Source organism: Fibrella musci (assembly GCF_041321105.1).
GTDB classification, from domain to species: Bacteria; Bacteroidota; Bacteroidia; order Cytophagales; family Spirosomataceae; genus Fibrella; species Fibrella musci.
The window spans coordinates 115,344-346,029 of record NZ_JBGGWD010000003.1 but is presented as its reverse complement, the minus strand read 5'-3'; the positions used below and the strand labels follow the sequence as shown (position 1 = coordinate 346,029).

Annotated in this window: 185 protein-coding genes, 1 pseudogene and 1 CRISPR repeat array (2 of these 187 only partly in view); of the genes and pseudogenes, 90 read left to right on the top strand and 96 right to left on the bottom strand. The window is 56.8% G+C overall.

Annotation, left to right across the window (positions count from 1 at the left end; translation table 11 throughout):
• Positions 1 to 998: the 5' portion of a gamma-glutamyltransferase gene (gene ggt / locus ACAW74_RS11290; RefSeq protein ID WP_370698658.1), read on the bottom strand. 694 nt of this gene lie to the left of the window's left edge; only the first 998 of its 1,692 coding nucleotides appear in the window; it begins with the start codon at positions 996 to 998; the stop codon falls past the left edge of the window.
• Positions 999 to 1,184: 186 nt separating this feature from the next.
• Positions 1,185 to 2,507 carry a glycosyltransferase gene (locus tag ACAW74_RS11285; protein WP_370698304.1) on the bottom strand — a complete coding sequence of 441 codons (1,323 nt, stop codon included), beginning with the start codon at positions 2,505 to 2,507 and terminating at the stop codon, positions 1,185 to 1,187.
• A 139-nt stretch (positions 2,508 to 2,646) separates the two neighbouring features.
• On the opposite strand from ACAW74_RS11285, the gene ACAW74_RS11280 reads away from it, so the two are divergent.
• Positions 2,647 to 4,035: a sensor histidine kinase gene (locus ACAW74_RS11280; protein ID WP_370698303.1), complete on the top strand. Its 1,389-nt coding sequence runs from the start codon at positions 2,647 to 2,649 to the stop codon at positions 4,033 to 4,035.
• 36 nt (positions 4,036 to 4,071) lie between these two features.
• On the opposite strand, the gene ACAW74_RS11275 is transcribed toward ACAW74_RS11280, so the two are convergent.
• The 3 genes from ACAW74_RS11275 to ACAW74_RS11265 all read right to left on the bottom strand — a co-directional run bounded on the left by ACAW74_RS11275 (position 4,072) and on the right by ACAW74_RS11265 (position 7,919).
• Entirely contained in the window at positions 4,072 to 5,457 is a 1,386-nt protein-coding gene (locus ACAW74_RS11275) for a DUF4403 family protein (RefSeq protein ID WP_370698302.1), read from the bottom strand.
• Positions 5,458 to 5,534: 77 nt separating this feature from the next.
• Positions 5,535 to 6,647, bottom strand: a complete 1,113-nt coding sequence (locus ACAW74_RS11270; protein WP_370698301.1) for a glycoside hydrolase family 18 protein — start codon at positions 6,645 to 6,647, stop codon at positions 5,535 to 5,537.
• Between the two features lie 114 nt (positions 6,648 to 6,761).
• Positions 6,762 to 7,919: an NHL repeat-containing protein gene (locus ACAW74_RS11265; protein ID WP_370698300.1), complete on the bottom strand. Its 1,158-nt coding sequence runs from the start codon at positions 7,917 to 7,919 to the stop codon at positions 6,762 to 6,764.
• Between the two features lie 221 nt (positions 7,920 to 8,140).
• Here ACAW74_RS11265 and ACAW74_RS11260 point away from each other — a divergent pair, with 221 nt between their 5' ends.
• The 6 genes from ACAW74_RS11260 (at position 8,141) to ACAW74_RS11235 (ending at position 18,350) form a co-directional block, all read left to right on the top strand.
• Positions 8,141 to 9,211 (top strand): sensor histidine kinase, encoded by a 1,071-nt coding sequence (locus ACAW74_RS11260; protein ID WP_370698299.1) that lies wholly within the window; start codon positions 8,141 to 8,143, stop codon positions 9,209 to 9,211.
• A gap of 199 nt (positions 9,212 to 9,410) precedes the next feature.
• The gene (locus tag ACAW74_RS11255) at positions 9,411 to 10,307 is read left to right on the top strand and encodes a porin family protein (protein WP_370698298.1); all 897 of its coding nucleotides are present in this window, start codon (positions 9,411 to 9,413) and stop codon (positions 10,305 to 10,307) included.
• Between the two features lie 512 nt (positions 10,308 to 10,819).
• On the top strand, positions 10,820 to 17,209 hold the full coding sequence (locus tag ACAW74_RS11250; protein ID WP_370698297.1) for a DUF6443 domain-containing protein: 6,390 nt from the start codon (positions 10,820 to 10,822) through the stop codon (positions 17,207 to 17,209).
• On the top strand, positions 17,206 to 17,529 hold the full coding sequence (locus ACAW74_RS11245) for a hypothetical protein (RefSeq protein ID WP_370698296.1): 324 nt from the start codon (positions 17,206 to 17,208) through the stop codon (positions 17,527 to 17,529). Before ACAW74_RS11250 ends, ACAW74_RS11245 begins: the two co-directional genes overlap by 4 nt.
• Positions 17,530 to 17,569: 40 nt before the next feature.
• Entirely contained in the window at positions 17,570 to 17,893 is a 324-nt protein-coding gene (locus tag ACAW74_RS11240) for a hypothetical protein (protein ID WP_370698295.1), read from the top strand.
• A 148-nt stretch (positions 17,894 to 18,041) separates the two neighbouring features.
• On the top strand, positions 18,042 to 18,350 hold the full coding sequence (locus ACAW74_RS11235) for a hypothetical protein (RefSeq protein ID WP_370698294.1): 309 nt from the start codon (positions 18,042 to 18,044) through the stop codon (positions 18,348 to 18,350).
• A gap of 141 nt (positions 18,351 to 18,491) precedes the next feature.
• On the opposite strand, the gene ACAW74_RS11230 is transcribed toward ACAW74_RS11235, so the two are convergent.
• Positions 18,492 to 19,586: a sensor histidine kinase gene (locus ACAW74_RS11230; RefSeq protein WP_370698293.1), complete on the bottom strand. Its 1,095-nt coding sequence runs from the start codon at positions 19,584 to 19,586 to the stop codon at positions 18,492 to 18,494.
• 205 nt (positions 19,587 to 19,791) lie between these two features.
• Between ACAW74_RS11230 and ACAW74_RS11225 the strand changes: the two genes are divergently transcribed.
• Positions 19,792 to 20,142 (top strand): nuclear transport factor 2 family protein, encoded by a 351-nt coding sequence (locus ACAW74_RS11225; protein ID WP_370698292.1) that lies wholly within the window; start codon positions 19,792 to 19,794, stop codon positions 20,140 to 20,142.
• Positions 20,143 to 20,255: 113 nt separating this feature from the next.
• The gene (locus tag ACAW74_RS11220; RefSeq protein WP_370698291.1) at positions 20,256 to 21,776 is read left to right on the top strand and encodes a GH3 family acyl-acid amido synthetase; all 1,521 of its coding nucleotides are present in this window, start codon (positions 20,256 to 20,258) and stop codon (positions 21,774 to 21,776) included.
• Positions 21,777 to 21,778: 2 nt separating this feature from the next.
• Here the strand turns inward: ACAW74_RS11220 and ACAW74_RS11215 are convergent, their stop codons facing one another.
• Entirely contained in the window at positions 21,779 to 22,426 is a 648-nt protein-coding gene (locus tag ACAW74_RS11215; RefSeq protein WP_370698290.1) for a hypothetical protein, read from the bottom strand.
• A gap of 284 nt (positions 22,427 to 22,710) precedes the next feature.
• Here ACAW74_RS11215 and ACAW74_RS11210 point away from each other — a divergent pair, with 284 nt between their 5' ends.
• The 4 genes from ACAW74_RS11210 to ACAW74_RS11195 all read left to right on the top strand — a co-directional run bounded on the left by ACAW74_RS11210 (position 22,711) and on the right by ACAW74_RS11195 (position 26,181).
• Positions 22,711 to 23,142: an energy transducer TonB gene (locus ACAW74_RS11210; RefSeq protein ID WP_370698289.1), complete on the top strand. Its 432-nt coding sequence runs from the start codon at positions 22,711 to 22,713 to the stop codon at positions 23,140 to 23,142.
• A gap of 26 nt (positions 23,143 to 23,168) precedes the next feature.
• Complete coding sequence (gene aac(6') / locus ACAW74_RS11205; protein ID WP_370698288.1) at positions 23,169 to 23,609, top strand: aminoglycoside 6'-N-acetyltransferase; 441 nt, start codon at positions 23,169 to 23,171, stop codon at positions 23,607 to 23,609.
• A gap of 248 nt (positions 23,610 to 23,857) precedes the next feature.
• Positions 23,858 to 24,565, top strand: coding sequence for a hypothetical protein (locus ACAW74_RS11200; RefSeq protein WP_370698287.1), 708 nt, complete (start codon positions 23,858 to 23,860; stop codon positions 24,563 to 24,565).
• A complete protein-coding gene (locus ACAW74_RS11195; protein WP_370698286.1) occupies positions 24,562 to 26,181 on the top strand; it encodes a hypothetical protein in 1,620 nt (539 codons plus the stop codon). The genes ACAW74_RS11200 and ACAW74_RS11195 overlap by 4 nt, the downstream gene beginning before the upstream one ends.
• Positions 26,182 to 26,185: 4 nt before the next feature.
• Here the strand turns inward: ACAW74_RS11195 and ACAW74_RS11190 are convergent, their stop codons facing one another.
• The 4 genes from ACAW74_RS11190 to ACAW74_RS11175 are packed head-to-tail and all read right to left on the bottom strand — an operon-like array spanning position 26,186 to position 28,924.
• On the bottom strand, positions 26,186 to 26,998 hold the full coding sequence (locus tag ACAW74_RS11190) for a sulfate/molybdate ABC transporter ATP-binding protein (protein WP_370698285.1): 813 nt from the start codon (positions 26,996 to 26,998) through the stop codon (positions 26,186 to 26,188).
• Positions 26,995 to 27,660 carry a molybdate ABC transporter permease subunit gene (gene modB / locus ACAW74_RS11185; protein ID WP_370698284.1) on the bottom strand — a complete coding sequence of 222 codons (666 nt, stop codon included), beginning with the start codon at positions 27,658 to 27,660 and terminating at the stop codon, positions 26,995 to 26,997. The genes ACAW74_RS11190 and modB overlap by 4 nt, the downstream gene beginning before the upstream one ends.
• Positions 27,661 to 27,671: 11 nt before the next feature.
• A complete protein-coding gene (gene modA, locus ACAW74_RS11180; protein ID WP_370698283.1) occupies positions 27,672 to 28,430 on the bottom strand; it encodes a molybdate ABC transporter substrate-binding protein in 759 nt (252 codons plus the stop codon).
• Positions 28,431 to 28,444: 14 nt separating this feature from the next.
• Positions 28,445 to 28,924, bottom strand: coding sequence for a molybdopterin-binding protein (locus ACAW74_RS11175; RefSeq protein WP_370698282.1), 480 nt, complete (start codon positions 28,922 to 28,924; stop codon positions 28,445 to 28,447).
• A 211-nt stretch (positions 28,925 to 29,135) separates the two neighbouring features.
• Here ACAW74_RS11175 and ACAW74_RS11170 point away from each other — a divergent pair, with 211 nt between their 5' ends.
• The 5 genes from ACAW74_RS11170 to ACAW74_RS11150 all read left to right on the top strand — a co-directional run bounded on the left by ACAW74_RS11170 (position 29,136) and on the right by ACAW74_RS11150 (position 34,848).
• Positions 29,136 to 29,654 (top strand): GFO_1088 family ECF-type sigma factor, encoded by a 519-nt coding sequence (locus ACAW74_RS11170; protein ID WP_370698657.1) that lies wholly within the window; start codon positions 29,136 to 29,138, stop codon positions 29,652 to 29,654.
• On the top strand, positions 29,638 to 30,426 hold the full coding sequence (locus ACAW74_RS11165; RefSeq protein WP_370698281.1) for a HEAT repeat domain-containing protein: 789 nt from the start codon (positions 29,638 to 29,640) through the stop codon (positions 30,424 to 30,426). Before ACAW74_RS11170 ends, ACAW74_RS11165 begins: the two co-directional genes overlap by 17 nt.
• A 170-nt stretch (positions 30,427 to 30,596) precedes the next feature.
• Positions 30,597 to 31,373, top strand: coding sequence for a DUF4097 family beta strand repeat-containing protein (locus ACAW74_RS11160; protein ID WP_370698280.1), 777 nt, complete (start codon positions 30,597 to 30,599; stop codon positions 31,371 to 31,373).
• A 33-nt stretch (positions 31,374 to 31,406) separates the two neighbouring features.
• The gene (locus ACAW74_RS11155) at positions 31,407 to 32,105 is read left to right on the top strand and encodes a DUF4097 family beta strand repeat-containing protein (protein ID WP_370698279.1); all 699 of its coding nucleotides are present in this window, start codon (positions 31,407 to 31,409) and stop codon (positions 32,103 to 32,105) included.
• Positions 32,106 to 32,400: 295 nt separating this feature from the next.
• Positions 32,401 to 34,848, top strand: a complete 2,448-nt coding sequence (locus ACAW74_RS11150) for a TonB-dependent receptor (protein WP_370698278.1) — start codon at positions 32,401 to 32,403, stop codon at positions 34,846 to 34,848.
• Positions 34,849 to 34,891: 43 nt separating this feature from the next.
• Here ACAW74_RS11150 and ACAW74_RS11145 read toward each other — a convergent pair whose 3' ends face one another.
• The 6 genes from ACAW74_RS11145 to ACAW74_RS11120 all read right to left on the bottom strand — a co-directional run bounded on the left by ACAW74_RS11145 (position 34,892) and on the right by ACAW74_RS11120 (position 47,414).
• Positions 34,892 to 36,001 (bottom strand): hybrid sensor histidine kinase/response regulator, encoded by a 1,110-nt coding sequence (locus tag ACAW74_RS11145; protein ID WP_370698277.1) that lies wholly within the window; start codon positions 35,999 to 36,001, stop codon positions 34,892 to 34,894.
• Between the two features lie 14 nt (positions 36,002 to 36,015).
• Positions 36,016 to 39,801: a PAS domain S-box protein gene (locus ACAW74_RS11140; protein ID WP_370698276.1), complete on the bottom strand. Its 3,786-nt coding sequence runs from the start codon at positions 39,799 to 39,801 to the stop codon at positions 36,016 to 36,018.
• A 550-nt stretch (positions 39,802 to 40,351) separates the two neighbouring features.
• Positions 40,352 to 41,188 carry an alpha/beta hydrolase gene (locus tag ACAW74_RS11135; RefSeq protein ID WP_370698275.1) on the bottom strand — a complete coding sequence of 279 codons (837 nt, stop codon included), beginning with the start codon at positions 41,186 to 41,188 and terminating at the stop codon, positions 40,352 to 40,354.
• A 91-nt stretch (positions 41,189 to 41,279) separates the two neighbouring features.
• Positions 41,280 to 42,338, bottom strand: a complete 1,059-nt coding sequence (locus ACAW74_RS11130; RefSeq protein ID WP_370698274.1) for an LLM class flavin-dependent oxidoreductase — start codon at positions 42,336 to 42,338, stop codon at positions 41,280 to 41,282.
• A 111-nt stretch (positions 42,339 to 42,449) separates the two neighbouring features.
• Positions 42,450 to 44,948 carry a glutaminase family protein gene (locus ACAW74_RS11125; protein ID WP_370698273.1) on the bottom strand — a complete coding sequence of 833 codons (2,499 nt, stop codon included), beginning with the start codon at positions 44,946 to 44,948 and terminating at the stop codon, positions 42,450 to 42,452.
• 60 nt (positions 44,949 to 45,008) lie between these two features.
• Complete coding sequence (locus tag ACAW74_RS11120) at positions 45,009 to 47,414, bottom strand: glycoside hydrolase family 95 protein (protein WP_370698272.1); 2,406 nt, start codon at positions 47,412 to 47,414, stop codon at positions 45,009 to 45,011.
• Positions 47,415 to 47,617: 203 nt separating this feature from the next.
• Between ACAW74_RS11120 and ACAW74_RS11115 the strand changes: the two genes are divergently transcribed.
• A complete protein-coding gene (locus tag ACAW74_RS11115; RefSeq protein WP_370698271.1) occupies positions 47,618 to 48,769 on the top strand; it encodes a BamA/TamA family outer membrane protein in 1,152 nt (383 codons plus the stop codon).
• Here the strand turns inward: ACAW74_RS11115 and ACAW74_RS11110 are convergent.
• From ACAW74_RS11110 to bla, 6 genes are all read right to left on the bottom strand, one after another.
• Positions 48,750 to 49,046 carry a hypothetical protein gene (locus ACAW74_RS11110; RefSeq protein ID WP_370698270.1) on the bottom strand — a complete coding sequence of 99 codons (297 nt, stop codon included), beginning with the start codon at positions 49,044 to 49,046 and terminating at the stop codon, positions 48,750 to 48,752. The genes ACAW74_RS11115 and ACAW74_RS11110 overlap by 20 nt on opposite strands.
• A gap of 62 nt (positions 49,047 to 49,108) precedes the next feature.
• Complete coding sequence (locus ACAW74_RS11105; RefSeq protein WP_370698269.1) at positions 49,109 to 50,029, bottom strand: NAD(P)/FAD-dependent oxidoreductase; 921 nt, start codon at positions 50,027 to 50,029, stop codon at positions 49,109 to 49,111.
• A gap of 12 nt (positions 50,030 to 50,041) precedes the next feature.
• Complete coding sequence (locus tag ACAW74_RS11100; protein ID WP_370698268.1) at positions 50,042 to 51,277, bottom strand: GTP-binding protein; 1,236 nt, start codon at positions 51,275 to 51,277, stop codon at positions 50,042 to 50,044.
• A gap of 16 nt (positions 51,278 to 51,293) precedes the next feature.
• Positions 51,294 to 51,674 carry a MerC domain-containing protein gene (locus tag ACAW74_RS11095; RefSeq protein ID WP_370698267.1) on the bottom strand — a complete coding sequence of 127 codons (381 nt, stop codon included), beginning with the start codon at positions 51,672 to 51,674 and terminating at the stop codon, positions 51,294 to 51,296.
• Between the two features lie 249 nt (positions 51,675 to 51,923).
• A complete protein-coding gene (locus ACAW74_RS11090) occupies positions 51,924 to 52,520 on the bottom strand; it encodes a class I SAM-dependent methyltransferase (protein WP_370698266.1) in 597 nt (198 codons plus the stop codon).
• Positions 52,521 to 52,559: 39 nt separating this feature from the next.
• Complete coding sequence (gene bla, locus ACAW74_RS11085) at positions 52,560 to 53,309, bottom strand: subclass B1 metallo-beta-lactamase (protein WP_370698265.1); 750 nt, start codon at positions 53,307 to 53,309, stop codon at positions 52,560 to 52,562.
• A 380-nt stretch (positions 53,310 to 53,689) separates the two neighbouring features.
• On the opposite strand from bla, the gene ACAW74_RS11080 reads away from it, so the two are divergent.
• Positions 53,690 to 55,396: an ATP-dependent nuclease gene (locus ACAW74_RS11080; protein WP_370698264.1), complete on the top strand. Its 1,707-nt coding sequence runs from the start codon at positions 53,690 to 53,692 to the stop codon at positions 55,394 to 55,396.
• 325 nt (positions 55,397 to 55,721) lie between these two features.
• On the opposite strand, the gene ACAW74_RS11075 is transcribed toward ACAW74_RS11080, so the two are convergent.
• The 3 genes from ACAW74_RS11075 to ACAW74_RS11065 form a co-directional block, all read right to left on the bottom strand.
• Positions 55,722 to 59,060: a UTP--glucose-1-phosphate uridylyltransferase gene (locus ACAW74_RS11075; protein ID WP_370698263.1), complete on the bottom strand. Its 3,339-nt coding sequence runs from the start codon at positions 59,058 to 59,060 to the stop codon at positions 55,722 to 55,724.
• Positions 59,061 to 59,188: 128 nt separating this feature from the next.
• Positions 59,189 to 60,145, bottom strand: a complete 957-nt coding sequence (locus ACAW74_RS11070; protein WP_370698262.1) for a UTP--glucose-1-phosphate uridylyltransferase — start codon at positions 60,143 to 60,145, stop codon at positions 59,189 to 59,191.
• Positions 60,146 to 60,234: 89 nt separating this feature from the next.
• Complete coding sequence (locus ACAW74_RS11065) at positions 60,235 to 60,396, bottom strand: hypothetical protein (protein ID WP_370698261.1); 162 nt, start codon at positions 60,394 to 60,396, stop codon at positions 60,235 to 60,237.
• A gap of 17 nt (positions 60,397 to 60,413) precedes the next feature.
• Here ACAW74_RS11065 and ACAW74_RS11060 point away from each other — a divergent pair, with 17 nt between their 5' ends.
• The 4 genes from ACAW74_RS11060 (at position 60,414) to ACAW74_RS11045 (ending at position 63,483) form a co-directional block, all read left to right on the top strand.
• Positions 60,414 to 60,971, top strand: coding sequence for a cupin domain-containing protein (locus ACAW74_RS11060; RefSeq protein ID WP_370698260.1), 558 nt, complete (start codon positions 60,414 to 60,416; stop codon positions 60,969 to 60,971).
• A 197-nt stretch (positions 60,972 to 61,168) separates the two neighbouring features.
• Positions 61,169 to 62,062 (top strand): NmrA family NAD(P)-binding protein, encoded by an 894-nt coding sequence (locus tag ACAW74_RS11055; protein ID WP_370698259.1) that lies wholly within the window; start codon positions 61,169 to 61,171, stop codon positions 62,060 to 62,062.
• 12 nt (positions 62,063 to 62,074) lie between these two features.
• A complete protein-coding gene (locus ACAW74_RS11050) occupies positions 62,075 to 62,989 on the top strand; it encodes a helix-turn-helix domain-containing protein (RefSeq protein WP_370698258.1) in 915 nt (304 codons plus the stop codon).
• Positions 62,990 to 63,015: 26 nt separating this feature from the next.
• Positions 63,016 to 63,483 (top strand): type II toxin-antitoxin system VapC family toxin, encoded by a 468-nt coding sequence (locus tag ACAW74_RS11045; protein WP_370698257.1) that lies wholly within the window; start codon positions 63,016 to 63,018, stop codon positions 63,481 to 63,483.
• A 192-nt stretch (positions 63,484 to 63,675) separates the two neighbouring features.
• Here ACAW74_RS11045 and ACAW74_RS11040 read toward each other — a convergent pair whose 3' ends face one another.
• Positions 63,676 to 64,419 (bottom strand): NUDIX hydrolase, encoded by a 744-nt coding sequence (locus ACAW74_RS11040; RefSeq protein WP_370698256.1) that lies wholly within the window; start codon positions 64,417 to 64,419, stop codon positions 63,676 to 63,678.
• Between the two features lie 275 nt (positions 64,420 to 64,694).
• Between ACAW74_RS11040 and ACAW74_RS11035 the strand changes: the two genes are divergently transcribed.
• Positions 64,695 to 68,087: a ThuA domain-containing protein gene (locus ACAW74_RS11035; protein ID WP_370698656.1), complete on the top strand. Its 3,393-nt coding sequence runs from the start codon at positions 64,695 to 64,697 to the stop codon at positions 68,085 to 68,087.
• A gap of 126 nt (positions 68,088 to 68,213) precedes the next feature.
• Positions 68,214 to 68,594 (top strand): hypothetical protein, encoded by a 381-nt coding sequence (locus tag ACAW74_RS11030; RefSeq protein WP_370698255.1) that lies wholly within the window; start codon positions 68,214 to 68,216, stop codon positions 68,592 to 68,594.
• 102 nt (positions 68,595 to 68,696) lie between these two features.
• Here ACAW74_RS11030 and ACAW74_RS11025 read toward each other — a convergent pair whose 3' ends face one another.
• The gene (locus ACAW74_RS11025) at positions 68,697 to 69,266 is read right to left on the bottom strand and encodes a VapC50 family PIN domain-containing toxin (RefSeq protein WP_370698254.1); all 570 of its coding nucleotides are present in this window, start codon (positions 69,264 to 69,266) and stop codon (positions 68,697 to 68,699) included.
• Positions 69,263 to 69,712, bottom strand: coding sequence for an excisionase family DNA-binding protein (locus tag ACAW74_RS11020; protein WP_370698253.1), 450 nt, complete (start codon positions 69,710 to 69,712; stop codon positions 69,263 to 69,265). The genes ACAW74_RS11025 and ACAW74_RS11020 overlap by 4 nt, the downstream gene beginning before the upstream one ends.
• Positions 69,713 to 70,011: 299 nt before the next feature.
• Between ACAW74_RS11020 and ACAW74_RS11015 the strand changes: the two genes are divergently transcribed.
• Positions 70,012 to 70,812 (top strand): hypothetical protein, encoded by an 801-nt coding sequence (locus tag ACAW74_RS11015; protein WP_370698252.1) that lies wholly within the window; start codon positions 70,012 to 70,014, stop codon positions 70,810 to 70,812.
• 23 nt (positions 70,813 to 70,835) lie between these two features.
• Here the strand turns inward: ACAW74_RS11015 and ACAW74_RS11010 are convergent, their stop codons facing one another.
• The 5 genes from ACAW74_RS11010 to ACAW74_RS10990 all read right to left on the bottom strand — a co-directional run bounded on the left by ACAW74_RS11010 (position 70,836) and on the right by ACAW74_RS10990 (position 77,319).
• Positions 70,836 to 71,561, bottom strand: a complete 726-nt coding sequence (locus ACAW74_RS11010) for a DoxX family protein (protein WP_370698251.1) — start codon at positions 71,559 to 71,561, stop codon at positions 70,836 to 70,838.
• 264 nt (positions 71,562 to 71,825) lie between these two features.
• Entirely contained in the window at positions 71,826 to 72,938 is a 1,113-nt protein-coding gene (locus ACAW74_RS11005; protein ID WP_370698250.1) for an acyltransferase family protein, read from the bottom strand.
• A 182-nt stretch (positions 72,939 to 73,120) separates the two neighbouring features.
• Positions 73,121 to 75,241: a xanthine dehydrogenase family protein molybdopterin-binding subunit gene (locus tag ACAW74_RS11000; RefSeq protein WP_370698249.1), complete on the bottom strand. Its 2,121-nt coding sequence runs from the start codon at positions 75,239 to 75,241 to the stop codon at positions 73,121 to 73,123.
• A 157-nt stretch (positions 75,242 to 75,398) separates the two neighbouring features.
• Positions 75,399 to 76,409, bottom strand: coding sequence for an FAD binding domain-containing protein (locus ACAW74_RS10995; protein ID WP_370698248.1), 1,011 nt, complete (start codon positions 76,407 to 76,409; stop codon positions 75,399 to 75,401).
• Between the two features lie 121 nt (positions 76,410 to 76,530).
• A complete protein-coding gene (locus ACAW74_RS10990) occupies positions 76,531 to 77,319 on the bottom strand; it encodes a 2Fe-2S iron-sulfur cluster-binding protein (protein WP_370698247.1) in 789 nt (262 codons plus the stop codon).
• Between the two features lie 203 nt (positions 77,320 to 77,522).
• Here ACAW74_RS10990 and ACAW74_RS10985 point away from each other — a divergent pair, with 203 nt between their 5' ends.
• Positions 77,523 to 78,425: a helix-turn-helix domain-containing protein gene (locus ACAW74_RS10985; protein WP_370698246.1), complete on the top strand. Its 903-nt coding sequence runs from the start codon at positions 77,523 to 77,525 to the stop codon at positions 78,423 to 78,425.
• Between the two features lie 82 nt (positions 78,426 to 78,507).
• Entirely contained in the window at positions 78,508 to 79,380 is an 873-nt protein-coding gene (locus tag ACAW74_RS10980) for an oxidoreductase (protein ID WP_370698245.1), read from the top strand.
• A 99-nt stretch (positions 79,381 to 79,479) separates the two neighbouring features.
• Here ACAW74_RS10980 and ACAW74_RS10975 read toward each other — a convergent pair whose 3' ends face one another.
• Positions 79,480 to 82,122, bottom strand: a complete 2,643-nt coding sequence (locus ACAW74_RS10975; protein WP_370698244.1) for a glycoside hydrolase family 78 protein — start codon at positions 82,120 to 82,122, stop codon at positions 79,480 to 79,482.
• Positions 82,123 to 82,410: 288 nt separating this feature from the next.
• Between ACAW74_RS10975 and ACAW74_RS10970 the strand changes: the two genes are divergently transcribed.
• Positions 82,411 to 83,418 (top strand): SDR family oxidoreductase, encoded by a 1,008-nt coding sequence (locus ACAW74_RS10970; RefSeq protein ID WP_370698243.1) that lies wholly within the window; start codon positions 82,411 to 82,413, stop codon positions 83,416 to 83,418.
• A gap of 166 nt (positions 83,419 to 83,584) precedes the next feature.
• On the opposite strand, the gene ACAW74_RS10965 is transcribed toward ACAW74_RS10970, so the two are convergent.
• The 8 genes from ACAW74_RS10965 to ACAW74_RS10930 all read right to left on the bottom strand — a co-directional run bounded on the left by ACAW74_RS10965 (position 83,585) and on the right by ACAW74_RS10930 (position 96,614).
• Positions 83,585 to 84,544, bottom strand: coding sequence for an arabinan endo-1,5-alpha-L-arabinosidase (locus ACAW74_RS10965; protein ID WP_370698242.1), 960 nt, complete (start codon positions 84,542 to 84,544; stop codon positions 83,585 to 83,587).
• An 81-nt stretch (positions 84,545 to 84,625) separates the two neighbouring features.
• The gene (locus tag ACAW74_RS10960; protein WP_370698241.1) at positions 84,626 to 85,297 is read right to left on the bottom strand and encodes a DUF3823 domain-containing protein; all 672 of its coding nucleotides are present in this window, start codon (positions 85,295 to 85,297) and stop codon (positions 84,626 to 84,628) included.
• Between the two features lie 9 nt (positions 85,298 to 85,306).
• Positions 85,307 to 87,154: a RagB/SusD family nutrient uptake outer membrane protein gene (locus ACAW74_RS10955; RefSeq protein WP_370698240.1), complete on the bottom strand. Its 1,848-nt coding sequence runs from the start codon at positions 87,152 to 87,154 to the stop codon at positions 85,307 to 85,309.
• Between the two features lie 22 nt (positions 87,155 to 87,176).
• Positions 87,177 to 90,380 (bottom strand): SusC/RagA family TonB-linked outer membrane protein, encoded by a 3,204-nt coding sequence (locus tag ACAW74_RS10950; RefSeq protein WP_370698239.1) that lies wholly within the window; start codon positions 90,378 to 90,380, stop codon positions 87,177 to 87,179.
• Between the two features lie 423 nt (positions 90,381 to 90,803).
• Positions 90,804 to 91,898 carry a hypothetical protein gene (locus ACAW74_RS10945; protein ID WP_370698238.1) on the bottom strand — a complete coding sequence of 365 codons (1,095 nt, stop codon included), beginning with the start codon at positions 91,896 to 91,898 and terminating at the stop codon, positions 90,804 to 90,806.
• On the bottom strand, positions 91,885 to 92,607 hold the full coding sequence (locus tag ACAW74_RS10940) for an NRDE family protein (RefSeq protein WP_370698237.1): 723 nt from the start codon (positions 92,605 to 92,607) through the stop codon (positions 91,885 to 91,887). Before ACAW74_RS10940 ends, ACAW74_RS10945 begins: the two co-directional genes overlap by 14 nt.
• Before the next feature lie 159 nt (positions 92,608 to 92,766).
• On the bottom strand, positions 92,767 to 94,269 hold the full coding sequence (locus tag ACAW74_RS10935; protein ID WP_370698236.1) for a sigma-54-dependent transcriptional regulator: 1,503 nt from the start codon (positions 94,267 to 94,269) through the stop codon (positions 92,767 to 92,769).
• The gene (locus ACAW74_RS10930; RefSeq protein WP_370698235.1) at positions 94,266 to 96,614 is read right to left on the bottom strand and encodes a hybrid sensor histidine kinase/response regulator; all 2,349 of its coding nucleotides are present in this window, start codon (positions 96,612 to 96,614) and stop codon (positions 94,266 to 94,268) included. Before ACAW74_RS10930 ends, ACAW74_RS10935 begins: the two co-directional genes overlap by 4 nt.
• 384 nt (positions 96,615 to 96,998) lie before the next feature.
• On the opposite strand from ACAW74_RS10930, the gene ACAW74_RS10925 reads away from it, so the two are divergent.
• The 8 genes from ACAW74_RS10925 to ACAW74_RS10890 are packed head-to-tail and all read left to right on the top strand — an operon-like array spanning position 96,999 to position 101,640.
• The gene (locus ACAW74_RS10925) at positions 96,999 to 97,469 is read left to right on the top strand and encodes a YHS domain-containing (seleno)protein (RefSeq protein ID WP_370698234.1); all 471 of its coding nucleotides are present in this window, start codon (positions 96,999 to 97,001) and stop codon (positions 97,467 to 97,469) included.
• A gap of 29 nt (positions 97,470 to 97,498) precedes the next feature.
• Positions 97,499 to 97,933, top strand: a complete 435-nt coding sequence (locus tag ACAW74_RS10920) for a DoxX family membrane protein (RefSeq protein WP_370698233.1) — start codon at positions 97,499 to 97,501, stop codon at positions 97,931 to 97,933.
• Between the two features lie 40 nt (positions 97,934 to 97,973).
• Positions 97,974 to 98,474, top strand: a complete 501-nt coding sequence (locus ACAW74_RS10915; RefSeq protein ID WP_370698232.1) for a DinB family protein — start codon at positions 97,974 to 97,976, stop codon at positions 98,472 to 98,474.
• 17 nt (positions 98,475 to 98,491) lie between these two features.
• Complete coding sequence (locus ACAW74_RS10910; RefSeq protein WP_370698231.1) at positions 98,492 to 99,130, top strand: LysE family translocator; 639 nt, start codon at positions 98,492 to 98,494, stop codon at positions 99,128 to 99,130.
• 52 nt (positions 99,131 to 99,182) lie between these two features.
• The gene (locus ACAW74_RS10905) at positions 99,183 to 99,635 is read left to right on the top strand and encodes a YHS domain-containing (seleno)protein (RefSeq protein ID WP_370698230.1); all 453 of its coding nucleotides are present in this window, start codon (positions 99,183 to 99,185) and stop codon (positions 99,633 to 99,635) included.
• Between the two features lie 34 nt (positions 99,636 to 99,669).
• Positions 99,670 to 100,500, top strand: a complete 831-nt coding sequence (locus tag ACAW74_RS10900) for a hypothetical protein (protein WP_370698229.1) — start codon at positions 99,670 to 99,672, stop codon at positions 100,498 to 100,500.
• Between the two features lie 19 nt (positions 100,501 to 100,519).
• Entirely contained in the window at positions 100,520 to 100,993 is a 474-nt protein-coding gene (locus ACAW74_RS10895) for a DM13 domain-containing protein (protein ID WP_370698228.1), read from the top strand.
• Entirely contained in the window at positions 100,990 to 101,640 is a 651-nt protein-coding gene (locus ACAW74_RS10890; RefSeq protein ID WP_370698227.1) for a hypothetical protein, read from the top strand. Before ACAW74_RS10895 ends, ACAW74_RS10890 begins: the two co-directional genes overlap by 4 nt.
• Before the next feature lie 90 nt (positions 101,641 to 101,730).
• Here the strand turns inward: ACAW74_RS10890 and ACAW74_RS10885 are convergent, their stop codons facing one another.
• Positions 101,731 to 103,401: a carboxylesterase/lipase family protein gene (locus tag ACAW74_RS10885; protein ID WP_370698226.1), complete on the bottom strand. Its 1,671-nt coding sequence runs from the start codon at positions 103,399 to 103,401 to the stop codon at positions 101,731 to 101,733.
• A 303-nt stretch (positions 103,402 to 103,704) separates the two neighbouring features.
• Here ACAW74_RS10885 and ACAW74_RS10880 point away from each other — a divergent pair, with 303 nt between their 5' ends.
• Positions 103,705 to 106,212: a phosphocholine-specific phospholipase C gene (locus tag ACAW74_RS10880; RefSeq protein ID WP_370698655.1), complete on the top strand. Its 2,508-nt coding sequence runs from the start codon at positions 103,705 to 103,707 to the stop codon at positions 106,210 to 106,212.
• Between the two features lie 107 nt (positions 106,213 to 106,319).
• Here the strand turns inward: ACAW74_RS10880 and ACAW74_RS10875 are convergent, their stop codons facing one another.
• The 3 genes from ACAW74_RS10875 to ACAW74_RS10865 all read right to left on the bottom strand — a co-directional run bounded on the left by ACAW74_RS10875 (position 106,320) and on the right by ACAW74_RS10865 (position 113,366).
• Complete coding sequence (locus tag ACAW74_RS10875) at positions 106,320 to 107,228, bottom strand: helix-turn-helix domain-containing protein (RefSeq protein ID WP_370698225.1); 909 nt, start codon at positions 107,226 to 107,228, stop codon at positions 106,320 to 106,322.
• Positions 107,229 to 107,232: 4 nt separating this feature from the next.
• The gene (locus tag ACAW74_RS10870; RefSeq protein ID WP_370698224.1) at positions 107,233 to 108,207 is read right to left on the bottom strand and encodes an NADP-dependent oxidoreductase; all 975 of its coding nucleotides are present in this window, start codon (positions 108,205 to 108,207) and stop codon (positions 107,233 to 107,235) included.
• Positions 108,208 to 108,452: 245 nt separating this feature from the next.
• Positions 108,453 to 113,366, bottom strand: coding sequence for a glycoside hydrolase family 9 protein (locus tag ACAW74_RS10865; protein ID WP_370698223.1), 4,914 nt, complete (start codon positions 113,364 to 113,366; stop codon positions 108,453 to 108,455).
• A gap of 289 nt (positions 113,367 to 113,655) precedes the next feature.
• Between ACAW74_RS10865 and ACAW74_RS10860 the strand changes: the two genes are divergently transcribed.
• The 5 genes from ACAW74_RS10860 to ACAW74_RS10840 all read left to right on the top strand — a co-directional run bounded on the left by ACAW74_RS10860 (position 113,656) and on the right by ACAW74_RS10840 (position 119,355).
• The gene (locus tag ACAW74_RS10860) at positions 113,656 to 114,111 is read left to right on the top strand and encodes a MarR family winged helix-turn-helix transcriptional regulator (protein ID WP_370698222.1); all 456 of its coding nucleotides are present in this window, start codon (positions 113,656 to 113,658) and stop codon (positions 114,109 to 114,111) included.
• Between the two features lie 2 nt (positions 114,112 to 114,113).
• A complete protein-coding gene (rph, locus tag ACAW74_RS10855) occupies positions 114,114 to 116,729 on the top strand; it encodes a rifamycin-inactivating phosphotransferase (RefSeq protein ID WP_370698221.1) in 2,616 nt (871 codons plus the stop codon).
• 73 nt (positions 116,730 to 116,802) lie between these two features.
• On the top strand, positions 116,803 to 117,360 hold the full coding sequence (locus tag ACAW74_RS10850; protein WP_370698220.1) for a DUF4256 domain-containing protein: 558 nt from the start codon (positions 116,803 to 116,805) through the stop codon (positions 117,358 to 117,360).
• A gap of 101 nt (positions 117,361 to 117,461) precedes the next feature.
• Positions 117,462 to 118,310, top strand: a complete 849-nt coding sequence (locus ACAW74_RS10845; RefSeq protein WP_370698219.1) for a hypothetical protein — start codon at positions 117,462 to 117,464, stop codon at positions 118,308 to 118,310.
• Between the two features lie 70 nt (positions 118,311 to 118,380).
• Positions 118,381 to 119,355 (top strand): formylglycine-generating enzyme family protein, encoded by a 975-nt coding sequence (locus ACAW74_RS10840; protein WP_370698218.1) that lies wholly within the window; start codon positions 118,381 to 118,383, stop codon positions 119,353 to 119,355.
• On the opposite strand, the gene ACAW74_RS10835 is transcribed toward ACAW74_RS10840, so the two are convergent.
• Together ACAW74_RS10835 and ACAW74_RS10830 are read right to left on the bottom strand one after the other, a co-directional pair.
• On the bottom strand, positions 119,356 to 120,954 hold the full coding sequence (locus ACAW74_RS10835) for a glycoside hydrolase (RefSeq protein ID WP_370698217.1): 1,599 nt from the start codon (positions 120,952 to 120,954) through the stop codon (positions 119,356 to 119,358). It abuts the gene before it with no gap.
• A 24-nt stretch (positions 120,955 to 120,978) separates the two neighbouring features.
• Positions 120,979 to 122,415: an arylsulfatase gene (locus ACAW74_RS10830; RefSeq protein WP_370698216.1), complete on the bottom strand. Its 1,437-nt coding sequence runs from the start codon at positions 122,413 to 122,415 to the stop codon at positions 120,979 to 120,981.
• A gap of 193 nt (positions 122,416 to 122,608) precedes the next feature.
• Between ACAW74_RS10830 and ACAW74_RS10825 the strand changes: the two genes are divergently transcribed.
• The 3 genes from ACAW74_RS10825 to ACAW74_RS10815 all read left to right on the top strand — a co-directional run bounded on the left by ACAW74_RS10825 (position 122,609) and on the right by ACAW74_RS10815 (position 124,054).
• Entirely contained in the window at positions 122,609 to 123,166 is a 558-nt protein-coding gene (locus ACAW74_RS10825) for a dihydrofolate reductase family protein (protein WP_370698215.1), read from the top strand.
• 72 nt (positions 123,167 to 123,238) lie between these two features.
• Positions 123,239 to 123,622 (top strand): helix-turn-helix domain-containing protein, encoded by a 384-nt coding sequence (locus ACAW74_RS10820; RefSeq protein ID WP_370698214.1) that lies wholly within the window; start codon positions 123,239 to 123,241, stop codon positions 123,620 to 123,622.
• A 45-nt stretch (positions 123,623 to 123,667) separates the two neighbouring features.
• Entirely contained in the window at positions 123,668 to 124,054 is a 387-nt protein-coding gene (locus tag ACAW74_RS10815) for a VOC family protein (RefSeq protein WP_370698213.1), read from the top strand.
• 76 nt (positions 124,055 to 124,130) lie between these two features.
• Here ACAW74_RS10815 and ACAW74_RS10810 read toward each other — a convergent pair whose 3' ends face one another.
• The 3 genes from ACAW74_RS10810 to ACAW74_RS10800 all read right to left on the bottom strand — a co-directional run bounded on the left by ACAW74_RS10810 (position 124,131) and on the right by ACAW74_RS10800 (position 127,236).
• On the bottom strand, positions 124,131 to 125,114 hold the full coding sequence (locus ACAW74_RS10810) for a c-type cytochrome (protein ID WP_370698212.1): 984 nt from the start codon (positions 125,112 to 125,114) through the stop codon (positions 124,131 to 124,133).
• Between the two features lie 137 nt (positions 125,115 to 125,251).
• The gene (locus ACAW74_RS10805; protein ID WP_370698211.1) at positions 125,252 to 126,592 is read right to left on the bottom strand and encodes a sensor histidine kinase; all 1,341 of its coding nucleotides are present in this window, start codon (positions 126,590 to 126,592) and stop codon (positions 125,252 to 125,254) included.
• 134 nt (positions 126,593 to 126,726) lie between these two features.
• A complete protein-coding gene (locus tag ACAW74_RS10800; RefSeq protein ID WP_370698210.1) occupies positions 126,727 to 127,236 on the bottom strand; it encodes a hypothetical protein in 510 nt (169 codons plus the stop codon).
• Between the two features lie 442 nt (positions 127,237 to 127,678).
• Here ACAW74_RS10800 and ACAW74_RS10795 point away from each other — a divergent pair, with 442 nt between their 5' ends.
• From ACAW74_RS10795 to ACAW74_RS10785, 3 genes are all read left to right on the top strand, one after another.
• On the top strand, positions 127,679 to 128,749 hold the full coding sequence (locus tag ACAW74_RS10795; protein ID WP_370698209.1) for a sensor histidine kinase: 1,071 nt from the start codon (positions 127,679 to 127,681) through the stop codon (positions 128,747 to 128,749).
• A 140-nt stretch (positions 128,750 to 128,889) separates the two neighbouring features.
• Entirely contained in the window at positions 128,890 to 129,696 is an 807-nt protein-coding gene (locus ACAW74_RS10790; protein WP_370698208.1) for a LytR/AlgR family response regulator transcription factor, read from the top strand.
• A 90-nt stretch (positions 129,697 to 129,786) separates the two neighbouring features.
• Entirely contained in the window at positions 129,787 to 130,935 is a 1,149-nt protein-coding gene (locus ACAW74_RS10785; RefSeq protein WP_370698207.1) for a glycosyltransferase family 2 protein, read from the top strand.
• A 49-nt stretch (positions 130,936 to 130,984) separates the two neighbouring features.
• Here ACAW74_RS10785 and ACAW74_RS10780 read toward each other — a convergent pair whose 3' ends face one another.
• Genes ACAW74_RS10780 through ACAW74_RS10770 form a run of 3 tightly spaced genes read right to left on the bottom strand, consistent with a single transcriptional unit; the run spans position 130,985 to position 133,641 of the window.
• Entirely contained in the window at positions 130,985 to 131,590 is a 606-nt protein-coding gene (locus ACAW74_RS10780) for a class I SAM-dependent DNA methyltransferase (protein ID WP_370698206.1), read from the bottom strand.
• A 43-nt stretch (positions 131,591 to 131,633) separates the two neighbouring features.
• Entirely contained in the window at positions 131,634 to 132,509 is an 876-nt protein-coding gene (locus ACAW74_RS10775; RefSeq protein WP_370698205.1) for a PIG-L deacetylase family protein, read from the bottom strand.
• The gene (locus ACAW74_RS10770) at positions 132,439 to 133,641 is read right to left on the bottom strand and encodes an acyl-CoA dehydrogenase family protein (RefSeq protein WP_370698204.1); all 1,203 of its coding nucleotides are present in this window, start codon (positions 133,639 to 133,641) and stop codon (positions 132,439 to 132,441) included. The genes ACAW74_RS10775 and ACAW74_RS10770 overlap by 71 nt, the downstream gene beginning before the upstream one ends.
• Positions 133,642 to 133,827: 186 nt before the next feature.
• On the opposite strand from ACAW74_RS10770, the gene ACAW74_RS10765 reads away from it, so the two are divergent.
• Positions 133,828 to 134,847: an SDR family NAD(P)-dependent oxidoreductase gene (locus tag ACAW74_RS10765; protein ID WP_370698203.1), complete on the top strand. Its 1,020-nt coding sequence runs from the start codon at positions 133,828 to 133,830 to the stop codon at positions 134,845 to 134,847.
• Positions 134,848 to 134,925: 78 nt separating this feature from the next.
• Here the strand turns inward: ACAW74_RS10765 and ACAW74_RS10760 are convergent, their stop codons facing one another.
• The gene (locus ACAW74_RS10760; protein WP_370698202.1) at positions 134,926 to 136,404 is read right to left on the bottom strand and encodes a xylulokinase; all 1,479 of its coding nucleotides are present in this window, start codon (positions 136,402 to 136,404) and stop codon (positions 134,926 to 134,928) included.
• Between the two features lie 128 nt (positions 136,405 to 136,532).
• Between ACAW74_RS10760 and ACAW74_RS10755 the strand changes: the two genes are divergently transcribed.
• Positions 136,533 to 137,291, top strand: a complete 759-nt coding sequence (locus tag ACAW74_RS10755; protein ID WP_370698201.1) for a metallophosphoesterase — start codon at positions 136,533 to 136,535, stop codon at positions 137,289 to 137,291.
• 109 nt (positions 137,292 to 137,400) lie between these two features.
• Positions 137,401 to 137,805, top strand: a complete 405-nt coding sequence (locus tag ACAW74_RS10750) for a MaoC family dehydratase (protein WP_370698200.1) — start codon at positions 137,401 to 137,403, stop codon at positions 137,803 to 137,805.
• A gap of 105 nt (positions 137,806 to 137,910) precedes the next feature.
• Here the strand turns inward: ACAW74_RS10750 and ACAW74_RS10745 are convergent, their stop codons facing one another.
• Together ACAW74_RS10745 and ACAW74_RS10740 are read right to left on the bottom strand one after the other, a co-directional pair.
• Positions 137,911 to 139,203: an aminotransferase class V-fold PLP-dependent enzyme gene (locus tag ACAW74_RS10745; RefSeq protein ID WP_370698199.1), complete on the bottom strand. Its 1,293-nt coding sequence runs from the start codon at positions 139,201 to 139,203 to the stop codon at positions 137,911 to 137,913.
• Between the two features lie 250 nt (positions 139,204 to 139,453).
• Positions 139,454 to 140,380: a UbiA family prenyltransferase gene (locus ACAW74_RS10740; protein WP_370698198.1), complete on the bottom strand. Its 927-nt coding sequence runs from the start codon at positions 140,378 to 140,380 to the stop codon at positions 139,454 to 139,456.
• Positions 140,381 to 140,455: 75 nt separating this feature from the next.
• Here ACAW74_RS10740 and ACAW74_RS10735 point away from each other — a divergent pair, with 75 nt between their 5' ends.
• From ACAW74_RS10735 to ACAW74_RS10725, 3 genes are all read left to right on the top strand, one after another.
• Positions 140,456 to 141,655 (top strand): type III polyketide synthase, encoded by a 1,200-nt coding sequence (locus ACAW74_RS10735; RefSeq protein ID WP_370698197.1) that lies wholly within the window; start codon positions 140,456 to 140,458, stop codon positions 141,653 to 141,655.
• A gap of 53 nt (positions 141,656 to 141,708) precedes the next feature.
• Positions 141,709 to 142,380 (top strand): alpha/beta fold hydrolase, encoded by a 672-nt coding sequence (locus ACAW74_RS10730; RefSeq protein WP_370698196.1) that lies wholly within the window; start codon positions 141,709 to 141,711, stop codon positions 142,378 to 142,380.
• A 61-nt stretch (positions 142,381 to 142,441) separates the two neighbouring features.
• Positions 142,442 to 142,927: a hypothetical protein gene (locus ACAW74_RS10725; protein ID WP_370698195.1), complete on the top strand. Its 486-nt coding sequence runs from the start codon at positions 142,442 to 142,444 to the stop codon at positions 142,925 to 142,927.
• 237 nt (positions 142,928 to 143,164) lie between these two features.
• Here ACAW74_RS10725 and ACAW74_RS10720 read toward each other — a convergent pair whose 3' ends face one another.
• Complete coding sequence (locus ACAW74_RS10720) at positions 143,165 to 143,905, bottom strand: glycosyltransferase family 2 protein (protein WP_370698194.1); 741 nt, start codon at positions 143,903 to 143,905, stop codon at positions 143,165 to 143,167.
• A gap of 189 nt (positions 143,906 to 144,094) precedes the next feature.
• On the opposite strand from ACAW74_RS10720, the gene ACAW74_RS10715 reads away from it, so the two are divergent.
• Positions 144,095 to 145,165 carry a TerC/Alx family metal homeostasis membrane protein gene (locus ACAW74_RS10715; protein WP_370698193.1) on the top strand — a complete coding sequence of 357 codons (1,071 nt, stop codon included), beginning with the start codon at positions 144,095 to 144,097 and terminating at the stop codon, positions 145,163 to 145,165.
• A gap of 111 nt (positions 145,166 to 145,276) precedes the next feature.
• Here ACAW74_RS10715 and ACAW74_RS10710 read toward each other — a convergent pair whose 3' ends face one another.
• On the bottom strand, positions 145,277 to 146,356 hold the full coding sequence (locus tag ACAW74_RS10710) for a complex I subunit 1/NuoH family protein (RefSeq protein WP_370698192.1): 1,080 nt from the start codon (positions 146,354 to 146,356) through the stop codon (positions 145,277 to 145,279).
• A 404-nt stretch (positions 146,357 to 146,760) separates the two neighbouring features.
• Here ACAW74_RS10710 and ACAW74_RS10705 point away from each other — a divergent pair, with 404 nt between their 5' ends.
• Entirely contained in the window at positions 146,761 to 148,020 is a 1,260-nt protein-coding gene (locus tag ACAW74_RS10705) for a hypothetical protein (RefSeq protein WP_370698191.1), read from the top strand.
• 54 nt (positions 148,021 to 148,074) lie between these two features.
• Here the strand turns inward: ACAW74_RS10705 and ACAW74_RS10700 are convergent, their stop codons facing one another.
• Both ACAW74_RS10700 and ACAW74_RS10695 read right to left on the bottom strand, forming a co-directional pair.
• Positions 148,075 to 148,338, bottom strand: coding sequence for a hypothetical protein (locus ACAW74_RS10700; RefSeq protein WP_370698190.1), 264 nt, complete (start codon positions 148,336 to 148,338; stop codon positions 148,075 to 148,077).
• 33 nt (positions 148,339 to 148,371) lie between these two features.
• The gene (locus ACAW74_RS10695) at positions 148,372 to 150,870 is read right to left on the bottom strand and encodes a TonB-dependent receptor plug domain-containing protein (RefSeq protein ID WP_370698189.1); all 2,499 of its coding nucleotides are present in this window, start codon (positions 150,868 to 150,870) and stop codon (positions 148,372 to 148,374) included.
• A gap of 80 nt (positions 150,871 to 150,950) precedes the next feature.
• Here ACAW74_RS10695 and ACAW74_RS10690 point away from each other — a divergent pair, with 80 nt between their 5' ends.
• The 4 genes from ACAW74_RS10690 to ACAW74_RS10675 all read left to right on the top strand — a co-directional run bounded on the left by ACAW74_RS10690 (position 150,951) and on the right by ACAW74_RS10675 (position 155,591).
• Positions 150,951 to 151,601: an oxidoreductase gene (locus ACAW74_RS10690; protein ID WP_370698188.1), complete on the top strand. Its 651-nt coding sequence runs from the start codon at positions 150,951 to 150,953 to the stop codon at positions 151,599 to 151,601.
• Between the two features lie 81 nt (positions 151,602 to 151,682).
• Positions 151,683 to 153,167 carry a circularly permuted type 2 ATP-grasp protein gene (locus ACAW74_RS10685; RefSeq protein ID WP_370698187.1) on the top strand — a complete coding sequence of 495 codons (1,485 nt, stop codon included), beginning with the start codon at positions 151,683 to 151,685 and terminating at the stop codon, positions 153,165 to 153,167.
• A 56-nt stretch (positions 153,168 to 153,223) separates the two neighbouring features.
• Positions 153,224 to 154,021, top strand: coding sequence for a sulfite exporter TauE/SafE family protein (locus ACAW74_RS10680; protein WP_370698186.1), 798 nt, complete (start codon positions 153,224 to 153,226; stop codon positions 154,019 to 154,021).
• Between the two features lie 169 nt (positions 154,022 to 154,190).
• Complete coding sequence (locus ACAW74_RS10675; RefSeq protein ID WP_370698185.1) at positions 154,191 to 155,591, top strand: rhodanese-like domain-containing protein; 1,401 nt, start codon at positions 154,191 to 154,193, stop codon at positions 155,589 to 155,591.
• Between the two features lie 24 nt (positions 155,592 to 155,615).
• On the opposite strand, the gene ACAW74_RS10670 is transcribed toward ACAW74_RS10675, so the two are convergent.
• Positions 155,616 to 155,936, bottom strand: coding sequence for a hypothetical protein (locus ACAW74_RS10670; protein ID WP_370698184.1), 321 nt, complete (start codon positions 155,934 to 155,936; stop codon positions 155,616 to 155,618).
• Between the two features lie 153 nt (positions 155,937 to 156,089).
• The gene (locus ACAW74_RS10665; RefSeq protein ID WP_370698654.1) at positions 156,090 to 157,118 is read right to left on the bottom strand and encodes a pyruvate dehydrogenase complex E1 component subunit beta; all 1,029 of its coding nucleotides are present in this window, start codon (positions 157,116 to 157,118) and stop codon (positions 156,090 to 156,092) included.
• A 305-nt stretch (positions 157,119 to 157,423) separates the two neighbouring features.
• On the opposite strand from ACAW74_RS10665, the gene ACAW74_RS10660 reads away from it, so the two are divergent.
• Both ACAW74_RS10660 and ACAW74_RS10655 read left to right on the top strand, forming a co-directional pair.
• A complete protein-coding gene (locus ACAW74_RS10660; RefSeq protein ID WP_370698183.1) occupies positions 157,424 to 157,873 on the top strand; it encodes a hypothetical protein in 450 nt (149 codons plus the stop codon).
• Between the two features lie 2 nt (positions 157,874 to 157,875).
• On the top strand, positions 157,876 to 158,370 hold the full coding sequence (locus ACAW74_RS10655; protein WP_370698182.1) for a hypothetical protein: 495 nt from the start codon (positions 157,876 to 157,878) through the stop codon (positions 158,368 to 158,370).
• 74 nt (positions 158,371 to 158,444) lie between these two features.
• Here ACAW74_RS10655 and ACAW74_RS10650 read toward each other — a convergent pair whose 3' ends face one another.
• Together ACAW74_RS10650 and ACAW74_RS10645 are read right to left on the bottom strand one after the other, a co-directional pair.
• Positions 158,445 to 158,720, bottom strand: coding sequence for a hypothetical protein (locus ACAW74_RS10650; protein WP_370698181.1), 276 nt, complete (start codon positions 158,718 to 158,720; stop codon positions 158,445 to 158,447).
• Between the two features lie 58 nt (positions 158,721 to 158,778).
• Complete coding sequence (locus ACAW74_RS10645; RefSeq protein WP_370698180.1) at positions 158,779 to 160,290, bottom strand: 4Fe-4S binding protein; 1,512 nt, start codon at positions 160,288 to 160,290, stop codon at positions 158,779 to 158,781.
• Between the two features lie 147 nt (positions 160,291 to 160,437).
• On the opposite strand from ACAW74_RS10645, the gene ACAW74_RS10640 reads away from it, so the two are divergent.
• The 9 genes from ACAW74_RS10640 (at position 160,438) to nth (ending at position 171,254) form a co-directional block, all read left to right on the top strand.
• The gene (locus tag ACAW74_RS10640; RefSeq protein ID WP_370698179.1) at positions 160,438 to 161,232 is read left to right on the top strand and encodes a Rossmann-like and DUF2520 domain-containing protein; all 795 of its coding nucleotides are present in this window, start codon (positions 160,438 to 160,440) and stop codon (positions 161,230 to 161,232) included.
• Positions 161,233 to 161,400: 168 nt separating this feature from the next.
• Complete coding sequence (mdh, locus tag ACAW74_RS10635; RefSeq protein WP_370698178.1) at positions 161,401 to 162,321, top strand: malate dehydrogenase; 921 nt, start codon at positions 161,401 to 161,403, stop codon at positions 162,319 to 162,321.
• A gap of 298 nt (positions 162,322 to 162,619) precedes the next feature.
• Positions 162,620 to 163,828: an aldose epimerase family protein gene (locus ACAW74_RS10630; RefSeq protein ID WP_370698177.1), complete on the top strand. Its 1,209-nt coding sequence runs from the start codon at positions 162,620 to 162,622 to the stop codon at positions 163,826 to 163,828.
• Between the two features lie 132 nt (positions 163,829 to 163,960).
• The gene (locus ACAW74_RS10625; protein WP_370698176.1) at positions 163,961 to 165,223 is read left to right on the top strand and encodes a serine hydrolase domain-containing protein; all 1,263 of its coding nucleotides are present in this window, start codon (positions 163,961 to 163,963) and stop codon (positions 165,221 to 165,223) included.
• 42 nt (positions 165,224 to 165,265) lie between these two features.
• The gene (locus tag ACAW74_RS10620) at positions 165,266 to 166,519 is read left to right on the top strand and encodes a dicarboxylate/amino acid:cation symporter (protein WP_041258333.1); all 1,254 of its coding nucleotides are present in this window, start codon (positions 165,266 to 165,268) and stop codon (positions 166,517 to 166,519) included.
• A 214-nt stretch (positions 166,520 to 166,733) separates the two neighbouring features.
• Positions 166,734 to 167,534, top strand: coding sequence for a DUF3050 domain-containing protein (locus ACAW74_RS10615; RefSeq protein WP_370698175.1), 801 nt, complete (start codon positions 166,734 to 166,736; stop codon positions 167,532 to 167,534).
• A gap of 126 nt (positions 167,535 to 167,660) precedes the next feature.
• Positions 167,661 to 169,808, top strand: coding sequence for a tetratricopeptide repeat-containing sensor histidine kinase (locus tag ACAW74_RS10610; RefSeq protein WP_370698174.1), 2,148 nt, complete (start codon positions 167,661 to 167,663; stop codon positions 169,806 to 169,808).
• 8 nt (positions 169,809 to 169,816) lie between these two features.
• The gene (locus ACAW74_RS10605; RefSeq protein WP_370698173.1) at positions 169,817 to 170,584 is read left to right on the top strand and encodes a response regulator; all 768 of its coding nucleotides are present in this window, start codon (positions 169,817 to 169,819) and stop codon (positions 170,582 to 170,584) included.
• A 25-nt stretch (positions 170,585 to 170,609) separates the two neighbouring features.
• The gene (nth, locus tag ACAW74_RS10600) at positions 170,610 to 171,254 is read left to right on the top strand and encodes an endonuclease III (RefSeq protein ID WP_370698172.1); all 645 of its coding nucleotides are present in this window, start codon (positions 170,610 to 170,612) and stop codon (positions 171,252 to 171,254) included.
• A gap of 66 nt (positions 171,255 to 171,320) precedes the next feature.
• On the opposite strand, the gene ACAW74_RS10595 is transcribed toward nth, so the two are convergent.
• A complete protein-coding gene (locus tag ACAW74_RS10595) occupies positions 171,321 to 171,740 on the bottom strand; it encodes a nucleoside-diphosphate kinase (protein WP_370698171.1) in 420 nt (139 codons plus the stop codon).
• 189 nt (positions 171,741 to 171,929) lie between these two features.
• On the opposite strand from ACAW74_RS10595, the gene ACAW74_RS10590 reads away from it, so the two are divergent.
• The 3 genes from ACAW74_RS10590 to ACAW74_RS10580 are packed head-to-tail and all read left to right on the top strand — an operon-like array spanning position 171,930 to position 175,634.
• Positions 171,930 to 172,571: an O-methyltransferase gene (locus ACAW74_RS10590; RefSeq protein WP_370698170.1), complete on the top strand. Its 642-nt coding sequence runs from the start codon at positions 171,930 to 171,932 to the stop codon at positions 172,569 to 172,571.
• Between the two features lie 10 nt (positions 172,572 to 172,581).
• Entirely contained in the window at positions 172,582 to 175,056 is a 2,475-nt protein-coding gene (locus ACAW74_RS10585) for a LysM peptidoglycan-binding domain-containing protein (protein WP_370698169.1), read from the top strand.
• An 8-nt stretch (positions 175,057 to 175,064) separates the two neighbouring features.
• Complete coding sequence (locus ACAW74_RS10580) at positions 175,065 to 175,634, top strand: DUF3109 family protein (protein ID WP_370698168.1); 570 nt, start codon at positions 175,065 to 175,067, stop codon at positions 175,632 to 175,634.
• Positions 175,635 to 175,733: 99 nt separating this feature from the next.
• Here ACAW74_RS10580 and ACAW74_RS10575 read toward each other — a convergent pair whose 3' ends face one another.
• Positions 175,734 to 175,898, bottom strand: coding sequence for a hypothetical protein (locus ACAW74_RS10575; protein WP_370698167.1), 165 nt, complete (start codon positions 175,896 to 175,898; stop codon positions 175,734 to 175,736).
• A 153-nt stretch (positions 175,899 to 176,051) separates the two neighbouring features.
• Between ACAW74_RS10575 and ACAW74_RS10570 the strand changes: the two genes are divergently transcribed.
• Together ACAW74_RS10570 and ACAW74_RS10565 are read left to right on the top strand one after the other, a co-directional pair.
• Positions 176,052 to 176,597 carry a T9SS type A sorting domain-containing protein gene (locus ACAW74_RS10570; protein WP_370698166.1) on the top strand — a complete coding sequence of 182 codons (546 nt, stop codon included), beginning with the start codon at positions 176,052 to 176,054 and terminating at the stop codon, positions 176,595 to 176,597.
• Positions 176,598 to 176,699: 102 nt separating this feature from the next.
• Entirely contained in the window at positions 176,700 to 177,026 is a 327-nt protein-coding gene (locus ACAW74_RS10565) for a nucleotide pyrophosphohydrolase (RefSeq protein WP_370698165.1), read from the top strand.
• Positions 177,027 to 177,033: 7 nt separating this feature from the next.
• On the opposite strand, the gene ACAW74_RS10560 is transcribed toward ACAW74_RS10565, so the two are convergent.
• From ACAW74_RS10560 to ACAW74_RS10550, 3 genes are all read right to left on the bottom strand, one after another.
• Positions 177,034 to 178,449, bottom strand: a complete 1,416-nt coding sequence (locus tag ACAW74_RS10560; protein ID WP_370698164.1) for an APC family permease — start codon at positions 178,447 to 178,449, stop codon at positions 177,034 to 177,036.
• A 78-nt stretch (positions 178,450 to 178,527) separates the two neighbouring features.
• On the bottom strand, positions 178,528 to 179,559 hold the full coding sequence (locus ACAW74_RS10555) for an SDR family NAD(P)-dependent oxidoreductase (protein ID WP_370698163.1): 1,032 nt from the start codon (positions 179,557 to 179,559) through the stop codon (positions 178,528 to 178,530).
• A gap of 68 nt (positions 179,560 to 179,627) precedes the next feature.
• Positions 179,628 to 180,431, bottom strand: coding sequence for a FecR family protein (locus tag ACAW74_RS10550; RefSeq protein WP_370698162.1), 804 nt, complete (start codon positions 180,429 to 180,431; stop codon positions 179,628 to 179,630).
• A gap of 165 nt (positions 180,432 to 180,596) precedes the next feature.
• On the opposite strand from ACAW74_RS10550, the gene ACAW74_RS10545 reads away from it, so the two are divergent.
• Entirely contained in the window at positions 180,597 to 181,631 is a 1,035-nt protein-coding gene (locus ACAW74_RS10545; protein WP_370698161.1) for a S66 peptidase family protein, read from the top strand.
• An 88-nt stretch (positions 181,632 to 181,719) separates the two neighbouring features.
• Here the strand turns inward: ACAW74_RS10545 and ACAW74_RS10540 are convergent, their stop codons facing one another.
• The 4 genes from ACAW74_RS10540 to uppS form a co-directional block, all read right to left on the bottom strand.
• Positions 181,720 to 182,376: an OmpH/Skp family outer membrane protein gene (locus ACAW74_RS10540; protein WP_370698160.1), complete on the bottom strand. Its 657-nt coding sequence runs from the start codon at positions 182,374 to 182,376 to the stop codon at positions 181,720 to 181,722.
• Between the two features lie 31 nt (positions 182,377 to 182,407).
• Positions 182,408 to 182,989 carry an OmpH/Skp family outer membrane protein gene (locus tag ACAW74_RS10535; protein WP_370698159.1) on the bottom strand — a complete coding sequence of 194 codons (582 nt, stop codon included), beginning with the start codon at positions 182,987 to 182,989 and terminating at the stop codon, positions 182,408 to 182,410.
• Between the two features lie 166 nt (positions 182,990 to 183,155).
• Entirely contained in the window at positions 183,156 to 185,735 is a 2,580-nt protein-coding gene (bamA, locus tag ACAW74_RS10530; RefSeq protein ID WP_370698158.1) for an outer membrane protein assembly factor BamA, read from the bottom strand.
• Between the two features lie 107 nt (positions 185,736 to 185,842).
• Positions 185,843 to 186,580: an undecaprenyl pyrophosphate synthase gene (gene uppS / locus ACAW74_RS10525; RefSeq protein ID WP_370698157.1), complete on the bottom strand. Its 738-nt coding sequence runs from the start codon at positions 186,578 to 186,580 to the stop codon at positions 185,843 to 185,845.
• 324 nt (positions 186,581 to 186,904) lie between these two features.
• Here uppS and ACAW74_RS10520 point away from each other — a divergent pair, with 324 nt between their 5' ends.
• On the top strand, positions 186,905 to 187,864 hold the full coding sequence (locus ACAW74_RS10520) for a fasciclin domain-containing protein (RefSeq protein WP_370698156.1): 960 nt from the start codon (positions 186,905 to 186,907) through the stop codon (positions 187,862 to 187,864).
• Between the two features lie 8 nt (positions 187,865 to 187,872).
• Positions 187,873 to 188,310 (top strand): DUF1569 domain-containing protein, encoded by a 438-nt coding sequence (locus tag ACAW74_RS10515; protein ID WP_370698155.1) that lies wholly within the window; start codon positions 187,873 to 187,875, stop codon positions 188,308 to 188,310.
• A gap of 92 nt (positions 188,311 to 188,402) precedes the next feature.
• Here the strand turns inward: ACAW74_RS10515 and malQ are convergent.
• A pseudogene (gene malQ, locus ACAW74_RS10510) lies at positions 188,403 to 189,914 on the bottom strand (4-alpha-glucanotransferase); the annotation flags it as partial.
• Between the two features lie 386 nt (positions 189,915 to 190,300).
• On the opposite strand from malQ, the gene ACAW74_RS10505 reads away from it, so the two are divergent.
• Entirely contained in the window at positions 190,301 to 191,551 is a 1,251-nt protein-coding gene (locus ACAW74_RS10505) for a WD40 repeat domain-containing protein (protein ID WP_370698154.1), read from the top strand.
• An 8-nt stretch (positions 191,552 to 191,559) separates the two neighbouring features.
• Here the strand turns inward: ACAW74_RS10505 and ACAW74_RS10500 are convergent, their stop codons facing one another.
• The 15 genes from ACAW74_RS10500 to ACAW74_RS10430 all read right to left on the bottom strand — a co-directional run bounded on the left by ACAW74_RS10500 (position 191,560) and on the right by ACAW74_RS10430 (position 211,953).
• Complete coding sequence (locus ACAW74_RS10500; protein ID WP_370698153.1) at positions 191,560 to 193,224, bottom strand: hypothetical protein; 1,665 nt, start codon at positions 193,222 to 193,224, stop codon at positions 191,560 to 191,562.
• 38 nt (positions 193,225 to 193,262) lie between these two features.
• The gene (locus tag ACAW74_RS10495; RefSeq protein WP_370698152.1) at positions 193,263 to 195,527 is read right to left on the bottom strand and encodes a hypothetical protein; all 2,265 of its coding nucleotides are present in this window, start codon (positions 195,525 to 195,527) and stop codon (positions 193,263 to 193,265) included.
• Positions 195,528 to 195,603: 76 nt separating this feature from the next.
• Positions 195,604 to 196,821: a BatA domain-containing protein gene (locus ACAW74_RS10490; RefSeq protein WP_370698151.1), complete on the bottom strand. Its 1,218-nt coding sequence runs from the start codon at positions 196,819 to 196,821 to the stop codon at positions 195,604 to 195,606.
• A gap of 90 nt (positions 196,822 to 196,911) precedes the next feature.
• Positions 196,912 to 197,775: a DUF58 domain-containing protein gene (locus tag ACAW74_RS10485; RefSeq protein ID WP_370698150.1), complete on the bottom strand. Its 864-nt coding sequence runs from the start codon at positions 197,773 to 197,775 to the stop codon at positions 196,912 to 196,914.
• Between the two features lie 187 nt (positions 197,776 to 197,962).
• A CRISPR array of direct repeats spans positions 197,963 to 200,148; the repeat unit is 37 nt; unit sequence GTTTCAATCCAACTTATTATGGATTAGCTATTTGAAG.
• Between the two features lie 195 nt (positions 200,149 to 200,343).
• On the bottom strand, positions 200,344 to 200,931 hold the full coding sequence (gene cas4, locus ACAW74_RS10480; RefSeq protein WP_370698149.1) for a CRISPR-associated protein Cas4: 588 nt from the start codon (positions 200,929 to 200,931) through the stop codon (positions 200,344 to 200,346).
• Positions 200,932 to 201,032: 101 nt separating this feature from the next.
• Positions 201,033 to 201,323, bottom strand: a complete 291-nt coding sequence (gene cas2 / locus ACAW74_RS10475; protein ID WP_370698148.1) for a CRISPR-associated endonuclease Cas2 — start codon at positions 201,321 to 201,323, stop codon at positions 201,033 to 201,035.
• Positions 201,320 to 202,369, bottom strand: coding sequence for a CRISPR-associated endonuclease Cas1 (gene cas1 / locus ACAW74_RS10470; protein ID WP_370698147.1), 1,050 nt, complete (start codon positions 202,367 to 202,369; stop codon positions 201,320 to 201,322). The genes cas2 and cas1 overlap by 4 nt, the downstream gene beginning before the upstream one ends.
• A gap of 103 nt (positions 202,370 to 202,472) precedes the next feature.
• Positions 202,473 to 203,216 carry a CRISPR-associated endonuclease Cas6 gene (locus tag ACAW74_RS10465; RefSeq protein ID WP_370698146.1) on the bottom strand — a complete coding sequence of 248 codons (744 nt, stop codon included), beginning with the start codon at positions 203,214 to 203,216 and terminating at the stop codon, positions 202,473 to 202,475.
• Positions 203,217 to 203,227: 11 nt separating this feature from the next.
• A complete protein-coding gene (cas3, locus tag ACAW74_RS10460; protein WP_370698145.1) occupies positions 203,228 to 205,636 on the bottom strand; it encodes a CRISPR-associated helicase Cas3' in 2,409 nt (802 codons plus the stop codon).
• On the bottom strand, positions 205,636 to 206,391 hold the full coding sequence (cas5b, locus tag ACAW74_RS10455) for a type I-B CRISPR-associated protein Cas5b (RefSeq protein ID WP_370698144.1): 756 nt from the start codon (positions 206,389 to 206,391) through the stop codon (positions 205,636 to 205,638). The genes cas3 and cas5b overlap by 1 nt, the downstream gene beginning before the upstream one ends.
• On the bottom strand, positions 206,388 to 207,284 hold the full coding sequence (gene cas7b, locus ACAW74_RS10450; RefSeq protein WP_370698143.1) for a type I-B CRISPR-associated protein Cas7/Csh2: 897 nt from the start codon (positions 207,282 to 207,284) through the stop codon (positions 206,388 to 206,390). The genes cas5b and cas7b overlap by 4 nt, the downstream gene beginning before the upstream one ends.
• A gap of 1 nt (position 207,285) precedes the next feature.
• Positions 207,286 to 209,184 carry a TIGR02556 family CRISPR-associated protein gene (locus ACAW74_RS10445; RefSeq protein WP_370698142.1) on the bottom strand — a complete coding sequence of 633 codons (1,899 nt, stop codon included), beginning with the start codon at positions 209,182 to 209,184 and terminating at the stop codon, positions 207,286 to 207,288.
• A gap of 54 nt (positions 209,185 to 209,238) precedes the next feature.
• Positions 209,239 to 210,135, bottom strand: a complete 897-nt coding sequence (locus tag ACAW74_RS10440; protein ID WP_370698141.1) for a helix-turn-helix transcriptional regulator — start codon at positions 210,133 to 210,135, stop codon at positions 209,239 to 209,241.
• A 126-nt stretch (positions 210,136 to 210,261) separates the two neighbouring features.
• Entirely contained in the window at positions 210,262 to 211,230 is a 969-nt protein-coding gene (locus ACAW74_RS10435) for an AAA family ATPase (RefSeq protein ID WP_370698140.1), read from the bottom strand.
• A gap of 105 nt (positions 211,231 to 211,335) precedes the next feature.
• A complete protein-coding gene (locus ACAW74_RS10430; protein ID WP_370698139.1) occupies positions 211,336 to 211,953 on the bottom strand; it encodes a DUF4159 domain-containing protein in 618 nt (205 codons plus the stop codon).
• 103 nt (positions 211,954 to 212,056) lie between these two features.
• Here ACAW74_RS10430 and ACAW74_RS10425 point away from each other — a divergent pair, with 103 nt between their 5' ends.
• Positions 212,057 to 212,614, top strand: coding sequence for a hypothetical protein (locus ACAW74_RS10425; protein ID WP_370698138.1), 558 nt, complete (start codon positions 212,057 to 212,059; stop codon positions 212,612 to 212,614).
• Positions 212,615 to 212,874: 260 nt separating this feature from the next.
• Here the strand turns inward: ACAW74_RS10425 and ACAW74_RS10420 are convergent, their stop codons facing one another.
• The 3 genes from ACAW74_RS10420 to ACAW74_RS10410 all read right to left on the bottom strand — a co-directional run bounded on the left by ACAW74_RS10420 (position 212,875) and on the right by ACAW74_RS10410 (position 218,147).
• On the bottom strand, positions 212,875 to 214,092 hold the full coding sequence (locus tag ACAW74_RS10420; RefSeq protein ID WP_370698137.1) for an ABC transporter substrate-binding protein: 1,218 nt from the start codon (positions 214,090 to 214,092) through the stop codon (positions 212,875 to 212,877).
• A 188-nt stretch (positions 214,093 to 214,280) separates the two neighbouring features.
• On the bottom strand, positions 214,281 to 217,352 hold the full coding sequence (locus tag ACAW74_RS10415) for an outer membrane beta-barrel protein (protein WP_370698136.1): 3,072 nt from the start codon (positions 217,350 to 217,352) through the stop codon (positions 214,281 to 214,283).
• A gap of 75 nt (positions 217,353 to 217,427) precedes the next feature.
• Positions 217,428 to 218,147 (bottom strand): DUF2064 domain-containing protein, encoded by a 720-nt coding sequence (locus ACAW74_RS10410; RefSeq protein ID WP_370698135.1) that lies wholly within the window; start codon positions 218,145 to 218,147, stop codon positions 217,428 to 217,430.
• Positions 218,148 to 218,549: 402 nt separating this feature from the next.
• Here ACAW74_RS10410 and ACAW74_RS10405 point away from each other — a divergent pair, with 402 nt between their 5' ends.
• Both ACAW74_RS10405 and ACAW74_RS10400 read left to right on the top strand, forming a co-directional pair.
• Positions 218,550 to 221,612: a DEAD/DEAH box helicase gene (locus tag ACAW74_RS10405; RefSeq protein ID WP_370698134.1), complete on the top strand. Its 3,063-nt coding sequence runs from the start codon at positions 218,550 to 218,552 to the stop codon at positions 221,610 to 221,612.
• A 124-nt stretch (positions 221,613 to 221,736) separates the two neighbouring features.
• Entirely contained in the window at positions 221,737 to 224,094 is a 2,358-nt protein-coding gene (locus tag ACAW74_RS10400) for a purple acid phosphatase family protein (protein WP_370698133.1), read from the top strand.
• Between the two features lie 110 nt (positions 224,095 to 224,204).
• Here ACAW74_RS10400 and ACAW74_RS10395 read toward each other — a convergent pair whose 3' ends face one another.
• A complete protein-coding gene (locus ACAW74_RS10395) occupies positions 224,205 to 225,311 on the bottom strand; it encodes an alkene reductase (RefSeq protein WP_370698132.1) in 1,107 nt (368 codons plus the stop codon).
• Between the two features lie 99 nt (positions 225,312 to 225,410).
• On the opposite strand from ACAW74_RS10395, the gene ACAW74_RS10390 reads away from it, so the two are divergent.
• Entirely contained in the window at positions 225,411 to 226,316 is a 906-nt protein-coding gene (locus ACAW74_RS10390; protein ID WP_370698131.1) for a LysR family transcriptional regulator, read from the top strand.
• Positions 226,317 to 226,332: 16 nt separating this feature from the next.
• Here the strand turns inward: ACAW74_RS10390 and ACAW74_RS10385 are convergent, their stop codons facing one another.
• Positions 226,333 to 227,868, bottom strand: a complete 1,536-nt coding sequence (locus tag ACAW74_RS10385; RefSeq protein ID WP_370698130.1) for a flavin-containing monooxygenase — start codon at positions 227,866 to 227,868, stop codon at positions 226,333 to 226,335.
• Positions 227,869 to 228,045: 177 nt separating this feature from the next.
• Between ACAW74_RS10385 and gcvH the strand changes: the two genes are divergently transcribed.
• The 4 genes from gcvH to ACAW74_RS10365 form a co-directional block, all read left to right on the top strand.
• Positions 228,046 to 228,429, top strand: coding sequence for a glycine cleavage system protein GcvH (gcvH, locus tag ACAW74_RS10380; RefSeq protein ID WP_370698129.1), 384 nt, complete (start codon positions 228,046 to 228,048; stop codon positions 228,427 to 228,429).
• Positions 228,430 to 228,529: 100 nt separating this feature from the next.
• Positions 228,530 to 229,855, top strand: a complete 1,326-nt coding sequence (locus tag ACAW74_RS10375) for a dihydroorotase (protein WP_370698128.1) — start codon at positions 228,530 to 228,532, stop codon at positions 229,853 to 229,855.
• Between the two features lie 69 nt (positions 229,856 to 229,924).
• Positions 229,925 to 230,470, top strand: a complete 546-nt coding sequence (locus tag ACAW74_RS10370; RefSeq protein ID WP_370698127.1) for a DUF4199 domain-containing protein — start codon at positions 229,925 to 229,927, stop codon at positions 230,468 to 230,470.
• On the top strand, positions 230,470 to 230,686 hold the start of the coding sequence (locus ACAW74_RS10365) for a DUF4199 domain-containing protein (protein WP_370698126.1). 332 nt of this gene lie beyond the right edge of the window; 217 of the gene's 549 nt are visible here — the first part of the coding sequence; the start codon lies at positions 230,470 to 230,472; the stop codon falls past the right edge of the window. Before ACAW74_RS10370 ends, ACAW74_RS10365 begins: the two co-directional genes overlap by 1 nt.

Sequence of the window (230,686 nt, the reverse complement as noted above, 5' to 3'; positions counted from 1 at the left end):
TTGGCAAAAGCCATATCGGCATAGTATTTCGCCCGGTCTTCAAACACCAGCTTTTTGGCTTCCACAAACCGGTGGATGTGCTCGGGACTTCCCCACGGAATTTTCGAGAAATCGTACCCTTCCAGCACGTTGAGCATCTGCAACACGGCAATGCCCTGCCCGTTGGGCGGCAGTTCCCACACGTCGTAGCCCCGGTAGTTGGTCGAGACGGGGTCGATCCAGTCGGAGGTATGTTCGGCCAGATCACGGTAGCTCAGAAAGCCCCCGTTTTTCTTCATAAACGCGTCGATCGTGCGGGCGATGTCGCCTTTGTAGAAGGCATCGCGCCCGCCTTTAGCCAGCTTGTCGAGCGTATTGGCCAGCGCCGGATTCCGGAACAGCTCACCCCGTTTTGGGGCAGCGCCCGTGGGTGCATACACGTCCATCACGTTCGGGAATTTACCCATTCGGGCAATCATGCTGCCCCAGTAAAAGGCGGCTTCATCGTGGACGGGATACCCCTCGCGGGCGTAGCGGATGGCGTGCGACAGGAGGTCGGGCATGGGCGTTTTGCCAAACCGCTTGTGCAGTTCAAACCAGCCATCCACGCAACCCGGCACCGACACCGGCAACGGCCCGGCCGACGGAATGTGAGTGAGACCGCGCTTCTTGAGTTCGGCCAGCGTCAGGCTGTATGGCGACCGGCCCGAGGCGTTCAGGCCGTAGAGCTTGCGGGTTTTAGCGTCCCAGACAATGGCAAACAGATCACCGCCGATGCCATTGACGTGGGGTTCCACCACACCTTCCATCGCGTTGGCGGCAATGGCCGCGTCGATGGCGTTACCGCCTTTGCGCAGCACGTCGATGGCGGCCTGTGTCGACAGCGGGTGCGAGGTGCAGACCATGCCTTTCTGGGCCATGACCACCGCCCGCGTTGCAAACGATTTACCCGTCAGGCGGTCCTGGGCGGGGGCAGACAAAACGCCGGCTACGAAAAGCCCGGCCAGCAACAGACGCATTATAACTGTATGCATTCGACAGGAGGTTAACATCAGCTAAAATAGCAGATTTTAACCACCCGCCCCAGCGTCACGACTGCACTTACGGACCCGGCCGGATCAGTGAGCGCAGTCGTGACGCTGGGGCGGGTGCTGCTGAGGGGCTTCATCGCCTGCCGAACGAGCGGGCATCGGGCAGGGCACGGCTCATGACAGAACGGCGGCGGGTTTGCCAACCGACTGAGCCAGTAATTCGTTGATGTAGCCTTCGGCCAGCTGATTCGGGTTATACTGGCCAAACTCCTCGCTTAGCCGACGTACCTGACGCCGGTAGACTTCGTTGCTCAGGATGGTTGCCACGGCCCGGCGAATCTGGTCGGGAGCAGGCGTTTCGGTGCGCAGGTCGACACCCACCTGGCAATAGGCGATGCGGGCGGCAATTTCGTTTTTGCCTTCGTGCACACCTGCGGCCACAATCGGGAGCTTGTGTTGCAGCGCCAGCATCACGCCGCCATAACCGCCGTTAGTTACGTATACATTCACGTACGGCATTACGGCGTTGAAATCGATGAAATCTTCGATGATGAAATTGGCTTGCGGATAGCGCTGCCGGAGCGCCAACGTACCTGAGCCACCCGTAGTGGCAATCACCAGTGTGTCGGGGTCGTTTTTGTAAGCTTCCAGCGTGGGCACGATGATCTTCTCGACGTTGCGTTCGACTGTGCCCTGCGTCACGAGCACCACCCGCTTGTGAGCCAGCGTTTTGATCGCCTGCTCGAACGGCTGCTTTTTCGCCCGGGCATAGGGTAACATCGGACCGATGAACCGCACATTGGGACTGATGCGCTTGCGGGGAAATTCAAAACCCGGCACGCCGCTTTGCAGGTACAGGTCGGCCTGCCGAACGGCGGCATCAAACAGAAAACCCGGCACCGGCTGAAGACCGTATTGCTCCCGCAACTGGTTGTGCAGGTCGTTGGCGGGTTTCAGCATGACATCCTGCACCAGGTAGTTGAGCAGGCGGCTCACCAGCCGACCCAACCGGCTTGCCTGTGGTTTCATGCCCAGGCTGGTCGGGGGTACCCAGTCGTCGGATTCGGTGAGTGGTACCACGCCCACGCCCACCACTTTCACCGGTAGCAGTTCGCGGAGGAACGTACCCCCGACGAAGCCCAGGTCCTGCACGAGGATGTCGAACGGCCACTCATCGTAGATGGCTTTGAGGTCCTCGATCTGTTCGGGCACCCGAAGCAGAAAAATCTGGCTCAAATCGAAGCGAATGCGGGCAATCGCCCCTTTGATGGTGGCCCGTTCGGGGAAGAGCTGATCCAAGTTTTCCTGGTTGACGGTGCGCGTTTTTACATACGGGTAATGGTGCAGGCCAAGCTGGGTTACCTTCTCGCCGTAGTGCCCACCCACGAGCCAGCGGACATTGTGCCCGAGTTGGCTAAGGTGAACGGCCAGGTTGGTGAGGGGGCTAAAGTGCCCGTCGAAGGGCATGGTGGCGAAGAGGATGCGTTGGGGTGTCATGTCTTGTTCTGATTTGACGTTTCCCCAAAAATGGCCGTTAACCAAAGCCCTGACCAATAGATAATCGGATGAAGCGTCATAAACTCGCTGTGAAGCAACGGGTATGTAACTTCGTTCTGAATCCGGTTTGACGCAGCTTATGGCCTTATCTTTCCCCACCTACGAACAGTGGTTGCTTTTTTTTACGGGTGGTGCCACCATCATACTGGCGGCCAACCTCGTGCAGTGGGTCATCCGGCGCGAACGAATCTACCTCCTTTACAGCGGATATATTCTGGTGTGGGTCGTTTCGTTCGGCATTCAGTTCATCGATGAGCCGGCACATATCATTGCTTTCCTGCGAACGATCAATCTGCCGCTGTTCTCGTTGCTGTACCTCGAACTGGCCATTGTCTTCCTGAATCTGGCGCCGCAAACCCGCCTGATGCGCTGGTACCGTCTGATGCAGTGGACGTGGTTGCTGATGACGCTGCCAACGGTGTATTTCAATCTATTTTCGTCGCTTTGGCAAACCAGCTGGCACGCAACCTGGCTGACCATCTGTCGGCTGGTGGTGATTCTGGGCACGAACCTGACCATCATTTACTCGTTCTTCACGCAGGTCAAACAAACCGATAAGCTGGCCCGCTTCTTTGTTATAGGTACCGTTGCGCTCTGGATCAGTGAAATTCTGGCCTCGGTTTCGGTGCTCACCCACCAGGAATTAAGCGCCAAAGAACTGGAAAGCATGCCCTTACCCCTCAATCTGGGGTTTATCGTGCAGGTCGGCATTCTGCTGGATCTGGCCTGCGTATCGCTGGGCCTGTCGTACCGGCAGCACCAGCAGGCCGTGCGCCAACTGATGGCCGAGCAGGAACTGATGCGCGAGCGCGAACAGCACCTGCGCCAGCAACTTCAGGCCGATCTGGCCCTGCAACAACTCCGGCAGCAGCATACCGAGGCGCAGATGCGTGCGCTCCAGAGCCAGGTCAATCCGCATTTTCTGTTCAATGCGCTCAATACGCTGTCGGCGCTGATTGATGAAAACCCCCGGCAGGCAACCGATTACGTCGATGAACTGTCGAATGTATACCGCTACCTGCTGCGGGCTGCCGATCAGGAGCTGACGCCTCTCAGCGCCGAGCTGGATTTCATTCAGTCGTATTTCCACCTGCTGAAAACCCGCTTTGGTAGCAGTATTCAGCCAGTGGTGAACGTGGACGAAACCTTACTGGAGGCCAGTCTGCCGCCACTGACGCTGCAATTGCTGGTCGAAAATGCCGTCAAGCATAACCGCGTGCTACCCGAAGAACCCCTGACGATCCGGCTTCGCACCTCGGCGGCGGGGCAGCTGATCGTGGAAAATAACCGGCAACACCGCAACGTTCGGGTCGAGTCGAACGGGGTTGGCTTGTCGAACATCGCCGAAAAATACCAGTTGCTGCAACAGCCACTACCGCTGATCGAGGAGGTGGACGGCTGGTTTCGGGTGACGTTGCCTTTAGTTCCCGCCAATACCCCTTCCCGTAAAAGCGCGCTGCCTAGCTGATATGACGGGAAAACGGCAGCGGCGATTAGTCGTTACTCAGAGCTTCTTCACCTGCAACGCTACCTTCGCCTGCACCCGGATACGGGCCTGAACGCCGTCGGGCCGAATGGCGATCTGCTGCGGCGTAAACCGAAAATCCTGAATAGCCAGACTGGTTTTTTCGCCCGGTTTACCTTTGGCAAAAGCCTCGGTTATTTTCTGCGGCAGTTTGGCGATATCGTCGCCCAGCGGAATGGTCAGCAACGTACCCAGCAGCCGCACCAGCCCCTTGTGCACCAGCCGGTTGTTTAGCCCCGATAAAACATCGCTGGTGCCGGGGTCGAAATCCAGATTCTTTACAACCAGCGTGTTGGTGAGCGTGTCGAACTCGGGTCGGCCCCGCAGGTAGATGGTGCCGTTGAGCAGCCCGCTCACCTCGGTTTTGGCAATAAGCGACTGTTGGCCGCCATAGACCGACACTTTCCTGATCGTCAACGTACCCAGCGCCAGTTTGGGCGGCTTTTTACCCAGATTGAGGGCCAGAATCCGGTTGATGTCGGCATAGGGAATCGAACTCGTCAGGTGCAGATCGGACACCGACGGCAACTGGTCCCGCTTCTGGAGAGTGGGCAGTATGGTGGGCGTGTGTGCGGGTTCCTGCGGTTTCATTTCGGTTTTGGTTTCAAACGTAATACCCAGGTGCGACGTGATGCTCTGGTTATTGCCCGTGATGGGGCTGGCTGCTACGGCCACCGGCTTCGGCAACAGCCACAACCCAAATTGCCGGTCGATGAGCAGGGGTTTCTGCATATCCCGCCAGATTGGGCTCACCAGCTGATCGAGCCGCAACTCCTTGTAAATCGCCGTGTCGATGGCCGCTTCAATACTCGACTGGTACCGGTCGAGCAGCCGCTGCGCCAGATTGGTCAGTTCGATTTCCTGCCCCAGAATCCGGATTTCGGGCTTGATGATCCACTTAAATTGGGTAAACTGTACCCGGCTGGCCAGCCGCCAGTTGGGCGTTACGGTCAGCGGGCTCTGAAAGCCGATGTCGAGGGCGCAGAAGGGCTTGTCGGGCGGGGCGGGGTCGCCGCTGAAGGGCTTGGCAACCCACAACTGAAGGGGCGTCGAAAACCGAAGCTGCTGATCGACGTAGGCGATGCGCACCTTCCCCGACCGCGCCACCCGGAACGGGAAGATGCTGCCCTTTTTTCCGCCGGATGTGCCTTTCCCCACCAGCACCGGATCAAGTTCCCGGTTGATTTTTTCTTCCAGCTCCGTCAGTTGAAACGTAAGCGACCCGGCTACGAATGACTTGGTTTCTGGCAAGGGGGCATCGAAGCCTTCGGCTTTAGGCGGGGCTGGATTTACGCGCTGACACTGGCTCAATAACAACAGCAACGCCAGCCCCAGTCCATACCGGCTGAGTACAGGTAACTTCATTGAACGGAAGGAGTGAATGTGCATCTACGTTCAAGTAACCTTTGGGAAAGCCGTCTGTTTACGATCAACCCCGGTATCTAGTGTAACGCCTGCTCGATGGTGCCCAGCAAATAGGCTTTGGGGTCGCTGAAATACTCCCAGAACATCACGCCCGCCAGGTCGTGTTTTTGAACGTACCGGCACTTGGCTTTTACCGACTGCTCATCGTCGTACGACACAAACCGGCGCAGGGCGGCATTGTAGAGATAGGGGGCTTTGGCCCGCCGGTCCCAGCGGCGCTCGTAGGCCGGGTTGGTGAGCAGGCTGTCTTTGATAAAGGTGTAACCACCACCCCGCTCGACTTTCGTAATGGTGCGCGGAAAGGCTTCAGGGTCGGCGGTTTGTAGCTGCCAGGCGCGCCCGTAAAACGCGACTCCCAGCACCAGCTTACTGGCCGGAACACCCGCCTGCCGGTACAAGGTCACGGCCCGGTCGCCCGACTGCTCATCGTCGACCTTACCCGACGGAAACAGGTTGGTGTGGTGCCCGGCCTGTGGGCCGCCCGTGAAGAAATCATACGACATCACGTTGATGTAATCGAGGTATTGCTGCGCCTCGGCCATGTTGGTGTGCGTGAAAATCGCCGGAAAACCGGGCAGGGCCGTGGTAATCAGGTAGGATTTGCCGGTTTGCTGCCCAAGGCCGTTGAGTTGTTCGCGCAGGGCTTTGAACATCAGGGTGAAATTTTCCCTGTCGTCAGGCCGAAACACGTTGTCTTCGCCTTTCATACCCGGATATTCCCAGTCGATGTCGACCCCGTCCAGTCCGTAGTCCCGGACAATAGCGGCGGCGGAAGCGGCAAACGCCGTGCGCGACGTATCACTCAACACGGCATCGGAGAAGTTTTCGCTCCAGGCCCACCCCCCAATCGAGATCAGGATTTTCAGGTCCGGGTTTCGGCGTTTCAGGGCGTTCAGTCGGCGAAAATTGGTGGAGTCGGTAGCGAGGTTGTGCAGCCACGCCCGGTTATTTTTTACGTCGACAAAGGCGTAATTGATGTGCGTCAGCTTCTCCACGGCGATCGCCTCGGTATCGACAAGCCCCCGAAAGCCGCCCACGTAGGCCAGCACGATGGGTTTGGGTTTTGGCCTGAAACTGATGGTCAGGAGCGAAAGAGCGACCGTACTGGCGAGGAGAAGGAGACGAAGCATGTGGGTACGTTGCGGTTTACAACGGTAAAGACGTACCTGCCCCTAAAGCTAATGCTGGTCCAGGTACGTATGCGCTAAAGCGAACGTACCTGGACCGCCGCGACCGTTGCGTGCTTACTGCCAACTGATAGCGCGTTTGCGGATGCAGTGGTTGTAGGTATCGAGGGTAAACAGCTCGCCCTTGCTGTTGACGGCCATGCTGTAGGTGCCATGCGTGGTGCCGGGGCTCGTATCGGCGTAATCGCTCGACAGCACGCGACCCAGACTGTGCACGTAGTCGTCGGGCGTCACCATAATCAGGCCGCTGCCGGTGTCTACCACCACGATCAGCCGTTTGTTGACCGGGTCATACTGCACCCGGTAGGGCTGGTACACGCCGCTTTGGCTACGAGGCCGGTCGGGGGTGTAGCCGGTGCTCAACTTCAGGTACGTCGACATGGTACCGTCGGGCGTGACCATCCGGACGCTGTTGTTGCCCCAGTCCGGAATAAAAAGATTACCGTCCTGATCGAGGGTGAGGTCTTCGACGGTGCAGACCTGCGCGGCCGCGCCTTTCCCATCGGCGTATTTGCAGACGGCCGTGTTCTCCAGCGGTTTGCCCACAAAGGTCGACACGGTATTGGTGCTCAGATCGACCTTGCGAATGCAATGGTTCCGCCCGTCGCCGATGTAGAGCATCCCGGCTTTGTCCATGATAATGCTCCAGGGGCTGTTGAACTTGGCTCTGGCCAGTGGCCCGTCGCGATAACCAAACGAATAGCCGCCGTCGGGGTCGGGGCCGCCACTCAGGCGGGTCACCTGCCCGGTGTTGCTGATGCGGAAAATGCCGTTGGGTACGCCGAGGGCGTCGCCGCTTTCGATGGCATAGAGCGTAACCCCGTCGCGGGGGTCAACGCACAAGTCTGTAACGGAGGCCAGTCCTTCGGCAAACGTCGTGACGTTCCCCGCCGGATCGACCTTGCGGATTACGCTGCCGCCATAGTAGCTGATGCGCTGATCGATGACGTACAGGTTGTCGTTTTTGTCGACGGCCAGTTGGCTGGGGTAATTGAATTTGGCCGCTTTGCCTTTACCGTTGACAAAGCCTTTCTGCGTGTCGGTGCCTGCAATGGTGGTGATGGTCACGTAGGGTTTCTTGCCGACTGGGGTGCCCGGCGTACTTGGTACAATAGGGTCGGTAGGGGGTTTAGTGCAGGCTAATGTGCCCAGCATGGCTGTCAGCAACAGCAGAGAGGTAGTAGATCGGTTCATCGGGAGGTCGCCGGAGCGCATGTTGTGTTATGTTCGATGGACCAAAACTGCACGGGTGCCGATTGCCCCCGAGCGCTGACTCCGATGAACCGGTAAACCCCGCCGGTGAAACCGCATTATACTGCATTCAGAACGATGCACGTACCTGATAGTCAACGCGAACGTTATGGATGGCTGAGTTGGTAAACAATTACGCGCAATTCTGTAGCTTTGGGTACCTGACTCTTTTCGTTCTGCTGTTCATGAAGTCGCTGAGCTACTCTCGCTACGACTGGCTGCTTCAGATCCTTGTGCTGCCCCTGTATATCGGGTTGCTCAACTGGATTCTGATCGGTGACGCTTACTGGCAACATCCGACGACGCTGCTACTGGCTACCGGTATCGCGTTTGTCGAATCGTTCCTGAACTGGCTCATCAACAACCAGGTCGCGCACTACACCAACCGCACCTTTACCGATCCCCGCCAGTACCTGAAACGCGCCATTATTCGCTACATAGGTACTGCTATCACGTCCAGCGTGAACGTGAGCCTGTTGTTTGGCGTGTATTGGGCCATCGACCTGCCCAACTTCGCGGCCGACCCCGTTCGGTTAGGCTTCGCCATTCTGTATACCCTCGTGATCGTGGCGCTGGTTGTGATCACCTACGAGGGCATCGAAAGCTACGATTACTGGCAGCAATCGCGCCGCGAGGTCGACACGCTCAATAAAGCCCAGCTTCAGGCGCAACTCGACGCGCTCCGGCAGCAGGTCAACCCGCACTTTCTGTTCAACAGCCTCAATGCGCTGATTTCGCTCATCGAGGAAGATCCGCGTCAGGCTGGTGCCTTTGCCGAAGAGCTGAGCTCGGTCTATCGGTATCTGCTGCGGAGCAACGACGCGTCGCTGGTGACGCTGGCGGGTGAGCTGGACTTTATCAGTTCGTATTACCACCTGCTCCGAACCCGCCACGGCGATGCACTGACGCTGGTGACCCATATTGAGCCAGGACTGGACGCCTGCCAGCTGCCACCGCTGACGTTGCAACTGCTGGTGGAGAACGCCGTTAAACACAATGTGGTGCTACCCGAGCAGCCACTCACGATCACCATTGCCACCGACAACCAGCGGCGGTTGGTGGTGAGCAACACCCTACAGCGAAAACCCAGCCGGGCCTTAAGCAACGGCGTGGGGCTGAGCAACATTCTGGCCAAATACCAGATGCTTGGCCAGCCCGCGCCCCTTATCGAAGACAACGGCGCGTGCTTCCGGGTGACGCTGCCCCTGCTACACCCCACCACCGAGGCCCGCCCTGTGGCCGAAAACCGCGCATAGGCCCAATCTGTCCTGAGTGCAGTCGTGTTTCAGGTGACGTCAGCGTTGCGTGCCAACCTACGCGCCAGGTGGCGTATTCTGCCAGTTCAACCCGCGAAAAAGACGATCCATACCGAAACGCGTTTCGGGCCGGTAGGGGAGGCGCCAACTTTACGGCGTAATCGAACAGTAAACGCCGCTTCGGCACCTTCCTCTTACCATGAACAAGTCAATACTTTTCCTCGCGTTGGTCGCGCTGCCTGTTAGTTTGTCGGCCCAGACCAAATCCGCACCGCGCAAGTCGGCGGCCTCAACGGCCCGCTCATCGGCCAACAGGCCAGCCGTTCGTAGGGCACCGGCCAACCCTATGATTATGGCTAAGGCGTCGGCCACACCGGCTCCTGCCCCCAACGTACCCAGCACCGCAGCGGCCGCACCAGCCCCCGCCGTTGTCGAGAAACCAGCGGCTGCCACCCCCGCCACGGCGGCCCCGGTAGCACGCCCGCAAACCAAAACGGCCCCTGTCGTACAGGCTAAAGCGGTTGCCCGGTCGGGCGAAGATAGCGGCTTCCGGGTGGGCTTCCGGGCCGGCTTTGGCGCGGGCTCGGTAAGCGGCCTGAACGCTGCCGATCTGGGTGGCGCGCAAATCGACCCCGTCACGGGCTTCCACGCCGGCGCCGTGCTGAGCTTTGGCCGCCGCGCCTTCACGGTGCAACCCGAAATACTCTATGCCCAATACGGTTTTAAAGCCGTGGCCGGTTCGAATTACCTGCAATTCAAATTCAACGTGATTGAAGTACCGCTGTTACTGAAATACACGTTTGGGCAGTCGAATGCGCGCTTTTTCGTCAACGCAGGCCCCACGGCAACGTACCTGCTCGGTGGCACGCTGTCGGTGCGGGCGGATGGCGAAACCGGCGAAGCCCCGATCGAACCAGGACCGAACGATGGCCGCGTCAACTACGGTGGTTCGTTGGGTATCGGTGCCGCCCTTCAAGCCGGACCGGGTAGCCTGCACATCGAAGCCCGCGGCACGTACCTGACATCCAGCGACTCAGATGGTAACCTGCTCAATGGTAAACTGTCAGTTGGCTACCTGATTCCGATTGGGCGATAGGGGCAAGCCATCTGTATCCGTACCGATGGGCTTCGGCCCGTCGGTACGGATACAGATGGCTTGCCTATGTTGAGGTTGAAACGAATCAGGGCATGTCAGATTCTTGATCGCTGTTTTTATATCGTTCCGCGACTTATCATACCTATCGGCAAAGCAGGAATTTTAACAGGCGGAGTAGTTTGCAATTTTTATCTGTAAAGTGACATAAGGTAATGGTATAAGTGTTTGGATGGTTTCGATGATTAGTGTTATTTGTGCCTAGTTTGCATGAATAAGTAGCGTAAAGACTGATTGTTGATTCCATACCTAATGCCACACCTTTCTCTGTGTCAACTATGTCCTTTAGAACGAAGCAACTCAGCCTTGCCGGGCTTTGCCTTGTGTTTTCGTGTTCAGCTATAGCACAACACACTCCAACGGATTCTTTACGAACAGATTCACTCTATGCACCGGCTGCCATTACCGCCAGCTATATTCCCTCCATTCTACCTCCATCGCCTAACGCTGCCTCATTGGGCCGCTACGGCGATATTCCTGTCAACCTCAGCAATGGCTTACCCAATCCCAATCTTACACTAGTCGCGGAGGCCGATAAGGATATTAACTGGTCGGTGGGTCTGGCCTACAATTACCCGGGCTTTATCCCGTCCGCCGAAGCCGGACCACTGGGGCACGGTTGGGCCTTGCTAGCCGGAGGGACCATTACCCGTACCGTGCGAGGTATCGAGGACGAAAAGAACCAGGGAGCTGGTGGCCAGCAGGGATATTATTATAGCCGGACCCAAATTGGCAACCTACTCAACACCAACGGGAAGGTCATCTGTACGAGCTGCCCCCAGGGTTTTATTGATGGTTCACTCGATGGGCAGCCCGACCTGTTTTCGTTTCAGGCTGGGCCACTCAGCGGCCAGTTTTTCGTTGGTGAGGATGGTCAGTTCAAGATCGTATCTGACCGTAAGCTGCTAATTGATTGGGTGCTGTGCAACACGGCTTCGCCTATCAATGGCATGCCGCAGCGCAATATCATGGGCTTCCGGCTGACAGCAGAAGACGGCACTGTTTATGTCTTTGGTATGAGCAGTTGTACACAGCGGCCATTGACTAATATCGAATTAGGCTACAACGGTTCCGACTGGATTGTCAACGCCTGGCACCTGACGCGCATCATCAGCCCGCAGGCCGGACAACTCGACTTTACGTACGCTAACCACTGCATCCCCAACGCCAACGGCATCATCAACCAGCGCACGACGTCGACGCGGCGGTCGGCCCGACTGACTCCTATCTCTGGAACGGGAAGTACGCAGTATGAAGAAACCATTAATCAATCGGCTCATGCCGAAAACCACCTTACTCACATCCGGGCCACCAACTGGACACTGACGATCACGACGAAAGATAGTTTGTCGATGCGGCTGACCCGGCGGCTGTCGGTTTGGGCCAAGACCTCGGCTACAGACTCAACCTTGCGCCGCACGTACCTGTTCAGCTACGGCGACTACGACCGCACCGCCCTGCTGACGAGTGTGGTGCAACAGGCCGATGGCCGGACAGATTCGCTCTATCGCTTCGACTATTGGGGCAAACGGCCTACCTCGGTGGACGGTACTACTTTCGGAATCGACCATTGGAACTTCTACAACGCCCAAACGGCGAATACCACGCTGGTTCCCCAACTGGGCGGCAATCGCACCCCAAATCTGGCCGCTACCCGGCTGGGTGCTCTTCAACGAATCCGTTACCCGACCGGTGGCTCAACGGCTTTCGACTACGAGCAAAATGAGTTCAGCTTCGTGCGCGCTGACTCGACCTACTTCAATAGCCGGGGGCAGGCTCAGGGCCTCCTGGGCCGACTACCCCACGGAGGGCTGCGACTAAAGACAACCACCGACTCGCCTCTTTGGGGTGGCCCCCCCATTGTACGGCAGTATAGCTATACCAAGTTTGACAATCCCGCCCTCAGTAGCGGTGTAGTGGCCGAGCTAAGCAATCAGGCAGCTTATGGCATGGCGCTGCCACTGGAATACAACTGCGGCTTCGGGCAGGCAGCCTGCAATGTAACCTACTCAGTGTACCGTTCGGATCCATTCTGGCAGATGGCCCGAAATCCGGTCTATTACTTCAACGTTTCTGTGCAGACGGGTAGTGAGCAGCTTACGCAGCATCGCTTCACCTGGCACCGCGACTACGCCGACTCGCTGGGGTATTCATATGGGGTATTGCACAGGCTGGCGGGGCCCACGGGTGACTTGAGCATGGCCCGTTCACTACCCCGGTCGGTGAGCCACTTCAGCCATGGTACGTTGATCAGTGAAACCCTGTGGACCTATGCGCTTCTTGAGCGTAGCCGGGCGCGCTCCTACTTCTGGGAGGTATTTCTGAACGTCAATGGGCAAACATTCATTAACAATAAGGGCTATTTTGCCTACTCGGGCTGGGTGCAGAAGCTAAGCCAGACCGAAACACAATACTATCAGGGGAGCCGCATTAGTCACACGACGTCCTTCAGCTACGCGAACGCCACGTACCTGCAACCCACCCGCATTACCGAATCCGACTCAAAAGCCGTGTCGCTGACCATGCTGGCGGGGTCGCCACCCAGTCGCCTGCTGGAAACTACACTCAAGTATCCTTACGATTTCACGGGTAACCCCACGCTATCGGCCATGACGGGGTTGAATCAGATTAGTCCCGTCATCGAAAAGCAGGTTAGCTTAGTCGAAACCAACCCGTCGGGAGTGGCGAATACGACGCCCATTCGGCTGGAAACGACCACCTACGGTTCTTTTTCGGGACCGTCGATGGCGATTTATTATTTACCCACCCGCATCGACTACCGAATTGGAACCGGACCGCTGCAAAATGGAGTCGAACTGCTGGGTTACGACAGCCGGGCCAACCTGACGAGCTACCGCGAACCCAATGGACAAACAACCCGCCTGACTTACTTTACCGATGGTGGGCGGGCCGACAAACCCCGGGCCTACACCGTTGGAGGCGGGTCGGACGGGTCGGCGCTGGCCCGCATGGGGGCGTTCGAGTACGCTCCGCTGCTGGGGCTAAGCAGCCAGACGGCCTTGAATGGGTACGTGACCCGCTACGAATACGATGGATTTGGGCGGTTGCTCCGTAGCCGCGATACCGACAATAACCTGCTGGCGCAGTATGCCTATCACCTGCCTGGTCAGCCAACGCCGGCAGGCATCGGGGCAACGCCTTCCGGCACCTTGCCCTACATAGTGACCCAACTGGCCCGCGAGGCGCAGACGGCGATGAGTACGGCGCCGGCCCAAACTCAGACGCAGATTGGTTACCTCGATGGGCTAGGCCGACCGCTGCAAACGGTGAACTGGCAGGTTACTCCCGAAGGGGTCGATGCCGTGGGCGCCACAACCTTGTACGATGCCTACGGCCGGCCGGGGCGGCAAGTGCTTCCTACGCGTGGCGACGGGGCTTTGGGCGTTTATCGGGCCGATGCCGAAACGCTGGCAGCCACTTTCTACAATGATGCCCGACCGATTCAGGAAACGCTGTTTGAAAATACGCCACTGGCTCGTCCGCTACGACAATACGGGCCGGGGCAGGCATTTCGCAATGCACAGAAAGATAAGTTTGTGGAGACTCGCTACGCTACCGGCGGCAACGAGGTGCCGCTCTATACGGTTGTTACGGGTGGATTCAGTACGTCGGGCAATTACCCCTCCTCGTCTGTCTACGCCACGCAGACGATTACGGAACGAGGCCTGTATCGTATTGACTTTAAAGACAAAGCCGGCCGGGTGCTGACTCGCTCCCAGCAGGCATTGGCGGGTGATCTCAGCAGCTTTCAGCTTACGTCCTACATTTATGATGACCTGGGCCAACTGCGATACGTGGTGCCGCCAAAAGCACATGGGCAACTGGGAACCATGTCGGCCACATTGACACCGGGCGGCGACTTGCGATTGACAGCCAAGGCTGGACCACTCAAGCTGCAGGCGGCCCAACAGGCTGGTAATGCCTCCGCCGTTACGGCGGGGGTAACGGTCAGCGACAGCGACCCTCTGCTGCTGGAGGGCTGTTACGCCTATCGGTACGATGGTAAAGGTCGGGTGATCGAAAAGCACGTACCTGGCGGGGGCTGGCAGCGTATCGTTTATGACCGGCTTGACCGACCCGTGCTGACGCAGGATGATGCCGATGGGGGTGAGTGGAGTTTTACCCATTACGACGCCCTGAGCCGACCCGTACGCACCGGCCGGGTAGTGGCCTCAACGGATCGCAGCAGCCATCAGGCGGCTTTTGACGCCTTCGCGGGTACGCTCTACGAGAGCCGCAGTACGGCAGCAGGCGCGGTGCTGGGATATACCAACAGCAGCGTACCCGCCGCCTACGTGGTAGGCGAAGCCGGGATGCGGAGCGTGAGTTATTATGACGACTACACCTGGCTGGACCGCACCACTTCGCCGGGCAATAGCTATACCTTCAATGCCACCGCAGCTTTCGGGCAGGGGCAGCTGACCAACCTGACAGGCCTGCCAACGGGCGGGCTGGTGCGCAATCTGGAAACGGCAGACTGGTATCGTAGCCTTACCTACTACGATGCCAAAAGCCGCCCTATTCAGCAATATGCTCAGGACGTAACCGGACGCCTCAATCGCACCGATATGCGCTATCGGCATAACGGGGAACTGCTCGCCCGGCGCACAAGTATCGGCAACGTAACGGAACTGACCGAGTGGAGCTACGACCCGATGGGGCGCCCGCTGACGGTCGATCATCAGATAAACAATCAGGCCCGGCAGCGCATCGCTACGTACCGCTACGATGCCGTCGGGCGACTGAAGCAGAAGCTACTGGGCGGTGTGGCCGCTCAGGGAACGTACCTGAGTGCCCAAAGTGGCCCCTGGCAGGGAACATCGACCTGGCAGGGGGGGGGCGTGCCGAGTACATCGGCCTTGGTGGGCATTCAGCCCGGCCACACCGTCAGCGTGATAACGCCCGTATTACCGGCCGGCCAACTCCGATTGGCGGGTGTGCTCAAGTTTCAGCAAGGTATGAAGCTGGGGCTGGTAGGTACGGCTTATGAGGGTGCCAACGTGGCTAACCCGTTGCAGACCGTAGAGTATACCTGGCACATCCGGGGCGGGTTGAAAGGCCTCAATGCCGATGCGGCAGGTAACCTGCAGGCCGGTAAGCTGTTTGCGCTGGCCCTCGACTATGAAGCCGATACGACCTACTACGACGGCAACATCCGTCGGCAACGCTGGCGGGGTGGGGCCGATAACACCGAACGAAGCTTTACGTACGACTACGATGGGCTGAACCGCCTCACCAAAGCCCAGTATGCCGGGGCGGCGGGCGAAGACTACAGCCTGCCCACGCTGGCCTACGATGCCAACGGCAACCTGCTGACGCTGATCCGCCACGGGCGCAAGACCAACGGGCAGTGGGGGGCCATCGACGGGCTGGCCTACAGCTATACCAGCACCCACAGCAACCGGATCAGCGGCATCTGGGATACCAGCAACGAGGCGGCGGGCTTCACGGATCGTACCTCGGGCCCCGATTACAGCTACTGGCCCGATGGCTCGCTGAAGAGCGATGCCGGTAAAGAGATCACCCTCATCGAGTACAACTACCTGAAGCGGCCCCGCAAGGTGACCTTCGTGGATGGGCAGACCATCGAGTACCAGTACGACGCGGCGGGGGTGAAACGGCGCCAGAAAGACCGGGCCGGGGTGTGGACCGACTACGTGGGGCATCAGCTGTGGCGGTCAGGTACGTTGCTGCAAGCGGCGCATGGCGAGGGGCGTTTGACCAACACGGGTACGGTGGCCGCCCCGACCTACCGCTACGAGTGGGGGCTTGGGGACCATCTGGGCAACCTGCGGGTGGCGTTTGTGGGGGGCAGTGGCACTATTGCCCAGGCCGTGCAGTGGGAGGGGCTGGGGCCCTGGGGTGAGAGCCTGCCCACGCTCACAGGTACGTCGAGCACCACCTTTGCGAATCTGTATGTGTTCAGCGGTCACGAGCGGCTGGTTGAGCTGGGGGTGTACGATGCCAAGGCGCGGGTGTACGACCCGGTTGTGCCTCGTTTCTGGCAGCTCGACCCGCTGGCGGAGGCTACCTACCCCCAAACGCCGGTTGGGTACGTAGGCAACAACCCGGTGGGGGCCACCGATCCCACGGGGATGCTCTCGACGGATGAGTACGCGAAGTGGGCTCGAGAACAGGAGGCTCTGGCGGGCCGGGCCGAGCAGCAGGGGCTGGGGGCCTACTCGGCGCTCAACAATCAGGACGGGCCGGGGGACAAAAACAAGAAGGCTAAACCAACTCAACAGAACTCGCAGCAGGGACGTACCCAACAGGCCACCCCGCAGCCGCAGGCTCAACAAGCCGACGCGGGAGCCGGAGCGGTGTTGGTCGGCACGGCGTCAACGCTAGGCAAAGTGGGTACGATGGTGGAGGAAGTGACGGTGGCGACGCTGGAAGGCCTTGCCAGCATTGGCCGATTGGCGGCAACAGGGTTCGGGGCTGGGCTGGCGATGTTAGCTAGTGGAGCTATCTTGCATGGGGACCAGACAGCAACAAGAGACTCGGAGAAATACATTCCTCTGTATCGAAACGTGGGCGAAAATGAACTCAGTAGTTTTATAAGAAAGGGTTATAATTTTGGCACAAACGGTGCTTCGTTAGACGTGAAGGAATTTTGGTTTACGCCGCAGGGGTTAGAATTTTGGAAATCAACGTCTTTCGCTAAACCCTACACAATAGTCATAAACATCCCTGTCAGTATTGTTGGTCCGCATAGACTAGTCCAAATACAAGAACTTGACGGTCATCCTGCCGCTGTGGTAAATCCCCAAAACATGAACTTATTCAATAAGGCGAAACAAACTATAATGATTCTCAAAGAATGAAGGCTAACGACAAGTTTATTACAGCTAGGGTTCATTACCAAACCACCAATCAACGAGGATTTTATAAGCCTGTAAAGGAGGGTTTACGTTGCTCTTTGTGGCTAGATGAGTCTAATTTCACTGCTGCGGAATGGCGTAGTATGTCGAAACCAGTATTGTTACCTGGTGAGATATGCGATGTAGCCATGCTCACTATTAATTCGAAAATATGGGAACACGTGAAAGTTGGAGACAAAATGTTTTGGGGCGTACCCTACGAAAGTATTGGTGAGTTGGAGATATTAGGTCTTGATACTTTGGAGTTTATTCCAACGAGTTAAAATCAGTGAATAAAGAATGACTATAACTCTGTTTCGTCCTGTGAATAAGGTTGAACTTTCCTTGATTGAGCAATTGAACTGGACCGAATTCCCGCCAAGATTGCCCCAACAGCCTTTTTTCTACCCTGTTACAAATATTGAGTATGCTCGACAAATAACTGTAGAGTGGAACGTTCCAGCATATGGCAATGGGTACGTCACTCAATTTGATGTCGACAGCGAGTACTTGCAACGTTTTAATGTGGAAACAGTAGGCAGTAGTATGCACACTGAATTTTGGATCCCTGCTGAAAAACTGCCTGAATTTAACCAGCACATAGTAGGATTGATCAAGGTAGTAGAAGCATATGAGTCGAATTATTGACCCGTGAATTAGTTGGTAAAGCCATTTTACTTGTATATAGCCAACAGGCCTTGCAATAGCACTAGTTGCCTTGCCTGACTTTACAGACTTGTATACGAACTAATAAGTAGGTATTGCCGAGTACAACTACCTGAAGCGGCCCCGCAAGGTGACCTTCGTGGATGGGCAGACCATCGAGTACCAGTACGACGCGGCGGGGGTGAAACGGCGCCAGAAAGACCGGGCCGGGGTGTGGACCGACTACGTGGGGCATCAGCTGTGGCGGTCAGGTACGTTGCTGCAAGCGGCGCATAGCGAAGGGCGTTTCCACAAAACGGGTACGGTGGCCGCCCTTCAAGCCGGACCGGGTAGCCTGCACATCGAAGCCCGCGGCACGTACCTGACATCCAGCGACTCAGATGGTAACCTGCTCAATGGTAAACTGTCAGTCGGCTATCTGATTCCGATTGGGCGGTAGGGAAGTTGGTTGTCATTTGGCTACGCCGTCATTCGTGGTCATTCATTGTCATTTGGCTGCGTCGTCATTAAAGGTCATTAACAACCAATGACGCGCAGCCAATGACCATCAATGACTACCAATGACGGCGCAGCCAATACCCTACTCCGGCTGAATGAGCGGGAGGGTAACCACAAATTCACCATCGACTTCGAAGAAGGTGGGCGCTGCCTGCCCCAACATCTGGTACTTGGCCAGAATGTTACCCAGCCCCACGCCATTACTCAAGACCCGCGACGGCTTCTTTTGCAGCGTATTTCGTACCGAGAGCCGGGCTTCTGCGTCGGTTTCAATCCGGATCGTCAGGGGTTGGTCGGGTAGCACCACGTTGTGCTTGACGGCATTCTCCACCAGCAATTGCAGCGTCAGCGGTGGCAACTGGTAAGCCGCAAGCTGCTCGTCGATAGCCACTGTCAGCGTCAGGCCCGCGCCGTGCCGGGTTTTGAGCAGGTGGAAATACGAATTGATAAAGTCCAGTTCGGTGGTCAGGTTGGTGAGCCGACTCTCGTTGGAGCGCAGCAGGTAGCGATAGACCGAACTCAGCTCGTCCAGAAAAACCCGTGCCTGTTGCGGATCTTCTTCAATCAGCGAGTCAAGCACGTTAAGGCTGTTGAACAGAAAATGCGGATTGACCTGCTGCTTCAGTGCATCGAGCTGACTTTGCAGGTTGGCGATCCGTAGCTTTTCTTTTTCCTGCTCGGCCTGCTTGAGTCGTTTCTGATTCTGCGTCGAGTCGTGAATGTAAAGGACTGTTTCGTAGAGGGTCAGGTAGAAAACAACGATGATGACCGATTGGAAGACATCAACGCTAAACAGCCGGAAGGATAGCGTGAGGTTGTTGAGCGTAAAACTCGCCGCCTGATCGGTATTGCGGAAATCAGCCAGCGTTCCGTACCGCACCCAGAACCGCAGCACTGCCGACAGAAAACCAAGGATCGACGCCGCCACAACGCCCGTCAGGAACGTGAGCAACAGGCGCAGGAGGGTTTTCCGCCGCTGGGGGAACCGACGCCGGAAAAAGAAAATCACGCCACGCAGGACGTGCCAGTACGTGACGAAAAGGAACAACGTCAGCGCAATGCGCAGGAGCAGATTGCCGCTGAGGGGCTGCTGGAAGACACCCGCGCTGCCGGTGTAGATCACCATCAGCAACGTAATGCCCACGATGCGTAGCCAGCGGTCGTTCAGCGGTTCCAAGGGGGAGGGCGTATCAGTTAGAAAGCCACAGATTACGGGCTAACCGGTTCATAAACAAGCGCGATACCCACGAACCGGAACATGTAGCCGATGAACCGTCATTTCGGAGCCGTGACGCCTCGGATCATCCGATAAAATCTCAAGCCATAACGACAGGCGACCGGTCGATCATCCGCTTAGTTTGTGTCAACATCATAATCGACCGATGACCGATAATCAGGACTTAATCAGCCGGGCCTACGAGGGTTTCAATGCCCGCGACATCGACGGCGTGCTACAGTTGTTGACCCCCACCGTCGACTGGCCAAATGGCTGGGAGGGCGGCTACGTGCACGGCCACGACGCCGTCCGCGATTACTGGCAACGGCAATGGCAGGAAATCAACCCCACCGTGACGCCCGTCTCGTTTCGCGACCTGCCGACCGGCCAAACGGAGGTGATCGTGCATCAGCTGATCGAAGATAAACACGGGGCGCTGCTCACCGACGGTCTGATAAAGCACGTATACACCATCGAGGGTGGCCTGATCTGCCGCATGGACATCGTGAAGCCGTAGCCGCATTCGCTTGAGTTACTCTATAGCCATGCAGCAGTATTGTGCCCAACTTGCCAACAAAGGCGGGGTGAGCTGGTTAATCGGGTAGTGTACTCCTTCGATAGAGCTCCTGTATGGCCGTTATTGGTGAATTGATTAGAAAGGCCATTGATGTATATGGCTTCGTGACGTCGGAGCCCAATCCGGCTAAAGCACAGCGCGACGTGCTCCGGCATCTGCTGGAAAAAGCCCGGCTGACGGCTTTCGGCAAGCGGTATACCTTTACCGAGATCCTGCACAGCGCCGACCCTGTCGCTGCCTTCCAGGCGGCTGTGCCCGTGCACGATTACGACAAACTACACGCCGACTGGTGGCATTACCTGGAAGAAGGGCACCAGAACGTAACCTGGCCCGGTGGTCAATCGTATTTCGCGCTCAGCAGCGGCACCACCAGCACCAGCAAAGCCATCCCCGTCACCGACGAAATGCTCGATTCAATCCGGAAATCGGGTATTCAGCAGGTGATGAGTCTCAAAAACTTCGACCTGCCCGCCGATTTCTTCGAGAAACAGATTCTGATGCTGGGCAGCAGTGTCAATCTGATTCAGAAAGACGATCATCAGGAAGGCGAAATCAGCGGCATCAGTGCGGCCAACATCCCGGCCTGGTTCCGGGGCTATTACAAACCGGGCACCGAGATTGCGTCGATTCTGGACTGGGACGAACGCGTGCGGCGCATTGCGCAGGAAGCCCCCGGCTGGGACATCGGCAGCCTGAGCGGCATTCCGTCGTGGATCGAGATGATGCTGAAGGAGGTAATCGCCTACAACAAGCTCGACACCATCCACGACATCTGGCCCAACCTACAGGTGTATACCTCGGGTGGTGTGGCGTTTGAACCCTACCGGAAAAGTCTCGAAACGCTGTTGGCCCGCCCCCTTACCTACATCGATACGTACCTGACGTCGGAAGGGTATCTGGCTACGCAGAAACGACCCGATACCGAGTCGATGGCGCTCATTGTCGACAATGGCATCTTCTTCGAGTTTGTGCCCTTTACCGACGACAACATGGACGACGCCGGGCGCGTGCGACCCGACGCCAGGGTGGTCGCGCTGGAACAGGCCGAGGAAAATGTGGATTATGTGCTGCTGATTTCGACCGTATCGGGCACGTGGCGGTATATGATCGGCGACACCGTCATGATTACCGACAAGCAGCGCGCCGAAATCAAGATCACCGGCCGTACCAAGCATTTCCTCAACGTGGTGGGCGAGCAGTTATCGGTGTTTCAGATGAATCAGGCGATGCAGCAGCTACAGCAGCAGTTCGACATCGAGATTCCCGAGTTTGTGGTGGCGGCGGTGCGCAAAGACGGTGAATACATCAACAAGTGGTATATCGGCGCCAACCGAACATTGGCCGACGTTCAAGTAGCACCCGCCCTTGACGAGGCCTTGCAGGCTGCCAACAAAAACTACAAAGTTGCCCGCACCAAATCGTTGAAAGGCGTAGAGGCCGAGGTCATTCCGGTCGAAAAATTTTACCGCTGGAGCGAGGAATTCAAGAAACTGGGTGGACAGGCCAAGATTCCGCGCGTGATGAAAGAGGCTGATTTTCTGGAATTCGAGCAATACATCGGCAGCCTGGTCTAGCGTCACAGCGCGGCGCGCTGGGCGTCGAGTTTCTCCGCTTCCAGCCTACGTACCTGCTCCGTGATCTCTTCGGGCGAAACATACAGCCGGGCAATTTTGTCTTTGTATCGCTGCGGCAATTCGGTATGGTCCAGAATAAACCGTTTGGTGGCAATCAGGTAGTGGCCCAGTCCGTGCCTGACTGCGTAGCCATCGGCCAGTTGTTCGGCTTCTTTAACGTACCTGGGCGACAACAGATACGACAGCCCAAACCGCACCATGCCGAGGTTGCTGCGTTGTTTGTAGTCCATGATGTGCCCCAACTCGTGGCCGATCCAGCCAATCATGATCTCGTCGGGCAGTTGGTGGATCGGAATCGCCGTGTGCGTGAGCCGGAACAGCGCACTGATGTAGATCCGGTATGAGCGGTTTTGGCGAGACCCAAGTAAACTATTGAACACCGGCTGCGCCAGCATCACCGACGATTTGATGTACTGTTTAAACTCGAAATGAATGACCGTATCGGCCAGTTCCGGGTAGAACGACAGAGCCGTCAGAACGTTTTTCTCGATGATGGCCGGAATATGCTTATGCTGCCCAAACGCAGCTAGTTCGGGCGTGATACCAGTCTGTTGGGCCTCTATACTGGCGGCTGTCGTTGGTGTTTCCATACCTCGTTCGTTGGATAATAGTCTAACTCGCTGCCCCGCCGTTGGTTCGATTACGGGTTACGGTAAACGTATTGATTAGTCCAGCTATGGTAATGATTTTCCGCCATCCCGACGATAGGAGGGATCTTGAAACATCCGTGCCAGTGAGTCAGCAATCATCAGGCGCCCCTAGCGTGGGGGCAACTCAAAAGCGTACGCCTCTCAAAAAAAACCTGCTTTATCGTACTATTAAGTTTACTAAATGGCTTTTAAGGTGTTGTTGTTTTGCTGACCTTCGGTTAGCTATGAAACACACAGTCCTGCTCAGCTACAAATCTGGTTTACGTTTCCTGTTAATAGCCGCTATGCCGCTATTACAGATGTGTCGGCAAACCGACCCAACTCCCGCCGATAACACCGTATACACCATCGCCGAGGTTGACCAGCCGCCGATGCCCGAAGGAGGGAAAACCGCGCTTTATCAGTTTTTCGCTGCCAACATGCGCTATCCGGCCGAAGCGCAACGGGACAGGGTTATGGGCAAAGTCGTTGTCGATTTCGTAGTAACGAGTCAGGGACGTATCACCGATGTACAGGTGAGTCAGCGGTTGGGGGGCGGTTGCGACGAAGAATCTGTTCGGGTTACGAAACTGATGCCCAACTGGATTCCGGGCCAAAAAAATGGGCAACCCGTGAACGTAAAAACGAGCCAGCCTTTTTCATTTACGATGCTGTAAGGGCATTGTGACGAGAAAAAGAGTTTATGACGATTCACGAAGTAGCGGAAAAAGACCTGAACGACTGGCTGCAACTGGCCTTGGAACTGTGGCCCGATTATGACACCGCCGACATGCAGGCGATCTTGGGTACGATTGATCAGTCGCCCAGAGAAGCGGGCTTTCTGGCCCGCGACGAACGGGACAAAGCCATTGGTTTCATGAACCTGTCGCTGCGTACCGATTACGTGCCGGGCGCCAGCCAGACACCGGTCGCCTATCTGGAAGGAATTTACGTACAACCCGACCGGCAGGAACAGGGCATTGGTCGGGCGCTGATCAGCCGGGCCGAGCAGTGGGCCCGCGAACAGGGCTGCACCGAACTGGCTTCCGACGTGTTGTTCGACAATCAACTGGGTCAGGCTTTCCACAAACGAAGTGGTTTCACCGAAGTCGAGTGGGTGGTCTCGTATATCAAACAGGTGTAAAACATGGGCAATGAGCCCCCGCAGCCACGTACCCAGCCTGACAGATACCGCTGGGTACGTGGCTGCTGCCAACAGATCAGGTATCGATTGGTTACCAGCCGTTTGCAAAAATTAATTCTCTTTCTGGCTTATTCTGTTGGACTTAACGCAGATTGGCGAAGGCGGTAACGTCGCAGTTTACATCTTTACATATGTACCAGGTTTCGGCCTGTGTCAACGGTAAAGAAGAAAGGCGTTACGAAAAGCGTATGAAAACAGGACAGTGCTACGGCTGGATCATCGGTTTAGCGTTGATGGCACAGTTAGGCTATGGACAAAGTAGAAAAGCCAGTCCTCACCTGATTGACGCTGTCGGTATCAAGCTCACCACCACCGGCCCCGGCATTATGCTCAGCCGGACGTTGAGTACCACGCACCGACTGGATCTGGTGGTGCAGGGGCAGTACATCGCCTACCGCAAACCCATTAAAGTCGATGTCTCGTCGGAGTCGTACCTGAACGTTGCCCCCGACCTGATGATCGGGCTGGTGCAGGCGGGCATCAACTGGCATCCGTTTCGGCGCAGTTCGTTTTTTGTGGCGGGCGGTGTGGCCTATAGCTGGCACCCCTATATCGGCGCCGTTGCCACCACCGACACCAAGTTGAAGCTCGATGGCCTCGAACTCACGCCGGAAGACGTGGGCACGGTTGATCTGCGCCTGCAATGGCAGTCGGTGCTTGGGTACGTTGGGTGGGGCTTTGGCCGCGCCGTTCCCCGCAAACGCTTCGGCGTGGGGTTCGAGATGGGGGTCTATTACCTCGGCCGCCCCCGTGTAAACCTCGCTTACGAAGGGTTCCTGGAAACGACGACGCTTGACGAACAGGTGCCGATCGTGGAAAACAACCTGCGCAATTACCGATACCTGCCCACCCTGAACCTCCGGCTGACGTACAACCTAAATCGCCCCACGTTATGACCCACCGGATTCTCTCTTTCGCTGTGCTCGTGCTGGCGGGCGGCCTGTTCACCTGCCAGAACCCCATCGACGGCGTTAAAATAGGCCTGAAAGACCCGATCGAACAGGGTGTCGTGGAGATTCGCCTCTACGATCCGGCCAACAACCCCCGCCCCACCGACAACCGGGTGAAAGTGGCGGGGCCCGATGCCAACCGGGTCGTTACCACGCTCAATACCACCAAATACAAAGTCAACCCGGAAGGCGTACTGCTGCTGGCCCCGGCCCCCGAAACAGTGCTATCGACCCAACAGCCGTTTCGGTTTACGGCGGTCGTCGAAACCAACGATTACCTCACCGCCCTGCAACCGATGGTACTCACCAACCCCAGCCGGGTCGGGCGCTCGGTGCGGCAGGTCAGCCTGAGCAAACCGCCTCGTTCGTTGCTGCCGGCGCGGTCGTCGGGGCGCGCCGATGCATCGGGAAACGTATCATCAGAGCTAACGGCCACGACCAACGGCCCGGCGACCGATGCCTGGCGAGCATCGGCAGTGCTCGCGACCGGCACCAAACTGACCGACCGCGACGGGCAGGCCGTTGGTGGTGCCAACACGCTGCAACTGCTGTACGTACCCAACCGCTACGACGATGCCCTCGGGTACGTACCTGGCGGTGGTATTCTGTCGAACGTGGCGGGGCTGCCCGGCAAACCCGCGCTGGGGTCGATGCGGATTGTGTCGCTGGCGGGTTCGGTAGCGCTGGAACTCTTCAACGATTCGTATCAGCTGGCCACTCAGCTGGCCCCGGCAGCGCGCTGGACGATGGACATAAACCCGGCGACGACCAACGTAGCGACGGGGCGCGTGGTGCAGCCCGGCGACTCGATTCCGCTGTATAGCTACGATGCGTTTCTGAACCGCTGGCAGGCCGAAACCCCCGGCGTGGTGGTGCGCAATGCCCAGACCGGCAAGCTGGAATACCAGGCGACGGCGAACCGGGTGGCTACCTACGTGGCTACCTGGACCGAATCGGTTTGCGACGTGGGGCCGGTGTTCAGCATCACGAGCAAACTCGCCAACGTCGACGTCAATTACCGCTGCGAACTGATCGACGCCGACAACGGGCAGCGCGTAACGACCTTCTACGCCAACGTCAATAACGGGGCGCTGATCCGGATTTCGAATCAGCGCAACGGCCGACGCCTGAAACTGCGCATTTACGACGAAACCGACGCCTGGGGAAAAGGCGCCAAAGGCGGACTGATCGCCGAATCGGCGGTTGGGCAAGCCTGCGAACCCAAGCCCATCGCGATCAGCCTGGCCGAATTGCCGGTGCCGCCCGTTATCAAACTAGCCCTCGATTTCCGTTGCCCGGCGGGTAAAACGCTCGATGAACCGTCGCTGCCCGCCCAGATTATCACCCAATACAGCGAGGTGGGCAAGGAATCGTGGCGCAGCCTTATCACGGCCACCCGCACCGTTCGCAGCGTGAGTTCGTTTAAACTGCAAACGGGGCGGCGCTACGATTTCCGGGCGAGTACCGACGGTGGCGCTACCTGGCCCCTGCGCGAGAATAACTACCTCGTCGAGCAGGCACAGTGGACGCTCAAAATCAACCTGGATTCGTACTGTAAATAAAGCGCTAGCTCAGCCAGGAAACCTCGATGCGGTCGCCCACGCGCCGCTGTCCCCACCGGGCATCGGCCGAACGTACCTGGAAGGTGTCCGTTTCGATTACCCACAGTTTGGTAGCCTCATCGAACCATATGCGGTTGATCCGACCAGCCGGTTTGTCCGTCGGGTACGTTGGCTGATCGGTCTGGATGCGCCCTTGGTGGAGCGTAATGACCCGGTCGGCCAGTGAAGCCACGTCGATCCGGTGGTGACTGACCAGCAGGGTAGTGGTACCCCAGTCGCGGTGCAGATCGAGCACCACCTGCCGGAGCTGATCGGCGGCGACGGCATCGAGGGCCGAGAACGGTTCATCCAGCAGCAGCAGTTGTGGCCGCCGCACCAGCGCCCGCGCCAGTGCCACGCGTTTCTGCTGCCCGCCCGACAGTTTCGCCGGTTTCTGATCGACAAAGGGCGTCAGACCGGTGGCTTCGATCAACTGGTCGGCGCGGGTATGTTCGCCGCTGGGTGTTACGAACAGAATATTGTCGCGTACCGTGAGGTTGGGGAATAGCGCCGCATCCTGAAAGATATAGCCGACTGAGCGCTGTTGCGGGCGCCGGTTGATGCCCCGCCGGGTATCCAGCCAACACTGGTCGTTCACCGAAATACGCCCTTCGTCAGGTACGTCGAGCCCCGCCAGCAGCCGCAGGAGCGTGGTTTTGCCCGAACCCGATGGCCCTACCAGCGCCGTGAGGCTACCCGCCGTCAACGTCAGATTTACATCCAGTTCACCGGCGCCATCGGTAAACAGGCGGGGCAGTCGCAGGGCGGCGTCGATCATACCGTCACCTGTTTGTTGATGCTATAGACCAGCAATAAGATCGCAAACGACAAGCCTAGTAGCAGGGCGGCATAGGCATGAGCCGTGTCGAAATGCAGCAGTTCTACCTCGTCGTAAATGGCGATAGACGCTACCCGTGTCTGACCCGGCAGGTTACCGCCGATCATCAGTACCAGCCCGAATTCGCCGATGGTGTGCGCAAACGACAGCACGATGCCCGTCAGCAGCGCCGGTTTGCAATTGGGCAGCAATACGCGCCAGAGTGTCCGCACGGGCGATTGGCCCAGCGTGTAGGCGGCCTCGCGCCACGAGGCGGGCAGGTTTTCGAGACCCGCCTGAATGGGGTGCACCATAAACGGCAGGCTGTAGAGCAGCGACGCCACCACTAGACCGGGGAATGAGAAAACCAGTTGCAGGTCAAAGGTTTGCAACAGCCAGGCCCCGAGGCGGCTCGTGGGGCTGAAGGCCAGCAGCAGATAAAACCCCACCACCGACGGCGGCAGCACCAGCGGCAAACTCACCAGCGATTCGACGACGGGTTTGAGCCGAAACCGGCTTAGGGCCAGCCAACTCGCCAGTGGTACGCCGATCAGCAGCAACAGAAACGTAGTGACGCTCGCCAGCCGGAGCGTAAGCCAGATGGGTTGCCAGTCAATAGGCATGAGGAAAAGCATTAAACGGTGGGTGTACGATACCCATATTGGTGCAGTATACGACGCGCCGCCGGGCTACGCAAAAATTGAACGAATTGGGCCGCCACCTTGGGCTGCGTGCTGCGTTTCAGGATGACTACGCCCTGCGCTATGGGCGTGTAGCCCGGCGGCGGTAGGTCGATCCAGTGTCCGCGTTGTTTCAGGTTCGGGTCGAGCACGACGGATTTGGCCGTAATCCCCACTTCTACCGCCCCCGACAAAATATACTGATTCACCTGCGCGATGCTTTCGCCATAAACCAGCCGTGCCTTTACCGCGCCGAGCCGTTTTCGGTACGTAAGCAGCGCAATAGCTGCCGCGCCGTAGGGGGCCGTAGCCGGGTTGGCAATGCCGATGTGGCGCACTGCCGGGTTTTGCAGTACCCGCAGATCGGCCGAGAGGGGCAAGTCGGTCAGGGTCCAGAGCACCAGCGACCCGTAAGCGTAGGGCGTCGGCGCGGCGGTAGTCAGCTTTTGCTGGTACAGCGCTTGTGGGTACGTCATGTCGGCCGAGAGAAACACGTCGTAGGGAGCGCCCTGCTGAATCTGGGTCGTGAGCTTACCCGACGAACTCACAATAGCGTCGATCTGAACGCCGGTCTGTTGCTGGAAGGCCGTCCGCAACGCTTCCATCACAAACTGGGCATTGGCCGCTACTGCCACGCGCAACGGTTGTGCCTGTAAGCTGCCGGTCCAGCATACGAGCAGAAGAAGAAAACGTTGGCCGATCGAGTGAAGCATTGGCGTATGGCGGGTTAGGGGTTGGCCGAGCGCAGATCGAGCGAAATCACGCCACGTACCCAGCGGGTAGGCTTTTTCTCGTCGGGCACAATGATCCGATACGGTCCGGTGCCTGTTGGTAAAGCCGCTCCGTCGGCGCTGTCGGCTAGTAGAATCGTGCGCGTAGCCAATTCCGGGTCGAGTTCGGGCAGGGAAAAGACAACTTCGTAGCCATCCGCCGCCTTGACCACCAGGTAGTTCAGTAGCTGTTTGCCCCGCAGTTCGCTGCCTGTTTTCACCCCGGCCTGCTTCAACAAGTCGATGAGCGGAACGCCTGAGTAGCGGTGCAACTGACCATCGCGGTCTTTGCTCGTAACCTCCGTGTGCGGCATGGCCTTTATCGCCGCCGGTTCCAGCGACAGCGGTTTGGCTACGGCTCCTGAAACCGTCAGGGTCTGGGCGTAGGTCGTGCCCAGCAGCAGTGAGGCCGCGAGCAGCAGGCAGAGTTGGCGCATGACAGGTGGTATTGACGTTATTTCCGTTCAAATATAACGCTATGCTTCAAACTACCTTCGTGCCGGGTTGTAGGTGCCTTGTTTTCAGAGGTAACGGCCTGCTGGCAACGTACCCAGCCGTGTCTGGTAGATAGCGTGTGGGCGGGTACGTTTCAAAAAATTTTGGGCAATGCTGTAATGTTTGGCCTGTTCGGTCGTCTTTGCCAGTGAGATGGACCTACAGGCGTTTAAGCAACGGATCTTACCCGTTCAGAACCGACTCTTCCGGCTAGCTACGATGTTTCTGCGCAACCGCGAAGATGCCGAGGATGCGTTGCAGGATGTGCTGCTGCGCCTGTGGTCGAACCGACAACAACTGGATACCTACCAAAGCGTGGAAGCCCTGGCCGTACAAATGACCAAAAACCTCTGTCTGGACCGATTGAAGGCCCACGACCGGCAGAAGGGCGTCGACAATGCCGATTTGGGGAGCGTGGCCACCGACCAATTGTCGCCGCACCGACAGACGGAACTGGCCGACAGTGCCACCCAACTGCGACGGCTGATCGATCAACTGCCCGACACGCAGAAGCTGGTGCTGCACCTGCGCGACGTGGAGGAATATTCCTTCGAGGAAATCGAGCAAGTAACCGGGTTGCCGATCAACACCATCCGCGTCACCCTGTCGCGGGCCCGGCAACGGCTGCGCGACGGGTACGTTAAACTGAACGACTATGAAGCCAACTATTGATGACCTGCTGACGCGCTACTATGCCGGGGAAACGACCCTCGACGAAGAGCGGCAGCTTCGCGATTTTTTCCAACGTACCCAGCCCCTGCCCGAGCATCTGCTACCTCATGCGCCCCTGTTTCAGTACGTGACCAAGGCGCAGACCGAGCAACCCTCGACTGACCTAGTTGCCCAACTGGACCGGAAACTCGGGCCGCAGCGCACCACGCCCATGCGGCAACTGACGAGCTGGAGCCTGCGGCTGGCAGCGGGGGTAACGCTGCTGCTGCTGGGCTTTGTGGGCGGGCGTTACTATACCCGCTGGCAACCCGCCGCGGTGGGTACCGAACTGGCCGAAGCGGAACAACCGGAGGCCGATTCGATTAAGAAAGCGCTGGCCTTCGACGCCATGACGCAAACCTCGGCCAGCGACCGGATTCATGCCGTTAACCAGAGTTCAGAACTTGGGCAGGCCGACCGCGAGATCACGCAGTTGCTGATCAACACGCTCAACTTCGACGCCAACGTCAATGTCAGGCTGGCGGCTTGTCAGGCACTGCTGCGATTCGAGGGCGAGGAAGGCGTCCGGGAGGCGTTGATCCAGTCGCTCCGGATTCAGAAAGATCCCAACGTGCAACTGACGCTGATTGAAGCGCTGGTGGCGATCAAAGAAAAACGAGCAACTCCCGAAATGCAGTGGCTGGCCCGCAACCAGCAGGTGCTGGATGTAGTCCGCCTCAAAGCCGAAGAGGGTATCGGTGCCCTAAGCAAAGTCACGAAATCGACGTCGTGACCTCACCCCCGGCCCCTCTCCTTGAAATAAGGAGAGGGGAGGCTTACCAAAATTGGCTCGTGTACAAGGCAGCTTGTAAGGATGAGGTTTCCTATTTAGTCTCCCCTCTCCTTATTTCAAGGAGAGGGGCAGGGGGTGAGGTAAACTATTAACAATCAACTAATTACATCATGAAAAAAATGCTGTTGCTGGGCATCGGATGCCTGGCCCAACTGACTACGCTCTATGCGCAGGAGTACAAAACCAAACTCGCCAACAGCGGCGACCAGAAAGTAATGATCCTGATGGATGCCGGTAACCTGAAAGTGGAAGGGTATAACGGCAACGAACTGATCGTGCAGACGTCGGCGAAGATGGAAGCGGCTCCCGAACGGGCCAAAGGCTTGCGCCCGCTCTACAATTCGGCCGTCGATAATACCGGAATCGGGCTGTCGGTGACGTCGGAAAACGGGGTTGTGCGGATCGAGAAGGCGACGCGGAAAGACATACCCTACACGATTCGGGTACCCCAGAAAGTCGCCATCCTCTATGAGCAGACCAATTGGCAAAAGGGCGACATCACGGTGCAGAACGTGGAAGGTGATCTGGAAATTCGCACGAAAAACGGCGACATCAACCTGCGGAACGTGACCGGCCCCGTGGTGGCCAACACCACAAACGGAGAGGTCAACGTGGTGTACTCGACGCTGAACCAGAGCAAACCTACCGCTATTTCGACCATCAGCGGGGCCATCGACGTGACGCTCCCCGCCTCCACCAAAGCCAATTTCAAACTCAGTTCGATTACCGGCGAAATGTATACTGATTTCGACCTGGGCCTGAACAAAAAAGACGGCATGACCCGCATGGGTGGTGGACACTCCATCAACGGCACCACCAACGGCGGCGGCGTTGACCTTCAGCTGAAAACCATCAGCAGTGATATCTACATCCGTAAACAGAAATAATGCTTCCTCCTCAACCCTTTTCGTTTGATTGTCATGAAAAATTCACTGCTTTTCTTATTGATCTGGCTGCTGATCACGCCTGGCTTCGCGCAGAAAATCATTACCAAAACGTTGCCTGTAGCCTCAGGGCAGGCGGTGCACCTGAACTTACGGTTCGGTGATAATATTCAGGTACGTTACTGGGACAAGTCGGAGGCGTCGGTGCGTATTTCGGCAACGATCAACAACGGCAAACTGAACGACGCGCTGACGGTCGAGACGGGGTCCGATGCGCAGGCCGTCAGCCTTAACACTGATTTCGACAAGGAACTCATCAAGCAGGGGCGGGCCGAAGATTGCCCCGGCAACCGCACGAACTGGAGCACCAATCGGGATGGCAGCACGTATTCGGTTTGTAGCACCATCAATTACGAGATTACGCTGCCGCGCAAAGCTGCGCTGCGTGTCGAAACGATCAACGGCAACATCGACATTCAGGGCGCCATCAGCCCCGTATGGGCCAAGTCGATCAGCGGGTTTGTCGACGTGAGCTGGCCGGGATCGAAGGGCGCCAACGTATCGATGAAAACCATCACGGGCGAGGCCTATTCCGACCTGACTATCGATTTTAAAGGCAAACGGCCCAAGCACCCCATCGTGGGGTACCTGCTGGAAGGCACCCTGCTGAGCGGTGGGCCGGAGGTTCGGCTGGAGTCGATCAGCAACAACGTTTTTCTGCGGAAAGAAAAATAGGTGATCTTTTTTCGTGGTTGTGCAACGCTGGGGCACATATCGCATCTCTCCCCATACAAAGTCAGTCCTCTCAGGTGCACCGGTAGGGCGAAGGCTTTCGGTTTACCCCATATTCAGGCTGGTTCGTCCCATTGTCAACCCGGGCGGCTGTGCTGCATTTAGTTTTGGGCATTAGGCTTCGTCTACCTCGTGTACCAGTCATGAATGGTCAGTAAAGCGTACCGGTTATCGACAACAACATGACGTTCCACCTGACAGCGTAGCGTAAGGATCGCTTACTATCAATCAACCACGTATGAAACTTTTTCTAGCTGTAGCCGCTCTGGCGCTATGGGTTGGGGATGCTGTTGCCCAATCCGATCACACGGTTAGCCTGTCTGGGTCGCTGATCGACTCAGCCACGACGCAACCGGTTCCGTTCGCCACGGTGGCCGTGCGCGATGCCGCCCGGCTGATTGCCGGCATCACCACCGACAGCGCAGGTACGTTCCGGCTGCCCAACCTGCCACTGGGGCGCTACACACTCGCCCTCTCATCGGTGGGTTACCGGCCAAAAACGCACCCTATTACCCTGACGGCCGATGAGCCCGTGGTGCAACTCGGTGCGATTGCGTTGCGGTCGGAGAGCCGGACGCTGGGCGAAGTCACGGTGACGGCGCAGAAGGCGCTCATCGAGGAAAAAGGGGATAAGCTGGTGTATAATGCCGAGAAAGACATCTCCAACGTGGGCGGTTCGGCGGCCGACGTGCTGCGCAAGGTGCCGTCGCTTAGCCTCGATCTGGATGGCAACATTCAGATGCGGGGTAACAGCAACATCAAGGTGCTGATTAACGGAAAACCATCGGCGATGATGGCGCGTAATCTGGCTGATGCGTTGAAACAAATGCCCGCCGACAACATTAAGTCGATCGAGGTCATCACCAGTCCCGGTGCCAAATACGATGCCGAAGGCGCGGCGGGGGTAATCAACATCATTACCAAAAAAGCCTTGCAGGGCTTCAACGGGTCGGTGATGGCCTCGGTAGGTAACTTCAACCGCAGCACCAATACCAAGCTGGCGCTCAAAACCAAGAAGCTGGGCGTCTCGCTCTCGGCCAATGGCTACCAGTTTCGGAACATCCGCGAAGGCCAGACACGGCGCACGACGTTGCTAAACGGGCAGCCACTTAATTACCTGTATCAGGACACTAAAGCCGACAACACCGGCACGGGCGGCTACGGCGAATTCAGCCTGGATTATGACCCGGATTCGACCAGCCGGATCAATTTTGCGGCCAATGCCTGGGGCGGTTCGTATCCTAACAACAGCTCGGTGATCAACCGCCTGACCGACCCGGCGGGGATTACGCTGCAATACTTCCGCAACGATATTCGGTTCCGCAATCCGTATGGCAACAGTCAGTTCGATCTGGGCTATACCAAGACGTTCCGCAAACCCGCCGGGGTGACTTCGGAGAAAGAGTTTACGCTGCTGACGCAGTTCAGCCGGATGCCCGACAACTACTTTTATGACACGGACCGCTACACGCTCAACGAAGTCGAGCAACTGAGCTACCGGCAGCGCAGCACCAACTACAGCCGCAACAAAGAGTACACGCTTCAGGCCGATTACACGCACCCGTTCTGGGTACGTATGCACCGCGATACGGCTCAATTGAAGCTGGAAGTGGGCCTGAAGGCGATCCGGCGCGACATTGGCAGCGAGTACCGGGTGGAGCAGTCACTGGATGGGCAGCAACCCTTCGTGGCCGACCCGAGCCAGTCGAACGATTTCGACTATAATCAGCAGATTTATTCGGGCTACACGGCGCTTCGGGTAGAAACCAAACAGAAGTGGAACCTCAACCTGGGTGCCCGCTTTGAACGCACCGAGATCAGCGGCAATTTCCTGACGACCAAAACCTCGCTGGCGACGCAGTACCAGAACCTAATTCCGAGCGTGACGATCTCGAAGGGCATCAAGTTGCACACGATCAAGGCCAGCTACACGCAACGGATTCAGCGGCCGCAACTCTGGTTTCTGAACCCCTGGGTGAATGCCAGCGACCCGCGCAACCTGCAAACCGGCAACCCCTACCTGAACCCGGAACTGAACCATGCCGTCGAACTGGGGCACAGCGTGAGCACGAAAGGAGGGCTGTCGATCAACACGGCCTTTTACTGGCGCATGACCAACAACGCCATCGAGTTTATCCGGACGGTGGACGAGGCGGGCGTATCGCTGAGCAAACCCCAAAACATCGCCCAGCGTAAAGCCTACGGGCTGAACGTCAACCTATCGGGGCAGGCCAATAAAAACTGGACGCTGAACGGCGGTGCCGATGTGCGGTACGTCGATCTCAACAGCCCCGGCCTGAACCAGCGGAACAGCGGCGTGGTGGGCAACTTTAACGTGAGCAGCACCTATAAGCTGCCCAACAACTACACCTTACAGGCAAACGGGAATGTTAACTCGGGCTGGATTAACCTACAGGGCCAGGGGACGGCTTTTTACTGGTATGGGTTTGCCCTGAAGCGCGAGCTGATGCAGAAGAAGGCGAGCCTCACGCTGGGGATCAACAACCCATTCAACCGGGGGGTGTTGCAGACCAACAGCCAGTCGGCGCCCACGTTTGAGTCGGACACCCGCTTTTTATTCCTGACGCGCTCGGCCCGGCTGGCCTTTGAGTGGCGGTTTGGCCAGATGAGCGCCGGGGGCAAGCAAAGCCGTAAAGTGCAGAACGACGATGCCGGCGGGCGCTGAGGGCTGCCCGGCCAGACGAGCCGCCACTGATGCCGGTAAGCCATCATAGCGGTTCGTCGCCGTCGCCCTTTACCCAGATCGATACGACCGTCTCGCCTTCGGCCGGACTGTCGATTACCAGCCGCCCCTGGTTGAGTTCGAGGATTTTTTTGACGATCGCCAGGCCCAGACCAAAGCCCTGCTGCTCATACTGGCCGCGCTCAAACTGCTGGTAAGGCGCTATTTGCGAACTGAACTCCGGCCGAAACGGCTGGCCCTTATTCACGAACGTGAAGCGGTAGAGCGCGCCGTCGGGAGCCCCGCTGATCTGTATTGGCTGCGTTTGATCGGAGAATTTAATGGCATTGTCGATCAGTTCTTCCAGGCAGATGCGCAGGTTTTCGCCCGATAAGCCCAGGGGGGCACTTTGTATAGCCAACTCATAAGGCACCGACCGGTCGAGCCGATGCCGAACGGCCTGTAGATAGCTCTCAACAAGTTGATGGGTAACCACCGTGCTGCCCGTTGAAAAATGAGTATAGGCTTTTTGGGTGGGGTCGAGGCTCATCAGGGTATTCATCAGGCGACTGTTGTCCAGCGACCGCTTCAGCCGCAGCCCACTCAGTTTGATCATCGTCATCATGGAAACGGCTTCGTCGAGGGTGTACCGCTGATAATCATTGATCAGGATAGACGAAAACCCGATGATGCCGGTGAGGGGCGTATTGTATTCATGAGCCGAAACCGTTGTGAGCGTATTACGGTAGGTCTCCATCTGCGTTTTCAGCGCGCTTTTGCGTAATTCTTCGCGTTTCAGCCGGCTGTCGATGGTGTGCAACAAACTTTGAAAGGTGAACGGCTTGGTGAGGTAATCGTCGGCCCCCAGGTTCATTCCACTGCGTATGTCCGTCGGATCGGATTTGGCCGTCAGAAAAATAAACGGCGTAGTGGCAAAGGCCCGGTTGGTCCGGATTACGTCGAGCACCTGGTAGCCGTTTATTTCTGGCATCATAATGTCGCACAGAATCAGATCGGGCGACAGCAGCATGGCCTGACTGATGCCGTCCCGGCCGTTGTTGGCGGTCTCTACCCGGAACCCGCGCAGGGTCAACAGCTCTTTGATGTTTTCACGTATCTGCGTATCGTCTTCAATCAGTAATATCTGCGTATCCATTGGTTAGGTGGCTGTTAAGACAGCGTACGGTGTGAAACAGAATCATTGCCCGCGCCAACGAACGTTCCTTCGGGCGCGTCAACGGGTAGGGTAATGGTGCAACAGGTGCCTTTTTTCTCTTCGCTCTGGATCGTCAGCTGGCCGCCGTGTCGTTCCACAAACTGCCGCGAGATGACGAGCCCCAGCCCGGTCCCCGATACCCCATTGGCGTTGCTGGCCCGGAAGAAGGCCTGAAACAGCATCGACACCTCGTTGGCCGGAATGCCAATGCCGGTGTCGGTGACCTGGATGATCAGGTACTTGCCGTCCTGGAACGAAAGGCGCAACGTCGGGTTGGTTTTCGAAAACTTAAAGGCATTGGAAAGCACATTGACGATGACGTGGCTAATCAGCTTTTCGTCGAGAAAAACAGGATGTGGCGTGCCTTCCACAATAAAATCAACGCTACGGTGGTCGCTTCGCTGGCTGAAGTGGGTGCTGATGACGTTCTGAGCAATCGCTACCGGATCAAGCCGCTTGGGGCTAAACTGTATTTTCCCCGCTTCGATCCGGCTGATTGTCAGCATGTCGGTGAGCAACCCGCTAAACTGAAGTATTTCTTTTTCGATAACACCCAGGTGCTTCTGGATCGCCGTGCTGGCGTCAGGTACGTCCAGATACAGCTTTATCAGATCGACACTGGACTGAATCGTAGCCAGGGGCGTCCGAAACTCGTGCGACGCCGTGGAGACGAACTGCGACTTGAGGTGGTTCAGCTCCTGTTCATGCACCAGCGCCTGCTGAAGCACAAGTTCTTTTTCTTTCTGGGTGGTGATGTCGTTGGCGATCCCGATCTGCCGGATAGGTTTGCCCGCTTCGTTGCGAATGATGAAGGTGCGGACCGACACCCACGACAGCGAACCATCCAGGTTTTTGCGGCGACACTGGATCTGCGACTCCTGGCCCGACAAATACTGCGTGATGGCTTCGCTGACAATCGGCATGTCTTCCTCGTAGATGTCTGGCAAAAAGGAGAACGTGTCGTCGTGCAGGCTTTGGCAGCTGCGGTGCCAGACGCGCTCGTAGGTCGGGTTGATGTAGAGCAACTGGAACGGATCGACCGAATGGATCCAGAAGATTTCATCCACATTCTCGGCAATCTCCCGGAAGCGCTGTTCACTTTCGCGTAGAGCCTCTTCGGCCTGCACCTGCTCCGTAACGTCCCAGATGACGCCAATATGGCGCACGATGTCTCCCTGCTTGTTTCGGATCAGTTTACCGTTGACTTTGACATAGCGGAGTTCGCCATCGGGCCGGATAATCCGGGCTACGTTGGTAATCGTATCGCCCTTGATGTTACGCTTGTACTGCTCCCAGAAGGAGGCGAGGTCGTCGGGATGAATCAGCCGTAGATAATCCTCGTAGTAGAGAGTGGTTTTGCTCGTCGGGATGCCATAGATTTCGTAGGCCCGCTCATCCCAGAACAACCGGTTGGTTCGCGCGTCGGCTTCCCAGATTCCCTGGCCCGCGGCCTGGGTGGCGAGCTTGAGGCGTTCGTTGAGGCCACGTAGCTGCGTTTCGACCTCCTGCCGCTGGGTAATGTCGCGGGCCGACCCATACACGACATGATTGATCCCGATGGCATTCCATTCGATAATCCGGTAGTGGCCGTCTTTACGGCGCATGCGATTGATCTGGTTACGAACCGGCTTCTGTAGAATCGGAACCAGCAGATTGGCGTATACAAACTTCTGTTCGTCGGGGTGGATGAGCTGCAGAAAGGGAATTGATTTCAGCTCGGCAGCTGAGTACCCCAGCGTTTCCTGAAAGGCCTGGTTGACGTCGGAGATGTTGCCCCGGCTGTCTGAAATGCAGTGCATGTCGAGCGCGCCTTGGAAGAAGGTATTTAACTCCTGATTTTTACGCTGAAGGTTGATCTCCGCCGTCTTCAGCGCCGATATATCGGTAGACAGCCCCACGTAACCGATGATTGTTCCATCATTGGCCTGAAGGGCGCTGGCGGCCAGCAGGATCGGGGTACGTTGCCCAGTCTTCGTCAGGGTGACGCATTCACAATAGAAATACCCCTGCGTGGCGAGCGACTCGGCAAAGAAATCCGTCAGGGGGCGCCCCCGGCCATTCAGCCGGTACATCACAACCGGTAACGGGTTGGTTGCCGGCCCGGGCTGGAGGTACACCATGCGCCCAATCAGTTCATCGGCCCGATAGCCCAGCAGGTGTTCACTGGCCTGATTAGCCGTCTGAATCACACCGTGGATATCCGTCGAAATGATCGCTTGTCCCGCGTGTCGTAGAATGGCCTGATGAAGGGTGGAGAGCCGCCTAACTTCCTGGGTACGTTCCTCCACCTGTTGTTCCAGGTCTTCCGTGTAAAGCCTGAGCTGCTCATCAAGCTGCTGCTGATAAAGCACGATTGCCAGCGGACCAGCGAGCTCCTGTGCAATCTGAAGATCGTCTTCCGAAAAGAAATACGCTTCGACCGCCATCAGACACAGCGCGCCGATGCATTTGGTCTGGCTGTATAGGGGAATGATAAGCTGCGATCGAAAAGCACCCGGAAGGATAGACGATTCCGCGGTAGATAGTGCGGTGTCGGGTTGTATATCAGGGTGATAACTGAAGGTTTCTGGCTGGCTTTGGTCAAACCACCGACGAAAATAGTGGCCCGTTACCCTCACATCCGGATCCATCGCTAACTCACCATCAATGGCCTGGCATTTGGCGACGGCCCAGTCCTGGCTGGTTTCAAGTTGAAAGACCGTGATCTGGCCACAGGGTACCATGAAGTACAGGTATTGCATCGCGATCCGGAGCGGCGACTGATCGGCCATGCGATAACTGAGCAAGGCATGATCGATGGCGTGCAGACCTTCCAGCCGCTGGCTGACGCGCCGAATGGCCGCTTCCTGTTGCAGCCGGGATAACACGTTGGCGACGAGCGTGCCGAAGGTGGCAAGAAAAGCCACGTCGTTCTGGCTCCAGGTATACGGTTCATCTACTGTGTAAAAACCGATGAAGCCCTGCGTTTGGCCTTGCTGAACGAGCGGGACGGCCACCATCGACTTGACCGAGATAAACGAAAAGAAAGCCCTCTCCCGATGTTGGTCCGGGCCGAGTTCGTCGATGCGCAGGCAAATAATTTCGCCTTTTTCCAGCTTGGGCTGCATCCAGGAAAAACACTCTTTAGGGCGCGTCTGGATGCGTTCTTTTCGAGGCACAATACCCGGCGCGCACCATTCATGGATACAACGGCCCTCTTCGTAATTACTATTGTAGGTAAACACCGACGCCCGCTGTGCATCGATATGCTTGCTCACCTGCCCCAACGCGTCGGCAATGCAGCAGTCCACTTCGTTGGCCTGTAGGGTAATGAAGCGGCTGGAAATAGCCGAAAGGGTGGATTCTATGGCTAAATGACGCTCTATACGATGCTTCGACTTTTTTTGTTCGCTTACGTCCTGAACGGTCACCATCACAAGTTGCTCCGTCCGGCTCAGGGTAACATCGTGCCAGACCGGTTCGCCATGCAACCAATATTGATTACTCAACTGCTGTGGCTGACCTGTTTGAAGAACCGCCACTAGCGGAGCTAAAAAAGTAGCTTCCTGTCCGCGCTGAAGTAGCTTACTGACAGGTAGGCCATTCAATTCTTCGATGCTTAGTTGACAAATTGTAGCAAATGCAGCATTGACCAGCTTGTAACGAAAATCAATAATTTTTTTCTGGCTATTTCGAATAGGTTCTAAGAAAGCAACACCTTGCGATGAAGTATCAAACCAAAATTGTAATAAATGGTCCATGAGTGAGTAAATACACCGCTCGTTTCAAGTAGATAGTATACCGTTTATGATCTTCTTAATTGTTGATGTAGAAGCTGCTAGCTATCAGGTAAGCAACCAATTTTAATTTTTTGGGCAAAATAGATGCCAATACTTAGAGGATTATAAGTAGTTAGGCGATGTTGTACACATAGTGTATGTGTCAAAGGTAAGTTGATTCACAATAATATATGTGAATATTGTGAAAATATACTTAGCTGTTTCTGTAATAGGATATTAGTAACTAATTACTATATCAAAATTTGTAATTATTTTAATATTTTATTGTGTATTTTACAAAAAAGAAGATTTTTTAGTTGATTTAAATCATAAATTTTTAGGCTCAATCAGAAATAAATCATGTGCTGATACACCCTAATTTATTTCTGATTGAGCCTAAAAAAATAATTGAGACGCACGTTTATATGCAATCGCCAGCTGGAAAAAGATTATTAAGTGCCGCCTAACTACTACAGTCAATTATTACTTATTAGTTAGTTAATGATAAAATTGTTAGTTAGGTTTTGCTGCCTCAACTGCGCTTCTGTGCTTTGTCGAAATACTGCCGCATGTATAGCAACTGGTAGGTAACAGCCGTGTTCCAGTAGGGCCAGTTATGGCCACCGGGCCGGGTAATGTAATCGTGGGCGATGTTGCGTTCCAGCAGCTTGTCGTGCAGGTTGTTGTTGACCCGGAAGAAAAAGTCTTCGGTGCCGCAGTCGATAATCAGCGACAGCGAGCCGGGCGTGAGCAGGTGCAGCAGGTTGATGACCGTGTTTTGTTCCCAGCGCTCGGGATACTGCGCATACGTACCCAGCCGTTTGGCAATGTCCCAGTTGTTGGGAAACGGCCGGATGTCGACCCCGCCACTCATACTGCCCGCCGCCCCGAACACGTCCTGATGCCGCATCGCCAGGTACAGCGCGCCGTGCCCACCCATGCTCAGGCCGGTAATGGCGCGCCCCTGCCGGGTTTTGACTGTTTTGTAATGGCTATCGACCCAGGCGACCAGTTCACTGGCTACGTAGGTCTCATACCGAAACGCTGGATCGGCGGGGCTATCGAAATACCAGCTGCCGTAGTTACCGTCGGGACAGACGACAATCAGGTTCTGGGCATCGACAGTGGCCGGGAGCGCCGCCGATTTTTTGATCCAGTCGCCGTAGTTGCCGCTATAGCCGTGCAGCAGATACACCACCGGCAGTTCGGCCCCGGTCGTGTACGAATCGGGCGTCACCACGACGGCCTTGATCGTTTTTTTCATCGACGGGCTGTAGGTGTCCACCGTGTCGACTTTGGCGGCGAAACTGAGGGTAGAGACAGCGAGGAATAGAGGCAGCAGGTACGTTAGGCGGAAAAGGTAGCGCATTGGGGAGTAGGGGGGACGTGGGGGATACGTGACGGTTTGAGATGTGATGGGTTTGAGACGTGACGGGTTCGAGACGCAAGGGATTGCGTCTCTACGGGGTTGGGGCTGTGACCGGCTTCTGGTTCAGGGCTTTGCGAACGGCGGGGGCCACTTTGGTACCGAACAGTTCGATGGCACGTAGCGTGTTGGCGTGCGGAATACCATAACCGCTGATGGTCTGGGCGATGTAGCGCGTGTTGCCGAACAGCTCGTGAAAATACAGGATCTTGTCGATGATCTGCTGCGGGCTGCCCACCATCAGCGGGCCATGCTGACGCATCTGCTCGAAATGGCCCCGGCCGATGGGCGCCCAGCCCCGCTCTTTGCCGACGCGGTTCATCAGCGTTTGGTAGGGCGGGAAAAACTCGTCGGCGGCCTGCTGCTCGGTATCGGCCACGTAAAACTGGGAGTTTATGGCAAGCTGCAGCTGGGTGGGATCATGCCCGGCTTGCTCGGCGGCCTGCCGGAATAGCTTCACAAACGGCACAAACCGATCGGGCGTACCCCCCAGAATGGCCAGCGTCATGGGCAGGTTCAACGTACCCGCCCGCACGGCCGAGGCCGGTGTGCCACCAACGGCGAGCCAAATCGGCAACATCGGTTGCAGCGGACGCGGATAGACGCCCCGGTGGTCGATGGAAGGGCGTAGTTTCCCTTGCCAGTCGACGATTTCGTTTTGGTTGATAGCCAGCAGCAACTCCAGCTTTTCGGTAAACAACTCGTCGTAGTCGTTCAGGTCGTAGCCAAACAGGGGAAACGACTCGATGAACGACCCGCGCCCCGCCATAATTTCGGCCCGGCCGCTGGAAATCAGATCGAGCGAGGCGAAATTCTGAAACACCCGCACCGGATCGGCCGAGCTGAGCACCGTCACGGCGCTCGACAGCCGGATCGTCCGGGTTTGGGTGGCGGCTGCTGCCAAAACCACTTCCGGGGCCGAAATGACAAAGTCGGGCCGGTGGTGTTCGCCTAGTGCAAACACATCCAACCCGACTTCATCGGCCAGTTTGATTTCTTCCAGCAACTCCTGCATCCGACGATGCGCGTTGATGGCTTTCCCGGCGACACCGTCGGGCTGCACTTCTCCGAAACTACTGATGCCTAATTCCATGCGGTTACTTGACAGGTCTGTTTATAAAACAGCAAATGGCCCGGCCAGTTCCTTTCAACACATCAAGTCAAACCTATAAGGTCTTCGAGACCTTATAGGTTTTTATATAGGCTACTTATTCATCTGCTTCAGGTGCTCGTCCAGCAGTTTGATGAAATAACCACCCACTACCGAGCGGGCCTGGAAACCGACCTGTTTGGCATCGGTTGTTTCGTGCCAGTCGGACAGTGGTACTCGCGTGGGGGTCTCGTTGGCATACTTCCAGATTGGCTCAACCAGCGCCCGGAAATCCCGGTCCGAGTCGGCCATGGTGGCTGTCCAGATAATCCAGTCTGACTTGGTGTAGGTCTTGCGGCTGTCGAGCGGCAGGCCATAGGGCTGCTGCTTTTTCAGGTAAAAATCCATTTCGTCGCGCACCACTTCCTTCGGAAACACGTCGAGACCCAATAGCTTGTCCCACACGATGTTGTATTTCTGGCTCCAGCTGCCGGGCGTCTTGTCGAACGTTAGCGCGTAGTGCGGTCCGTCGTCGAGTTTATCCATCGTCATCCAGCGTTTGGCCAGATCGCGGGCGAGCGTCAGGTGTTCATCGGCGGTTTTCTGGTCACCAAGTTGCGCGGCCATCTGCCCGTAGCACGCAATCCCGACGATGGCTTTGGCCGACAGGTTGGCATTGCGGGCGAGGTGACCGGCAAAGTCATCGGTGCAAAGCTGGTTGCCGGGGTCGAAGCCGTCGCGCTTGAGGAAGCCAACCCATTTGGTGAGGGTGGGCCAGTGTTCGCGGGCGAAGTTGGCGTTGCCGTCCATTTTCACGGCGGCGGCGGTCAGGATGATCATGTTACCGGCTTCTTCCACCGGCATGTCTTCGCCGTAGGTTTGCCCGTTGGCGAGTGGGTACGTGCCGATGTCATGCGCCGGGAAATCTTTCTTCCACCGGCCTGATTCGCTGTAATCGAAAATGAATCGCAGCAGCCCTTTGGCCAGCTCGTTATTGTACAACAGGAACATGGGGGCCGATGGGTACGTGACGTCGACGGTACCGATGGAGCCGTTGGAGAAATTCTCTTTCGACAGAAAGAACACATCGCCTTTCGGCCCCGCCACGATTTTGTGTGCGGCAATCGCCTGCCGATAGGCCAGCTGGCAGAGGTCGGCGTATTCTTTGCCACCGGCCTTGCGGGCATCGGCATAGAGCTGCTTATCGAAATCGGTGCTTTTCTGGCGCAGGCGGGCGTAGTCGGTTTCGGCGGCCTGCAACGTGTTCTCCATCGTCATGTTCGGGTCACGGTGCCACCAGCCCCGCAGATTTTGCCCGAAATACTGCACCGAATACACGTCGTCGTACCCCAGCAGCAAGTGTTTGGCCGCGCCCGCTTTCGACACATTGCCCAGATTGAGCACCGTCGCCAGCGTGACGTTGCTGGCCACGTCGGCCGCGCTTTTGGTTGCAGGTAGTTGGCCTTTGGTGGCGAAGGCCTGCTTGAGGGCACCCGGCGTACCGGTGACCACGCGGCCATCAGCCCCCTGAGGAACGGCGAGGTAGGCGTAGCCCCAGTCGATGCGAACGTTGTCGCCTTTCTTACCCAACACCGGCTGCGCTTTAGTGCCTACGGCGGCAAACGTCAGGCCGGAGCCCTGCCCGGCTTTGGTGACCACATCCTGCCCCGGCGTGTTGGTCGCGACGGTGGCCGACTCGCCAAAATACACCTGCACCGAGTGGGGCTTGTTGTCGCGGGAGCGGGCCTCGAACGTCACGTAGCTGACGGGGCGAGCCACCACTTCCAACTCGTCGAGCAGCAGCGGCGACAGAAAATTGACGTGCAGATCGACAGGGCCGGCCGTAAAGGTGTAGTCGGTTTGGGTGGCGGCTACGCGGGCTTCGGTTTGGGTGGCAACTGGCAGGGTGGCCGTGGTGGCCGGGCTCACCAGCCCTACGTCGATGAAGGACGCGCCCACCGGGCTCACGCAATGCACCGCCAGCACGTTGCGGCCTTTGCGCAGGGCTTTCTGGCCCGCTGCCGACAGGGGCAGGTAGAGGTATTCACCCGCGCAGCAGGTTTTGTTGAGTAGCAGTGTTCCGTTCAGATACACCTCCACATCGTCGTCGTGGCTAATGGCCAGCAGCAGTTTGGCGGGATCGACGTTGCCGTCGTAGGTAAACTCGCGGCGGATATGAATCCCGTTCTTGTCAGTACGGCTGCTGAGCCAGGGCGTGCGCGATTCGGGCGTGTCGCCGAAGGGACCGGGCCCAGTTTTCCAGCCGGTTGCCGCGTAGTCCAGTTTTTCCCAGCCTGCGCCGGGGTCGGTGAGCGTATACTGCGCCGTGTAGGGTTTGGCTTCACCGGTGGGCAGCAGGGCGTTGTAGACAGTCGGGACCGCGCCCAGAAACTGATAGACCTTGCCATCGACTCGAACAATGCCTTCGAGCGACTGCGGTTTGCCGGTCCAGTGGCGGGTGGGGCTGTCGGTCAGCTTATCGGTCGTGCTCCAGATACTGAAATAGGGGTCGTGGGTAATAAGCGGGTATGCAGGCGGGCGCAGGTCCTGGGCAACGCCGGTCGTAAGCGACAGGGCAGCGGCAAGCAGGCCAACGGAGAAGGTTGAGCGCATGAAGAAGACGTTTTCAGGTACAGGTATAGGTGGCAGCTACCACCCATTTCAACAAAGGCTTTACCAGGTAATTATTATCCTTTGTCCCGGTTCCAGGTTGATTGGCTGGGTTTTGCCGCCGCCCACAAGGGTCGTTTGGCCGCCCGTTTTCGAAAAAATCGTCGCTTTTACCGGCCGACCTTTCTGCCAGTCGAGGCTCAACTCGAAGCCACCCCGCGCCCGCAGCCCCGATATGCTACCCGCCGGCCAGGCGTCGGGCAGAGCGGGTAATAGCCGGATTTCATTGTCGGACGATTGCAGCAGCATCTCGGCGACGGCAGCGGTTCCGCCAAAGTTACCGTCGATCTGGAAGGGCGGGTGGGCGTCGAACAGGTTCGGGTACGTACCACCACCCCGGGCGTATTCGGTTTTGACGCCATCTGGCAACACAAAATGGAGCAGTTCACGGTACATTTTGTAGGCGTGGTTACCGTCCCAAAGGCGCGCCCACAGGTTGATGCGCCAGCCTTTCGACCAGCCCGTCGTTTCGTCGCCTTTGATTTCCAGTGTTTTGCGGCAGGCCTGCGCCAGTTCGGGCGTGCGGTCGGGCCGAATCTGGTGGCCGGGATACAATCCGAACAGATGCGACTGATGCCGGTGCTTGGGGTCGACGTCGGCCCAGTCGTAATACCATTCCTGGAGGTTGCCCGCCTTGCCGATCTGGTAGGGATGCAGGTCGGCTAGCGTCTGTTTCAGGGTCGCCTGAAAATCGGTGTCGGTGCCCAGTACCTGCGCGGCCTGTAGGGTCTGGCTCAGGCATTCGCGCACCATCGCCAGATCGGCCGTGCCGCCAAAGAGCGTTGCGCCTTTATAGCCCGAGGGCGTCAGGTACTGGTTCTCGGGCGACGTGCCTGGCGAGGTCACGAGTTTCCCGGCTTTGTCACGCACCAGCCAGTCGAGGCAGAATTGGGCGGCTCCTTTTAGCAGCGGGTAGGCCGTTTCGCGCAGGTACGTCTTATCCTGCCCGAAGGTGAAATGCTCCCACAGGTGCGTGCTGATCCAGGCCCCGCCCATGTTCCAGTTGGCCCAAACGGGGTCGCCCTGCCCGAAGTCGCCCACGGGGTTGGTCATGGCCCAGATGTCGGAGTTGTGCGCGACGGTCCAGCCGTTCGCTCCGTAGAACGTACGCGCCGTGACGGCCCCCGTTTTGGCCAGATTGCCAATGAACGACAGCATTGGCTCGTGCATTTCGGGGAGGTTGGCGGTTTCGGCGGGCCAGTAATTCTCCTGAAGGTTGATGTTGGTGGTGTAATTGCTGCTCCAGGGGGGGCGCATGTAAGGGTTCCAGATACCTTGCAGGTTGGCTGGTACGCCCGGCGTGCGCGAACTGCTGATGAGCAGATACCGCCCGAAGTTGAAATACAACTGTTCCAGATCGGTATCGGGCTTACCCTCGGCGTAGCGCTGCAACCGTTGATCGGTGGGCAGGTTGGGAATTTTTTCGGCCGACGTCAGGCGCAGGCTCACCCGGTTGAACAGCCGCTGGTAGTCGCTCACGTGGGCGGCCAGCAGTTGCGCATACGATTTGCTCATGGCCCGGCTAAGGCGCTCGGTGGCGATGGCTTCGTGGGGCAGGCCGTTGGTGGCCGGGTCTTTATCGAACCCGTTGAAGCTGGTGGCGATCGACACAAACAGCAGTGCTTCGGTGCCGCCTTTCAGCGTCAGCGACGTGTCGGTGGTGGCAACGGTGCCGCCGTCCTGTGTTTTGATGCCCATCAGCGTGGTAAAACGCGTGCCTTTAGCGGGGTCAAACACAATGGCGTTGGGGATATTGCCCCGGTAGTTGGGTTCGGCCTTCAGGGGCGCATAGCCCGTCGCTTTCAGCACGTTGCCGGTGGCGCTCACCTGGTTTCGTAGCTGACTGTTGAAGCGTACCGTAAAGCCCAGCGCGCCTTTTCGGCTGCTTTTGAGCCGGACCACCATGATCTGATCGGGTTTCGAGATCAGGTAGTCGCGGGTGTAGGTAACGCCGTTGACCGTGTAACGTACCTGCGAAGTGGCGTCGGCCAGGTTGAGCTGCCGGTAGTAGTTGGGGGGGTCGGTGGGGGCATCGGTATCGATAAACAACGTACCCAGCGGCGCATACGACTCCGAGAATTTGCCCTGTAGCTTTTTCTGGAGCTGATCGGCCAGTTGGTAGTTTTCGTTTTGCAGCGCTTCCCGAATGGCGGGTACGTTTTTGTACGCCTCCGGGTTCATGTTGGGATCGACCGGCCCGCCCGACCACAGCGTGGCGTCGTTGAGGTAGATTTTATCGGACCGGACACCGCCGAAGACCGACGCGCCCTGGGTGCCGTTGCCCAGCACGAGGGTTTCTTCAAAATACTGCGCGGGCTGCTGATACCACAGCGTTTTGTCGGGTTGCTGAGCCAGACAAACCGATAAGCCGAGCGAGGTGGCGAACAGGAGAGAACTAAAAGCTTTCATAGCAAGTGAGGCGTCCCGTACCATCGAGCCAGAACAAGGTGCATGCGGGGCGTCTGGTGGGTTGATCCGTATAGATGGCGGGTGACCTTTAGTAAAGTACCGTCCGGGGCGTTGATACCCGTACAGTACCCACCAAAAGGCGTGTACCGTGTTCATTTAGCTGGATTCTGCGGCCATCAGCGGGCGTTGATGGTTATGGTCCTATGAGCCGATCGCTTTATCCGTATCTAATCTGTCTGTTGCGCTGTATGGGCCTGCTGCTGCCAGGGCTACCCACGCCGACTGTGGCGCAGAGCTGGGCGCGGCGCGTGATCGAACGCGTTCTCAACGACACGACACCCGCCAACCAGCCGAAGTTTACGTTTTACCCGACCATTAGCTATGCCCCCGAGACCAGCCTCGAACTCGGCGTGTCGTCGTTGTACCTGTACCACGCCCGCAACGATGTAAAGCGCAATCGACTGAGTGAATTGCAGGCGTTTGGTTTCTTGACCATCCGTGGGCAATACGGCCTGAATCTCGAACACACCATCTACGGTGATCGGGACCGCTGGCTGTTTCTGGGGCGGGGTCGGCTGCAACGCTTTCCGCTGCTATACTACGGCATTGGTCCTGATACCAAACCCGACCACCCGGCTACGATCGATGCGCTCTCGATTCAACTGCGCGAACGGGCCATGCGAAAGCTGGCACCCAACCTGTTTGGCGGTATCGAGGTCGATTTTCAGCGGCTGAGCCGCGTGGCCGTGGAGCAGCCCGATCAGTTTACGTACCCACCACTGGTCGGGGGCGAGGGGTCGGCCAATATCGGGTTTGGCGGCGGACTTATCTACGACACCCGGCCCAACGTGCTCAATGCGCGGCGGGGAATGTTTGCCGAACTGGCTTACCTCAACTACAACCGGGCGCGGGGCAGCACGTTTTCCTTCAACAACATGCTGGCCGACGTCCGGCTGTATCGGACTACGCGACCGGGGCAGGTGCTGGCCTGGCAGGCGTATGGCGTCCTGACCAACGGCAACGTACCCTTTAACCAACTGGCGCTGCTGGGCAACGAAATCATCATGCGCGGGTATTACGCGGGCCGGTACCGCGACAAATTCTACACCGCCACCCAGGTTGAATACCGTTGGCTGCCCTTGCCGTTCAGCCGTCGGTTTGGGGCGGCTGTTTTCGCGGCGGTGGGTACCGTAGCGCCCTCCCCGCGCGACCTGCGCCTCGACAAACTGTTCCCCACCGGTGGGGCCGGGGTTCGCTACCTGTTCTTCAAGAAGAAAGACGTGTACCTGCGGGCCGACGTGGGCGTGACCCGCGAAGGGCTGGGTTTTTACATCTTCACGGGTGAGTCGTTTTAACCGGCTCGTAACTGAACTGAATCACCACCCGGTCGTCGGCATCGACAGCGCCTTCGTAAAGTGGCGGATCGGTCAGTTCGTCGATATCGAGGTCAACCGGAACGTACCCAGCCGCCTCCACGGCTTCGGCGGCATAGGCTTTGGCAACCTGATGAATGAGCGCCAACCGCGAATACACCGACCCGGTTGGCGATTGAGTGGCGCTAAGCTGCCCGACGCGTTCGGCAAAGTCACGGGCCGACACGTCGATGGTTTGCTGGGTACGTTGCTGTTGCATGGGTTCAGGCGACTACCTACTGGAGTAACCCTATTTCGTCGGATGGGTTTGCCCGTCGACGCTCAGGCCGTCAGTCCGAGCGCTTCGCTTGTCAACTCCCGGTTGATCCAGGCAGCCGCTTTGACGCCGTTAGCCACGGCAATCGCCACCTGCCGGAAGGGCGTCGTGGCATCGCCCACCGCGAATACGCCGGGTACGTTGGTTTCGCCAAACTCGCTTACGTCGAGCAGGCCGCTTTCCGTCAGGCGACAGCCCAGCTGCGTAGCCAGGTCGGAGGATTGCCGGAAAGGAACGCGAGCAAAGAGTGCGTTGGGCTGCGCCAGCGAGCCGTCGGTGAACCGCAGGGCCGTTAGTTGGCCCGCTTCGTGCTCGAGGGCCGCCACGGGTTTTTCGACGATCGGGATCTGAAGCTGGTCGAGCAACTGCCGCTGATCGGCGTCGAGCGTGGCGGGGCCGTCGGTAAACAGGGTGAGGTGGCGACTCCACTGCTGAATGAGCGTGGCCATCTCGTAAGCCGTTGCGCCGTTGGCCAGGATGCCCAGCGGTTGGCCATGCACCTCGTAGCCGTGGCAGTAGGGGCAATGCAGCACCGACCGGCCCCAGCAGTCGGCAAAGCCCGGCAGGTCGGGCATCGTATCGACAACGCCTGTTGCCAGCAGCAGTTTTCGGCCCGAGGCCGACTCACCCGTCGCCGTCGTTACTCGGAACCCGTCTGCCGTTGGCTCGGCCCTGATGACCGTTCCGAAACGTACCTCGACGGTCGGGTAGTGGCTCACCTGCTCGCGGGCGATGGCCGACAGCCGGGCCGGAGTTTCGCCGTCGCGGGTCAGAAAACTGTGCGAATGGGGTGTTTGCCGGTTGCACGGCTCCCCCGCGTCGATGACCCGCACGCGGCGCAGCGCGCGGCCCAGCACCAGGGCGGCGCTTAGTCCGGCGTAGCTGCCGCCAATAATCAGCGCATCGTAGGGCTGTTGATTTGTCATCCGAATAATTGGTTATTCCCAGACCGGGAAGGGGTCCTGAAAAGCACCCCTGTTTTCCATATGCTTTAGTTCCAGTTCCGTACACAGGCATTCTTCCAGCTCGACGGTGATCTGTTCCTGATTGAGGTCCTGCCCGATAATGACCAGCTCATTTTGCCGGTCACCGAACCGTTTGTGCCAGCGGGCTTCGATCTGCGATTGGTTGTCCAGAAAAGCGGCATACCGGCTCCGTTGGCTGAAGGGCATGGATGCCCACCACACCCCGGCCCGTTCGGCCCGCAGGCTGCCCCCGGTCTGACTGAAGTTCAGCGCATCGTCCGGCCGCGAGGCTAGCCAGAACAACCCTTTGCTGCGAAGAATACCGGCTGGGAAGTGTTCGCTCAGGTACGTCCAGAACCGGGCCGGGTGAAACGGTCGGCGCGCCCGAAAAACAAAGGATGCGATGCCGTATTCCTCGGTTTCGGGCGTGTGCCCAACGCCATTATTGTGATTTTGAAGCTCCTGAATCCAGCCCGCCGACTGCGAGGCCTCGTCGAAGTCAAACAGATGGGTGTTCAGAATCTGCGCCGGATCGACCTTCGAAAACTGCGATTCGATGAGCCGGGCTTTGGGGTTGAGCTTGTGCAGAATGGCTTTCAGTTCGCCCACGCGGTGGCGGGGCAGCAGGTCGGTTTTGTTCAGGATGATGACGTTGGCAAACTCGATCTGATCGGTGAGCAGGTTCACGATCGTGCGCGTATCGGCTGGGTCGCTGTTGAGGTCGCGCTGATGCACGGTATCGACCGACCCGAAATCGCGGGGGAAGTTGTAGGCATCCACCACCGTCACCAGCGTGTCGAGCCGGGCGAAGCGTGAGAGGTCGATACTGGTATCGTCATCCGCCGAATCGTCGGACCGAAAAGTGAATGTCTGCGCAACCGGCAGCGGCTCCGAGATGCCCGACGATTCGATGAGCAGGTAGTCGAAGCGATTTTCGCGGGCGAGTTTTTCCACTTCCAGCATCAGGTCTTCGCGCAGGGGGCAGCAGATGCAGCCATTGCTCATTTCGACGAGCTTCTCTTCTGTCCGCGACAGCGTATTCTGGTCTTTGACCAGTTGCGCGTCGACGTTCACCTCGCTCATGTCGTTGACGATCACGGCGACTTTAAGTCCCTGTTTGTTGTGCAGCACATGGTTGAGCAGGGTGGTTTTGCCCGCGCCCAGAAAGCCGCTGAGCACGGTTACGGGTAATTGGCGAGTGGTGTTCATGGGTACGTGGTGCTGTTTAATGAGCGTGATTTTTCCGGCAATGGCGAATGTTGGCAACGTGCGTACCGGCCAGACCCAGTGAGGCCGCGTAGGCCAGCCAGGCCGCTGATTCGTGCGCCGATTCGAGGAGTATACCCGCCATAAACAGAGTTAAAAAGCCCCACAAGGCTCGGTTAATGGCCCGCGACGTGTGCCGCGACGCCGACCAGACGGCCGCGATGTTGATGGCGATGAAGATGTAATCCAGGCTCAGAAACCCAATCCGCAGCGAATCGTGGCTGAGCAGGGTGGATGTCATGACCAGAACGGGCGTGACGAGGCAGTGGACGAGACAAAGCACGGAGCCGGTGATACCGAGATAATCCGCTCGATTGCGGGCAGGGAGCGTGTAAGGCATACGGATGCTTATAAATGCAACAATGTTGCAAATAAAAGGCAAAGATTGCCTCGCTCGACGGGGTGGCTAAAATAAATGCAACAATGATGCAAATGTGATTAGCCCGTTTTGCGCCTGTACCAGGGTGGAAGGGCCGGGGGCGCCCAGCCAAGCGTCAGGTACGTTGTCTGCGTCAGCCACAGGGCAACGTACCTGACGCAGCTACTTTTCCGTCTCAGGTACGTTACCCGGCATTAAGGAACGGGAAATCTAGCGGCGTTGGCAGAGCCAGATGGTAAGGTTGCCGCAGGTGGGGTCGCTGACGACATGGGCTACGACCGTGAAGCCCTGTTCGTCGAATAATGCCTGATACTCGGCGGTGTCGAGGCTGGCGTGGTAGAGCGGTTCGCCCTGATAAGCGCCAATGGCCTCACCGTGAACGGAACCACTAGTAAAAAGGAGGCAGGCGTTGGGGGCGGCGTAGCGCCGGAACACGCCCATCATGTGCCGCTGATCGGCGTGGGGGAGGTGAAAGAAGCTATTCCAGGCCAGAATGGCGTCGTAGGTACGTGGTAGCTCCACCGTGCGCATGTCGCCCACCAGCCACGTGTGGTCGGGGAAGCGGCGTTGGCAGAGTTCGATGGAAAGCGGGGCGGCGTCGACACCCGTGAGGGCGCAGCCCTGCTCAATGAGGTAACTGGCGATGGGTTCGCCCATGCCGCAACCCAGATCGAGTACGGCCGCGCCCGGTGGGAGTAGCGTTAGTAACCGGTCAAGCCAGCCTTTCTCGACCAGACTCCGGTCGCGGTCGTGGTCGTAAGCCAGAGCGTGGCGCTGGTAAAGGCCAATGAGTTGATCGGCGGGCATAGGCTGGGTATCCCGCTCAGGCGGGGCGGGCGTTTCGGGTTAGTGACGGTTGGCGTTGTGCTTTTCCAGGAGTCGCAACGTGTGGTCGAGTGCCTGCGGCCCTTCCCAGTCATCATGGCCGGGCACGACGATGCGGGCTTTCCCAAAGCGCTTTTTCACGTTCCGGATCGAGCCACTCCAGGCGGTCAGGTTCGACTCGCCGACGTACCCCATCCCGAACGCCGCCACGCTCTTCACGAAGCAGCCGCCGTGCAGAATGCGCTCGCCCGGTAACCAGACCACGATGTTGTCGACCGTATGGCCTTCACCCGGAAAATAGGTGCGGATGGGTACGTTGCCGATCGTGAAGGTAGTGTCGGCGGGCAGGATGCCCTCGGGCGAGGGATAGCCCTGTTTCACGGTTTTCTGCGCGGTCAGCGGCGTGCTCACGACCCGGATACCCGCCTTTTGCAACGCGACGATGCCGCCCACTTTATCATCGTGAGAGTGCGTGACGATGCAGAGCCGGACGGGTAGCCGCAGGCTGTCGGCCACCCAGCGGAGTAGTTGTTGGGTGTTATCGGTGTTGCCCTCGGTATCCCAGCCCGTGTCCAGCAGCACCACGCCGTCGTCGGTGCGGACAATCAACCCGTTGGACGGCACTGGCTCGCCCTGATACATCCCGTAGGTCGTATGCACAAACACCCGATCGCTCAACCGACTCACGCGCAGCGGCGGCTTCTGAGCCGTTTGAGCCACGGCTAAGTGGGTAAGCAAAATGCTAATAGACAGAGCGAACAGAAAACGCATGGGATGGGGGCAAGAGGTTGATTGAGTGCTAGTTAGCCTGAATGCAAGATTTACTGAGATTGACATCTTTTGAGTACTCGGTCCAACAAAATTAAGGTCAACAGCTGCCAGAAAAAATGGGATTGGCTCCTGATATTTGTATTTTTCGTTGATTCGAGTGGCAAATAATACACCCCTACGCATAGATAGCGACATTCAATAGTAGCGACAAGCACCGTGTTTGATACCTTCTGTGGGCCGAGAGTAGAATCAACCCAAGTCTGGTTTTCAGAAGCGGAACAGATGCTAGGTGCGTAAGTACAGGAAGAATAAGGTGGATAGACGCGTATTTATTGCGTCTATTTAAGAGTTATGTGTAAGCCAAGAACAACCGGAAGAAAATGAAAATAAAAATTGATAAGTTTAAGAAGATTGACTCCGTAGAAGTTGAACTACAAGCATTAAATATTTTTATTGGAACTAATAATTCTGGGAAAAGTAGTTTTATACAAGGTATTCAATTTGCAATTTCAAGTGCTCAGACTCTTAGATTAAAAAGTGTTCCTTGGAGAATCCAAAACGACTCACAAACACTTAATTTGGATTCAACAGACTTTCTTTATACCCCAACGCGACATATAGAGAATCTATACCACGGCAAAAGGCTTGTAACTTCTAGAAGAAGGTCAGATAGAGTATCTATGAATTTTAGCTTCAATGACGGAGATCAGACGGCAATAAATGTCTCAAGAGGAAAAAACGGAGGTTTTGCCACTGTAGTAACTGGTAAGAATTTTGGTCAAAAGATAAACGACATTGACAACCCATTTTGTGTTTATGTGCCTGGAATTGCTGGAATTCCAATTCAAGAGAAATTTGAAGTACCAATAGCAATAAAAAAATCTGCGACTCGAGGAGACAGTAATAATTATCTGAGAAACATTTTACTGGACATTTCGAAAAGTGATTCCAAATGGAATGCATTTATATATTCAGTAAATCAAATTTATTCTGACATAACAATAAAGGTTGAATTCAGAGATAGGGTTTCAGAATTTATTGATGTGTCTGTAAGTAATGAAGGCATTGAACTTCCTCTTGATTCCATTGGTACTGGACTTCTTCAAACAATTCAGATATTTTCATATATTGAATATTTCAATCCGAGAATTATTCTTTTAGATGAGCCGGATTCCCATTTGCATCCGACCAAGCAGAAGCATCTCGCTAATGAATTACTTCGTAGGACAAATGATAACGAGCATTTGAAGGTCGTATTTTCAACGCACTCAAGATATATTCTTGAGACATTAGAGAATATTGCTAATGTTGTTCATTTTCAAAATGGAAGGTCTTTCCCCAATATTCAAGGAAGTAAAATATTATTAGATATTGGTGCTGCTGATGCTGACTATTTATTCTCAAAGAAAAATCTTAAATATATTGTTGTTACTGAAGATAAAGTGGATAATATATCTGAGAAAAAAAGTTTTTTAAAGAATTTCCTTATCGCTAATGGGTTGTCTGAAGACGAGTTTGTGCTTCATTCATATGAAGGATGTACAAAGGTAGATTTTGCAAAAATTCTTGAAGGATTTGTTAGAAAGCAAATTCCCGGTGTAAAAGTTATTGTTCATATCGACAGAGATCAAAAGGTAGAAGGTGATCGAGATTTGATTAAATTGGAAGATGATTGCGAGAAACGTGAACTGTTACTTTTTGTAACTAAGTTCCAAGAAGTAGAATCATATTTTTGTCAGCCACAACACATTTCAAAAGTTTATGGGCTTGACATAGATGTTTGTTCAACGCTATACGAGAATTCTGTCGATTCATTAGCCGAAGAAACGAAAAGAAAGCTAAGCAATTTTATATTAAGAGAAAGAAAAGATTTGTCTCTCAATAAAGAAGGTAAGCAAGATATTGCGATAATTGACAAAATGGTTGAAGGATGGTACAATCAATTCAAGAACGAATTGTGTCCAGGAAAAGAACTAATGGGAAAGGTGAAAAATGAAGTCCAAACAGTTCACAGACTCGATCCTAATAAAATCATTGAAACAAGTGAATATTTAAAGGATGTAAAATTCCAAACATTATTAGCATAGATGGCCTACACATAACAGCAGTTTGGCAAAATGGCGGTTTTAGTGTTTAATTCAACATTAGTTCTTCGATTGAACTTTTGTGCAAAACTGACCATTTGTACTTCGATTTCCGCCACTTCGCCAAGCTGCAAACCGTTACTAAAAGAACCCCGCTCCCATTTTTCTGTACAAAATCTTGCCGGTAGGAACATTAGATGCGTGTAAGTTATTCTCCGTGAGCGAATCTGTAAAGTCAGCCAGCGTAGTAAGTGCTACGCTCGACCATAACGACCTGATACAAGTGGAAAGGCTTTTCGGACTAATTCACGGATCAATAAAGGTTATCTCAACTCGGAAATGAACACAGGCCCGCTACGTAGTCTTTGCTGCCGTCGGTGACCCAGGCGTCGAGTTGGGCGGGGTCTTTGAGCTGCTGACCGCGCAGGCGGGGCACCACCAGGTAGCCACAGGGTAGGTCGGTCAGGGCCGACATGTCGCTCCAGAGTTTTTCGATCTGCGCCACGGGATAAATGTCTTCCTGTCCGTGGCCCCAGCGGTACTTCACGTCTTTGATGGTCACGTAGCTTGGAATCCGGTGGGCGACGCTCCGCACGGCTTTGGCCAGTTGCGCCTCGTCGCCCCGTTGCAGGTCGGCGCGGGTGAGGCCGAAGAGTTGCAGCAGCGGGTCGACCTGAATCCAGGTGGTGTTGGAGTTGTAGTAGCTCAGGTTCAGCTCGTCTTCCTCGCGGGGCTGCGCCAGGCCTTCCAGCAGCCGGACGTGCCCGTTGACGCGCGCCAGTCCACCCCCACGGTCCTCGATGCGGCGGGGCACGACCTCAAACGTCAGCACATTGCCCGATTCGAGGTGGTAGCCCAGCGCGGCGGGGTCTACGTCGGCACCGAGCGTATCGATGTTGTGGAGCATGAGCGTTTCCACCGACGGATGCTCGGCCAGCAGCTTCGCCAGCGTGCCGTTACGCAGCAGGTTCGAGACTTCGTACCAGTGGCCAAGGGGCGAAAACCGCTGCGCCGCGATGTTGTCGACGTAGTCGGTGCCTTCGCCTTTCGACTTGGCCCACGCGATCAGGGCCTGCCGCCCGGCGTCGCGCACTTTCTGCTTGTTTTCGTCGAGTAGCTCCTGCGGCATTTCTTCCCACAGAAAGCGCAGGTCGCGCTCCATTGGCACAAACCGCTGCCCGATCGACCGCCCCGGCGACAGGTACGTTGGTCCCGCGTAGCCGAAGTTGCCCGTCAGTGCCAGCTTCTTGCGGATGGGCTCGTGGGTCATGTAACTGGTAGCCACCACGTGCGGGATCGGGGTGCCATACTGCTCGGCCAGCTTGCGGGTTTTGGCGAGGTGAATTTCCAGAAAACTCCGGTGCGTGCCCTCGATCTCGACAAACGGGTTGATGGTCTTGATCACGCCCGCGCCTTTGGTCCAGCGGCTGCCGATGCCCGCGCCCAGACTCAGCACGCCCACTTTCCCGGCCCGAATGGCGGCTTCGCCCCGATGCGCCGAGGCCATTACCCCATCGAGTTGTACGGCATCGCCCGGCTGCACGTCGTCGATGCTGGTGTCGACGGGCAGCCGGTTGCGCGACAGGCCGATGCGGCCTTTTTGCAGTTCTTCGCGAATCTCTTCGTGCTGAATGAAGTCGAACCCGTTGTCTTTCTTGATGCGATCGGCTTTGTCGTTTTCGGCGCTGCGGTTGCCGCCCGAAGTGGGGTCCGATACCTTGAAAAGGTTGCTGACCACCGTGCGCAGCAGCGGGTACGCCTGGTTATTCTGTTCGCAGTGGGTGGTGAAAAAGTCGATTTCGGCCCGGCGTCCGTAGGGAATCGACGCGGGATCTTTCCGCACCAGTTCCGACACGTGAATGCCGTAGTACGACTCGGGCATCAGCGCGTCGTTGCCTTCGTGCAGCGAGGCCCACGAGCCGCGTGGGTTGATGCTCCAGTTATATACCACCGGCTCCATCGCAAACGGCAGCGAGTCAGACAGTTCGTTTTTCGTCGTTCGCAACAGGTCCAGCACCTGTAGTTTGTAGTCCTCGTACTGCGCCGGATTCACGAACATACCCATACCCCCGCCCGACATACCGCCGAGCATCAGGAAGCCATAATAGTCGTCGCCGAACTGTTTTTTGGCTTTGGCAATGATTTGTTCGGTGAAGTAGGTCGACGCCCAGGGGATGATCGTCTTGATTGGCCCCTCCCAGTTGCGGGCGGTGTTGGCCCCCAGCTTTTTGACGTCGCCCTCCCGGATGGCGCCCAGAATGTTGTCGAAGATCTGGTTGGTCTGCTGGCGGGCGGCCCATTCTTTCTCGCCCCGGAGCAGGTACTTTTCGGTGACCATTTCCAGAATCGGCCCCACGTTCGAGGCCATGCCGCCGTGCATCAGCACCAGCGAGTTCATGATTTTTTCCTGAATGTCGGGGTGAATAGCCTCGCCCTCGAGTACGCGGTGGCGGGGCAGCAACGTACCCCGGCTGATGCCGTATTCGGGATCGCCTTCCTGCGCAAACGTACCCTGAATGGCTTTGATGCCGGGCCACACGCCGCCCGAATCCTGCCAGCCGCCGCCCGAGCCGCCGATCCATTCGCCCAGAATGGCCCGCGACGCCACCAGCCGCCGTTCGTTTTCGTCGAGGCCGCCTTCGAGGTTGCGGGTTTGGCCCGTCGCGCGCATGAGCAGGCTGATAATGCAGCCCAGCAGGTTGGTCGACACGGCAAAACGCGAGCCTTTGGGGATGTCGTTCACTTTCGTGACCAGCTCGATGCCCATGCCGGGCGCCACAATCCGGGCCAGAATCTCGGCCAGCGACTGATTAGTGCCTTCAAACGAGGGGGGAATGAGGCCCGATGCGATCACGCCCGCTTTTACGAGACTCAGGTAATCGTTGCCGAAGTTGAACAGATCGGCCAGGTCGGTGACGTCTTTCGTTGTGTTCAGGTCGACGCTCGTCAGGCGCAGGACGGGTTCCGAAATGACCCGCACGTAGCCGTGCAGCGGTGGCCGGATGTCTTTGTCGCGGCCAAACACGCCCAGGTCGATGGAGATGTTGATGACACGTGCGCCCTCGGGGTAGTCCATCCCCAGAAAGAAAATATCCGACCAGCCGCTGTGGGTCAGGTCCATGCGCACGGAGGTCTGTTCGTGCAGGATGGGGTAGAACAGCGAGCCGTCGGGCCGTTGCAGCAGCCGGGGGTGAATCCGGATGGGGTGCTCGGCTTGGTGCCCCACGCGGAACATCCACTGGTTGCCCTTGCTCGACCGCACGCTTTTACGTACCTGATCGGCCAGAATCTGGAACGAGAGCTGATGGTAACTGTCGGCCAGGGCGCTGAAGAGCGTGGCGCTCGGCCCCTGTTTGTCGAGGTCGTGCAGGAACCGCACAATCGCCTGCTCGAAACGGCGGGCCAGCAGGTCTTCGAAGCCGGCGTAGGGAATCTTGCCGATGGCCGGGGTTTCGGGGGCGTCGATGACGGCAAACCGGAAGCCCGCGTAGAGGAACAGAATGGCCCGTACCTTGTCGTAGAGGTTGGGCGTGGCCTTCCGGAAGTCGTCCAGTTCGCGCAGCGCCTTCAGCAGATTCGGCGTCGACAGCGTCCGGCTCAGGTCAAAGAACGATCGGTTCCGAACGGCCGGGTCCGTTGACGTAATGGTTTCTATGAATACGTTCATATGGTCTGTGCAATACCCCCCGCCCTAAAGGGGGCCTGCTGGCGCGGTAGTAGTGGTGCGTCAGCAATAAGGTTGCACCAACAGGCCCCCTTTAGGGCGGGGGGTATTGTCGGCGGAGATACTAGTGTTTACCCCAACTGCGCCTTGCGGGAATTGGCTTCGGCCAGGATGTCGACCATCGACGACAGCGTTTCGTCGTGCGCTTCGCCGGCCAGGCCCAGCGCCATTTGCGCCCGCAGGAGGCCGTTGCGGCCGCTCAGGTCGTAGCGGTTGCCTTTCACTTCCAGTGCCAGGTACGTTTCCGTGTCGGCGAGGTCTTGTAGCGCGGGTGTGAGCCTCGCGTTGGTCTGATTCTGCGCAATGTGTTTTTCCAGAATGGCGAACACCGTCGGCGTCAGCACGTGCATCCCGAAAAAGCAGAGGTAATAGCCTACCCGCAGGCCGGGCGTTTGCAGCTCCAGCTCGGCGATACTCAACGACGGTTTTTCGATCAATTTTTCGATCTGATAGACGCCGCTGCGGTTGGGTACGTGTTTGCCGGTGAGGGTACCGTAGCGGCCAATCTGGTGTTCGATGGTGGGGTTCACGGCCGATACCGAGCAGTTTTCCTGCGTGGCCAGCTCGATCAGCTGGGTGGCGCAGCGTTTGCCCACCAGGTTCGATACGTAGAGGTAATCGCCCAGCAGCAGCAGAAAGGGCTCGTTGTCGACAAACCCTTTGGCGCAATGCACGGCGTGGCCATAGCCCAGCGGTTCGGGTTGCTCCACAAACTGCGTCCGGCTGATGAGCTGATCGATCTTGTCGGCTTCTTCGCGCGCCCAGTCGACGTCTTTGAACGACTTGACCAGATTATCCCGCAACGAGGTAAAGGCACTGATGTAGCGCGGACCGTCGCCGGGGGCACAGACCACGCAGATCTCCTCGATGCCACTCAAAAAGGCTTCTTCGGCAATGGCCTGAAGTACGGGTTTGTGCAGCCCGTCGGTGTCGATCACCGGCAGCATGGCTTTCTGGATGGTATCGGCAACAGGGTACAGGCGCTCGCCCCGGGCGGCAGCGGTAATAACGGCTTTTCTGATTTTCATTGAGAACAGACGGCAGAGACAATTGGAAGCCCAAAGTTTGCCAAAAAGACGCACCGAACCCAATGCAACCACCGATTCCGGGCGTTGGTCTATGCAATGGATTGCGTAGGTACGTTATCGGAGCGCCTGAGGGGTACGTTGGCGGGGCTGGGTACGTGGTCGTTGGGGAGAAATGCGGCTTCGTCGTTCACTTCTGTTGGTTCATCGGAATGGCCGCGCCGGTGGGCGGGTTCGTGGCCCATTTTTGTCATCGTAAACAGCAACTACGATGAACACCACCTACCCGCATACCATCGAAAACAGCCAGGGCGAACGACTCACCTTTCTGGGCGTTGTTCGCGAGCCCGATGGCGATAAGCTCCTGGGCGAGAACTTCGTCGCACCCGGCAGCGGCCCACCTATGCACGTGCACTGGCTTCAGGAAGAATGCTTCACGGTAGTCAAGGGCAAACTTGGCTACCAGATTCTGGGCCAGCCCGAACGGTTCGCCGGTGTGGGCGAGACCATCCTCTTCAAGCGCGGCGAGGCTCACCGGTTCTGGAATGCTGGCACCGACGTGCTTCAGTGCAAAGCGTGGGTAAAACCCGCCAACACGCTCGTCTTCTACCTGTCGGCCATTTTTGCGGCGCAGAAAAAGTCGAATAACCTTCGGCCCGAACTGTTCGACGCGGCTTACCTGCTGACCCGCTACGCCAGTGAATACGACATGATCGATATGCCCCGGTTTGTGCGGCGGGTTGTCATTCCCGTCGTCTACACCATCGGTAAACTGCTGAACAAATACGGGCACTTCAAACATGCCCCCGTCCCGGTGACCGCAGGCTAGAAACGATCGACGACGTGGTCATCCGGCCCCTGGCCGTTTGTATCGGTTGCCCTCGGGGGCGCCGGTGCAAACGGCTTTTTTGCGTGACTTGAGTCGGCGCCGGAGCATGACACCGTTTCGACTACAACAACCGTAGATTTGGCTACGTTGCCCCGTTGGCTGACCCTGACCTTTGTTGCCACCAAACAAACAGCAGCATGAACGTTATCGTAACCGGGTCGCTGGGCCACATCAGCAAACCCCTGACGCAGCAATTGATTGACAACGGGCACCGAGTCACGGTGGTCAGTAGCAGCCCCGATCGCCAACAAGCCATCAAAGCCCTGGGCGCTACTGCCGCCATTGGGATCATCGACGACGTGGAGTTTCTGACGACCACGTTTACAGGTGCCGACGCGGTGTATTGCATGATTCCACCGGCCCACTTTGCCGAGCCCGACCGTCGGCTCCATTACAGTCAGGTGGCGACGAATTATGCCCAGGCGATCCGGCAGGCCGGGGTGAAGCGGGTCATTCACCTGAGCAGCTTTGGGGCCGATCTGGCCGAAGGCACGGGGATCATTCTGGGGGCTTATGACGCCGAAAACATCCTGAATGAACTGACCGGCGTGGCCATCACGCATATGCGCCCGACGTACTTCTATTACAACCTGAACGCCTTTGTCGGGATGATTAAAAGCACGGGCCGCATTATGGCCAACTATGGCGGCGACGACATTATCCCGATGGTGGCGCCTGTGGATATCGCCGACGCCATTGCCGATGAACTCAGCACGCCCGCTACCGACGATCGGAAAATTCGCTACGTAGGCAGCGACGAACGAACCGGCCACGAGGTGGCCCGCGTTCTGGGAGCGGCGATCGGTAAGCCGGAGTTGACCTGGACGCTCATTTCCGACGAGCAGGTGCAGCAGGGTATGGAAGCCAACGGCCTGCCCACCATTTTGGCGGCTGGTCTGGTTGAGATGTATGCCAGCCTGCGCAGCGGGGCGATGGCTGCCGACTATTACCGGAACAAACCCGCGCTGGGCCGGGTCAAGCTGGAAGATGTTGCCCCCGAGTTTGCCACCGTATTCAATCAGCCCTCATAACGTACCTGCATCATGGTCGGAAACCAACCGCTTCTGCTGAAGACGATCCGGGAGTATCACCACTTCCGGAACCTGCCCCGCCCGCAGCATCCACTGATCAGCGTGATCAATGTGGCAGATATCCACTCGAAAGGCGACGAGGAGCCGAAGACCCTGGTGCAGCAATTCTATTCCATTGCCCTGAAACGGATGACCAATGGTCAGATGAAGTATGGTCAGCAGGTTTACGATTTTGAGGAAGGCGTTCTGTTTTTCATGGCCCCCGGTCAGGTCTATTCGATCAACCCGGGGGCTGGTTTTCACCATTCAGGCTGGATTCTGCTGATCCACCCCGATTTTCTGTGGAATACGCCGCTGGCCAAAACCATCAAGCAGTACGAATACTTCGACTATTCGACGAACGAAGCCTTGTTTCTGTCCGAAAAAGAAGAGGCCATCCTGACGGGCATTATCCAAACCATCAATCAGGAATATCAGGCCAACATCGATCAGTTTAGTCAGCAGATCATCATCTCGCAGCTGGAGACGCTGCTCAACTATTCCGAGCGGTTTTACCACCGACAGTTCATCACCCGGAAAATAACCAACCACCAGATCCTGGACCGGTTGGAGGCGCTGCTTGCGGATTATTTCAACGGCGATTCGATTGAAAAAAACGGACTCCCGACGGTGCAGTACATCGCCGATACTCTCAACGTGTCGCCCAACTACCTGAGTGGCCTGCTCAGAACCCTGACGGGGCAGAGCACGCAGCAGCACATCCACGACAAACTGATCGAGAAGGCAAAAGAGAAACTGTCGATCACCGATCTGTCGGTGGGTGAAATCGCCTACGCGCTGGGGTTCGAGCACCCGCAGTCGTTCAGCAAGTTGTTCAAGGCGAAGACCAACTTGTCACCGCTGGCTTTCCGGCAGTCATTCAACTAAGCCAAGCTATTGGCTACTTTAGCGGTATGACACAGCGCTACTATTTTGACACGTCAGTTTTTGGGGGAGTATTTGATAGCGAGTTTGACGAGGAAACGACACAACTGTTTGAGAAAGTAAAACTTGGTCAGCTGACCTGCGTCTACTCTGACCTGACCGAGCAGGAATTAAGTAAGGCACCACAGCAAGTGCGAAACTATTTCGACGCCCTTGATCGGAACTGCATAGAGCGCGTCGAGGTGTCTCTGGAAGGCTTCCAGCTCGCTCAGACGTATATTGATGAAAAAGTAGTTGGGGCAACAAGCTTCGCTGACTGTATTCATATTGCCACGGCTACACTAAGTAAAGTCGATGTATTGGTCAGTTGGAACTTCAAGCACATTGTTAACATTTTCCGGATACGAGGGTACAATTCTATAAATTTACGTCTCGGGTATCAGACCCTTGAAATCCGTTCGCCAAAAGATATCATTGGGTATGAAAACGAAGGATAGAAAAAGTAAAGCATTTGACACTGTCAAGACGTTTCGTGAAATCCGAGAGCGCATCTCCCAGGAAACGTACGGTATGACCTTTGATCAGTTTAAGACGTTCTTGTCTCAAACTGCAGAAAAGCCGGCGCCTAAGGTTGATTGATAATGCCCTGAACGGGCCGCCATTTTTTTCACACTGAACTGGTCGTTCAACTAAGCCAGCACCGGTTCGGGGCGTTGCCAGCGGTAGAGGTAGGGGGCTTTGTTGGCGGCGCCGGTAAACTTCTTTTCGAGGCGTTCCAGCACATTCATGTCCAGCATCTTCTTCTGGAAATTATTGCGGGCAAACGGCTTGTCGAAAATGGCCTCGTAGAGTTCCTGCAACTCTTTCATCGTAAACGTTTCGGGCAGCAGGTTGAACGCCAGCAGGTGCTCATCTAGGTGCAGCCGCAGCGTATCCAGCGCATGCGCCACCATGTCGTGATGGTCCATGATCAGCGTGGGTAACTGCCCGATCGGGTACCACTCGATCGACTCGTCGATCTCATTTTTTTGGGGAACCACCTTGCTGATGTCGACCAGCGCGTAATAGCCGATCGAAACAAACCGGCGGGTAACCCATTCGAGCGCTGTCCGGTCGAGGCCCCGCTCAATCATGCGGGCTTCGTTCTGCTGGAGTAACCGATCCATGAAGTCGCGGTTGCTCCGGTGCGCGTTGCCAAATACCCTGAACTGCTCCAGATAGATGGCCCGCAAGCCGGTACGTTCCTCCAGAATGCGGCGGGCGGCTTCGTCGATGCCTTCGTCCTGCAAAATGTACCCGCTGGGGAGGGCCCAGAAATCGCCCCGAAAGTCCAGTTTCGGCACCAGCACTTTAAGCTGTTTGTCCTGGTAGCCGAAGATGACGCAGTCGATGGAGAGCTGATGAATGTAATTGTGTTCGGGCTGGGAGTGCATAGCTGAGCGGACAGGAATCGGTGCGGCGGCCATCGGCCGTAAAACACAAACGCAAAATAGACGACGGGCCACCAAGCTGCCAAAAGGCCACCGGGCAGCCGGGTAAAATCGTGGTACTACAAATGTATTGAATTGGATAAAATTTATTGTCTAAACTGTAGACAATAAGAAAGTTTCTCCTTTACCTTTGCTTCATTCGTTGAGTAAAAACGCCAATTCATATGCGAGAAAAGTCTTTTACCACCAGTCTGTTGGCTGTTGGTCTGTGGTGCCTGATGCTGGCCGCCGTCGCGCAGGCTCCCAAACGTAGTGTGCTCGTCTTCAGCAAAACGGCCGCCTTCCGCCACCAGTCGATCGACGCGGGCAAAAAAGCGCTGGCCAAAATGGCAACTGAGAAGGGTTTCGAGGTACGTTTCACGGAAGATGCCACCCAGTTTGCCGAGTCGAATCTGAAGCAGTTCAACACCGTTGTGTTCCTGAACACCACGGGCGACGTGCTCACCAACGAGCAGCAGTCGGCCTTTGAGCGCTACATCCAGGCCGGTGGTGGGTACGTGGGTATTCATGCTGCCACCGACACCGAGTATGAGTGGCCGTGGTATGGCCAACTAGCTGGCGCCTATTTCCTGGATCACCCGATGCCCAATAACGTGCAGAAAGGGAAATTCATGGTGAAGCTCAAGAACCACTGGGCTACGCAGGGGATGCCCGACGAATTTGAGCGCTCGGATGAGTTTTACAGCTTCAAGAACATTTCGCCCAAGATCAACGTCCTGCTGACCATCGACGAAAAGAGCTATACCGGTGGCAAGAACCCTGATTTCCACCCTATGAGCTGGTATCAGGAGTTCGACGGCGGCCGCTCGTTCTACACGGCGATGGGCCACACCGACGAGTCGTTTTCGGAGCCGCTGTTTCTGAATCACCTCTGGGCGGGTATCAACTACACCTCGGGTGGCGATTCGCCGAAGTCGCTGGATTTCGCCAAAGCCCGTCCCGAAGAAAACCGCTTCGCCAAAGTGGTGCTGGAAGAGAAACTCGACGAGCCGATGGAACTGAGCGTACTGGGCGATGGCCGGGTATTGTTTATTCAGCGCAAAGGCGAAGTGCGGCTCTACAACATCAAAACCAAAGAGCTGAAAACCATCGCCAAGCTGCCCGTTAGCGTCAAATACGTGAGCAAGGAAGGCAAGGAGTCGATGGGGGAAGATGGGCTGATGGGCCTTAACAAAGACCCCAACTTCGCCCAGAACCACTGGATCTATCTCTACTACTCGGATCCTAAGGAGTCGAAAAACGTACTGTCACGCTTCGAACTGCGCGGCGATGAGCTGGTGATGAGTTCGGAGAAAAAGATGATCGACGTACCCACGCAGCGCGAAGAGTGCTGCCACACGGGTGGGTCGATCGCCTGGGATCGGGCTGGTAATCTGTACCTGTCGACGGGCGACAACACCAACCCCCACGGCTCGAACGGCTTCAGCCCCAGCGACGAACGCGACGGCCGCAGTGCGTGGGATGCCCAGAAATCGTCGGCCAACACCAACGACCTGCGCGGCAAGATCCTTCGCATCAAGCCGCAACCCGACGGTACGTATACGATTCCCGACGGCAACCTGTTTGCCAAAGGCACGGAGAAAACCCGGCCCGAAATTTACACCATGGGTCACCGCAACCCGTTCCGCATTTCGGTCGATCCCCGCACCGGGTACGTCTATTGGGGTGAGGTAGGTCCCGACGCTGCCAAACCCGGCGCTGATCGCGGACCGGCTGGTCACGATGAAGTCGGGCAGGCTCGCAAAGCCGGTAACTTCGGCTGGCCGCACTTTGTGGGCGACAACAAAGCCTACAACAAGTACGATTTTACGGCGTCTAAGTCGGGCGAGAAGTGGGACGCCAACGCCCCCTCCAACACCTCGCCCAACAATACGGGCCTGACCACGCTGCCCCCGGCGCAGAAAGCCTTTATCTGGTACCCCTACGACGCCTCGCCCGAGTTCCCGCTGGTGGGGGCCGGTGGCCGCAACGCCATGGCCGGGCCGGTGTTTTATGCCGACGATTTCAAGGGTGCTCCCAACGCGTTCCCGAGCTACTACAACGGCAAACTGCTGACCTACGACTGGATGCGCGGCTGGATTATGGCCGTGACGATGGACAAAGACGGCAACTACCAGTCGATGGAGCGGTTTATGCCGAGCTACAAATTCAGCAACCCGATGGATATGGAGTTCGCTGATAACGGTGACCTGTACATGCTCGAGTACGGCTCAGGCTGGTTTACCGCCAACGACGACGCCCGCCTAATTCGGATCGAATACAACGGGGGCAACCGCAAACCGCAGCTTCAGGTGGCCGCCAACAAACTGGGGGGCTCGGCTCCGATGGCATTGAACCTCACGGCCAAAGGTACGACGGACGCCGACGGCGATAACCTGACGTATACGTGGAAGGTCACGTCGAAAAATGGTTTTACCAAGGTCATCAACACGCCCGATGCTAACCTGACGCTTGCCAGGCCAGGTACGTATAAGGCAGCGCTCACGGTCAACGATGGCAAGGGTGGCGTGTCAACGCAGTCGATGGACATCACGGTGGGCAACGAACCGCCCGTGCTGAGCGTGGACATGCCCGGCGGCAACAAGTCGTTTTTCACGCCCAACAAGCCATTTAGCTACGACGTGAAGGTGCGCGATAAGGAAGACGGCACCCTCGGCAAGGGCATCGACCCCGAGCGCGTGGCGGTCAACATCGATTACCTGGCCGAAGGGTACGACAAAATTGCCATTGCGCAGGGGCACCGCTCAGCCGATGCCAGCGCCCTGTTTGCCGGTGGCAAGAAACTGATCGAAGCCAGCGACTGCAAAGGCTGCCACAGCATCACGAAGAAGTCGATCGGGCCGGCCTACGTAGACGTGGCCAAGAAATACAAAAACGACAACTCGGCGGTGGAACGTCTCACGAAGAAAGTGATCGCCGGTGGGGCGGGTGTCTGGGGCGAAACGCCGATGTCGGCTCACCCACAACTGGCAACCGCCGATGCCGCCGACATGGTCAAGTACATTCTGAGTCTGTCGGGCGACGCGGCTACCAATTCACTGCCGGTGAAGGGCGACTACACCGCCAAACTCCCCGCTGGCGATAAAGGCAAAGGCGTTTACATTGTCCGGGCGTCGTATGAAGACAAAGGTGCTAAAGGCTTACCGTCGCTGCGGTCGGAGCAGACCTACGTGCTGCGGAATGCCAAGGTTGATGCGCACAGCTTCGACCAGTACGACAACGTGAACAAGATGTCGTTCGGGGGTAATAACCTGGCGATGCCGGCCAAGTCAGGCGCGTACATGAGTCTCAAACAAACCGACCTCAGTGGTGTAACGGCGATGCGCGTAATGGCGATGGCGCCCAAACCGCAGGTTAACGCCAAAGGCGGTAAAATCGAATTACGGCTCGACAGTCCGACCGGCAAGCTCATTGGCGAATCGTCGATGCTGACTCCGTCGGAGAAGATGGATTTCAACCCGTCGCAACTGATGATTCCGGTGAAGCTGCCGACTCCGTTCGACAACAAACCGCACGACGTGTACCTTGTGTTCGTGAACCCCGCTGAGCCAACAGGCACCCTGATGATTGTGATGGGCACCGAAGTGATGCTGGGTTCCGTCGGGCAGTAGGTTACGCTTTGCCTTCGCCGTCATTGGTAGTCATTCGTCGTAAAAACAATCAATGACTACCAATGACGGCGAAGCCTAATGACCATGAATGACGACTAATGACCTTACCTTCTAACCGTTTCTTTTATGAAAAAGCTAAATCTGTTCCTTTTCCTGCTGTTCATTGGTGTAGCCACTACAGGCTTCACATTCCGTCTCGCTCCCGACGATTTCTACGCGGGTAAGTGGGATATCATGATTGTCGGTACCCCGAATGGGGATGCCAAAATGGTGGCCGATCTGGTCCGTAAAGACGGTAAACTGACTGGCCAACTGACCCCGTCTGACGCGAACGCCGAGAAGATTCCCATCGAGAGCATTGAAGAGAGCGCCAATAAACTGAACCTGACATTTACGGCGCAGGGGTACAACGTCACGATGGAACTGAATAAAGTCGACGACGATAACCTGAAAGGGTCGATCATGAACGGCATGTTCAATGCCAGCGCCAAGCGCATCAAGAACTAAGGGCAGTCCTGCCTTTTTATCAAACCTATAAGGCCTGGGCGGCCCCGTCCAAACCTTATAGGTTTTTTTGTTTAAAGTGCCTGAAAAAGTAAACACCTTAGTTTATAGCATGAGAGCAAGGGCATTGGCCGTTGTTATGAGCCCTGTTTTTCGTAACGTCCGGAGTACATCGTGGGCTGCTTTAGGTGGATTACGGAGGTTGGCTACCTGGGCTAGAAAAGCTTGTAATACGGCTTCTGGATCTAGCTCGATCAGCTGAGCAATAAACACGTCAGGGTGCTGCGCGTCAATAGCATACAAGCTTAACCGGTCAGCAGGAAAGTCTTTGAGATTAGCCGTCACGATAAGCTGAGCTTGACCACATATGGCAGCGGCCAGCACATGCCGATCGTCGGGATCAGGTAAGTCTAGGACGTTAATCAGATTTTGGTATTGGTGAACAGTAGCTTCTGGAAAAGCGCTGTTCATGGCGTCTGTCGTCTGCGAAAGTTGCTTAGCGGTGAGATCGGGCCGGTTAAGTAGCAGGTTACGCGTCCATTCCTCCTGAATACGATCTGTCCACTTGGGTTTATATAGGTTAGCGTCGGCGAGGTGCAATAATAGATCACGGATGGGAGCCGGATAAAGCACACAGGCATCAAGCAACGCTACAACCCCTAGACTTCCTATCATTCGTAGCCCAAGTTAAGCTCCTGCGCCTGTTGCGCCAGAAACTGCAACTGTTCTTTTCGGCTTGTTTTCTGCTTCGTGGCATAAACCAGTACATCTTCGAGCAATAAACGCCGGTGACTCCCTACCTTTTTGAATGGAATTGCCCCTTCCTCCAATAACTTGACGACATGCGGCCTTGACACGTTCAGCAGATCTGCTGCCTGTTGCGTGCTAATCTCTGAATCGGACGGAATAAGCGAAATGGCTTTGCCTTCTGCCATACTGGCAAGAATCACCGCTAGCAATTGCAAGGCTTTAACAGGTACGTTGAAAGACAGCGAGTTGGTATGAAACTCGATCCTTTCTTGCTCGGATTTATGCTGGGCCATCGCTTTCACTAATACCGGCAAAGACTCGCGGGCTACCTGCTGATCCTGTAGCGTAGGTCTGTTAACGATCGTTTCCATGCCTCTTATTGGATGTTCTGTAGGTGTCAAACGAAATAAACGAAACAGCAGTTCCTCATAAGTAATACGCTCCGCTTGACAGTACCACATATCAGGAAGCTGATTGATAAATTGCCTCTTTGGTTTATCGTTAGCCGATCGCTGATAACAAGGTATGAGATCATTAGCAAGTGCATATGCAGTCAACGATTCGTTTGATGCAATTACTGATGGTAGCTAAGAAGCTTTTAGAATGGAAATATGTGGTTTATCTAGCGGCTCACTTGACGGATTTCAGCAGGCAAATAAAAAGAATGAGCATGCGGCCAATTGGTCTTTTTTTTGGGGGAATCCTACTGGGTTTAGTTGCCAGTTTCTCGGAAACAATGGCGCAGCAGGCCGGGCAATTAGCGGCTGACGAAAAGCGGCTGGTGGCGCTGCGGGCGCGAGTTAAGGAGCAGGACTTCGAGAAACGAACCCGCTACAGCGCTCAGTTTGACAAGGCGTTCGTGGCGTTGCTCAGGGCAAACCCCCAAACGTTGACCTATCCGTTTCGGCAGTTGTCGGCTAAAAATGACCTGCGCGTGGTAACGTCAGCTGACGGTACGTTCAGAATCTACAGTTGGGACGACGAACTGGGTGGAACGATGCGCTCCTTCACTACGGCCTATCAGTGGCGGGATGGTGGTCAAGTGGTCGTGAACGTACCCCGTATTTACAAAGAGGAAGGCGATGCGGGTAGTTTCTGCTCGGCCATCTTTACCGTCGACGTGGGTAAGAGGCGATACTACCTGGCCGTGGAAAACAGTATTTTTTCGACCAAAGACGCCCGGCAGTCCATCGCGGTCTACCGCGTCGATAAGAACCGGCTCATCAGCACCGACGCGCTGTTCAGAACCCAACGTAAGCAGTTTGCCCGAATCGACGTTGACTTCGATTTTTTCAGCGTCGTCGACCGGCCCGAGCGTCCGCTTCAACTGATCACGTACGATGCGCAGCAGAAGATCGTCGCTATCCCGGTTGTCGATGACAAAGGCAAGGTGTCAAATCGCCGTATCCTCTATCAGTTGACAGGCGACCACTTTCAATTTATTGGCATCAAGGCAGCTAAAAGCAAGTGACGCCACCTGAAAAGCTCTGAAACTCACCGGGCCTGACCGACCAGCGCATTGGCCTTGTTATAGGCGTCGAGGCAGTGGGAGAGGGGCTTGCCCTGCTGGTGAATGCAGTCACAGAATTGCTCGCAGGCGGCCGGGTTGCTGCTATCCGGGCACTGCCGCTGACAGTCGCCCAGGGTGTTGCGCGGCATCAGGTCATAGATGGTCGTGACCGTCAGCACGACAAGGACCATTGTGGCGAACACACCGCCCAAAAAGCTGATTGGAAACCGGTTACTCAATACGCGTTTGGGAGCACCCGTGTCGGCAATCGGAGCCGGAATAAAGATGAACTTCAACCGATCATAATGCCAGCCGAGCAAATACAGATTGGCCAGCACCATCAGCGGCGACGTAACCAGCGACCCCTCGAAGCGAACCGCCAGCGAGAGTATACAGATGTTCAGGATAATGGGGAAGTAGAGCAGTGCCCCCAGCAGCACCGTTCGCGGAATCAGCAACAGAACGGCGGCGATCATTTGGGCAATGCCAATGAATCTGTAGTAAAAGCCGGTATGGTGCAGCGCTTCCAGGTAGTTGCCCATCGGGTGATTCACTGATAGCGAGGTAAACCGTTCTCCCACAATCTTAGTGAATCCCGACGGCAGAAAACCAGCCGCCAGCGCTATGCGGACGAATACCGTAAAATACCGGAGCCAGCGGTTGTGCGTTACCTGCGCATGAATGCGGTCGAGTGTAGCTGATAGATCCATAATGAGTAAAGCCCGTCGTGGCGCGTATAGAATTGGTTTTTGAGGAAGTTTACGAACGTACCCAGCGTGATCGCGGCAACAGAACAGTAGCCTGTCAGGTCCTCTAATGGCTTTGCAAGACAAAGTACTTTTTAAATTTATTTATTTCCAACAGATAATCCGTAGAATTTCGGACAAAAAAGCCATACCGATTGGGCATGGCTAACACGACGCCAGCATGCCGCGAGCAGGCGGCTGACGCAGACTGGGGTACGTTCCTGTCGGTTACGCCAGCTTCTTGCGCAGCCAGGCTCTCACCGGTTCATCGTACAGCTTCAAACTGGCATATGCCAGCACGATAGCGCCCGCAAAGGTGAGCAGGGCGTAGGGCCAGGCCTGCCCCAACGTGATGCCCTTGTGGTTGCTGACCCAGGCCACGTAGAAATAGACCAGCACGTAATGGGTCATGTACAAGGGGTAAGATAGGTCGCCGAGAAACTGACAGATCCGTTCTTCCGTCCGGCTGTGGACCACACCACTGGCACCGATGTAGACGATGAGGGGAAAGATAACAATGATGCAAACCGCTTCGTAGAGGCCATTCAGCCAGAGGTACGTTGCCCCACCGAGTCGTGGCATAAACAAGACGGCCGCCACCAACAGGCTGCACCAGACGAACGCGTGTCTGATGCGAACTGGCCGCGCTGTCCGCGACAGCAGCAGACCCGCAAAGAAGGGGAACAGGGTGCGGGTAATGCCAATGCGCATGTGTTCGGCGTTAAGGGTCCAGCCGCCGGTAACGTCGCCGTTGGGATTTGTCAGCGCAAAATGGACCAGCAGAGCACCGGTCAGCGCGACAAACCCGGCCAGGGCTTTATTTGATAATTTCCGGAGCCCTAAGGCGTAGAGGATATTGGCTATGTACTCGAAAAACAACGACCAGCCGACACTATTGAGCGGGTGCATTTCCTGCCAGCCGCGTATGTCCATCGAAAGCGGTATGGGCAGCAGCGTATAGCCGATCAGCATCACGACGAGCAGCTTCCAGACGGGTACGGTATGGATAAGCGGCCAGATGGTAGAGTCGGTGAAGTAAAATCCGATGGCGCCCAGGGTCATGCCCAGCACAACGAGGGGTTGCAGCCGCTCGAACCGACGCCGGAGAAAGCCGCCGATGGTGAGTTTATCCCACCGGTCGTCGTAGGCATACCCGATGACATAGCCGGACAGGAGAAAAAAGAAATCGACGGCCAGGTACCCATGATTGACCTTGTTATCGAGGTGGCTGCTGGCAAGCGGCTCGGTCAGGTGAAACAGCACTACGATGATGGCGGCTACTCCCCGTAGTCCATCCAGGATCTGGTAATGTGGCTTAGTGCCCAGTTCGTTATTATTCATCAAGACAGCGACGCGCCAACACAACGCGATAAATGGACTAAAGAAGGAATGGACGACAATCTTTAGTTACTTTATCGGTAATGCTGCACTAGGGGTATGGCGTCCCCTGCGTTGCTACCCGCGCTATTGCTTATATAGTTGAGAGGCAACTTTCGCTGTTGAGGTATAATCGTCTGGGTACGTTACAGCAGCTTGTCGGGAGTGATGGGTAGCTCACGGACCCGCTTGCCGGTGGCGTTGAACACGGCGTTGGCGACGGCGGCAGCTACGCCCACGATACCCACTTCACCGATGCCTTTGACGCCCATTTTGTTGGCCCGCTGATCGTCTTCGCGGATGAAAATGGCGTCGAGGTTGCCGATGTCGAGGTTACTGGGTACGTGGTAGTCGGCGAAGGAGCGGGTTACGAAATTGCCCCAGCGCGGGTCCGTTACCGATTCTTCGGTCAGCGCCATACCGATGCCCCAGACGTTGCCGCCGATGATCTGCGAACGGGCGGTTTTGGGGTTCAGGATGGTGCCCGCGCCCGTCACGGCCAGAAACCGGGTTACTCTCACCATACCCGTTGAGGCATTCACGGCGACCTCCGCAAAATTGGCGTTGAAGCTATGGGCAGAGTATTCCTCGGCGCTTTCCAGGGGCTTGGTATCGACCCGCGTCTGGTACTCGGTGATTTTCTCCGCCAGCATCAGCTGCATCGCGGTCGGGGGTACAAAAAACTGCTTGCCCGAGCGGAGCACCAGCTCCGACGTGATCTTCTGGCAGGCTTCGTTGACGGCGTTGGCGTAGCTCGACGCGCCCACCGAACCCACCGCCCCGGCCGCTGGGGGCAGGTCGGAATCGCCGATGGTCACCTTCACGTTTTGGATGGGTAAGCCCAGCGCGTCGGCGGCGGTCTGCGTCAGGATGGTATACGTACCTGTGCCGAGGTCGGCCGCGGCCAGTTCGACGGTCGCCAGCACGTCGTTGCCGGTCCGTTTCAGCTTCACGATGGCCGACGTAGGCCGCTGATGCGCCGGGTACGTGCCGCAGGCGACACCGTAGCCGATAAGGTAATTGCCCTGCTGATTTTGCCGGGGTTCCGCTTTTCGCTTGTCCCATCCAAAGGCGTTGGCGCCTTCGCGCAGGCACTGCACCACCGTCCGCGACGACCAGGGTTTACCGTTCGAGGGGTCGCGTTCGGGTTCGTTTTTCAGCCGCAGTTCGATGGGGTCCATCTTCAGCGCGTAGGCCAGCTCGTCCATCGCCGATTCGAGTGCGAAGCTGCCCGTCGATTTGCCGGGGCCGCGCGTGTAGGTCGGCAGGATCATGTTCATGGGCACCACCCGATAGCTGATGAGCGAGTTGGGTACGTCGTACATGAGCTTCGAGCAGTCGCCGCAGGGTTCGATAAACTCATTGTTGATGGCGCTGTGGGTAGTGGTCTCATGCGCCAGCGCCGTCAGTTTGCCGTCGGGCGTAGCGGCCAGGCTCACCTTCTGCACGTTGTGCTGCCGCAACCCCACCGAATTGACCATCTGCTGCCGGGCCAAGGCCAGTTTCACGGGCCGGTTTACCTGTTTAGCGGCTACGGCTGCCAACACCAGATTGGCCCATTGCCCCCCTTTCGACCCAAACCCCCCCCCGATGTAGGGCGACACGATACGTACCTGATCGGGTTTGAGGTTGAGGGTGGCGGCGGCGGCACTCTGTGCCCCGTTGACGATCTGCGAACTGTTGTAGAGCGTGACCCGGTCGCCGTTCCATTCGGCAATGGTGGCGTGGGGTTCCAGCGGATGGTGGTGCTCGATGGGTGTTTCGTAAACCGCTTCCACTTTGATCGCCGCCTGACTCAGTGCCGCTTTGGCGTCGCCCCGTTTGGCGTCGGCCTTGTCTTTGTCTTTCGGCATCACAGCCTGCCCCATCAGCTTCTCAAAATTGACTTTGGCGTCTTTTTTATCGTAGGTAGTTGTCACCAGATGCGCCGCGTGCCGGGCCTGCTCGAAGGTCTCGGCCACCACCAGCCCAATATGCTGTCCGTGGAATTCGATCTCGGGACTCTGCAACAGGGCACCCCCGCGCAGGCCGCCATTGACGTTCAGCTTCGGGGCGTTCTTGTGGGTAATCACGGCCAATACACCGGGTGCTTTTTCGGCCGCCGCCGTGTCGATGTCGCGAATCGTCCCGGCGGCAACGGTGCTTTTGAACAGCACAGCATACGCCAGATTTTTTACCGGGAAATCAGTCGAATAGGTGGCTTTGCCGGTCACTTTGGCGATGCCGTCGATACGGCTAACGGGTGTGCCGATGGATTTGGTGTTCATACGAGTTGTTGTAGGTGATCGGGTAGATGATGTTTTTTTGTCATTCCGAGGCACGAGGAATGACAAAGGCGGTGTTTGGTAATGGGTGAACTGGCTGACGCACAGGAGACGCAAGGGATTGCACGGTCCGCCGCTGCGGTCTCTACCAGTTAACCAATTATGCCTTGCCGCCGTTTAGGGCTGTTTGCAGGGCCAGTACGATGCTGCGTCGGCCTAGCTCTACTTTGAATTTGTTGTGTTCCAACGGTTTGGCGTCGGCCATTTCAGCCTCGGCAGCGCGTTTGAAATTATCGTCCGTAGCGGTTTTGCCGACCAGAAACTGCTCGGCTTTCAGGGCGCGCCAGGGTTTGTGGGCCACGCCGCCCATCGCAATCCGTGCCTGTTTAATCGTGTTGCCATTGCTCAACTCCAAACCCACCGCTACCGACAGCAGGGCGAAGGCATAGGAAGCCCGGTCGCGTACTTTCAGGTAGTACGAATGCTCGGCAAAGGCGTTTTTAGGGAGGTCGATCGCCGTAATCAGTTCGCCGGGTTGCAGGTTGGTGTCTTGCTCGGGTTTATCGCCCGGTAAGCGGTGAAAGTCCGTGAAGGCGATGGTCCGTTCCTGCCCCGCTGCGTTGCGCACCCGCACCACGGCATCCAGCGCGGCCAGCGCCACGGCCATATCCGACGGGTACACGGCCACGCATTTCTCCGACCAGCCGAAGATGGCGTGCAGGCGGTTGATGCCTTCGAGCGCGCCACAACCCGAGCCGGGCGCGCGTTTGTTGCAGGGCATCGACACCTCATAGAAGTAAGGGCAGCGGGTCCGTTGCAGCAGGTTGCCGCCGTTGGTGGCCATGTTCCGGATCTGCCCCGACGCCCCCGCCAGAATGGCCTGCGTCAGCAACGGATACTGTTGCCGGATGAGCGGATGGTTGGCCGCGTCGGTGTTTTTACCGAGTCCGCCAATCGATACGCCACCGTTGTTGGCACCCGTCGTGATGGCCTTGATCTCGGTGAGTTTGAGCCCGCTGATGTCGACCAGCGCGGTGGGGCGCTCCACGTCTTCCTTCATTAGGTCGAGCAGGTTGGTGCCGCCCGCCAGGAACTTGGCGGTTGGGTTGCCTGCCAGTTGGGTCAGCGCGTTGTTGGCGTCTTTAGCGCTGGAATAGGTGAACGGTCGCATCGAGTGGTTGACCCCACCCCCAGCCCCTCCCCCTAGTTTAAGGGGAGGGGAGTTGAGGAGGTTATGTTGGTTTGTGGTTGACTGACTGGCAGCCAATTGGATTCTGTATAGCTTGTGGGGCCTATGCCGAGAAGCGGAACTGTTGCTCGACGGGTTTGCCTGTATGCACTTCCTGAATGGCCGCCACAATGTTGGGATAGGCGCCGCACCGGCACAGGTTGCCCGACATCCGCTCCCGGATTTCGTCGGGTGATAGTTGCACCGGACCGGCCTTTTTCCGCACGTCGGTAGTTACGTAACTCGCGTCGCCTCGGCGGGCTTCGTCGAGCAGGGCCACCGCCGAGCAGATCTGACCGGGTGTGCAGAAGCCGCACTGGAAACCGTCGTGTTTCAGGAAGGCCTCCTGCACCGGATGTAAGGTGTTACCCTTGGCGATGCCTTCGATAGTCTGCACGGTTTTACCCTCGCAACTCGCGGCCAACGTAAGGCACGACAGCACCCGCTGCCCATCGACAATGACCGTGCAGGCGCCGCATTGGCCGTGATCGCAGCCTTTTTTGGAACCCGTCAGGTCGAGGCGTTCGCGCAGTGTATCGAGCAGCGTCATGCGCGAGTCGACGGTAAGCTTACGGGCCGTTCCGTTGACTTTGAACGCCACATTTACGCCATTTTCGATGGCGCTGGGAGCGAGCTCGGCGGCGGATGTTTCGGGCAACGGTCGTGTGAACAGTTGCTCGGCCACGGCTGATTGCGCCGCCAGAATGCCCCCGCCCGCGAGGGTCATGAGCTTGAGAAAATGCCGCCGGTTGACGCCCGTGTCGAGGATCTCGTTCAGGTCGTCGGGCATCAGATCCGCAAACAGTTTCTTCTCGTCCTCCGTCAGGTGAGGGGTTTCGTTTTCGTCTAGCATGCGCTTCTACTATAAAACAAGAGTGGCTCCAGGCTGTGGTTAGCCTGCTCATTGTATAAAACGAGCCAGACGTACCGGTTGTTACCAACTAATTGACGCGTCGGCGGTCCCCGGCTCTTTTCTGGCCCATGAGCCACCATAATCTCGAACACAGTTGACGCAGCAAGGCACAGGTTCTGCTTTGAATTTGGTAACTTTGGCTCATGCCAAAGACCGAAACGCTCGAAGAGTTTTATCAGCACAAATTCAATCACCTACCCGACGAGCTACAGGCCAACATCGGGCAGGTGAACGTGTTTCGCCTGGAAGAGTGCCTGGCTCCCAACGCCAGCCCGGTGCAGTATAGTCGCCGGGATTTTTACAAGATTTCGCTCATCCGGGGCCGCAACGTCTATCACTATGCCGACAAAAGCATCGAGATCGACGGACCCACGCTGCTGTTTTTTAACCCGCAGGTGCCCTATACGTGGCAGCCGCTGGCGGAAGATACCACCGGCTATTTCTGCATTTTTCGCGACGCGTTTTTCGCCGGTCGGTTTGGTGCCGATCTGACCGACCTGCCCGTGTTCAGGCCTGCTGGCAAACCCGCCTACCCGCTAACGGCCGATCAGGACCGGGAGGTGAGTGCCCTGTACGAAAAGATGCTCGCTGAACTCAACTCGGCGTATACGTTCAAATACGAGCTATTGCGGACGTACGCGTCTGAGCTGATCCACTACGCACTCAAACTACGGCCTGCCGAGACGCTGTATCAACACCCCGACGCCCGGGCCCGGCTGACGGCTATCTTTATCGAATTGCTCGAACGGCAGTTTCCGATTGAATCGCCGGGGCAGCGATTTGCCCTGCGCTCGGCGGGCGACTTCGCTCAGCAACTCTCGGTTCACGTCAATCACCTGAACCGTTGCGTTCGAGACACGACGGGCAAAACCACGACCGAACACATCGCCGAACGCCTGTCGGGCGAGGCAAAGGCCCTGTTGCGCCACACCGACTGGAACATCGCCGAGATCGGGTACAGCCTCGGGTTCGATGAACCGGCCCATTTCAACTATTTCTTCAAAAAGCGAACGGGTATGTCCCCGTCTGCTTTTCGGCGTGTTTGAATTTGGTAAGTATCCGCTTGAAATGGGTAAGTGCCTGCGCTGGAAGAGCGGCTACTTTTGTGCCCGTCAACCAGATAACAACATGACTAATCAGGCACAACAAACCAATCAGGTATGGTTTATAACCGGCGCTTCTAAAGGCTTCGGACTCGAACTCGTTCATCAACTGATCCAACAGGGGCACCGGGTAGCGGCGACCTCCCGCGACGGGGCCGACTTACGCCGGGCTGCCGGTATCGAATCGGCCGACTTTCTGCCGATGACGGTCGACCTGACGACGGAGTCGAGCGTCGCTGAGGCGGTTCAAGCCACCATCGCGCAATTTGGCCGGATCGACGTGGTCGTCAACAATGCGGGTTATGGACAGTTGGGCGCCCTGGAAGAGCTGACCGACGAGGAGGCCCGGGCCAACTTTGAGGTGAACGTATTCGGCACCCTGAACGTGATTCGGCAGGTGATGCCGCAACTGCGAAAACAGCAGTCGGGGCATATTCTTAATATCTCGTCGATTGCCGGTATCTCGGGTAGCTTTCCGGGCTGGGGCATTTATTGCGCCACCAAGTTTGCTGTCGAGGGCCTGTCGGAATCGCTGGCTGCCGAAGTGGCCCCGTTCGGTATTAAAGTAACGATCGTGGAACCGGGCTACTTCCGCACCGAGTTTCTGGCAGCGGGTTCGTTACGAGTCGCCGAAAGCAAGCTGATGGCCTACACGCAGGTGCGTGAGTCGGAGGAAGCGCATCAGTCACAAATCCGGGGGAATCAGCCGGGTGACCCGGTGAAGGCGGTTGCAGCCATGATTCAGGTTGCGGGTGATGTCAACCCGCCCCTGCACCTGTTGCTGGGACGGGATGCCTACGCCATGACCGAGGCTAAAATCGAGTCGTTACAGGCCGATATGACCGCCTGGAAAACGCTGACGCAATCGACCGACTTTGCTGACCTGGCTACAGCGTAATGTATTGAACCACAATAAAGAAGCCGGACTGCGTTGCTGCGTGGTCCGGCTTCTTTGTTACGCATTGGTTAATGGCTCCGCCAACGTACCTGAACGTACCTACAGGTTGTCGAACTGATACGTACCGGCGTCGAGCTGTTGCAACGTACCTGAGCCGGGGAGCCGCAGCGTTGCGGTAGAGTTGGGCGGGATGGTGACGCTGTAGGTGACGCCCTTCTTGGCCCGTTTCCAGGCCGACCGGATGGTGCCGTATGGGCCCTCATGCGACGCTTCGAACTGGTCAAGGCCCGCCACGAAATGGGGTTCCAACAGCACGTGCTTGAAGCCCGGCAGGTTGGGGTCGGGTTTAATGCCGCCCAGCGCCTTGTAATACCACGCCCCGATTTCGCCAAACATGATGTGATTCATCGAAATATCGCTTTTGGCGTCGATGGGCCAGTTTTCGTACAACGTCGTCGCCCCGTTTTTGATCCACCAGCCCCACGACGGGAACGTCTCCTGCGCCGCCACCCGGTAAGCCAGATCGGCCTGCCCGTTGTCGCTCAGGGCGTTCAGGATGGTTTTGGTACCCAGCAGCCCCACGTCGATGTGCGTGCTGTCGGCCACGACCCGGCTGGCGAGCGACGTGGCAATGCGGCCCCGGAGGTTGTCGGGCACCACGCCCCAGTGCAGCGGCGCGCTCAGTTCGGTCTGGATGCCGGTGCCGTAGCTGCCCGCCGTTTGGTTGAGGTACCTGGCGTTGATCGCGTTCCGGATTTTAGCGGCCAGGGCAACGTACCTGTCGGCATCGGCCTGCCGGCCCAGCAATCGGGCCACATTTGCCAGAATCGACGCGTCGGTGAAGTAGTAAATCGACGAGGTCAGCTCGACCGGCGCTTTCGACTTCACCGGTACCCAGTCGCCCAAACCCCAGGTAGTCAGTCCGGTCGGGCTGATCTCGGTGATGTGGTCGACGTAACGTTTGATGTTGTCGTAGTTGTCGGCCAGAATTTTCTTGTCGCCGTAAAACAGGTACACGTTCCACGGAATCAGCGCGATGGTGCTGGTCCAGTCGGGGCCGTTCCCCCATTCGTAGCCCCAGCCTCCCGTTGGGATGATGGAGGGCAACACGCCGTTGGGCTGCTGCTCATCGCGGTGGTCGGCGAGCCATTTTTCGTAGATCGTGATGCCGTCGAAGCTATACAGCCCCGTTTCCACCGCAATGTGCGCGTCGCCGGTCCAGCCGTTCTTTTCGCGTTGCGGGCAGTCGGTGGGGTAGCCAAACAGGTTCGAGAGGTACGAGTTGTTGGTAGCCGCCCAGATTTTGTTCAACGTCGGGTCGGCCGAGGTCACCTGCCCCACCACGGGTACGTCGCTGTGCATGAAATAGCCCGTCAGCGCCTCTTTCGTGAGGGCGAGCGGGCGGCTCGTGGTCACCTCTACGTACTGAAACCCTTTGTAGTTGAAATGCGGCATGAAGGTTTCTTCGCCCCGGCCGCTCAGGATGAAAATGTCGGTCTGGAACGGGTCTGACGTACCCACAGGCCGGTAGTGCGCGTCGATGTTGGACTGATCGACCCGGCCGTTGGGATACAGCCGTTCGGCGTGTTTGAGGCGGATGGTCGTGCCCGCCGCTCCTTTGATCCGAAACTGACTCACCCCGGCGATGGTCCGGCCCAGATCATACACAAAAACGGTGTCGTTGATGCGGGTGATGCGTTTGGCCGGAATGGCTTCCACGTTCCGGATGGGGTGCATCGCCTGCGCCACGATGTTGGTCGAGGGTGCCGCCCGGTAGGCCACGTCTTTCCAGGTCGAGTCGGCAAAAGCGGCCGTATTCCAGCCGGGTTGTTCGCGGCGGGCGTCGTAGTGTTCGGCGGTGTAAATGCTGTTGAAGACGATGGGGCTCAGGCTCGTTTTCCACCCTTTGCCCGACGAAATGGTTTCGACCGAGCCATCGGTGTACGTGATCCGCAGGTCGAGGCAGAACGTAGGCCGGGCGCGCCACGGGGCCTGATGGAAATACCAGACGGCGGTCGACTGATGGTTGTACCAACCGTTGCCCAACAGCACGCCAATGGCGTTTTTGCCCGCCTGAAGCTGCGGCGTTACGTCGTAGGTAACGTAGAGCGTCCGCCGGTCGAAGCGCGTGTACATGGGGTCGAGGCGGTGATTGCCGATTTTCTGCCCGTTCAGGTACAATTCATACAGTCCCCCCGCCGCAATGTAGGCCCGCGCCGATTGGATGGTTTTGCTGGTCGAAAACGTCTTCCGAAAGTAGGGAGCGGGTTTCAGGTCGATGTTCGTGCCGTCGCTGATCCAGGCGCCCTGCCAGTTGCGGCTGTTGCCCATGCCGGTTTCAAAACGGGCCACCGCCGATGTCGATGCTTTGTTGTCTTTGTCCCACACCTCGACCCGCCAGTAATAGGCCGTAAACGGTTGAAGCGCCGGCCCGGTATACGTTACCAATTGGGCGTCGGAATCGATACGGCCCGATGTCCAGCCCTTCCCCAGCGCGAGCGAATCGGTGCCGACGTACACCTGATAGGCCGTCTGCTTGGCCCCGTTGCGGGTGTCGGCCAGTCGCCACGTCAGCCGGGGTTCGGGCGAATCGATTCCGAGCGGATTCACCAGGTATTCGCAGCGCAGCCCAACGGGCAGGCAGGGCGGGGCGGGGGCCGCTTTGGCAGTTTGGGCGATGAATAGAACGAGAAGCGTGAGCAGAGTAAGGAAGAGGAGGTTGAGCAGGAGTCGCTTGATCATAGGGCGCGCAGGATGGGGAGGTATCCCAACGACAAAGTCGTTTACTGCCCCCTTTTTAACCCCTTAGCCCGAAACTTCCTGGCTGATGTTGCCGCCCAGGGACGTACCCAGCGCCGTTGGCAACGTACCTGAACGACACCCGACTGACCAGAGGCTCGATTAAGCGTGCCTGAATGGACAAAAGAAGCTCGAAGCAGCAACCTTCTGCACTGGCTTTAGTTAGCTGTTATAGTCTATCGACGTAGTATGAAACTGTCGATGGGCCTTACTCAACAACAGCATACAACCATGAACAAGGAAAATCAGCTGAACCGACGCCAGGTGATCGGCGGCATTGGCGGTGGCCTGGCTACCGTTATGGCGGCGCCTATACTCGCCAACGCATCGACCGAACCTGTGAACGCACCGCCCGCGCCCGCTTTGCAGGACCCTACGACCAAGTACCCCAAGCCGCCGTTTAAAGAGCAGCCACAACCCTGGCCGGGCCTCGCCAGCAAAATGGACCCCCGTCCCGATCACGGCGAGCAGAGCTACAAAGGCTCGGGCCGCCTAACGGGCCGGAAGGCGCTCATCACCGGCGGTGATTCGGGCATGGGCCGGGCGGCGGCCATTGCCTACGCCCGCGAAGGGGCCGACGTAGCGATCAACTACCTGCCCGCCGAAGAACCGGACGCCAAAGAAGTGATTGCGCTGATTAAGGCGGCGGGGCGGAAAGCGATTGCCATTCCTGGCGACCTTCGCGACGAAGCCTTCTGCAAACGTCTGGTCGACGAGGCCGTTAAAGGCTTGGGTGGGCTGGATATTCTGGTCAACAACGCGGCCCGGCAACAACAGCGGGCGTCGATTCTGGAGCTGACGTCGGAAGACTTCGACGCCACGATAAAAACGAACATCTACGCGCCGTTCTGGCTGACGAAGGCCGCTCTGCCCCATATGCCACCGGGTTCGGCGATCATCAGCACAACGTCTGAACAGGCCTATGATCCGTCGCCCAATCTGTTTGACTACGCCCAAACCAAGGCGGCGAACATGAACTTTGTGAAGTCGTTGGCCAAACAGCTTGGTCCCAAAGGGATTCGGGTCAACGGCGTCGCACCGGGTCCGATCTGGACACCCCTACAACCCAGCGGCGGCGCGACGCAGGAGAAACTAAAAACCTTTGGCGGTGATACGCCGCTGGGACGCCCCGGCCAACCCGCCGAACTGGCGTCGATCTACGTGCAACTGGCTGCCAGTGATGCCAGCTACGCCACGGGACAGGTCTATGGGGCTGCTGGTGGTAACGGCCAGCCGTAGTTATATTACGTGCTGTCAGATCCCCGATCTGACAGTTTTTGGGTCATCGACCCAGCAACGGCAAACTCAATGTTTGGCGAGTCGGCCGACTTTGCGGCAATTGAATTGCCTCTCGCTGGGTCTGGGACCCATATTCTATCAGATCGGGGATCTGACAGCACAGCTATCACTCGGGTGTCAGCACCGGCCAGCCTTTGCGGAAGGTGAGCTGCCGAAACGCCAGGCGGGCTTTGCCTTTGTCATCAGCATCGTAAAAATGAATGGATACCAGTTGCCGTTTGCCGTCGCGCAGTAACCCCACGTGCCCCGGCCCGATATAGCGGCCTTCGGTGCGCAGAACTACCGTGCCCCCGCCGGCGGTCAAATCGCGCCCCGACTGATCGACGAACGGCCCAAGCGGACTGGTCGACCGCCCAACCACGATGTAGTAGGTGCTGTTAAGCCCTTTGCAACACAGACCGTTGTTGGCGAAGAGGTAATAATAGCTACCCTCCTTAATAAGCGCCGCCGCTTCCCAGTCGGACTGCCGCCCACCCGCGACGGTTTTCACCGTAGCGCCTGCTTTGAGTTTGCCCGTCAACGTATCGATCTCGACGGCACCTAAACCACCATGAAACGAGCCGTAGGTGAGGTACACCCGGCCATCGGTATCGCGCAGCAGGCTGGGGTCGATGGCGTTAATATCCGTCCTTACTTTCGACGAAACCACCATGCCCTGATCGGTCCAGCGGTAGTCGGGCGATTGCGGGTTTAGGGTAGGGGAGGTCGCTATGCCAATGGCCGACACCGGCGACCCGAAGGTCGAGCAGGAATAGTAGAGAAAATAGCGGCCGTTCATCCGAATGCAGTCGGGTGCCCAGAAATGCCCTTTGAAGCCGCGCACCGTGCTGTCGATCCAATTGGGCCAGGTGCCTTTCTCGAAGACCGGCTTTTGCGGCGTCCAGCGCTTACGATCGGGCGAGCTAACCGCCTGAATGCCGTTACCCGTCGCGAAGTACCAATACGTACCCGCTTCGTTCAGGACCGTGCTGGGGTCGTGCGTCACGATGTCCGGGTCTTGCGCCAGCGTCGTGAGGCTACCCAGTAACCCCACCAGCAGGCCGATCAGCGCACTCATTCGGATCATCAACATTTGGATGAATTGGCTGAAAAAAGAAAGCGGATAAACCTGGCGAACCCGGTTTATCCGCTTCAGGGGTTCCGTCAGTTAAATCGAAATTTTCTGTACCGGCGTATAAATCAGCTCGGCTACCCCAACGGTCTTCACCCCGATGCGCGCGAAGAAGTACCCACGCCCACTGAGCGAGGCTGGCAGTGCCAGCGAGAACGCCAGGCTTTTCGTCAGGTCGGCGAGGGCGGTACCGCTGAGGTTGACGGCCCCGGCGTTGTTCGTCGCATCGACATACTGCGTCGTGCCCACGTAAAGCGTCGCCCGCTCGATCGCCCGCCCGGTAGCCACCTGACTCACCGTACAGCTTGCTGTCAGGTTGGTGCCGCTCCGTTGAATGGTCGGATTCCGGATCACGAAATAGGGCTGCACCGGTACGTCGACCTGCACCGCGCCACGTACCTGTACCTGAATGGTATCGGTGTTGTCGACCCAGGGACCATTGCCCCGCAGCCGCACCAGCTTGTAGTTGCCGTCGAAGACAGTGGCCGCAAACGACCCGTCCTGCGCCACGTAGACCGGAATTTTGGTGTAGAGCTGAAAGCCCGGTTGCCATAATTCCAGCTGAACGCCGTTGGAACGTACCCCCACCGGCTGATTTTCGTAAACAACCCGCCCTGTGATGGTCGAGGTTGGGGGTTCGAAGTTGTCTTTGGCGCAGCCACCCAGCAGGAGACTCCCCGCCAGCAGACCAAGATATATCGCTTTCATAGTCGGTTCTTAGTGAAACGGATTACGAACTAGTTTAGGATTATTGTTGAGCACCGCCTGATCGATCGACGAGTAGTAGTTACCCAACTGGAAGAGGCGCGGCGCCCGGAAACGCGGGGCCAGCAGTTTCACAAACACATACTTGCCGTCGCGGGCGTCGCCGGGCCGCACAATGCGGTAAGGGTAGAGCGCATACATCATCGCCTCGGGGTTGGTGGTGTTGCCGTTCCAGACTTCGTGGGCCGTGCGCCAGCGTTTCAGATCCCACACGCGGTGGTCTTCAAACGCCAGCTCCACCCGCCGCTCGTTCTGAAGCCGGGCCAGCGTGAGCGTGGTGAGGCTGTTGGCCGGGAAACCTGCCCGCTCACGTACCTGATTCACGTAGGTCAGCGCTTCGCCGGTCTGGCCAAGTTCAAAAGCCGCTTCGGCGGCGTTGAGCAGCACTTCGCCCAGCCGGAAACGTACCCACCACATGTCGCTCCGGATACCGCGCGTGCTCGACAGCGGTGCCGGATCGATGTATTTCCGCAGATAGAAGCCTGTGTTCGATACCTCCGTCTGCGAGCGTTGCGGCCCCGAGCCACCCGTCAGCAGTTTACCATCGGTATAGTTCGACCCCAGCGTACCACCCTCGACCACCTGATACGTGCTGTTGGCTGCGTTCCAGACCATTACTCCCGCCTGAATCTGCACTTCCTGTCCTTTGAAGCTGGTGCCGGGGTAGATAACCGTTCCGTAGAGCCGGGCGTCTTTGTTGGTAAACGGCCCGCTCAGGTTATCGTAATAGATGTAATCCCTGTCGTCGGGCGTGCGGGTTTTCAACGTACCGGCGCTGCCGTCCAGGTACTCATACGCCTCCACGAGGTTCAGCACGGGCGTAACGTTGGACGACGACAGGTTGTCTTCGCGGATGTTGCGGGCAATGTTATCGTAGCTGAAGCTGTGGCGTTTGTCTTTGGCCGTCAGGAAATCCTTCGCCAGAATCACTTCCGAGTTGTTCAGCTTCTTGGTGATGGCCTCGAAGAAATTTTCGCCCAGGTTCGGGTTGGCCTTGTAGAGCCGGTAGGGGCCGCCAATGACTTCTTTGGCCGCTTCCAGCGCTTTGGTGTAATACTCCTGCGCTCGTGCCGCCGGAATGCCTACTTCGCCGCCCGGTGTGCTGATGGGCGCCCCCATGCGGTTGTTGTATTTGGCAATAGAACCCGCGTAGAGCATGGCCCGGCTTTTCAGCGCCATCGCCGTGTACCGGTTGGCGCGGGTGTTGCTGCCCGCGTTGCCCAGATCGTTTTTGATGGCGTCGAGTTCCGTGGCAATGAAATCATACACCTCCGACTCCTTGTTGCGCGGAAACTGCAACGAGGTAGGGTCGCCGCTGAAGTCGTAGATGAGCTGCTTCGTGATGATGGGTACACCACCCATCCGCTTTACCAGTTCGAAGTACATGTAGGCGCGCAAAAACCGGAATTCGGCCGAAAACTGCGCCTTCTGCGCGGCGGTCAGGGCTGTACTTTTCGTTTCGATGTTTTCCAGCGCCAGGTTGATGTCGCGGATGAGGCCGTAATCCCACAGCCGCCAGCGGTCGAACCCATACGAGATGATGTTGTTGGGGCCATCGTTGTTGCCCGACCACATAGCCTCGTCGTAAGCCGCAAACTGGTCCCAGCCGTTGTCGATCTGGGTGTGGGCCGGCAGCCGGTCGTAGTAGTTGGCCAGCAGGCTCGTAATCAGTTTGGTATCATTCCAGACCTGGCTTTCCAGGATAATGTTGGGTGGCTGGCGTTCCAGAAAATCGTCTTTACAGGCCGTTAGACTGAGGGTCAGCAGGCCAAGCGACAGGTATTTATGTATGCGTTTCATGTGTCAAGTCGGGTCAAATGGGTTAAAAGCTCAGCGCAAAACCAGCGTTGTAGAGGCGTTGCGGCGGATACACCAGCGCCCCGTTGGACGAAATCTCCGGGTCTACCTCGATCGCCTTGAGGTTGTCGAACGAAACCAGGTTGGTGCCGTTGACGTACACCTTCATGGCCGACACGCCGAATTTGCCCAGGAACGTTTTCGGCAGGTTGTAGCCGATTTCGAGGTTACGCAGGCGCAGGTAGCGCACGTTGGTGACCCAGAAGTCGCTGCGGCGGCTATAGTTCACGTGGCTGGGGCTGTCTTTCCGCACGGGTGGGTACGTGCCGGATACCCACGGGCTGTCGGCGTTGAAGGGGTCGGCCCGGTGCCAGCGATCTTCGAAGATGTAGGACGGCGACGTACCGTTGTTCTGGAACGGAATCTTCTGCTCGACCTCGCGCCGGAACGTCTGCAACCCTGCGCCTACGACGTCGACCTGTAGCGTGAAGCCCCGGTAGCCAAACGAGCCGTTGAACGCATAGTTGAAGTAAGGCGTGGCGCCTTCGGCATAGCCAATGGGCCGCTCGTCGAGGTTGTTGATCACGCCATCTCCGTTGACATCTTTATAGATGAAATCGCCGGGGAGCTGCGTGCGGTTGCCCTGCCCGTCGTTGTCGACGCGATACTCGTCGATTTGCTGCTGTGACTGGAACCGGCCCTCGACCTGATAACCCCAGTTGATCCCCGACCAGCGATCGACGGCCGAGTTGCGGTACTGATCCCACGAGTTGCCAAAACGGGGTTTGTAGATGTCGAGGCTCCGCTGACGGGCCAGCGTGGCGTTGGCGCCGAGGGTATAGGTCAGCCCACCCACCTTGCCTGAATACGACAGCGCACCCTCGATGCCCCGGATGGCGTCGGAGTTGAGGTTGGCATTGGGCAGGCTATAGCCCACTTCGCTGGGTAGCAGCACGTCGTACTGCGCAGCGGGCAAGCCGGTACGTTTGCGTTCGAAGACATCAAACTGCCCCGAAATTTTACCGCCAAACAGCCCAAAGTCGATACCCACGTTGGTCGAGATGTTGTTCACCCACGACAGTGTTGTGATGGGCAGGCCGCGCGGCTGTACGCCAATGACGTAGTTGCCGTTGAAGATGGCGCTACTCGACAAGAAGTTGTAACCGGGCAGGTAGCTGAACGGCGCGACAATGAAGGCGTCGTTGATCAGGTCGCTACCAGTGCGGCCGTAGCTGGCCCGTAGCTTGAACTCGCTGATCGTGTTGCCGACTTTGTCTTTGAAGAACGGCTCTTCGCTCAGCCGCCAGCCCAGCGACGCGCCGGGGAAGAAACCGTACCGCCGACCGGGCGCAAACAGGAACGACCCGTCATACCGGCCCAGCAACTCGACCAGGTACCGTTGCTTGAAGTTGTAGTTGACCCGACCAATGTAGCCCGCCCGCGCCGTTACGTTCCATTCATCAATCAGGACATCCTGGTTGGCAAAAGACATCAGCGGAATATAGTTGTTGGGCGGAACGGTGTGCACCACCAGGTATTTGTTGTCGGTATCGTAGCGCTCGTAGGCCGCTACTGCCGATAGCCCGTGGCTGCCAAACTGCTTGTTGTAGCTAGCCTGCAACTGCATGAATCGGTCGGCTATGTTGCGTTTCCGGCGTTCGCGCCAGGGGTTCTGGTTACCACCGCCCGGCACCACGTTGTAGCTATCGGTAGCGGCGTCGTAGGTGTAGGCGTCGTAGGTGTACTCAAACCCGTCGAAATCGAAATTGGTGAAGTTGTAGGAATACGTTCCCTTCACATTCAGGCCAAAGTCGAGGTCATACTGCGCCGTGAAATTGGCTTTGACCGCCCGCCAGATTTCGCTGATTGTACCGGTGATTTCTTTCCGGTAGGTAGCGGGGTTCACGTTTACGTTGTGCGTCTGGGCGATGTAATTCGGGTTGTCGTTGGCGTAGGGCCGTTCGGTTGGCCACATCGAGAAGATACTGAGGAACGGGTTGAAATAGTCGTCGAGTCCCGGAACACCCACCTGAAAACGGTCTTCGATGCGCCCGCTGATCTGCGTGCCGATCCGCAGCCGTTTGCTGAGGCCCGCCTCAACGTTGGCCTGGAAGTTACTCCGCTTGAAGTTGTAGTCCCGAATGAGCGCGTCCTGCGTCAGGTGGCTGGCCGACACATAGTAGGTGACATTGTCTGACCCGCCCGACACGCTGGCGTTGATATACGCCTGGGGTACGTTGGGCCGCATCACCATGTTGTAGTAATCGAAGCTCTGGAACCCTTTCTCGGTGCCCACGCGCCATTTCTCCAGTTCAGTCGGGGTAATGCTGGTGGTAATACCCCGGTTCTGATCCGACTCGGCCAGCGCCCGCACGTGCTGATAGGCATTGGCGGGACGGGGGTAGCGCGTAAAGTTTTGTAGCCCGTAATAGCCCGACAGGCTGATGACGGGTTTCTGCCCGGCTTTACCCCGTTTGGTGGTGACGAGTACGACGCCGTTGGCGGCCCGTAACCCATAAATAGCGGCCGAGCCGTCTTTCAGAATGGAGATGTTCTCAATATCGTTGATGCCTAAGTTGTTGAATTGACCCGCGTCGGCCACGATGCCGTCGATGACGTACAGCGGCGCACCCATGTTACGAATCTGAATGTTGGTGCCACCACCCGGCCGGGCGTCGGTCTGTCGGGCCGTAATGCCTGGTACGCGCCCAACCAGTGCGCTCGACGTGGCCACGGCGGGCGTCCGGATGATGTCATCGGCCTTGACCGCCGCGACTGACCCCGTTACGGTTCCGCGCGACTGCGTACCGTAGCCCACGACGACCACTTCATCGAGCGACTGATCTTCAGCCACCAGCGTGATCGCTAGTTTGACTGAATTGCCAACCGTAATTTCCTGTTTCTGGTAGCCTACAAAAGAAAACACCAGCACGGTGTTGGGGTCGGGCACGGTAATCGAGAACTGCCCCTGATTGTCGGTGGTGCTCCCGCGCACGGTGCCTTTGATGACCACGTTGACACCGGGCAGGGTTTCGCCCTTTTCGTCGGTGACCCTGCCCGTCACCACAATGTCGGCAAGGGGGGCGGTCATCGTGCGTCGTTCGGTTTTTGTCTCCGTGCCGCCGGGCGCTCTGGCTATGGTAGTCGTAGCCATCATGCCACAGGCCAGCGAAATGAGGGCGCACATAGTTGCCTGGCGATGCGGCAAGCGCTGTACTGATCGTCTCATGAGTCTGACTGTTTAGAGGGTTTTTAAACGCTGAATGTTAGGAATAGAAAGGAGAGCTAATCATCTATCTGTGAAGTAGAATAATCCTAAAAATCAAAGCTATAATACTGAGTTATTAAAGAGAAATTAAAGTCAAAAAACAGTCAGTATCCATCAATAGGTATTATGTAAATTGAAATTTGGAAAGGCGATATATAAATAAATTGCATTTATTGACTCAAATTTGACATGATGCTAAGTAAATTGATGATGACAAAATGGTGCCAGTAGATACTCGCTTGGAGAGTGTATCGTTACGTTGGTTTGTCGGCAATAGTTTGATAGTAGACACGCTGGCATACCAAAAAAGCCGCATCAGTTTTAGCTGACGCGGCTTCGGTGAAAAAGGTAGGATCGAGAGTTAGCGGGTCGCTTGGGAAGGCATCAGGTACGTGCCCGGTTGCGTTTCCAGACCTGAACGGCTTCGGCCAGGGTCATATAGGAGATTCCCCGGCGGTGGTTGTCGCGGCTGATGTCGTAGAGCACGCGCCAATGGTGGCATAGCACCCCCCAGGCTACCCACAACGAAAAGCCCGGTTGGTAAATATGCGCTGGTTCGGCCCCGGCTCCGTTCAGTTCCAGAATACGGATATGCCGCCCGGCGTACAAATCTGCTACGCTCCGGCAACGCAGGTCATAGCGGCCATAATAAAACCCATCGATGGGCCTGCTGATGCGGTCGAAAACACGGGTCAGTTCGGGCGTAATCAGGTGGTTGGCGTTCAGGAATTTGGTGCCTTTGCAGTGGTTGCCAATCGACACCAGCCGGATCGTTTCGCCGGGCGCGGGAATGTGGTGCAGGTAATCGCCGTATCGGGCCGTCAGGGCGGGTAGTTGCAGCAGGGCGCGCTCGTTTTGCCCGATGAGCTCTTCGATGCAGTTGCGTCCGTTGCCCCGAACCGTCAGAAATTCTTTCTGGACGATGGATGAAATAACCCCCTGCGCCTGCCCCGGCCGCCGGTAATAAAAGATACCCAATTCGAGCGGCTCGTCTACATATTCCTGAATCAGAAAATCGCCGGGGGTTTGCCGGGCGTAGGCCAGTAACTGCGCCGCATTGTCGATCTGCTCGACCCGCCAGCCCCGCTCGCCCACGTTGGGCTTGGCAATGGCTGGGTACGTTATCCCGCCCTCATCAAGCAGCGTAAGTACCGATTCGGGGGCCGTGGTGGCCGACACGAACAGCGTTTCGGGTTTGAAAACCGGATCAATACGGTCGAGAATATTGATCTTGGATTCACCCATCAGCCCTCCCGTTTCGATGGATGGATTAGCGGCCGAAAAAAAGAAAAATGATCGGGCCCGGAGGGAGAGCCAGAGGTGGTACACAAAGACAGGCAGATAAACGACTGCAAACGGCCAGTATTCCCAGTGCCGCAGGCGGATGAAAAATGGGGTGTTGAGCCGTAGCCGGGGCAGGCGGGCTCGGAGGGATGCCCACCCGCCGGGGTTCTGGATGGTTGAACTAAGCGGTTGCATACAACAATCGGAGGGTTTGATAAGAAGAGCTATTCTGAATCAGGTCTTCGTAAAGCAGGGTCGTTAGCTGACCATTGTGGGTAACGCTGGTGAGGCTGAGCGTAAGGAGTTCGCCCCGACGATTCATACGCAGGTCGTTTTGGGGATCGCCGTCGCCCGCCGACTTGTGGAAGTGCCGAATGGCTTCGACCGATGGCTTGACCTGCTGCCCCAGCCACGTTCGGAACCACTGCTCCCGCTTGCCCATTGCCTCAGGTGAGTAGAGCGTTACCGACGACCAGATGTGCGGCTGACGTGGGTCTTTCGCCTGTAGTGATCGTTCGGTGCCGGTCCAGCGCAGTTCGGTGAGCCGTCCGGCTTCTCCCACCAGCAGGGTAAACGGCTCGATCCGGTCAAAATCGTAGGCGGCAGCAAACGCATCGACGGATGGGTAGTCGAAAAAACAGAGACTAATCAGCCCACGGCTGTGTCGGTAAGGTGGCTGTGGGCGGTGGGGGCGGAAAGCACCGTTGAGCAGGCAAACGGTTGTGTAACCGTTGGTAGCGATCCAGGTTCCCTGGCCCTGTGGGTCTTGCGGAAAGGTGATAAAGTGGTCACCAACGCGGACTTCGCGGGGCGGATGGGCGGCCGGGCGAAGGGCTTTTTCGTCGCGGCTGTGGGTTAACGCGAAGCCAGTAGGGCCAAGGGGTACATAAGTGGCAGTGCACATAGCAAGCGGTGAGCGATTGGTATAGCTATGGCAACTGGCAGGCCAATTAATTTTTCTCTCATAAATGACTGATTAATAGTAGTTTACAGGATTTAAATAACTGATAGTGATTACGTCGATTTACGATATATCGTAACCATTACGGTCTGTCGTGACGAATCAGGGGCGTTGGATACCCAGTTTCTTCATCCGTGAATCGAGCGTGGTGGGAATCATGTTCAGGATTCTGGCGGCGCCCTGTTCGCCGCTTACTTTCCAGCGGGTATGCTCCAGCACGGCCAGAATGTGGTTACGCTCGCAGTCTTCCATCGTCATCAGGCCCGTGGGTTTGGTGGCGGGTGTTTTTCGCCGTAGCCAGTCGCCCAGTTGAAGCCGCCGCCCCGACGAGATGATGAGCGAGCGCTCGATCACGTTTTCCAACTCGCGGATATTTCCCGGCCAGTGGTAGTCAGTGAGCGCGTCGATGACCTCGGGTGGAACCACCTCGATCTGCCGCCCGATACCGGGGCCATGTTTGGCGCAAAAGTGCCGCACCAGCAGCGGAATGTCTTCCTTGCGGTCGCGCAGGGGGAGGCTCGTGATCGGGAACACATTGAGCCGGTAGTACAGGTCTTCCCGGAAACGGCCCTCGCTGATTTCGCGCTCCAGGTCGCGGTTGGTGGCGGCAATTACCCGCACGTTGACTCGCAGGGTTTTGGTGCTGCCCAGCCGTTCAAACTCACCCTCCTGTAAGACCCGAAGCAATTTGGCCTGTAGGTCGATGGGCATCTCGCCAATTTCGTCCAGGAAGATTGTGCCGCCGTTGGCGAGCTCGAAGCGCCCTATTTTCTGTGTGGCAGCCCCCGTAAACGCGCCTTTCTCGTGGCCGAAGAGTTCACTCTCGATCAGCGTGGCGGGCAGCGCTGCGCAGTTGATCTTCACCAGGGCTTTGGTTTTGCGACTGCTTCGGTTGTGTACGGCCCGCGCCAATAACTCTTTGCCCGTGCCCGACTCGCCCAGAATAAGCACCGAGGTGTTGGTGGGTGCTACCTGCTCAACCTGCCGAAGCACCCGCCCGAAGGCTTTACTCTGGCTCACGATGTCCTCGAAATTGCTGGTTTGCCGGATCTCGTCGCGCAGGTAGGCATTTTCGGCCTGAAGCTGGTTTTTGAGCTGTTCGACCTCGGCCAGGGCTTTCGACAGCGACTCGGTGCGTTCGGCGACGCGGCTTTCGAGCTGGGCGTTGGCGGCTTCGAGTTCGCGCTGCAAGCCGCGTAGGGTCAGGTGGGTATGAATCCGGGCCAGCACCTCCTGCAACTGAAAGGGTTTGGTGATGTAGTCCACCGCCCCCATGTTGAAGCCGTTCACCTTGTCGATGGTGTCGGAGAGTGCCGTCATGAACAACACCGGAATCGCCTGCGTGGTGTCGAGGTGTTTAAGGCGACGACAGGTTTCGAACCCGTCCATGCCCGGCATCATCACGTCGAGCAGAATCAGGTCGGGGCGGGCCAGTTGGGCTTGTTCGATCGCACTTTTGCCATCGCGGGCCACCAGCACCTTGTAGTGAAACCGGGTCAGGGTTTCAAACAACACGCTGATGTTGTTGGGCATGTCATCAACAATCAGGATGGTGTGGTTTTGCCCGACGCCGTCGGCAGCGGCGTCGTCTACGTAGGTGTTCATACCAGATCTAAACAGGCTTGAAGGTATTTTTTGATGGTGCGAATGTCGAATTCGGCCGCTGCCTGCCGGAGCGTTTCGGCAAAGGGCAGGTAGGCGGCGTTCTGGCGTTCGATGCTGTCGAGCCGGGCCAGTATCTCCTGAATATCGCCCAGCCGGGCCAGGCCGTAGAGGGCGTTCAACTGGTCGGGATGAGGTCGGTGAACGGGCAGATGGTTAGCCCGGTTGGCCCGCCCACCGGCTTTGGTCGACGGGTTGAGTGGCTGGGTTTGCCAGGTCAGATTGAGGTGCTGACCAATCCTGGCCAACAGGGTATCGAGGTTGACGGGTTTGGGAATGAAGTCGTCGAAACCGGCCTGTTGGCTGCGCTGCTGATCCTGCATAAACACCCGCGCCGAGAACGCGAGCACGCGCGTCGATTGTGTAGCGGCGTTGGCCCGTAGTAGCTGAAGCGCCTGATAGCCATCCAGGTCGGGCATAACCAGATCCAGCAAAATCAGGTCAGGCTGATGCGCTATGGCCAGTTCAACGGCTTCGCGGCCACTGCGTGCTTCGAGTAGGGTAAAGCCCAGTGGTTGCAACAGCTGCGTCAGTACGGCGCAGTTGGCCCAGCCGTCGTCGACGATGAGAATGGTTTTTCGGGCACCAACGTACCCGTTGATGTGCTCACCTGTGGGAATAGAGCTGGGTACGTTGGCTTTACCGGGCGCCTCGGGCAGACTGAGTGATAGCCTAAACTGGGTGCCCTGCCCCGTCTGACTGGCCACATACAGATCGCCCTGCATCAGTTGCACCAACTGGTCGGTGATCGAGAGCCCCAGGCCGGTCCCTTCGACAAACGCATTGGCTTCGCGAATTTGCTGGAAAGGCAGAAAGATGCTGGGCAACTGATCGCGGGCAATGCCCACGCCGGTGTCTTCGATGCTGAACTGAAGAGTAGGCAACGCGCCATTTTGCCCCGCCTGCCAGTCGGCCCGGAAGGTGACGGTGCCCACCGGGGTAAACTTCACGGCGTTGCCCAGCAGGTTCAGCAGCACCTGCCGGATCTTTCGCTCGTCGCCCACCACCCATTCGGGCAGGGTATCGCTCAGGTACGTGTCGAATACCAGCCCTTTCTGCTCGGCCCGCACCTGGGTTTGCTGGGTAATGTGGTGCAGCAGATCGGGCAGGGAAAACACCTCGGCGAGCACCTCCATCCGGCGCGCTTCAATCTTCGACAGGTCCAGCACGTCGTTGATGAGCGCCAGCAGACTCTCGGCGCAGTCGTGCATGACCCGGATACCCCGCTGTTGCTGGTCAGACAGGAGCGGGTCGCGCCTGAACAATTGGGTGTAGCCCAGAATCCCGTTGAGCGGCGTGCGGAGTTCGTGGCTCATCGTGGCCAGAAAATCGCTTTTGGCGCGGTTGGCGGCCTCGGCTTCTTCCTTGGCTTCGGCCAGTTCGCGGGTACGTTCGAGCACGGTAGCCTCCAGCTGTTCCTGAATGCGCAGGAGCCGTTCTTCAGCCACATTCCGGGCGATTTCGGCCCCCGCCCGCGCTGCTAGTACCCGCAGGATGCCCACATACTTATAGTGGTCGGTCATGGGGCGGTTGTCACTGACGGCCAAATGCCCGATCACCTGCCCTGCTTTGTCGTAGATAGGAACCCCGAGGTAGGCTTCTACGGGGGCTTCATTGAAGTTATTGGCCAGATTGGCTGGCAGGTAAAAGGTGCGGCCCCGCATCACAATGTCGCAGGGCGTACCGGCCAGATCGTATTCGATGTTTTCGTGCAGGGCGTTGTTAACGCTGAAGGCCAGCGTGCGCAGCCGGGTCTTTTCCACGTTGCTGCATTCGGTGACCACCGCATACTGCACGTGCAGGGTAGCGGTCAGTTGCTGCACCAGCGACTGAAAAAAGTCGATGCCCGTATCGGCGGCGGTGCCTTCCGAGATCCGCCGCAACGTATCGTCGAGCTGCGACCGTTCCGTAACATCGCGGACAAAACAACACAGAAAATACTGTATGTCGATCCGGACGAAATTCAGGCTGATCTCGACCTGCCGCTGGTTGCCGTCGGGTTGGGCCTGAGGCAGATCGAGCGTCAGGGTGTGTTCCTGCTGGAGTTGCTGCCAGAGTTGCGCATAGCGTTGCGGGCCGATGGTCGGGTAAAGGTGGCCAAACGTGAGCGTGTCGAGCGCCGTGGTGTCGTAGCCAAGCTGTTCGCGTGCCGCACGGTTGGTTCGGCGCACGCGACCGTCCTGATCGACGAGCAAAATCGGTTCCATCGCCTGCTCGATGGTAGGATACGACAGGTGCAGGACCGGGTCGGGTATGCGACTAGCGGTAGTCGACGGGCTGGTTTCCATAGATGAGGCTCATATCGCTGGCAGGGCAACCGCCAACGACGTTACAGAAAGGGCTGCAATTCCTGGTCCGAACCGTCGCCAACGCACCAGACCGGCCAGATTGAGCCTGTTGGCCACCCAGCGAGTCAATCGGGCGGGGTAGCGTGCACGCGCTTTTTCGGTCATTTCATAAAAGTTACGAAATATCGGGAATCCTTCGCCTAAATCGGTCTGGCCGGTCTAGGCCATAAGGTGCCCGTTTGGGCCATGCGGCCCCGATTGGCGGCCTTTTTAACCCGACTGGCCCGGCTGGAATGGAATTTGGCAAAGGGACTGGTAACACCGCGTGGTCATGGTTGTGAACCAGACCCGGATGGTGGTTGAACCGACTCAATCAAAGTTGCTATGCACCTGCTTTCGTTCCTGTTTCTCGCCCTCACCCTGTCGTATGGAGCTGTCGCCCAAAATCCGGCTACCCGGAAACAGCACTACAACCTGGACAACGGGCTGGCCATTCAGGGCTATGACCCGGTCGCCTACTTCACGCAAAACAAGGCCGTCAAAGGCTTGGCGGCCAATGCGTTTTCGTACCGAAATGTGATATACTGGTTTGCTTCGCCCGCTAATATGAAGGCGTTTCAGGCCAACCCCGACAAATACGAACCCCAATACGGCGGCTGGTGCGCCTACGCTATGGGCGCCAACGGCGAGAAGGTCGAAGTCGACCCCGAAACGTTCAAGATCAAAGACGGAAAGCTGTTTTTGTTCTACCACACCTTCATCAATAACACCCTCACCAAGTGGAACCGCGACGAACTGAACCTGCACAAAAAAGCCGACGCCAACTGGCTGAAGCTGGCCGGGTCGCCGTCGTAACCGTTCCGCTGTCTAACTCACTCATTACCATGACTAAGCTTATGCTCTATCTGCTCTGGGGCGCCCGTGTCGTAGCGGCCGTTATCATGCTCCAGACCTTGTTTTTCAAGTTTACCGGCGCGGCCGAGTCCGTTTATATTTTCTCGACGCTGGGTGTCGAACCCTGGGGCCGGATCGGTGCCGGGGTGGTGGAACTGATCGCGTCGATACTCATCCTGCTGCCGCGCACCAGCTGGGTAGGCGCGGGGCTGGCGCTGGGGGTGATGCTGGGGGCCATCGGGTCGCACCTGACCATCCTGGGCATTGCCGTGCAGGGCGATGGCGGCTATCTGTTCGTTCTGGCGCTGGTGGTAGCGGTTTGTAGCCTCATCGTGCTGGTGCTGACACGTACCCAGTGGCTTCTCGTGCTGACGGGCGTCGTCGCGTCGGTTTCGGGTGCAAAATCAAGCCGTCTCAATGTCTGACGCCCCATCTTCCCACCGTATCCAACGCCCGCATCCTGCTATGTCCCTGAAAACGGCCAGTACCGATATTCTGCTACAACTCGCCGAGGTGATCGGCCAACTGACAGACGCCGACTACGCCCGTCCGCTGGCGGTACTGTCGGGCAACACCATCGGTAAACACGTACGCCATATTCTGGAGTTTTACGAACTCCTGACGCACAGCGCTCAAACCGGAACGCTGAACTACGACCGCCGCCAGCGGGATGCCCAACTCGAAGTAACGACCGACGAGGCCCTCCGGCGCATCGGCACCGTCGACCGGGCCGTTCAGCGGCTTGATCTGGAACAGTCGCTGTTACTGGAAGCCGATTTGTCGGTGGCGGCAACGAGCTTCCTGCAACTCGGATCGACGGTAGCCCGCGAACTGCTCTACAATGTCGAACACGCCATTCATCATATGGCGCTGATTCACGTGGCCGTTCAGAACGCCTTTCCGAAGGTGGTGCTGCCGCCTCATTTCGGCGTGGCTTACTCCACCGTACAGCACCAGTCAACCTAGTTCCAACCCCCGGCGTTATGCTGCTTCTGTTCTGTCTCGTTAGTGCCATCAGTTTTGCCGGCTCAGTGCATCCGGGGCCGGTCAATCTGGCCGTGGTACAGGCCACGCTGAGCCAGAGCCGCCGGGCCGGGTTGTGGCTGGCGCTGGGCGGGAGCCTGCCCGAGATCGCCTACAGTGCGCTGGCGGCGGGTGGTCTGATGCTCCTGCCAGCCAACTCACCCTGGCTGGTGTGGCTGATGTACCTGCCTGTTCCGGTGCTGCTTGGGGCGGGGATCGCCGCCTTCCGACAACGACCCGCCCCGGTTGTCGACATGGCCAGCGCACCATCTGTAGCCCTGCCGTTCTGGAAAGGGTTGGTCCTAAGCGCTACCAATCCGCAGCTGCTGCCCTTCTGGTCGGCGGTATGGCTGTGGCTTGGGCAGGCGACCGTTGGGAGCCAACGGTTGTTGCCGACGGGGCAGCCAGCCAGCCAGTGGGTGTTTGCGCTGAGTACGGCGGTGGGCGCCTTCGGGCTGCTGACGACCTACGTCTGGCTGGCCGACCGGCAACGGCATCGGCTGGTGACGTACCTGAGCGGCCCATGGGTTGGCCGCCTCACGGGCGCCGCTTTCATTGGTATGGCGCTGTGGCAGGCGCTTCAACTGCTGCCGGGTTGAACTGGCAGCGCTCGCTTTTAGCATTCATTCAACTAGTCAAACCAACCAAATCATGACGCGGTATATCGTACAAATCGCCCTGTTTACCCTGTTCTCACTCGCCACCGCGCTGACGGCACTGGCGCAGAAACCGCCCGTCTTTGCCCCTGATGGCAAGGCTATTCGCGGCTACGATCCCGTGGCGTATTTCACCGATAGCAAGCCCATGCCCGGCGACCCGGCCATCTCGTATGTCCACGACGGGGCCACCTGGTACTTCACCAGCACCCAGCATCGGGATGCCTTCAAGGCCAATCCGGCCAACTACGCGCCGCAGTACGGCGGCTATTGTGCGTTTGGGGCGTCGCGCGGCTACAAAGCCCCCACCGAAGCCGATGCCTGGACCATCGCCGACGGAAAACTGTACCTGAACTACAACACGAAGGTGCGCACGGAGTGGAATAAAGATCAGGCTGGCTATATCAAAAAAGCCGACGCCAACTGGTTGACGATCAGTAGTAAATAAGCACTATAGTACTCACCCTTAACTTGTTGAATGTATGCGCAGAAGTCTGCTAATGAGTGGTTTGCTGACGATGCTGACACTGTCGGCGGGGGCGGGTCCGTGGCTGCCGGGTGCCCGCAAAGGTTTTCTCCAGATTGGCTATTCGGGCCTGTATTACAACAGCGTCTATGGCCCGGCGGGTACTGAAGTACCGGCTTTTCGCAATGCCAGCGACGTGACCGTGCAGCTCTACGCCGAGTATGGACTGGGTAAAAAATGGGCGATTCGGGGTGTGTTGCCTTACAAACGGCTGCATACCGAAGCCAGCACCAATCTGGCGGTCAACCCCACCCCGGCGGGTACCCTGACGGGCCTCGGCAACGTGGGGCTGGGCCTCAAGCACGCCCTGGTGGATGGCATAACCCTTGGCGTCGACGCCCTGGCCAATACTTTTACCAACAACGACCGGCTGGGTCTGCGCACGGGTTACGAAGGCTGGACTGTACTGCCTTATCTGTCGGTGGGGGCGGGTGGGCAACGTACCTATTACTTTGCCGAAGTGGGGTATGGGTTCATGACCCAGAATTACAGCAACTTCCTGAAAGTGAACGGCGAATTTGGGTATAAACTGTTGCCCCGCCTGTGGGTGGCCGGCACCATCGACTTCCGCCTGCCCGCCCGGAACGGCCCATTCTTCAACACCGAAGCCTACCAGTTTTCGGCAACGTACCTGAACGATCAACAGTTTCTGGGCGCAGGCCTCAAAGGCCTGTACGATCTGGTACCCGATAAACTTGGGCTGTCGGCCAGTGTCATTGGGGCGCTGGGTGGCGAAAATGTACCCTTCTCGCGATCCTATAATGCTGGTATTTTCATCAAGTGGTAACCCCAACCAATCAACGACTATGAAAGCCCTGTTTCTGTATTGTTTGCTGCTGGCCACTACGCTGCTGACGGCCTGCCAATCGCCTGAAACGCCGCCCTTCAGCCCAACCGGTACGAGCCCCGTGGTCAGCACCACGACGGTCAGTATGCCTGTCGGTATGAGTACCACCACTGGTACCGACGAGCCAGCGCTGTTGCGGGGTACGTTTGTGAGCAATGTGCATCCGACCAGCGGCACCGTGAGCCTCCGCGAGCAGGACGGCAAACGAACGTTGGTGTTCAGCAATTTTCGCACCGACGGCGGTCCCGATCTGCGCATTTACCTGGCCGAAAACACGTCGCTGCGGAACTTCATCGAGGTTTCGAAACTCAGCAGTACGACGGGTGCCTTCTCCGTCGAGTTGCCGCCCGGTGCCGACCCGGCCCGCCAGCGCTATGTGCTGATCTGGTGCAAAGCCTTTTCGGTGCTGTTCGGGAATGCCGAACTGAAATGAGAGGCGGCCTGCTTACCTGCCTGCTGCCAGCGTTGCTGACGCTGAAAGCCACGGCACAGCCTGCTCCAGGCCTGCCCCCTGCCGCTTCAGCCAGCCGTTTTTTCACGACAACGGGCGGCAGTCTGGCGTTTCCGGTGTCGATGCTGCGCCAGGTGACGCAGTGGGGGCGCGGTACAACCGTCAACCTCGAATACCGGATCAATTCCCGATTGTCGGTGGCTGGTGCCTGGGATGCCAACATCCTGCCGGTGCAGAGCAGTCGGCTGGCTGCCGACCTGGACCCGACGCTGAAACGCAGCATCAGTCAGCTGAAAGGCGAGTACCAGACCAATGCGCTGGGCGTATATGGGATCTGGTACGGAAAACAGCGCGCGTTAAGACCCTACCTGACAGGCGGGCTGGGGCTCACCAGCATCACGGTGCCCAGGTTGCTCTACGAGCCCAACAGCCAGCTGGTGTCGCTTGGATCAACCACCCGACTATCGATTTTTGGTGCCGGGGGCGTAGGGCTCAACTGGCAGTTTTCGACGCCAGTAGCTGCGTTTGGAGAGGCCAGCGTCTACGTGGTGCCCGCCAGTTCGCCCGTCGTATCGGGGGCCAACAACTACGTTACCCTGAAGGCGGGGCTGCGCTTCCCGCTGTTCTGAGTAGCGCTCGGTAACCATGAAAACGCCTTTTCGGAACGTACCTGGCAATCGGCTGGGTACGTTCCAAAAAGGCGTTTTCAATTGGGTTGGCTAGGCCAGCGTTTTGCGGGCTTCGCGGTCAGGGTCGTTTACCAGCATGGGCGCGTCGTCGAGCACCATCGTTTCGCCGTTCTGGCTGGTGTAGGGCTTCCAGTTGGGCAGGCCACCGCCGTTGGGGTTGCCCGTTTTGGCGAAGTTCAGGAACGAATTGGCCATCTTTTCCGAAAGCGCGCGGGGGCGTTTGCCGCCACCCGTGTGCGTCAGCATCAGATCGGTGTTGTAAAACCAGAAGCAGATGTCGTCGCAGTGGAAGGCTCGCATCCGGCCATCGAACAGCGGCGGTTGCCAGCCAAACCAGGCTACGTAAACGGGCGCTTTTTGCTGCGCTGCTTTGGCGTCGGCGGTAGCGATGGCATTTTTCCGGTTCGACATAATCAGCGCCCAGATTTCGATGGGGCGTGCCTTCGGGAAATTCTTGGCGTACGCCTCTACAATCTCGCCCGATTTGTCGCCGAAGCGGGGTTTTATTTTCCCCTTTACCTCATCCAGCGAAATGCGTTCCAGGGCCGCATCGGTCCGGCTGGGGCTTTGCTCGTGGAAGGTCGAGCAGATCAGCAAGGGGATGTTGGCCGAGAACTGATTGGCGTCGGTAAAGAAAGTACCGCCGTTCAGGTACGTGCCATCGGATACGGGGGCGTATCCACCGCGCGGCAGGTTGAGCCGCCGGGCTTCGGCGGCCATTTTGTCGGCGGCCCGGTTGGCAATGTCGATGTATTCCCGCCACGGAATCTGCTGGAGCTTGTCGATGTCGCCCGGCTTCAGCCCGGCTTCTTCCATCACCTTCAGACCCAGTTTCTCGGCGTATTCATTGTTGGTGCCCGATAGTGAACTACCGCTGAGAGCCACTGCTTTGTGAAACAGGCCTTTGGCTGAGGGCATGTTCATCAGGCTCGTTACTTTGGCACCCCCGCCCGACTGCCCGATGATCGTGACGTTGTTGGGGTCGCCGCCGAAATTGGCGATGTTGGCCTTCACCCATTCGAGCGCGGCCACCATGTCCAGATTCCCCACGTTGCCCGAGGCCGGGTGCCCACCGGCGGCTTTCAGGTGGGTGTAGCCCAGCGGCCCCAGCCGGTGGTTGAGCGAGCAGAATACGACGTTACCCAGCCGGGCCAGGTTTTCGCCATGGTAGCCGTCCTGCTCAATGCCGTTGCCGTTGGTAAACCCGCCCCCATGTAGCCACACGATCACGGGGCGTTTCTGCGTGTCGAGCGCGGGCGTCCAGACGTTTAGTTTGAGGCAGTCTTCCGATACGTCGTCGTAGTTCCAGTGGTCGACAAACGAGGCGTATGGATTGGCGTAGCGCTTCTCCATGATCTGCGGGGCCGAGTTGCCCCACCAGAGCGCCGGGCGCACGTCGGTCCAGGGTGTAGGCTTTTGCGGGGGCATAAACCGGTTTTTGCCCGACGTGTCGGCACCGTACGGGATGCCCAGAAACTGATGGATACCGCGCAGAATAAACCCTCTGACCTTGCCATACTCGGTGTTGGCAATGGCGATGGTATCACCGACAAACAACACCTGCTCGTCGGCGGTGGGCTTAGCGGCTTTGGGCGGGCGCGTACCAGCGGCCAGAGTGGGCGCCGCAACGCCTAACCCCGTCGCTGAAGCGGCGGCGCTAACACCCAGCGACTGTAAAAAATTACGTCTTGATGCGTTCATAAGTAACGGTGATCAACGGTTTAGAATAAGCTGACGTTCAATGAGCGAGCTGGTTACTAAAGAGCGGAGATCATGTCTTTTTACTATCCGCCAGCGATCAATTGAATACGCCAAAAGCCCAGGCCTATAACCGGTTATGCTGAACCCGTTTGGGCGAACAAATGCCCCGACCGATGCCCGGCCCAATGGCGACTGGGCGTTTATCATGAAATTGTTAAACTACGGGAGAAACCGCCCCGCGAGGCCGACAACGAATGCGGGTAAGCTGTAGGTTTGTGGTTGCTCCTGCATAACCCCTGCATGATGGATACCCGACGCGAATTTCTTAAGAAAGCGGCCCTGCTGGCGGGCGGTGCCAGCCTGCCCGACGGCCTGCCCGCTTCTATTCAGAAAGCCCTGGCCATTGCGCCCAAGCCGGGCACTACGTACCTGGATGCTGAGCACGTGGTGATTCTGATGCAGGAGAATCGTTCGTTCGATCACTGCTACGGCGCGTTGCGGGGTGTGCGCGGTTTCAACGACCCGCGGGCCATTACGCTGCCCAACAAAAACAAGGTGTGGCTACAGACCAACGCCGCCGGCCAGACGTTTGCCCCGTTCCGGCTGAATATGTGGGAGACCAAAGCCACCTGGATGAGCTCGCTGCCCCATTCGTGGGCCAATCAGGTCGACGCCCGTAACGAGGGGAAATGCGACCGCTGGCTCGATGCCAAGCCCTCGGGCCACCCCGAATACGCGCACATGCCCCTCACGATGGGCTACTACGACCGGGCCGACATTCCGTTTTATTACGCCCTGGCCGATGCGTTTACGGTCTGCGATCAGAATTTCTGTTCGTCGCTGACGGGCACAACCCCCAACCGGCTGTATTTCTGGAGCGGCACCATCCGCGAAGACGAAAACGCCCCGGCGCGGGTACGGAACGAAGAACTGGACTACGACAAACCAGCCAGCTGGTCCACCTTTCCCGAACGGCTGGAAGCCAACGGCATTTCGTGGCATATCTACCAGAACGAGATCAACCTGTCGACGGGCCTGTCGGGCGACGAAGAGGCCTGGCTGGCCAATTTCAGCGATAACCCGCTGGAATGGTTCACGCAGTATAACGTGCGGTTTTCGGCCAATTACCAGCGTTTCCGGCAGGCGCGGCTCCAGCAGCTACCGGCCGAAATCGGCGCCTTGGAACAGCAACTGCCTACCCTGCCCGAGAGCACCAAAGAAGGCAAGGCACTACGGCGGTCGCTGAAACAGAAGAAAGACCAGCTGGCCCTGCTGACGGCGGAAGGCGACCAATGGCAGGCCGATCGGTTCGAACAACTGCCGGAACGGGAGAAAGCCTTGCATCAGAAAGCCTTTACCACCAACACCAACGACCCGCACTACCGCGAACTGGCCAGCCTGTCGTATCGGGAGGGGGGCGAAGCGCGCGAGGTAGCCGTGCCCAAAGGCGACGTGCTGCATCAGTTCCGGACCGACGTGCAAAGCGGGCAACTCCCCACCGTATCGTGGCTGGTGGCGCCCGAAAACTTCTCCGACCACCCCGGTGCGCCCTGGTATGGGGCGTGGTACGTATCCGAAGTGATGGACATCCTGACCCAGAATCCGGAGGTGTGGCAAAAGACCATCTTCATTCTGGCTTACGACGAAAACGACGGCTATTTCGACCACGTACCGCCCTTTGTGCCGCCCCATCCCGGCCGCCGCGACACGGGCCTGACCTCGGCCGGTATCGACACGCGCACGGAACACGTTAGCATGGAACAGGAGTTGAACCGGCCTGTTAGTCAGCCCGAAAAAGGCGCCCGCGCCAGTGCCATTGGGCTGGGCTACCGGGTGCCGCTGGTGGTGGCCTCGCCCTGGAGCCGGGGTGGGTACGTTTGCTCGCAGGTGTTCGACCACACCTCGACGCTTCAGTTTCTGGAAGGTTTCCTGAGCCACAAAACGGGTAAGTCCATTCGCGAAACCAACATCAGTGACTGGCGGCGCACGGTCTGCGGCGACCTGACGTCGGTATTCCGGCCGTATGGGGGTGAGCCGATCAAGCTGCCGACGTTTGTGCCGAAAGACACCTTCGTGGAGAGCATCCATAAAGCCAAATTCAAAGAGGCACCGGCCAACTTCCGTGCGCTGTCGCCCGACGAAATCGCTCGCCTCAATAAAGGGCAGAACAGTGCGGCGTTGATGGCCCGGCAGGAAAAAGGAAGCCGCCCCGCCTGCGCCCTGCCCTACGACCTGCGCGTGGATGGCCAACTGACGGCCGACGGGCAATTCCGCCTGACATTTGCCGCCAAAACGGATCGCTTCGGAAAAAGCACGGCGGGCGCACCGTTTATGGTGTACAACATGGCCGATCATGCGGTGCGGAATTACGCCGTCAAACCCGGTGATCAACTCACCGACTTATGGCCTGTAGCCGAAGGCGCAACGTACCTGTTCCGGGTGTACGGCCCGAATGGCTTCTTCCGCGAGTTTGCTGGCGGGGGTGACTCGAAGAACGTATCGATCCACTGCGACGAAGCCGTATCGGCCAGCCGCTCCACGCCCGAAGTGCTGATTCGGGTGACGAACCAACGTACCCAGCCGGTAACCGTCGAGCTGGTGTCGAACGCCTATGGCTACCCGACGCAACGGCAGGTGCTGCGCCCGGCTGGTGAACAAACGGGGCAAACGACGCTCAAACTGGCCGTGTCGAAGAGTGGCGGCTGGTACGATGTCAGCATCCGGGTGGTGGGCGACGCCACGTTTGAGCAACGCTACGCCGGACGCATCGAAACGGGCAACAGCAGTGTCAGCGATCCGCTTCTGAGCTAGAACCTAGGTCGATTGGAGGCACAGCCGGTCCATACGTACCTGGGCAGCTAGGCTACAGGCCGTTAACCGGCGTCGGCGAGCGCCCGACAGCGGGCGAGGCCAAACCGTCAATTGAAAGACGCCCTGAAGGCCAAAGGCGAGAGGCTGGTTTTGGTCTTGAACAGTTTGCTGAACGACTGCAGGTGCTCGAAGCCCAACGCATACGCGATTTCGCTCACCGACAGATCGGTGGTTGAGAGTTTCTCCCTGGCTTTGTCGATCAGCTTATCGTGAATGTGTTGCTGGGTGTTTTGTCCCGTCAGCGTGCGGAGCAGATTACTGAGGTATTTTGGGGAAACAGTTAACTGGTCGGCCACGGATTGTACCGATGGCAACCCGCCTTTGTCTGGCGAGTCATTGTCAAAATAAGCATTCAGCAATGCGTCCAGCCGATCCAGTATCTGGTGGTTCGCTTTCTCCCGGGTGATGAATTGCCGATGATAAAATCGATCCGAATAAGTCAGCATCGTTTCCAGCTGCGCTATAATGATCGGCTTGCTGAAACGGTCGATGTTGGCGTTGTATTCCTGCTGAATGGTCTGAATAATCTGATTAAGAAAAGCTTCTTCTTTCTCCGACAAAAACAGGGCCTCATGCAGGGCATAGCTCCAGAAATCATACTGCCTGATGGTTTTGGCCAGCGACGTATTCCACAGAAAATCAGGATGAATGGTTAACATCCATCCTGATTGGTTCAAGGCTTTCTGGTCGTCGACAAGGGCGAGCCGGATGACCTGACCGGGGGCTACAAACGACAGCACACCTTCATTGAAATCAAACGGCTGCTGCCCGTACTTCAGCGCTACATTGGCTACCCGTTTCAGCGAAATGCTGTAAAAGTCAAAGACCAGACTCGTCGGTTCGTCGTGATGCAACTCCTTCACATCGCCCACATTGATAAGGCCTATGAGCGGATGCAGCGGTTTAGGCAACTGCCTGAATTCATGAAACTCACTGATCGTTTTAAACCGTTTCATCGGGTCAGTCTTCTTTCTGTATCTCCAGCACAATTTTACCGCGCACATGTTTGGTCTCGCTCTGGCGGTGAGCCTCGGCCACTTTCTCCAGGGGAAATACCTGGCTTACAACGGCTCTTACTTTACCCTCGTTGATGAGCTGAGTGACGCCATCCAGTGAGGATGTGTAGGCGGTTATACTGCCTTCGCCAACCATCGTAGCCTTGGCATTCTTTTTGGCCATCGCCGCCAAAAAAGCATCCGAGAAGGGCTCATCCAGGTGGGTACACACAAAGATACCGCCCGCTCTGATTACCTCTGCCGACTTCAACCTGACGCTCTCATCGCGAACGGGCGAGGCATTGAATACCACATCCACATCGTGCAACAGGTCTTCAAAGGGCTGGTTGCGGTAATCAATCACCTCATCGGCTCCCAGCTCCTTCAAAAAATCAGCGTTATAAGCTGATGCCGTTCCAATCACATAGCCGCCCATTGCTTTGGCAAACTGCACCGCCAGATTACCTACGCCGCCCGCTGCCCCGTGAATCAGTACCCGCTGCCCCGGTTTTACTTTGCCCGTATCGACGATGCCATTCCAGGCGATCAGGGCACAGGAAGGAAGCGCGCCAGCCTCATTGAAGCTGATGTGGCTGGGCATAATCCAGAACTGACTGGCTTTGGCCGCAACGTATTCGGCGTAACTACCGTCGCCGGGAAAATTCGGGACGCCGTACACATTATCGCCTTTTTTAAACGTCGTTACCGCACTGCCGATCTCCTCAACGACACCAGCCACATCCAGACCCAGGCCCAATGGTAATGTCAGGTATGACCGTAGGGCTTCGTTGCCACCCTGACGAATGACGTAGTCGGCCGGATTGACACTGCTGGCATAGACTTTTATCAAGAGTTCGTCGGGTGCCGGAACGGGCCGTTCGATCTCGTCCAGCTTCATTACGTCAGGACCGCCAAATTCATGAACTCGAATCGCTTTCATACTAAATCGTTTTTCATTGGTTGATGCTGCAAAGGTCAGTGATCAGTCAACAACCGATTTAGTAAGAATGCCCTTTGTCTTAGCCAAAACAGCCGGTAAGCCTTGTTTTGGAATAGCCTGTTCGGTAGCCTGGCTGCCTAAACATACAGGCCGGCTAACATTAGTCGGCCTGTATACCAGAGTCACTTCTTACGAAAAGAACCGCCTGCAACCCCAACCGGGGTTACAGGCAGGGTAGACATAAGTTAGCGCACCAGCACCAGCCGCTGTACGAGCCGTTTCGTGGCGGTTTGCCACTGCACCAGATACGTACCTGAGGGCTGCTGATACAGGTCGAGCGAGTACTTATTCAGGCCGGGTTGCCCCTGCACCGATTGGCTCGAAACCAACGTACCTGTCAGGCTCAGCACTGACAGGGTAGCGGCCTCAGCGGCATCTGTCAGCACCTGTACACGAACAGGACCGTCGGTCGGGTTCGGGCTGAGGGTCATTCGGCCGTCGGCGGGAAATTCGGCTGCTGAAGCGGCCATCCGTGCCGCGCCGTTCGGCGTTTCGATCCGGACATGATCCAGATAAACCGGGTTCGGACCAGACGTAGGCATGTTGACGACCAGGCGCTTGAGGCGCGTCGGGTTACCCAGTTGCGGCATCGTTACCACCACTTCCTGCCACACATTCGGCGTCAGCGGGAGCGTGTACGGCTGACTCGCCTGGCTGTCGTTTTCGGCGTAGGTAGTCAGCGTCAGGGTTTTGTTCGTCGTCGGAAAGAGCCAGAACCGGATCGTGCTCTGCGCCGAAAGCGGCAGCGCCGTTTTGCGAAAAATCGACCAGGCTCCCCAACCATCGAACGTCAGTGCGGCCGACTTCTGGCCCACCTTCACCGGACTGGTGTTGGCGTAGTTTCTGGCCAATCCCCACGACCAGTCGTCCCAGCCGGGGTTGAACGCGTCGTCATAAATCAGCTCCACGGTCGATGAACCCGCGCAGAAGGCGGTCGATACGCTCAGCGGCACGCTCGTCACCAGCCCGTTGCCCGCTGCGTCGGTGGCGCGTACGGCAAAGTGGTAGCCCGTGCCGCAAGTGAGGCCCGTCACGTCCAGCAACGTACCTGATACCGTCCCGTTCAGCAGCGTGCCGTTCTGATAGACTTCGTAGCGTGCTGCGTTGTCGATTGTTGGCCAGGTCAGGCGCAGGCTGGTGGCGGTGACGTTGCTGACCGATACGTTGAACGACCCTTCGAGCCGGACGTTATCGACGTAGATCAGATTGACACCCGGTTCCTGCGACTGGATAGTCAACCGCTTGATCTTCGCCGGATTGGCCAGCTGTGGCATCGTAATCACCACCTCCTGCCAGGTATTGGGCGTTGGCCTGAACGACACATACGGGCTGAGGCCGCCTTCATTTTCTGAACTGGTGCAAACGCCGATGGTCTTGTTGGTGGTGGCGTACAGCCAGAACCGGATCGTCGTTTGCGGGGTCGGGATGAACGGCGTGGTACGCGTGATGGCCCAGCCGCCCCAACCGTCGGTATAGTTGACGGCCAATGACTTTTGCCCCACCTGCACCGGGCTGGTGTTGGCGTAGTTTGAACTGACCGACCAACCCCATTCCTGCCAGTTGGTGTTCAGCGCTTCGTCGTAAATCACCTCGCTGCCTGATGGTACAGGCGGCGGGCAGGCGGTGGTCGTCGCCGTGGCGGTGTTGCTGTTGGCCGATACATTCCCCACCGCATCCTTGGCCCGCACTGCGAACGTGTAGCCCGTGTTGCAGGTCAGATTCGATACGGCAAACGACGTACCTGAGACGCTGCCCACAACCGTGCTACCCTGCAACACCTCGTAGGCCGTAACGCCCACGTTGTCGCTCGATGCCGTCCAGGTGAGTGTCAGGCCCGTCAGGCCCACGTTGCTCGTCGCCAGGTTCGTTGGGGCCGTGGGCGCCTGCGTATCGGTTTGCGCGCAGGCCGGGGTCGTTACCGGCAGGGCTGCACTCTGGGCCGATCGGTTGCCCATCGCGTCTTTCGCCAGCACCGTAAACGTATACGACGTGTTGCACCCCAGCCCGTTCACTGTCAGCGACGTACCCGAGACACTGGCGTTGATCAGCGTGCCGTTCTGGTATACGGCGTAGCCTGTCACGCCCACGTTATCCGTCGATGCGGCCCAGGTGAGCGTCAGCCCCGTAGTCGTTACGTTGCTGGCGGCTAGATTCGTCGGGATCGTCGGTGCCTGATTGTCGGTATACGTACAACTGGCCGACATCACCCAGATCGTATTGCTGTTGGGCGATCGGTTCCCGGCCGCATCGATGGCGCGAACGGTCAGCTCGTACAGGCTGTTGCAGGTCAGGTTTGTCAGATCGACCGACGTGCTCGTAACGTTGCTCAGAATGACCGTGTTGCCCTTCAATACCTCGTAGGTGACGGCGCCAGCGTTGTCTGTCGATGCTGTCCAGGTTAGGCGCATGCTGGTGGCAGTCACGTTGCTGTTGGTCAGGCTCGTGGGGGCTGTGGGGGCCTGCGTGTCGGGCGTATCGGCACCGGCTACGAGCCGGATGTCATCGACAACGAAGCTCTGCGCCCCGCCCGATCCGTCGGTCATCGAAATCCGCTGCACCTTGGCGGGGTTCCCCCATTCGCTCCACGGAATCCGCACCAGCGTCCAGGTGTTCGGTTCGGCAGTGATCGTGTAAAAATCCGACGTCGGGCCGGTGTCGACCTGACTCATGGCGACTCGCACCCGTTTGTCGGTGCCGTAAAACCAGAATTGCAGCCCGCCGGGGTAGGTAGCCGTTTTCAGCGTGTCGCTGTTACGCAGGCTAAGCCCGCCCCAGGCCGTCGTTACGTTGACCTTCAGCGATTTCTGCCCCAGCTTCACCGGATCGGTGTTGCTCGGGTTATTGGTGCTGTTCCACGACCAGTCGGAAATGGTGTTCTTCAGCGCGTCGCCGTAGAGGATGAAATCGTTTGGGCTGGGCGCGGGCGTGTTTACCGTTACGGCGTTGCTGGCGTTCGAGCGGTTGGCCGAAAAATCGACGGCTTTCACGGTGAACGTGTAGCTGTTGCTCGGCGACAGGGTGTTGAGGCTCAACTTCGTCTCTGTCGTTTCGGTGAGTTTGGTGCCGTTCTGGTACACCTCATAGGCCGTCACACCCCGGTTATCGGTTGAGCCGGTCCACGCCAGTTTCACCGAGTAAGGCGACAGTTCCGACGCCACCAGGTTGGTCGGGGTGGTGGGTGGTTCGGTATCGGTGGGGTCCGATGACGGCATCATCAGGCGGCTAAGCAGGCTGATGTACGGGGCCTGGTTGTAAATGGCGACTTCGGTAACGACCCACGAGTTTTCGGGCCATCCCGTGTTCCAGTCTTTATACCGCTTTTGCAGCGGCTCATTGCGCAGGTAGCTTTCCGTGCCGTCATACTGATTGAGGTGGTTAGGGCCACCCGGCACGTACCCCGGCGCGGGGCCTTTGGGCGAGGTGAGGGCGTTGTCCCAGTCGGTGCCGTGCTGAAACCAGGTGTGGTAGATCTCGTTCATCGACGCTTCGGCGCCGTAGGCTCCCATGTTCGACAGCATAACCTTACCCTGTGCGTTGACCCCGTGAAACCAATGCAGGTACTCGGCGGCCACCTCGCGGTACAGCGCCTTGTTGCTGGTATTCACGTTGAAATTCACAAAGTCGAGGTTGGCTACACCCGCGTTGCCACGTACCTGATTGCTGCCCCAATGGTACTGCGCATCGGCCATATAGGCCCGGTACAGGTCCGTTTTAGCCGCATAATCGTTGATCGACAACACGCTGTTCTGCTGACTTTTCATGGTGCGGATCGCCGAGGCGACCGACGGTGTCGCGGCCGGATTGGCGGCGTAGCGCAGCAGCGCCGTGTGCACGTGCATCAGGTAGGGGCCCCACCACTGATCCGCCATTGGACCGATCTGATTATACTGGGCGTCGACAAACGCCTTGTACTCCGCTTTGCCCGTTACTTCAAACAGATAAATCGCCGCGACCAGCGCCGACTGCCGTTGAATAGACGCCGGTTTGTCGGCATCGCCCGACCGAATATCCTTGTCATCGCATTCCGTCTGGAAACTGGTAAAATTGGCCGTCGTCACGTGGGCCCGGTTGAAGGCCTGCTCGGCGCGGGCAATCAGGTCCTGCGCGTAGGTGGCCAGGCTCGGCGTGTTGCGGTACACCGCCCCCGCCACGGCAAACATAGCCGCACCCGACAGCGTCGACGACGTGCATTCGGGCAGGTAATAGCGTGGGCGTTTGTCGGCGCTGGGCGGCAGTCCCCCGTTGCGGTCACTTTCGTCGTAGTTATCGACGCCCACTTTCAGCAGCAGCCCGCCCGTGCCGGTGGCGTCCTGCATGCGCCGGATAAAATCCAGCTCCCATTTTACTTCGTCGAGTACGTCGGGGATACCGTTGCCCGATTCGGGTATACCGAAATTATCGCCAAATACGGCCGGGTTGAGCCGGTACGCTTCCAGCAGCAGCGCTACGGGTTCCTCGGCGAAGGTCACGTACTTGTTCATGTCGCCCGCGTCCATCCAGCCGCCGTGCAGGTCTTTGGCCGTGCTCATATCGCCCTTGGCGTAGCGACTGGTGGCTTGCCGATCCTGGCGCGGCCACTCGTGCGTGGCGGCGTCGGCCCATTTGGCGTCGGTGTAAGGCGGTTGCTTGGCAAAATTAATCCGCTGGTAGAAATACGTCCGCATGGCCGCTTTCAGCACCTGATCATACACGTTGTCGCCAATCTCGAACCGGTACGACCCGACGTTGTTGCCCACATCGAAGACATAATACGACCCCGGCGCGTTGACCGACGAGAAGTCGAACCACCAGCCTTTGTCGCCCGATTGCGCCTGCGTGACGCCATCGCGCCAGACCTGCAACGTACCTGAAAAGACCACGGCATCGTCGGTCCATCGACGTACCTGATATTGGTTGGCGCCGGTGCTGGCGTTGAAGGGCGTACCGGCATTGGCACCCACCTGCGGACTCACGACAACAGCCACTTTGCGGGCGTTCTGCAAATACCCGAACTGATCGACCCGGATAAAGGCCGTGGTGCCGGGTGGTGCGGCCAGACTTCGGTAAGCCAGCAGCAGCCACACCAGTGTCCATGTGATTTGTTGTTTAACCTGTTTCATAAAAGATAGGAAGGCCCGCGCCCCGAACGGGCGTTAGTAGTGAACAGCGCAACTTCCGAGGCCAAAGCGCGCGGACAAACCTATGGCGACCCCATCATCTGACCCGGCACGAGACGGATGAAGCGGCAGAAGTGATGGTTGAGTTGGCAAAGGCGATTAAACGAGCCCCTGCGTGGTAAGCTCTGGCCAGCACACTGGCCTCACGACCGATCCGGTTAATCAGGATGAGTTGGAAGTTACACCCACTTTTAAATATCTTTGTAACTAAGATATTTAGCTAACAAGATAAATGGGAGATGATCTGGCCAATCGCGTAAGGAAACTGAGTCAGCAGTATGCTTACACCTCAATTCAGATGCACGAAGCCATTGGCCGAAAAGCGGGGCTGTCGGGCACCGATCACAAATACCTGGGTTTTCTAATCGAGAAAGGGCAGATGACCGCCGGTGAACTGGCCACACTCACCGGGCTGACAACCGGCGCCGTAACCGGCCTGATTGACCGGTTTGAGAAGAAGCAGCTAGTGAGCCGACAACTGGCCGAGGGCGACCGGCGCAAGGTGATCATCGTCCCGAATACCGAAACGATCATGGCGCTGTTGGTGCCGCTTTATAAAGACTTTCGGGCGAAGTCGGCCGACCTGCTAGCCTCGTTTTCACCCGATGAAATCGCCGTGCTGGAAACCTACTTTCGGAAAGCCATCGCCATCATGGACGAAACAACCCAGACACTCAACGAGCAATAAATATGGATACAATGGATTCGCTGGTGCTTGGCTTTCAGGCTGTTGATCAAACGAAAGGAGCGCTTGTCGGCGGGAAGGGCGCCAACCTTGGAGAGCTTGCCCGGATCGACGGCATCCACGTGCCGGCCGGTTTTTGCGTGACGACCGCCGCCTACAGGCTCATCATCGAACAGGCCCCGTCGATCAGCGCGTTACTCGACCAACTGGCTCGGCTGACGGTAGCCGACCGCGCCCCGCTGGCGAGCCTGAGCGCCCAGATTCGCGAGGAGATCGAGGACACCGCTATACCGTCGGCCCTTCAGGAGGCGATAGCCAGCTGTCTCGAACCGTTCGGCGAGCAGCAAGCCTTTGCGGTGCGGTCCAGCGCCACGGCCGAAGACTTGCCCACGGCTTCGTTTGCCGGTCAGCAGGATACGTACCTGAACATCATCGGACAAGCGGCTGTGCTGGCGCATATCCGTAAATGCTGGGCGTCGCTGTTTACCGAGCGAGCCGTCATCTACCGAATGCAGCATGACATCGATCACCGGGGCGTTCAATTGGCGGTGGTGGTTCAGCAGCTGATTTTCCCGCAGGTTGCGGGTATTCTGTTTACGGCCGACCCCGTTACGTCGAACCGGAAGGTGGTGTCCATTAATGCCAGTTTCGGGCTGGGCGAGGCGCTGGTGTCTGGCCTGGTGAATGCCGATACCTATACAGTGCGCAACGGCCAGGTGATCGACCGGCAGATCGCCGCCAAGAAAATGGCTATCTGCGCGGTAAATAGGGGCGGTACAGAACAGCAGCCGGTTGCTCCTGAGCAGCAACAGCACCCGGCGCTTACCGACGAGCAGGCCATCCGCTTGGAGCGCATCGGGCGGCAGATCGAAGCTCATTTTGGTAGCCCCCAGGATATCGAATGGTGCCTGATGGATGATACCGTCTACGTCGTTCAGAGCCGACCCATCACGACGCTGTACCCGATCCCGGAAGCCGCTGACGGTAAGAACCACGTCTATATATCGGTTGGGCACCAGCAGATGATGACCGACGCCATGAAGCCCTTGGGCTGGTCGTCGTGGCAGTTCATGGCAAACGCGCCGATGCACACCGCCGGCGGCCGGTTATTTGTGGATGTGGCCCCGATGCTGGCTTCGCCGGCTGGTCGGCAAAACATCCTGAATGTGCTGGGGCGGTTCGATCCACTCATCAGCGACGCCCTGACGACCCTGGTGGAGCGGGGTGATCTCATTCCAACTTTGCCTGACAGCGAACCAAACGCGGCCGATAGCCAGCCGAAGGCGTCGCTGCCCGATTATCAGACGCTGAAAGACTACGACCCGGCCATCGTGGCTGACCTGATCCAGCGCAGTCGGGCGGCCATAGCTACCCTGAAACAAACTATCCAGACAAAATCGGGACCAGCCGTGATCGACGTGATCCGGGACGACATCGGTGCCGTGAAGCGCAGCATATCGCAAAGCTTCGGGGTGATCATGACGGCGATGAACGCGGCCTTGTGGATCAACGAAAACGTGGCGGCGTGGCTGGGCGAAAAAAACGTAGCCGACACCCTCACGCAATCGGTCGAGAACAACGTTACGTCGGAAATGGGGTTGGCCCTGTTGGATGTAGCCGACGCGATTCGCCCTTATCCGGACGTCATCGAGTTTTTGAAACGGGAAAACCTGCCCCATACGTTTCTGGATGACCTACCGATGTTGGCCGGTGGGCAGGTGGCCCGCGGGGCGATCTGTGGGTATCTGGCCAACTACGGCATGCGCTGTGCCGGTGAGATCGATATCACCAAACCCCGGTGGAGCGAACGCCCCGATACGCTTGTGCCCCTGATTCTCAACAATATCGACAAGATGGTACCGAATGCCGGGAAGCGGAAATTCGAGCAGGGGCGACAGGCCGCGCTGACCAAGGAACGGACATTGCTGGAGCGGCTGATCCAATTGCCCGACGGAACCCAAAAGGCGGCCGAAACTAAGCGCATGATCGACCTGGTCCGCAACCTGAGCGGCTATCGCGAATACCCCAAATACGACATCATCAGTCGCTACTTTGTGTATAAACAGGCGTTGCTTAGGGAAGCCGAGCGACTGCGGCAGTTGGGTGTCCTTTCCGACAAAGAAGACAGCTACTACCTCACGTTCGACGAACTAGCCGACGCGATACGTACCCAGACGGTCGACTACGCCCTGATTGACCAGCGAAAAGCCGACTACAAACGCTTTGAGAAACTGAGCCCACCCCGGGTGATCACGTCGGAGGGGGAAATCCTGACGGGGCAGTACCGGCGTGATAAGCTACCAGTCGGGGCGATTGTCGGGCTGGCGGTGTCGGCGGGTGTAGTAGAGGGGCGTGCCCGTGTGCTGCTGAGCCTGGAAGAGGCGGATCTGGGCGAAGACGATATCCTGATTACGCCCTTCACCGATCCAAGCTGGACCCCTTTGTTTGTTACCATAAAAGGCCTGATTACCGAGGTGGGCGGTCTGATGACTCACGGCGCCGTGATTGCCCGTGAATACGGCCTGCCCGCTATCGTCGGCGTAGACAATGCCACGAAACGGATTCGCGACGGGCAACGCATTCGGCTGAACGGCACGGATGGGTACGTTGAAATTTTGTGAACAGGTACGTAGGATGTGCGCTAACCCGCCTTACTAGATCGCAGAAACAATAAGCCCTGTAAACGCCCCCGCTATGGCAAAAGAACTGTTGGCCGATGAGCGCGCTGAACTCATTGAGACGTTGAAGACCCGCTTCGAGAAAAACAAAAAACGCCACACTGAGCTCGACTGGGTGAATGTAGCCGCCAAACTGACCGCGAACTCCGACAAGCTGTGGTCGCTGCGGGCGATGGAGCAGACCGGCGGTGAACCCGACGTGGTGGGACATGACGAACGCACGGGCGAATACATTTTTTATGACTGTTCGGCCGAAAGCCCCAAAGGCCGCCGCAGCCTCTGTTACGACCACGACGCGCTGGAAGCGAGGAAAGAAAACAAACCAGAGCATAGCGCCGTCGGGATGGCTGCTGAAATGGGTATCGAGCTGTTGACGGAAGCCCAATACCGCGAACTACAGACGCTCGGCCAATTCGATGCGAAGACGTCGAGCTGGCTACAAACACCCGCTGCCATCAGGCAACTGGGTGGGGCCCTCTACGCTGATTTTCGCTACGATACGGTCTTCGTGTACCACAACGGCGCTTCGTCGTACTACGCTGCCCGTGCGTTTCGGGGCGCACTGCGGGTCTAAACCAGACAAAGGGCTGCTGAAGCATGGATGGGTAAAACGCGAAAACTGCACTATGTATATATTACTTACTTGTGTGTAAGTTTGGCGCAAATTAGTAACCTGTGCGAGTTCCGCTGTCCAGACAACTGACCCAATGCCTGCTGTGGCCCTGTATGGCCTTTACGCTGGTTGCCCTGATCGACTTGTGGGTGGGAGGCCAGCAGCGCGTGTATCAGAACACCGTCGTTCTGTGGCTATTTGGCCCACCGTCGCTGGTATTTGCCGGGTTCCTGCTCAACAAAACCATCGTCTTTAAGGCCGACAAGAAAGTTCGGAAGCGTGACAGGCTGGTCCGGCTACCTGTTTCGTCGTTCTTTATGGTATCCAGTATGGTGGCTGCCTGCTTCTTTCTGGTTGGTGGGTTGATGTTAACGTTCGACGCGACCAGTCGAACCAACGGGCTGGTACTGGCGTCGGTTAGTCTGTTGGGGCTTGTGGGGGCAGCCGTAAGCCTTGATCATCCCTGCATCTGGCTTTCGGATACGTGGAACCTGGACGACCTGTTTGAGCAGGTCAGCAACACCCCGGAGTCCGAGTTGCCCGCTTATCAGGACGGGGCTTTCTCCTACGGCGACAACGCCTTTACGGTGCAGCTCGAGGAGGAGACCCGACAGATCAACTGGGCCGACATCACGTTGATCCGGGCGTATAAGCTGGACCTGTATACTGTCGACTGTATTGTTATCGAGATTCACCTGTCCGACTCGTTTGTGGTCATTAACGACCAAACAGCTGGCCACATGAAATTTATGGAGACGGTCGCTGCCCGGCTACCAAACGTCAACCGCGACTGGTTTATGGCGGTGGCCTTTCCGGCCTTCGAGCTTAATCTGACGATCGTTTACGAACGGCAGCCGGCCGACGACCGAGCGGACGATGTTGTCGCTGAAACCCCCACAACACACGGCTAGCAGCCGGTTGGCCCGCCGTATTTTTCAGCCAGGCTGGATTAGGCCGCTGCCCCAACCGGCTTTAGTACATATGCCGTTAGTATCAACAAGTATCATCCTGAAACGGGTGGCCTCAACGGGCCTGATCGGGCTGGTTGGAGTTGCCTGTCAGCCCGACGCGCCGAAACAGTTTGCCTTTGCGCCCACGATCACCGTGTTTGCGTCTAAACCCGAGGCCAAACCTGCGCCGGTAAATCGGCCGCCCGGCAACGTACCTGAAGGCATGGTCTACGTACCCGGCGGCTACACGCGCATCGGCTCAGACGAGGGGCTGGAGCAGGAGAAACCGACTTTCTGGGTGTTGGTTAAGCCGTTTCTGATGGATCAGCACGAGGTGACGGTGGGGCAGTTTCGGGCGTTTGTACAGGCAACGGGTTTCAAGACGCAGACCGAAGGATTTGGCGACGGCGGCGTTTTCAACGATACCACCAAAGAATGGGAACTGGTCAAGGGCGCCAACTGGCAATACCCCTATGGGCCCAAGGCGGGTCCCGCAGCCGATAACATGCCCGTGACGCAGGTGTCGTGGAACGACGCCCAGGCCTACGCCAAGTGGGCGGGCAAGCGCCTGCCGCACGAGATCGAGTGGGAACACGCCGCCCGCAACGGAGCCAACAGCACCACGCTCTACCCGTTTGGCAACAGCCTCAGCCGCAACGGTAAATTCCTGGCTAACACCTGGAACGGCAAATTCCCCGACCATGACGAGGTGAGCGATGGCTTCCACCGCGCCGCGCCGGTAGGTACGTTCGGGACATCGCCCATTGGGCTGTCGGATCTGTCGGGCAACGTGTGGGAGTGGTGCGACGATCCCAAAGTGCCCTACGCCGACCTGCTGGGACAGGTGCCGGTACGCATTACCGAAGCCACCGAGCGGGTGCAGCGGGGCGGCTCTTACCTGTGCGAGCCGGGTTGGTGCCACGGCTACCGGGTGTCGGGGCGGTCGGGGAGTACGGCCGAAACGGGGCTCATGCACGTGGGTTTCCGCTGCGTCAAAGACCTCTGATCAGCGCATCAGCGTAATCGTCGTGACCGACCGGGCCGCCAGCGTGAGCGTACCGAGTGAGGCCGTGCGTTTGCGTAAATCGGCGGTATCGGTGGTTTCGTAGACCGCCACCTGTCCCGGCTGCCGACTCAGGCCTTCCAGCCTCAGGGCACGGGCGTCGCCGGGGTTCACCAGCACCACCACCAGTTGGTTGCCATTGGCGCTACGGTAGGCCGATACCAGGGGGCTGGTATCGGCGCTGTCAGGTACGTTGGTTTGCGCAGCGATGCGCACCATACCCGGCCGCACAAAGCGTGCGTAATTGCCCAGCGCCCAGAGCGTCTTGGACGCGAGCACGTCGCCGTCGAGCTGATTCGGACCGTTTTCGCCCATCTTACCGCCATTTTCCAGGTAGACCAGTCCGTCTTTGTAATTGTTGGCACTGATCGACAGCCACCATTGCCACGACGTCGCGTTGGCCAGCGTCAGATCGGCGTGGATCACGCGCGCCACGTAGAGGGCGGTGGTCATGCCCAGATCGCGCCCGCTGCCGTCGATCTCGCCCGCGTTGTCGCCCAACACGCAATACTCTGACTGCCAGAAACCGACGCCCACCTGCGTCAACTTAGCGTCCAGCTGCTGCCGCACCGATCGTAACTGACTCGTTGGGGAGGTCGTGAAATAGCTATGCCCGCAGACGAGTTTCTCCACGTTGGGCAGGTCACCGATGTAGGCCGGGCTGCGGGGCGAAAAGAACGCCTCAGCCACATTATCCTGCCCCGTCTGGCTGCGATTAGTGCCGCTTTGCGAGAGGTAATTGAGCTGCCCGGCTTCGCCCAGCGTCAGGCGGGTGTTCAGCTTGCGGGTGCTCAGTTCGCGGCTGAGCGCACGGGTCAACTCGGCCATGTCGACGTTAGTGGCGGGCGTGCCTTCCTGCGTAGCCATCCGCTGCCCTTTCTTGATGCCCCAGTCCCATTGTGGTTCGTTGAACGGGCTCAGGTACTGCATAGTGAGTCCCTTTTTGTCGAAATACTGCGTCACGTCGGCCAAAAACCGGGCGTAGTCACCCAGGCGCTGCCGCTTAAAATTATAGTCGCCCAACGTACCTGAGGCATACGCTTTGCCATTGGCCGTAAACTGCACCGGGGGCGAATTGGTGAAGCCGAGCAGGTAGGGCACCTTGCGACGGTGAGCCGCCTCCATAAACCACTGCTGCCCGGCCTGTTTGGTCCAGTCGTACGAACCATCGGGCTGCTGAAAACACTCCGACCGGCGCCAGGGACTCCGAATACCGCTCGAATCGCCCTGCTCGGTGCTGCCCGCGCCAATGTTGAACCGCCACAGCGACAGGCCGATACCTTTGGGATTACCCGCCCGATCGACGTCCATACTGAAGAGCCAGTCGGCCACCTGTTCGCGTTTGGCCAGTGGGTAGTTTTTGCCCACAAACTGCGCCGACCAGCAATCCGACGCGCCAAAACTGTGCATGGTCTGGTAGACCTGGCGAGGGTCAAGCCGAACCACAAGCTGGGCTGGCGCGGATGACTGGGCTAGCCCGAACTGGCTGATTACGAGCAGAAAGCTAAAGAAAAATAAGCGAAGGGTATGTCGTTGAGTCATATGGAGAGATGGTCAGCGGATGATTTACTTACCGTAGTTGGGTTGAAACAGTGGGGAGGGCACGTGGGCCTCGGTCATGTACCGGCGCATCGTAGCCACAACGTCGGGGTGTTGAGCGGCCACATTCGTTTGTTCGCCAATGTCCCGGCTGAGGTCGAACAGGAAAAAGGTCTCCTGCCCTCGCTTAGGCTCCAGACTTACGGCCTTCCACGAACCACTGCGCACGGCCCGGCTGAAGCCTCGCTCCATAAATTCCCAGTAGAGGTAAGGGTGCGCGGGCTGGTTTTTTCGCCCCAACAGCGTCGGCACAAACGAAATACCGTCGATGCGGGCGGGGGGCGGCGTGTTGGCCAGTTCGCAGAACGTGGGGAGGATGTCGTAAAAAGCGCCCACAAACGCCGTGGTCGACCCCGCTTTGACCCGACCGGGCCAGCGCACAATAAACGGCGTACGGATACCCCCGTCGAACATGTCACGTTTGACGCCCCGCAGTAGTCCCGAGCTTTGCATGTAGCTGACGTCTTCCTGGGTACGTCCGCCCTCTATGTGCGTGCCATTGTCGGAGGCAAACAGCACCAGCGTGTTGTTGGCCAGCCCTTTCTGGTCGAGTTTTTCGAGCACCTGCCCCACATACTCGTCGATCTGCGAGACCATGGCGGCGTAAGCGGCTTTCGGTTCGGGCTGCTCGCCATAATGGCGACCCGCCGGCCAGGGTTTTTCGGGCTGAAACCGGCTTTTGCCGCTCGCATCCCGGTACTGGTTCAGGTACTTGTCGGGGGTGTGCAGCTCGGCATGGGGGAGCGTAAAGGCCAGATACATTAGAAATGGTTTCGTCGTCTGCCGATCCAGAAACGCCAGTGCCTGTTGGGTAAAGGCCTCGTTGTTATACGATCCGGCGGGCTGCTCCACCTTCACGGTAGCGCCGTCTTTGATTTGCCACAGAAACGGATGCTGCTGGAAATGCGCCTCCTCGTGATTGACGTGACCGAAATATGCATCCCATCCTTTGCGGTGCGGCGCGCCCTCGGTGTCGGGCATGCCCAGCCCCCATTTGCCAAACATACCGGTGGTGTAATTGGCTTTTCTGAGCAGCTCGGGAATGATGACGTCTTCCTGCCGGAGGGGTTTCTCGCCATTGCCCCGAATCTGGGTATGCCCCGTGTGCTGCCCCGTCATGAGTGCACAGCGCGAGGGAGCGCAGACCGTGCTGCCCGTGTAGAAATCGGTGAAGCGCATCCCCTGCGCCGCCATGCGGTCGAGGTTGGGCGTCTGGATGAGCGCGGGTCCGGCGCTGGCCGCCCGGTAGCAGCCCACGTCGCCGTAACCCATATCGTCGGCCAGGATAACGATGATGTTTGGCGGTGTTTTGGTGGCCGCTGCCGTCGTTTTTACTGACGAACAGTGTTGAAAAAGGCCTAGTCCGAGGCTGGTTATAAGGAGCGCGAACCCTAATGCTTTCATAATCATTCGCTAACGGCAATCGCCGTCCGACTGCTTACCTAAAAGCAGACGGCGGGCAATACCTACGGATGAGGTAAGGGCGCAGGGTACGTTCCGGTCGGCACGCGGCCCCCCGTTGGTTGTCATTCTGGCCCCTTTTGGCTGTGGCGTTGGCGTTGTAGGTTTGCAGCAACAAACAACAAATCAATTGAAGATGCGCACGCTCAAATTGCAGGTACAGGTAACGGTCGATGGTTTCATGGCCGGGCCCAACGGTGAAATGGATTGGATGACCTTTCCCTGGACCGACGACATCGGTCAGTACGTAGCCGACCTGTCGGCACCGGTCGATACCATTCTGCTGGGACGGAATCTGGCGCAGGGTTTCATCCCCCACTGGGCGGCCCACCCCGACGAACCCGGCGCCGACCTGTTCAACAACGCGCCCAAAGTCGTTTTCACCCAAACGCTCGACACCTCGCCCTGGGCAAACACCCGGCTGGCTAAAGGCGATTTGACCACTGAAATCAACGCGCTCAAAAACGAACCCGGCGGCGACCTGATCACCTATGGCGGCGGTACGTTCGTGGCGTCGCTGATTCGGGCTGGGCTGATCGACGAACTGCATCTGTTTGTCAACCCGGCCGCCATCGGCAACGGCATGGCGGTGTTTGGCGGGCTGAACACCACGCAGGCACTAACCCTGGTGAAGTCCGTAGCCTTTGCGTGCGGGATCGTGGTGCTGCACTACCAGCCCAAACGCAGCGAATAACGCGCTACAGGGAACGTACCTGAAACTGCGGCAAGGCGACTAACTGTGGTGGATACTACGTAGCTTTAACCCATGTCGTTTTATACGGATCAACTCGTCAAACTGACCCAACAGCTCTACGCCAACGCCGGGCAGACGGCGCGGATCGTGCGGGCGCGGCAGTTTATCGACGCCCACTTTGCCGAGCCCCTGACCCTCGCCGATATGGCCGCGGCGGCCTGCTGCTCGCCCTACCATTTCAACCGCGAGTTTAAACGCCACTACGGGCTGACGCCGCTGCACTACCTGACCGACAAACGCATAGCCGAAGCCCGGCGCCTGTTGAGCGCCGACCGGCCCGTGGCGGAGGTTTGCGAGGCCGTTGGCTACGAGAGCCTGAGTACGTTCAGCGCACTGGTGAAAAAGCGGACGGGCCGGTCGCCAGGTACGTTGAAAAGAGCAAGAATGAAGAAATAAACGTGGGCCTGACGGCGCAATTTTGCCGGAAACAGACCAAACCCCATGCGCATCGACGTAACCAGCCTACTGGTAGATGACCAGGCCAAAGCGCTTGCTTTCTATACCGATATTCTGGGCTTTCAGAAAAAACGCGACATCCCGCTTGGCGACGCCAGCTGGCTCACGGTTGTGTCGCCCGACCGACCCGACGGCGTTGAACTGCTACTGGAACCTACCCACTTCGAGCCTGCTCAAACCTTCCAGAAAGCCCTGTATGAGGCGGGTATTCCGCTGACGGTCTTTGCTGTAGACGACGTGCAGCGCGACTACGAGCGGCTGTCAGCGCTCGGGGTGGTGTTTAGTGTGCCGCCTACCCAGATGGGTCCGGTGCGGCTGGCGGTTTTCGACGATACCTGCGGGAATCGTATTCAACTCGCGCAGACGCTGTAATGTACCAACGTACCCAGCATCCCACAACCCTGCTTTTGTTGCTGATAGCGGGGCTGTGGGGTGCAGGCGTGGCGGCTTATTGTCGTTCGGCCAGTTGGATCGCCGCGTTCTTCTGGGCGATGTCGTTGTGGATCTTCGGTACCGTTTTCAGGTATTCATAGATGGCGCCCACTTCGTGCTCCGACAGGCCCATTTTGGGCTCCATGGGATAGCGCAGGATGCTACCGTCGGGACGAACCCCGTTGCGGACGGCGCGGATAAACTGCTCTTTGTTGTATTTTTTGCCGATCCCGGTCTTCTCGTCGAACGTCAGGTTGGCCGTGACCACTTTCTGACCACCCTCGCCGACCATCTCGATACCACCGCCATAATAGCCTTTGGTCTTCGCCGGCGTTACCTTGTCCTGATCGATGAGGTCGGCCGAGTGGCAGGCGTAGCAGTCGCCGAACGCGTCGGCGGTGTATTTACCCAGCGCGACCAGGTCGTTGGTGTCGGGGCGCGCAATAATTGTTTGCGGGTAAGGCAGAGGCTTCATCAGGGTGTGGGTCAGCAGTGTCGTAACAAAGCTCAGCTGCGACGGCTGTGGCTCCTGCGCAGTGGCCTGCACCGGAAACCGATCGGAGCGCAGCCAGGCCACAATCGACATCAGGTCTTCGTCGGCCAGATTCGGGTATTGGGGCATCACGGGTGCATACGAACCGTCGCGCCGGATGCCCGTCCGCAGGAAATAAAGCAGTTCGCCGTCAGACCAGTTGCCGATACCGTGAACCTTATCCTGCGTGATGTTTCTGGAATAAATCTTGCCGAACAGCGCCGGTACTTCGGCCATGTATTTGCCGGTGAGGCGGTTTTCCTGATTGGCGTGGCAGCTCATGCACTGAATGCTGGCGATTGCTTCGCCCCGGGCCACGCGGGCGGGTGTTACCTCGACCGAGATAGCCGGAACGGCGGGCGGCGTGTAGGTGGGTACGCCCGTGATGGCCACGTAGGCGCAAAAACCAGCCACCGCGATCACGACCCCGCCCAGCGCGAGGCCCACGATCTTCATCACTTTTTTCATTGTCGTAGTTGTTGTTTGAGGACTTACGTGGCAAAACTCGCCGGGCTCAGGCGCCCGGCCAATGCCAAACCGGCTGAACCGACAAAAGCCCGCCATGAAGCGTCATGGCGGGCTTGCGGAACCGTTGGGTACGTCGCTTACTGAGCGGGTGGTTCGATGAGCGGCAGGGTTACCACAAACTGGCCGTTGGCTTCTTCAATCACCGGCACCGGCTGCCCCAGCATCTGGTATTTGACCAGAATGTTGCTCAGGCCCACGCCGTTGCTCAACACCTTCACGTGGCGGCGTTGCAGCGTATTCTGCACCACCAGTTGCGCCTGCGGGTTGGTGTAGATGCCAATCACCAGCGGGGCGTCGGCCAGAATGGCGTTGTGCTTGACGGCATTCTCCACCAGCAGTTGCAGCGTGAGTGGCGGAATGAGGTAGTGTCGGTAATGGTCGTCGATGTGCATCTGAAGCTGAATGCCCTGGGTGTAGCGCGTCTGGAGCAGGTGGTAATACGAATCCATAAACTGGAGTTCGTTGTCGAGTGCGGTCAGCTCCTGCGCGTTGGTCTGAAGGATGTACCGGTATACGCTGGCAAGCTCGTCGACGAAAGCCTCGGCCTGCGCCGGAGCTTCGGCAATCAACGACGAGAGCGAGTTGAGGGAGTTGAACAGAAAATGCGGGTTGAGGTGAGCCTGCAACGCCCGCATCTGCACCTCCAGCATCTCCTGTTGCAGTTGCTGCACGGCCAGCCGGCTTTCGAGCTGTTCGCGGTGCCGGTTCTGGCGTTCCTGTTCCAGCTCCTGGGCAATCAGGGCACTGGTAACCGCTGCCTGCCGTTGCCGGTAGTTGAGGCCTAGCCCGAAACAAAGCAACTCGCCCAGAATGCCCAGTTGAAACCAGCAAAGAGGGGCATGCCAGAACGGCGCCTCGTCGGGCGTGACGGGGTACATGAACGTCAGCACCATAGACGCCAGCCCACCCACGACCAGAAACGACGATCCCGTTACGAAATAGCGGGTGGCCGTTGTTCGAAGCCTGAACAGGTTGATGATGCCGTAAATCGCCAGCACGGCCAGCAGCACCCGCATGCCCGTGTGCACCCCGTTGAAGCGGCCGGGTTGCCAGACCGTACTCACAAACAGCGCCCAGAATTGAATGATCAGGTAGCCGACAATCAGGGTTTTGGCCGTCTGAAAGAGCCGGAAGAGGCGTGGCAGTCGCCGACGTACCTGAATGAAGGCATCGGCAAAATCGAAATAGATAAAATACCCGATCGACGGCACGCAGGCCTTGATAAACAGCGTGACCGGGACCGACAACTGCGTATCGATAACCGGAATGCGGGCTCCGAAGAAAACGAGCCAAACCAGCATGTAGAGCGTGTAAAGCCCATAGATACGCTCCCGGTAGATCGACCATTGAACGACATTCAACAGTAACATCGATACAATCATGCCAACGAACAGATCATTCCAGGTTTCGAAGGTCATGCCGGGGTGCGGGTTTGGTGAAACAGATGAGTTGATGAACCGCCAATATACCAAATGGCGGCGGAGACCGTGCCGGTGCCCATCAGGTGGCTTCGGCGCGGTCTCCGGCTCGGTTTAGGCTGGTCAGGCCGGGGTTAAACCGCTTTCCAGGTGATGATGGTCGTGAGGGTTTGCCCGTCTTCCACCATCGTAGCTTTCACTTTCAATACTTTGTTCGACGCTTCCAGCACCGTCCATTCCGAAGTGGTACCGTCGTCACCGTCGATGATTTTCAGCTTTTTAGTAGCCTCATCGTAGGTCCAGGAGCCGGGTTTGCCGGGGGCGGGCTCGTCGTTGCAGGTCAAAGCGCCACTATCGCCAGCCAGGCTGCCTCCTTTCTGAAAGGTGACGGTGTCGTCACGGTCGCAGGCGCGCAAAAAAGCCAGCAGGTCTTTATCAACGACACCGTCGCCATTGAGGTCCATGGGCGGGTCGAGTTCAAAGCTAGCCATCTGCCAGCGAACGCCTACAAAGGCGGCGGTTGTATTACCGTTGTTGCCGCCGCCCGGACCGGGTACAACATCGGTTTCGCCTTTTTTACAGGCGGTTACCGATACCAGCAGGCCGAGCAGGAAGGGGAGGGCGGAGCGAAAGAAACGTGTCATGAGTGTACTTGTTGTTTGGTTGAAAAATTGGCTTTGTTCCCGACGCAGCGGCCGGTTGTAGGGGGGTGTCGTTCGACGGAACAAAGGTGGGCAGGCACCAGCCCTCAGCGGATGCGTAGCTTTCGGGAAGCGTCGTTTCGGGTTCGTAAAGCGGCAGAAATGGGTGATTAAGCGGAGAAGGAGGGACGTGGGAAAGGTCAACGTCCGAGGTTGAATGGCCAACGTATAAGGCACGAGACGTCTCGATTAGGTGTACCGCCTACACGCTGCCCCTCATGACAGTGGCCTTTGGCCATTGACGATTCCCCCGGCTTCCGGTTCACCCCCGTGCTATGTCGGTTCAGGTGGGGTTTGTGTTGGTTCAGGCAGGTTGGACATGGGCGTTTGCCTGAGCCAATGCATCTTGACCAGTACGACTTACCTATGAATCAGTACGGAACTTGTGAATTCGCTCAATGACATACGACTCAGGCTGCTGGGGCCGCCTGCCCTATTCCTGTTCGGCACCATCTTTTTTCGGCTGAACTGGTATTTCGAGTTGTCGGCGCGCGACATCATCAAGTCGAACCTGATTGCCCTGAGCGCGGGCTTTTTGTGTTGGGAAGTAACCCGGCAGGTGGTGCTGGGTATTCAGCAGCGTTACCCCGGCCTCAACCAGACCAAAACGCGCTTCGGCTGGTTGCTACTGGCGTTGCCGCTGTTGGTCAATTTTGCCTGGTTGGTGCGGCAGGTGGCGCACCTGATTGCCGATAAACGTACCTGGTACTGGCCCGATCCCGCCGATTACACTTATTCTCTCGGCATCCAGATTTTTTACCACTGCGTGTACATGGTGGTCTACGAAGGAGGCTATGTGCTGCGGCAGTGGCGACAGAGCTACGTCGAGATCGAGACGCTGAAAAAAGCCAACCTGCAAAGCCAGCTCGACTCGCTCAAAAATCAGATCAACCCGCATTTTCTGTTCAACAACCTCAACTCGCTCTCGTCGCTCATCAGCGAAAACCCGAAGCAGGCCGAGGCCTTCGTCGACGAGATCAGCACCGTGTACCGCTACATGTTGCGCAGCAACGAATCGGACCTGACGCCCTTGCGGCACGAATTGTCGTTTATTGATTCGTATTTTCATTTGCTCAAAACGCGCTATACCGATGGCGTCGAGTTGTATGTGTCGGTGCCGGAGTCAGACCAGACGTACCTGATTCCGCCGCTCACGTTGCAGGTGCTGGTCGAAAATGCCGTTAAACACAACATTATCCTGGCCGCGCAACCGCTACAGATCGAGATTCTGGTGCGCGAGGGCAAGCTGATCGTGCGCAACAACCTGCAACGCAAACCCGCCCGACCCGATTCCAGCCAGCTGGGGCTGGTGAACATCGCGACCAAGTACCGCCTGTTGGGCGAGGGGGGCATCGATATCCGCGAAGACGACGAGACCTTCAGTGTGGCGCTGCCGTTGCTGTCGCCCGAGCGAGCGGGGCCGCTCAGTACCGAACCGGTTCCATCCGGTCTGTAGTCGCTTCACCGGATAAACGGGTCGGTTCACCGCTATTTTTACCCCTTTCGCCCCCTTGCTACTGGCCTACGCCCGTCATCTGCCTTACTTTTAATCCGCTAACCGTTGACCATGCTCGCCCGAGCTAAAGATAAAAAGTCATGCTAAACGTATTTATTGTCGAAGACGAAGACCTGGCCGTTCGTAAACTGACCAAGCTGTTGCAGGAAGTGGACCCGTCGATTGTGGTGATGGGCACGGCCGCCAGCGTGCGCACCGCCGTCAACTGGTTACAGCAGAATCACACCTCGGGCGATCCGGCACCCGATCTGATTCTGATGGATATCGAACTGGCCGACGGCCAAAGCTTCGATATTTTCGAACAGACGCCCGTGGAGTCGCCCGTGATTTTTACCACGTCGTACGACGAATACGCGTTGAAAGCCTTCAAGGTCAACAGCATCGACTACCTGCTGAAGCCCATCAAGCGGCGCGATCTGGAAGCCAGTCTGGAAAAACACCACCGGCTGCGGAGCCTCAATACCACGACGCCCCCCTCGGCCGACGCCGGGCGCGTGTCGATCGACGTGCTGGTGCAGCAACTTCGGCAGCAGATTCAACCTACCGACTACCGCAAGCGGTTTCTGGTGCGCCACCTGCAACAGTGGGTGCCGGTGGAAGTCTCCGACGTCGCTTACTTTTATTCGGAAGACGGCGTGAGCCTGTTCCGCACCAACGGCAACCAGAAATACTCGCTCGACTACACCCTCGACGAACTCGAAGCCATGCTCGATCCGTCGCAGTTTTTCCGGGCCAATCGCCAGTTTATCATCGACATCAACGCGGTGCAGCAAATACATCCGTATTTCAATAACAAGCTGAAACTGACGCTGAAACCGGCTCCCACCGACGAGGTGATCGTGAGTCGTGAACGGGCTACCGATTTCAAAAAGTGGATGGGTAAGTAGCCCAGCTACTCACTTTTATTAACATTGAGTGGTTGAGCGGGTTCGTCAGTATGACCGGGCAGGTTTCCTCGCTGTGCCGGTTCCAAGCGTATGCTGGCTGACTATGATCTGCTTACCAACGAAGGCCAACACCCTCGTTTCCTCTTCGACCAAACCGATCCTGTTCCGTTGCTGCGTGTATCGGTGATTGTGCCCGTCCGCAACGAAGCCGAGGCCATTGCGCACACGCTCGATGCACTCCGGTTGCAACGTACCTGCGCAGACCAACGGCTCGACCCCACTAGTTACGAAGTATTGGTACTGACCAATAACTGCACCGACGATTCCTACGCGCAGGTGCGTCGGTATCAGCAGCAATATCCCGCGTTTCAACTGCATGTGGCTGATATTCAGTTGCCGCCCGAGCGCGCTCATATCGGTACCGTCCGGCGGTTGCTGATGGACGAGGCTTGCCGTCGTTTGGTACAGGCGGGCCACCTGCAGGGCGTGATTGCGTCTACCGACGGCGACACACTGGTGGATTCGCACTGGATTGCGCAGATTCTGACCGAAATCGAGGCGGGCAATGATGCCGTTGGCGGTCGAATCCTGACTCTGCGCGACGACAGTCCGGCTCGCCTCCCTCATCTGCGCGATGCGACCTATCGTTGCCTGCTGGCGCGCGCCGAAGCGCAGGTCGACCCCAGCCAGCATGACCCCTGGCCGCGGCATTTTCAGCATTTTGGGGCTAGTCTGGCCGTTACCTGTCAGGCCTACGTGCGGGCCGGGCGGCTGCCGGTCGTACGCTATCTGGAAGATGACGCCTTCTTTAAAGCCCTTCAGCGCATCGACGCCAAAATACGCAAAAGCCCACAGGTACGTGTCTACACGTCGGCGCGGTTGCAGGGGCGGGTTGAAGTAGGGCTGTCGTGGCAGTTGCAGCAATGGACCAATCAACGGGAGGCGGGTTGTTGCCAACTGGTCGAAGACCCGGCTGTGTCATTGGCGCGCTTTCAACTCCGCCGCGATCTGCGCGATGCATGGCAGCACCGGTTTGAACTGAATAGCCTGATTCGGCTGCGGCCAATGGCTGAAATGCTGTCGGTTACGACGGGCTGGCTCATGGCCCGCATGGCAACCTGCACGTATTTTGGTCAATTCTGGGAGCAGGCCGATGCCCAGTTCGCCCAACGGCCACACCCCGCGCCTGTCCCCATCACCGAAGCCATTCAGCAGTTACGGATTTTAAAGAGTGAATGAGTGAAAGGGCTGACGCATTTATTGTGCATGCGTCAGCCCTTTCACTCATTCACTCTTTATCTCGTGCACTCTCTAACAGATCCAGTCGGTATTTTTCGTGGCGCTGGTTGAGCAGGTGGCGGAAGGGCTGGCCCTCGCCCGAGAGCTCCATAAAGGTGTCGTGTACCTGATCGCCCGTGAGCGGATAATCGGGCACTACGGGTGTCCAGTGCACCAGCAACAGGTGCCCACCCGGCTCCAGGTGATCGAGGATCTGCTGACGCGCTTTCAGCAAATCGGGCATCGACCAGTAATAACCTACTTCCGATACTACAATCAGATCGAATAACTCGTCGGGAAACGTGTTGGGCACGGCCAGGTTTTTGATACGTACCTGCGGGTTGCCAGCCAGTCGCTGCCGGGCTTGCCGCAGGGCCGCCTCGCTCACATCGACCGACAGCAACCGCCGACACCGGCTGGCCAGATGCTGGGTCAGCACGCCGATCGAGCAGCCAATTTCGAAGGCTGATTCATAGATGGGTTTGGGCAGTGCGGCGATCGTCGCGGCGTATTTGTCGCGCTCATATGGGCTGGTCGTAAACTGCCACGGATCGTCGTTGGCGGCATACACACCGTCGAAGTAATCGGCACCAAGGGTCGTTTTTTCAGAGTTCATGATGAAGGAGCGTTGAGGGGAAATTAACGGCGCAGCCAAATGACTACCGAATAACCTTTTCGACAAACAATTCGTAGGGCGCGTCGAAATGGCTGAGCAACTCGGGCGAGAGGTAGAACGCCGACGGGTCGTCGTCGATCAGCCTCGTCACCTGCGATTGATGCGCCTGAATGGCCCGCTTTTTCTGGTCGACAGCCGTGTGAATATCAATTTTCAGCACGATGCGCTCGTTTGGCTTTGGCAGATCGTCGGGGCGGCCCAACTCCCAGAGCCAGATCAAATATTCCAGCACACGCGGTTGGGTAGAAACGGTTTGGAGCGCGCGCTCCAGCAACTGGTACGTGGCCCGGTGGTCGGGGTGGGGGTCGCGTTCATAAGGCACCAGCACGGTCGTTGGCCGAAACGACTGAATCTGTTGAGCCAATGACGCCGCCTGCTCATCGAAACCGGGCATACCAGCCTCCGGCACGTGTCGGTCGGGCAGGCGCAGAAACGTACTCATCGTTTCGGGTATGCCCAATTCAGTGAGTGCCGCCCGGGCCTCGACTTCCCGCAAATCGCGCAGGCGTTCGGCTGGGTACGTTGGTGAATTGGGATGCGACAGCGTACCGTCGCTCACAAAAACCACGTGAACAGGGTAGTCTGCCTGCCGCAGCAGCGCCAGCGTACCGCCGCACCCGAGGGATTCATCGTCGGGGTGGGGGGCCAGCACCAGCGTTTTGCCCAGTGCCCGCGCATCGATGGGCAGCGGGTCTTCGCGTAAATAATTAGCCAGAGAATGGGTCATCATCAGAATGCAGGTACGTTGGTGGCATAAGTAATCCCACGCCACCGTCGCGCCCGACAGCTTAGGCCCACAGCCGGTGGGTTGGGGCGGATTGTTGACTAACGTACGTACCGATGTCGGCCAGGGTCGCATCGGGCGCGGGTTGCCGCAGGTACATGGTCAGGTCGCGGTGAATGCGCTCGAAGGGGAGGGGGCGCAGCAACCCACGCGCCCCAACCGACCGCTCGGCCAGTTGCATCACCTTCAGGCAGATTTCTTCAATGGCCGTGCGGGTCATGTTGGCATAGGCAACAACCCGGGTGGCGCTGTCAGCCGCATCCGCCTGCAACCAGGTATCGTTGTTGGTACCGGCGGCGGTGAGCCACTGATTGCCCGATTCGATTCGGTAGGCCATTTCGGCCAGCCGCGTTTTCTGAAACACATCGTCGGTGCGGCCCATCGACCGTAACATATCGCGGGTGGCTTCGAGCAGCGCTTCGGCCCCGCCCAGCTGCACGGCGGCAAACCGGATGGCCCCACCGCTGAAATACGGTTGCCGGAAGTAATCGCCCGGCTGACCGAGCAGGTCGCTTTCGTCGAGTTCGACGCCTGTGAAATCAAGTTTGAAGCTAGCCGATGCCCGCATGCCCAGCGGCTTCCAGAACCGGTCGTCCTGCCCGATTACCTTGGCATGTTCCGTCGGTATGATGCACATCTGCCAGCCCCGTCGTCCGTCGCCGCCAGGGCCGGGCAGCAGTTCACCCGTGATGAGCGGCCGGTTGATCCAGCCCGCCCCTGAGCAGAACGTCTTGTGGCCTTCGAGGGCATAACGGCCGCCGTCCAGCGCGTGGATACGTACCCCGTCGTCGGCCTGCGTGTTCCAGACACTGAACAACGCCCCGCGCTGCACATCGGCCTGCCAGCGCCGGTTCTGCTCCGACGTGCCGAACAAATGCGCCAGCAGCAAGGCATTGATGTGGCCTTCATAGACCCGTCCGACGGCCAGATTCGCCGCGCCGATGCGCTTCAGCAGGTGGAGCAACTGGGCCGTATGCTGACCGTTCTGGTCGAGGGGCTGGCCGGGAAGGGTCGCCGCCAACAGGCCCGAGCCGGCCAGTAATTGGAATGCTTCTGCCGGGAAGTCGCCTTCCTGATCGGTATCCGGGGCCAGATCGGCAATTGTCGCTAACACGGATTCCAGGGTGCCGGGCGTGTTGTGCCAATGGCTGGATTGGGGCGGCACAGGGGGCATGCCCACCTTTGATGGTCGTTCGTCGGTGATCATAACAGGGGTTGATTGGGCTGGGCGACCAGCAGCCTAAAGGGCCGCCCCAGCTTGTATAAAGTCTTAACCAATCGACCCGAAAAGCGCCCGGAAAAAAGATTAAACGGGAAGGTCGCGGCAATGGGCCGTTAAATGGGAAAGCAAACGCCGGATGCCGATCGGCATTCAATGGCTACGACTCAGCTTATGACTAACAAACCACTGCTTTGGAGCCTGTTGGGCGTTGGGGCGGCGCTGGCGGTTCGGCATATCCAGCGCACCAACCGCCGTTTTGATTTTTTGGGTAAAACGGTTGTCGTGACGGGCGGCGCCCGCGGGCTGGGACTCGTACTGGCCCGGCAACTGGCGCAGGAAGGAGCCCGGGTCGCGATCTGTTCACGTACCCAGCACCAACTCGACGCCGCCGCAGACGAGTTGCGCGCCTACAACGTACCTGTACTGGCCTACCGCTGCGATTTGACCGACGCCAGCCAACGCGAGGCTTTTTTTACGACCGTACGCAACACGATGGGCCCGGTCGATGTGCTGATCAACAACGCCGGGGTCATTATGGCGGGCCCTTACGCCAACACCACCGACGCCGATTTTGAGGAGGCCATGAACATCAATTTCTGGGCGGCCTACCACACCTGCAATGCCGTACTGCCCGACATGCAACGCCGCCGTACGGGTCGCATCGTCAATGTATCTTCGTTTGGGGGGAAAGTGTCGGTGCCGCACCTGCTGCCTTACTCAGCCAGCAAGTTCGCCCTAGTGGGGTATTCGGAAGGGCTCCGCGCCGAAGTAGCCCGCGACAACGTGTTCGTGACGACCATCTGTCCCGGCCTGATTCGTACGGGTAGTCCGCGGCAGGCGCTGGTTCGTGGACAGCACGAAAAGGAATATGCCTGGTTTAAGATCGGCGATTCGTTGCCAGGCCTGGCCGTTAGTGCCGAATTGGTTGCGCAGGAAATCATCGAGGCCTGTCGCTATGGTGAAGCCGAACGGATTATTTCGATCCCCGCCAAACTGGCCGGCGCCATTCACGGTCTGTTTCCCGGTCTGGTCGCCGATGTGTCGTCGTGGGTGAACACGCTCCTGCCCGACCCTGCCTCTGACGGTCACGACAACCCCCGCCGGGTAGGTAAAGACCTGGAAACGCCCATCACTCAGGGCTTGCTAACCGTACTAACCGACGAAGCGGCCGTGCAGAATAATGAGTATTGATTGTAAACCTATAAGGTCTTAGACGGGGCCCGCGCGGCCCCCGTCTAAGACCTTATAGGTTTGACGGTCTAGCTGTTGCTACTGCTCCAGCACACCCAGCCAGCGGCCGTAGGCGTCCTGATAGGCCTGTTGGGCCCGCATATCGGGTTCGAGCGTACGTACGACGCGCAGACCGCTGAAGGCTTCGTCGCGGTTGGCGTAGTGGCCCAGACCAAGGCCTGCCCCACGCGCCGCGCCCTGCGCCCCATCTGTATTGTAGAGCTCGACGGTGGCACCCGTCAGGTTCGTGAAGGTGGTGGCGAAGAGCGGGCTCAGGAACATATTGGCTTCACCCGCCCGTACGGTTTTCAGACCAACACCTACTTGTTCCATCACCCGAATGCCGTAATACAGCGCGAACACGATACCTTCCTGCGCGGCCCGCAACATGTGCGGCAGGCCGTGTCGGTTCAGGTTCAGGCCGGCGAAAGAAGCCCCCATGTCGCGGTTTTCGAGCACGCGCTCGGCCCCGTTACCAAACGGCAGGCAGGCGAGCCCATCGGCACCAACGGGGGCTTTCTGCGCCAGCTCGTTCATCTGTGCGTAGGAGAGTTGCCCCTGAAACAGCGTGTTGCGCAGCCAGCTATTCAGAATGCCCGTGCCGTTGACGCACAGCAGCACACCATAACGCGGGGCCTCAGCCGTGTGGTTGACGTGCAGGAACGTATTCACCCGCGATTGCGGATCGAACTGCGCCTTGTCGCTAACCCCATACACTACGCCCGACGTACCTGCCGTAGCGGCGATCTCGCCCGGCTCCAATACGTTAAGCGACAGCGCGTTGTTGGGTTGGTCACCCGCCCGGTACGTTACCGGTGTGCCTTCGGTCAGCCCCATTTCGCCCGCAGCCGTAGCCGTAAGTTCGCCCTGCAAGCCGAACGTGGGGCGTAGCGGGGGCATGAGCGAAGGCGCGAACCCGTAATACTGCATGAGGAAATCGGCGGGGCGGTTTTCCAGAAAATCCCACAGAATCCCTTCCGACAGGCCCGATGCCGTTGTCACGACCTCGCCCGTCAGGCGGGCGGCAAGGTAATCGCCGGGAAGCATGAAGTGCGCGACGTTGGCATACACGTCGGGTTGGTTTTCCTTTACCCAGGCCAGTTTGGCGGCTGTAAAGTTGCCCGGCGAATTGAGCAGGTGGCTCAGTACGCGGTCATGACCAAGGGCTTCCAGCGCGCGGTTGCCGTAGGGAACGGCCCGGCTGTCGCACCAGATAATGGCGGGGCGCAACACGTTTAGCTGGGCGTCGGTCACCACCAGCCCGTGCATCTGGTACGAAATTCCGATGGCTTTCACATCGGCGGCGGTGGCTCCGGCGGCGTTCATCACGGCCCGTACCGCTTTGGTTGCGTTTTGCCACCACAAATCGGGCTGCTGTTCGGCGAAGCCCGGCTGAGGGGCGTCCATCGCCATTTCGGTTTCGGGAAAAAAGGCCGACGCCACCGCCGAATTCGTATCGGCGTTCAGCAGGCAGGCTTTAACAGACGAGCTGCCCAGATCAAGTCCAAGAAAATACATAGTGAGTTGCGGTCATTTAGTGCCACCGGCTTGCCGTCTTTTGTTGTTTTTCAATCATTGACAACGAATGACCACGCGTGACAGCGAAGCGAATGCTCAATAAATCGTAATTTCGGCAGACTTTACCTATGCACACACACAAGCAAGCCGTTTTTATTGGGGATGTTCATGGTCGCCACCACTGGGAGAGCGTCGTGAAAACCTGGCTCGAGCCCGCCGATCAGATCGTCTTTCTGGGCGATTACTTCGATAGTCATGATCTGAACATGACGACTTACCGGATCGAAAGCAACTTCCGTAACATTCTGAAGCTGAAGCGGCAGCACCCCGATAAAGTGCGTCTGCACTTAGGTAACCACGATTTTTACTACCTCTACAACAACCCGAATTACATCGGTTCGGGCTATCACGAAGAGGTGGCTTCCGCCTGGCATCATTTGCTGGTCAAAAACCTGGATCTGTTCCGGCTGGCGTCGCGCTTCGACAGCACATTGGCCAGCCATGCCGGTTTCACCAACTGGTGGTTCGACGAATTCAAGAAGACGTATGAGCAACGTACCCGGCAGACCTTCACTACCGATAACATGGTGCCGGTACTCAATCAGTTACTGAGTCAGAAAGCTCCCGACCCGCTCACCGACCTGATTGCCGCCGTTGGCCTGAAACGCGGTGGAGTAATGCCTTCGGGTGGGCCCATCTGGTGCGATCAGCGCGAACTGGAAATGGACCCGCTCAAAGGCTTCAACCAGACCGTTGGTCACACGCCGCAAATGGGCGGCCAATACACCCAAAGCCTGTGTACCGGTGGCGAATGGCTCACCTTCAACGACATCGGCGAGTCGCCTATCCGCCAACCCTTTGTGCTGCTTTACAACAACGCAGATTGATAGGAAGGGTCAGTTGGCTGCGCCGTCATTGTTGGTCATTCGTTGTAAAAATTTTCAATGACCATGAATGAGGGCGTAGCCAACTGACGCGAAGCAAATGACAACAATTATGCTCCAACCTAACGATACGTACCAATACGATTTTCGCTTTTCGCAGGCTGATGTAGAAGCCTTCGCGCAGGTAACGGGCGATAACAACCCGCTCCACCTCGACCCTGATTTCGCCGCCACGACGCCGTTCAAACGCCCGATCATCCACGGCATGCTGGGCGGCAGTGTGTTTACCAAAGTGCTGGGCACCGAGTTTCCCGGCCATGGGTCGGTATACATGGGGCAGACCTTCGAGTTTCTGCGCCCGATGTTCGTCGACACCGATTATCAGGTGACGTTCACCGTGCAATCGACTGATCCCGTGAAGCACGTGGCGCAAATTCTGGGCGAAGTGCGCGATGCCCAGACTAACAAAATCACCATGCGCGGCGTGGCCACGCTCATGCACCGGGAAAAGATCTGACGCGTCACGCCGGGATACCCCCCGCCCTAAAGGGAGCCCGCTGGCGCCAGCCATACGCATGCGCTAGCGGGCTCCCTTTAGGGCGGGGGGTATTCTACTCTGCTGTTAGCTTTTGCGCGGTTTGGCGGCGATAGCCGTAATGGCCGCTACGAGCCGGTCGAGGTCTTTGGGCGAATGGTATACGTGCGGCGTTACGCGAATGCCGTGAATGGATTCCCAGTCGATCCCAACGGTATGAATCTTAAACTTGTTCATCAGTTGGGCGTCGATCTCGGCGGGTTTCATACCATCGATAGAAAATAGCCCAACGGCCCCTGCCCACTCGGGTTTGAGCGAGGTGTGGAGGGCAACGCCAGGTACGTTGCGCACGCGCTCCATCCAGTAATTTTTGAGGTAGTGCGCTCGCGCAAATTTGCGCGCCGACCCGATGCCGTTGTGGTAGTCGACCGCCGTGCCGATGGCCATTTCCGACGCAAACGAACGCGTGCCCAGGCTTTCGAACTTACGGATGTCGGGCCCGTCGGGTTCGGTGTTGGAGAGCAGCGCCCACACGTTTTTGATCTTGTTTTGCCGGATGTAGAGCAGGCCACTGCCGAAGGGCGCCCCCAGCCATTTGTGCAGGCTGCTGGCAAAATAATCGCAGCCCAGATCGGGGATTTTAAAGTCGAACAGGGCAAACGAATGTGCCCCGTCGGCGATCACCTCGATCCCACGTTTGTGGGCTTCGTCGGCGATGCGGCGCACGGGCAGGATCTGGCCCACCCAGTTGATCATGTGCGTGACGTGCACCACTTTGGTCCGCGGCGTGAAGGCCCGCACAAACTGATCGACCAGACTCGTTTCGTCTTCGCTGGGGAGTTTTAGGTCCAGAAAAACGAGCTTGATGCCGTCGCGTTTTTCCCGCTGCCGCCAGGCGTTCAGCATGTTGGGGTAATCCTGTTTGGTCAGCACCACCTCGTCGCCCGCTTTCAAATTCAAACCGAAAATGACCGTATTTAGCCCCTCGGTGGTGTTGCGGTTAATAGCAATTTCTTCCGACGAACAACCCGCCAGATCGGCCAGTTTGTCGCGCAGGGCTTCTCGTCCCTGATCCAGAATCCGCCACATGTAGTACGACGGCGCTTCGTTGCAGTACTGGTAAAAGCGGATATGAGCATCCTGCACCACTTTCGGCTGCGGACACACCCCGCCGTTGTTCAGGTTAAGCAACGTAGGCGACACTGTATAGTCGGACTTGATCCTCGCCCAGAAATCTTCGTCCTGCGCCCACTCGGCGGGCGTTTTCAGATCCGCACTCGGTAGCGGCTGGGCCTGACTGTCGAGCAGGAAGGGGGGAAGCGTGAGCGCCCCAGTGGTGAGGGCGGTGGATTGACGGAGAAACTGTCTGCGGGAAGCCATAGCGAGGTTGATACTGGCAAACGATGTGTTTCCTGAAATAGCCGAATTAAATTGGGTTAATCAAGTAATAGTCAATCTAATAGTTTTGTGTATACGTTTTCGACTTGCCAATTACTCTGTTTTTATTCTGCTGTACTAGCTCTTTTGTCATGTCGACCGGTCCGCCGGTGCGGCAGGAGGCATCTTGAGGTATCCTGCCGCACCGGCGGACCGGTCGACATGACAAAAGAGCGGTACGACAAGGAAAACGTTAGGCTTGGCCAACCAGCAGAATCAGGAAGAAAAGGTTCATGCCCCAGCCGGTCAGGCGGGTCATCCACATGGCGGCTCGGTAGGTGGCGGTAGTAGGGTCTTGCCAGATGCGGGCGGTGACGATGGCCAGATAGATCAGGCCGGGAGTCAATAGCGCCGCCATTAGCCAGAACGGCCACCCGCCGCTATAAAAGATGAAGAAGCAGACGGCCGAAATCAGCAGACAAACCCAGGCATTCACGAACGTACCCCGAACGCCCATCAGTCGGCTGATGGTGAGGTCGCCCCGGCTGGCATCTTCGTCGTGCTGATACACCTGCGTGACGGGGTACAGCGCCAGGATATTCAGCGTCGAGATGAACGTACCCAGCCCCAGGCCAGCGGGCCACTGAGCAGGCTGAAATACGGTAGACAGGCTGATGTTATGGACGATGACGTACGTCATCAGAAAGACAAAACCACCCTGAAACGTGCTGATCAGCAGCCAGCTGGCAACGGGGCGTTTTTTGATGCGGATGGCCGTATGGCTGTAGGCTTTCATGAACGCGCCGTACACCAGAATGAAAAATACAAACTGACCATTAATCAGCGCGCCGCCGATCAGCGCCAGCGCTTCCAGCCCCATCGATACCCAAAACAGCGTCCGGTCGACGGGGGGCGGCGCTTCGAGGCCGTTCACGCTGCCTTCGTCGCGGTCATAGTAGCTGTTGAAGGTGTTGGCAGCGGGGTACATAAGCACGTGAATGACCACCAGTATCCACAGCACCCGGCCCCAGTCGGACGAGGCAAGGTTGGGCGGCAGCGTGAGGGCAAACAGGCAGACGGGCAGCAGGTATTGCGAAAACGGCAGGCGCAGGTGCAGCCAAACGTCGCGCAGCGACATGGAGGTGGCCGTAGTCGGCGTGGGGGGTAGAGTTGGGTTCATGGGGTTTATCAGACGCAATCAACAACCTTACGGGTAGCGATTAGTTATAGCTATGCAACCTGCGAGCAACGACGAATGCAATCATCAGCCAGCTTTATCAACGCCATCGGCACAGCCGTTCCCACCCATCAGATTCCACAAACGCAGATTGCCCGGTTCATGGCTGAGGCGCTGGGCATGGACGAGCGCGATCAGCGCCGGCTGTCCGCTTTATACCGACAAACCCGCATCGACCAGAGGCATAGCGTGTTGCCCGATTATGCCCGCTCACGTGGTGAATATACATTTTACCCGAACACTGAAGGCCTGGAGCCGTTTCCGACGGTCGGGCAGCGAATGAAAATTTATCGTGAGGAAGCTGTACCGCTGGCAATCAAGGCGATAGAGGATTGTCTAGACACGTACCTGACCCCCGACGGGCGCGGTTTCGACAAGCAGCGAATTACCCATATCGTGACGGTGAGCTGCACCGGCCTGTATGCGCCCGGCCCCGACATCGAGATCATCGAAGCCTTGGGCCTGCCCGGTACCACGCAACGGCTGGCGATCAATTTTATGGGTTGTTACGGCGCGTTCAACGGGATCAAAGCCGCCGATGCCATTGTGCGCTCACAGCCCGACGCTGTTGTGCTGGTGGTGTGCGTGGAGCTGTGCACACTGCATTTTCAGAAGAAAACCGACCTCGATAATCTGCTCTCCAACGCCCTGTTTGCCGACGGGGCCGCCGCCGTGCTGATCGAAAGCAAGCCCCGCGCCGACCGGTCGATGCGCCTGCGGTCGTTTTTCTGCGACCTGCTGCCGTCCGGGAAAGCTGATATGGCCTGGCACGTTACGGATTACGGCTTCGAAATGACATTGACCTCGGAGGTACCTTCCGTGATTCAGCAGGGCATCGGGCAGATGTTGTCGCGGCTGCTGGAAACGAGTGGCCTCACCATCGGCGATATTGGCTCGTATGCTATGCACCCCGGTGGCCGGCGGATTCTGGAGGTAATCGAAGGACAACTGGGCCTCGACAACGCCGACAACCGCTACGCCTACGAGGTACTGAAGCAGTACGGAAACATGTCGTCGGCAACGGTGCTGTTTGTGCTGAAAGCCATCTGGCAGGATATGGAGCACGCCGTCCCAACCGACGAACAGACCTTCAATATCCTGAGTTGCGCGTTTGGCCCCGGCCTCACGCTGGAATCGATGATTCTGGAGGCCAGTTATTGTGGAACAGCTCAGGTCGTTGGCGAACACCAGAAAATGCAGGCTGTTTCCGTTCTTTGAGCGAGGATGCCAAAGTTGCCGGGAGCACCCGGCCTAACGGCCCCGCTGCACCAATGCCCCGGTTTATTTTCATTCACGGAAACGTCGACGTACCTGCTTCGTTTGAGCGGCTACTTCCCTTTCTGCCTGTAGGCGAAACATGTTGTATTGACTTGGAGCCTACGTTTCGCAATTGGCCACCCAACGTACCTGTCGATGCCGTGGAGGTGGCCCGTCAACTGGCCATAACCTACGCCATTGGCCCTGATGATGTGGTGATCGGCCATTCGATGGGTGGCTGGATCGCCGCTCATCTCAAAGCCCTAACCGGAGCGACTGTCATTCAACTTAACTCCTGGACCAACCCGCGCAAGATCAACGCGCCGACGCGTAATCTTCGTGTGTTTAAAGCGTTCGTCGATAGTGGTCTCTATCAACACAAATGGGTGATCGGGATAGCTAAAAACGCCGCCAGGTTTTGGACGTCCCGCGATAGGGTGCAGGCCTCGCTCGACCGGTTGGCGGTTATTGATCCGGCTTATCTGTACTGGCAATATCAGCTCATTTTCAGCCCTGTTGCGCCGCCCAGTAACCTACCCGACCTGCGCATTCATTCGCGCCGCGACCCGGTTATTCGCCCACCCGATGAACCTTACGTAACCGTCCCCGGCGATCATGTAGCGCATTGGGGGTACCCTGCCGAAGTCGGTAGCGCGATTACTACTTTTTTAGCGAATCCGTTGTAAGTCAGCAGAATAATGTTCCTTATCCACCTCGCATCAGAAGCCATATACATTCAGGAGCCATATGAATAACTACCGGCTGGCCGTGTTGATAGCTTTCGGGTTGTTGAGTTGCCAACAGACCCGGCAAACCAGCACAACCTCGTCACGCATCGACTCGGGGAGCGCAGAAGCTACAGATAACGCAGTCCCAAACCCGGCAACCAGCAACACTGTCTTCACAGGCGACACTGTGCGCGTGTCACTTGGGAAGGAGGCGTCCCCGGTGACGCTGAGCGTGCGGTCGGATTCGCTGCATGCGACGGTTATCTGCGCGCTACAGGTGACTCAGCCCGGAACGTTATCGGCCGAAATCATGCCGTCGGAAAAAGGCCAGAACATTCGGTTTTCGCAGATTTACCTGTCTGATGGCAAGACAGATGGTCCGTTCGGGCAAACGCTCACGTATGCGGTGAAGCAGGCGGGGCTGGTACAACTTCGTGTCAGTCCCAGTCAGATGGCCAGCGGCCCTTACGCAGGTACGTTCACGATCAGGCTACAACTAAAGTAGCCACCCTTCCCTGGTAATAGTACCGCCGATTGGTGTTTACTGTAACATACTGAAATGCAGGGCCGCGACGCCTGTTGGAGCGGGGACGGCGACAATAAACCGGGCATTACGCTTGTGCAAATCCGGGCGCACTACTGCAGGATCGATGCTCCAGCAGGTACGTATACCGTAAAAAGCCTTCACCGATCAGGTACAGGTACGTTAGCGGCTGGATCGTAAGGCACGTAGTTAGGCAGGCTACTTCAGCACGTTCCAGTCGATGAGGCCCCAGCGGGTGAGGCGGTAGAGCAGCGAGACTTTCAGCACGCCCAGGCCGTAGATGGAACTGCGGCGGAAATTGATCGACGAAGCTTCCTCGAAGTATTTGGTAGGGCAGGTTACTTCGGCAATCTCGAAGCCCTTGTAGAAAATCTGCGCGATCATCTCGTTGTCGAAGATGAAATCATCGTCGTTGTGGGTGAAGTCGAGCGCCCGCAGCACCTCGCCCGAAAACGCCCGGTAGCCCGTGTGGTACTCCGAGAGCTTCTGGTTCATCAGGATGTTCTGCGTGAGCGTCAGAAAACGGTTAGCGACGTACTTGTACATGGGCATGCCGCCTTTCAGCGCCCCTTTGCCCAAAATCCGCGAGGCAAACACAACCGGGTACAAACCGTTGCCAATGATCGAAATCATCGCCGTGAGCAGCAGCGGCGTGTACTGATAATCCGGGTGGAGCATCACTACAATGTCGCCGCCGATTTCGAGCGCCTTGCGGTAGCAGGTCTTCTGGTTGCCCCCGTAGCCTTTGTTGATGTCGTGCCGGATTACGTGCTGAATACCCAGTTGCCGAGCCACGTCGACGGTATTGTCGGGGCTATGGTCGTCGACCAGGATAACGTCGTCGACGAGGTCGAAGGGAATTTCACGATAGGTACGTTCGAGCGTAAGGGCGGCGCGGTAGGCAGGCATCACTACCACCACTTTTTTACCATTGTACATAAGGACAAAGCTACGGAGGCCAGACGGTATGTACCAATTTCGTGCCAATGGTCTTACCGATATATGATCGATAACCAATGTCGGTGCAGACGCAGGTACGTAGGTTACCCGCCTTGTTTCATCTGATTTATAGGTAGGCACTAACTTTTCCGGGCCTGTGGCGTTACTTTGCTGTGTTATTCCTTACGTATGTTCTCCAGCGAAACTTTGTTTTTTCTCGGCTTTGCCGTTTTTGTTCTCTTTGTGATGTCGCTCGATCTGGGCGTTTTTTCGTCGAAAAAAGCCAGACAGAGCCACGTCGTCAGCTTTAAGGAAGCGGCTTTCTGGAGTGCGGTCTGGGTAGGCCTCTCTGTCATCTTCTACTTTTTCCTGAGCCGCTACGGCTATCTGGTGCATGGGATTACCACGCCGCAGCATTTGCAGGAAGTGCGCGACAAATACGCCGATCACGTCGAACTGACCGCCAGTACGTTTGCCGAAAACCTGGCAATCTTCCAGAAAAATATGGCCCTCGAATACATCACGGGCTATCTGGTCGAGTACTCGCTGTCGGCCGACAATATCTTTGTCTTTATCTTGATTTTCAGTTCGTTCGGTGTCCGTGAGCGCTATTACAAGAAAATCCTGGTTTGGGGGATTCTGGGGGCTATTATTCTCCGATTCGTCTTCATTTTCCTCGGCGCGGCCCTGCTTCAGCGCTTTGAATGGATCATCTACATTTTCGGGGCGTTCTTGGTCTATACGGGTGCACAACTGTTTTTTCAGAAAGACGACGACGAGCAGATCGACACCAAAAATCACCCGGTGGTGCGGTTTGTGTCGAAGTACTTCAACGTCTACCGGCGCAATGTGACCGACAATTTTTTTATACGCCGAAAGTCGGATAACAAGCTGTTTGTCACGCCCTTGTTCATCGTGGTCGTTGTGGTCGCGTTCACCGACCTGATCTTCGCCGTCGATTCGATTCCGGCCATTTTCTCGATTACGAAAGATCCCTACATCGTCTTTTTCTCCAACGTGTTCGCCATTATGGGGCTACGGTCGATGTTCTTCTTCCTGTCGAGCATCATGAGCCAGTTCCGTTTCCTAAAAACGGGGTTGGCAGTGCTGCTGACGTTCATCGGCGTGAAGATGCTGCTCGAACACCAGCTGGAAGACTGGGGCTTCAAACCCGTCTACAGCCTCTACGTGATTCTGGGCATTCTCGCCACCAGCGTGTTGGCTTCGTATCTGATTCCCGAGAAAAAAGTAGAGCAGTAGACGTTTGGGTTCGCCACAGAGACACGGAGAGCACAGAGGAAGTTGTAGGTTCATTGGCTGATGAATTCTAAAAAAAGCCTCTGTGCCCTCCGTGTCTCTGTGGTGAAAAATCTAGAGTAACCGCCAGACTGCCGAAATCAGGAACAGGAGCAGGGCGGCGGGTGTGAGCACCTTCCAGCAGAGGTACATCATCTGATCGATGCGGATGCGGGGCAGTGTCCAACGTACCCACATCTGCACCAGCACCGCCAGAAACGCCTTGCTGAACAGCCAGAAGATGGCGGTTACGTTGCCCCAGACCGTACCGGGTTCGCCGCTGGTCCAGTCGGCCAGCCGAACGGGGCCAATGTTGGGCAGGGGCGTGTTCCAGCTACCCAGGAAGAGAATCGCACCCAGAAACGACACGAGCAGCATCATGGCGTATTCTGATAGAAAGAGCAACGCCCAGCGCATGCCCGAATACTCGGTCTGAAAACCCGATACGATTTCGGATTCACCCTCGGGTAGATCAAACGGAGCGCGGTTGCTTTCGGCCAGCGTGCAGATAAAAAAGATGACGTAAGCGGGGAGCAAAAACGGATTCCGGAAGATATTCCAGGCAAAAAAGCCACCCCACTCGGTCACGTCGATACCAGTGGCTTTCAGGCCAAACAGGTAGTTAGTCTGAGGCGTGTAAATGCCCTGCTGAAAGCTAAGTTCCTGGAGGTTCAGCGTTTGCCCGGCCAGCACGGCGCATAGGATGGTGAGGCCCAGCGGAATTTCGTAGGAAACGATCTGTGCTACTGAGCGGATGGCCCCAAACAGCGAGTATTTGTTGTTCGACGCCCAGCCCGCCATAAGGATACCCACCACATCGAACGACAGCACGGCCATGAGGTAGAAGACGCCCACCGCCGCCGCCGACCCTTGCAGATCGGGTGTAAAGGGCAACACGGCATAACCCGCAAACACCGACGCGAAGATGACCGCCGGAGCCAGCAGAAACAGATTCCGGTCGGCCGCGCGGGGCACGATGTCTTCTTTCTGAAGGAGTTTCAGCAGGTCGGCGATGAGTTGGAGCAGGCCCCATTTCCCCACCTCCATTGGCCCCAGCCGGTCCTGAATAAAGGCCGATATCTTCCGTTCAGTATAAACACCGATCACCACAAAACCGGTGGACAGGGCAAGGCAGATGGGTAAGGCGAGTAGCAAGGCGCAGGTACGTTAATAAACGGGGCAAAGGTAACCTAGTATAGGTTAATCTTCTTTGTTATCGCCGAGGGTCGCGTTAGGATGGTGCAAAAGGTTAGGGGGCTTATTTGGCCGTTTGAGTTCGTGTGCCTAAATGGGGACGTAGGTGCGTTTGATATCAATAAGGCTGGCAGGGACTGTGTACGTTGAGCTAGGGTCATCCAGTTCGGAGAGGTAGAATATTAATGCAAGAGACGCAACAAACTGGCTATAACCGGGATACGCCAATACCTCCTTATGAAGCAGAGGTGTTTTTAGGGATTAATTTACAGGGTGTTAGGTACGTAGAAACGTGAAAAATCCCGTGGTAGGGTGGGGTTAGGGTACGTAGGTTTGAGAATAAATTACTAATCGTTCAGATCGCTATGAAACAACCGCTACCTGCTTTGGCATTCCTTATTCTACTAATTCTAATGAATACTGTCGCCTGTGCACAGGCCACTACCTTCTCGTTCGAACTGGATACAAGCCGTGTGACTGAACCAGCTAAGAGTAACAAACCACATATCGTATATGTAAAAGCCAGTGCAATGCCGACTTCAACCGTATCTGTAACACTGACTGACTTGCTTACAGGCGATGCTTCGGCTACACTGGATTATTCCTTTACACCTAATCCTGCCACGCTAACTTTCGGGCCAGGTCTTCAACAGATTCAGGCTGTAATAATTGAGTTAAAGACAGATAGCAAGGCAGAAGATTTCGAAGTTATCAACCTAAAATTAGCTGTACCAGCCCCCAATGCTGTTGGAGGTAAAGGTCTCCATACCATCGTTGTGAATGACGTAGATCAGGACAGCCCGTCGCTGTCTCCGTTCCGAATTGCCATTGGCTCTAACTTCGATTATTTAAACAATGCAGCAGAATTGAAGAATCTTTTTTTCGGCTTTGAGGCGTTTGCTCCTACGGCTTTCAACAAAAAAAAGAATTGGGCACTCAGTGGTTTCCACATTGGGTTTGGCTGGAGTCAAAACTTTTCGGCAGACTCTTCTGGTAATAACAGAATTATCCAAAGCCAGGCCATTGGCCGAATCAATTCCGATTGTACGCTCGTGCGAACAAGTGAATACGTTCGAGGAACCACGCAGCGGATCAACAACTTCAATTTTTTCGCTAGTCATCTGGCCCGGTACTGGTTCAATGAAGCGGGTACTTTAGAAGCTTATTTTACTATCCGCTTTGAAGGTATCCGGCGTAATTTCGATACTCGATACACCTACGAACTCGATACTGCAAATGTCAGCCGAGTAAAACGACCGATCTCCGCTTACCCAACGTTTAATGATGTCACTAAAGTGACAAATCGACAGCAATCTTTTTACGATTTTTATTTGAGTGCTGGCTTTCCTTTTAAATGGGAACCCTCTTCCGATGCCGTTGAACTTAGGTTTAATCCTATGTTTGGCTATGGCTGGTTTTCCTCGCCTTTTCATCAAAGCAGCCCCGGACGCTTCGATCGATTTTTTTACGTAGCTCAGTTAAGTATAATCGAAAAAAAGTTTGGCTTTCGGATCGGAGGCGAGGTTAGAGGGAGCTTCGGCGGACTGGCACCTTATTACACACTCACGTTGTCGAAAGTATTCACCCTCAGAAAGTTCGAGGATTACTTTACGTTAAAGAATTAGTCCTCGAACTTTCTAAAACGATCCCAGCAAGTCTACTTAATATCAGGAAGGAGGCTAATCGTCTTCATTCTCGTCGAGCCACTCACCGAGGGCGGCGTCGGCCTGGGTAAGGGCCTGTTGCAGGTCGCGAATGTCGGGGGGCGACTGGTAGACGGTACTGCCGTCGACGATGCATTGGATCAGCGCTTTCGTTTGCGGGTGGTTGATGTGGAGTTCGTAGCCTAGCTCGGCCCACGCGGCCAGGTTAGGGAACAGATCGTCGAATGTCATTGAGGTAATCTCGTTGGTTGATGAATTGCCTTCGCGGTTGGCGTACATGACTAACGCCAACCGCGAGGCATTGTATTGTCTTTACTGCACTTTCATCGTGGTTTCACCCGCGCCGGGTTGTCCGGTGAGCGTGGTGCCCTCGGTGTGGATGTTGAGCGTCGTTTTAGCGTCGGAGGCAAAGAACGATACGGTGGCTTTGCCGGTGGCATCGGTTGTCACCATCGGTGCCCAGTAGAGCGTAGCGCGGTAGTCGGGGCGGACTTTCTCTTCGGGCGTCGGGTTATCGTAACGGGGGGCGTAAAATTCCCGCTTCGGCATATACCCCACCACTTTCTCGACCCGCACACCGGGTACTACCTTGTTCAGGTAATCGCCCGTATCGCCCCCGCGCCGGGTAATCACGTTGATACCGCCGCCCGCGCCGCGTGAGCCCAGCATAGCCGCGCCCGCGCCTTTAATCACGTCGATATACGCTACGTCGCGCGGACTCATCGAGGCCACCGCCGATTTATCGACGGGCATGCCATCGATCATGAACTGCGGTTCAATGGGGCCGCTGAAGTTGGCCGCCCCCCGAATTTGTACCGATGCATCCATGCCCGTGCCCGTGACGGTCACGCCCGCCACCCGCGCCCGCAGAATGTCGAAGACGGTGAGCGCGCCTGCCGAGTTAATATCATCGACTTTGATACTGGCATCGGGACGACCAAATAGCCCCCGTTGCTGGGCATAGGGATCGGCCTTTTTGGCTTTAACCACTACCGCCTGCAACTGAATCTCGCGGTTGCGCCGGATCTGCGCCTCAATGGCCTGATATTCGCTCTGCCGCTTCAGGAATTCGGCCAGCTCGTCAAACGCCACGTCGAACGGAACGAACGGCGGGCGAACCAGCCGCACAGCGGGCGAGAATAGCTTGTCGAGTGTGACCGTGAAGTTTCGGTTGTTGCCTTGACTGGCCTGCACAAACACCGAGGTGGTATCGACCAGATCGGCCTCAGCGACAAGAAAGCGCCCTTGTGCGTCGGAGGTGGCCGTAAACAGGTCGCGCGTCGAATCTTTTCGGGTCATCATCACGGTCAGGGCTACGTTGGCGGCCGGGTTACGCGACGTACCTCGGTACACCGTTCCCGTGAGCGTAAGCCCCGGATCGACGGGGAATTGCGTCGCGGCCAGGGTTTCGGCCAGCACCTTATCCCAGGTGAAACGCCGCCAGCCCTGGGTCGCCAGCAGCAGGTCGAGCTTCAGCAGCCGGTCCTTATTCGCCGGATCAAAATAGTATCCCGGCTGTTCGATGTAGCCCGTCAGGTCGGAGGTAAGCAACAGGTACGTCAGCAGCGAGGGGCCGTAGGGGCGGGGTGTGGGTTGCTGCCGGGCGTCGGTAACGGCCATCGACAGGTTGGCCGCCACGGGTTTGCCCGCCATATCCGTAGCCGTTACGTCGAGGTCGATGCGCTGCCGGGGGCCGGCCGTGGGGCGGCGGGGCGTTACGGTCAGGTTGATCTGATCATTCTGCGACGAATAGGCCAGCCGCTCGCAAACGGGTTTGCCTTTGTCGTCGAACAGCGTGATCTGGACGATGCCTTCGGGGCATTTGTTGCGCGGGATTGGCACCATAAACGATTTACGGCTGATGGCGGCCTGCGCGGCATGAACGGGTTGCCCGTTTACCTGAGCCACAATCGAGAGCTTGGCCCCCGACGTACCTGAAGCCGGTGCCGTGGGCTCGACGTTGTGGGTCACATACACCCGGATGGTTTCTTTGCTGCCCAGGTTATCCACCAGCATCACATAGCCTGAGGCTGCCGGGGCGGGCATGGTATACGACGTGAAGGGCGTAGTGGTGCCCGCCGGGCGGGCGTAGGCGGTATAAGTTCTACCCGCTTCGGGCATAAACTGAAACTGCCCCATGCCCAGATGCTGACTGTCGAAACCCATCACCGTGTCTTTATCGGCCATGATGAACCCATGCACATTGAGGCCCACCCCCGACGAACTGACGGCTTTGAAACCCACCCGGCTGGTCAGACCCGTTACCAGTTGACCTCCTTCGGGCAAAAATTGCAGATCGAACCGCAACGGATCGTCGCCCGTCGACCCGCTGGGTTCGGGGGCTTTGGGGCTAATGATATCGACGGTTTTGCGGAAATACCAGTCTTCCGAGAAGTTGCGCATCCAGTTGGTGTAGCCGCGCAACGTGTAGCGGCCCGTCGGCATGGAGTCGGGGAGGGTCAGGTACCCTTCGCCAAAACCGCCCGCCTGTCGCAGGCGTGTGTCGAGCAGAATGCGTCGCCCGTTAGGACTCACCAGATCGACAAAGACGGTGCCGCTGGCGGAGTCGATGCCGCGGTTCCCGCCCAGAAACAGGTAGCTTTTGAGCCAGATGGTCTCACCCGGCAAATAGGCGTTACGGTCGGTGTGCAGATACGCCTTTTCGTGCGGATACTGCTCACTGTAAAGACGAATTTTGTCCAAGATACGGTTGATGGGATCATCATCGGCCGCGCGAAAGGCTACGACGGCCAGCAGGCACAGCACCCCGCTGTACATAAACAGTAAGGGGCGAAAGCGAAAAAGGGGCATGGAATTTGAATAGGTTTTAAACAAATGTAGCGTCCGTTTGCTAGTCGGACGGTTAAATTAGCAAATTCTAACCGCCTCTGATGACCACTTCTGCCTTAAAAACTGCTTTATTAGTCGGTGCAACCGGTCTGATCGGCGACATATTGCTTCATCGGCTGGTCGAATCGGCCCTTTATGACCGTATTACCGTACTGACGCGCAAGCCGCTGGCCTGGCAGCATCCCCGTATTCAGGAGATTCCGTTTCAGTTCGACAAGCCCAATGGCCTGCTCGTTCGGGCCGACGATGTTTACTGCTGCCTCGGTACCACCATCAAAAAAGCAGGCTCCAAAGAAGCGTTTCGGCAGGTCGATTACCAGTATCCGATGGACATCGCCCGGCTCGCAAGGGAGAACGGTGCCTCGCAATTTGCTATTGTAACGGCAATGGGTGCTAGTGTGGAGTCGTCTTTTTTTTACAATCGGGTAAAAGGCGAGGTTGAGCGGGACCTGACGGCCCTACGCTACCCTGCGCTGCTGATCTTCCGGCCCTCCCTATTGCTGGGCGACCGGCAGGAAAACCGGCTGGGCGAACGAATCGGCGCGGGGGTGATGCGCCTGTTGTCGCCGCTGATACCGGCCAAATACAGGGGCATCGACGCCGGAAAAGTGGCCAACGCCATGCTTACGACCATGCAACAGCAACTGAGCGGTAGGCACGTTTTTGAGTCTGATAAATTGCAGGACTATTGAGCCAACTGCGATGGTTTTGTATCTTGGGTGCTTCGCTGTAGCTTTCACCCCAGCTTTCACCGTAGCATACAACCTCGCCTGATGAAACAAAAGCAGACGCTCAACGGACAAACGCAGTCGCAGAGCACCGAGCCGCAAACGTTCACATTTGCCGATTACCAGTCGGAGAATTTCTTCGACGAAATGTTTTCGCCCGATGGTCAGGTACGTCCCGGCTACCGAGCATTCCGGCAACGCGTCGAGCAGCTTCGGCGGACCGAGATGATCAGCCGTCAGCAGGCCGCCGAACGGACGTTGATGAGTATGGGGATCACCTTCAACGTGTATTCGGAGGGTGAAGGCACCGAGCGTATTATGCCCATCGACATCATTCCGCGTATCATCGAATCGGCGGAGTGGGATCAGATGGAGCAGGGCCTTATTCAACGCATCAAAGCGCTGAACCTCTTTATCCATGATCTCTACAACGAGCAGCGCATCCTGAACGACGGCGTGGTACCCCGCGAGCTGATCGAGTCGAGCAAGTGCTTTCTGGAGCCCTGCCTGGGGCTGCGCCCGCCTAAAGACATCTGGTGCCACATTACAGGTACCGACCTGATTCGGGGCGACGATGGCGAGTTTATGGTGCTGGAAGACAACCTGCGTTGCCCGTCGGGGGTGTCGTACATGCTCGAAAACCGCGAGCTGACCAAGCAGACGTTCCCCGAAGTGCTAGCCCAAACGGGCGTTCGGCCCGTATCGGATTACCCGACACGCCTCTTGCAGATGCTGCAACACATCGCCGACCGACCCAACCCGACGGTGGTGGTGCTGACGCCCGGTATCTATAATTCGGCTTACTTCGAACACTCGTATCTGGCGCAGCAGATGGGCGTTGAACTGGTCGATGCGCGCGACCTGGTGGTGTCGGGTGGGTACGTGAAAATGCGCACCACCAAAGGCTTCCAGATTGTCGACGTGATTTACCGACGCATCGACGATACCTTCCTCGACCCCAACACCTTCAACCCCGATTCGCTCATTGGCGTACCGGGTATTTTCGAGGTCTTCAAAAAAGGGCGGGTGGCTCTGGCCAACGCGCCGGGTACAGGCGTAGCCGACGACAAGGTGGTGTATGCCTACGTACCCCGGATCATTGACTATTATCTGGGCGAAAAACCGCTCATTCAAAACGTCAGGACGTATATCTGCGGCGAAGACGACGATCGGCAATATGTGCTCGACAACATTGCCGATCTGGTGGTGAAGGAAGCCAACGAAGCGGGCGGCTACGGCATGCTGATCGGCCCCAAAGCCACCAAGAAAGAGCACGACGCCTTCCGCAAAAAAATTGCCGCCAACCCGCGTAATTACATCGCCCAGCCCACGATCTCGCTGTCGCGTGTGCCCTGCCTGATCGACGACCACGCCGAAGGACGCCACGTCGACCTGCGCCCCTACATCCTCTACGGTGAGCAGATCAACGTAATCCCCGGCGGGCTGACCCGCGTGGCGCTGCGCAAGGGATCACTGGTGGTGAATTCCTCGCAGGGCGGTGGGGGCAAAGACACCTGGGTGTTGTATTGAGCCAAGGCCAACTAGCCGCACCACTGTTGCCCGGCGTCGCGTAGCTTTGTCGCGTGATGACCGTACAGGAAGTTTTTGGCTATGGTATGGCAGTGCTGGTCGGGGTCGTGATTGGGCTGGCCGGTGGCGGTGGGTCCATCCTGACGGTGCCGATTCTGGTGTATATTTTTGGGATTCCGACGGTGCTGGCTACCACCTACTCCTTATTTGTGGTGGGCGCAACCTCGTTGATTGGGTCGATCAACCACATCTGGAAAGGGCGCGTCGACCTGCGGCTGACGGCCACGTTTGCGTTGCCTTCCTTTCTGTCGGTTTACCTGAGTCGACGGTATCTGGTGCCCGCCCTTCCCGACCCCTTGTTCTGGCTGGGTACGTTGCCTGTGACCAAAAGCAACGCCATGTTGGTGTTTTTCGCCCTGGTCATGCTACTCGCCGCCCGCGCTATGATCCGCGACAAACAGCCCGAACAGGGCCTGGCCCCCGATGGTCGGCCGCGCTACGTACCCCTGGCTCTCGATGGGCTGGCCGTCGGGCTGCTCACGGGCATCATCGGTGCCGGCGGTGGTTTCCTGATCGTGCCTATGCTGGTGTTGCTGGCGGGCCTGCCCATTCATCGGGCCGTGGCTACGTCGGTGCTCATCATCGCCGTCAATTCGTTCGTTGGTTTTCTGGGCGATGTACAACACACGCAGCTGAACTGGAATTTTATCCTTCCCTTCACGGGTTTATCCATTGGTGGCATTTTTCTGGGCATGTATCTGTCCCGGTTTGTGTCGCCCAATCGGCTTCGCAAAGGCTTCGGCTGGTTTGTGCTGACGGTTGCCATCTATATGATCTGGAAAGAATTGTTTTAACACCTCACCCCCGGCCCCTCTCCTTAAAACAAGGAGAGGGGAGACTTCAAGGGTAACCTGCTCTTGTTCAGTCAGACTGAACCCAGTCTGCTGAAAGGGGCTTAACTAGCCGTTGTATTCCCCCCTCTCCTTAAATTAAGGAGAGGGGCTGGGGGTGAGGTCATAACCTATGCATGTCGAACAACTCTATACGGGCTGCCTGGCGCAGGGAGCGTATTATATTGAAAGTGAAGGCGAAGCGGCGATTATAGACCCGCTGCGGGAAACCACGCCTTACGTGCGGAAAGCCGAACAGGCCGGGGCCCAGATTAAGTACATCTTCGAGACGCATTTTCACGCCGATTTTGTGTCGGGTCACCTCGATCTGGCGCGCAAAACCGGCGCGCAGATCGTTTACGGGCCCAATGCCAACACCGCCTATCCGGTGCACCATGCCAAAGACGGGGAGGTGTTTCAGCTCGGGAAAGTGCAGATCAAGGTGTTGCATACACCCGGTCATACGCTCGAATCGACAACGTACCTGCTGCTCGACGAAACGGGACGCGAGCATGCCATCTTTACCGGCGATACCCTCTTTATCGGCGACGTGGGTCGGCCTGATCTGGCCATCAAAGGTAACCTCACCGAGCAGGATCTGGCAGGCATGCTCTACGACAGCCTGCACGCCAAAATTCTGCCCCTGCCCGACGACGTGATCGTTTACCCAGCGCACGGGGCTGGCTCAGCCTGCGGGAAGAACATGAGCAAGGAAACCACCGACCGGCTGGGCAATCAGAAACGCTTCAACTACGCGCTTCGAGCAGGTTCGAAAACTGAATTCATCGAGCAGGTACTCAACGGCCTGACGCAGGCTCCGGCTTATTTCGCCGAAAATGCCCGGCTTAATAAGGAGGGCTACGAATCGCTCGACCGGGTGCTGCAACGAGGTAGTCAGGCTCTGTCGCCGGAGGCGTTTGAAGCCGCCGTTAATGAAACTGGTGCCTTGGTGCTTGATGTACGCGAAGCGGCTGAGTTTGCCAACGGCTTCATTCCCAATAGCATCAATATCGGGCTGAACGGGCAGTTTGCTCCCTGGGTGGGCGCGCTGATCCCTGACCTGAAACAACCCATTGCGCTGGTAACGCCGGTGGGGCTGGAAAAAGAGACGATCGTGCGGCTGGCGCGGGTTGGCTACGACCAATGCATCGGCTATCTCGACGGGGGCTTTGTGGCCTGGCAGGCAGCGGGCCATGAAGTCGATACGGTCGACTCGATTTCGGCCGATGAATTTGCGCGGCGCTTTGCCGAGCAGCCCGGCGCGCTCGTCGTTGATGTTCGCAAACCCGTTGAATTTGAGGCCGAACATGTGGCCGATGCTGAGAACATGCCGCTCGACAACCTGAACGAGCATCTGGCTCGGCTGCCACGTACCCAGCCCGTGTATGTGCACTGCGCGGGCGGTTACCGGTCAATGGTGGCCAACTCCATCCTGAAAGCCCGTGGCTTCGATAACGTCGTCAACGTGGAGGGCGGCATGGGCGCGATCAAAAAGACCAACGTACCTGTGGTGGCAACCCAGTCGGCGCACTAGCCAGCTCATAGGCGTAGGCGAAACTCACCTGCCCGGATGTTCGTCCATCCCAAGCCGGGGGAGGGGTGGGTTGAGTAGTTTGGGCAACACCTTCAACCGGAAGACGCGCGCCCCGGCTACGTCGAAGTCGCAACTGTAGAACCCGCGCTCTTTTACACCCCGGTATACGGCCGTGTAATTGACTTTGGCGGGCCAGCCGTTGAGGGCCAATTCGCCCATAATAGCATCGACTGCCTTACGCAGGTTGGAAAAGAAAACAACCGTAGGTTCGCGCTGCCGAACCGTGTTGAGTGAGCCAATGGGTAGTACGGTTACTTCGTAGATGGTAAGAGCCTGACTGCGCATAGTCCACTCAATCTAGGGTAAGAGTCAATGAGTTGTTGATAAATTATCAAACTATTTTTCTAGTGATGGTAAAATAGTGCCAAAAAAGCCCTCTGTCAACCAAACAGAGGGCTTTTGCCTGTATACCAAAAGTGCAATACGCAAACAGGGTGCCTAGCGATAGGTCACTGCTTCGACGGCCGCCAGGGTCCGTTTCACGTTGGGCAGAATGGCTTCGATGAGGGTCGGGGCGTAGGGGAGAGGCAGGTCGAGGCTGTTCACCCGAACGACCGGTGCGTCGAGGTAATCAAACGCGTGGCGTTGGATGTGGTACGTCAGCTCCGACGAAATCGCCGCCAGAGGCCAGGCTTCTTCCACAATCACACAGCGATTGGTTTTCTTCACCGAGTTGATGATGGTAGCGTAATCGATGGGGCGCACCGTACGGAGGTCGATCACCTCGGCGTTCACCCCATTCTTAGCCAGTTCATCCGCCGCTGCCAGCGCCACTTTCATGATTTTGCCAAACGACACGATGGTAACGTCGGTCCCTTCGCGCACGACCTTGGCCTGCCCTATAGGAATGATGTACTCTTCTTCGGGCACCTGCCCTTTATCGCCATACATCAACTCCGACTCCATGAAAATGACGGGGTCGTTGTCGCGGATCGAGCTTTTTAGCAGCCCTTTGGCGTCGTAAGGGTTCGAGGGAACCACCACTTTCAGGCCGGGCGTATTGGCAAACCAATTCTCGAAGTTTTGTGAGTGTTGGCTCGACAGCATGCCCGCGTTGCCGGTTGGGCCGCGAAAGACGATGGGGCACGAATACTGCCCGCCCGACATCGACATCACTTTCGCCGCCGAGTTGATCACCTGATCGATGGCAACGAGCGAGAAGTTGAACGTCATGAACTCGATGATGGGACGCAGGCCATTGATGGCCGACCCGACCCCGATCCCCGCAAAGCCTAACTCGGCGATGGGCGTGTCGATAACGCGCTCCGGCCCGAATTCGTCGAGCATACCCTGACTGACTTTATAAGCCCCGTTGTATTCGGCTACTTCTTCGCCCATCAGGTAGACCTTCGGGTCAAGGCGCATTTCTTCCGACATGGCCTCACGTAGGGCTTCGCGGAATTGTATTTCTCTCATGGAACTGTGCGTTGAAAGCTGCTTACGAACCGAACGGGCAGTCGGCGACAGCCGTTCAGAAGACGCCGCAAAATTAGACAAGGATAGCCAGAGTGGCAACGCTCATTGCGACAGATGCCATACCCCGCTAGCTGCTGCGCTACTGAAGCCCGATCCTCCCTGCTAACGACAATGGCTGGCACGAATTGACGACCGCTTCTCAACAGGAAATACCTATCGTTATGTGGTTGACTTCGCCTGGTTTTGGTAAACTGTACTACATTTTCTGTAATTTTATGTCATCATATGCACAGTAACTGGTCTGGTTTTTGGTGTCGACTACGTCAAATAGTAAATAAATCAACGGCTGACTACTTATGAATGTATTAAACCGGTCTGCGGGCAAGCCTGCGGTGTTCGAGACGACCAGTACCGGTGTCAATCGGCTCCGGTTGTATGAGCGGTATGGGGCTGTAGCGCATGGGGTTATCTTAAAGATTGTGCCCCACCAGCAGCACGCTCAGGAAATTCTGGTTGAGGTGTTTGTTTCGCCGGAATTACAGGCCAACCTACCCTTTTCGGCCAGTACAACCTGCACCATCATCCGTCTGGCTAGAAAAAAGGCGCTTGAGTATAGACAAAAACAGCAGTTCCCGGCTCATAAGGCTACTGAATCGCTTCAACAGCACGAACATATCTTTAACCTCCTTTTCTACCAGAACCACTCGCCCGAATCCATTGCTGAAGGGTTGCAGATTCAGCGCCCGGCTGTATTTAGTGCCATCCGCGAATTTTTCGGTTGTCTCCCTTCTCCAAAATCCTACTGACTGTGAAAAACTACCAGTACCTGACTGATGGCTTACTAGAGACGTACCTGCTGGGCGCGCTGTCTGATAATGAACGGGAAGATGCCAGACAGCTTCTCGCTGCTGACCCGGACGTATTGGCACAATTAGACGAATTGGAACTAGCTATGGAGCAGCATTTTCTGGAGAACGCCGTGCCCCCGCCACCGGGTGTCAGGCTGGCGTTGCAAGAGCGGCTGTTTGGCTCGGAACTGAAGAAATGGGAGGAGATCCCAACACAGGCCCCCCCGACTCCCGACCCTGAATCCAGCCGGTCGGCCTACGTGGATGTGGAGGTAAGCGATACGTACCTGCGCGTGCACAAATACTGGCGGGCGGCGTTTATCGCGGTGTTTGTGCTGTCGAAAATATTCCTGGTGTTTGGCCTGTATCAATACTTCAAAGCCAACAGTCTGGAGCAGGAAATTCTGCGCCTCAAAGCCAGTCAGCAGACTGCTGCGCCATTGAAAACGCCCTAGTCGTTTTAGAAACCTATACGGTTTTAAAACGGGGCCGCCTAGGCCTATAGGTTTGGGGCTGGTAGATCAACGCGCTACCCGATAGCATAATAGCGTCTTTTGTGCTCGAAAAGCCGATTGTCGATGGCTATAAAAAGACTGGTGAACACGATCAGGCTGAGCAGAAAAACGCCGATATAAAGTAAGCCTTTCTTTCGCAACGAGAAGAGATAGATCACTACGGCCAGCAAAGCCAGAATCAGCACCACCGAGCCTGAAAAGGGGTTGAGACTAGTGGCAAATGCATGGTGCAGCATCAGGAGGATGCCACCAAAGAAAGCCCGCAAACTGGCTTGTAGATAAGGGTGCATGAGCTGTAAACGTGGACCGTATGCACTAAAAGTAAACAACCTGCGGCATTTAGTCGACTCAAATTCGGCGGCTAGCTACCGGTCCGTTTTCCAGGTTGAGTACGCCGCGCGGGCAAACAGCCGAGCAGATACCGCAGCCCACGCACGACGACCGCACGATGTCCTGCCCCTTTTGGGCGTAGGCCCGCACGTCGATACCCATTTCGCAGTAGGTCGAGCAGTTGCCGCACGAAATGCACTGCCCACCGTTGGTGGTGATGCGGAACCGCGATTTGAACCGTTGCACCAGCCCCAGATACGCTGCCAGCGGGCAACCAAACCGGCACCAGACGCGGTTGCCCATCAGCGGATAAAAACCCGTACCGACCACCCCGGCGAAAATGGAGCCGATCAGGAATCCGTAGGCTTTCCGCACCGTATACGAGTCCAGAAAGCCAAACAGCGCCGACTGCCCGGAGAGGTAGCTATACAGCACGAGCGCGGTCATCACCACGGCAAAGACCAGTACGCCATGCACCAGCACGCGCTCGATCTTCCAGGCTTTCAGGGATTTGTCGGACAAGTGGCGGTAAGGGTCGCCCAGGGTTTCGGCTAGCCCGCCACAGCCGCACACCCACGAGCAATACCAGCGCTTACCCACAAAATAGGTGATCACCGGCACACCCACCGCCGAGAGGCCCGTTCCCCACACAAACATGAAAATGCCCAGCGTACCAGCCTGTAGCTTGGCCTTGATTTCGTAGTCGAAAAAGAAGTCGTAATCGAGTGGCCAGATGCTCTTCAGGTCCTGATAGGGCGCGTTGAGCAGGCTCATCAGCTCGGGAATGAGGAACGCAAAAAACAATTGAAAGGCCATTACCGAGTAGGTACGGTACTGCTGGTAGCGGCTGTGGCGGTAGTTGATAAGCATCCTGACACCCATCACCAGCACGATCGCCGTATACAAAAACCCATATAGAAACCACCGGCTGGCAGGGCCGCCGTTCAACGCACGGCTGACGGGGTCGACCAGCGCGGTCCAGTTGGTCAGGTACTCGGGATAGAAGTAAAGCAGAATATAAAACCCGATCAGGAACGTACCCAGCGCGATGCCTATCCAGCCGCGGTGCGTGGCGGAGTGGCGCACCAGCCCGTCGTTACGAACCCCCGGCTGATCATTGAGGCGGGGGAGTGCATACAGCAGTCCGCCCAGCATGGCCACCCCGATGCTCAGCCAGAACCAAAGCCCCGCCGCATCCATCGGCCCACCGCTCGTCGAGCGCTTAACCAAGTCGAACAGATACTCGTCGTAGATAACGGCTTTCCAGTTCTGTTTCGCCTGCTGTTCGGCGTTATAGCCGTCGATGGCCCCGCGCAGGTCACTGATAAAGCGTAGGTTCGAGGTGTAGTCCTGGTCTAGTATCGGTGCCAGTGGGGCTTTCAGCGCCACCTGATGCTCGGGTTTCAGCGTTTGCCGAACGACCTCGCCGGTTAGGCGGAACGTACCCAGCGTGAGCGTATATAGCCAGACAGCAAAACCAAACAAAAACAGGCCAAGGCCAAGCGGGCGAAGAAAGGACGGGTAGCGCATGGGGAAAGTTAATGGATAATGTATAATGTACGATGAACAATGAATAATGGCTTCGCGATTGTCAGCCTATTGCCTGCTTTTGCTGTGGGTACGTTGCTATCGTGCATTGTTCATTGTCCATTATACATTGTCCATTAACTTTCCCCCATGTCCATCACGTTTATTGGTGCGGGAAATGTTGCCTGGCACCTGGCCCCCGCTTTAGAAAACATCGGTCATCACGTCGTCGCGGTATATAGCCGACAGCTCACCCACGCTCGGCAGCTTGCCAGCATCCTCTACGATGCCCGGCCCGTCTCTGACCTGAACATGGCCGACAATCCATCGGATCTGTTTATTCTGTCGGTGCCCGACGACGCCATCGATGAGGTCTGTTCGCGGCTCGTACTGCCCGAAGGGGCCACGCTCATCCACACCTCGGGCGGGCAGTCATTGGCGAAACTGCGGCATCTGATGGACGTCTACAGCGACGTACCGGTGCGTACCGGCGTTTTTTATCCGTTACAAACGTTCACGCGGGGCCGGAATCTCCTCGATTTTGAACAGATTCCGATCTGCATCGAAGCCGATAACAAAGACACCGAAACGCAACTGGTTACGATGGGGCAGGCGATCAGCACCATCGTGTATCTGGTTAGCTCGGCCGAGCGGCGGGTGCTGCACGTGGCGGCTGTGTTGGCCTGCAATTTCAGCAATCACCTGATGGCCCTGGCCAACGACATCACCAGCGCCGAAGACCTCGAATTCGACCTGCTTAAACCGCTGATCCGCGAAACTGTGCGGAAAGCCCTCGACGCCGAGCACCCCGCCGACGTGCAGACCGGCCCGGCCCGGCGGCACGACAGCCAGGTGATCAACAGCCACCTAACGTACCTGAGCGACCGGCCGCAGGTCGCTCAGATTTACAGGTTGTTGACCGCGAGCATAGAGGCCCGCTACTAAGCAAATGGGCTGCTTGCCCACCGGTAAGCAAAAGCCCGGACGACAGCTCAACGTACCTGGCTCCCCAACTGCGGCCGTGCCATACGATTTCGGAGTAGTTTTAGCAGGCATTCACCCTTTCACTTACCTTTACTGCCCTTGTTTTACCCGTTTTAACTTAATTCTTGCATGAAAATTACCGTAGTAGGAGCCGGGGCCGTTGGGGCGACCTGCGCCGATAACATCATCCGCCGTGAACTGGCCGAAGAGGTCGTACTGCTCGACATCAAAGAAGGACTAAGCGAAGGCAAAGCCCTTGATATGTTTCAGACCGCCACGCTCTGCGGATTCGACACCAAAATTACCGGCAGCACCAACGATTACAGCAAAACGGCTGGCTCAGGTGTGGTAGTCATCACGTCGGGTATTCCGCGTAAGCCGGGCATGACTCGCGAAGAGCTCATTGGCACCAACGCCAACATTGTGAAGGGCGTAACGGAGAATATCCTGCAACACTCGCCCGATGCGATCATCATCATCGTATCGAACCCAATGGATACCATGACCCAACTGACGCTGCAAACGTCGGGTCTGCCCAAAAACCGGATCATCGGCATGGGCGGTATCCTCGATTCGGCCCGCTTCAAGACGTACCTGTCGCTGGCAATGGACTGCCCACCCAACGATATTCACGGGACGGTGATCGGTGGCCACGGCGACACGACCATGATTCCGCTGACGCGCCTTGCCACCCGCAACGGCGTGCCCGTAAGTCAGTTTCTGGATGAAGAAACACTGAAAAAAGTAGCGGCCGATACCATGGTGGGCGGTGCCACGCTGACGAAACTCATCGGTACGTCGGCCTGGTATGCACCCGGCGCGGCGGTGGCCGAGCTGGTCGAGAGCATCGTGCGCGATCAGAAACACATTTTCCCCTGCTGCGTGGCCCTCAACGGCGAATACGGCCAGTCAGACATCTGCCTGGGAGTGCCCGTTGTGATCGGCAAAAACGGCTGGGAAGAAATCATCGATTACAAACTGAACGAGGAAGAGCAGGCTGCCTTTGCCAAGTCGGCCGACGCCGTCCGCAGCATGAACTCCGTGCTGTAATGAATGAATAATGTACAATGCACGATGTATAATGTACAATGAGAGCTTATTGCGCTATTAGCGGTCGCGAAGCCATTGTACATCGTGCATTATACATTATTCATTATAACGTTTTTTCCCGTTGCCTCAGAGGCATGATGTAAAATGAGGGCCCAACCTGCTTTGTGGATTGTGAACTTGTTTCATCATAGGTTAGTAATCGCAAAATACGTCGGTCTCTGGCCGACGTATTTTTTGTTGCATGGCCCGCTGACCTCGTTCTTTGTGCTTTCTCGCTAAACCCTTTTTTACGCTCATTATGCAAAAAATCATGCTTTCAGCAGCGGTGCTGGGCCTACTCTGGACCACTGCCTGCCAATCCTCAACCAAAAAAGCAGATACTGAAATGGCTAATACCCCGGCTGCCGGTACGCCCGAAACCGATTCGACCAAGGCTGACACCAGCGCCATCAATTACGCCCTGCCCGACCCGAAGGCGTTCGACGGAACCATCGAAGGAAAGAAAACGGCGCTCTACATCCTCAAAGGCGATAAAATTCAGGTAGCCATTACCAATTACGGCGCCCGCATCGTCAGCCTGATTGCCCCCGACAAAGACGGCAAGCCCACCGACGTAGCGCTTGGATTCAGCAACATCAGCGACTACGAAAAACCAGGTGCGGCGTTCTTCGGCCCGGTTGTCGGGCGCTTCGGAAACCGGATCGGCAAGGCCACGTTCACGCTGGATGGCAAGACATACAAAACGGAACAAAACAACAACGGCAACACGCTGCACGGCGGACCAAGCGGTTTTCACAGCCATGTCTGGGATGCCAAGCAGATCGACGACAAAACGCTGCAACTAACGTACCTGTCGAAAGACGGGGAGGGCGGGTTCCCCGGCAACCTCACCACGACGGTTACCTACTCGATTGTCGATGGCAACGCGCTGAAGCTGGAGTATAAAGCCACCACCGACAAAGCCACTCCGGTGAACCCGACGAGCCACGGCTTTTTCAACCTGAACGGCGAAGGCAGCGGCACCATCAACAACCACGTGCTGATGATCGACGCCGACCGGTATTCGGTGGTCGACAAAGGGCTGATTCCGCAGGGCGAGCCGCAGTCGGTAGCCGGTACGCCGTTCGATTTCCGCAAACCCACGGCCATTGGCGCGCGGGTCGATACGCCGAACAACAAGCAACTGAAATTCGCGGGTGGCTACGATCACAACTGGGTAGTGAATACGAAAGTGGGCACATTGGCCAAAATTGCGGAAGTCACGGGCGACAAGTCGGGCATCAAGATGACGATCATGACAACCGAGCCTGCCATTCAGTTCTATGGTGGTAACTTCTTCAACGGGAAAGACAAGGGCAAATATGGCCGGGCCATCAACCTGCGCGAAGCGCTGGCGCTCGAAACCCAGCACTACCCCGATTCGCCTAACCACCCCACGTACCCCAACACCATCCTGAAGCCGGGACAGACCTACACCCAGACAACGGTGTACGCCTTCGGCCAGTAACCAACTGTAGAGACGCAATCCCTTGCGTCTCCCATGCGTCAGCATAGATCCCAGGTACGTTATGTGGCTGACGCAAAGGAGACGCAAGGGATTGCCGCACCGGCGGACCGGTCTCTACGGGTTTTTGCTTGTATGAAAGCACTTTACTGTTGGCTGCTCCCCGTGACGCTACTGGCGCAGCCGAAACCACAGCAGTTTTCGCCTAACGCGCTGCCCGCTACGCACGGTTTTTCGGCGGAACGACTTAAGCGCGTCGATGTGCTGCTACAGGGCTTCGTCGATGAGGGAATCGCGCCGAATGCCATTGCGTTTGTGGCGCGCAATGGGCAAGTCGTGTTGCACAAAGCCTATGGCTATAGCAACCTCGAAAAAAAGACGCCCGCTCGAACGTCCGACATCTACCGGATTGCGTCGCAGAGCAAGGCCATCACCACCACTACGCTGATGACGCTCTTTGAAGAAGGCAAATTCCTGCTCGACGACCCCATCTCGAAGTACATCCCGGCGTTCAAAAACCCGACGGTGCTGGTCAGCTACGACAAAAACGACCCCGCCAAAGGCAATTACGAAACCCGACCCGCCAAGTCGGAAATCACGATTCGGCAACTGCTGGCGCACAACGCCGGTATACCTTACGAACATCCGCTTGATGGGCGCGTGGAGTTTCGGGTGCCATTTTTTGGCTCAAAAGACCCCGACAAACTGGAAGAGGTCGTCAACCGGCTGGCCAAGCGGCCCTTGCTGAAAGATCCCGGTGACGGCTTTACCTACGGACTCAACACCGATATCATTGGTCGGCTGGTCGAAATCCTGTCGGGTCAGCCACTCGACGTGGCGATGCGCAAACGCGTGCTCGACCCGCTGGGCATGAACGACACGCATTTTTATCTGCCACCCGGTCAGGCGGGTCGGCTGGTCGAGTTGTATGCCAAAACCACCGATGGGCCGCTGATCGTAAACCCCAACGACACGTACCGCACGTTTTCGGTGTCGGGGTCCAAAACCTACTTCTCGGGCGGGGCGGGGCTGGTGGGTACTGTCGAAGATTATGCCCGCTTTTGCCAGATGCTGCTCAACGGCGGTTCGTTCAACGGCAAGCGTATTCTGGGGCGTAAAACCGTCGAGATGATGCTGCGCAATCAACTGGGCGATGCCAGTGTCTGGGACCGGCAGGACAAGTTTGGGCTGGGCCTTATGCTCATCACACCCAACAGCCATTACGGCGATCAGGCCACGCCCGGTTCCTACACCTGGGGCGGCATGTATTGCTCCGAATACACCATCGACCCCACCGAAAACCTCGTGATGCTGGTCTTCACCAATGTGCATCCTTACGCGTATTATTCCGATTTCGTTCGTAAGTTTCGCATTGCTGTCTATCAGGCGCTCGATTAAAACCACCCCTGCCCCTCCTTGTGAAGGAGGGGTATACTGACTATGAAACTTACCATTACCACCAAGATCGTCATCGGCTTTGTGCTGGGTGTCTTGATCGGCCAAATCCTGCACAGTACCTATGATGCCGACGCGGCAGCCGCCATTGGGCAAAAGTTCCAGATCGTCAGTAAGGTATTCCTGAAACTGATCAAGATGATCATCGGCCCGCTCGTGTTCTCAACGCTGGTAGTGGGTATTGCCAAACTCGGTGATTTTAAGGTGGTTGGCCGGATCGGTATCAAAACGCTGGGCTATTTTTATTTCGCCACCATCCTGTCGCTGATCATCGGGCTGGTGGTGGTCAACATTACCAAGCCGGGCTCGATTCAAAGCTGGCCGCGCCCCGCCGCCGGTACGTCGGTGGGTATTGAAGGCAAGAAGCTCAACTCGATCGAAGAGTTTATTCTGCACATCTTCCCCGATTCGGCGTTCCGGGCGCTGGCCGAAAACGAAATCCTGCAAATCGTGGTGTTCTCGCTCTTCTTCGGTGTGGCGCTGGGTGCCATTGGCGACAAAGGCAAGAGCATTACCAAAGCCCTCGACGCCCTGAGCGAGCTGGTATTCAAGATGGTTGGGTACGTGATGCAACTGGCGCCGTTTGCCGTGCTGGGTGCCATGGCGGCTGTGGTCGCCTCAAAAGGCCTGAGCATCCTCGTTTCGTATGCCTATCTGTTGCTGTGCTTCTACGGCGGGCTGCTGTTCTTCGTGTTTGTGGTGCTGTTTGCCATCTGCACGTTCATGAAAATCCCGTTCTTCCGGCTGCTGAAAGTGATGAAAGATGCCCTGTTGCTGTCGTTCAGTACGGCCTCATCGGAGGCGTCGCTGCCGCAGCAGATCAAGGTACTGGAAAACTTCGGCGTCTCGAACCGTATCATCGGCTTCGTGCTGCCGCTGGGCTACTCGTTCAACCTCGACGGTTCGATGATGTATATGACCTTTGCCACGGGTTTTCTGGCGCAGGCCTACGGCGTCCCGCTGTCGCTCGAACAGCAGGTACTGATGCTGCTCACGCTGATGGTTACTTCCAAAGGCATTGCTGGGGTACCGCGCGCTTCGCTGGTGGTCATTGCCGGCACGATGGCTCTCTTCGACCTGCCTACCGAAGGGCTGGCACTTATCCTGGGTATTGACCCATTCCTCGACATGGGCCGCTCGGCTACTTCGGTGATGGGCAATGCTGTAGCAACGACGGTGGTTGCCAAATGGGAAAACGAACTCGACCTCAACCACGTACCTGTGTTGCAGGAAGAATAAGAACCAGCATCGGATAACGTACCTGGAGCCTGCTTCTTCGATGAGGCAGGCTTTTTTGTTGATAGGTCAGGTACGTATGTCGTTTTGGTGATGGCTGCTAACGTTTGGGAAAGAATAGTTTATGATTACAGCCGTTTCGGTAGCAAAACGGCAAACCATTTTCCTCAACAAATGATTACTTCATCAACAAGATCACAGTTGATCACTCAACTCCATGAACGCTCATATCGACAGCCTGAATGCTGCGCTAGCGCCAGTACGGCAACGTTTGTTGACTCATCCCATCTATCAGGCCGTGCAGGACCTCGACGGTCTGCGCGACCTCACTAAGTACCACGCCTTTGCTGTGTGGGATTTTATGTCGCTGTTGAAAGCCCTGCAACGCGACCTGACCTGCGTAACGGTGCCCTGGATGCCCGTTGGCTCCGGCACGACCCGCTACCTGATCAACGAGATCGTGACGGGCGAAGAAAGCGACGAAATGCCCGCCTGGCTAGGCGATCCCAACGACCGTATCAGCCACTTCGAACTCTACCGGCTGGCGATGCAGCAGATGGGCGCCGAACCGACACTCATCGACGGTTTCCTGGATCAACTGCGGCGGGGTACGTCGGTAGAAGCCGCCCTGCAATCGACTGATCTGCCCGAGGGCGTCCGGCGGTTTGTGGCGTTTACCTTCGAAGCTATCGCCACGGAGCAGCCGCACATCATGGCGTCGATTTTCACGTTTGGGCGCGAAGACCTTATTCCTGACATGTTCCTGGAATTTGTGCAACGGATGGACGAAGCCGCGCCCGGCCCGCTCAAGACGTTCCGGTATTACCTGGAGCGCCACATCGAGGTCGACGGCGATCACCACAGCCACCTAGCCATGCAGATGGTGAGCGAATTGTGCGGCGACGACAGTGTGCGCTGGCAGGAAGCCACCGACTGGGCCATCCGATCGATCGAAGCGCGCATTGGTCTTTGGGATGCTTGCCTGGCTCACTACAGCGAACTGGCTGAGGGCAATTGATAACGGAATAAGTATACGTTTACACTATTGCCTACCGCTTAACAAATAAGTAACGAAGCGGGCAATAGAATTGGCAGGGGAGGCGGGCAATCGGCGTATGTTTATACGAAATTGCTCGCCTCCCCTGTGCGTTTTGCTGTCATCATATTGTCGATTATCGGCTGGTTGGTCAACACCGGGCCTGCGCTTGGCCAGGCGGCCGAGTTGCGGCGGATCGATAGCTTACGCACACTTTACAAGCGCCCCGTGGGCCCAAGGCACGCCGAACTGGCCATTCACCTGTCGGATGCGCTTCTCTACAGCAACGTAACGCAGGCACGCGACTACGCCTTGCAGGGCCTGACTTTGCTGAAACGCTTCCCCAACGATACGCTCCACCTGATCGCCATTAACAATCTGGCGGGGGCATACTCGACAATGGGGCAGACACACCGGGCCGACTCATGTTTCAAAGTAGGCGTTCAACTGGCCAAAGCCCAGCACAACAATGACAAGCTGGTCAGGATGCTGATGAACCTCGCCATCACCTATGTCGACGAAGGCCGGAACGCCGAAGCCCTGCCCATGATGCGGGAAGCCCTGGCGCGCGCGGCCGGGCCCGAGCAGGACGAAATCCGGCCATTGATCGTCAATAACCTGGGTATGCTCTACGATAACCTGGGTAATTATGGGCAGGCACTGAGCCACTACCACCGGGCGCTGCGGGAAGCCGACCGGCAGAACGACCAGAACGTGATGGGGCTGGCCGAGGGCAACATCGCCAACATCTACTCGCAGCTCGATAATCCACAGCGGGCTATTCAAATGCTCAGGAAGGCCGCTGGTCATTTTATGGCGTCCAACGATCCGCCGTCGGCTAACTTGTGCCGGTTGATGATTGCCGCCAATTACCTCGACATGAACCGGCCTGATTCGGCGCAGCCACTTGCCAACTGGGGGCTACGAGAAGCCCGGAAAACCAACATGCAGACCCAACTGGCCATGGCCCATGTGCTGATGGCGCGTCTCTGTCTGGTGAAACGGCAGGCGCTGCAAGCTGAGCGCCATGCGCGGCGGGCGCTTACGCTGGCGCGGCAGGAAAACGAGGGAATGCTGGCTCAGTCGCTGATGTATCTGGCTAAAGCTACCAGTGCGCTGGGTCGTAAAAACGTGGCCATTGGGCAGGCTCGCGATGCCGTACTGGCAGCTTTTCAGGCCCATAACAAAAACGAACGCCGGGAGGCCAACACCATTCTGGCCGAAGTATTGGAAGATGCAGGTCAACCCGCCGAAGCGCTGGCCGTCAGAAAGGCCAACGAAGCGCTCAGCGACTCGCTCTACACGGCGGGTTTCCGCGACCAGTTTTCGTACCTGCAGGTCACCTACGAAACCGAGAAGAAAGAGCAGCGAATTGCTTTTTTGGACCGCGAAAACGAGCTGCGCAAGTGGCAGTTGCGCTGGCTGGTAGCCGGGCTGCTACTAGTGATGGGACTGCTGGCGGTGGTGTGGGCTCTTTACCGGCTCAAGCAACGCGACGCCCGACGGATTCAGCGGCAGAAAGAGCAGATCGAACGCCAGTCAGACCAGCTGACGCTGCTTATGCGCGAGCTGCACCACCGCGTGAAAAATAACCTGCAAATCGTGTCGAGCCTGCTAAGTCTGCAATCGGGGCGGCTCACCGATCTGCAGGCGCGGGCGGCGGTGCGCGAGGGACAAAGCCGGGTCGAAGCCATGTCGATGCTGCATCAGCGCCTCTATACCAACGACGATGTCACGGCCATCAACTTCAGCAATTACGTAACCGATCTGGTCGAAAACCTGATGACCACCTACGGCTATCGTCCCGACGACTTCGACCTGACGCTCGACATCACGCAGCAACGCCTCGATACCGATACGGCCATTCCGCTGGGGTTGATTATCAATGAATTAATTACAAACTCGTTTAAATATGCTTATCGAACCGTCGACCGGCCAGCCCTGACCGTGCGGCTGGAGACCATCGACCCGCCGCTACTGGGCGCTGGCCGGCCTGCGCAACTGCGGCTGACGGTGCAGGATAACGGACCGGGCTTACCCGACGGCCACCCCAGCCTGTTTCGCACCGAGGCGATGCTGGTTGATATGGGTACGTTGCCCGGTGAGGTCACCGCTACCGTGCCCCCGGTAGTTCGCTCAAAAACATTCGGAATACAGTTGGTGCAGTCGCTGACGAAGCAATTGCGGGCTACCTGCCAGTTCCGGTCAGGCAGTGGGCTGGTCTTCCAGCTCGATATGCCCTTTCATCTCGTTTAGCTTACCCTATGAATGCAATTTCTATACTGATTGTGGAAGACGAGGCGATCCTGGCGATGGACCTTGCCCAACGCCTCTCCGATCTGGGATATACGGTTGTCGACACAGTCGACAATGGCCCGCAGGCGCTCAACATTGTGAAGCAGATGACGGTCGATCTGGTGCTGTTCGACATCAATATTAAAGGCGAATGGGATGGTATCGAGTCGGCGCGGCGGTTGCGGCAGTTGCAGCCTATTCCGTTTATATTTCTGACGGCCCTCACCGACGGTCCCACCATCGAACGCGCCCGGCAGGTATCGCCTTCGGCCTACATCACAAAGCCCTTCAACGACCTTAATCTGCGCATCGCCATCGATCTGGCGATTCACAATTTTGCCTTGCAAAAGTCGGCCCTGTCGCCGGGGCACGTGACCAGCGAAGCCAGCGAGGCGATGCTGAAAAACGAAACGCTGCTGCTGGTAAAAGACCATTTCTTCATCAAGCAGAATTATCGGTTTGTAAAGTTTCGGCTCGACGATGTGTTGTTTCTCCAGTCGGAAGGTAACTACACCGATATCGTGACGCGCGACATCAAGTATACGCTTCGGGAGGTGCTCAGTAAGGTGATCGAGAAAATGCAAAGCCCCGAAATCTGCCGTATTCACCGGTCCTACGCCGTCAATACACGCCATATCGATAGTTTCAGCGAGGGCGAAGTGCTGGTGGGCAAGCACGCCCTGCCCATTGGCCGGTCGTACCGCGACGAATTCATGAAAGGGTTCGAGTTTATGTAGCGGGGCGGAATCCGTATCTTTGGCTATGCTGAAGAAAGACCGTTTCCGCTTCCTGATCGACTACTTTACTACGCATTTTCCCACCGCCGAAACCGAACTGCACTTCAGTAATCCATACGAGTTGTTGGTGGCAGTCATCCTGTCGGCGCAGTGTACCGATAAGCGCATCAATCAGATTTCGCCCGCGCTGTTTGCCCGTTTTCCCGAGCCTGAGTCACTGGCGGCGGCGTCCGTCGAGGAAGTGTTCAGTTACGTCCGCTCGGTGTCTTACCCGAACAACAAAGCGAAGCATCTGGTGGGCATGGCCCGGTTGCTGATGAGTGAGTTTGGCGGAGAAGTACCAGCCACCGTGGCTGAGTTGCAACGGTTACCTGGTGTAGGGCGCAAAACGGCCAACGTGATTGTGTCGGTGGTTTATAACCAACCGGCGATGGCGGTCGATACGCACGTGTTCCGGGTATCACACCGGCTTGGGCTCGTGCCCAAAACGGCCACTACGCCCTTGGCCGTTGAAAAAGGGCTGATGGCGCACATCCCGACGGCGCTCGTGCCCCGGTTCCACCATTGGCTGATCCTGCACGGCCGCTACGTTTGCATAGCCCGTTCGCCCAAATGCACCGAATGCGCCCTCAAACCGGTGTGTAAGTATTACGAAAAGAATGTAGAATGAACGATGTATAATGTACAATGGGGGTTGCCCTTACGTCATTGTACATTATACATCATTCATTATACATTAAAACTGCTCCAGCCCAGAGAAGAAGAAGTTGCCTTCGATCTGCGCGTTTTCGTCGGAGTCAGAGCCATGGATGGCGTTGGCTTCGATCGATTTGGCAAACAACTTCCGGATGGTGCCCTCTTCGGCCTGTGCGGGGTTGGTGGCCCCGATCAGTTTCCGGAAATCGGCGACTGCGTTTTCTTTCTCCAGAATCATCGGCACGATAGCCCCCGACGACATGTAGTTTTTCAAGTCGTTGTAGAACGGCCGTTCGCTGTGTACGGCGTAAAATTCACCGGCGCGCTCAGGCGTGAGCCGGGTTTTTTTGATCGCTACGATACGGAAGCCTGCTTCCTCGATCAGTTTTGTAATGGCACCCGTATGGCCCTCGGCAACGGCGTCGGGCTTAATCATGGTGAATGTGCGGTTTGTCGTCATTGATGCGTGAGCAACGTTTATTTGGCCGCAAAAGTACGGCGAATTCGGCGGGAAATTTGCTCTTGCTAAGAAGTCGTCCGTAACCACCGACTTTGTATACCAACTTTCGGGTCCGTCTTCGTTTAGCTGGAAAAGCGTACCTTTACCGGTAGCATCCTCGCTGTCTCGCCGATTTCCCGGATTAACCGAATGGAGTTTATTGCTGCTGATCTTGCGGCCTATGCCGATGCCCATACCTCGCCCGAAAGCGAGACGCTTCGTCGGCTCAACCGCGACACCCACGCCCATGTGCTCCGTCCCCGAATGCTCTCCGGGCATATTCAGGGCCGTTTTTTAGCCATGATCGCCCAGATGATCCGGCCGCGCCGTGTGCTGGAGATCGGGACGTATACGGGGTACTCGGCGCTGTGCCTTGCCGAAGGCCTCACGCCCGACGGTCGGCTCATCACGCTCGATAATAACGAGGAACTGGCCGATTTTGCCCGCGGCTATTGGCAAGCGAGCCCCTGGGCGGCGCAGATCGAACTGCGTCTCGGGCAGGCGGCGGCGCTGATTCCGGCACTCGACGAGGTGTTTGATCTGGTCTTCATCGATGCCGATAAAGAAAACTACGCGCTCTACTATGACCTCGTTTTCGACAAGGTGCGCCCCGGCGGGTTTATCCTGGCCGACAACGTCCTGTGGAGTGGTAAAGTCGTGCAGCCCGTAAAAACCTCCGATCGTGATACGCAGGCGGTAATGGCCTTTAATCAGAAAATTCACAATGATTCCCGTGTCGAGAACGTCCTGTTGCCTGTGCGCGACGGTCTGTTGCTCGTTCGTAAGCGGTAACCTACACCCTATGAAAAATCGCTTTGTCTACTTAATCGCTTTTGTTGGCTTGCTCTGGCCGGGTCTGCTGGCGTTTACATTCGGGCAGTCGGTGCCCATGACCCCGCCCGACGCGCCCGATCAGGTGCAGTTTGCCGACCTGACCGTTCGGTTCGAACCTAACGCCCGGCGCCTGGTGCAGCAGGATATCAACGCCCTCATGGTCAATCGCCAGTATTGGGACGCCAAGCTCGACCGGGCGCAACTCTATTTCCCGATTATCGAGAGTGTGCTGCTGGGCGAAGGCATTCCCACCGATTTCAAATACCTCGCTCTTCAGGAAAGCTCGCTCACGCCCGATGCCGTGTCGTCGTCGCAGGCGGTGGGTTTCTGGCAGTTCAAGCGCGAAACCGCCGGCGATTATGGCCTACAGGTGAATGAGGAGGTCGACGAACGTAAAAACATAACCGCCTCAACGCGCGCTGCGGCCCGTTACCTGCGCCGTAGCAACGGCATGTACAACAACTGGGTATCGGCGCTGTTCTCGTTTTACCTGGGTACAGGCGGTATCAGCCAACTGGTATCGCCCGACTGGGCCAACGCCAAAGACATTACGCTCGACGGCCGCACTGACCGGTACATTCTGCGCTTTTTTGCCCATAAAATTGCCGTCGAATATGCGTTCAAGACGCATCAGTCGACCGCGACGTTCTCGCTCATCGAATACCCCAACGCGGGTGGCAAAACCATCGACGGGCTGGCGGCCGAACTGAATATCAACCCCGCCGACATACGTACTTACAACCGCTGGCTGCTGATCGACCACGTACCTACGTCGGGAAACCATGTGCTCACCATCCCGACGCCAAACAGTCAGATCAACGACCTGCGTCAGCGCATTGCCAAAACATCCAATCAGCCCCTTAAAAACGTTGCGTCTGATGATGTGGGCTTCCCGGTGTTGCGGAAAGTAACCACCAACGCGCGCTCGGCCGACGACCCGATTCTGTATGAAATCAACGGGTTGCCGGGGATTCAGGCGCAGGCGGGCGACAACCCGGGTTCGCTGGCCAGCAAAGCCAAAATCAGCCTGTCGAGCTTCCTGCGCTATAACGAACTTACCGACCGTGATCTGGTAACGGCGGGCGAGGTGTATTACCTGGCTAAAAAATACAAGAAAGCGCTGGTGCCGTTCCATACGGCCCGCGCCGATGAGTCGATGCGCAGCATTTCGCAACGCTACGGTATCCGGCTGAAAAAGCTGTTGAAATACAACCGCATGGACCGGGTGCAGAAATTGCAGGTGGGTCGAGTGCTGTGGTTACGGGAGAAACGCCCGTCCAAAACGCCCGTCGAGATCATCAACGGCCCTACGCCGCCAGTGTACGACCCCACGCCCGCGACGCCGTCGACCACCCAAACGCAGCCGGTGGCCAGCAATGGTCAGATTCCGCGTAATGCCTCGGAACGGCGGCGTTATCAGCCCAAACTTGTTGGCAACGCTACCCCGTCGGCCACGCCCGTCGACCAGCCCGCTACGGAGGTAGCCACAACCACGAAACCAACTACCAGTGCACCGCGCACAGCTACCCCCACGCCAATACTGACCGCGCCACCCATGGCGGCCGACGTACCCAGCAGCCAGCCCGCTGAAGTGACGCTGCCCCGCTCGGATGCCGGTTCGCCACAACGGACGATCATCGTGCGGTCCGAGGGTGAACCCCTGCGGGAACGGACGACCCCGGCCCGCACCGACGTGAACCGGCCAACCAACTCGGGTACAACAGAATCGGTAGCTACCACACCACCAAAACGCCGCCCGGCCGACCCGGATCGGAGCGTTCCGACTACCAGTCAAGCTGGCAACGTACCTGACGAACCGACCAGCCGCCCGAAGCCCACCAGCTACCCCGAAACGCCCGACCCAGAGTTGAGCCGGACAGCACAGACCCGCCCGCGTCAGGCTGCGCCACAGCCTTCGCCGCAGGTTTCACCCACAACGGCCATTGGTGAGCGCGACGCTACGTCGACTCGCAACCGGGAGGGGAGCGTACCGCCGCTGCCGCCGATGACCAAACCGCGTACCGAGGCAGCGCCAAGCAGCGGCGGCCGCACCATGACGCATACCGTCGAAGCCGGACAGACGTATTACAGCATCTCGAAATACTACGGTGTGACGGTCGACGAACTGCTCGACGCCAATTCGTTGTCGTTAGACAACAAACTGTCAGTGGGTCAGAAACTAAGCGTGCGGAATGTTCAACCCGGCTACCCTGTCGGCCAACCCGTAACCGTAACACCGCCCCGCTCAACGACTACCACGACCGAGGAGCCGGAAGCGCCCGTTACGCCGCCCGCAGGTCCCACCTATCACGTTGTGGCGAAGGGCGAAACCCTGTATAGCATCAGTCGGCAGTACAGCGTTACGGTGGAGCAACTGGTCGAGTGGAATAAACTTCCCGATATGAATGCCCGCTTAGGCCAGAAACTAAAAGTTAGCGAGTAACTTCGGGTATGATTCTCATCGACCATACTGTCATCAGCGACGACGTTGCTGACCAGTTTTTTGTCTGCAACCTGGATAAGTGTAAAGGCGCCTGCTGTGTCGAAGGCGACATGGGGGCTCCCCTCGAACGCGACGAACTGGCGAAACTGCGCGAAGTCTACCCCGAAGTAAAACCTTACCTCTCGCCCGCCGGTGTGCAGGCTATTGAAGCTCAGGGCCTGTATGAAGCCGACGAAGATGGCGACTACGTAACCACCACCGTTGGTGGGCGCGAGTGCGTTTATGCCATCTACGACGATCGGGGTATCCTGAAATGCGGGATCGAAGCGGCTTACAACGATGGCAAAATCAACTGGAAAAAACCCATTTCGTGCCACCTGTATCCGATTCGGGTCACCAAATATGACGGCTACCACGCACTCAACTACGACCGTTGGCCTATCTGCAAACCGGCCTGTGGGTTTGGCAAAGAGCTGAACGTACCTGTGTACAAATTTGTCCGTGAGGCCCTTGTCAGAGCTTACGGGCAGGTCTGGTATGATAAACTAGTGGCCGAAATCGAGGGTGAAGCCAGCTAGATACCTTCATGGCATAACCAGCTAAGAAAGAAGGCAGCGGTCATCCGCTGCCTTTCCTTTTTTGGGTGAATCCGATAAAGAGAGGAACGTACCTGAAGGCTACTTTTTCTTCTCTTTTTCGGTTTTTCGGGCCTGTTCGCGCTCATAGTCGAGGCGTTGGCGCTTATCGGCAAGAAGATTGCGGTAGAGGCCGTTCAGCACATAAATATCATCGACCTCGTCGATGAGCAGATGAAGTTGTTCGCGGATATGCTCGATTTTCATGGTCAAAGGCGGAAAGCGCGGGTGACTTTGACCATAACCCCGCCCGTAAAAAAACGTTTCGCACAAAACGCGTCATTTTCGAGAATATTGGCAACAATCTTGCGTGAAATCAGTAAACTTGTCACAGAGGATCGTCACCCCGGCATAACTGCTATGAAACAATCGCTACTTCTTTGTTCTTTCTGTCTGATTGCCGCCGCCACTCAGGCCCAGGATATTACCCAACGGACAACAGTTGAACGGACGGTATCAGCCGGTCAGGCTGTCGATGTACAGGCGTTTGAGGCTATCTCGGCCCGCAATGTCGTAGAGCGTTCTGCCACGGCAAGCTACACGGCAGGTAAGGCTATTACACTGACGCCGGGTTTCGAGGCCCGCGCCGGTTCGGTATTCCAGGCGACCATTGCCAACGTAACGGCTAAATCGTCGGAAGTCCGGCCTGAACTGCTCGTATCAGCCACGCCTAACCCCTTTCAGGAACAGACCGTTATTGAGTATACCCTGCCCGAAGCAAGCACGGTGAAACATACCCTGACCGACGAACGAGGCAGCATCATCCGTCAGAATCAGTCGGAAGGGGTGCAGCCTGCCGGTAAGCACCGCGTCGGTGTCGAAGGCACAAACCTGTCGACGGGCATCTACCTGTATCAGATTCAGACCGGCAATCAATCAAAAACGATCCGCCTGCTGAAGCAGTAGGTTCCTTTGCCCCATTTGGTTTGACGTTTAGTGTTTGGGGTTTAACGTTGTACGCTGCCCAGCCAACGTTAAACCCCAAACACTAAACGTCAAACTTTTTTTATGACCCTTCGCGAAGCGCAGGATACTGTCGATCAATGGATTAAAACCGTTGGCGTGCGGTATTTCAATGAACTGACCAACATGGCGATCCTCACCGAGGAGGTGGGGGAACTGGCGCGCATTATGGCCCGTCGGTACGGTGAACAGTCAGAGAAAGAATCGGATAAAAACCGCGACCTCGGCGACGAAATGGCCGACGTACTCTGGGTGCTGATCTGCCTCGCTAACCAGACCGGCATCGACTTGACGGAAGCACTCGCCAAGAATATCGACAAGAAAAACAACCGGGACGCTACCCGCCACCTGGACAACGAAAAGCTTCGTTAGGGTGAAATCAGGCTGTTTTCGGGCGTTTCCAGTAAAAGTAAAAAGGAACACCCGTAGCCATTAGCAGCAGCCCCACGCCCGCTTCGTACGGGCGGTTGATGAGCGTGTTGATGACCAGATACGCACAGAAGGCGATGAACAAGCCGGGCACCACGGGGTAGCCGATCACCCGGTAAGGCCGCTCGGCATCGGGCATGCGTTTGCGCAGGATGAACACGCCTACGGTGGTAGCTCCATAGAAAATGAAGGCCGCAAAAATGAGCATGTCGGTCAGCGTGTCAAACGAACCCGACAAGACCATGAGCGTCGTCCAGGCGGCCTGTAGCAACAACGAGCGCGACGGCGTCTGAAAAGTAGGGTGGAGGTAATCGATCCGGCTGAAGAACTGCCCATCTTTCGACATCGCATAGAACAGCCGCGACGCCATCAGGATGGTGATGCTACAACAGTTGAAGGTCGTTACCAGTAGCAGACACGACAGAATAAGCGAGCCGATCGAGCCGGCCATAGTACCCGCGACGGTTACTGCGGCGATGCTGTTAGGCTGTCCCTTAAGCGCTGCCAGATCGCCTACCGGTACCACATACAGATAGACCAGATTCATCAGCAGATACAACACCATGATGGACAGCGTACCGATGGTAAGCGCCCACGGCAGGTTGCGCGAAGGATTCTTGATTTCACCGCCGATGTACCCCACCGTGTTCCAGCCCTCGTAGGGCCAGAATGCACTGAGACAGGCCAGTGCCATCGCGCTCAGCAACGAACTGCCCGACAAGCCGGTGTCGACAGGTTGCAGGTTAGCTACGCTGCCAGCTCCGGAAACAAGCCCCATGATGACAAAACCGACCATCACAACAACCATGATGGCGGTTAGGGCGCGGCTGATGGCCTCCCCGGTACGTAAGCCCCGAATGTTGAAGGCGGTTTGCCCCCAGACCAGCGCAATCGCCAGCAATTTGACGCTGCTGTTTTCGAGCGGGTGCAGCCCCAGCAGCGAGAAATTGGCCCAATTGGTGGGCGTGGCGGGTAACGGAATCAGTGAATTGACCGACTGCGCAAAGACGTAGGCGATAGAGGCAATGGAGGCCGTGCGGATAACGGCGAAGTTGGTCCAGCCAAAAAGAAAGGCAAAGAAGCGATTATAAATGATGCGGAAGTAGACATACTCGCCGCCTTCGCTGGCGAGCATACTGGCCACTTCGGCGTTGCTTAACGTACCGGCGAGACTCACCAGCCCGGCCAGTAGCCAGGCCAGTAACACCAGCGTGGGCGAACCCAACTCGGCAGCCATCGGCACCACTTTTTTGAACACGCCGGTGCCAACTACTGAACTAATGACAAAAATAATAGCCGACGAAAGGCCAATCTTAGGCCGGTTGTCGGCTATTGTAGTGGTAGGCGAGGAAGAGGCAGGTGTCAAAGCGGCGTAATAGTCAAAGTCCAATGTCCAAGATAGCGAGGATCGTTGAACATTGGACTTTGATGGACCATTACGGTCTTAATTTACCGCGTTCAGTACGGTTTCTTTCAGGTCTTCCAGGCCGGTTTGCGCCCGGTCTTTCAACCGATTGGCCTTGTACCGAAGACGGGTTTCATCGTAGGCGTTTTCGATCGGGCTGCGATCATTCCAGACCTTCAGCACGAATAAACCCGCAATAGCCAGCGCAGCAATCCCCAGGCTCAAAGCCACGTTCTGAGCGGTGTGCGACTCTTCCTCGGCTTCGTTGATATCCTTCATGTCTTGCCGCGATGCGTTGGTCACGGCTGAGTCGGGCAGCAGGTGCGCCATCGCTACGGTAGCTTTGTTAGCAACTCCGTGCACTACCTTGTCTTTGCCGCTCATCAAGGCCTCATAGCCCGTTTTGGCCACGTCGGCGGGCGACGTCTCGCGGGCTTTATCCTGCGCCTTGGTGTTCATCGCGCCGGCTTTATTAAAAAAGTCGGTATCCGTAGCGCCGGGCATCAGCACGGTCAGCGTGATGTTTGTATCCTTAATTTCGTTGCGCAGCGCTTCCGAAAACGAATAGATGAATGACTTCGTGGCTCCGTAAACCGCCATCAACGGGTTAGGCACCACCGAGGCTACCGACCCCAGCATCAGAATCTTGCCTTCATTGCGTTGCACCATATCGTGCAGAAACAGTTTGGTCAGCCCTACCAACGCAGATACGTTTATTCGGATGATGTCCATTTCCTTCTGAAGGTCGGTTTCCGTAGCAAACTTGCCGTATTCGCCCATCCCGGCGTTGTTGACCAGCACATCGATTTGGATGCCCTTGCCGTTGATCTCATCATAAATCTGCTGAGGAGCCTGTTCGTCGGCCAAGTTCTTGGCGATCTGCGTCACCTTTATACCATATTGTTGCTCAAAGCTATCGGCTACCTGCGACAGATTGTCGTCGCTGCGGGCAACCAGTACGAGGTTATAACCATCTTTGGCGAAAAGGGTGGCGAGTTCGCGGCCAATACCGCTGGTAGCTCCCGTAACGAGAACTGTCTTGTCTACATGAGCGCCGGTCTGATTTTCCATCGGTTGAGGTTTGTTTGGTATCTCAACAAAAACAACCGGCTTAGTAGAGAAAGGTTTTTGCTACTTAACTAACGTATTTCGCCACCAGCCACCGATACCATCTCGCCGGGGTTGAGCTGCCGCACCTGCTGATGACCCAACAGAAGGTTCAAATGACCCTCCCGCAAGGCTACATTTGTCTGGGCGTCGGTGTGGATAATTTTAAACGTCGTGCCCGTGGCTTCGGCCGTCAAATGTTCGGTATGTACCCGAAAAGCGTTGGTGACGCCCCCCGCCGGTGAGTTGACTACCTCAAACTCGGCCGTGCCGTCGAGCCAGACCGCGCGGGTCAGTTCGGTATGTACGCTGCCTTCGGCTGTGCTCTCTCGCGCAAAACCGCGTGGCGTAAAGCGCAGGCTGCTGTGTGGAAACAAACGTACGTGCGAACCGTCGGGCAGAAGGATGAGCCGGGCCTGTGTGGTGGTGGTGATGAGCCGCGAAGCTTCCTGCGTATATTGTTTATACACCGCCAGCCCCAGCAGCGACACAATGCAGGCCGTTGCGGCGATAGCCCGAACAAAATACCACCAGCCAATGAACCGACGTACCTCGGGCCGCAGGCTTCGCACCTCTTCCATGTCCTGTAGCGATCCCCGAATGCGCCGCCAGAGCGTATCGGCCTCATCGGGCAGCAGGGCGGGCAAGGACAGCGAGCTACTCGCGTGCAGGATCAACGAACGGGCCTGATCGAAGCGCGCCGACAAACGCGGCTGCTGATCGAGCAACTGTTGCCAGAAGGCCGCCACCTCTTCGTCGTCGGGGTGTTGCACCCAACGAACAAACAGGTCGTCCGCAGCCAATTCTTCGGCAGTATACAGCGCGTAAGGCTTCATTCAATGAAAAACAGACCGGCTTTTACCGGGTGGATATATGTTGCGAAAGGGCCGCAAAAATGCTTTCTACTTGACTCGTTTAAAAGGTATCTTTCTATGCCTATTATGCGGGTATAAACAGAAAATACCCTTCTTTTAGCGGCTATTTGTTATCTAAATCAAACTATGTTATCCCGCCGAACGCTGCTTAAATCGGCCTTGCTGGCTCCCCTGTGCAGCCAGTTGCCCAACGATGCCCAGCCCCAGCCACTACCCCTGCAAAAACCGCCTCGGCTGAAACCCGGCGACACCGTCGGCTTAGTGTGTCCGGCAGCCCCAGCATATAGCCGTGAACAGGTGCAGATTACCGTTGAGTCGTTACAGGCTCTGGGTCTGAAAACCCGGCTGGCCCCTCATTTCTATGACCGGTATGGCTATCTGGCGGGCCGGGATGCCGACCGGGCGGCCGATCTGAACGCTTTTTTCGCTGATCCGTCGATTCAGGCGGTGATGGCCATGCACGGCGGTTGGGGCTGTGCCCGCCTGCTGCCGCTGCTCAACTACGAACAGATGCGCCGCACCCCCAAAATTCTGATCGGCTACAGCGACATCACGGCCCTGCTGTTGGCGATCAACGCCAAAGCCGGACTGGCGACCATGCACGGCCCTGAGGGAGCGGCTACCTGGAACCGCTTCACCGTCGATTGGCTGAAACGGGTGTTGATGGATGGTGAGCCGGTGCTATTTCAGAACCCGACCGACAAAGGCGATACGCTCACGCAAACCCGGGACCGGATTACGACCCTGCACTCTGGCATAGCCCGTGGTCGACTGCTGGGCGGTAACCTGACGGTGTTGAGCCACCTCATCGGCACGCCCTACGTACCTGACTGGAAAGGGGCTATTCTATTTCTGGAAGATGTTCACGAAGAACCCTACAGCGTCGATCGAATGCTAACCCACCTTAAGCTGGCGGGCGTCCTGGAGCAGGTCGCGGGGGTAGTTTTCGGTAAATGTACCAAGTGCGAAACCGAGGGTAGTTACGGCTCACTTACGCTGGAAGACGTGCTGGCAACGTACCTGGAACCGCTGAACGTACCTGCGTTTTCGGGCGCGATGATCGGTCACATCGTCGATAAATTCACCATTCCGCTCGGCATCAACGCCGAAATCGACGCCACAAAAGGTACCATCCGCCTGCTGGAATCGGCAGTGGTATGAAAACGTTTGAGGTTTAAAGTTTAAGGTTTGACGTGCTCTCGACAGGCTAACGTCAAACCTTAAACTTTAAACCTCAAACGTTCAAAAGTTACTTCTTCGGAGCCGGGGTCGTCGCAGCGCCAGTGGTAGCACCGGCTGGCTTCGGTGTAACGCCCATTTTCTTCAGTACCAGATCCGAGATGTTGCCATCTTCGGGTGCGTACAGCAGGATAACGGCCGTACCGGCACCAGCGTCGAGGTTGAAGACGTGCGAATAGCCATTTTCTTTGGCCACGGCATCTACGTTCTTCTGGATTTTCTGCAATACCGGGCTAACCAAGTCCTGGTATTTCTTCTGCAAAGTGCCCTCGGCATTGCGCTGGAACTCCTGGAACCGCGTTTGCAGGCCTTGCAGCTCTTTTTCGCGGTCAGCCCGGATCACCTCCGACATCTGCTGAGCACCGGCTTCGTAGGCTTTATATTTATCTTCAAACTCTTTCTGAAGGCGCTTTTGCTCGTTTTCGAGTTGGGTGCGCTGGATCGTCAGTTGGTTTTGGATTTCTTTTGCTTCAGGAGCCTGCTGAAGCAGGTAGTCCATGCTGGTATATCCGATTTTAAGCGGAGTCGCGGCCGTTGCCCGGGGGGCAGAGGTCGTTGGGGCTGACGGAGCAGCCGTTACCGGCGTTGACGCCTGGGCTTGTGCCCGTGCGCTCAGGCCCCCCATTAACAGGGCTGCGCCAAGCGCCATGACCAGATTCTTTTTCATTCGACTGTGTATTGGATTGTTTAGTTAGGTTTTACTGCTTTTGCTGTTGAGCGGCGGTCGGTTTTGCGGGAGCCGCTTTCGCCTTCTGGCTGTCAGGGTCGAGGCCCAGCTCCTCCATCACGTAATCGGTATAATCGTGCTTAGGGTTGGTGTAAAGCATCATCATACCTTCGCTGGATTTATCGAACAGGAAATCAAGCTTACGCTGCGTGGCTACTTTATCGAGGACTCGCTGTACTAACTCCATTGGCACTTTCATGAGTTCCTTCTTTTTCTGGAACAGAAGGCCCTCATAGCCAAACACTTTGTTGTTGTATTCCCTTGCTTCGCGCTCCTTGTCGTTAATGACCCGCTGCCGCTCCCGTTTCATGTCGTCGGTCAGCAAAATCTCTTCGGCCTGGTAGGCGCGTTGCATTTTTTCAATCTCGGCCTGCTTATCCAGAATGTCTTTCGACCACCGGTCTGCAAATTGGTCGATTCCTTCCTGCGCCTTCTTGTATTCGGGTAATTTGCTGAATATGAACTCCATATCAACGTACCCAAACTTTTGAGCAACGGCTGGAACTGCTCCACCAATAAGCCACAAAGTTACTAAGAACAAACCCCTTTTCATAGTTGTGCGGGCGGCTGTCTGTTGGTTAGATGTGTTTAGGTAGAGAACGTTTAATGATGAGAAAAAATGTACAATGTATAATGAACGATGTACAATGGGCTAGCGCAGGAACAATTGTTGGCGCGTCAGCCCATTGTACATCGTTCATTATACATTGTACATTTTCCTACCGGAACTGCTGCCCGATGGTGAAGTGGAACTGACCGGTGCCTGCTTTCTGAACACCCGGGATTTCGTCGAAGCCCCAACCATAGTCGATACCGATCAGACCGAAGGCTGGCATGAAGATACGGGCACCCGCACCCGCCGAGCGGCGTAGGTCGAAGGGGTTATACTGCTTGTAGGTCGCCCAGTTGTTACCCGCTTCCAGGAAGCCCAGCACGAAGATCGTTGCCGATGGGTTCAGCGAGACCGGGTAGCGTAGCTCGGCCACGTACTTACTGTAAACCACCCCGCCCTGGTTGGCTTCGTTAGGAGAGGCCACGCGGTTGTTGTCAAGCGTCAGCACCCGGCGGTCGGGGTAACCGCGCAGACCGATGATGTCCTGCGCCAGCGCAAACTGTCCTTGCCCGGCCAAACCAGAACCACCCAATACGAACCGCTCAAACGGACCGATAGCCGTGCGCGAGTTGTAGCTGCCCAGGAAGCCCATGTGAGCGCGGGCGTTCAGTACAAACTTGCCCACTGCGGTTTGGAACCAGCTGGCATCGAACATCCATTTGTGGTACTCAACCCAGCGGTAGGGGTTCGCTGCATCGGGCTGGTAATCTTTCGACCGGAACACCGAATAAGGCGGCGTAAACGAGCCACTCAGCGTGAACGACGAGCCCAGACGTGGAAACTGCGGGTTGTCGATGCTGTTGCGTGAGAGCGTCGTATTGAACGTAAAGTTGTTCGAGACCCCGTTGCTATAGCCATTCCCGAAGATGTTCAGGTTGTTGAGGTCATACTGCTGATAAGTGATCGAGTTACTCAGCGAGAAATAATCATCGGGCACTTTCAACTGACGACCCAACCCCAGCGTAATGGCCGTGTTGGTATACGAACCGATGGGGACGGCACTACCCGACCCCCGGCTGTATAGATCGTAATAGTTGTATGACCGGTATACGGTATGGCTCAGGCTCACCGACAACGCGTTGGGCTTGCGACCACCCAGCCAGGGCTCTACAAACGACAGCGAGTAGGTCTGGAACTGCTTGCCATTGGCCTGGAAACGGATCGACAGCCGCTGACCATCACCGGCCGGAAGCGGGCGCCAGGCGCTCAGATTGGTGATGTTGCGGGCCGAGAAGTTGTTGAACGTAAGGCCCAACGTACCTACAAAGCCGATATAGCCACCCCAACCACCCGACAACTCGATCTGGTCATTCGGTTTTTCTTCGACGTTGTATTCAATGTCGACGGTCCCATCGGCCTGCGGAATCGGGTTGATCCCAATCTTCTCCGGGTCAAAATAACCGAGTGTCGAAAGCTCGCGCTGGGTACGTATGATGGCCGTCTTCGAGAACTTCTGACCCGGCAACGTCCTGATCTGGCGCATCACCACGTGATCCGAGGTCTTGGTGTTGCCGTTCAGGATGATGCGGTTGATGGTCGCCTGCTTGCCTTCGTAAATCCGAATGTCCAAGTCGATTGAATCACCCACCACGGCGCGCTCTACGGGTTCGGCGCGGTAGTAGAGGTAACCATCGTCCATGTAGAGCGAGCTCAGATCCTGGCCGGGGTTGCCGTTCAGTTTCTTATCCAGGTCTTCCGGATTGTAGACATCGCCTTTTCGAACGCCAAGTACTTCACGCAGCCGGTCGCTGGTATGCAGGTAGTTGCCTTCGAAATTAACATTCCGGTAGTAGTATTTTTTGCCTTCCGAGAGGGTTAGCTTAATGCCCACGGTACGTCCGCCGCTGTTGGCGATCGAGTCTTTCTCAATTACCGCATCGCGGTAACCCAGCTTGTTGTAGTAATCGACGACCTTGCCTTTGTCTTCCTCAAATTTCTTTGGTACAAACTTCGACGGCGAGAACACCCGGCCGAAGCGCATCTGCTTGGTGCCCTTCATCTTGCTGCGCAGGGCACTTTCTGCCACTTCTTCGCGTCCGGCAAACTCGATATCACTGATTTTTACCTTCTCACCCTTCGCAATCTGAATCCGCATGGTGGCGTTATTGCGGGTGCTATCGGGAATGGTCGTCACCTTCACTTTCGCGTTGAGGTAACCCTTCTCGATGTAGTACTTCTTCACCGCCAGCTGCGCATTCTTGATGTCGGTGTTGGTGATGATTTTACCACGCGTCAGCTTCACCTTGTCTTTGAGCGACTCCGATTCGCCTTTGCGGATACCAGCGTAGGTAATCTGGAACAGGCGCGGCCGTTCGTTGACTTTAAAGCGGAGCCAGAGGCTATTGCCTTCGACTTTGGTAGCCACCATTTCGGCGTCGTAGAGGAGCCCTGAGTCCATCAGCTTCCGAATGGCTGAACCCTGTGCTTCACCCGGTAGCCGAATTTTGTCGCCTTTCCGCAAACCTGTTAGCGAGAGCAACGAGTTTGGGTCGAGAAAGCGCGTTCCGCTGAGGGTAAGGCCCGCAATAGTGTATTCTTTGGGGTTGGCGTAATCGGTCAGGGTACTGGTCGGTGCGGGTTCAGCAGCAGCCGGTGCACCATAGCCTACGCGGACTTGTGCCCAGGCCCCTGTGGTGGCAGTGAGCGCTGCTGTCAGTAAAAGACCGGCACAGAGAAAGTGTTTCACAGAAATCAGTTTTCAGTTTTCAGTTTACCGTTTTCAGTTGCGCTGCTACCTGCTCAGCTAAATACGCTGGCGAAGCAACAGAGGACAGTGAACGGTAGACAGAGGACTCATTTTATAACTTGCTCAGACGTTTTTCCGAAGCGGCGTTCCCGTTTCTGGTAAGTCAGAATGGCTTCCCAGAGGTGTTCGCGACGGAAATCGGGCCATAGCACGTCGGGCATGTAGAACTCAGAATAGGCTAATTGCCAGAGTAGAAAGTTGCTGATGCGCATTTCGCCGCTGGTACGAATCATCAATTCCGGGTCGGGCATGCCACCGGTTGCTAAGTAGCTGCTGAATAGACCCTCATCGATGTCGCCAGGTTGGAATCGTCCTTGCTGTACTTCGGTAGAAATTCGCCGCACCGCCTCGATAATTTCCCAACGCCCGCTGTAACTGAGGGCGAGTGTGAGCGTCAGGCCGGTATTTTGCTCAGTGGCCCGGATGGCTTCCTGCAATTCACGCTGACAATCAGAGGGTAAGCTCTCTGTGTTGCCAATCGTGGCCAGGCGCACGTTGTTATCCATCAGGGTTTTGATCTCACCCCGAATCGTGTGGACCAACAGGGTCATCAGGGCGTCTACTTCCAGCTTGGGGCGGTTCCAGTTTTCGGTCGAAAAGGCGTAGAGCGTCAGGTACTTAATGCCCAGTTCGGCGCAGCCTTCTGTAGTGTCCCGAACGGCTTTAATTGCGTTCCGATGCCCGAACACCCGAGCGGCTCCCTGTTGCTTGGCCCACCGTCCGTTTCCGTCCATGATAACGGCGATGTGTTGGGGGAGATTGCTCGGGTCAATGTGGTCTTTCATTCAACCGATTGATTTTTAACAACTTTTAAGTAAGGCTGGCGACGTTTCCCAACGCCGCCTACCGGACTGCGAAGTTACACAACCCGTCAGCCGTTTCAAAATATACTAGTTGAGTAGGAAAAGGGTGATTGGTGGTCATTTGCCTTTGGCGTCACTAATAGTCATTAGGAGTCATTGGTTGTTCATTACCATGAATGACAACGAATGACAACTAAATGACGCGCAGCAAATGACAACCAATGATCATTAATGACAATCTGGCACACAAGTTGATTATACCTTTGCGCGTTACAACAGACAAGCAGTTCCCGTAATGTGTCTCTTATGAATCGTTTCGTACTCTCTTTTATCGTGCTGGTAGCATTGCTGGCTGGTTGCAAAAAAACCGATGATCCCACCAATGCGCAACCCAAGACAATCAGCGACTTACTGACCGAAACGCCGACCTTCTCGTTGTTGCGGGCGGCGGTGCAACAGGCGGGGATGGCCGATGCCCTCAAAGGCGCACAGCTGACGTTGTTCGCGCCGACTGATGATGCCTTTAAAGCCGCTGGGTTCAGCACGCCGGAGTCGTTTCAGAACGTTTCGGCCGATCAATTGAAAGCCATTCTGCGCTATCACCTGATTACGGGAGCTGTTTCGACCAAAACGCCGGAAGTAGCCGGGGCCACGAACGTAGCTGTCGAAGCAGGCGACAAGAAAATCCTTTTTGTAACGAATTCGGCGGATGGGCTCTTTGTAAACGGCACCCGCGTAACCCAGCCTGATCAGGTTGTAGCCAACGGGTTTGTGCACACGATCGGGAAAGTGCTGATGCCACCCGCAGCGGATGTGGTAAGTGCCGTGAAACTGCGTACCGATCTATCGTTGCTCTCAGCCGCCGTTGCCCGCGCCGCCACCGTCCGCCCCGACCTGCTGACGATTCTGAACGGTACGACGACCAACGCCAACCTGCGGCAGATCACGGTCTTTGCGCCGAATGATGCCGCCTTTGCCGCCGCTGGCTATCGCACGGTAGCCGACATCAATGCCGCCCCCGCTGCCACGCTGGCAAACATCCTGACCTACCATGCTGTTCAGGGGTACGTGTTCTCCAACCAGCTTAAGGTAGGGCAGCTCACTACGCTGAACAGCTCAGCCAACAACAAGATTACACTGGCACTGACCAATAATGCGCTGACGGTCAAAGGGAATAGCAACGCCGTCGCGGCTACGATCAAAGAAGCCGACATCGTAAGTGGCAACGCGGTCATCCATGTAATTGATCAGGTTTTGTTGCCGTAATTTGCGGCATGACCCTCACCGACCTTAGTAATCGTATCGCGCGCTTAACGCCTGAAAGCCAGCGGCTTTGGGGGAGTATGGGCGTAGGCCAGATGATGACCCACTGCACCGATCAACTGCGGATCGTGCTGGGCGAAAAAGATATGAAACTGCGCGGATCAGCCTTCACCCGCCTGCTGACGAAGTGGGTGGGGCTGTACCTACCTATGCGGTTGCCCAAAAACATGAAAACCATCGCGGAGCTTGACCCCAATCGCCCGCTGATGACCCAACCCACGGGCTTTGCCGACGATCGGGCAGCACTGCTAGCCGCCCTAAACCGACTCGGTAACGTACCTGAGAATCACCGGTTCGCACATCCCGTATTCGGCCTGCTCACCAAAGCCGAAGCCATCAAGCTGTCTGCTATTCACCTGGATCACCACCTGCGGCAGTTTGGGCTTTGAGGAATGAATAATGAATAATGTACGATGCACAATGGGGCTGACGCGAAATACACTGGCGTCAGCCCCATTGTGCATCGTACATTATTCATTCCTTACAATCTCCCTGTCATTTTGGTGAGGGCGAGCAGGTGTTCACTAACCTCGGTGGTAAGCTGACCGGGTTGGAGGCGCCATTGCCAGCTGTAACCACCCAGCCCCGGCGTATTCATGCGGTGATTTTCGTCCAGATTCAATAAATCCTGCACGGGCAGAATGGCCAACCGGGCCACCGACTGCATCGCCTGACGGGTGAGCAGCGGTACCACGTTTTCTTCCGTGACGGTGGTGCCCAGGTAGTCGTTCAGGCGCTGATGCAACTCGGGCTCGCCCTGACGGAACCAGCCCAGCGTGGTGTTGTTGTCGTGCGTGCCGGTATACACCACGTTGTTGAACGTGTGGTTGTGCACAATGTGCGACGAGGTAGACAGGTCGTCGCCATAGCCAAACTGCGCTACCCGCATACCCGGAATGCTGTAATGCGTCAGCAGCGGCTGAATTTCCGCCGACCGTGCGCCCAGATCTTCTGCAATCAGGGGCAACTGCACAAACTGCCGGTACATGGCCTGAATGAACGCTTCCGTGGGGGCTTTCACCCACGTACCTACCTTGGCCGTAGGCTCCGTCGACGGGATCTCCCAGTACATGTCGAAGCCCAAGAAGTGATCGAGGCGCGTGAGGCTGTAGAGCGACATCTGATGCCGTAGCCGCCGGATCCACCAGGTGAAACCCGTGCGTTCGTGTTCGGCCCAGTCGTAGATGGGGTTACCCCAACGTTGCCCATCGGCCGAAAAATAATCGGGTGGTGAGCCGGCAACGTACCTGGGCATGCCGTGTTCGTCAAGTTTAAACAGCTCCTTGTTGCCCCACACGTCGGCACTGTTTTGCTGCACGTAAATGGGGATGTCGCCGATGAAGTGAATCTTGCGCGTGTAGCAATACCGGATCAGGTCGTTCCACTGCTGATAGAACAGGTACTGCAACACCTTCACCACCGTAATCTCGTGCGCCAGCCGGTCGGTTTGGCTGGCTAGTTCGTCGGGATCGCGCCGAACGAGCGCATCCGGCCAGTTGGTCCAGACAGGTACGTTCAAATCCTGCTGAAGGGCCACAAATAGCGCATAATCGTCGAGCCACTCGGCCTGCCGGTAGCAAAACGAGTCGAAGCCCAGGCCGGCCGTAGTTAGTCCCTGCTCGATAAAGCATTCGGCCGCTTTGCGCAATAGTGGTTGTTTTTTACTCCAGGCCGTAGCCATCGAGGCCGGCGAACTTTGCCATTCGGCGCCCAGCACGGCCACATCTTCGGCGGGCAGCAGGCCCTGTTCAACCAGCCGGTCGAAACTGATCAGTAAGGTATTGCCTGCAAACGCCGAGGGGCTGCTGTAGGGCGAGAACCCCGCGCCGGGGTCGAGGGGTGTCAGAGGAAGAATTTGCCAGTACGTCTGACCCGACTGGGCCAGAAAGTCGGCGAAGCGGTAGGCCTCAGGCCCCAGATCGCCTACCCCGTGGGGCGAAGGCAGCGATGTGATATGGAGCAGTAGACCGCTCGAGCGAAGTTGAAGCATGAAAAGACGTTGAGTTAGAACGGATTCGGACGAAAAAGGCGCACGGCGTAATCACGCCGCCTACGCCCATCCCAGGCCAAACCAATTGTCACTGTCAACCGCTTAGCGTAGTAATTGGTTTTGGCTCCTTCGTATTCCCCTACTTCTTCTTTGGAAAGTCTAGCAATTCATAACACACAGATTCACAGCGCTCATTTTGGTAACATCACTTGAGTAGTATATGTCAGAACCGACCATAAACGAGGTTATGCTCACCTGAAAAGCGCTCAATCGGTGCTGTTTTTATTGGCTTCAGCAGCATACGATTGAGCCCTCTGAGCGCGTTAGGTAATCCGACCATGCCGATTATCTTTGTGGGTCACCTGAATTTTTAAATTCCCTTTCTAAACATGAAAAAAACCCATTTTCTGGCTGCGTGGCTGATGCTTGCCGCGGGTACAGGCTACGCGCAGTCGCCAGTTCAGTTCAATGCAAAAGCCATCGTAGCCATTTCCGATGCTGACCTGTCGGCCTCGGCTTTAGTCGACGGAAACCGGTACACCACGCCCGGCGTCCGTGATCAGCTTACCTACATTCAATTGCCGCTCAACCGAAACGGGCAGGGCATCGGTTCGGCCAACGTATCGAGTTCGATGGCGCTAACCGATAAGGTGCTGGCTGTCAGTAACAACGGTCGCGTTGGGTTCGTGATCGAAGGCCGGGGGCAACTAAGCGATAGCCTTTCCACGATCAAAGGCATCAACGACTTCGCGCCGAGCAACTACATGTTTATCGTAGACATGAGCGCCCCGCAAAAACCCGTAGTGAAATACCGCTTCCCGACGGGTACGGGCGGGCTGTCGGCCGTTGCGCTGGCTCCCAACGGTACGAGCCTGATCGTGGCGTCGGGCGAAGCTGGCAAAGAGATAAAAATGATCGACGTCGACGCCACGGGTAAACCCACGCGTGTGCTAACGGCTGGGTCACCTGTGCAGGGTGTTGCCATCACCGACGTGTCTTTCCACCCGGGCGGGCAGTTTGTCGCCTACACGACCGCCGCTGGCGAAGTGGGTCTGATGAAGTATGCCATCGACGAAAAGACGAAGAAGCCCTACGTGATTGCGCACGGTAAAGCAGTGAAAGTGGGGTCGCAACCCGGCTCGGGCAAGTTCACGCCCGATGGTAAGTATTTCATCATTGCTGACAGCAAAGACAACAAAGTGTTTGCCGTCGAATTCAGCACGGAAGACACGCCGGCCGACGCTAAAATCGCCTCGCAGGTGGCCGTGGGTGAAGCACCGGAAGCGCTGGCGATCAGCCCCGACGGTGCCACGGTGGCCGTTGTCAGCTCGTTGCAATCGGGTCAGCCGTTTACCAATGCGGCGGCTGGTAAGAGCGAAATCGCGCTGTTTGGCTTGCAGGGTGGGCAGTTGGCCGCTGGCAGCAAAACCACCGTCGACGGGATCATGCCGCAGGCGGTTGAGTTCGATAAATCAGGCGAGAATCTGGCCGTTGGCGTAGCAGAGTACATGGACTACGGCATGCGCAACGGTGGCATCGAATTCTACAAGGTGACGAAAGGAGCGCAACCCAGCCTCACCAAGCAACCCGGCCGCATCAGCGTAGCACGTGGTGTGCACGCCATCCGGGTGGTAAACTAGAGCGTACGCTACCCCAGCTTGGGTTCGACCCAGAGGCTGGCGAGCAACAGTAGCACGGCCATAAACCAGACCCAGTCGGGGATGGGCGTTTCCACAAAACGGGCCGTGCTGGGCCGATGCGTATCGTAGCGGCGATGGCTAGCAGTCATCGCCGCTATTTTTTTGCGCTGAGCCAACTGTGCCAGCGCTCCGGCCTGTGTCGGCGCGTATACGTACCCCGACAGTGTATCCTGAATAGATTGCCAGCCCGCCTGCATCGGGCGAACCAGACCGGCCCAAGAGCGGGCGTTGATGGGGGCGGGACGAAGCGCGAGGGTGTCCGCGCCCACGCGTAATGTGCTGGGTACGTTGGTTGGGTTGTTAAGCGTCAGGTACGTTGGCTGCTGTTGGATCAGTGGGGCACCGACGCCCATGTTGTTGACCGACGTAGGCTGCAACGGGGCCAGCAGACCGAGCCAGAGCCGGTCGTAGGTGGCGCTGTCGCCGCTCAGACGCAGGGGGAAGGTTTCGGTCAGCAGGCTCACGGCCACCCGGCTGGCCCCCGACTGCCCGGCGGCAGGCTGCACCATAACCGGGTAATTGCCAACGGGCAACGTACCCGGCGCGGGCACAAACCGGTAGGGGAGAGCCACCAATGAAGGCCCGACTTGCAGGCTGTCTTTGCCGGGAATCCGCCGGACCTGCCAGCGCGTCGACAGAGCCCGGTTGATGGCGGCAACATCGGTTTCGGGGCGGCTGAGGTTCAGCACCAATACGTTTTTGCCCGCCGCAACCGCCTTGCTCACCAGCGCGTTGCCAACGTTGGCCGGATCGGTAATGACCAGATCGGGCAGCGTGTTGGCACCTGTTGTAGGGGCGTTGATGGTCAGGGCGCTACCGATACCTTTCGACAGGGTGTTGGTGAGTTCAACGCGGTGCCCCTGCTGCCCCAGCCAGTTGGCGAGTGTGCGTGTTTCAAAGTCGGGGGCATCGAGCACAAACCGCACCCGTAGCCGGTCGAGCGGGCGAGCGACGAAACGGAGCGTGTCAAGTAAGGTATCGTCAAGCCAAAGAGTAAGGCTGGTCTGTCCCTGCGTGAAGACCGGGTAGCGTAGCAAAAACGTCCCGTTTGAACCAACGAGGCGGGTACTGTCGAGTTGTTGTTGACCATACCGCAACCGGAGCATACCTCCGTCGGCTGTCTGTAGCTGTCCCGAAACGGTCTGCAACTCGCCCCGCCGCACCACGCCTTGCCAGGTCAGCGCCTGGAGTTGGTTGGGTGCGTCGTAGGGAATCCAGTTGACCACCTGCCGGGCAAGCCGGGCTAACAGGGCGTCGGGGAACGTTTGGCCCAGCAACACTACCGTGTCAGTAGCTCCCCGAAAAGACCTGGCCCGAATGACTTCGCGCAGGTGGAGGCTATCGCGCACCCGATCGGCAGCCGCGCCAGGTACGTTGTCGGCAACGACCAGCACGCGCCCGGCCGGGAGTTGGGTGCGCCAGCGGGGCTGTACCGCCATCCCCAGTAGCACGAGCCAGAGTAAGCCATGCAACGCCAACCGAGTGGCCCGCCGGGTTGGTGATGCACCCTGTTGGCGACTGACTAAGCAGATCGGCAGTGCCAGCAACGCCAGCAACAGCAGGCCAATAATCCAGAACAATGGGGCAGTGTAGTCGATGGGGGGAATGGTCATTGCGGCGGGTAAGCGGGATCAAATAAGGCGTTGAGTGATTACAAATTGCGCCAGAAAGCTGCTTCCAGCGTTTTGTCGGCGGTGGCGGTGGGTCGCGTCGGGGTGGCGGGTCGGGTGCTGAAACCAGCCAGTTTGGTCTTCAGTTGCCCGATGGCTTCTGCCGACAGTCGCCGCCCGCTGGCCAGTTGCTGCAACTGACCCACTACGGCCCAGTTGTTGAGGCCACTTTGTAGCAGCGGGCCACTAAGCGCAGCGCTCAATGCGCTGACTGTCTGGCGCTGCGAAACCGATAACTGCGGTAACTCAACGTACCCGAGCACCTCGGCGATGAGCGTGGCCGTAGGTACGTTGCTGTACTGACGCGTCTGCCGGTGCTGGTTGTCTACCTTGCCCAGTTCGCCCGTCAGGCGGGTTTCTTTTTCTTTCAGCGGTGGCGGATCATACCCGCTTTTCTTGGCATAGGCCCGTGCTTTTTGCTGGGCAATTTTCAGGTATTCGAGCGCTTTCTGTTCGTAAGGACGGGCCTTTTCGGGCTCATACAGCCGCAAATGCAACTCCGACTGCCACATCTGTTCCAGCGCCATTTTCAACAGACTCCGCGTCGACTGTTCGTAGAAGGTATTCACCTCGCCATTGTCGTGGTTGTGCACGTACTGCTCCATCAGCGCGGCCAGTGGGTCCTGTTCTTCACCGAGCTTCTGCGGGCCGTGGTCGCCGTGGTCATGCCCGCCGTGGCCGTGCTCGTCTTCGTGTTCATGGGCCTCTTTGGGCGATTTTACGTCGCCGTTCGGGTCTTTTTCGCCACTATCATGTTTGTGCGAATACGCCTCGAGCAGATCGGCGTCGTTGTCGGGCAGCGGATCGTGGCCACCAATCTGATTCTCGAACTCTTCGCCGAGATATTGTCCATAGCGCAGGCGCAACACTTTCTGGTCAAATCCGATCTCATTCGATTCACTATTGAACGCCGCCTTGGTCATCCGCTTGCGTTTGGCAATCAGCTTGTCGGTATCGATGATGATCTGCCGCTGACTACGGAAGTATTCGGGCATCACGTTGACGGCCATCGTGGCCAGTTGGGCGTCGTCGGTGCGGGCTGTGTCTTTGAAGACGACAAAGTACGTGTCTGACTTGGTCAGTTGCGGTTCCGGGCGGTTCGCCGCTCCGATGCGGTTATCGAGGGCGGCCCAGTAGTAGTACAACTCATCGCCGGGCGCAAAACCGAGCTTCGCCAAGTCAAGCGTATGGCCTACTTTCGCTCCCTTGAAGGGCCGCGTTGCCACGGGAAAGCGCGTTTCCCGAAACTTCACGTTTTCACCCGAACCCCGCGCCAGCGTAGCCACGATGTAGGCTCCCTGCACGCGGAAATCGTCGGAAATCTGGGCATCGACGCTTAATAGCGTGGGGTCGCCGAGCTTGTGGAAGCGGTAGAGGGTTTTGGCCGACGGTCGGATCACGGGCGGCGCGTCGGGGCGGGCTTCGAGCCGGTAAAAATCAGACTGGTACACGAGCGAATCACGTCGCGCCGGGGTGGTCCAATAGGCCCGCAACGCATACAGACCCGAATTGAGCACCCGATCCTGGTAGGTGAAGGCGTCGTTTTGGCGCGAAAAAAGCAGTTCATCGCCCCGACTGTTCACGAGCATAACCCGAACCCCGGCAGTCTGGCTCAACTGTACCGTCCAGCGCAGCACCGACCCGACATAGGCCGTTACGTTCAGATCGCTGGAGGTGCGTTGGGGGAGCTCGGTGTAGGCGGGCGGTTGAATGCTCAGTCGGGCCGATTCAAACGTGGGGGGCACTGCGCTGGCGGGCTGTGGTTTTCCACCCACGGCCTGTTGCTGACTATGGGCACCCGCAGATTGTTGGGCGGGGCCCGATGGCCAGTTGCTGGCCACCAGAAACACGGCCAGCGCTGCCGCGAAAAGGAGCGCATACGGCCGCAGATTTTGCAGGCCAACAAACGGACGGGGTAACTGTGCCGCCTGTTGGGCCAGCCGCTCCAGCTGAAGCTGCTCGGCCAGATTAAGGTCGGGTTTATTCAGCAAGGGCAGGCTGTATTCGGTATCGTCCAGCGAGCGGTGAAGCAGGCCAATCGCCACGTCGCGCTGTGGCCGAAAAGCCCCCAGCTGCCACGCGGCTACCCCCGCGACCACCAGCCCACCGACAACGGCGAGGCTAAGAGCAACGGGGAGTAATGCTACCAGAAAACCCGCCGCCAGCCCGATCAGCAAGCCTTTCAGCAGCCCATTGAGCCGCAGCTGCGCACTGGTTGACTGAATCAGTTGATGAAGTTGTTGCATCCTGTTTTGCGCAGAGGCTACCCTGCTTTCTACATTCAGCCAAAGACTGCCTTTGGCCGTAAAATCGTCGGTTGTATTATACCCCGCGGCGCAACGCCCACCAGCGTTCGGCGAGGAGCAAGCTTAAAAATAACACCAGCAAGCCGGTCTGTAACGTATTTCTGGGATGGGCGGCAAGCGAAGCCGTCGCGGTTGCGTTGGCCGACAGCGTTGGCGTGGGCACAAACAGACCCGCGAAGGCCTGCTGCGATAAGGGCGCAGGGCCAGCCGTTAGCCCCAGCGACATGGCCAGGGTATTGCCCAACTGTTCGGGAAGCAGCCCATTGGCAACCAGCGGGTTGACAGTGGTGAGCGGGCGGGCCAGGTACGTTACGGCGGGGTCGTCGGCCTGGGTGATCGGTGCGGTGGTCAGATAAACCGTACCGGGGTTGGGCTGGCGAACCGGCTGTTCGGTCAATACCCAGCCATACGATTTATTGGCAACCGGCTGCTCGTCGATCAGGAACGTAAGGCCATAGGTCGCCGTGAGCGCCGCCAGCGCTGCCCGTACCGTGCGGCGTTCGTCGGGCTGACGAAACTGGATCAACACCGGCAACGGGGCCGTCGCCACTACCCGCTGATTTGCGGTTTTCTGCGTCAGTGACGCGAGTCGCCCTTGGCTATCTAGTCCTAGAAAACGCCCCGATGCCAGCGCCACTACCCGGTCTGCCGTAGGGGCTGCGGCCCGTACCGGCAGGGCATGGAGCACAAAGCCGGTGGGTACGTTGATGGGCGGCGCATCAGTCCAGGTAACTGTGTTGCGCAGGTACAGATGCAACCGGGTTTGCGGCGATTGGAACTGCTCGATAGCCGCCTGCACGGTCAGCGGATTCAGCGCGGCGGTCGCCCGGTCGGCGCTCGGCAACGTACCCAGCTCGTCGATGGGCGTAGGCGTATCGGTGACCCAGACCAACTGATCGCCGCGCTGCCGGGCTTGTTCCAGTTCAAACTTGAAAGCATCAACCACCTGCCGATTCGGCTCGACCAGATGGATGGCGCCCTGTTTGGTGGTGCCGGTCTGTGGCAGTTCGGGCCGGGCCAGCAGCAACGCCAACACGATCAGGAGCAGGCACCGCAGCAGCAGTAGCCACAGATTATCGAACCGAAAACCACGTTTAGGGGGCTGATTGGGCGTTTCGAGCCAGCGCAACATGGCCCACGGCATAGGTTGTGCCTGTTGCTGATGCCAGAAGTGCAGCGCAATCGGTACGGCCACCGCCAGCATTCCCCAAAGCAACCCCGGATTCTGAAACATGGTGTTTGGCGTGTAAGGTTTGGCGTTTGATGTTTAAGGTTTGACGTTAGTTGTAAACGTCAAACCTTAAACATCAAACAAGTTTGGTTTTCACCCCAGTAACTCCCGCAGGACCAGCGCCGGCGGGTCGGTCAGCAGAGCCCGAACGCGGCGGAGATGAGGGAGGGTCAATTGTGTATCCAATTGAGCAAAGTAGGCCGTGGCGGCGTCACGTACCTGCGCCCGTACCGCCTCGGCCTGCACTTCGACGGTTTGGTTTGTTTCCAGGTCCTGAAACTGATAGAAACCCGACAGCGTGAAGTCGACTTCCTGTTGCCCCAGCACCTGTACCAGCAAGATTTCGCGGCGGGGCGAAGCGGCCTGCCGGAGCAGCGCCAGCCATTCATCGTTGAGCTGAAGGAGATCGGACACCAGTACCAGCAGCTCCGACTGACGACGTTGCAGTTCGGGGAAGCCCGCCGTGTGTTCGGGCCATCCACCCGACGCCGACACGCCCGCCAACGTACCCAGCACCTTCTGGAACGCCTGCTTGCCCGCCGGGACCAGCGCCTCGATTCGCCCGTCGCGGACGCCGTAGAGGCTGATAGGGTCGCCCTGTCGGTTGGCAATGTAAGCCAGTGACGCCAGCAACACCTTGGCATAGTCGAGCCGCCGGACGCCGCCTTCCTCGTAGTTCATCGACCCCGACAGGTCGAGCAGCAACCGAACCTGTCGGCTGCTTTCGGCTTCCGACTCGCGCACCAGATGCTTGCCCGTCTGGGCATAGCGTTTCCAGTCGATCAGGCGCGGGTCATCGCCGGGCTGGTACGTCCGAAACTGCGCAAACTCAACACCCGCGCCGTTGCGGCGACTGTGGTGGAGCCCCAGCGTGGTTTCGTCGCTGAGCAATTGCCCCACCAGCGGCAGGTTATTGAGGCGAATGAGGTCGAGAGCGGTCGTTGCGGTTGTTGACACGAGACGCGGCGGTTATCTTTTCAAATCTACAAAGCAACCGCTGAGCAACTACCGCGACGAGGGATGATCTGACTGATAAACCCGAAATCCAAGCTGTAGGCTAATTCCTTCCGGGTATAATCCAAATGGAGAGGAGTTCCCAGATTAAATCCTGACTAGAGGCTGCATGGCCCAATAATCAAGCTGTCTTCCCATCCAACTTTCTCTGGATTAGCTATTTGAAGCCCGCAGACTATAGGCAGTAGCGGCCGTCAGGTTGCTGTTTCAATCCAACTTATTATGGATTAGCTATTTGAAGTGCCCACGCGATACTTGAACGATGAACCCTGTAGCTGGGTTTCAATCCAACTTATTATGGATTAGCTATTTGAAGGGGGATACCATGCCCGGCTTGCCCCTCGTTTATATGTTTCAATCCAACTTATTATGGATTAGCTATTTGAAGATGATCTGCGATTTCCGCCAATTCCACACGTGGTCGTTTCAATCCAACTTATTATGGATTAGCTATTTGAAGGCCGCCTAGTCCGTTGGGGTGCTGACCTGTTGGGCGGTTTCAATCCAACTTATTATGGATTAGCTATTTGAAGTCCTGAAGGGCCGGACAGCCCCGAAACGACTGATCCGTTTCAATCCAACTTATTATGGATTAGCTATTTGAAGAGCGCCGATAAACGACGGTTGTTCATCGTGCTCGAGTTTCAATCCAACTTATTATGGATTAGCTATTTGAAGCTGAACGCGGGCGTGGTTACGCTGGGCTGAAATACGGTTTCAATCCAACTTATTATGGATTAGCTATTTGAAGCGTATTGTTTCCAGGTATCGGTTTTACGCATTGCCGGTTTCAATCCAACTTATTATGGATTAGCTATTTGAAGCTTAAAGGAGAACTTTAGTTTAGTCGCCATTTGCACGTTTCAATCCAACTTATTATGGATTAGCTATTTGAAGTTTGGCAATTTGACTGATTTTATATGGCGCGATGATCGTAGTTTCAATCCAACTTATTATGGATTAGCTATTTGAAGAATTATAGTAGCCCGCGCCGCTTATGTCGATGCTATGTTTCAATCCAACTTATTATGGATTAGCTATTTGAAGTTTGCCGGGTCGGGCGTCAATCCCCACGGATCGGGTTCAGCAAGTTTCAATCCAACTTATTATGGATTAGCTATTTGAAGTAGGTTGGGATCGGTGGCCATATCAATCGAATCAACCCAGTTTCAATCCAACTTATTATGGATTAGCTATTTGAAGTTGCATAAGTCATTGATAGCGTGTATCTTATGGGTAGAGTTTCAATCCAACTTATTATGGATTAGCTATTTGAAGCTGAGTGCAGCACAGGTGGATTAGCGCGGCTTGAAGTTTCAATCCAACTTATTATGGATTAGCTATTTGAAGCTATGCCCCGCTACAGGATCAAGTTCGAGTTCTACGGGTTTCAATCCAACTTATTATGGATTAGCTATTTGAAGGTTTGTTTGGTTACTGCTTTATCCTCCTATAAGATACGGTTTCAATCCAACTTATTATGGATTAGCTATTTGAAGCATGCCCGTGCTCAGCAGGCACATGGCGGATAGAATGTTTCAATCCAACTTATTATGGATTAGCTATTTGAAGGGTGGGCTTTCGCAACCCAATTACCATCAGCAACTCACGTTTCAATCCAACTTATTATGGATTAGCTATTTGAAGATGGCCGTACCGGCTCCCAGCTGGGTAGGCGTCGGGCCAGCCGGTTTCAATCCAACTTATTATGGATTAGCTATTTGAAGAAAAAGATCGTATACGGCGGTGAATATGGGATAGAGGTGTTTCAATCCAACTTATTATGGATTAGCTATTTGAAGCGTTCCATTTACCCCGATTGCCCCCGAAGATCAGCTGTTTCAATCCAACTTATTATGGATTAGCTATTTGAAGATGTGCTTTGCTTTCTGCTGATAATGCTGATCATTAGGTTTCAATCCAACTTATTATGGATTAGCTATTTGAAGTTAGTGCCAATGGTCAGCATGACAAACCGGGGCTTGAGTTTCAATCCAACTTATTATGGATTAGCTATTTGAAGACGAACAGGTAACGCAGGTTACCATCGGGCAGATACGGTTTCAATCCAACTTATTATGGATTAGCTATTTGAAGTGTTGCCGCTACCGTTACCGACCCCGACAGTTTATAGCGTTTCAATCCAACTTATTATGGATTAGCTATTTGAAGTCAAAACGCCGTTCGCGACGAATACGATCGCCAGCGTTTCAATCCAACTTATTATGGATTAGCTATTTGAAGCCTACAACCGGATTACTGCCCGGATTGCCGGGGTGGTTTCAATCCAACTTATTATGGATTAGCTATTTGAAGCCGTCTGGTTTGCTAACGCATTGCTATTCAGTACACTAGGCCTGATTTGCCAGCGCTCTTTTTTGTAAATCAGCGGGTCAATGAACGGGTTATTTAGGCTTTTTTTACTCATTTTCCGAATATGTAACTATCTGTTTCCGAATGAGTTAGTCCTTGTTTTGAGGCTTGCCGTTATACAAAGCTGCCCGGATACGCTTATTTGATACAAACATTACGGTATGTGCAAGTTACGCAACGCGCTTTTGCCTTGGTAGGCTTCGGGAAGAAATTACGGTCGATGATTGAAAAAATAGCGTCGGCGGCTCGTTGCACGTCGTCCTTATTGTCAGTAGAGATAGGAATCTCCACTACCCGGTTGTTGCTGCGCGTATACACCAGAAATCCCCGATCGACGGGCGCGTTGAAATTGCTTTCGATCAGCCAGGCATAACAATACAACTGCGTCTCGTAGGTCGTATACACCCGCGCCTTGTACTCGGCAAACTTGTAATCGAGCGGGGCCATCGACCCATCGCCGAACACCAGCACCTCATCTACAATACCCCGAATCAGCGCATTGCTCAGATACTGGTCCAGGTGCTTGCCCGTCAGGGGCGCCCCGGGACGTCCCAGCCGCTTGCGGAGGTAATCTTTGTTGCGTTCGAGGCGTTCGTCGTGCAGGTGGCGGCCCCGCATCACTTTGTAGTTGGTGTCTTCGTGCTGTGGAATGCGCAACACATACTCGAAGTAGGTAAACCTCGGGCAGAATAGGTACTCGATTATGTGTGACGGGGTAAGGGTCATGGGGTAAGGGTCATGGGGGAGGGGCGTGGGGGGGGGGGGGGGGGGGGGGGGGCGTAGGGCTGGAGTAGCGGAGCATTGTACCCCACGCCCCCAACCCCACGCTAAAAAAACAACGCTCGGATCTCGTCGGTGACTAGTTTTCGGTCGAAAGCCTGCCCCAGTAGGGCCGTCTGCTGCAACTCGCCTTTGCTCATCGGGAAGATATACACCCGGTCGGTGTCGGGGTCGATGAGGTCTTCGAGTTGCAGTTGCAGCGTGTCGCGCTGATTGGGCGTCAACGTACCCAGAAAGCATGAAAACTGCACCCGGTAGAGCCCTGCCTGCTGGCAGTATTTGGCCGCCTTTGTCCGCGACTTGTCTTTGACGATATCGTATAAAACCCAGATAATCATAGTGTCAGCAGGTCGGGAGTGCCGCCGGTTTTCCCGATCAGTTCATTGGCAAACTGGTGGGCATCGAGCTGAATACAGTGGCTGCGGGTGAGGTTGCGGCCCCGGTATCGGATGGGGTCGTTATCCAGAAATTCGTTGAAGGCGTTTACCAAGAGTGCCTTCCCGTCGGCATTGAGGCTGTAGCCATTTTTGCTGCCCGATACCTCACCGACGTGGCTTTTGTTGACTTTCTTGGCCGAAAACAGCCGAAAAACCACTTCGTCGGCAAAACCCCGGTAAGGCTCGATGAAGTCATACACCATACTGAGCTGATTGTAGTCGTCGCGGTGCAGAAAACCCACGTAAGGGTCCAGCCCGGCGAGCATCAGCGTTTTCTCGACCTTGCCATACAGCATGCCGTAGGCGTAATTCAGGAAGGCATTGAAGGCATCCTGCGCCGGTCGGCTGCTGCGCCCGCTGAACCGATATTCGTTGGGCAGCACGTAGCTCAACGTTTCGAAATAGAGCCGCCCGGCCGTTCCTTCCAGTCCTCGCAACGAATCGGCCACGTCGGCTACGCACAGCCCCGGCCCATCCGACGTACCCGCCAGCGTGCTGATCGACAGCGAAAGGGCGTCCAGCCGGGTCAGTTTATCGTCGAGAAAATCGGCATGCTGGGGGCGGTGCTTTTTCAGGCTGCGGATAAACCCTCCCTGCTGCTCCAGCTTGGCCAGCAGCCAGGAACGTACCCAGCGCAGGCCATCGGGCCCCAGGCTCGCCTCCAACTGCCGTTTTCTAATTTTGGTTGTGCTGCCCAGCTTCGCATGCCACACCCGCCCCAGCGGATCGCCGTCGCGTTCCAGAAACACAATATCGACGTTGAATCGCATGGCTAACTTCACGGCGTCGGTGCTCAGCGATGTACCCGTAGCCAACAGAATATGCGTCACTTTCTCGGCCGAATAGGTCGCACTGATCACCCGGCCGTCGTTGCCCTTCCGGCGCACATCGAACATAGCGTCTTTCACGTGCAGGTACGTACCGTAAGTGCTGATGTGGAGTTGCATAGGTCAATGCACAATGAATAATTAAAAATGTATGATGAAGAATAGTTGAATAGAAAGAAGGCTGATCTAGTGCTAGACGCACCAGATCATTGTTCATTATTCATTACACATTCGTCATTCGCGTCAGCGCACCAAACCCCCGCGAGACGGCTTTGCCGAGGCCGAGGCCGTCGGGCAGGACGACGTTGGCCAGGAAACGCCCCGTGAACGCCACCATCGTCTGATTCTTAAACTGGGTAGTTCGTTCCCGCACGTTGAGCCGCACCAGAATGCGCTCGTGGGGGGCAAGCCACAGCCCGACATCGCGGAAGAGGGCCAGCAGTTGGGCGGTCAGTACGCGTTTGAGCTGCGCCTGTTGGTCGGCTTCTGAGTAGCGCCGGTAGTCGTGGTAATTGCGCTGATTGAGGGCCATCCAGAGCGTGTCGAACCGGTATTCGATTAGTTCGTCGGTGAGGCCGATGGGGGCCTGTTCGTGGCGGATGTGTTTGCTCAGGACGGGGAAATGCACCGCCTGCCCATCGTGGTCGATGGTGAGCTCGCGCATCTGCAAAAACAGTTGCGTGAGCAGCGTGGCTCCCTCGCCCAGCCCCACGAGCGTGGGTACGTTGTGCAGCACCTTGTATTGCACGAGCGGATAGGCGTAGCGGAACCTGGGTACGTTGGGTGCTTCGCCGGTAGCGCCACCTTCCGACTCGTCGGTGTCGAGGTGGTTATGCAGCAGCGGCGAGTGGGTTTTGAACAACTCACCGAAGTAGCCCCGCAGCTTGTGCGCATCCCGCGTCTTGAGCACAATCTCGGGAAACGTAATCGTCGTGATCGGTATAAGGGTCTGGGAGAGCGTCAGCATGGGTGTGGGGGTTAGTGGTTGAAGGTGTGCTGTTGAGCAACAGGAACGTACCCGGTATTATTGCGGAAATCATCCAATGCGTAGGCGTAGCAGGCAGATGGATTGCTTAATCGTGACACATAGAAGAAGTGTTCTTTATTCCCATCGAAAACAATTCGTTGAGCGTCACGGGGAACAGGTACGTTAACTACGTATTCGTAGAACCGGGCCTTGATGAGCGCGAACTCGCGTTTCCGTTCATAAGGCTTTAGCTCCATGCGTTCACTGATGGCCACATATTGTTCCCAGAGGCTTTCAGCTTCATCGTTGAGTTGAACATAAACTGATTCAGTTTCCCGTTCTTCGATAAACTGAAACTCCCCTACTTTCTTAAAATCTAATGCCTGTAGAGCAATCAGTTCGGGTGATACCAACACGTCAGCCTGTTTTTTTACTTCATTGAAGTAGGCTTCTATCAAGTCTAGATAGCCGTGTTCGTCAACTTCGGTGATATGCTTCAATACGTTGCTGGTTTTCACCAACAAATCACCGCCATATACCATACCACTGGCCCGCTTCATCTCAGCAATAGCATACAAATACACCTCGCTGATTTCCCCCTTTTCATTGTACCGATTGGCCCGACCAGCCGCCTGAATAATTGAATCAAGCGGAGCCATTGCCCGAAAAACGGTATGGACCGACACGTCAACACCGGCCTCAATCAATTGGGTCGAAATAATAACCTGTTGTTTAGGCCCCGCGTAGTTCTTGATCCGATCAATAATCCGTTTACGCTCGTAAGGTGTGATTAACGTAGTGAGGTAATACACGTCCACTGTTTCAGGATTCAGCGAAGCAACCACTTTTCTGAAGCAGTCTAACGTTGCGTTTTTGGTATTGAGAATAACCAGCACGTTTTTATCCCGGTGATCGTCACAATAGCTGATAACGTCCTGCGTAAACTCGCTGAAGCTAACCTCCTGATTTATTCGGTTGATGAGCTTGGTTCGGTTAAACTGATCGTTTCGAAAGTATGAGCGATAGTTTGGCACCAATTCAGTGATCTCTTCATCAGGCTTAAAAATCAACGGTTGCGTAGCCGACATCAAGATGAAATAACAGTTGTAGTGTTGGCCAAGCGTCATAAACGCCTGACGGATCAGCGGCCATAGTTCGTACTTAATCTGTTGAATCTCATCCAGAATAATGACCGAATTAGCGAGATTGGGCAGTTTGAGTAGTTTCGTCTTGTCATTGGAAAACAGCGATTCCAATAGCTGAACGAACGTCGTCACGACGATACCCGACTGCCATGTCTCAATCAAGAATTGGCTTTTATCCTGATCTAGTACATCATCACCCACTTTGTAAGCGGGTTCTGCCAAGTGGTGATGTTTGAGCAGAATGTCTGATGAAGGCTTTTCAAAAACGTCTTCAAAAACCCTAAAATTCTGGTCGATGATTGACGTAAACGGGATTGTAATGACGAGCCTTCCTGCCAGCAAACCCAACTTTTGCTGCATTGCTAACCCAACGGCCAGCGAAGTCAATGTTTTGCCTAAACCGGTTGGCAGTGTGATGGAGTACAGATGTTGATTTACCGAGAATGCCCGCTCCAGTTCAACCAGCGTTTCATGGTATGCCTGATTTTTAAGCGCGTCTAATGTCGTTTTGGGCGAATCGAAACCGCGTTGTTTTCTGTAATTATCCAATGCCGAAAGAGACGGCCGTTCTGCACCCTGACCCGTAATACCTTTTAAGATTACGTCTGACTTGTCAGAAAGTAATAGCGTACCGTAGAACAACTGATGCCAGTAATAATACCGATTTTTGGCGTCGTACGAGAAGCTGTCATAATCGCCAAGATCAAAGAAATCTAGCTCAAAATCACCGTATTCATCAACGTACCCTTTTTGTTGAATATACAGCTTGAAAGGCTGCCAGTCGAATCTAAAATTCACGACCGACATCAGTTCATCAAGAATTTCCTGAATCAGAGGCTCGTCATCGAAAGCGGTAATCTGCTCAGATAGAATATCAGCTTTGGCTTCGAGCGATAACTCAACTTTAAAGTCATTCAAATTGCCGTGATGCCGTTTCACCGCTGTAAACACCAAATAAGGTAACAGTTGCCGATCCGTCTCTGTCAGATTAAAGGCCAGCAGGTATTGAGATACAACCTGTTTAGCCAACAATGATGACAAGAGAGCATGTTCTTTAGGGCCTATAACCTGATGGTCAGGCGTTAAGAGATAATGCTGAAAATACCTCGTCCCTTTGGCTATGTCATGGCAAACCCCGGCCAGATATCCTAAATCAGCCAGTAGCCCAGTTGGCAAATCGAAGTTGGTTAGTCGACTTTGCAACAGTCTACGGCATGATTCGGCTACCTGCCGCGTGTGAACAATTAGCGGAACGCCGGGATGTGAGTAGAGCATCAGAGAAATAGGATATTACCAAAGTCAGAGGTTTCAAACCACTCATTCGCCCGAACTAGTACCGAGCCACCATCGGCATTGACAAGCACTTCGCCGTATCGCGTTACGACCCGATCGCGACTAAGTTCAATCGGCATCGTTTCTACGTAGTAATGAGTTGTCTGGTCAAATTCAATGGGTGGTGTAGCTGTCAGTAGCGATAAATTCACAGCCGATTGCACAGGTACGTACCCAGACACAGCGGTGCGAGGAATACCTCTTGTTACGCTTGTATTCTCAAGCATCGCCGTAAACTGGCTTAGGCCCAAATAGGGTGTAAAATGATGTGAACGAGCAATCAATTTATCGGCTAAACGATCGAATAATGTCTCATCTTTGAGTTGTACGAAAACCCGAAATGCTGGATTCTTAAGCAACTCAAATTCGATCTGGGTACGTCCGCTTTTACGAATTTCATAAAACGAGTTGCCCGTATCCAGCAGATTAAAACCGATGTTCACCTTCTTCACAGGTGCAAGTAGCTGTACTGCCAACCGACAAGCGTCGGCACTAAACAACTCCTGTATAGACAAGGCATGATCAGCGAACCGACCGGGAGCCGTTTCCCGCTCAACGCCCAACACGGCCCCCAACACGCCCGTCAAGGCCGTTCGAGTAGGAATTGGGTACGTTAGCGGTGAGGTCGTGGTGTTAAACTTGCGAAAATGACCGTATTCGCCCGACAACTCAAAGACGATCAGGCGGTTGTCGTTCATAGCGTCAGGAGTCCGTTGGTGAGCGGTTGTGACGTTTTCAGCCGAGGGTCAATTCGTACCGTTACGCTGCTGATTTTATCTTTCTGAGCGACAAGTTCAGCTATCAAAACTGACACATCGAGTGTGTAGTCGTCAGTACTACGCAACTGCATTTCATTCTTCTCGGTGATCAATTTCAGCCGCTGCCGCAACCCGCCGATGTAGTACGGCTCATTGTATTCAACGGTTAGCAAAAACAGAGGCGTTTGGCCAAACTTAGAGCGAGAAATCAGGTTTTTAGTACCCTCCCAAATGCCCTCCAGCAACAACCCTTTGTCTTCATCGGTCATTTGCGAGTAAGCAGCCGCCTTCTCATTAATAATGCCATTAAAGCCAATCAGAGCATAAGGGACTTTATACTCCGTCCGAAATGTCGCCTGTCCTTTCCCATCACCCGAGGCAAAGGCACCCGTACCTTGTTCGGTGACGATGTCCGTCTTGTTGAGCGACTTACCCATCTGAAACTGGGTTGGACCAACCAGCGTAATCGAATCTTTGTCGAGTGGTAAAACCCCGCCAAACGTTCGTACATCAATACACTGATCTAGTACAGTCTGCTTACTCTCCTGAAAAGCCTTAGCTCGCCGCTTGCCATCAGAAATAAACGTTTTTCCTTTGTCTTCATAGGTGGTTTCGCGCACAAAAATGTCTTTCCCGTCGGTACCATTATAGCCTTTGTACTCGTACCAGTAATCCCGAATAGTACGTTTCAGCCGGACGTCAGAAACCAGCACCCTGTTTTCTTCGGAGTCATAACGTGGGCGGTTTTCATTCAATGGGTCGCCATTGGGGTTAGCGTTTTCAGTTTCGTAGAGGAATAAAATCTCAGTACGTTTGGTAAGGGGTGTAGCCATGTTAGTTCGTAGAATTTGTAGTGTTAGTTTGTGAGGCTTCTATACGGAATCGGCCAGCCATTTCCATACCTGCCACGAAGTAGAAAGAGAGTTCATTATTTGAGATAGCGGGTAACTGGTGGCTGTTAAGGATAAAGTAATCGCTTATGATCTGACCCAGGGAGTCGTATCGTTTGCCATAATCTCTGTACTGCGCCAGTTTGGCCAAGGCTTCGATGTAAACACCTTTTAGCGTTTCAGGATTGAGATTATACCCCTTCAATTTTTTCTCGAAAGGCGTACCACCGTCTAACTCTCGACGCTGAATATTAAGGAGTAGACGCACTAGCACGCCCACGGCAAACACACCAACTTTGTAGTTGTCATCCAAAAAATGAGGATTGTCAGCAACAAATTGCCTAAACGTAGCGTCGTCGAACGCACGGCCAAATTTTTCGTCAGCCTTTTCGACACTGGTTTCTTCTGGAGTCATATTTGGTTGGGGGTTTGTGGTTATTAGCTGCAACTGCGCCAGATAATTCAGTAGATAATGCGCTTTCAGTACGGTCAGGTTGACGGGCTCAACGTACCCGTCTGAAGTTTGTGCTTTGTTATAATTGGATCGTATCACAGCCATGAATCGGCTGTATAATGTTTGCTTGTTTATAGGCCGCCCTACAAACACGTCATTTACAATACTGAAGAAATCATCTTCGTAGAACTGCTTGAACAAGCCAAAGGAGAAGGTTAAGCTTTGCGGCTCATTCTTGATTCGATACGAATTTTTATAAATGGCCCGCCGATTAACGATCTCAGGCACAGTTGAGAATAACGTACGGAATCGAGAAGGCACGATCTCCTCCAGCAACAGCTTGATCTTGATCGCTTTAGTCGTTGGGTTCTCTTCAAAAAACAGCAGATTCAGCGTGAAGTAGTTAGCTTCCTTCCCGATCTCCTGCATAATCCGGTCTTCAACCCGCTTCTCCTTTGAGGCCTCCGATAACTGAAATTCGAGAGTAGTGATGAGTGCCAATGCTTTCTCTAAACCGCCTTTATCTGTACTCAGAACGGTCTTCGGTATCGCGTAATAGCTTGTGCCGTAGAAGTGCTTTTTCAACTTCTGCGCTACATACTTTTGGCCGTATTCGAAGTCGAGCGAGCAGTCTGAGCAGATAGGATAATTTTTCCAGTTATTGCGCTGGCTAAAAAAACCGCTTACCATACCCGGCTTATCGACCGTAGCATACTTGAAGGGCGACGCGAACCCGTGTAACAGTGGCTTTTGCTCCAGACAGATTGAGCAAAGCTGGTTGGCTCCTTGCGACGTTACGTTATATTTCTCTGATTTGCCCGCCGTTCCATGCAACAAAACCTGTTGTTGAAAAATGGGGAAGTCAGCCAGATACTTACGTTCTCCATCAAACTCGAAACAGAAACTTAAACCAGATGCCTGTTGCCGCTTCTTGTCCATCAAAGCATACGCACCTTGCAAGGCTATCAAGATTGCATCGTAGTCAATCGTAAGCCGGTGTTGCAGGGCCAGCAACATACCCAAATCGAACTGGTAGTTGGACACCCGACAGAGAGCAATAGCTTTCTTTACTTGATTACCAACCAATGTATTTAGCTTCTTCGCTAGATCGCCAGCCTTAGTCGTGAATGTTACATCACCACCATTAGCCGCCCCTTTCCGGTACACGTACTTCTGATAGGATGTTTCGTTTGCCTTCTCTGTATCGACTCCCTCGAAACGACACACAAGTTGGCTGTCTTCAGTGGTGAAAGAGAATACGGCAAGTAATACGTCGTAGTTCACCCCTACCCCGGGAAACATATTTTCCACATAAAGCTGATAGGGTTCTGCTTGTCCGCTTTTCTGTAAGGCTAGCCGCCCAATGGCAGCAACTGCTTTATCCTGCATACCTCTCCTTATTTTCTTGTCAGCAAAGTAATTCTTGAAAAGTGACCTATTCTGTCAAATATCAAACTCCCCGATCCGTCCCTGTAGGTACGTTCGGAAGTCGGCGGGGGCGTCGGTGAGACGTACCTGACCGGGGAGGCCCAGCACAAAACGCCCCACGCCCACCCAGCTACGTACCTGACCCGCGTAGGTGTAGGGGTACGTCTCGTCGGTGGGGTTGGGGTGGATGTCGGGCTGGGTGAGTGGGTGCTCCTCCAGCAGCAGGTGCCGGGCCAGTTGGGTCAGGTGGAGGGTCAGCAGCCGGGGCTCGCCGGGCCACAGAAACGGGTCGGTGGGGGCTTCGGCCGGGGCGTAGGTTTGGGGTACGTCGAGCACCGCCACATCGCCAATGCGCTGGGTTTTAAAGGTCTTCACCTTCCCGGCATCGGGGTCGTAGGCCGTCAGCAAATCATATTGCTCCGAAAACCCAAACGGCTCTACTACCCGGTCGCTGATGGTGTTGCTGTTGGCCGAAAAATAGCGGAGCAGCCGCGCCTGTAGCCGGTTGCGGATGGCCTCGGCCAACTGGTTCACGACCCGGCTTTGATGCTGATCGGCCAGCGTGTCGGCCAGTGGGAACAGGGTGGAGCGGGTGAAGATTTTCTGCCGCAGGGGCAGCACCAGCGGGTTGTGGTCGGGGTAGGCGGTCAGGGCCTGCCGGAGCAGTTGGGCTTCTTCTTCGGTGAAATCGGCCTGCTGCCGTCGTTCGTCTTCAAACAGGTAATAACGCGGCGGGTGCTTGCCTTCGGTGTCGACATGGAACCCGACAGCTTCGAGCGCATCCAGAAAACGGCGTACGTGGCGAGGTGTGCAGCCGAGCAGTTGCCCAAGCTGATTGAGGGTTTTACCCGGTCGTTGTTTCAGCAGCCGGATGAGGGTAAGGGCGCGGGATAGGTTTTGCTGCGTAGCCAAGTGAACAATGCGTATACGGGTAGCCTGTGTCTAAAAACAGGACTCCAGTATACGCATATGTCAAACAGAATTGGCAGGTTTTTACTAAAAGGTGTTTGCCCAACGAACGGCTGGCCGATTCAACGCTTACCCTCTGATAATGGCTTCGATGACCTTGTCGGTAGTGATGCCTTCCGACTCAGCCCGGAAATTGAGGGCGACGCGGTGGCGCAGCACGGGATAAGCCAGCGTCTGCAAATCGTCGGGGATCACCGAAAACCGGCCATTCAGTACAGCGCGGGCTTTGGCACACAGAATCAGCGCCTGCCCGGCGCGCGGCCCGGCGCCCCAGTCGCACCACTGTTTTACGTAGGCTACCGGTGTGTCGGCCGGGCGGCTGCTGCGCACGATTTTGTTGACGTACCCCAACAGTTCGTCGGAGATAAAGACCTGCCGGGTGAGGGTTTGTAACTCGATCACCTCGGCGTCGGTCAGGATGGTCGACAGCTTGGGGCGGTCGGTGCCGGTAGTAGCCCGCAACACGGCGAGTTCTTCCTGCTCCGAGGGGTAGCCGAGCCGGATATACAACAGAAAGCGGTCGAGCTGGGCTTCGGGTAGGGGGTACGTACCTGCCTGTTCGATGGGGTTTTGCGTGGCGATCAGCAGAAACGGCCGGGGCAGGGGGTAGTCGGTACCGCCATACGTGATCTTGTATTCCTGCATGGCCTCAAGCAGAGCCGCCTGCGTTTTGGGCGGCGTCCGGTTGATCTCGTCGGCCAGCACCACGTTGGCAAAAATGGGGCCTTTGTTGAACTGGAAGAATTTCTTGCCCGTGTTGTGGTCTTCCTCCAGCACTTCGGTGCCCATAATGTCGCCGGGCATGAGGTCGGGCGTAAACTGAATCCGCTTGAACGACATGCTGAGCGTTTTCGACAGCGTACTGACGAGCAGCGTTTTGGCCAGCCCCGGCACGCCTTCCAGCAGGCAGTGGCCGCCCGCCAGCAGCGTAATCAGCACCTGATCGACGGCTTCTTCCTGCCCAATAATGACCTTTCCAATCTCCGCCTTCAGCTGCGGTAGCTTCGCCACAAGGGCTTTCATCTGTGTTGTATCCATAAACCTGTTAACGCAAAGTCGCTAAGTGAGCGCGAAGAGCGCCAAGCGTATTGACTAGCTTCTTAAACCTTAGCGTTCTTCGCGCTTGCTTCGCGCCCTTTGCGTTCAGGCAGTAAGCGCATAGACCACAATGTTAACGCCGAATTTGGTGTTGTCTTCGGCCAGAAAGCGTTTGTTGCGAAAATCGTAATCCCACTCGCAGCCGTAATCTTTGTTGCTATACAGCACGCCGATGCGGCCGTTGATGACAATGGCTTTGAGGTAATCGTGCACGAGGTCGTCGCCCCAGCCGTTGAGTTCGAACGACGTGGTGGGCGGACCGTCGGGGAACGGGAAAAAGGACTTGTAAAGCGCGTGGTTGTTCGGAATCTTCTGCAACGCTTTGGGGCCAAAGGTGCGGGCCATTTCCTGCTCAAATGATTTCGCAAACAGCCCGTCGATGTCGTGGTTACAGTCATCGACGAACACGAAGCCGCCGTTCTGCACATAGCGGCGAAAGTGATCGCGCTCGACGGTCGAAAACTCGACGAGCTTATGACCGCTGAGATAACAAAACGGGCTTTTGAAGATGTCGGTGCTGTTGAGCTGCACAACCCGCTCCTTTTCGTCGACGGGAATGGTTGTGTACTCGATCAGCGAATGCAGCAGGTTGGCAGGCATGCGCTGGTCGGTATCCCAATCGCCGGACGTATATTGGAGCCGGGTGAAGATGAACGGTTTCACAGGACCAATATAAGCCGGAAACGCCCAGCAAACTACCCTTAGCTAACTTGTCGAGTAAACTCGACGGTTGACGTTGTATGTTTCCAATTAAAAATACGCACGAATGAAGAGTCGGGTTGTTTTGAACCGCCAAACCATCACTACGTACCGGCACCTGCTGGCCCTGTCGGCCCTCGGAGCTATGCTGGTCGCCTGCGAACCCTCCGCCAAAGAAAAGACAGACGCCTCGGGAGCCGATACCTCGGGCATGGTTTCCGACACCAACACCCAGGTACTGGACCGGCAGCGACAGGCCGATTCACTGGCGGCGGCGCTGGCGTCTCAAACCGCCTATGCGGCCAAGCTGCGCAACCTCTCGGCAACGATCAACCGCGCCTGCCCGGTGTCGTTTACGCCCGTCATCTACCTCGACAGTACGCGCGTGCTCGATACCCGCAAGATTCAGTTCAATATGCGTATTCGCAATTACGAGGCTGGGTCGTCGGAGATCGAACCTAAAAAAGACGAGACGCGCAAATCGCTGATGGCGTCGATCACGGCCGATAAACAGCCGGTGGTAGCCGACCTGCGCCGCAACGGTGTCGAGATTGTGTTTCGGTACCGGGATAAAACCGGTCAGCCGTTGTTCGATATTCCGCTGGGCGCGTCGGGCACGGAGTAACCCTGGAGCTTGCAGTGCATAGATGAAAAACAAAAAACCCCAGCCGAAAGAGGGGCGGGGTTTATACACTACCAAGTGACTATATCAAAGCGTTAACGAATCGGTTCGTATTGGCTCCGGGGCTGTATCGGAAGTAGGTTGATTAGGTAAGTGGTGTTTGAAAAAAAAAACATCGCACGACCCGTAAACGTTGCCAGGTTCGCCGCAGCGTTGGCGGGTTTAGGTTTCGGAAATGCCAAGCTTTCTACTTCTTCGGTGGTTCATAGCTGCGCTTCGATTACCCGTTTGCGGAAGTCGGCGTAGAGGTGGGTCATGTACTCGGGGGCGGGCTCTTCAAAGGCCATCCCCTGAATGGCTTCACGTTTCGGGGCATAGCGACGCGTGGGCAGGTGCTCAAACTGGGTACGTTGGGCGGGCGTAAGTTTGCGCAGGTCCAGTACGGTGTGGTCGCCCCACACGGTAGGGTCCATTTTTTTGAGCTGTGCTTCGGGCGACAGCAGGAAGTCGGCGACGAGCAGCGCCGCTTCGGGATGTTGCGCATGCCTGATAATGCCCATGTAGTGCGAGTTCCGGATGGTGCCGGGGGCCGGTATGTAGGCCCGGGCCGTGGCAGGGAAAAAGCCCAGTTTTATTTTGTTGTCGACTTCGGCGTCGTTATTTGAGAAGGTGAAGGTCACTTCCCCGTTGGCAAACAGCTGATGCAGGGTTGTCAGTTGTTCGGGAAAGGTGCGCCCCTGCTTCCAGAAATACGGCTTGATCGCATTGAGCTGTTTCCACAATTCGCCCGACCAGCGCGCGTAGACCTCGGGCCGAAACTCGCCCCGAAACAGGGCCGGATTGCCAGACAGCGCGATCATCCACGATTTCAGGATCGTCATACCCGTAAACTCGTTCGGGATGGTGAATTGACCGGGGTGGCTGCGCACGTAAGCCGGCAGGGCCGTGAAGGAACGGGGCGGCGCAGGCACCCGTTGCGAATCGTAAATAAAGGCTAGTTGTACGTTTCCCCAGGGCACCTCCATGCCCGCTACCGGCTGTTGAAAGTCGGTAGTGATAAACGGATTCGTGAAATCGATGTAGCGGGCGTTGGGCAGTTTGTCGGTTACGGGGCCGAGCAGCGCATCGACCTGCCGAAGCTGGTAAAAGGTTTCGCCATTGATCCAGGCCATGTCTAAACGGCTGGGCTGGTCGGCGTTGCGCTCGGCCACCAGGGTCTGTACAATTTGCGAACCCTGCCCGCCCGCCACGGTCAGGTCAATGCCGTAGCGCTGTTTTAGCCGGGGTTTCACATAACTCGCCATATACTTATTGATATACGGATCTCCCTGCCACATTAGCAGAGTTACGGGCTGATTACGGCCACGCTGCTCCACCTGCGCCCACGACTGGTTCAGGATTTCAGCCGCGTCGCGTGGTTGCTCAGAGGAACAGCCAACAAACAGAGTAAAAAAAAATAGCCCGTAAACGAGTACTCGCATATCGAATAGTTGTCGAAATAGATAATATTGCATCGTTAATGTAGTCAGAAGGAGGAAAAAAACCCTCCCTGAGCCCAGGAAGGGTTTCTGCACTACCGAGTGACTATCGTTATTGTATAGCGGCCTACGCTATCGCGTTACTTGTTTCGGCGGCTTAGGCCTTGCCGCTTTCCGTTCATACCGAATCGCTAAAACAAGTAACGTGCTCCGAACTGAAATTGACGTGGCGGGCCCGCATTTCGTTGCACAATACCGCTGCCTGCCGGCCCTGTCTGGATCTGGTTGCTTTGCGTTGCATTGTTCGAATAGCCGCTCAGGTTGTTCGTATTCAATACGTTGAACACGTCGGCCCGCACCTCGATCCGCTGCCCGCGCTGCGCGTTGATGGGTACGTTGTATTGCAGGCTCAGGTCTACCACCTTCGACCAGGGAAGCCGGTCGGAGTTACGGCTTTCGCCCGGTTGCCGATCCGAGTTGCCCACGTAGGCATCGCCAAACGCCCCACCGTCGCCGTTGAGGTCGTTGGTGGTCAGCGGCTGACCATTGCTACCGAGGATAGGCCGGTTCTGTGCATCCACAATCACAAACTTCGACGCATCGGGGATGCGGTTGATGGGTTGCCCACTCTGCAACAACGCCGCCGCCGTTACGGTAAAGCGCTGCCCTACGTAGTAATTGACAATCCCGTTGATAATGTGGGTGCGGTCGTTGATACTCGGCGCCCATTCGGCGTCGAAGTTGTTGGCGTCCATCGCCCGAAAGTTGATGTCTTCTGTATTGTTATACAGCCGCGAGAGGGTGTAAATCAGGCGATAAGCGTAATTCGACGTACCCCGGTCGCGTTGCAGGTTCAGGCTCAGGGCGGTGTAGCGCGAGCGACCGGCGGTCTCGGTTACCACCACGCTCTGGGCTGCCCCGGCCAGCCGTTGACCGTTCAGCACGCCCGACCCGTCGGCGTTGATGGGTAGCGGGCGTGTGGCGTTGGCTGCCGTGCTCGAGCGGGCCGTACCGTTGCGGGCGCTGAGACCGTAGTCATACACTGCCGGGGCATTGAGGTTGCGCGTCCGGAACAGGTTGTACGATTCATTGTAGACAGCGTCGGCGTAAATCAGCAGGTTGTCGCTTACCTGATACTGGTAGCCCAGCGTGCTCTGGATCGTATACGGGTTCTGATAACCGTTGGGGTTCAGTATGCGTCGTTCGCCGCTGGGCAGGTTGCGTTGGTTGGCAAATGTCGAGGCGGCCGGGCCCTGCAAATACCGGATGGGCACCCCCGCGTTGTTGGACCCGCCCACGGTCAGGTTGCCGTCGAAGGTGATTCGGTCGAGGCTGGTGTTGGCGGGCAGGATACCCCGGTCGATGAAATACTGCAACTCGCTGCGGAAATCGGCGCTGGTATTGTTCTGTTGCAGCGCATCGCTGTAGATCGTGTACAGGATTTTGTCGTAGAAAACCCCGACGCCCCCGCGCACCGTTGAGCGGTTGCCGGTTTTGTAGTTAAAACTGAAGCGCGGCGCAATGTTGTTGAAATCGCCGTTGGCAGCACCGCCTTTGCTCAGGTTGTCGTAGTCGTAACGAACGCCCAGCGTCAGGTTCAGGCGGGGCGACGCGGCCCACTGATCTTCAACGTACCCGGTTATGATGTTTTGCGTGGTGCCAAAGGCGGCAGGCCGCAGCTCGACCGAATACCCCAGTACCTGTGCATCGGCCGGAATGTCGGTCACGCCCAGGTTACTACCCAGCCGCCGCTCGCGCAGGGCGGCCAATTGACTCGCCGTGAGCTGAACGCGATAGCTGCCGTTGGGGTTGCCGCCGCCATATAGCAGGTGGTTGGACGAAATCAGTTCGACGCCGCCCCGGATGGTGTGGTCGCCCCGGTAGAACGACAGTTTTTGTTGTACCTGAACGGTGCTTTCGTGCGAATCGAACAGGTAACCGGGGTGACCCAGGTAGGCAATGCTCTGCCCGGTCGGGTCGAGTACCGTTACGTCGGGGCTGTTCGGGTTTTCGGGGCGGGCGTAGTTCCAGCGGAAGCGGCTATACTGCACGTTGGTTTCCGAGGCAAACCGTTCGGTTGCGTAGGTGTTCCGCGAGGCAATCAGCAGCGAGTTGCGGTCCTGTGCGTTGGCCGCCGAGGGGAACGCGTTGCCGCCAACCAGGCCACCGGCCTGCCGCCCAATAGCCACCTGCCCCACGTTCAGCCGCAGCGACGATTTAAAGCGGGTAGTCCAGAACTGATCCAGTTTGCCGGAGATATAGGTGAAGCGGTTGGTACCCCGGATCGTCTCATTCACACCCAGTTGGGGCGAATTAAGCAGGTTGTCTTTGATATCGGTGGTGTGCTCCACGTTCAGGTAATAGAACGTCTTGTTTTTCACGATGGCCCCGCCAATGCCGAAACCCGCCTGATACCGCTGGAATCCGTCGCGTACCTGGTTGCCCGACAAGTCGCGCAGGGGATAGCTCGTTTGGGCGTCGATGGCCGCACCGGGACGGGTCAGCACAAACACCTCACCCGTCGTGTTGTTGCTGCCCGACTTGCTGGTGATGTTGATGATGCCGTTGCCCGTGTTGCCAAATTCAACCGAGTAGTTGTTGGTCAGCACCGAGACGTTGCGCGTGAACCCCACTGGAATGGCAAACTTCTGACCACCCAGAAAGCGCTCATTGTTGTCCATGCCGTCGATCAGGTAGTTGTTAAACAGGCCGTTGGCACCGTTGATGCTCACGTTCGGGGCTTCAGGGAAAAAGCCCGTTGCCTGGCTCACGTTGGGCAGCCGGTAGAGCACGCGCGTGATGTCGCGCCCTTCAACGGGTAATTCTTCCACCTGCTTGATGGTCAGTTGCGAAGCTACTTCGGCGTTGATGGTGTTGATCTGCGTGGTGCTGCGGCCACGTACCTGCACTTCGTTGAGGGTCACTTCGCGTTTGCTGGGCAGTTGCAGCGTAATGCTCTGCCGGAAGTTGGCCCGCAGTACCACATTGCTGGCTTCGCTCTCCAGGTACGTATCGGTGGCTTTGGTGAAAATACGGTAAGCGCCATTTAGCGAAACCGCCGAAAACCGAACCTGACCGTTGCGATCAGTAATGGCCTGTCGGCTGTCGCCAATCGCCGTATTTTCGAGGTAAACCGTTATATCCGCAATGGGTTGCTGACGGGTAAGCTCGCGCACCGACACATCGATATCGGTAGTTTGGGCAAGCGCAATAAAGGGTAGAAAGCATCCCAGCAGGATGCTGAATAGAAAATGTTTGCTCATACGTGTTGTGGTAAGCCCCGCCGGCTGACGTCGGGGCTACAGTGAAAAATGGGACAATTGACTACAGGGGAAAGGCTACGCCACTGGGGGCGCGCGGAGCCCGGAGGGGGCTAACGAGCGAAACGGCTCGAATGCGAGGCAGGCCGTGTACATGCCCCGACGGGTGGTTTGCAACGCATTGGTCAGAGCCCGAATCCAGCGCCATTCGCCAACAAGTTCGCCCAGCCGGATATCGTGCCGGTGGTTCCAGTCGCGGTGTGTGGCCGTGAGTGGTGCACAGGGTTGTCCTTGTTGCCGGAGGTAGCTGGTCAGCGCGTGGGCCAGCTGGTTGGTTTGCCAGGGGAGTGCCTCAAAAGCGTCGGTGTTGGCCAGAGCAGCCCGATTGAGCCCAACCAGATAGACTCCGCCACGCTCATCGGTACCAATGGGTAACGTACCCAGCGGGCTGAGTTTGCTCGTTTGAGCCAGTTGGGCAGCGGCCTTCAGATCGGCTACACGCAGGCTGGGGCAGTCGTTACCAATGCACAATACGGTTGTATAGCCCTGATCGAGCACGGCCTGTGCGGCCCGGCGCAGTTGCTGCCCGAATGAATCGCAGGGCGATTGAGCAACCAACTGATGCGAAAGAAACGCAGGCAGATGGGTCGCCCTGATCTTGGCCCAGGTGAGATCCTCCAGTGCCTGCCAGGTACGTTCGTCGCGTTGCCCGACGCCTGTCAACGGTTTGCTACCAGCCTCCTGCACCGCCGGGCGGGCAAACAGCAGTATAGCGACAGACGACCTTGACGAGTGCATAGTGAGGGAAACGGGTACAAAAAAACGGAACCTTACCAAAAAACGGGTAACCGGCTACGTTTACGAGCCTATGGAGTGAACTGTATCCAACGTACGTGATGCCTGCCCGACCGGATTGCCACAGCGATCAGGCTGCCCACTCAGTTGATTTGAATACGTGTGTATGCATTTAGACTTGGTCATCTATGACCTTGTCGTATATTTGGCACCGTTACCTCAGTATACGTTGCAGAATTGGCGAATTAACTAGTTAATTTACAAGATGTGCACTTACGAGTTAGTACTGGTAAGTATGCAACTGAGCCGTCTTCGCAATAGTGCCATCACTAACTCAGCGTTTCTAGAAGAATAGCCTTGCCTGTGCCATTCCGATGGCTCGGTATCGCTTTCTATGCATTTGGTATGAAAGTCTCACCGTCAGAACCGTTTCAGGTCGTTTACTCGCTGCTCGAACATGAATACCTTGGCTTTCTAATCGAGGCGTTTGTGGTGCATCTGAATGCGAAGGGAGAACTGACCCTGCAAACCCAAAGTCTGTCGCCCCAAAACGTGCGCGAATTTTCGGCTGGTCTCGACGAACGGGATTTCGAACTGGTGCGCCTCACCGACTATATCTGTCAGGATACCCTGCTGCGGCGCTTCAACACCAAAAAACTGTCGGCGGTCGATTTTTTCCTTAAAGTTTACGATCCGCAGAAAGGCGACAAAGTGATGCAGGATGCCATCTGCGATTACGTAGAGCGCACCAAGGCCCAGATTTTTCCGCTGCTGGCGGGGAAGACGATCTTCCTGATGACCAACGACGGTGATCCGGTGGGCGAGGCCGTGACGTTTATGCCCGAACCAGCGCGCGTCTTTTTTCATTTCGACCGAAACCCCAACGCCACCCATTATTACCCGATCATCCGTTACCCAACCGGGGCGGATGCCGACGGCAAACCCACGAGCGAGCGGGTGGAGTTTCAGCACCGCAACGCGCTGATTCTCTGCGACGAACCCGCCTGGCTGCTGGTCAACAACAAGCTCTACCATTTTGCCCGGTTAGGTAAGGGCGATGCCGGCGTGGAAGTCGACGGGAAAAAGCTGCGTCCCTTCCTGAACAAGAATCACATTGTGGTGCCCAAAAACATGGAAGCGCAGTATTACCAGCGGTTTATGGTGCCGCTGATTGCGCAGTACGACGTGTTTGCCAAAGGGTTCGAAATTCGCTACGCGGCGCTTAGCCCCTCGCCGGTACTGACGCTGTCAGAGCAGGTGGGGGCGCAGCAGGCGGTGTCGGCGGCCACGTTGTTTGGCGATCGCAACGCGGTCGATGTAGCCGAAGCCGATGATCCGGGACATACGGACGTCGTGTTTGATCTGTCGTTTCAGTACGGCGATTTCACGTTTCGGTTCGATAGCTTCGCCAACGCGGCCAATGTGAGCCTCGAACAGGTGGGCGACGAGTTTGTTTTCCACAAAATCAAGCGCGACCTGAAAGCCGAACGGCAGCGGTTTTCGCTGCTGCGCGATCAGGGTCTCGACCTTCGCAACGGGCGGCTGGCTATGCCCAAAACGCAGGCGTTCAGCTGGCTCAACGACCACCGGCAGGCACTGATCGACTCAGGCTTTCACCTCCGGCAAAACGCCGACGATACCCGCCGCTATTTTCTCGGCTATTCCAGCCTGGATATTTCCATCCGCGAAAGCCGCGACTGGTTCGACATCCACGCCAAAGTGCGCTTCGGCGATTTCGAGATTCCGTTTCTGAAGCTGCGCAACCTCATTCTGAACAACAAACGGGAGTTTACGCTGCCCAACGGCGAGATCGCGGTCATTCCCGAAGCGTGGTTCGTGAAATATGCCGAACTGGTGGGCTTCACCGAACTCTCGACGCTGAACGACGAACTGGGCCTCAGTGGGCAGTTTGGCGAGCGGGTGGTGCTGCCTAAGCACCACCTGGCACTGGTTCAGGAACTAGACAACGAGTCGCTGGCCGAGACGGTCATCAGCCGGCGGCTGGAGGGGTTGCGCGAGTTCGACGGAATCGACGAATTCCCGATGCCCAGGCAGTTTCTGGGTACGTTGCGGCCCTATCAGAAAGCCGGTTACGACTGGATGAATTTCCTGCGGCAATACAATTTTGGCGGTTGCCTGGCCGACGATATGGGGCTGGGCAAGACCGTCATGACGCTGGCAATGTTGCAGGGCCGTAAAGAAGCCAATCAGGAGAACGATGCATCGTCGGATCACTGCCCTACGCTGCTGGTGATGCCCACGTCGCTGCTATATAACTGGGAACTGGAAGCCCGGCGTTTCACGCCCGACCTGCGCGTGCTGGTGTATACAGGTACGTACCGCGACAAGAACACCGCCCAATTTGATGAGTACGACCTGATTTTGACGTCGTATGGCATCGTGCGCATCGATATCGACCTGTTGAAAAACTACCGCTTCGACTACGTGATCATGGACGAGTCGCAGGCGATCAAGAATCCGAACTCGTACATCACGCGGGCCGTAATGCAGTTGAATTCGGCGCACCGACTCATCCTGACGGGGACGCCCCTCGAAAACAGCACGATGGACCTCTGGACGCAGATGACGTTCATCAACCCCGGTCTGTTGGGTAGTCAGTCGTTTTTCCGGAATACGTACCAGATTCCGATCGAAAAGCGCAACGACGAGCAGAAGATGCAGAAGCTCTATGGCCTGATCAAGCCGTTTATGCTGCGCCGCAACAAGAAACAGGTCGCGACCGATCTGCCGCCCAAAGTGGAGTCGGTATTGTATTGCGACATGACGACGGAGCAGGAAAAAACCTACGAAGAAGCGAAGTCGTACTACCGCAACCTGATTCTGGAGCGCATTGAAGCCGATGGCATGGCCAAATCGCAGATGGTGGTGTTGCAGGGCCTTACCAAGTTGCGGCAGATTGCCAACCACCCGCGCCTGGTCGATCTGGACTACAAAGGCGATTCGGGCAAGTTGCAGGACGTATGGATGCGGCTCGAAACGGCTCTGGGCGAAGGTCATAAGATTTTGATCTTCAGTCAGTTCATTAAGCACCTGGCGGTGGTAAAACAGTACCTGAAAGAGAAGAATATCCGTTTTGCCTACCTCGACGGCGGTAGCACCGACCGGCAGGAGCAGGTCGAGCGTTTCCAGACCGACGATTCGGTGCAACTCTTCCTGATTTCGCTCAAAGCCGGAGGGCTGGGCCACAACCTCACCGCCGCCGACTACGTCTTTCTGCTCGACCCCTGGTGGAACCCCGCCATCGAGGCGCAGGCCGTCGACCGGGCGCACCGCATCGGGCAGCAGAAACCGGTGTTTACTTACAAGTTCATTACCAAGAACACCGTCGAAGAGAAGATTCTGGCCTTGCAGCGCAACAAACAACGCCTCGCCAGCGAACTCGTCACGAGCGAAGAAAGCTTCGTGAAGTCGCTGACCAAAGAAGACGTAATGGTCCTGTTGGAGTAGGCTATGGTGAACCATTAGTCAGTGGCGGTCAACGAATTACAGGGGCTGGTGTGCTTTTGGGATTGCGTAATTCGTACTACTATTGCCGGTGTAAGTGAAACACCACACTTGCGCAAACCGGCGGATGAAACGCACGAATCGACTGAGCCGTTGGGGGCTGCTGTGCAGCATAGTGCTGCCTTTACTGGCGCAGGGGCAGGCTACCCTCATCGCTACAGGGGCCGTCTGGCGCTATGCCGACAAGGGCAGCGTACCCACCAGCCAAACGGTAGCGGGGCAGGTACGTACCTGGACTCACCGGGACTACGACGATACCGCCCCCGCCAGCTGGTCGGCGGGCGCGTCGGAACTGGGCTATGGAGATGGCGACGAAGCGACCGTGGTTGGCTACGGACCCGATGCCAACGCCAAATACATTACGACTTATTTTCGGAAAACAATCTCGGTGTCCAGCGTCAACGCCACGGGCTATCAGGTACGTGTTAGGCGCGACGATGGTGTGGTGCTGTACCTGAATGACACTGAAATCTGGCGCGACAACCTGCCCACTGGGGCGGTTAGCTACGCAACGCTGGCGAGTGTAGGCATCGGTGGGGCCGACGAAAGTGCGTGGTCGGCCTGGGTATCGGTGCCCGCGGCGCTGATGCAGGCGGGCACTAATGTGCTGGCTGCCGAGGTGCATCAGTCGGTGGGGAACAGCAGCGACATCACGTTTGATCTGGAACTGCGCGAAGCGCCGGCGGTGACCCTCACGCGCGGACCCTACCTGAACATGACGAGTCAGACGGCAATGACCATCCGCTGGCGTACCGACGTACCCACCATCGGGCGCGTGACCTACGGGCTGGTGGGTAGTGCCCTGACCGGTACGTCGAGCGAAACCGCTACCACCATCGAACATGAACTACGCCTGACCGGGCTGCTAACCGATCAGCGTTACGCGTATACCGTGGGTACGTCAACGGCCGTGCTGCGGCAGGGGCCGGACCTGACTTTTCAGACCGCGCCACCGCTTAACACCAAACGCAAAATCAGCATTGCGTCGTTCGGCGACTGTGGGGCAGGGAATGCCAACCAACTGGCTGTGCGGGAGGCGTATCTGGCGTTTATGGCAAGCCAGCCCGGTGGGTACGTGCCTGCCGATCTCTGGCTGCTCATCGGTGACAATTCATACAACGGCGACGACCCTACCTACCAGACCAAGTTCTTCGATGTGTACCGGGATAACCTGTTGCTGAACCATCCGGTATATGCCATTCCCGGCAATCACGATTATAGCGATAACGCCGCGCTGGCCGCTTCGCACAACATCCCGTATTTTGACATCTTTACGCACCCTACGCAGGCCGAAGCAGGTGGGGTGGCGTCGGGTACGCGCGAATGGTACTCGTTTGATTATGGCCCGGTGCACGTGGTCATGCTCGACGGATACGGTACGCGCCTGGTCAATGGTGTGCAGAAAAAACTGTATGACGACACCCTGAGTCATCCGCAGGCCATCTGGCTCAAGCAGGACCTGGCTGCTACGACCCAGCCCTGGCGGCTGGTATACCTGCACTTCCCGCCCTATACGCAGGGATCGCATAACTCCGAAACAGAGGGTGATCTGATCGCCATCCGGCAGCGGCTGAATCCCATTTTCGAGCGGTATGGCGTCGATGTGGTCATGACGGGGCATAGCCATGTGTACGAACGGTCGTATCCTATCCACGATCATTACGGCCCACTAAGCCAGTTTGTAGCCAACCCAACGGCCTACCGGCGCGAGGCCGATGCCAGTTCGGGACGGTACGATGGCTCTGCCAATGGCGGAGCGGGGTCGTGTCCCTACCGCAAAACCAACGCGAAAACCAAGCAGAGTACCATCTACGTGGTGTCGGGGTCGGCGGGGCAACTGTCGGCCATTGGGGGGCTGGGCAACCACCCGGCCATGGCCTTTACGCAGAAACAGGCAGGTGGGTCGTTTTATATGACTGTAGAAGATAACCGGCTGGATGCTAGGTTTATTCAGACTAGCTCCACTGCTTCATTCAGCGTGACCGACCAGTTTACGATGATGAAAAACGTGGGACGTACCCAGTATGTGCCGGTGTCGGCGGGGCAGTCGGTTACGCTGACGGCCTCATTTATTGCCGACTACCAGTGGAGTTCGCCCCAAAGCAATACGTTTACCAGCGCGGCGCGGTCTGTTGTGCTTACGCCTGCGCCGGGGCCGGTCCGTGCGTATGTCGTGCGCGACAGTCGGCAGTGCCTGGAAGACACCTATTACGTGCAGGTAGCCTATTGCAGCGTTCGGCCCGGCTCCTGGACTGACCCCGGCGTTTGGGAAGGTAACCGCCTGCCAACGGCACAGGATGTGGTTTGTCTGCGCCACGCGGTGAATATTCCAGCCAACGTGCAGGTAACGGCGGCCGGCGTTCACTATGAAGCAGGCGGGCAGTTATCACCCGGCTCAGCCAGCAGGTTGCTGGTCTCCAATTGACCTGCCTCCCAGTAGCCCGAGGGGCGGCGCTGATTACTAGGCCCTGATGCGATAGCGTTCCGATGGACGTTCCCTCATTCAGTCGCCCACATGGCTATTAGATGGCTTATTCAGCTGGTATAGAACGGGTAATCGGTATAGCCTTCTACGCTTCCGCCGAAGAATTGCTCCCGGATAGGCGAATTGAGCGGCAGGTTATGTTGCAGTCGGTAGGGCAAATCGGGGTTGGCAATAAATGGGCGGCCAAAGCCAATGAGGTCGGCCAGTCCGCTTTGCAGCATGTCGTCGGCGCGTTCGGTCGAGTATTTGCCGGAGTAGATCAACGTACCTGCAAAGGCAGCTCTATACGCTTCTTTAAACTGAAGGGGCATGTGCGGCGCATTGTCCCAGTCGGCTTCGGCAATGTGGATGTAGGCGATGCCCCGCTTGTTAAGCAGCCGGGCCGCTTCGATGTACGTCTCTTCCGGGTTATCGTCGACAGCACCCATGAGGGTTGTGAGCGGTGCCTGCCGCACGCCAACCCGGTGTGGGCCAATGGCTTCGGTCACTGCCACAACGACCTCATCCAGAAACCGAAGGCGGTTTGCTAGTGAACCTCCATACTGATCGGTACGGCGGTTGGTCTGCGAATCGATAAACTGCTCGATGAGATAGCCATTGGCTCCGTGCAGTTCCACCCCGTCGAAGCCAGCCGCTATGGCATTTCGGGCAGCCTGGGCGTAGTCGGCGATAATCTGCTGGATGTCGGCGACCGTAAGCGCCCGAGGCATCGAATGCGGCACCATTTCGCCGGTGCCCGAAGTCGGATCGTCGGAACCGTCGGTGGCCAGGAAGACCTTCACGCCCTCGGCCAGTAGTGCCGACGGAGCAACGGGCGCCTGCCCGTGTTCCTGCAACGAGGTGTGGGAGATGCGGCCCACATGCCACAACTGCGCGAAGATCGTGCCGCCGTTTTCATGAACCGCCGTCGTAACCTTTCGCCAGCCTTCTACCTGCTCGGGGGTATAGATACCCGGTGTCCAGGCATAACCCTGCCCCTGTTGGCTAATCTGGGTGCCTTCCGAGATAATGAGACCGGCTGTGGCCCGTTGCGCATAGTACTGGGCCATCAGGCTGGTGGCGACACCGCCCCTGGCTGCCCGGGAGCGGGTCATGGGTGGCATGACGATCCTGTTTTTCAGGTGAATGCCAGCCAATTCATAGGGTGTAAATAGCATGTCGATCGCGTTGTGCTGATTGAGGCAACAAAGGTCAGGACGTGCTTTGGTTCATCAAAATAAGTTAAATTGGCCTTTTGTATCAGAATACTGATAGTCATGCAATCGAATCTGGAGTGGTTTCGCACCTTCAAAGCCATTTACGAAACCGGCACGTTATCGGCCGCGGCTAAAGAGTTATTCATCTCTCAGCCGGGCGTAAGCCTGCACCTCAACTCGCTGGAAGCCTACACCGGCTATAAATTATTTGACCGGTCGGCCCGCCGGATGCTCCCCACGGAAAAAGGAAAGATCCTGTACAATTATGTGGTTGAGTCGCTCAAAAAACTGGAGATGGCCGAGCAGAATTTTCACAAGCGATCACAGGCCGACCGCGTAACGATCAGCGTGGGTATGTGCTTTGAAACGTTTCAGTATACGTTGGAAGAACATGTGGCCAGTTTGCCTTTTAACCTGATTATTAAATTCGGCGAATACCATCAGATGGTACACGATCTGGAAAATGGCTTGCTGGATATTATTATTTCGCCTCAAAAAGGAACGTCAAAAGATATTTTGTACAATCCATTTTCAAAAGAGCGAATTGTGCTAATCGCCGGTAAATCAACGGAGTTGAGTTCAATAAAGGAGATTATGCAAAAAAAGAATACCCGCGAAATTGCCGACTATCTGAAAAAACAGATCTGGTACAGCACGGCTGCGGATATGGAGCATCTGAAGAATTTCTGGCTGCGTAATTTTTCTGAACACCCTGATTTTAGCCCCAATTTTATTGTACCGAATATCAGTTCGATTATTCGTTGCCTTAGCAATGGACAGGGCTTTGCGATTGTGCCCGATTTTTTGTGCCTCGAAGCCATTGAACAGGGGAATGTTAAGCTTGTCTGGGAAGGCGAACCGGTCTGGGAAAATATACTTTATTTCGGCCGCCGGAAAAAGACAATGCACGACAACGAATTAACCCTGATCGAAACCATTTTTCAGAATAAATGGACTAAATCGTGAAGCCATCCCCAGCCTGTTAGCCAAGCGACGGAGTGGGTATGGCTGACTGCGGTTGCGGCGCCTGCTCCAGCATATAGTCGGCCCGATTGATGCGCCGGGTACGTTGGCGGTAGGTGACCGTGAGGGCAGGCCAGAGGGTGGTGTTCCGGCCCTGGGCATCCATGTACCAGCTCCGGCACCCCGACGCCCAAACTGTGCCCGCCAACTGCTGCTGAAGCGCGTCGTTGTGGGTACGTTGGCTGTCGGGTTTTACGTCCAGAAAAGCGTCGGCGCCTGTTTGTTCGAGGGTTTGCAGGTAATCGAGCAGGTAGTTGAGCTGCGACTCGATCATGTGAATGACCGACGTATGCCCCAGGCCGGTGTTGGGCCCCAGCAGAAACAGCAGGTTCGGGAATCCCGACGCCGTTAGGCCATATAACGCCTGCGGGCCTGTCTGCGCCCATTCGGTGAGCAGGTCGCGCCCGTGGCGGCCGGTGAAAGAAAAGGCCGTGCGGCCATTGGGCAACCGGCCCACGGCAATGTCGGCGACCTGAAAGCCAGTGCTGAAAATCAGGGCATCGAATGGCTGTTCGTTGGCTAGTCCGGCCGAATCCACCGTGCGGATACCCGTGGGGGTAACGGTGTCGATCGGGTTGGTTTCCAGCGTTACGTTGGGGCGTGTGAGGGCGGGGTAATAGTCGTCGGAGACCAGTACCCGTTTGCAGCCCATCGTGTAGGTCGGCCACAGGCGTCGGCGCAGGTCGGGGTTGCTGATCTGGGCTTCGAGGTGCTTTCGGGCCAGGGTTGTGCCCAGTTTATTGAACAGCTCATTGCCCATAAAGGACAGACCGCTGGCTTCGTTGAGCCAGTAAATAAGGCTCCGGTGTAGCTGCTGAGCCAGGGGCAGCGTGCGGTAGAGCCGTTGTTGCCAGGCTGGGTACGTTCGGTTGTTGCGGGGCATTACGTAGGGGGGCGTGCGCTGAAACACCGTAAGCTGCGCTACCTGCGGGGCAATGGCCGGCACGATCTGAATGGCACTGGCACCCGTGCCGATCACGGCCACGCGTTTGCCGCGCAGGTCGTAGTCGTGGTTCCAGCGGGCCGAATGAAAAACCGTGCCCGTGAACGTACCCAGACCGGGTAGCTGCGGCAGGCTGGGGCGGGTGAAGGGGCCGGTGGCGGCCACCACCACGCGCGCTCGGGTCTGGTTGCCCTGCTGGTCGGTGAGGTGCCAGCGCGCGGTGGCTTCGTCCCAGCGACTGTCGACGATGGTGGTCTGAAAGCGAATCTGATCGCGCAGGTTGAACCGGTCGACGCAGTGGCGGAGGTATTGCTGAATTTCGGCCTGGGGCGAATAGGCCTTCGACCAGCCCGGATTGGGCGCAAAGGAAAACGAGTAGAGGTGGGAGGGTACGTCGCAGGCGCAGCCGGGGTACGTGTTGTCGCGCCAGGTTCCACCCACGTCGTTGCTCCGTTCAAACACAACAAACGAGCGCCGCCCGCTCAGCGAAAGCCGGATGGCGGCACCCAGACCGGCGAAACCCGCGCCAATAATCGCTACCTGAACGTCCATGAGAACTAGTTGAGAAAAGTCGGCGGCAAAAGTAGCGCGAAGTCTGGAAAGTCGACGGGGCAATGTGGGCACTGGCTGTTGCCACTATTCCGTGCACTTTCCCGACCCGGCGCTACTTTTATAACGACTTTCCAGACTTATACTCCTATTTTTGCGGCTCAGTAATTACCGAAACCAATGACGTTCCCCGACGAACTCAAATACACCCAGGACCACGAGTGGATTCGCCTGGAAGCCGACGGCACCGCCACGGTGGGCATCACCGATTTCGCGCAGCATGAACTGGGCGACATCGTGTACGTAGACATTACGACGGTTGGTCAATCGCTCGAAAAAGGCGAGATCTTCGGTTCGGTTGAAGCCGTGAAAACGGTGTCAGACCTGTTCCTGCCCATCAGCGGCGAGGTGCTCGAAGTCAACGATGAAACCGAAAAAAGCCCCGAGCTGGTCAATACCGATCCGTATGGCCGGGGTTGGATTATCCGCATGAAACCAACCGAAGGCACCGCGCTCGACGATCTGATGACGGCCGAAGCCTACAAAGATCTGGTTGGTCAATAAGAACCCGTAACACGTTCAGCGTTCAACGTTCAAGGTGAAGGTTCGCAGCGTTTCGCACGTTGCTCCTTGTCTGTTGAACTTTGGACGTTTTTTTACGCCTATGCACCTGCTCATCCGGTCGGCCCGCGTGGTCGATGCGGCCTCGCCGCTCCATAATCAAGTTGTTGACCTGCACCTCGAAAACGGCCTTATCCGTCAGTTGCATCCGTCCGGGGCGGGTTCATCGTTGCCCGTTCCCGAGGGGGCGCGGCTGATCGAAGGGGCCAATCTGCACGTATCGGCGGGTTGGGTCGATGGACGGGCGGCCGCCAATGACCCCGGCCATGAACACCGCGAAACGCTCACTGATCTGGCCAAAGCAGCGGCAGCCGGTGGGTTTACCGACGTGGTGCTACTGCCCAACACGTACCCCGTTGTCGACTCGAAAGATACGCTTGGGTACGTGCGGCGCATGGGCGACGGGCAACCGGCTCGTCTGCACCCGACGGCGGCCATCACGAAGGGGACCAAAGGCGAGGACTTCACCGACATGATCGACCTGCACCGGGCCGGGGCCATTGCCTTCACGGATGGCGACCACCCGTTGCAAAACCCGGACCTGCTGCTCAAAACGCTGCAATACCTGCAACCGGTTGGTGGCCTGCTGATCAACCGCCCCGAAGACACCCTGCTGACGCGCTACGGGCAGATGCACGAAGGCGAACAAAGCACCCGGCTGGGCCTGAAAGGGTTGCCCGCCATGGCCGAGGCGATGCTGATTGCCCGCGACCTGCGGCTGCTGGCCTACGTGCTCGACGGACAGCCGACAATTCCGTCGGCGCCGATGTTGCACTTTGCCTGTCTGTCGTCGGCGGAGTCGGTGGCGCTGGTGCGGGAGGCCAAAGCGAAGGGCCTACCCGTGAGTTGCGACGTAGCTGCCCACCAACTGCTGTTTACCGACGCCGATCTGGCCGGGTTTGATACCAATCTGAAAGTGAACCCGCCTTTCCGCTCGGCCGATGATGTGGCGGCGCTCTGGGCCGGGCTGACTGACGGCACCATCGACCTGATCGTGACGGACCACCACCCCCACGACGAAGAGAGCAAGAACATCGAATTTGATATGGCGGAGTTTGGCATTACGGGGCTGGAAACGGCCTTTGCTGCCCTGCTCACCAAGGCCAGCGAGCAACAGTCAGGTACATCCATACCGGGTACGTCCATACCGGGTACGTCCGTTCTGGGTACGTTGGTCGATCGCTTCACGGTAGGGCCACGCCGGGTGTTCGGGCTGCCCGCCGTTTCTATTGCCGAGGGGCAACCGGCCACGCTGACCCTGTTTGATCCCACGGCTACCTGGACATACGAAAAGCCACTCTCGCCCGCCAAAAACTCACCCTTCCTGGGTAAGACCCTCACAGGTAAGGTAATCACCACAATCCTGTAACGTCGTCTGGCGGGCGTTGGCTAGCCACCGGTTGGTGGTTTGGTCAGCGATTGCCAGATGCTTTCTGCCATGAACTACTTCAATCACCCACTTCTGAGAGTCCCGCTGCTGTTTGGCCTGGGGGCCGGTCTGGCGGCATTTCTGCTCTTTTTGGGGCTGCACACCCTGGGCATCACGGCCCTCTACGTCTACGAAAAATACCCGTTCGACTTTGGGATTCACCTGATCGTGATGATCGCGGCCGTTTGGTATTATCGCCGAAACGTGGGCAAGGGGCTGCTGCACATGTGGGAAGGGCTCACCATCTGCTACGTGGTCAACACGGTGGCGGCGCTGGTGGCGGGCTGGCTCATCTATGCCTTCGTGACCTGGGTCGATCCGTCGGAGTTTACGCGTTACATCAATGAGCTGACGCAGTTTCAGCTGCACGACAAAGCCAACTACGTGAAGACGTTTGGCGAAGAAGCCTACAAAGCTCAACTGGCGCAGACTGCCGCTACCACGCCCGACGTGCTGCCGCTCAGTATGTTGGGCAAAAAAACACTGCTGGGTATTCTGCCCATTCTGATTATTTCGCTGGTATTTCGCAAGCAGGATTATAGCGCCCTGAACTAATGGAAGAAAAACCGTCTACTGCCCGATTAGCCCTGAAATGGGGTGGCCTTGTTGGCCTCGTTGAAATTCTGATCACTACCATCCGGTACGCGCTGGGCTACTACTCCGGCATGGGTGGCACCGTGTTCGGCGTGGTCAATGGGGTGGTGATCGTAACGGGGCTGGTGCTGGCACTGCGCGAATTCCGTAACCTGAACAAAGGATACCTGTCGGTGG

Excerpts from the sequence above, each read along its gene's own strand:
- ACAW74_RS10495 (WP_370698152.1), bottom strand. The coding sequence starts at position 195,527 with ATGCAACAACTTCATCAACTGATTCAGTCAACCAGTGCGCAGCTGCGG.
- ACAW74_RS10790 (WP_370698208.1), top strand. The coding sequence starts at position 128,890 with ATGCTAAACGTATTTATTGTCGAAGACGAAGACCTGGCCGTTCGTAAA.
- ACAW74_RS10715 (WP_370698193.1), top strand. The coding sequence starts at position 144,095 with ATGTTCTCCAGCGAAACTTTGTTTTTTCTCGGCTTTGCCGTTTTTGTT.
- ACAW74_RS10885 (WP_370698226.1), bottom strand. The coding sequence starts at position 103,401 with ATGAACGCATCAAGACGTAATTTTTTACAGTCGCTGGGTGTTAGCGCC.
- ACAW74_RS11065 (WP_370698261.1), bottom strand. The coding sequence starts at position 60,396 with ATGACAAAAATGGGCCACGAACCCGCCCACCGGCGCGGCCATTCCGAT.
- ACAW74_RS10675 (WP_370698185.1), top strand. The coding sequence starts at position 154,191 with ATGCATGTCGAACAACTCTATACGGGCTGCCTGGCGCAGGGAGCGTAT.
- uppS (WP_370698157.1), bottom strand. The coding sequence starts at position 186,580 with ATGAAAGACCACATTGACCCGAGCAATCTCCCCCAACACATCGCCGTT.
- ACAW74_RS10800 (WP_370698210.1), bottom strand. The coding sequence starts at position 127,236 with ATGACACGTTTCTTTCGCTCCGCCCTCCCCTTCCTGCTCGGCCTGCTG.
- ACAW74_RS10775 (WP_370698205.1), bottom strand. The coding sequence starts at position 132,509 with ATGCGACCCTGGCCGACATCGGTACGTACGTTAGTCAACAATCCGCCC.
- ACAW74_RS10565 (WP_370698165.1), top strand. The coding sequence starts at position 176,700 with ATGACCCTTCGCGAAGCGCAGGATACTGTCGATCAATGGATTAAAACC.
- ACAW74_RS10465 (WP_370698146.1), bottom strand. The coding sequence starts at position 203,216 with ATGCTGACGCTCTCCCAGACCCTTATACCGATCACGACGATTACGTTT.
- ACAW74_RS10960 (WP_370698241.1), bottom strand. The coding sequence starts at position 85,297 with ATGAAAGCGATATATCTTGGTCTGCTGGCGGGGAGTCTCCTGCTGGGT.
- ACAW74_RS11115 (WP_370698271.1), top strand. The coding sequence starts at position 47,618 with ATGAGCCGATCGCTTTATCCGTATCTAATCTGTCTGTTGCGCTGTATG.
- ACAW74_RS11050 (WP_370698258.1), top strand. The coding sequence starts at position 62,075 with ATGGTCGGAAACCAACCGCTTCTGCTGAAGACGATCCGGGAGTATCAC.
- ACAW74_RS11160 (WP_370698280.1), top strand. The coding sequence starts at position 30,597 with ATGAAAAAAATGCTGTTGCTGGGCATCGGATGCCTGGCCCAACTGACT.
- ACAW74_RS10750 (WP_370698200.1), top strand. The coding sequence starts at position 137,401 with ATGCTCCAACCTAACGATACGTACCAATACGATTTTCGCTTTTCGCAG.
- ACAW74_RS10445 (WP_370698142.1), bottom strand. The coding sequence starts at position 209,184 with ATGCAGGATAAAGCAGTTGCTGCCATTGGGCGGCTAGCCTTACAGAAA.
- ACAW74_RS10745 (WP_370698199.1), bottom strand. The coding sequence starts at position 139,203 with ATGGCTTCCCGCAGACAGTTTCTCCGTCAATCCACCGCCCTCACCACT.
- ACAW74_RS10375 (WP_370698128.1), top strand. The coding sequence starts at position 228,530 with ATGCACCTGCTCATCCGGTCGGCCCGCGTGGTCGATGCGGCCTCGCCG.
- ACAW74_RS11095 (WP_370698267.1), bottom strand. The coding sequence starts at position 51,674 with ATGCCTTACACGCTCCCTGCCCGCAATCGAGCGGATTATCTCGGTATC.
- ACAW74_RS10605 (WP_370698173.1), top strand. The coding sequence starts at position 169,817 with ATGAATGCAATTTCTATACTGATTGTGGAAGACGAGGCGATCCTGGCG.
- ACAW74_RS11005 (WP_370698250.1), bottom strand. The coding sequence starts at position 72,938 with ATGAATAATAACGAACTGGGCACTAAGCCACATTACCAGATCCTGGAT.
- ACAW74_RS11000 (WP_370698249.1), bottom strand. The coding sequence starts at position 75,241 with ATGAACACCAAATCCATCGGCACACCCGTTAGCCGTATCGACGGCATC.
- ACAW74_RS11270 (WP_370698301.1), bottom strand. The coding sequence starts at position 6,647 with ATGCTTCGTCTCCTTCTCCTCGCCAGTACGGTCGCTCTTTCGCTCCTG.
- ACAW74_RS11070 (WP_370698262.1), bottom strand. The coding sequence starts at position 60,145 with ATGAAAATCAGAAAAGCCGTTATTACCGCTGCCGCCCGGGGCGAGCGC.
- ACAW74_RS11130 (WP_370698274.1), bottom strand. The coding sequence starts at position 42,338 with ATGGAATTAGGCATCAGTAGTTTCGGAGAAGTGCAGCCCGACGGTGTC.
- ACAW74_RS10810 (WP_370698212.1), bottom strand. The coding sequence starts at position 125,114 with ATGAAAAAAGTGATGAAGATCGTGGGCCTCGCGCTGGGCGGGGTCGTG.
- ACAW74_RS10540 (WP_370698160.1), bottom strand. The coding sequence starts at position 182,376 with ATGAAAAAGAATCTGGTCATGGCGCTTGGCGCAGCCCTGTTAATGGGG.
- ACAW74_RS11245 (WP_370698296.1), top strand. The coding sequence starts at position 17,206 with ATGAAGGCTAACGACAAGTTTATTACAGCTAGGGTTCATTACCAAACC.
- ACAW74_RS11105 (WP_370698269.1), bottom strand. The coding sequence starts at position 50,029 with ATGACAAATCAACAGCCCTACGATGCGCTGATTATTGGCGGCAGCTAC.
- ACAW74_RS10420 (WP_370698137.1), bottom strand. The coding sequence starts at position 214,092 with ATGCGAGTACTCGTTTACGGGCTATTTTTTTTTACTCTGTTTGTTGGC.
- ACAW74_RS10895 (WP_370698228.1), top strand. The coding sequence starts at position 100,520 with ATGAAAGCCCTGTTTCTGTATTGTTTGCTGCTGGCCACTACGCTGCTG.
- ACAW74_RS10890 (WP_370698227.1), top strand. The coding sequence starts at position 100,990 with ATGAGAGGCGGCCTGCTTACCTGCCTGCTGCCAGCGTTGCTGACGCTG.
- ACAW74_RS10405 (WP_370698134.1), top strand. The coding sequence starts at position 218,550 with ATGAAAGTCTCACCGTCAGAACCGTTTCAGGTCGTTTACTCGCTGCTC.
- ACAW74_RS11100 (WP_370698268.1), bottom strand. The coding sequence starts at position 51,277 with ATGAACACCACTCGCCAATTACCCGTAACCGTGCTCAGCGGCTTTCTG.
- ACAW74_RS11135 (WP_370698275.1), bottom strand. The coding sequence starts at position 41,188 with ATGCGCTACCTTTTCCGCCTAACGTACCTGCTGCCTCTATTCCTCGCT.
- ACAW74_RS11145 (WP_370698277.1), bottom strand. The coding sequence starts at position 36,001 with ATGGATACGCAGATATTACTGATTGAAGACGATACGCAGATACGTGAA.
- ACAW74_RS10920 (WP_370698233.1), top strand. The coding sequence starts at position 97,499 with ATGACTAAGCTTATGCTCTATCTGCTCTGGGGCGCCCGTGTCGTAGCG.
- ACAW74_RS10645 (WP_370698180.1), bottom strand. The coding sequence starts at position 160,290 with ATGCGCTACCCGTCCTTTCTTCGCCCGCTTGGCCTTGGCCTGTTTTTG.
- ACAW74_RS10900 (WP_370698229.1), top strand. The coding sequence starts at position 99,670 with ATGCGCAGAAGTCTGCTAATGAGTGGTTTGCTGACGATGCTGACACTG.
- ACAW74_RS10910 (WP_370698231.1), top strand. The coding sequence starts at position 98,492 with ATGCTGCTTCTGTTCTGTCTCGTTAGTGCCATCAGTTTTGCCGGCTCA.
- ACAW74_RS10535 (WP_370698159.1), bottom strand. The coding sequence starts at position 182,989 with ATGAAAAGGGGTTTGTTCTTAGTAACTTTGTGGCTTATTGGTGGAGCA.
- ACAW74_RS10490 (WP_370698151.1), bottom strand. The coding sequence starts at position 196,821 with ATGTTTCAGAATCCGGGGTTGCTTTGGGGAATGCTGGCGGTGGCCGTA.
- ACAW74_RS11015 (WP_370698252.1), top strand. The coding sequence starts at position 70,012 with ATGCGGCCAATTGGTCTTTTTTTTGGGGGAATCCTACTGGGTTTAGTT.
- mdh (WP_370698178.1), top strand. The coding sequence starts at position 161,401 with ATGAAAATTACCGTAGTAGGAGCCGGGGCCGTTGGGGCGACCTGCGCC.
- ACAW74_RS10970 (WP_370698243.1), top strand. The coding sequence starts at position 82,411 with ATGAACAAGGAAAATCAGCTGAACCGACGCCAGGTGATCGGCGGCATT.
- ACAW74_RS10915 (WP_370698232.1), top strand. The coding sequence starts at position 97,974 with ATGTCCCTGAAAACGGCCAGTACCGATATTCTGCTACAACTCGCCGAG.
- ACAW74_RS10930 (WP_370698235.1), bottom strand. The coding sequence starts at position 96,614 with ATGGAAACCAGCCCGTCGACTACCGCTAGTCGCATACCCGACCCGGTC.
- ACAW74_RS10650 (WP_370698181.1), bottom strand. The coding sequence starts at position 158,720 with ATGCACCCTTATCTACAAGCCAGTTTGCGGGCTTTCTTTGGTGGCATC.
- ACAW74_RS10975 (WP_370698244.1), bottom strand. The coding sequence starts at position 82,122 with ATGATCAAGCGACTCCTGCTCAACCTCCTCTTCCTTACTCTGCTCACG.
- ACAW74_RS10945 (WP_370698238.1), bottom strand. The coding sequence starts at position 91,898 with ATGCAACCGCTTAGTTCAACCATCCAGAACCCCGGCGGGTGGGCATCC.
- ACAW74_RS11255 (WP_370698298.1), top strand. The coding sequence starts at position 9,411 with ATGAACAAGTCAATACTTTTCCTCGCGTTGGTCGCGCTGCCTGTTAGT.
- cas7b (WP_370698143.1), bottom strand. The coding sequence starts at position 207,284 with ATGGCTACACCCCTTACCAAACGTACTGAGATTTTATTCCTCTACGAA.
- ACAW74_RS10695 (WP_370698189.1), bottom strand. The coding sequence starts at position 150,870 with ATGCCCCTTTTTCGCTTTCGCCCCTTACTGTTTATGTACAGCGGGGTG.
- ACAW74_RS11150 (WP_370698278.1), top strand. The coding sequence starts at position 32,401 with ATGAAACTTTTTCTAGCTGTAGCCGCTCTGGCGCTATGGGTTGGGGAT.
- modB (WP_370698284.1), bottom strand. The coding sequence starts at position 27,660 with ATGCCTATTGACTGGCAACCCATCTGGCTTACGCTCCGGCTGGCGAGC.
- ACAW74_RS11110 (WP_370698270.1), bottom strand. The coding sequence starts at position 49,046 with ATGCAACAGCAACGTACCCAGCAAACCATCGACGTGTCGGCCCGTGAC.
- ACAW74_RS10980 (WP_370698245.1), top strand. The coding sequence starts at position 78,508 with ATGACTAATCAGGCACAACAAACCAATCAGGTATGGTTTATAACCGGC.
- ACAW74_RS10770 (WP_370698204.1), bottom strand. The coding sequence starts at position 133,641 with ATGATCACCGACGAACGACCATCAAAGGTGGGCATGCCCCCTGTGCCG.
- ACAW74_RS10620 (WP_041258333.1), top strand. The coding sequence starts at position 165,266 with ATGAAACTTACCATTACCACCAAGATCGTCATCGGCTTTGTGCTGGGT.
- ACAW74_RS10505 (WP_370698154.1), top strand. The coding sequence starts at position 190,301 with ATGAAAAAAACCCATTTTCTGGCTGCGTGGCTGATGCTTGCCGCGGGT.
- ACAW74_RS11125 (WP_370698273.1), bottom strand. The coding sequence starts at position 44,948 with ATGCGCTCAACCTTCTCCGTTGGCCTGCTTGCCGCTGCCCTGTCGCTT.
- ACAW74_RS10840 (WP_370698218.1), top strand. The coding sequence starts at position 118,381 with ATGCCGTTAGTATCAACAAGTATCATCCTGAAACGGGTGGCCTCAACG.
- ACAW74_RS11075 (WP_370698263.1), bottom strand. The coding sequence starts at position 59,060 with ATGAACGTATTCATAGAAACCATTACGTCAACGGACCCGGCCGTTCGG.
- ACAW74_RS11170 (WP_370698657.1), top strand. The coding sequence starts at position 29,136 with ATGGACCTACAGGCGTTTAAGCAACGGATCTTACCCGTTCAGAACCGA.
- ACAW74_RS11020 (WP_370698253.1), bottom strand. The coding sequence starts at position 69,712 with ATGGAAACGATCGTTAACAGACCTACGCTACAGGATCAGCAGGTAGCC.
- ACAW74_RS11280 (WP_370698303.1), top strand. The coding sequence starts at position 2,647 with ATGGCCTTATCTTTCCCCACCTACGAACAGTGGTTGCTTTTTTTTACG.
- ACAW74_RS11165 (WP_370698281.1), top strand. The coding sequence starts at position 29,638 with ATGAAGCCAACTATTGATGACCTGCTGACGCGCTACTATGCCGGGGAA.
- ACAW74_RS10985 (WP_370698246.1), top strand. The coding sequence starts at position 77,523 with ATGCCAAAGACCGAAACGCTCGAAGAGTTTTATCAGCACAAATTCAAT.
- ACAW74_RS10860 (WP_370698222.1), top strand. The coding sequence starts at position 113,656 with ATGGGAGATGATCTGGCCAATCGCGTAAGGAAACTGAGTCAGCAGTAT.
- ACAW74_RS10415 (WP_370698136.1), bottom strand. The coding sequence starts at position 217,352 with ATGAGCAAACATTTTCTATTCAGCATCCTGCTGGGATGCTTTCTACCC.
- ACAW74_RS10575 (WP_370698167.1), bottom strand. The coding sequence starts at position 175,898 with ATGAAAATCGAGCATATCCGCGAACAACTTCATCTGCTCATCGACGAG.
- ACAW74_RS11030 (WP_370698255.1), top strand. The coding sequence starts at position 68,214 with ATGAAAAAGCTAAATCTGTTCCTTTTCCTGCTGTTCATTGGTGTAGCC.
- ACAW74_RS10680 (WP_370698186.1), top strand. The coding sequence starts at position 153,224 with ATGACCGTACAGGAAGTTTTTGGCTATGGTATGGCAGTGCTGGTCGGG.
- ACAW74_RS10370 (WP_370698127.1), top strand. The coding sequence starts at position 229,925 with ATGAACTACTTCAATCACCCACTTCTGAGAGTCCCGCTGCTGTTTGGC.
- ACAW74_RS10425 (WP_370698138.1), top strand. The coding sequence starts at position 212,057 with ATGAAGAGTCGGGTTGTTTTGAACCGCCAAACCATCACTACGTACCGG.
- ACAW74_RS11200 (WP_370698287.1), top strand. The coding sequence starts at position 23,858 with ATGAAAACAGGACAGTGCTACGGCTGGATCATCGGTTTAGCGTTGATG.
- ACAW74_RS10955 (WP_370698240.1), bottom strand. The coding sequence starts at position 87,154 with ATGAAACGCATACATAAATACCTGTCGCTTGGCCTGCTGACCCTCAGT.
- ACAW74_RS10660 (WP_370698183.1), top strand. The coding sequence starts at position 157,424 with ATGAATGTATTAAACCGGTCTGCGGGCAAGCCTGCGGTGTTCGAGACG.
- gcvH (WP_370698129.1), top strand. The coding sequence starts at position 228,046 with ATGACGTTCCCCGACGAACTCAAATACACCCAGGACCACGAGTGGATT.
- ACAW74_RS11210 (WP_370698289.1), top strand. The coding sequence starts at position 22,711 with ATGAAACACACAGTCCTGCTCAGCTACAAATCTGGTTTACGTTTCCTG.
- ACAW74_RS11220 (WP_370698291.1), top strand. The coding sequence starts at position 20,256 with ATGGCCGTTATTGGTGAATTGATTAGAAAGGCCATTGATGTATATGGC.
- ACAW74_RS10925 (WP_370698234.1), top strand. The coding sequence starts at position 96,999 with ATGCACCTGCTTTCGTTCCTGTTTCTCGCCCTCACCCTGTCGTATGGA.
- cas5b (WP_370698144.1), bottom strand. The coding sequence starts at position 206,391 with ATGAACGACAACCGCCTGATCGTCTTTGAGTTGTCGGGCGAATACGGT.
- ACAW74_RS10395 (WP_370698132.1), bottom strand. The coding sequence starts at position 225,311 with ATGCTATTTACACCCTATGAATTGGCTGGCATTCACCTGAAAAACAGG.
- cas3 (WP_370698145.1), bottom strand. The coding sequence starts at position 205,636 with ATGCTCTACTCACATCCCGGCGTTCCGCTAATTGTTCACACGCGGCAG.
- ACAW74_RS10935 (WP_370698236.1), bottom strand. The coding sequence starts at position 94,269 with ATGAACACCTACGTAGACGACGCCGCTGCCGACGGCGTCGGGCAAAAC.
- ACAW74_RS10615 (WP_370698175.1), top strand. The coding sequence starts at position 166,734 with ATGAACGCTCATATCGACAGCCTGAATGCTGCGCTAGCGCCAGTACGG.
- ACAW74_RS11055 (WP_370698259.1), top strand. The coding sequence starts at position 61,169 with ATGAACGTTATCGTAACCGGGTCGCTGGGCCACATCAGCAAACCCCTG.
- ACAW74_RS10835 (WP_370698217.1), bottom strand. The coding sequence starts at position 120,954 with ATGACTCAACGACATACCCTTCGCTTATTTTTCTTTAGCTTTCTGCTC.
- ACAW74_RS11035 (WP_370698656.1), top strand. The coding sequence starts at position 64,695 with ATGCTGGCCGCCGTCGCGCAGGCTCCCAAACGTAGTGTGCTCGTCTTC.
- ACAW74_RS10390 (WP_370698131.1), top strand. The coding sequence starts at position 225,411 with ATGCAATCGAATCTGGAGTGGTTTCGCACCTTCAAAGCCATTTACGAA.
- ACAW74_RS10595 (WP_370698171.1), bottom strand. The coding sequence starts at position 171,740 with ATGACGACAAACCGCACATTCACCATGATTAAGCCCGACGCCGTTGCC.
- ACAW74_RS10545 (WP_370698161.1), top strand. The coding sequence starts at position 180,597 with ATGTTATCCCGCCGAACGCTGCTTAAATCGGCCTTGCTGGCTCCCCTG.
- ACAW74_RS10785 (WP_370698207.1), top strand. The coding sequence starts at position 129,787 with ATGCTGGCTGACTATGATCTGCTTACCAACGAAGGCCAACACCCTCGT.
- ACAW74_RS10815 (WP_370698213.1), top strand. The coding sequence starts at position 123,668 with ATGCGCATCGACGTAACCAGCCTACTGGTAGATGACCAGGCCAAAGCG.
- ACAW74_RS10385 (WP_370698130.1), bottom strand. The coding sequence starts at position 227,868 with ATGGACGTTCAGGTAGCGATTATTGGCGCGGGTTTCGCCGGTCTGGGT.
- ACAW74_RS10685 (WP_370698187.1), top strand. The coding sequence starts at position 151,683 with ATGAAACAAAAGCAGACGCTCAACGGACAAACGCAGTCGCAGAGCACC.
- ACAW74_RS11215 (WP_370698290.1), bottom strand. The coding sequence starts at position 22,426 with ATGGAAACACCAACGACAGCCGCCAGTATAGAGGCCCAACAGACTGGT.
- ACAW74_RS10410 (WP_370698135.1), bottom strand. The coding sequence starts at position 218,147 with ATGCACTCGTCAAGGTCGTCTGTCGCTATACTGCTGTTTGCCCGCCCG.
- ACAW74_RS10880 (WP_370698655.1), top strand. The coding sequence starts at position 103,705 with ATGGATACCCGACGCGAATTTCTTAAGAAAGCGGCCCTGCTGGCGGGC.
- ACAW74_RS10670 (WP_370698184.1), bottom strand. The coding sequence starts at position 155,936 with ATGCGCAGTCAGGCTCTTACCATCTACGAAGTAACCGTACTACCCATT.
- ACAW74_RS11190 (WP_370698285.1), bottom strand. The coding sequence starts at position 26,998 with ATGATCGACGCCGCCCTGCGACTGCCCCGCCTGTTTACCGATGGCGCC.
- ACAW74_RS10725 (WP_370698195.1), top strand. The coding sequence starts at position 142,442 with ATGAATAACTACCGGCTGGCCGTGTTGATAGCTTTCGGGTTGTTGAGT.
- ACAW74_RS11175 (WP_370698282.1), bottom strand. The coding sequence starts at position 28,924 with ATGCGCCAACTCTGCCTGCTGCTCGCGGCCTCACTGCTGCTGGGCACG.
- ACAW74_RS10580 (WP_370698168.1), top strand. The coding sequence starts at position 175,065 with ATGATTCTCATCGACCATACTGTCATCAGCGACGACGTTGCTGACCAG.
- ACAW74_RS10805 (WP_370698211.1), bottom strand. The coding sequence starts at position 126,592 with ATGACCTTCGAAACCTGGAATGATCTGTTCGTTGGCATGATTGTATCG.
- ACAW74_RS10940 (WP_370698237.1), bottom strand. The coding sequence starts at position 92,607 with ATGTGCACTGCCACTTATGTACCCCTTGGCCCTACTGGCTTCGCGTTA.
- ACAW74_RS10625 (WP_370698176.1), top strand. The coding sequence starts at position 163,961 with ATGAAAGCACTTTACTGTTGGCTGCTCCCCGTGACGCTACTGGCGCAG.
- ACAW74_RS10830 (WP_370698216.1), bottom strand. The coding sequence starts at position 122,415 with ATGAAAGCATTAGGGTTCGCGCTCCTTATAACCAGCCTCGGACTAGGC.
- ACAW74_RS10740 (WP_370698198.1), bottom strand. The coding sequence starts at position 140,380 with ATGAACCCAACTCTACCCCCCACGCCGACTACGGCCACCTCCATGTCG.
- ACAW74_RS10735 (WP_370698197.1), top strand. The coding sequence starts at position 140,456 with ATGCAATCATCAGCCAGCTTTATCAACGCCATCGGCACAGCCGTTCCC.
- ACAW74_RS10640 (WP_370698179.1), top strand. The coding sequence starts at position 160,438 with ATGTCCATCACGTTTATTGGTGCGGGAAATGTTGCCTGGCACCTGGCC.
- ACAW74_RS10995 (WP_370698248.1), bottom strand. The coding sequence starts at position 76,409 with ATGCGACCGTTCACCTATTCCAGCGCTAAAGACGCCAACAACGCGCTG.
- cas4 (WP_370698149.1), bottom strand. The coding sequence starts at position 200,931 with ATGACCCTTACCCCGTCACACATAATCGAGTACCTATTCTGCCCGAGG.
- ACAW74_RS10500 (WP_370698153.1), bottom strand. The coding sequence starts at position 193,224 with ATGACCATTCCCCCCATCGACTACACTGCCCCATTGTTCTGGATTATT.
- ACAW74_RS10700 (WP_370698190.1), bottom strand. The coding sequence starts at position 148,338 with ATGTACGCCAACCGCGAAGGCAATTCATCAACCAACGAGATTACCTCA.
- ACAW74_RS11080 (WP_370698264.1), top strand. The coding sequence starts at position 53,690 with ATGAAAATAAAAATTGATAAGTTTAAGAAGATTGACTCCGTAGAAGTT.
- ACAW74_RS11060 (WP_370698260.1), top strand. The coding sequence starts at position 60,414 with ATGAACACCACCTACCCGCATACCATCGAAAACAGCCAGGGCGAACGA.
- ACAW74_RS10630 (WP_370698177.1), top strand. The coding sequence starts at position 162,620 with ATGCAAAAAATCATGCTTTCAGCAGCGGTGCTGGGCCTACTCTGGACC.
- nth (WP_370698172.1), top strand. The coding sequence starts at position 170,610 with ATGCTGAAGAAAGACCGTTTCCGCTTCCTGATCGACTACTTTACTACG.
- bla (WP_370698265.1), bottom strand. The coding sequence starts at position 53,309 with ATGCGTTTTCTGTTCGCTCTGTCTATTAGCATTTTGCTTACCCACTTA.
- ACAW74_RS11025 (WP_370698254.1), bottom strand. The coding sequence starts at position 69,266 with ATGATAGGAAGTCTAGGGGTTGTAGCGTTGCTTGATGCCTGTGTGCTT.
- ACAW74_RS10765 (WP_370698203.1), top strand. The coding sequence starts at position 133,828 with ATGACTAACAAACCACTGCTTTGGAGCCTGTTGGGCGTTGGGGCGGCG.
- ACAW74_RS10825 (WP_370698215.1), top strand. The coding sequence starts at position 122,609 with ATGCGCACGCTCAAATTGCAGGTACAGGTAACGGTCGATGGTTTCATG.
- ACAW74_RS10690 (WP_370698188.1), top strand. The coding sequence starts at position 150,951 with ATGACCACTTCTGCCTTAAAAACTGCTTTATTAGTCGGTGCAACCGGT.
- ACAW74_RS10905 (WP_370698230.1), top strand. The coding sequence starts at position 99,183 with ATGACGCGGTATATCGTACAAATCGCCCTGTTTACCCTGTTCTCACTC.
- ACAW74_RS10870 (WP_370698224.1), bottom strand. The coding sequence starts at position 108,207 with ATGAAAGCGATTCGAGTTCATGAATTTGGCGGTCCTGACGTAATGAAG.
- ACAW74_RS10570 (WP_370698166.1), top strand. The coding sequence starts at position 176,052 with ATGAAACAATCGCTACTTCTTTGTTCTTTCTGTCTGATTGCCGCCGCC.
- ACAW74_RS11225 (WP_370698292.1), top strand. The coding sequence starts at position 19,792 with ATGACCGATAATCAGGACTTAATCAGCCGGGCCTACGAGGGTTTCAAT.
- ACAW74_RS10435 (WP_370698140.1), bottom strand. The coding sequence starts at position 211,230 with ATGGATACAACACAGATGAAAGCCCTTGTGGCGAAGCTACCGCAGCTG.
- ACAW74_RS10965 (WP_370698242.1), bottom strand. The coding sequence starts at position 84,544 with ATGATCCGAATGAGTGCGCTGATCGGCCTGCTGGTGGGGTTACTGGGT.
- ACAW74_RS10555 (WP_370698163.1), bottom strand. The coding sequence starts at position 179,559 with ATGGAAAATCAGACCGGCGCTCATGTAGACAAGACAGTTCTCGTTACG.
- ACAW74_RS11040 (WP_370698256.1), bottom strand. The coding sequence starts at position 64,419 with ATGCACTCCCAGCCCGAACACAATTACATTCATCAGCTCTCCATCGAC.
- ACAW74_RS10730 (WP_370698196.1), top strand. The coding sequence starts at position 141,709 with ATGCCCCGGTTTATTTTCATTCACGGAAACGTCGACGTACCTGCTTCG.
- ACAW74_RS11285 (WP_370698304.1), bottom strand. The coding sequence starts at position 2,507 with ATGACACCCCAACGCATCCTCTTCGCCACCATGCCCTTCGACGGGCAC.
- ACAW74_RS10820 (WP_370698214.1), top strand. The coding sequence starts at position 123,239 with ATGTCGTTTTATACGGATCAACTCGTCAAACTGACCCAACAGCTCTAC.
- ACAW74_RS11260 (WP_370698299.1), top strand. The coding sequence starts at position 8,141 with ATGAAGTCGCTGAGCTACTCTCGCTACGACTGGCTGCTTCAGATCCTT.
- ACAW74_RS11265 (WP_370698300.1), bottom strand. The coding sequence starts at position 7,919 with ATGCGCTCCGGCGACCTCCCGATGAACCGATCTACTACCTCTCTGCTG.
- ACAW74_RS10875 (WP_370698225.1), bottom strand. The coding sequence starts at position 107,228 with ATGAAACGGTTTAAAACGATCAGTGAGTTTCATGAATTCAGGCAGTTG.
- ACAW74_RS10865 (WP_370698223.1), bottom strand. The coding sequence starts at position 113,366 with ATGAAACAGGTTAAACAACAAATCACATGGACACTGGTGTGGCTGCTG.
- ACAW74_RS11155 (WP_370698279.1), top strand. The coding sequence starts at position 31,407 with ATGAAAAATTCACTGCTTTTCTTATTGATCTGGCTGCTGATCACGCCT.
- ACAW74_RS10755 (WP_370698201.1), top strand. The coding sequence starts at position 136,533 with ATGCACACACACAAGCAAGCCGTTTTTATTGGGGATGTTCATGGTCGC.
- ACAW74_RS11120 (WP_370698272.1), bottom strand. The coding sequence starts at position 47,414 with ATGAAAGCTTTTAGTTCTCTCCTGTTCGCCACCTCGCTCGGCTTATCG.
- ACAW74_RS10990 (WP_370698247.1), bottom strand. The coding sequence starts at position 77,319 with ATGCTAGACGAAAACGAAACCCCTCACCTGACGGAGGACGAGAAGAAA.
- ACAW74_RS11045 (WP_370698257.1), top strand. The coding sequence starts at position 63,016 with ATGACACAGCGCTACTATTTTGACACGTCAGTTTTTGGGGGAGTATTT.
- ACAW74_RS10515 (WP_370698155.1), top strand. The coding sequence starts at position 187,873 with ATGACCCTCACCGACCTTAGTAATCGTATCGCGCGCTTAACGCCTGAA.
- ACAW74_RS11195 (WP_370698286.1), top strand. The coding sequence starts at position 24,562 with ATGACCCACCGGATTCTCTCTTTCGCTGTGCTCGTGCTGGCGGGCGGC.
- ACAW74_RS10520 (WP_370698156.1), top strand. The coding sequence starts at position 186,905 with ATGAATCGTTTCGTACTCTCTTTTATCGTGCTGGTAGCATTGCTGGCT.
- ACAW74_RS10550 (WP_370698162.1), bottom strand. The coding sequence starts at position 180,431 with ATGAAGCCTTACGCGCTGTATACTGCCGAAGAATTGGCTGCGGACGAC.
- ACAW74_RS10850 (WP_370698220.1), top strand. The coding sequence starts at position 116,803 with ATGGCAAAAGAACTGTTGGCCGATGAGCGCGCTGAACTCATTGAGACG.
- ACAW74_RS10585 (WP_370698169.1), top strand. The coding sequence starts at position 172,582 with ATGAAAAATCGCTTTGTCTACTTAATCGCTTTTGTTGGCTTGCTCTGG.
- cas1 (WP_370698147.1), bottom strand. The coding sequence starts at position 202,369 with ATGCAACTCCACATCAGCACTTACGGTACGTACCTGCACGTGAAAGAC.
- ACAW74_RS11140 (WP_370698276.1), bottom strand. The coding sequence starts at position 39,801 with ATGGACCATTTATTACAATTTTGGTTTGATACTTCATCGCAAGGTGTT.
- ACAW74_RS11090 (WP_370698266.1), bottom strand. The coding sequence starts at position 52,520 with ATGCCCGCCGATCAACTCATTGGCCTTTACCAGCGCCACGCTCTGGCT.
- ACAW74_RS10950 (WP_370698239.1), bottom strand. The coding sequence starts at position 90,380 with ATGAGACGATCAGTACAGCGCTTGCCGCATCGCCAGGCAACTATGTGC.
- modA (WP_370698283.1), bottom strand. The coding sequence starts at position 28,430 with ATGCTTCACTCGATCGGCCAACGTTTTCTTCTTCTGCTCGTATGCTGG.
- ACAW74_RS11275 (WP_370698302.1), bottom strand. The coding sequence starts at position 5,457 with ATGAAGTTACCTGTACTCAGCCGGTATGGACTGGGGCTGGCGTTGCTG.
- rph (WP_370698221.1), top strand. The coding sequence starts at position 114,114 with ATGGATACAATGGATTCGCTGGTGCTTGGCTTTCAGGCTGTTGATCAA.
- ACAW74_RS10590 (WP_370698170.1), top strand. The coding sequence starts at position 171,930 with ATGGAGTTTATTGCTGCTGATCTTGCGGCCTATGCCGATGCCCATACC.
- ACAW74_RS10720 (WP_370698194.1), bottom strand. The coding sequence starts at position 143,905 with ATGTACAATGGTAAAAAAGTGGTGGTAGTGATGCCTGCCTACCGCGCC.
- cas2 (WP_370698148.1), bottom strand. The coding sequence starts at position 201,323 with ATGATTATCTGGGTTTTATACGATATCGTCAAAGACAAGTCGCGGACA.
- ACAW74_RS10760 (WP_370698202.1), bottom strand. The coding sequence starts at position 136,404 with ATGTATTTTCTTGGACTTGATCTGGGCAGCTCGTCTGTTAAAGCCTGC.
- ACAW74_RS10780 (WP_370698206.1), bottom strand. The coding sequence starts at position 131,590 with ATGAACTCTGAAAAAACGACCCTTGGTGCCGATTACTTCGACGGTGTG.
- ACAW74_RS11010 (WP_370698251.1), bottom strand. The coding sequence starts at position 71,561 with ATGGATCTATCAGCTACACTCGACCGCATTCATGCGCAGGTAACGCAC.
- ACAW74_RS10705 (WP_370698191.1), top strand. The coding sequence starts at position 146,761 with ATGAAACAACCGCTACCTGCTTTGGCATTCCTTATTCTACTAATTCTA.
- ACAW74_RS10400 (WP_370698133.1), top strand. The coding sequence starts at position 221,737 with ATGAAACGCACGAATCGACTGAGCCGTTGGGGGCTGCTGTGCAGCATA.